Origin of the sequence: Streptomyces sp. AK08-02 (assembly GCF_033795085.1) — a bacterium.
Taxonomy (GTDB): Bacteria; Actinomycetota; Actinomycetes; order Streptomycetales; family Streptomycetaceae; genus Streptomyces; species Streptomyces echiniscabiei.
This window is the reverse complement of record NZ_JARAZV010000005.1, coordinates 56,591-287,276: the sequence shown is the minus strand read 5'-3', so window position 1 is coordinate 287,276 and position 230,686 is coordinate 56,591. Positions and strand designations below refer to the sequence as shown.

208 protein-coding genes, 6 tRNA genes, 1 pseudogene and 1 riboswitch (2 of these 216 cut by a window edge) are annotated in these 230,686 nt (G+C 69.3%); of the genes and pseudogenes, 114 read left to right on the top strand and 101 right to left on the bottom strand.

What is annotated here, in order from left to right; translation table 11 throughout:
* Positions 1-568: the start of a helix-turn-helix transcriptional regulator gene (locus tag PV734_RS12270; protein ID WP_319096500.1), read on the bottom strand. 638 nt of this gene lie to the left of the window's left edge; 568 of the gene's 1,206 nt are visible here — the first part of the coding sequence; the start codon lies at positions 566-568; the stop codon falls past the left edge of the window.
* 529 nt (positions 569-1,097) lie between these two features.
* Between PV734_RS12270 and PV734_RS12265 the strand changes: the two genes are divergently transcribed.
* The 9 genes from PV734_RS12265 to PV734_RS12225 all read left to right on the top strand — a co-directional run bounded on the left by PV734_RS12265 (position 1,098) and on the right by PV734_RS12225 (position 11,805).
* Complete coding sequence (locus PV734_RS12265) at positions 1,098-2,519, top strand: aspartate aminotransferase family protein (protein ID WP_319096501.1); 1,422 nt, start codon at positions 1,098-1,100, stop codon at positions 2,517-2,519.
* A complete protein-coding gene (locus PV734_RS12260; RefSeq protein WP_319096502.1) occupies positions 2,513-3,553 on the top strand; it encodes an NAD-dependent epimerase/dehydratase family protein in 1,041 nt (346 codons plus the stop codon). The genes PV734_RS12265 and PV734_RS12260 overlap by 7 nt, the downstream gene beginning before the upstream one ends.
* Positions 3,554-3,652: 99 nt before the next feature.
* Positions 3,653-4,615 carry a UbiA prenyltransferase family protein gene (locus PV734_RS12255; RefSeq protein WP_319289459.1) on the top strand — a complete coding sequence of 321 codons (963 nt, stop codon included), beginning with the start codon at positions 3,653-3,655 and terminating at the stop codon, positions 4,613-4,615.
* Positions 4,616-4,656: 41 nt separating this feature from the next.
* Positions 4,657-5,724, top strand: coding sequence for a glycosyltransferase family 2 protein (locus tag PV734_RS12250; protein ID WP_319096505.1), 1,068 nt, complete (start codon positions 4,657-4,659; stop codon positions 5,722-5,724).
* 14 nt (positions 5,725-5,738) lie between these two features.
* On the top strand, positions 5,739-6,944 hold the full coding sequence (locus PV734_RS12245; protein ID WP_319289458.1) for an endonuclease/exonuclease/phosphatase family protein: 1,206 nt from the start codon (positions 5,739-5,741) through the stop codon (positions 6,942-6,944).
* Positions 6,941-7,975: a lysylphosphatidylglycerol synthase domain-containing protein gene (locus PV734_RS12240; protein WP_319289457.1), complete on the top strand. Its 1,035-nt coding sequence runs from the start codon at positions 6,941-6,943 to the stop codon at positions 7,973-7,975. Before PV734_RS12245 ends, PV734_RS12240 begins: the two co-directional genes overlap by 4 nt.
* Before the next feature lie 52 nt (positions 7,976-8,027).
* Positions 8,028-9,035, top strand: coding sequence for an aldo/keto reductase (locus tag PV734_RS12235; protein ID WP_319289456.1), 1,008 nt, complete (start codon positions 8,028-8,030; stop codon positions 9,033-9,035).
* A gap of 317 nt (positions 9,036-9,352) precedes the next feature.
* Positions 9,353-10,810 carry a PLP-dependent aminotransferase family protein gene (locus PV734_RS12230; protein ID WP_319096509.1) on the top strand — a complete coding sequence of 486 codons (1,458 nt, stop codon included), beginning with the start codon at positions 9,353-9,355 and terminating at the stop codon, positions 10,808-10,810.
* A 122-nt stretch (positions 10,811-10,932) separates the two neighbouring features.
* Positions 10,933-11,805, top strand: coding sequence for a calcium-binding protein (locus PV734_RS12225; RefSeq protein ID WP_319289455.1), 873 nt, complete (start codon positions 10,933-10,935; stop codon positions 11,803-11,805).
* A gap of 78 nt (positions 11,806-11,883) precedes the next feature.
* On the opposite strand, the gene PV734_RS12220 is transcribed toward PV734_RS12225, so the two are convergent.
* Complete coding sequence (locus PV734_RS12220) at positions 11,884-14,847, bottom strand: SpoIIE family protein phosphatase (protein WP_319096511.1); 2,964 nt, start codon at positions 14,845-14,847, stop codon at positions 11,884-11,886.
* A gap of 249 nt (positions 14,848-15,096) precedes the next feature.
* On the opposite strand from PV734_RS12220, the gene rutA reads away from it, so the two are divergent.
* Complete coding sequence (gene rutA / locus PV734_RS12215) at positions 15,097-16,179, top strand: pyrimidine utilization protein A (protein ID WP_319096512.1); 1,083 nt, start codon at positions 15,097-15,099, stop codon at positions 16,177-16,179.
* A complete protein-coding gene (locus PV734_RS12210; protein ID WP_319096513.1) occupies positions 16,176-16,868 on the top strand; it encodes an isochorismatase family protein in 693 nt (230 codons plus the stop codon). Before rutA ends, PV734_RS12210 begins: the two co-directional genes overlap by 4 nt.
* Positions 16,869-16,941: 73 nt before the next feature.
* Here the strand turns inward: PV734_RS12210 and PV734_RS12205 are convergent, their stop codons facing one another.
* The 6 genes from PV734_RS12205 to PV734_RS12180 all read right to left on the bottom strand — a co-directional run bounded on the left by PV734_RS12205 (position 16,942) and on the right by PV734_RS12180 (position 24,098).
* Positions 16,942-17,394 carry a DUF5707 domain-containing protein gene (locus PV734_RS12205; RefSeq protein ID WP_319096514.1) on the bottom strand — a complete coding sequence of 151 codons (453 nt, stop codon included), beginning with the start codon at positions 17,392-17,394 and terminating at the stop codon, positions 16,942-16,944.
* Positions 17,395-17,619: 225 nt separating this feature from the next.
* Positions 17,620-18,723: a hypothetical protein gene (locus PV734_RS12200; RefSeq protein WP_319289454.1), complete on the bottom strand. Its 1,104-nt coding sequence runs from the start codon at positions 18,721-18,723 to the stop codon at positions 17,620-17,622.
* 102 nt (positions 18,724-18,825) lie between these two features.
* Positions 18,826-20,838, bottom strand: a complete 2,013-nt coding sequence (locus tag PV734_RS12195; RefSeq protein WP_319289453.1) for a beta-galactosidase — start codon at positions 20,836-20,838, stop codon at positions 18,826-18,828.
* A 46-nt stretch (positions 20,839-20,884) separates the two neighbouring features.
* Positions 20,885-21,796, bottom strand: a complete 912-nt coding sequence (locus PV734_RS12190) for a carbohydrate ABC transporter permease (RefSeq protein ID WP_319096518.1) — start codon at positions 21,794-21,796, stop codon at positions 20,885-20,887.
* Positions 21,793-22,791 (bottom strand): sugar ABC transporter permease, encoded by a 999-nt coding sequence (locus tag PV734_RS12185; RefSeq protein ID WP_319096519.1) that lies wholly within the window; start codon positions 22,789-22,791, stop codon positions 21,793-21,795. Before PV734_RS12185 ends, PV734_RS12190 begins: the two co-directional genes overlap by 4 nt.
* A complete protein-coding gene (locus PV734_RS12180; protein ID WP_319096520.1) occupies positions 22,788-24,098 on the bottom strand; it encodes an ABC transporter substrate-binding protein in 1,311 nt (436 codons plus the stop codon). Before PV734_RS12180 ends, PV734_RS12185 begins: the two co-directional genes overlap by 4 nt.
* Before the next feature lie 1,282 nt (positions 24,099-25,380).
* On the opposite strand from PV734_RS12180, the gene PV734_RS12175 reads away from it, so the two are divergent.
* Together PV734_RS12175 and PV734_RS12170 are read left to right on the top strand one after the other, a co-directional pair.
* Positions 25,381-27,639, top strand: a complete 2,259-nt coding sequence (locus PV734_RS12175; RefSeq protein ID WP_319289452.1) for an AAA family ATPase — start codon at positions 25,381-25,383, stop codon at positions 27,637-27,639.
* 4 nt (positions 27,640-27,643) lie between these two features.
* Positions 27,644-28,864 carry a 5-methylcytosine restriction system specificity protein McrC gene (locus tag PV734_RS12170; protein WP_319096523.1) on the top strand — a complete coding sequence of 407 codons (1,221 nt, stop codon included), beginning with the start codon at positions 27,644-27,646 and terminating at the stop codon, positions 28,862-28,864.
* A 45-nt stretch (positions 28,865-28,909) separates the two neighbouring features.
* Here the strand turns inward: PV734_RS12170 and PV734_RS12165 are convergent, their stop codons facing one another.
* The 4 genes from PV734_RS12165 to PV734_RS12150 all read right to left on the bottom strand — a co-directional run bounded on the left by PV734_RS12165 (position 28,910) and on the right by PV734_RS12150 (position 35,171).
* Positions 28,910-30,808: a copper resistance CopC/CopD family protein gene (locus PV734_RS12165; RefSeq protein ID WP_319096653.1), complete on the bottom strand. Its 1,899-nt coding sequence runs from the start codon at positions 30,806-30,808 to the stop codon at positions 28,910-28,912.
* 279 nt (positions 30,809-31,087) lie between these two features.
* The gene (locus PV734_RS12160; protein WP_319289451.1) at positions 31,088-31,948 is read right to left on the bottom strand and encodes a glucose 1-dehydrogenase; all 861 of its coding nucleotides are present in this window, start codon (positions 31,946-31,948) and stop codon (positions 31,088-31,090) included.
* Positions 31,945-32,475 (bottom strand): cupin domain-containing protein, encoded by a 531-nt coding sequence (locus PV734_RS12155; RefSeq protein WP_319096525.1) that lies wholly within the window; start codon positions 32,473-32,475, stop codon positions 31,945-31,947. Before PV734_RS12155 ends, PV734_RS12160 begins: the two co-directional genes overlap by 4 nt.
* Complete coding sequence (locus PV734_RS12150) at positions 32,472-35,171, bottom strand: GNAT family N-acetyltransferase (protein WP_319289450.1); 2,700 nt, start codon at positions 35,169-35,171, stop codon at positions 32,472-32,474. The genes PV734_RS12155 and PV734_RS12150 overlap by 4 nt, the downstream gene beginning before the upstream one ends.
* A 91-nt stretch (positions 35,172-35,262) precedes the next feature.
* On the opposite strand from PV734_RS12150, the gene PV734_RS12145 reads away from it, so the two are divergent.
* The 4 genes from PV734_RS12145 to PV734_RS12130 all read left to right on the top strand — a co-directional run bounded on the left by PV734_RS12145 (position 35,263) and on the right by PV734_RS12130 (position 37,298).
* Entirely contained in the window at positions 35,263-36,039 is a 777-nt protein-coding gene (locus PV734_RS12145) for a siderophore-interacting protein (protein ID WP_319289449.1), read from the top strand.
* Between the two features lie 34 nt (positions 36,040-36,073).
* Entirely contained in the window at positions 36,074-36,667 is a 594-nt protein-coding gene (locus PV734_RS12140; RefSeq protein WP_319289448.1) for an HhH-GPD-type base excision DNA repair protein, read from the top strand.
* 96 nt (positions 36,668-36,763) lie between these two features.
* A complete protein-coding gene (locus PV734_RS12135; protein WP_319289447.1) occupies positions 36,764-37,099 on the top strand; it encodes a hypothetical protein in 336 nt (111 codons plus the stop codon).
* Positions 37,100-37,175: 76 nt separating this feature from the next.
* Positions 37,176-37,298: a hypothetical protein gene (locus PV734_RS12130; RefSeq protein WP_319096532.1), complete on the top strand. Its 123-nt coding sequence runs from the start codon at positions 37,176-37,178 to the stop codon at positions 37,296-37,298.
* 29 nt (positions 37,299-37,327) lie between these two features.
* Here PV734_RS12130 and PV734_RS12125 read toward each other — a convergent pair whose 3' ends face one another.
* Positions 37,328-39,001, bottom strand: a complete 1,674-nt coding sequence (locus tag PV734_RS12125) for a helicase HerA-like domain-containing protein (RefSeq protein ID WP_319289577.1) — start codon at positions 38,999-39,001, stop codon at positions 37,328-37,330.
* Between the two features lie 146 nt (positions 39,002-39,147).
* Between PV734_RS12125 and PV734_RS12120 the strand changes: the two genes are divergently transcribed.
* Both PV734_RS12120 and PV734_RS12115 read left to right on the top strand, forming a co-directional pair.
* Positions 39,148-39,444: a type II toxin-antitoxin system VapB family antitoxin gene (locus PV734_RS12120; protein ID WP_006377352.1), complete on the top strand. Its 297-nt coding sequence runs from the start codon at positions 39,148-39,150 to the stop codon at positions 39,442-39,444.
* Between the two features lie 110 nt (positions 39,445-39,554).
* The gene (locus PV734_RS12115; RefSeq protein WP_319096533.1) at positions 39,555-40,211 is read left to right on the top strand and encodes a LytR C-terminal domain-containing protein; all 657 of its coding nucleotides are present in this window, start codon (positions 39,555-39,557) and stop codon (positions 40,209-40,211) included.
* Positions 40,212-40,275: 64 nt separating this feature from the next.
* Here PV734_RS12115 and upp read toward each other — a convergent pair whose 3' ends face one another.
* A complete protein-coding gene (upp, locus tag PV734_RS12110; protein WP_319096534.1) occupies positions 40,276-40,911 on the bottom strand; it encodes a uracil phosphoribosyltransferase in 636 nt (211 codons plus the stop codon).
* Between the two features lie 183 nt (positions 40,912-41,094).
* Here upp and PV734_RS12105 point away from each other — a divergent pair, with 183 nt between their 5' ends.
* The 10 genes from PV734_RS12105 to PV734_RS12060 all read left to right on the top strand — a co-directional run bounded on the left by PV734_RS12105 (position 41,095) and on the right by PV734_RS12060 (position 46,896).
* Positions 41,095-41,286, top strand: a complete 192-nt coding sequence (locus PV734_RS12105; RefSeq protein WP_319096535.1) for a hypothetical protein — start codon at positions 41,095-41,097, stop codon at positions 41,284-41,286.
* Between the two features lie 262 nt (positions 41,287-41,548).
* Positions 41,549-42,097 (top strand): hypothetical protein, encoded by a 549-nt coding sequence (locus PV734_RS12100; RefSeq protein ID WP_319096536.1) that lies wholly within the window; start codon positions 41,549-41,551, stop codon positions 42,095-42,097.
* Between the two features lie 62 nt (positions 42,098-42,159).
* Positions 42,160-42,594 (top strand): tRNA adenosine(34) deaminase TadA, encoded by a 435-nt coding sequence (tadA, locus tag PV734_RS12095; RefSeq protein ID WP_319096537.1) that lies wholly within the window; start codon positions 42,160-42,162, stop codon positions 42,592-42,594.
* A gap of 48 nt (positions 42,595-42,642) precedes the next feature.
* Positions 42,643-42,727: transfer RNA gene (locus PV734_RS12090), tRNA-Ser, on the top strand.
* A gap of 95 nt (positions 42,728-42,822) precedes the next feature.
* Positions 42,823-42,999 carry a hypothetical protein gene (locus tag PV734_RS12085; protein WP_319096538.1) on the top strand — a complete coding sequence of 59 codons (177 nt, stop codon included), beginning with the start codon at positions 42,823-42,825 and terminating at the stop codon, positions 42,997-42,999.
* Between the two features lie 16 nt (positions 43,000-43,015).
* Positions 43,016-43,309 (top strand): Dabb family protein, encoded by a 294-nt coding sequence (locus PV734_RS12080; RefSeq protein WP_319289446.1) that lies wholly within the window; start codon positions 43,016-43,018, stop codon positions 43,307-43,309.
* 228 nt (positions 43,310-43,537) lie between these two features.
* Complete coding sequence (locus PV734_RS12075) at positions 43,538-44,404, top strand: RNA polymerase sigma factor SigF (RefSeq protein WP_319096540.1); 867 nt, start codon at positions 43,538-43,540, stop codon at positions 44,402-44,404.
* A 303-nt stretch (positions 44,405-44,707) separates the two neighbouring features.
* Positions 44,708-45,625: an RNA polymerase sigma factor SigF gene (locus tag PV734_RS12070; protein WP_319096541.1), complete on the top strand. Its 918-nt coding sequence runs from the start codon at positions 44,708-44,710 to the stop codon at positions 45,623-45,625.
* Positions 45,626-45,743: 118 nt separating this feature from the next.
* Complete coding sequence (locus PV734_RS12065; RefSeq protein WP_319289445.1) at positions 45,744-45,905, top strand: hypothetical protein; 162 nt, start codon at positions 45,744-45,746, stop codon at positions 45,903-45,905.
* A gap of 664 nt (positions 45,906-46,569) precedes the next feature.
* On the top strand, positions 46,570-46,896 hold the full coding sequence (locus PV734_RS12060; protein WP_319096542.1) for a hypothetical protein: 327 nt from the start codon (positions 46,570-46,572) through the stop codon (positions 46,894-46,896).
* An 80-nt stretch (positions 46,897-46,976) separates the two neighbouring features.
* Here the strand turns inward: PV734_RS12060 and PV734_RS12055 are convergent, their stop codons facing one another.
* On the bottom strand, positions 46,977-47,183 hold the full coding sequence (locus PV734_RS12055; RefSeq protein WP_319096543.1) for a hypothetical protein: 207 nt from the start codon (positions 47,181-47,183) through the stop codon (positions 46,977-46,979).
* Positions 47,184-47,421: 238 nt separating this feature from the next.
* On the opposite strand from PV734_RS12055, the gene PV734_RS12050 reads away from it, so the two are divergent.
* The 4 genes from PV734_RS12050 to PV734_RS12035 are packed head-to-tail and all read left to right on the top strand — an operon-like array spanning position 47,422 to position 51,741.
* Entirely contained in the window at positions 47,422-47,859 is a 438-nt protein-coding gene (locus PV734_RS12050; protein WP_319096544.1) for a MarR family winged helix-turn-helix transcriptional regulator, read from the top strand.
* A 39-nt stretch (positions 47,860-47,898) separates the two neighbouring features.
* Positions 47,899-50,406: an MFS transporter gene (locus tag PV734_RS12045; protein ID WP_319289444.1), complete on the top strand. Its 2,508-nt coding sequence runs from the start codon at positions 47,899-47,901 to the stop codon at positions 50,404-50,406.
* A 6-nt stretch (positions 50,407-50,412) separates the two neighbouring features.
* A complete protein-coding gene (locus PV734_RS12040) occupies positions 50,413-51,261 on the top strand; it encodes a YceI family protein (RefSeq protein WP_319289443.1) in 849 nt (282 codons plus the stop codon).
* Between the two features lie 9 nt (positions 51,262-51,270).
* Complete coding sequence (locus PV734_RS12035) at positions 51,271-51,741, top strand: PPOX class F420-dependent oxidoreductase (RefSeq protein ID WP_319096547.1); 471 nt, start codon at positions 51,271-51,273, stop codon at positions 51,739-51,741.
* Between the two features lie 336 nt (positions 51,742-52,077).
* Here PV734_RS12035 and PV734_RS12030 read toward each other — a convergent pair whose 3' ends face one another.
* From PV734_RS12030 to PV734_RS11990, 9 genes are all read right to left on the bottom strand, one after another.
* Positions 52,078-52,887 (bottom strand): TetR/AcrR family transcriptional regulator, encoded by an 810-nt coding sequence (locus tag PV734_RS12030; RefSeq protein WP_319096548.1) that lies wholly within the window; start codon positions 52,885-52,887, stop codon positions 52,078-52,080.
* Between the two features lie 128 nt (positions 52,888-53,015).
* On the bottom strand, positions 53,016-54,512 hold the full coding sequence (locus PV734_RS12025; RefSeq protein WP_319289442.1) for an MFS transporter: 1,497 nt from the start codon (positions 54,510-54,512) through the stop codon (positions 53,016-53,018).
* 101 nt (positions 54,513-54,613) lie between these two features.
* Positions 54,614-56,896, bottom strand: a complete 2,283-nt coding sequence (locus PV734_RS12020; protein WP_319289441.1) for an ArnT family glycosyltransferase — start codon at positions 56,894-56,896, stop codon at positions 54,614-54,616.
* Positions 56,893-58,392 carry a bifunctional glycosyltransferase family 2/GtrA family protein gene (locus tag PV734_RS12015; protein ID WP_319289440.1) on the bottom strand — a complete coding sequence of 500 codons (1,500 nt, stop codon included), beginning with the start codon at positions 58,390-58,392 and terminating at the stop codon, positions 56,893-56,895. Before PV734_RS12015 ends, PV734_RS12020 begins: the two co-directional genes overlap by 4 nt.
* A 14-nt stretch (positions 58,393-58,406) precedes the next feature.
* Entirely contained in the window at positions 58,407-60,158 is a 1,752-nt protein-coding gene (locus PV734_RS12010) for a HAMP domain-containing sensor histidine kinase (protein WP_319289439.1), read from the bottom strand.
* Between the two features lie 62 nt (positions 60,159-60,220).
* Positions 60,221-60,958: a response regulator transcription factor gene (locus tag PV734_RS12005; RefSeq protein ID WP_044471956.1), complete on the bottom strand. Its 738-nt coding sequence runs from the start codon at positions 60,956-60,958 to the stop codon at positions 60,221-60,223.
* A gap of 384 nt (positions 60,959-61,342) precedes the next feature.
* Complete coding sequence (locus PV734_RS12000; protein ID WP_319096555.1) at positions 61,343-62,263, bottom strand: amidohydrolase family protein; 921 nt, start codon at positions 62,261-62,263, stop codon at positions 61,343-61,345.
* Positions 62,264-62,354: 91 nt separating this feature from the next.
* Positions 62,355-63,242 (bottom strand): DUF2797 domain-containing protein, encoded by an 888-nt coding sequence (locus tag PV734_RS11995; RefSeq protein ID WP_319096558.1) that lies wholly within the window; start codon positions 63,240-63,242, stop codon positions 62,355-62,357.
* A gap of 137 nt (positions 63,243-63,379) precedes the next feature.
* A complete protein-coding gene (locus PV734_RS11990) occupies positions 63,380-63,760 on the bottom strand; it encodes an HGxxPAAW family protein (RefSeq protein WP_319289438.1) in 381 nt (126 codons plus the stop codon).
* A gap of 85 nt (positions 63,761-63,845) precedes the next feature.
* On the opposite strand from PV734_RS11990, the gene PV734_RS11985 reads away from it, so the two are divergent.
* Positions 63,846-64,373 (top strand): helix-turn-helix domain-containing protein, encoded by a 528-nt coding sequence (locus tag PV734_RS11985; RefSeq protein ID WP_319096560.1) that lies wholly within the window; start codon positions 63,846-63,848, stop codon positions 64,371-64,373.
* Here the strand turns inward: PV734_RS11985 and PV734_RS11980 are convergent.
* On the bottom strand, positions 64,345-64,872 hold the full coding sequence (locus PV734_RS11980; RefSeq protein WP_319289437.1) for an NUDIX hydrolase: 528 nt from the start codon (positions 64,870-64,872) through the stop codon (positions 64,345-64,347). The genes PV734_RS11985 and PV734_RS11980 overlap by 29 nt on opposite strands.
* Positions 64,873-65,332: 460 nt before the next feature.
* Here PV734_RS11980 and PV734_RS11975 point away from each other — a divergent pair, with 460 nt between their 5' ends.
* Positions 65,333-66,316 carry a tetratricopeptide repeat protein gene (locus tag PV734_RS11975; protein ID WP_319289436.1) on the top strand — a complete coding sequence of 328 codons (984 nt, stop codon included), beginning with the start codon at positions 65,333-65,335 and terminating at the stop codon, positions 66,314-66,316.
* A gap of 330 nt (positions 66,317-66,646) precedes the next feature.
* On the opposite strand, the gene PV734_RS11970 is transcribed toward PV734_RS11975, so the two are convergent.
* Positions 66,647-66,841, bottom strand: a complete 195-nt coding sequence (locus PV734_RS11970; protein ID WP_319289435.1) for a hypothetical protein — start codon at positions 66,839-66,841, stop codon at positions 66,647-66,649.
* A 298-nt stretch (positions 66,842-67,139) separates the two neighbouring features.
* On the opposite strand from PV734_RS11970, the gene PV734_RS11965 reads away from it, so the two are divergent.
* Positions 67,140-67,541, top strand: a complete 402-nt coding sequence (locus PV734_RS11965) for a hypothetical protein (protein ID WP_319096565.1) — start codon at positions 67,140-67,142, stop codon at positions 67,539-67,541.
* Here the strand turns inward: PV734_RS11965 and PV734_RS45800 are convergent.
* Positions 67,510-67,614, bottom strand: a pseudogene (locus tag PV734_RS45800) (IS5/IS1182 family transposase); the annotation flags it as partial. The gene PV734_RS11965 and the pseudogene PV734_RS45800 overlap by 32 nt on opposite strands.
* Positions 67,615-67,792: 178 nt before the next feature.
* Between PV734_RS45800 and PV734_RS11960 the strand changes: the two are divergent.
* A complete protein-coding gene (locus PV734_RS11960; RefSeq protein ID WP_415924190.1) occupies positions 67,793-68,581 on the top strand; it encodes a protein kinase in 789 nt (262 codons plus the stop codon).
* A 137-nt stretch (positions 68,582-68,718) separates the two neighbouring features.
* Here PV734_RS11960 and PV734_RS11955 read toward each other — a convergent pair.
* Both PV734_RS11955 and PV734_RS11950 read right to left on the bottom strand, forming a co-directional pair.
* Positions 68,719-68,791: transfer RNA gene (locus PV734_RS11955), tRNA-Arg, on the bottom strand.
* 173 nt (positions 68,792-68,964) lie between these two features.
* Positions 68,965-69,055, bottom strand: a tRNA-Ser gene (locus PV734_RS11950).
* A 172-nt stretch (positions 69,056-69,227) separates the two neighbouring features.
* Here PV734_RS11950 and PV734_RS11945 point away from each other — a divergent pair.
* Positions 69,228-69,827: an SSI family serine proteinase inhibitor gene (locus PV734_RS11945; RefSeq protein WP_319096567.1), complete on the top strand. Its 600-nt coding sequence runs from the start codon at positions 69,228-69,230 to the stop codon at positions 69,825-69,827.
* A gap of 258 nt (positions 69,828-70,085) precedes the next feature.
* The gene (locus PV734_RS11940; RefSeq protein ID WP_319289433.1) at positions 70,086-74,654 is read left to right on the top strand and encodes a PAS domain-containing protein; all 4,569 of its coding nucleotides are present in this window, start codon (positions 70,086-70,088) and stop codon (positions 74,652-74,654) included.
* 126 nt (positions 74,655-74,780) lie between these two features.
* Here PV734_RS11940 and PV734_RS11935 read toward each other — a convergent pair whose 3' ends face one another.
* From PV734_RS11935 to PV734_RS11910, 6 genes are all read right to left on the bottom strand, one after another.
* Entirely contained in the window at positions 74,781-76,457 is a 1,677-nt protein-coding gene (locus tag PV734_RS11935) for a long-chain fatty acid--CoA ligase (protein WP_319096571.1), read from the bottom strand.
* Positions 76,458-76,614: 157 nt separating this feature from the next.
* A complete protein-coding gene (locus tag PV734_RS11930) occupies positions 76,615-77,187 on the bottom strand; it encodes a SigE family RNA polymerase sigma factor (RefSeq protein WP_319289432.1) in 573 nt (190 codons plus the stop codon).
* A gap of 236 nt (positions 77,188-77,423) precedes the next feature.
* Positions 77,424-78,590, bottom strand: a complete 1,167-nt coding sequence (locus PV734_RS11925) for a lipid-transfer protein (protein ID WP_319096574.1) — start codon at positions 78,588-78,590, stop codon at positions 77,424-77,426.
* Positions 78,587-78,991 (bottom strand): MaoC family dehydratase, encoded by a 405-nt coding sequence (locus PV734_RS11920; RefSeq protein WP_319096575.1) that lies wholly within the window; start codon positions 78,989-78,991, stop codon positions 78,587-78,589. The genes PV734_RS11925 and PV734_RS11920 overlap by 4 nt, the downstream gene beginning before the upstream one ends.
* On the bottom strand, positions 78,988-79,980 hold the full coding sequence (locus PV734_RS11915; RefSeq protein WP_319289431.1) for a bifunctional MaoC family dehydratase N-terminal/OB-fold nucleic acid binding domain-containing protein: 993 nt from the start codon (positions 79,978-79,980) through the stop codon (positions 78,988-78,990). Before PV734_RS11915 ends, PV734_RS11920 begins: the two co-directional genes overlap by 4 nt.
* Positions 79,981-80,153: 173 nt before the next feature.
* The gene (locus tag PV734_RS11910) at positions 80,154-80,459 is read right to left on the bottom strand and encodes a hypothetical protein (RefSeq protein ID WP_319096578.1); all 306 of its coding nucleotides are present in this window, start codon (positions 80,457-80,459) and stop codon (positions 80,154-80,156) included.
* Positions 80,460-80,863: 404 nt separating this feature from the next.
* On the opposite strand from PV734_RS11910, the gene PV734_RS11905 reads away from it, so the two are divergent.
* Together PV734_RS11905 and PV734_RS11900 are read left to right on the top strand one after the other, a co-directional pair.
* Positions 80,864-81,736 (top strand): bifunctional DNA primase/polymerase, encoded by an 873-nt coding sequence (locus tag PV734_RS11905; RefSeq protein WP_319096579.1) that lies wholly within the window; start codon positions 80,864-80,866, stop codon positions 81,734-81,736.
* Positions 81,737-81,838: 102 nt separating this feature from the next.
* The gene (locus PV734_RS11900) at positions 81,839-82,315 is read left to right on the top strand and encodes a DUF6083 domain-containing protein (protein WP_319096580.1); all 477 of its coding nucleotides are present in this window, start codon (positions 81,839-81,841) and stop codon (positions 82,313-82,315) included.
* A gap of 176 nt (positions 82,316-82,491) precedes the next feature.
* On the opposite strand, the gene PV734_RS11895 is transcribed toward PV734_RS11900, so the two are convergent.
* The 12 genes from PV734_RS11895 to PV734_RS11840 all read right to left on the bottom strand — a co-directional run bounded on the left by PV734_RS11895 (position 82,492) and on the right by PV734_RS11840 (position 89,025).
* The gene (locus PV734_RS11895; RefSeq protein WP_319289430.1) at positions 82,492-83,670 is read right to left on the bottom strand and encodes a tyrosine-type recombinase/integrase; all 1,179 of its coding nucleotides are present in this window, start codon (positions 83,668-83,670) and stop codon (positions 82,492-82,494) included.
* A complete protein-coding gene (locus PV734_RS11890; RefSeq protein ID WP_319289429.1) occupies positions 83,670-83,882 on the bottom strand; it encodes an excisionase family DNA-binding protein in 213 nt (70 codons plus the stop codon). Before PV734_RS11890 ends, PV734_RS11895 begins: the two co-directional genes overlap by 1 nt.
* Positions 83,883-83,884: 2 nt before the next feature.
* A complete protein-coding gene (gene repSA, locus PV734_RS11885) occupies positions 83,885-85,312 on the bottom strand; it encodes a replication initiator protein RepSA (RefSeq protein ID WP_319289428.1) in 1,428 nt (475 codons plus the stop codon).
* Between the two features lie 4 nt (positions 85,313-85,316).
* Complete coding sequence (locus PV734_RS11880) at positions 85,317-85,508, bottom strand: hypothetical protein (protein ID WP_319289427.1); 192 nt, start codon at positions 85,506-85,508, stop codon at positions 85,317-85,319.
* Positions 85,501-85,686: a hypothetical protein gene (locus PV734_RS11875; protein WP_319289426.1), complete on the bottom strand. Its 186-nt coding sequence runs from the start codon at positions 85,684-85,686 to the stop codon at positions 85,501-85,503. Before PV734_RS11875 ends, PV734_RS11880 begins: the two co-directional genes overlap by 8 nt.
* Positions 85,687-85,780: 94 nt before the next feature.
* Positions 85,781-86,077 (bottom strand): SpdD protein, encoded by a 297-nt coding sequence (locus tag PV734_RS11870; RefSeq protein ID WP_319289425.1) that lies wholly within the window; start codon positions 86,075-86,077, stop codon positions 85,781-85,783.
* Between the two features lie 22 nt (positions 86,078-86,099).
* Positions 86,100-86,255, bottom strand: a complete 156-nt coding sequence (locus tag PV734_RS11865) for a hypothetical protein (protein ID WP_319289424.1) — start codon at positions 86,253-86,255, stop codon at positions 86,100-86,102.
* Between the two features lie 13 nt (positions 86,256-86,268).
* Positions 86,269-86,457, bottom strand: a complete 189-nt coding sequence (locus PV734_RS11860) for a mobile element transfer protein (RefSeq protein WP_319289423.1) — start codon at positions 86,455-86,457, stop codon at positions 86,269-86,271.
* A gap of 19 nt (positions 86,458-86,476) precedes the next feature.
* Positions 86,477-87,145 carry a DUF2637 domain-containing protein gene (locus PV734_RS11855; RefSeq protein ID WP_319289422.1) on the bottom strand — a complete coding sequence of 223 codons (669 nt, stop codon included), beginning with the start codon at positions 87,143-87,145 and terminating at the stop codon, positions 86,477-86,479.
* Positions 87,146-87,186: 41 nt separating this feature from the next.
* Positions 87,187-87,360 carry a hypothetical protein gene (locus tag PV734_RS11850; RefSeq protein ID WP_319289421.1) on the bottom strand — a complete coding sequence of 58 codons (174 nt, stop codon included), beginning with the start codon at positions 87,358-87,360 and terminating at the stop codon, positions 87,187-87,189.
* A 10-nt stretch (positions 87,361-87,370) separates the two neighbouring features.
* The gene (locus PV734_RS11845; protein WP_319289420.1) at positions 87,371-88,693 is read right to left on the bottom strand and encodes an FtsK/SpoIIIE domain-containing protein; all 1,323 of its coding nucleotides are present in this window, start codon (positions 88,691-88,693) and stop codon (positions 87,371-87,373) included.
* Positions 88,694-88,695: 2 nt separating this feature from the next.
* Positions 88,696-89,025: a hypothetical protein gene (locus tag PV734_RS11840; protein WP_319289419.1), complete on the bottom strand. Its 330-nt coding sequence runs from the start codon at positions 89,023-89,025 to the stop codon at positions 88,696-88,698.
* 131 nt (positions 89,026-89,156) lie between these two features.
* Between PV734_RS11840 and PV734_RS11835 the strand changes: the two genes are divergently transcribed.
* Both PV734_RS11835 and PV734_RS11830 read left to right on the top strand, forming a co-directional pair.
* Positions 89,157-89,930 carry a GntR family transcriptional regulator gene (locus PV734_RS11835; RefSeq protein ID WP_319289418.1) on the top strand — a complete coding sequence of 258 codons (774 nt, stop codon included), beginning with the start codon at positions 89,157-89,159 and terminating at the stop codon, positions 89,928-89,930.
* Positions 89,931-89,943: 13 nt separating this feature from the next.
* On the top strand, positions 89,944-90,456 hold the full coding sequence (locus PV734_RS11830) for a GNAT family N-acetyltransferase (RefSeq protein WP_319289417.1): 513 nt from the start codon (positions 89,944-89,946) through the stop codon (positions 90,454-90,456).
* 526 nt (positions 90,457-90,982) lie between these two features.
* Here the strand turns inward: PV734_RS11830 and PV734_RS11825 are convergent.
* The 3 genes from PV734_RS11825 to PV734_RS11815 form a co-directional block, all read right to left on the bottom strand.
* Positions 90,983-91,291: a hypothetical protein gene (locus tag PV734_RS11825; RefSeq protein ID WP_319289416.1), complete on the bottom strand. Its 309-nt coding sequence runs from the start codon at positions 91,289-91,291 to the stop codon at positions 90,983-90,985.
* A gap of 293 nt (positions 91,292-91,584) precedes the next feature.
* Positions 91,585-91,671: transfer RNA gene (locus PV734_RS11820), tRNA-Ser, on the bottom strand.
* A gap of 64 nt (positions 91,672-91,735) precedes the next feature.
* Complete coding sequence (locus tag PV734_RS11815) at positions 91,736-93,205, bottom strand: S1C family serine protease (protein WP_319096581.1); 1,470 nt, start codon at positions 93,203-93,205, stop codon at positions 91,736-91,738.
* A 288-nt stretch (positions 93,206-93,493) separates the two neighbouring features.
* Here PV734_RS11815 and PV734_RS11810 point away from each other — a divergent pair, with 288 nt between their 5' ends.
* The 3 genes from PV734_RS11810 to PV734_RS11800 all read left to right on the top strand — a co-directional run bounded on the left by PV734_RS11810 (position 93,494) and on the right by PV734_RS11800 (position 96,266).
* Positions 93,494-94,303, top strand: coding sequence for a glycerophosphodiester phosphodiesterase (locus PV734_RS11810; RefSeq protein WP_319096582.1), 810 nt, complete (start codon positions 93,494-93,496; stop codon positions 94,301-94,303).
* Positions 94,304-94,498: 195 nt separating this feature from the next.
* Entirely contained in the window at positions 94,499-95,137 is a 639-nt protein-coding gene (locus PV734_RS11805) for an ATP-binding protein (protein ID WP_319289415.1), read from the top strand.
* A gap of 139 nt (positions 95,138-95,276) precedes the next feature.
* On the top strand, positions 95,277-96,266 hold the full coding sequence (locus tag PV734_RS11800; protein ID WP_319096584.1) for a DUF5926 family protein: 990 nt from the start codon (positions 95,277-95,279) through the stop codon (positions 96,264-96,266).
* 232 nt (positions 96,267-96,498) lie between these two features.
* On the opposite strand, the gene PV734_RS11795 is transcribed toward PV734_RS11800, so the two are convergent.
* Together PV734_RS11795 and PV734_RS11790 are read right to left on the bottom strand one after the other, a co-directional pair.
* Complete coding sequence (locus tag PV734_RS11795; protein ID WP_319096585.1) at positions 96,499-97,104, bottom strand: hypothetical protein; 606 nt, start codon at positions 97,102-97,104, stop codon at positions 96,499-96,501.
* Between the two features lie 56 nt (positions 97,105-97,160).
* Positions 97,161-97,835 carry a bifunctional DNA primase/polymerase gene (locus PV734_RS11790; RefSeq protein WP_319096586.1) on the bottom strand — a complete coding sequence of 225 codons (675 nt, stop codon included), beginning with the start codon at positions 97,833-97,835 and terminating at the stop codon, positions 97,161-97,163.
* 612 nt (positions 97,836-98,447) lie between these two features.
* Between PV734_RS11790 and PV734_RS11785 the strand changes: the two genes are divergently transcribed.
* From PV734_RS11785 to PV734_RS11770, 4 genes are all read left to right on the top strand, one after another.
* The gene (locus PV734_RS11785; RefSeq protein ID WP_319289414.1) at positions 98,448-99,863 is read left to right on the top strand and encodes a PP2C family protein-serine/threonine phosphatase; all 1,416 of its coding nucleotides are present in this window, start codon (positions 98,448-98,450) and stop codon (positions 99,861-99,863) included.
* An 87-nt stretch (positions 99,864-99,950) separates the two neighbouring features.
* Positions 99,951-101,417, top strand: a complete 1,467-nt coding sequence (locus PV734_RS11780; protein ID WP_319096589.1) for an aminopeptidase P family protein — start codon at positions 99,951-99,953, stop codon at positions 101,415-101,417.
* A gap of 63 nt (positions 101,418-101,480) precedes the next feature.
* On the top strand, positions 101,481-102,872 hold the full coding sequence (locus tag PV734_RS11775) for a PLP-dependent aminotransferase family protein (protein WP_319289413.1): 1,392 nt from the start codon (positions 101,481-101,483) through the stop codon (positions 102,870-102,872).
* 69 nt (positions 102,873-102,941) lie between these two features.
* On the top strand, positions 102,942-104,174 hold the full coding sequence (locus PV734_RS11770) for an MFS transporter (protein WP_319096591.1): 1,233 nt from the start codon (positions 102,942-102,944) through the stop codon (positions 104,172-104,174).
* On the opposite strand, the gene PV734_RS11765 is transcribed toward PV734_RS11770, so the two are convergent.
* The 3 genes from PV734_RS11765 to PV734_RS11755 all read right to left on the bottom strand — a co-directional run bounded on the left by PV734_RS11765 (position 104,149) and on the right by PV734_RS11755 (position 106,511).
* Positions 104,149-104,982, bottom strand: coding sequence for a triphosphoribosyl-dephospho-CoA synthase (locus PV734_RS11765; protein WP_319096593.1), 834 nt, complete (start codon positions 104,980-104,982; stop codon positions 104,149-104,151). The genes PV734_RS11770 and PV734_RS11765 overlap by 26 nt on opposite strands.
* A 9-nt stretch (positions 104,983-104,991) precedes the next feature.
* Positions 104,992-105,930: an intradiol ring-cleavage dioxygenase gene (locus tag PV734_RS11760; RefSeq protein ID WP_319096594.1), complete on the bottom strand. Its 939-nt coding sequence runs from the start codon at positions 105,928-105,930 to the stop codon at positions 104,992-104,994.
* A 95-nt stretch (positions 105,931-106,025) separates the two neighbouring features.
* Complete coding sequence (locus tag PV734_RS11755; protein ID WP_319096595.1) at positions 106,026-106,511, bottom strand: ATP-binding protein; 486 nt, start codon at positions 106,509-106,511, stop codon at positions 106,026-106,028.
* 251 nt (positions 106,512-106,762) lie between these two features.
* On the opposite strand from PV734_RS11755, the gene PV734_RS11750 reads away from it, so the two are divergent.
* The 9 genes from PV734_RS11750 to PV734_RS11710 all read left to right on the top strand — a co-directional run bounded on the left by PV734_RS11750 (position 106,763) and on the right by PV734_RS11710 (position 116,879).
* Positions 106,763-107,623 (top strand): hypothetical protein, encoded by an 861-nt coding sequence (locus PV734_RS11750; protein ID WP_319096597.1) that lies wholly within the window; start codon positions 106,763-106,765, stop codon positions 107,621-107,623.
* A gap of 186 nt (positions 107,624-107,809) precedes the next feature.
* On the top strand, positions 107,810-108,541 hold the full coding sequence (locus PV734_RS11745; protein WP_319289412.1) for a YcnI family protein: 732 nt from the start codon (positions 107,810-107,812) through the stop codon (positions 108,539-108,541).
* Between the two features lie 122 nt (positions 108,542-108,663).
* A complete protein-coding gene (locus PV734_RS11740) occupies positions 108,664-109,317 on the top strand; it encodes an SCO family protein (protein ID WP_319096603.1) in 654 nt (217 codons plus the stop codon).
* A 32-nt stretch (positions 109,318-109,349) separates the two neighbouring features.
* Complete coding sequence (locus PV734_RS11735; RefSeq protein ID WP_319289411.1) at positions 109,350-109,838, top strand: copper chaperone PCu(A)C; 489 nt, start codon at positions 109,350-109,352, stop codon at positions 109,836-109,838.
* Between the two features lie 19 nt (positions 109,839-109,857).
* Positions 109,858-111,858 (top strand): copper resistance CopC/CopD family protein, encoded by a 2,001-nt coding sequence (locus PV734_RS11730; protein WP_319289410.1) that lies wholly within the window; start codon positions 109,858-109,860, stop codon positions 111,856-111,858.
* Between the two features lie 8 nt (positions 111,859-111,866).
* Positions 111,867-113,189: an iron uptake transporter deferrochelatase/peroxidase subunit gene (gene efeB, locus PV734_RS11725; protein WP_319096607.1), complete on the top strand. Its 1,323-nt coding sequence runs from the start codon at positions 111,867-111,869 to the stop codon at positions 113,187-113,189.
* Between the two features lie 112 nt (positions 113,190-113,301).
* Positions 113,302-114,234, top strand: a complete 933-nt coding sequence (gene pheA, locus PV734_RS11720; protein ID WP_319096608.1) for a prephenate dehydratase — start codon at positions 113,302-113,304, stop codon at positions 114,232-114,234.
* Positions 114,235-114,780: 546 nt separating this feature from the next.
* Positions 114,781-116,070 carry a serine--tRNA ligase gene (gene serS / locus PV734_RS11715; RefSeq protein ID WP_319289409.1) on the top strand — a complete coding sequence of 430 codons (1,290 nt, stop codon included), beginning with the start codon at positions 114,781-114,783 and terminating at the stop codon, positions 116,068-116,070.
* Positions 116,067-116,879, top strand: coding sequence for an HAD family hydrolase (locus PV734_RS11710; protein ID WP_319096610.1), 813 nt, complete (start codon positions 116,067-116,069; stop codon positions 116,877-116,879). Before serS ends, PV734_RS11710 begins: the two co-directional genes overlap by 4 nt.
* 328 nt (positions 116,880-117,207) lie before the next feature.
* Here the strand turns inward: PV734_RS11710 and PV734_RS11705 are convergent, their stop codons facing one another.
* From PV734_RS11705 to PV734_RS11685, 5 genes are all read right to left on the bottom strand, one after another.
* Complete coding sequence (locus PV734_RS11705) at positions 117,208-117,417, bottom strand: hypothetical protein (protein ID WP_319096611.1); 210 nt, start codon at positions 117,415-117,417, stop codon at positions 117,208-117,210.
* A gap of 113 nt (positions 117,418-117,530) precedes the next feature.
* Positions 117,531-118,250, bottom strand: a complete 720-nt coding sequence (locus tag PV734_RS11700) for an ABC transporter permease (protein WP_319096613.1) — start codon at positions 118,248-118,250, stop codon at positions 117,531-117,533.
* Positions 118,251-118,260: 10 nt separating this feature from the next.
* Complete coding sequence (locus tag PV734_RS11695; protein WP_319096614.1) at positions 118,261-119,172, bottom strand: ABC transporter ATP-binding protein; 912 nt, start codon at positions 119,170-119,172, stop codon at positions 118,261-118,263.
* Complete coding sequence (locus PV734_RS11690) at positions 119,169-120,074, bottom strand: ABC transporter permease subunit (RefSeq protein ID WP_319096615.1); 906 nt, start codon at positions 120,072-120,074, stop codon at positions 119,169-119,171. Before PV734_RS11690 ends, PV734_RS11695 begins: the two co-directional genes overlap by 4 nt.
* On the bottom strand, positions 120,064-121,089 hold the full coding sequence (locus PV734_RS11685) for an ABC transporter ATP-binding protein (RefSeq protein ID WP_319289576.1): 1,026 nt from the start codon (positions 121,087-121,089) through the stop codon (positions 120,064-120,066). Before PV734_RS11685 ends, PV734_RS11690 begins: the two co-directional genes overlap by 11 nt.
* 240 nt (positions 121,090-121,329) lie before the next feature.
* Between PV734_RS11685 and PV734_RS11680 the strand changes: the two genes are divergently transcribed.
* From PV734_RS11680 to PV734_RS11655, 6 genes are all read left to right on the top strand, one after another.
* Positions 121,330-122,172, top strand: a complete 843-nt coding sequence (locus PV734_RS11680) for a M24 family metallopeptidase (protein WP_319096616.1) — start codon at positions 121,330-121,332, stop codon at positions 122,170-122,172.
* Complete coding sequence (locus tag PV734_RS11675; protein ID WP_319289408.1) at positions 122,169-123,923, top strand: SDR family oxidoreductase; 1,755 nt, start codon at positions 122,169-122,171, stop codon at positions 123,921-123,923. The genes PV734_RS11680 and PV734_RS11675 overlap by 4 nt, the downstream gene beginning before the upstream one ends.
* Positions 123,924-124,111: 188 nt before the next feature.
* Positions 124,112-124,660, top strand: a complete 549-nt coding sequence (locus tag PV734_RS11670) for an RNA 2'-phosphotransferase (RefSeq protein WP_319289575.1) — start codon at positions 124,112-124,114, stop codon at positions 124,658-124,660.
* A gap of 24 nt (positions 124,661-124,684) precedes the next feature.
* Positions 124,685-125,143 carry a hypothetical protein gene (locus PV734_RS11665; protein ID WP_319096619.1) on the top strand — a complete coding sequence of 153 codons (459 nt, stop codon included), beginning with the start codon at positions 124,685-124,687 and terminating at the stop codon, positions 125,141-125,143.
* A gap of 64 nt (positions 125,144-125,207) precedes the next feature.
* The gene (locus PV734_RS11660; protein ID WP_319289407.1) at positions 125,208-126,119 is read left to right on the top strand and encodes an LLM class flavin-dependent oxidoreductase; all 912 of its coding nucleotides are present in this window, start codon (positions 125,208-125,210) and stop codon (positions 126,117-126,119) included.
* A gap of 87 nt (positions 126,120-126,206) precedes the next feature.
* Complete coding sequence (locus tag PV734_RS11655) at positions 126,207-127,076, top strand: Cof-type HAD-IIB family hydrolase (RefSeq protein ID WP_319289406.1); 870 nt, start codon at positions 126,207-126,209, stop codon at positions 127,074-127,076.
* A gap of 25 nt (positions 127,077-127,101) precedes the next feature.
* On the opposite strand, the gene PV734_RS11650 is transcribed toward PV734_RS11655, so the two are convergent.
* From PV734_RS11650 to hisC, 6 genes are all read right to left on the bottom strand, one after another.
* Positions 127,102-128,169: a M23 family metallopeptidase gene (locus PV734_RS11650; RefSeq protein ID WP_319096622.1), complete on the bottom strand. Its 1,068-nt coding sequence runs from the start codon at positions 128,167-128,169 to the stop codon at positions 127,102-127,104.
* Positions 128,170-128,270: 101 nt separating this feature from the next.
* Complete coding sequence (locus PV734_RS11645; protein WP_319289405.1) at positions 128,271-129,785, bottom strand: GAF domain-containing protein; 1,515 nt, start codon at positions 129,783-129,785, stop codon at positions 128,271-128,273.
* 69 nt (positions 129,786-129,854) lie between these two features.
* Complete coding sequence (gene cydD / locus PV734_RS11640; RefSeq protein WP_319289404.1) at positions 129,855-133,394, bottom strand: thiol reductant ABC exporter subunit CydD; 3,540 nt, start codon at positions 133,392-133,394, stop codon at positions 129,855-129,857.
* Positions 133,395-133,471: 77 nt separating this feature from the next.
* The gene (gene cydB / locus PV734_RS11635; protein WP_319096626.1) at positions 133,472-134,476 is read right to left on the bottom strand and encodes a cytochrome d ubiquinol oxidase subunit II; all 1,005 of its coding nucleotides are present in this window, start codon (positions 134,474-134,476) and stop codon (positions 133,472-133,474) included.
* A 21-nt stretch (positions 134,477-134,497) separates the two neighbouring features.
* On the bottom strand, positions 134,498-136,006 hold the full coding sequence (locus tag PV734_RS11630; protein WP_319096627.1) for a cytochrome ubiquinol oxidase subunit I: 1,509 nt from the start codon (positions 136,004-136,006) through the stop codon (positions 134,498-134,500).
* Between the two features lie 307 nt (positions 136,007-136,313).
* Positions 136,314-137,393 carry a histidinol-phosphate transaminase gene (gene hisC / locus PV734_RS11625; RefSeq protein WP_319096628.1) on the bottom strand — a complete coding sequence of 360 codons (1,080 nt, stop codon included), beginning with the start codon at positions 137,391-137,393 and terminating at the stop codon, positions 136,314-136,316.
* A gap of 482 nt (positions 137,394-137,875) precedes the next feature.
* Here hisC and PV734_RS11620 point away from each other — a divergent pair, with 482 nt between their 5' ends.
* The 4 genes from PV734_RS11620 (at position 137,876) to PV734_RS11605 (ending at position 143,131) form a co-directional block, all read left to right on the top strand.
* Positions 137,876-138,988: a LacI family DNA-binding transcriptional regulator gene (locus PV734_RS11620; protein WP_319096629.1), complete on the top strand. Its 1,113-nt coding sequence runs from the start codon at positions 137,876-137,878 to the stop codon at positions 138,986-138,988.
* Positions 138,989-139,566: 578 nt separating this feature from the next.
* A complete protein-coding gene (locus PV734_RS11615) occupies positions 139,567-140,685 on the top strand; it encodes a metallophosphoesterase (protein WP_319289403.1) in 1,119 nt (372 codons plus the stop codon).
* A gap of 205 nt (positions 140,686-140,890) precedes the next feature.
* Positions 140,891-141,766, top strand: a complete 876-nt coding sequence (locus PV734_RS11610) for a hypothetical protein (protein WP_319289402.1) — start codon at positions 140,891-140,893, stop codon at positions 141,764-141,766.
* Positions 141,767-142,069: 303 nt separating this feature from the next.
* A complete protein-coding gene (locus PV734_RS11605; protein ID WP_319289401.1) occupies positions 142,070-143,131 on the top strand; it encodes a serine hydrolase domain-containing protein in 1,062 nt (353 codons plus the stop codon).
* 133 nt (positions 143,132-143,264) lie between these two features.
* Here PV734_RS11605 and PV734_RS11600 read toward each other — a convergent pair whose 3' ends face one another.
* Positions 143,265-144,671, bottom strand: a complete 1,407-nt coding sequence (locus tag PV734_RS11600; protein ID WP_319096632.1) for a VWA domain-containing protein — start codon at positions 144,669-144,671, stop codon at positions 143,265-143,267.
* Positions 144,672-144,767: 96 nt separating this feature from the next.
* Positions 144,768-146,588, bottom strand: a complete 1,821-nt coding sequence (gene thiC, locus PV734_RS11595; RefSeq protein ID WP_319096633.1) for a phosphomethylpyrimidine synthase ThiC — start codon at positions 146,586-146,588, stop codon at positions 144,768-144,770.
* Positions 146,581-146,767: riboswitch (TPP riboswitch) on the bottom strand. Its footprint overlaps the gene before it by 8 nt.
* A 416-nt stretch (positions 146,768-147,183) precedes the next feature.
* On the opposite strand from thiC, the gene PV734_RS11590 reads away from it, so the two are divergent.
* A complete protein-coding gene (locus PV734_RS11590; protein ID WP_319096661.1) occupies positions 147,184-148,779 on the top strand; it encodes a YibE/F family protein in 1,596 nt (531 codons plus the stop codon).
* Positions 148,780-148,917: 138 nt separating this feature from the next.
* Here PV734_RS11590 and PV734_RS11585 read toward each other — a convergent pair whose 3' ends face one another.
* From PV734_RS11585 to PV734_RS11570, 4 genes are all read right to left on the bottom strand, one after another.
* The gene (locus PV734_RS11585; RefSeq protein ID WP_319096634.1) at positions 148,918-149,355 is read right to left on the bottom strand and encodes an SsgA family sporulation/cell division regulator; all 438 of its coding nucleotides are present in this window, start codon (positions 149,353-149,355) and stop codon (positions 148,918-148,920) included.
* A gap of 100 nt (positions 149,356-149,455) precedes the next feature.
* A complete protein-coding gene (locus PV734_RS11580; protein WP_319096635.1) occupies positions 149,456-150,244 on the bottom strand; it encodes an IclR family transcriptional regulator in 789 nt (262 codons plus the stop codon).
* Positions 150,245-150,616: 372 nt separating this feature from the next.
* Complete coding sequence (locus PV734_RS11575; RefSeq protein ID WP_006373816.1) at positions 150,617-150,829, bottom strand: DUF5326 family protein; 213 nt, start codon at positions 150,827-150,829, stop codon at positions 150,617-150,619.
* A gap of 172 nt (positions 150,830-151,001) precedes the next feature.
* On the bottom strand, positions 151,002-151,319 hold the full coding sequence (locus PV734_RS11570) for a cupin domain-containing protein (RefSeq protein WP_164408297.1): 318 nt from the start codon (positions 151,317-151,319) through the stop codon (positions 151,002-151,004).
* Between the two features lie 48 nt (positions 151,320-151,367).
* Here PV734_RS11570 and PV734_RS11565 point away from each other — a divergent pair, with 48 nt between their 5' ends.
* The 5 genes from PV734_RS11565 to PV734_RS11545 all read left to right on the top strand — a co-directional run bounded on the left by PV734_RS11565 (position 151,368) and on the right by PV734_RS11545 (position 155,180).
* Positions 151,368-151,745: a phage holin family protein gene (locus PV734_RS11565; RefSeq protein ID WP_319096636.1), complete on the top strand. Its 378-nt coding sequence runs from the start codon at positions 151,368-151,370 to the stop codon at positions 151,743-151,745.
* A 9-nt stretch (positions 151,746-151,754) separates the two neighbouring features.
* Positions 151,755-152,246: a low molecular weight protein-tyrosine-phosphatase gene (locus tag PV734_RS11560; RefSeq protein ID WP_319096637.1), complete on the top strand. Its 492-nt coding sequence runs from the start codon at positions 151,755-151,757 to the stop codon at positions 152,244-152,246.
* On the top strand, positions 152,243-153,412 hold the full coding sequence (locus PV734_RS11555; RefSeq protein WP_319289400.1) for a cystathionine gamma-lyase: 1,170 nt from the start codon (positions 152,243-152,245) through the stop codon (positions 153,410-153,412). Before PV734_RS11560 ends, PV734_RS11555 begins: the two co-directional genes overlap by 4 nt.
* Before the next feature lie 225 nt (positions 153,413-153,637).
* Complete coding sequence (locus PV734_RS11550) at positions 153,638-154,543, top strand: LysR family transcriptional regulator (RefSeq protein WP_319096639.1); 906 nt, start codon at positions 153,638-153,640, stop codon at positions 154,541-154,543.
* Between the two features lie 154 nt (positions 154,544-154,697).
* The gene (locus PV734_RS11545; protein WP_319096640.1) at positions 154,698-155,180 is read left to right on the top strand and encodes an NUDIX hydrolase; all 483 of its coding nucleotides are present in this window, start codon (positions 154,698-154,700) and stop codon (positions 155,178-155,180) included.
* Positions 155,181-155,195: 15 nt separating this feature from the next.
* Here PV734_RS11545 and PV734_RS11540 read toward each other — a convergent pair whose 3' ends face one another.
* Positions 155,196-156,890, bottom strand: coding sequence for a globin domain-containing protein (locus tag PV734_RS11540; RefSeq protein WP_319289399.1), 1,695 nt, complete (start codon positions 156,888-156,890; stop codon positions 155,196-155,198).
* A gap of 637 nt (positions 156,891-157,527) precedes the next feature.
* On the opposite strand from PV734_RS11540, the gene PV734_RS11535 reads away from it, so the two are divergent.
* Complete coding sequence (locus PV734_RS11535) at positions 157,528-158,394, top strand: GNAT family N-acetyltransferase (RefSeq protein ID WP_319096641.1); 867 nt, start codon at positions 157,528-157,530, stop codon at positions 158,392-158,394.
* A gap of 23 nt (positions 158,395-158,417) precedes the next feature.
* On the opposite strand, the gene PV734_RS11530 is transcribed toward PV734_RS11535, so the two are convergent.
* Positions 158,418-159,626, bottom strand: a complete 1,209-nt coding sequence (locus tag PV734_RS11530; protein ID WP_319096642.1) for an MFS transporter — start codon at positions 159,624-159,626, stop codon at positions 158,418-158,420.
* Between the two features lie 143 nt (positions 159,627-159,769).
* On the opposite strand from PV734_RS11530, the gene PV734_RS11525 reads away from it, so the two are divergent.
* Together PV734_RS11525 and PV734_RS11520 are read left to right on the top strand one after the other, a co-directional pair.
* Positions 159,770-160,228: a MarR family winged helix-turn-helix transcriptional regulator gene (locus tag PV734_RS11525; RefSeq protein WP_319096643.1), complete on the top strand. Its 459-nt coding sequence runs from the start codon at positions 159,770-159,772 to the stop codon at positions 160,226-160,228.
* Positions 160,229-160,237: 9 nt separating this feature from the next.
* Positions 160,238-160,690, top strand: coding sequence for a GNAT family N-acetyltransferase (locus tag PV734_RS11520; RefSeq protein ID WP_319096644.1), 453 nt, complete (start codon positions 160,238-160,240; stop codon positions 160,688-160,690).
* 61 nt (positions 160,691-160,751) lie between these two features.
* Here PV734_RS11520 and PV734_RS11515 read toward each other — a convergent pair whose 3' ends face one another.
* Positions 160,752-162,137, bottom strand: coding sequence for a serine hydrolase domain-containing protein (locus PV734_RS11515; protein WP_319198807.1), 1,386 nt, complete (start codon positions 162,135-162,137; stop codon positions 160,752-160,754).
* Positions 162,138-162,202: 65 nt separating this feature from the next.
* Positions 162,203-163,678: a replicative DNA helicase gene (gene dnaB / locus PV734_RS11510; RefSeq protein WP_319097781.1), complete on the bottom strand. Its 1,476-nt coding sequence runs from the start codon at positions 163,676-163,678 to the stop codon at positions 162,203-162,205.
* Between the two features lie 458 nt (positions 163,679-164,136).
* Between dnaB and PV734_RS11505 the strand changes: the two genes are divergently transcribed.
* Positions 164,137-165,474, top strand: a complete 1,338-nt coding sequence (locus PV734_RS11505; RefSeq protein WP_319289398.1) for an MATE family efflux transporter — start codon at positions 164,137-164,139, stop codon at positions 165,472-165,474.
* A 192-nt stretch (positions 165,475-165,666) separates the two neighbouring features.
* Here the strand turns inward: PV734_RS11505 and rplI are convergent, their stop codons facing one another.
* The 4 genes from rplI to rpsF all read right to left on the bottom strand — a co-directional run bounded on the left by rplI (position 165,667) and on the right by rpsF (position 167,408).
* The gene (gene rplI / locus PV734_RS11500; protein ID WP_319097778.1) at positions 165,667-166,113 is read right to left on the bottom strand and encodes a 50S ribosomal protein L9; all 447 of its coding nucleotides are present in this window, start codon (positions 166,111-166,113) and stop codon (positions 165,667-165,669) included.
* Between the two features lie 18 nt (positions 166,114-166,131).
* Positions 166,132-166,368: a 30S ribosomal protein S18 gene (gene rpsR, locus PV734_RS11495; protein ID WP_006381652.1), complete on the bottom strand. Its 237-nt coding sequence runs from the start codon at positions 166,366-166,368 to the stop codon at positions 166,132-166,134.
* Positions 166,369-166,428: 60 nt separating this feature from the next.
* The gene (locus tag PV734_RS11490; protein WP_319097777.1) at positions 166,429-167,037 is read right to left on the bottom strand and encodes a single-stranded DNA-binding protein; all 609 of its coding nucleotides are present in this window, start codon (positions 167,035-167,037) and stop codon (positions 166,429-166,431) included.
* A gap of 80 nt (positions 167,038-167,117) precedes the next feature.
* Positions 167,118-167,408 (bottom strand): 30S ribosomal protein S6, encoded by a 291-nt coding sequence (gene rpsF, locus PV734_RS11485; protein WP_146481131.1) that lies wholly within the window; start codon positions 167,406-167,408, stop codon positions 167,118-167,120.
* Between the two features lie 262 nt (positions 167,409-167,670).
* Between rpsF and PV734_RS11480 the strand changes: the two genes are divergently transcribed.
* From PV734_RS11480 to PV734_RS11470, 3 genes are all read left to right on the top strand, one after another.
* Positions 167,671-167,985, top strand: a complete 315-nt coding sequence (locus tag PV734_RS11480) for a hypothetical protein (RefSeq protein WP_105970260.1) — start codon at positions 167,671-167,673, stop codon at positions 167,983-167,985.
* Between the two features lie 151 nt (positions 167,986-168,136).
* Positions 168,137-169,258 (top strand): peptidoglycan bridge formation glycyltransferase FemX, encoded by a 1,122-nt coding sequence (gene femX, locus PV734_RS11475; protein ID WP_319097776.1) that lies wholly within the window; start codon positions 168,137-168,139, stop codon positions 169,256-169,258.
* A 66-nt stretch (positions 169,259-169,324) separates the two neighbouring features.
* Entirely contained in the window at positions 169,325-170,356 is a 1,032-nt protein-coding gene (locus PV734_RS11470; protein ID WP_319097774.1) for an alanine racemase, read from the top strand.
* 81 nt (positions 170,357-170,437) lie between these two features.
* Here PV734_RS11470 and PV734_RS11465 read toward each other — a convergent pair whose 3' ends face one another.
* Both PV734_RS11465 and PV734_RS11460 read right to left on the bottom strand, forming a co-directional pair.
* On the bottom strand, positions 170,438-171,946 hold the full coding sequence (locus tag PV734_RS11465; protein ID WP_319289397.1) for a glycosyltransferase family 87 protein: 1,509 nt from the start codon (positions 171,944-171,946) through the stop codon (positions 170,438-170,440).
* Positions 171,947-172,096: 150 nt separating this feature from the next.
* Entirely contained in the window at positions 172,097-174,829 is a 2,733-nt protein-coding gene (locus PV734_RS11460; protein ID WP_319097770.1) for a transglycosylase domain-containing protein, read from the bottom strand.
* A gap of 384 nt (positions 174,830-175,213) precedes the next feature.
* On the opposite strand from PV734_RS11460, the gene PV734_RS11455 reads away from it, so the two are divergent.
* From PV734_RS11455 to PV734_RS11440, 4 genes are all read left to right on the top strand, one after another.
* On the top strand, positions 175,214-175,900 hold the full coding sequence (locus PV734_RS11455) for a PadR family transcriptional regulator (RefSeq protein ID WP_319289396.1): 687 nt from the start codon (positions 175,214-175,216) through the stop codon (positions 175,898-175,900).
* 42 nt (positions 175,901-175,942) lie between these two features.
* The gene (locus PV734_RS11450) at positions 175,943-177,025 is read left to right on the top strand and encodes an inositol-3-phosphate synthase (protein ID WP_319289395.1); all 1,083 of its coding nucleotides are present in this window, start codon (positions 175,943-175,945) and stop codon (positions 177,023-177,025) included.
* Between the two features lie 106 nt (positions 177,026-177,131).
* The gene (locus PV734_RS11445; protein ID WP_319097766.1) at positions 177,132-178,394 is read left to right on the top strand and encodes an MFS transporter; all 1,263 of its coding nucleotides are present in this window, start codon (positions 177,132-177,134) and stop codon (positions 178,392-178,394) included.
* Positions 178,395-178,510: 116 nt separating this feature from the next.
* Positions 178,511-178,963 (top strand): hypothetical protein, encoded by a 453-nt coding sequence (locus tag PV734_RS11440; RefSeq protein ID WP_319097765.1) that lies wholly within the window; start codon positions 178,511-178,513, stop codon positions 178,961-178,963.
* 103 nt (positions 178,964-179,066) lie between these two features.
* On the opposite strand, the gene PV734_RS11435 is transcribed toward PV734_RS11440, so the two are convergent.
* Complete coding sequence (locus PV734_RS11435) at positions 179,067-180,509, bottom strand: CCA tRNA nucleotidyltransferase (RefSeq protein ID WP_319289394.1); 1,443 nt, start codon at positions 180,507-180,509, stop codon at positions 179,067-179,069.
* A gap of 219 nt (positions 180,510-180,728) precedes the next feature.
* Here PV734_RS11435 and PV734_RS11430 point away from each other — a divergent pair, with 219 nt between their 5' ends.
* The 7 genes from PV734_RS11430 (at position 180,729) to trxA (ending at position 190,347) form a co-directional block, all read left to right on the top strand.
* Positions 180,729-183,101 (top strand): DUF6049 family protein, encoded by a 2,373-nt coding sequence (locus PV734_RS11430; protein WP_319289393.1) that lies wholly within the window; start codon positions 180,729-180,731, stop codon positions 183,099-183,101.
* A gap of 47 nt (positions 183,102-183,148) precedes the next feature.
* On the top strand, positions 183,149-185,416 hold the full coding sequence (gene murJ / locus PV734_RS11425) for a murein biosynthesis integral membrane protein MurJ (protein WP_319289392.1): 2,268 nt from the start codon (positions 183,149-183,151) through the stop codon (positions 185,414-185,416).
* A gap of 118 nt (positions 185,417-185,534) precedes the next feature.
* Positions 185,535-187,253 carry a protein kinase family protein gene (locus PV734_RS11420; RefSeq protein WP_319289391.1) on the top strand — a complete coding sequence of 573 codons (1,719 nt, stop codon included), beginning with the start codon at positions 185,535-185,537 and terminating at the stop codon, positions 187,251-187,253.
* A 25-nt stretch (positions 187,254-187,278) separates the two neighbouring features.
* A complete protein-coding gene (gene sigM / locus PV734_RS11415) occupies positions 187,279-187,989 on the top strand; it encodes an RNA polymerase sigma factor SigM (protein ID WP_319289390.1) in 711 nt (236 codons plus the stop codon).
* Positions 187,986-188,834: a hypothetical protein gene (locus PV734_RS11410; protein ID WP_319097754.1), complete on the top strand. Its 849-nt coding sequence runs from the start codon at positions 187,986-187,988 to the stop codon at positions 188,832-188,834. Before sigM ends, PV734_RS11410 begins: the two co-directional genes overlap by 4 nt.
* Before the next feature lie 168 nt (positions 188,835-189,002).
* Entirely contained in the window at positions 189,003-189,974 is a 972-nt protein-coding gene (gene trxB, locus PV734_RS11405; RefSeq protein WP_319097752.1) for a thioredoxin-disulfide reductase, read from the top strand.
* 43 nt (positions 189,975-190,017) lie between these two features.
* The gene (gene trxA / locus PV734_RS11400; RefSeq protein WP_006374396.1) at positions 190,018-190,347 is read left to right on the top strand and encodes a thioredoxin; all 330 of its coding nucleotides are present in this window, start codon (positions 190,018-190,020) and stop codon (positions 190,345-190,347) included.
* A gap of 84 nt (positions 190,348-190,431) precedes the next feature.
* Here the strand turns inward: trxA and PV734_RS11395 are convergent, their stop codons facing one another.
* The 9 genes from PV734_RS11395 to rpmH all read right to left on the bottom strand — a co-directional run bounded on the left by PV734_RS11395 (position 190,432) and on the right by rpmH (position 197,429).
* Complete coding sequence (locus tag PV734_RS11395; protein ID WP_319097750.1) at positions 190,432-191,049, bottom strand: GNAT family N-acetyltransferase; 618 nt, start codon at positions 191,047-191,049, stop codon at positions 190,432-190,434.
* Positions 191,050-191,380: 331 nt separating this feature from the next.
* Positions 191,381-192,481: a ParB/RepB/Spo0J family partition protein gene (locus tag PV734_RS11390; protein WP_319097748.1), complete on the bottom strand. Its 1,101-nt coding sequence runs from the start codon at positions 192,479-192,481 to the stop codon at positions 191,381-191,383.
* Complete coding sequence (locus tag PV734_RS11385) at positions 192,478-193,551, bottom strand: ParA family protein (protein WP_319097789.1); 1,074 nt, start codon at positions 193,549-193,551, stop codon at positions 192,478-192,480. The genes PV734_RS11390 and PV734_RS11385 overlap by 4 nt, the downstream gene beginning before the upstream one ends.
* Positions 193,552-193,832: 281 nt before the next feature.
* Complete coding sequence (rsmG, locus tag PV734_RS11380; RefSeq protein WP_319097746.1) at positions 193,833-194,549, bottom strand: 16S rRNA (guanine(527)-N(7))-methyltransferase RsmG; 717 nt, start codon at positions 194,547-194,549, stop codon at positions 193,833-193,835.
* A 181-nt stretch (positions 194,550-194,730) separates the two neighbouring features.
* Complete coding sequence (locus PV734_RS11375; RefSeq protein ID WP_006381195.1) at positions 194,731-195,246, bottom strand: protein jag; 516 nt, start codon at positions 195,244-195,246, stop codon at positions 194,731-194,733.
* A 15-nt stretch (positions 195,247-195,261) separates the two neighbouring features.
* Positions 195,262-196,545 (bottom strand): membrane protein insertase YidC, encoded by a 1,284-nt coding sequence (gene yidC, locus PV734_RS11370; protein WP_319289389.1) that lies wholly within the window; start codon positions 196,543-196,545, stop codon positions 195,262-195,264.
* A gap of 3 nt (positions 196,546-196,548) precedes the next feature.
* Positions 196,549-196,902: a membrane protein insertion efficiency factor YidD gene (gene yidD / locus PV734_RS11365; protein ID WP_105970238.1), complete on the bottom strand. Its 354-nt coding sequence runs from the start codon at positions 196,900-196,902 to the stop codon at positions 196,549-196,551.
* Positions 196,899-197,270 carry a ribonuclease P protein component gene (rnpA, locus tag PV734_RS11360; protein ID WP_235476823.1) on the bottom strand — a complete coding sequence of 124 codons (372 nt, stop codon included), beginning with the start codon at positions 197,268-197,270 and terminating at the stop codon, positions 196,899-196,901. The genes yidD and rnpA overlap by 4 nt, the downstream gene beginning before the upstream one ends.
* 21 nt (positions 197,271-197,291) lie before the next feature.
* The gene (gene rpmH, locus PV734_RS11355; RefSeq protein ID WP_006381191.1) at positions 197,292-197,429 is read right to left on the bottom strand and encodes a 50S ribosomal protein L34; all 138 of its coding nucleotides are present in this window, start codon (positions 197,427-197,429) and stop codon (positions 197,292-197,294) included.
* A 386-nt stretch (positions 197,430-197,815) separates the two neighbouring features.
* Between rpmH and dnaA the strand changes: the two genes are divergently transcribed.
* The 9 genes from dnaA (at position 197,816) to PV734_RS11310 (ending at position 210,769) form a co-directional block, all read left to right on the top strand.
* Positions 197,816-199,687: a chromosomal replication initiator protein DnaA gene (gene dnaA / locus PV734_RS11350; RefSeq protein WP_319097743.1), complete on the top strand. Its 1,872-nt coding sequence runs from the start codon at positions 197,816-197,818 to the stop codon at positions 199,685-199,687.
* A gap of 923 nt (positions 199,688-200,610) precedes the next feature.
* Positions 200,611-201,741 carry a DNA polymerase III subunit beta gene (dnaN, locus tag PV734_RS11345; protein WP_006381194.1) on the top strand — a complete coding sequence of 377 codons (1,131 nt, stop codon included), beginning with the start codon at positions 200,611-200,613 and terminating at the stop codon, positions 201,739-201,741.
* 165 nt (positions 201,742-201,906) lie between these two features.
* The gene (gnd, locus tag PV734_RS11340) at positions 201,907-202,782 is read left to right on the top strand and encodes a phosphogluconate dehydrogenase (NAD(+)-dependent, decarboxylating) (protein WP_319097741.1); all 876 of its coding nucleotides are present in this window, start codon (positions 201,907-201,909) and stop codon (positions 202,780-202,782) included.
* Positions 202,783-202,841: 59 nt separating this feature from the next.
* Positions 202,842-203,963: a DNA replication/repair protein RecF gene (gene recF, locus PV734_RS11335; protein WP_319097740.1), complete on the top strand. Its 1,122-nt coding sequence runs from the start codon at positions 202,842-202,844 to the stop codon at positions 203,961-203,963.
* Complete coding sequence (locus PV734_RS11330; protein WP_319097739.1) at positions 203,960-204,523, top strand: DUF721 domain-containing protein; 564 nt, start codon at positions 203,960-203,962, stop codon at positions 204,521-204,523. The genes recF and PV734_RS11330 overlap by 4 nt, the downstream gene beginning before the upstream one ends.
* Positions 204,524-204,919: 396 nt before the next feature.
* Positions 204,920-206,983, top strand: a complete 2,064-nt coding sequence (gene gyrB / locus PV734_RS11325) for a DNA topoisomerase (ATP-hydrolyzing) subunit B (protein ID WP_319097738.1) — start codon at positions 204,920-204,922, stop codon at positions 206,981-206,983.
* Positions 206,984-207,026: 43 nt separating this feature from the next.
* Positions 207,027-209,633: a DNA gyrase subunit A gene (gene gyrA, locus PV734_RS11320; RefSeq protein ID WP_319097737.1), complete on the top strand. Its 2,607-nt coding sequence runs from the start codon at positions 207,027-207,029 to the stop codon at positions 209,631-209,633.
* 18 nt (positions 209,634-209,651) lie between these two features.
* Complete coding sequence (locus PV734_RS11315) at positions 209,652-210,560, top strand: DUF3566 domain-containing protein (RefSeq protein ID WP_319097736.1); 909 nt, start codon at positions 209,652-209,654, stop codon at positions 210,558-210,560.
* 132 nt (positions 210,561-210,692) lie between these two features.
* Positions 210,693-210,769: transfer RNA gene (locus PV734_RS11310), tRNA-Ile, on the top strand.
* Between the two features lie 258 nt (positions 210,770-211,027).
* Here the strand turns inward: PV734_RS11310 and PV734_RS11305 are convergent.
* Entirely contained in the window at positions 211,028-211,369 is a 342-nt protein-coding gene (locus tag PV734_RS11305) for a DUF6344 domain-containing protein (RefSeq protein ID WP_319097735.1), read from the bottom strand.
* 349 nt (positions 211,370-211,718) lie between these two features.
* Between PV734_RS11305 and PV734_RS11300 the strand changes: the two genes are divergently transcribed.
* Together PV734_RS11300 and PV734_RS11295 are read left to right on the top strand one after the other, a co-directional pair.
* On the top strand, positions 211,719-211,847 hold the full coding sequence (locus tag PV734_RS11300) for a DLW-39 family protein (protein ID WP_003999697.1): 129 nt from the start codon (positions 211,719-211,721) through the stop codon (positions 211,845-211,847).
* A gap of 290 nt (positions 211,848-212,137) precedes the next feature.
* Positions 212,138-213,493, top strand: coding sequence for a hypothetical protein (locus tag PV734_RS11295; protein WP_319289388.1), 1,356 nt, complete (start codon positions 212,138-212,140; stop codon positions 213,491-213,493).
* 30 nt (positions 213,494-213,523) lie between these two features.
* Here the strand turns inward: PV734_RS11295 and PV734_RS11290 are convergent, their stop codons facing one another.
* Positions 213,524-215,446 (bottom strand): serine/threonine-protein kinase, encoded by a 1,923-nt coding sequence (locus PV734_RS11290; RefSeq protein WP_319289387.1) that lies wholly within the window; start codon positions 215,444-215,446, stop codon positions 213,524-213,526.
* Positions 215,447-215,739: 293 nt separating this feature from the next.
* Positions 215,740-216,288, bottom strand: a complete 549-nt coding sequence (locus PV734_RS11285) for a helix-turn-helix domain-containing protein (protein ID WP_006379503.1) — start codon at positions 216,286-216,288, stop codon at positions 215,740-215,742.
* Positions 216,289-216,468: 180 nt separating this feature from the next.
* Between PV734_RS11285 and PV734_RS11280 the strand changes: the two genes are divergently transcribed.
* Both PV734_RS11280 and PV734_RS11275 read left to right on the top strand, forming a co-directional pair.
* Positions 216,469-216,541, top strand: a tRNA-Ala gene (locus tag PV734_RS11280).
* A gap of 481 nt (positions 216,542-217,022) precedes the next feature.
* Positions 217,023-217,550: a GtrA family protein gene (locus PV734_RS11275; protein ID WP_319289574.1), complete on the top strand. Its 528-nt coding sequence runs from the start codon at positions 217,023-217,025 to the stop codon at positions 217,548-217,550.
* A gap of 125 nt (positions 217,551-217,675) precedes the next feature.
* On the opposite strand, the gene PV734_RS11270 is transcribed toward PV734_RS11275, so the two are convergent.
* Positions 217,676-218,377, bottom strand: a complete 702-nt coding sequence (locus PV734_RS11270; protein ID WP_319097732.1) for a DUF5324 family protein — start codon at positions 218,375-218,377, stop codon at positions 217,676-217,678.
* A gap of 388 nt (positions 218,378-218,765) precedes the next feature.
* Here PV734_RS11270 and PV734_RS11265 point away from each other — a divergent pair, with 388 nt between their 5' ends.
* On the top strand, positions 218,766-219,299 hold the full coding sequence (locus tag PV734_RS11265; protein WP_319097731.1) for a peptidylprolyl isomerase: 534 nt from the start codon (positions 218,766-218,768) through the stop codon (positions 219,297-219,299).
* 176 nt (positions 219,300-219,475) lie between these two features.
* Positions 219,476-220,369 carry a rhomboid family intramembrane serine protease gene (locus PV734_RS11260; protein ID WP_319289386.1) on the top strand — a complete coding sequence of 298 codons (894 nt, stop codon included), beginning with the start codon at positions 219,476-219,478 and terminating at the stop codon, positions 220,367-220,369.
* A gap of 353 nt (positions 220,370-220,722) precedes the next feature.
* On the opposite strand, the gene crgA is transcribed toward PV734_RS11260, so the two are convergent.
* Positions 220,723-220,977 carry a cell division protein CrgA gene (gene crgA, locus PV734_RS11255; protein WP_319097728.1) on the bottom strand — a complete coding sequence of 85 codons (255 nt, stop codon included), beginning with the start codon at positions 220,975-220,977 and terminating at the stop codon, positions 220,723-220,725.
* A gap of 142 nt (positions 220,978-221,119) precedes the next feature.
* Here crgA and PV734_RS11250 point away from each other — a divergent pair, with 142 nt between their 5' ends.
* From PV734_RS11250 to PV734_RS11225, 6 genes are read left to right on the top strand one after another with little or no spacing between them, the layout of a single operon-like run.
* Positions 221,120-221,899 carry a DUF881 domain-containing protein gene (locus PV734_RS11250; protein ID WP_319097727.1) on the top strand — a complete coding sequence of 260 codons (780 nt, stop codon included), beginning with the start codon at positions 221,120-221,122 and terminating at the stop codon, positions 221,897-221,899.
* 34 nt (positions 221,900-221,933) lie between these two features.
* Positions 221,934-222,650, top strand: coding sequence for a class E sortase (locus PV734_RS11245; RefSeq protein ID WP_319289385.1), 717 nt, complete (start codon positions 221,934-221,936; stop codon positions 222,648-222,650).
* A gap of 44 nt (positions 222,651-222,694) precedes the next feature.
* The gene (locus PV734_RS11240) at positions 222,695-222,877 is read left to right on the top strand and encodes a hypothetical protein (protein ID WP_164315836.1); all 183 of its coding nucleotides are present in this window, start codon (positions 222,695-222,697) and stop codon (positions 222,875-222,877) included.
* A complete protein-coding gene (locus PV734_RS11235; RefSeq protein WP_319097725.1) occupies positions 222,874-223,512 on the top strand; it encodes an aminodeoxychorismate/anthranilate synthase component II in 639 nt (212 codons plus the stop codon). The genes PV734_RS11240 and PV734_RS11235 overlap by 4 nt, the downstream gene beginning before the upstream one ends.
* Complete coding sequence (locus PV734_RS11230) at positions 223,509-224,945, top strand: class E sortase (RefSeq protein WP_319289384.1); 1,437 nt, start codon at positions 223,509-223,511, stop codon at positions 224,943-224,945. The genes PV734_RS11235 and PV734_RS11230 overlap by 4 nt, the downstream gene beginning before the upstream one ends.
* A 13-nt stretch (positions 224,946-224,958) precedes the next feature.
* Positions 224,959-225,714: a class E sortase gene (locus PV734_RS11225; RefSeq protein ID WP_319097723.1), complete on the top strand. Its 756-nt coding sequence runs from the start codon at positions 224,959-224,961 to the stop codon at positions 225,712-225,714.
* A 109-nt stretch (positions 225,715-225,823) separates the two neighbouring features.
* Here PV734_RS11225 and PV734_RS11220 read toward each other — a convergent pair whose 3' ends face one another.
* The 4 genes from PV734_RS11220 to PV734_RS11205 form a co-directional block, all read right to left on the bottom strand.
* Positions 225,824-226,879, bottom strand: coding sequence for a restriction endonuclease (locus PV734_RS11220; RefSeq protein WP_319097722.1), 1,056 nt, complete (start codon positions 226,877-226,879; stop codon positions 225,824-225,826).
* A gap of 156 nt (positions 226,880-227,035) precedes the next feature.
* Complete coding sequence (gene pknB / locus PV734_RS11215; protein WP_319097721.1) at positions 227,036-229,033, bottom strand: Stk1 family PASTA domain-containing Ser/Thr kinase; 1,998 nt, start codon at positions 229,031-229,033, stop codon at positions 227,036-227,038.
* A 171-nt stretch (positions 229,034-229,204) separates the two neighbouring features.
* Positions 229,205-230,677, bottom strand: coding sequence for a peptidoglycan D,D-transpeptidase FtsI family protein (locus tag PV734_RS11210; RefSeq protein ID WP_319097719.1), 1,473 nt, complete (start codon positions 230,675-230,677; stop codon positions 229,205-229,207).
* Positions 230,674-230,686, bottom strand: partial view of an FtsW/RodA/SpoVE family cell cycle protein gene (locus tag PV734_RS11205; protein WP_319097718.1) — the final stretch only. It continues 1,427 nt past the right edge of the window; only the last 13 of its 1,440 coding nucleotides appear in the window; its start codon lies off the right edge, out of view; its stop codon occupies positions 230,674-230,676. The genes PV734_RS11210 and PV734_RS11205 overlap by 4 nt, the downstream gene beginning before the upstream one ends.

The following is a 230,686-nucleotide window of genomic DNA, read 5'->3' as shown; positions in this document are numbered from 1 at the left end:
TGCCGGTGTCCTGGACGGACAGTTTGTGGTCGTGGGCCAGGCGGCTCGCCTCCTGCGCGGCCTCCAGCGCCCGGGGGATCTCACCCAGGGAGCGCAGACAGCGGGCGAACTGGGCGCGGGCCCTGCACTGCAGCTCCGGGATCATCAACTCCTCGGCGGTGCGCACCAGTTCCTCGCGCAGCCCGGCCTCCTCCGCGCGCGCCCCACGTCCCGCCGCCGCGCCGGCGAGGAGCCAGAGCACCTGCCAGCGGAGCGTCGGATCGACGGCGGGCGACTGTTCGAGGGCGGCGGCCAGCTTCTGCAGCGCCTCGTCGCCCCCGTCGGACGACGTGGCCAGCGCCAGGGCCTCGGCGACCGAGCCGACGCTCGGTTCGTCGAACTCGGCAGGGTCCACCTGGAACCGCTCGGCGAGGTAGGCGACGGCTCGCGCGGTGGGCTGACGCGCTCCCGACTCGAGCCGGGACAGATAGCCGGTCGACATGTTGTCGCCGGCGACGGCCGCCTGTGACAGGCCCCGCTCCTTGCGCATTTCCCTGAGGCGGCGTCCGAAGGCAGGTTGCTCCACCATGTGGTTTCCACCAGTTGTTCGTGAGGGTGGCAGGGTCGGGCCGCATCCGGCAGGACCCTGCCATCTCGATCAGATGCGTGATGTGTCCCCCGACGCCGTGACCACGGTAGTCGCGCGCAACAAGCTTGGCAAGTGTTTGCCAAAAGCGTCCGGGGAAAGGTGCGCGCCATTCCTGGCAAGCATATGCCAGAAGCGATTCAGCGCGCCCGCGGAGCGCCTGATCACCCGCAGTTCACGAGATCTTCACCGATCCCCTCACCGCCTCATTGAGCAGGTGAAACGGGTATTTCTGCACGTCACTCCGTGACTACGCACAGCTTTGGCAAGTACTTGCCAAGCTCTGGCAAGCGCTGTTACGTTCGTTTGGCAACAACAGCTCAGCCCCAGAGCACGTGCCCTGCCCCAGCGAACCCACGAGGTGGTGGTCCGCCATGCACGTCCTCATCGACTGGCCGTAGACCCGAGCCCCATCGGCACCGGCAACACAGGCAGCACCGGCACCAGCAGCGACGAGAGAGGAAAGCCACTCATGCCCGAACTCATCGGCATCGAGCAGTGCGAACAGCTCAGCGCCAAGCAGGTACAGGCCCTCTACCGGGAGTACGTGAGCCGCAGCCACGTCTCCCTCACGACCACCTTCGGCTTCGGCAAGCAGCTCATCGAGAAGGCCGAGGGGGTCTGGCTGCACACCCGTGACGGCGGGAAGATCCTCGACTTCACCGGGGCCGTCGGAGTCCTGAACCACGGCCACAACCACCCGCGCATCCTCGAAGCCCGCAGGCGCTTCGCCGAGCGGCAGCGAATGGAGGTGCACAAGGCGTTCCTGTCGCCCTACGTCGCCGCCCTCAGCCACAACGTGGGCCGGCTCCTCCCCGGCGACCTCGACATCTCGTACTTCCCCAACTCGGGCGCCGAGGCCAACGAGGGCGCCATCAAGCTGGCGTACAAGTACCACGAGGGCAAGCGGCAGACGATCCTGCGCTCCGACATCAGCTTCCACGGCAAGCTGATCGCCACCGGCAGCCTCACCGGTTCCCTGGAGAACAGCTTCCGCTTCCCGGGCATCCCCAACGTGACGTATCCGTACGGCGACATCGATGCCATCCGCGAGCTGGTGGACCGGCACCGCACCGCCGACGGCTCCTGCGACGTCTACGCGATCATGGTCGAGCCGTTCTCCGCGTCCACCATGAAGAGCTGGAGCGAGGCCGCGCTGCGCGAGCTGCGGGAGCTGTGCACCCAGGAGGACATCGTCCTGATCTTCGACGAGGTCTACACCGGGTGGGGCAAGTCGGGCAGCCTCTTCTACTTCATGCGGTACGACGGGCTGATACCGGACGTCCTCACGTACTCCAAGTCCTTCGGCGGCGGCAAGGCGTCCATCGCCGGATACACCACCCGGGAGCCGGTGTTCCGCAAGGCCTACGACCGGCTGAGCGAGGTGATCCTGCACTCCACGACCTACTACGGCTTCGGCGAGGAGACCGCCACCGCCATGGAGGCCGTCAACATCATCGTCGAGGAGGACTACCCGGGCCGCGCCCGCAAGATCGAGGAGATGCTCACCCACGGGCTGCGCGAGATCCAGCGCAAGCACCCGGAGACGGTCAGGGCCACCGAGGGCGTCGGCGCCATCCACGGCGTCTTCCTCGGCGGCGGCACGAAACTCCTCGACCTGGCAGGCAAGTTGGCGCCGTCCGGGCTGTCGGCCGACCCCAGGTTCCGCACGAAGCTGATCACCAGCGCGGTCATCGCCGAGCTGTACCGCGAGCACGGCATCCTCACCTACTTCAGCCCCAACGGCGACAACCCCCTGGTAGTGGCACCCTCGTTGGTCGTCGAGCCGGCCGAGGTCGACTACTTCCTGGAGAGCCTGGACGCGACCCTCGCCAAGGGCCTGCCGGGCCTGCTCACCAAGTTCGCCCGCGACCGGGTGCTGGCCCGATGGTGAGCCGCGTCGTCGTCACGGGCAGCAGCGGCATGCTGGGCCGCAACCTCGTCGCCCGCTTCGCCGCCGACGGCTGGTCCGTCACCGGCCTCGACATCGCACCCGGCGGGCAACAGCCGTCCGGCGTACGGGAGATCACCGGCGACATCCGCGACTCGGACGCGGTGGGCCGCGCCCTGGAGGGCGCCGACCTGCTGGTGCACTGCGCGGCGGCCCTGCCGAGCTACCCGGCGGAGGAGATCCGCTCGATCGTCGTCGGCGGCACCCGCACCCTCCTGACCGCCGCCCGCAGGCTCGACGTACCCCGCGTCGTCCACATCTCCTCGACCGCCGTCTACGGCCTCCCGGAGATCGTCCCCACCCCCGAGACCCACCCCTACGCCCCCGTCGACCACTACAGCCGGGCCAAGGCCGAGGCAGAGGCGCTCGCGCTGGGCTTCCGGGACGAGGGCATGGTGCTGCCGGTGCTACGGCCCAAGACCTTTGTCGGGCCGGGGCGGATGGGCCTGTTCTCGATGCTCTTCGAGTGGGCCGAGGAAGGCCGCAACTTCCCGGTGCTCGGCCGGGGCGACGTACGCATCCAGATGCTCGCCATCGACGACCTCGTGGACGCCGTCCTCCTCGCCGCCACCGCGCCCGCCTCCGCCGCGAACGACACGTTCAACGTGGCCGCCGCCGAGTTCGGCACCCTGCGCGAGGACTTCCAGGCCGTCCTCGACGAGGCAGGCCACGGCAAGCGCATCGTGTCCGTCCCGGCCGGGCCCGCGCTCGCCGCACTCCAGCTCCTCCAGAAGGCCCGCCTGTCCCCCGTCTACGGGCGGCTCCTGCAGAAGCTGCGCGCCGATTCGTACGTCAGCACCGACCGCATCCGGGACACGCTGGGCTTCGTCCCCCGCAGCTCCAACCGGGACGCCATCCTCGCCACGTACCGCTGGTGGCGGGAGCAGCCGCGCGGCGCACAGGCCCCCCGGGCCGGCCGGACCAGCCGCGATCCCTGGCGGCAGGGAGCACTCGGGCTGGCGAAGGTTCTTTTCTGACACCTCAGTACGCCCCCCACACCCCCGCGCCCGATACCCCCATACCCCCACACACAACTCCCTTTGCTCTCCCTCGACTTCTGGCACGAGGAGATCACCATGTCCGCCGTCACGACTTCCGGTACGCGCCCGACCGTCCAGGACGCGTCCGCTCCCCCCTCACCCCCACAGGCCGCCCCCCGCCGACGCGGTGGCCCGCTCGCCGCGCTGCTGGCACTCTCCCGCCCTTACCAGTGGGCGAAGAATCCCCTGGCCGTCGCGCTCGCCCTGATCACCATGCCGGTCTGGGACACCGCCACCGTGCTGGGCATCGCCTGGTCGACCGGGCTGTTCGTGCTCGCCTCCGTGGCCGTGTACGTCCTCAACGACGTGCTCGACCGGCACCGTGACGGCCTGCACCCCGTCAAGCGCCACCGGCCCCTCGCCTCCGGGCGGCTGCGGGTCTCCACCGCCCTCGCCTACCTGGCCGTGGTGTGCGCGCTGTTCGCCGGCGGGGTCGTCCTCGCCTCACCGGCCCGCTGCTGGCCCGTCCTCGTCTATCTCGGGCTGAACCTCGCCTACAGCCTGCGGCTGAAGCACATTCCGCTCATCGACGCCTTCTGCGTCGCCCTCGGGTTCGTGCTGCGCACCCTCCAGGGCTACACCGCCGTCGGCGTCCCCGCGTCCGGCTGGCTGCTGCTCACCGTGTTCGCGGTCTGCCTGCTGCTCGTCTTCGGCAAGCGCCGGCACGAACTCGCCCAGGGCAACGCCGCCCACCGGCCCGCCCTGCGCGGCTACACCGTCCCGTACCTGGACCACCTGACGGTGATGAGCGCGACCCTCGCCACCGTCGGCTATCTGCTCTGCGTCCGCTCGGAAATGGCCCTGCGGGACGGCACGGCGACGCTGGTCCTGCTCACCGTGCCCTGCGCGTTCTTCGCCGTCTTCCGCTATCTGCAGCTGCTGGTCGTCGGGCAGGGCGGGGCCGACCCGGTCCGCACGCTCTCCGGTGACCGGCTGCTGGTCGGCAGCGGACTGCTGTGGGGCGCTCTGACCGCCGTATGCCTCGCGGCTCTTCACTGACACGCCCCCCACAGCAACGACACGTGAAGGAACGATCCACCATGGACGCTCTCCCCGAGTCCCCCCGCTCCCCCCAGTCCCCCGAACTCCCGCTCGTTTCCGTTGTCATCCCCAACTACAACTACGGCCGCACGATCGGCCTGTGCCTCGACTCCGTACGCGAGCAGACGTACCCGCGCCTCGAAGTCATCGTCGTGGACGACTGCTCCACCGACGACTCCGCGCGCATCGCCCGCGAGGCCGGTGTCACCGTGCTCAGCACCGGTACCAACAGCGGGGTCGCGGCCACCCGCAACGTCGGGGTCCGGCACGCCAACGGTGAGGTGCTGCTCTTCCTCGACTCCGATGTGGCGCTCGCCTCCGACGCCGTGGAGAAGGCCGTGCGCAGGCTCCTGGCCGAGCCCAACGCCGGTGCTGTGTGCGGGATCTACGAACCCGTGCCGCTGATCCGCGACAGCATGGTCGAGGAGTGCCGCTCGCTCCAGGCGTACTACTGGCGGGAGACGGCGGAGGGCACGGTCACCTTCCTCTTCCCGTCCATCTGCGCCATGTGGCGCCGGGTGTACGACGACGTCGGGCCGTTCGACGCCCGCCTTCGGCAGACCGAGGAGGTCGACTACGGGCTGCGGCTCTCCGCGCGCTACGACCTCATCCTGACCTCCGCCGTCCGCGGCACCCACGACGACGACCACGAACTCCTGCCCCTGGCCCGCAAGATCTTCACCCGGGGCCGGCTGCGCGTGCCGCTGTACGCCCGCCGCCGCAGGTTCGCCAAGGGCTTCGAGACCGCGTCCCGCGCCTGGGGCAGCCTCGCCGCGCTCATGGCCCTGCCCGCGCTGCTGCTGCCGCTGCTCGTGGGCCCGGTCGGCTGGCTGCTGCCCGCCGGACTGCTGGCCCTCTCCCTCGGCTGCGACCTCGGCATGTACCGCTACGTACGGGCCGCGCGCGGCACCGGCTTCCTGCTGTTCTTCGTCGGCGTCCAGTTCGTCTTCAACCTGGCGGTCGCCTCCGGGGTGGTGACGGGGGTCCTGCACTGGCTGCTCTCCGGCCGCTTCCGGGCGCTCTACGACCGTGAGGGCGCCCCGGTCGCCGTCCTCCCCGCGCACTGAGGACGGGGAGAACCATGGCCACGGACAGCACCGACAGCCTCGAACGGACCCCGGCGTCCGCCTCCGACCCCGTACCCCCGGAATCCGATCCCGTACGCCCGGACTCCGACCCCGCCGCAACCCCGCCCCGCTGGTGCCTCTACACCCGGCTGCTGCTCGCGGCCGGCGCCGGCTGGCTGGTCCTGCTCCTCCTCCAGTACGCCCTCAGCGGCCGTTGGTGGGCCATGATGGCGCTCAACCTCGAACCGCCGGTCGCCTTTCTCGCCGTACCGCTGCTCCTGCTGGCCGGAGTCCCGGCCCCCCGGCTGGCCCGGCGCAGGATGCCCCGCCGGCCCGCCCTCGCCGTCACCGTCCTCGCCCTGGCCGGGCTGGTCCTCGGCTACCCGTGGTCGGGGCTGAACCCGGCCGCCCTGTGGGAGGGCGACAGCACGGCACCCCCCGGCGCACTGCGCGTCGTCTCCCTCAACACCCTGGCCTGGGGCAAGTCCACCACCCCGGACCGCTTCTACCAGGCGCTGAAGTCACGGAACGCCGACGTCTATCTCCTCCAGGAGTACGTCTGGAGCGACCAGGACGACGCCAACGAGCGGCAGATCGACGACATGGCCCGGATCCGGCGGGAGTTCCCGCAGTACCACGTGGCCGTCCAGGGCGAACTCGTCACGCTGTCGCGGTATCCGATCGTGTCCCGGCCGCCGATCGGACCGTACCGGGTCACCTCGTCCGGCGAGTCCCCCGACTGGTACGACGTCTACCGCACCGGAAAGGTGCTGCGGACCGACATCCGGGTGCGGGGGCAGGTCGTGTCGATGTACAACGTGCACATCCCGGTCCAGGTGGACATGCGCGAGAGCTTCCTGACGCCCGCCTTCTACCGGGTGATCCACGACCGTGAGGCGGCCCGCCGAGCCCAGTACAAGGGGCTCCTCGACGACATCGGCGCCAACCGCAACCCCCTGCTGGTCGCCGGGGACTTCAACACCACCGCCGCGATGGGCGACCTGCGCCCGCTGCGCTCGAAGCTCGACGACGCGGCCGACCACGGCGGCTCCGTCCTGCCGATCTCCTGGAACGAGCAGGGCAGGCTGCGGCTGTGGCGGCTCGACTGGACGTTCACCTCGGGTGGCCTGGACACCCACCGGTACGCGCTCACCGCGCTGCCCGAGGTCTCCGACCACCGGCTCCAGGAGACCGTCGTCTCCGTGCGGGAGTCCCGATGAGCATCCGTGCGGGAGTCCCGACGGGAAAGGGCCGGCGCTTCGTCAGGGCCGTGCTCGCGGCGACGTTCCTCGCCGCCGCCGCGGTGGGCATGGGCGGGGTGCTGTGGGGCCACGGCGACGACATCCTCGCCATGTTCTCGGGGCCCCTGGCAGCCGCGCTGCTCGGCGGTGCGCTGCTGCTGAAAGCCCTTGGCCAGCTTGCCGGTTGGGCCTCCTGGCGGGCCGGGCTGACCGGGCTCGGCTCGCCGCTGCCCGCCCGGCGGAGCGCGCGGATCTATTTCCTGGCGCTGCTGGGCAAGTACATCCCGGGCCCGGTGTGGGGCGTGCTGGCCTACGTCCGCCTCGGTGGTGCGGTCGGTGTCGGGGCCGGGCGGATGGTGACGGCGTACCTGCTCAACACGGTCGTCGTGCTGCTCACCGCCGCCGTCGTCGGGCTGCTGTGCGCACCGGGGCTCGGCGCCGGAGGCCTGTGGCTGCTGGCCGCCTCGCCGGTGGCCCTCGCGGTGCTGTGGCGGCCCCGGCTGCTCCTCGGCCTCGTGTCACGGGCCGCCCGGCTGCTGCGGCGCGAACAGCCCTCGGGGTCAGGGGAGTTGGCCGACCGGAGTGTGCGATCCGCGATCGGGTGGGAGACGCTGTGCTGGGCGGTCTCGGGCCTGCATCTGTGGCTGATCGCGGTGCTGCTCGGCGCCCCGGCCGGGCAGGCCCTCCCGGTCTGTGTCGGCGCGTTCGCGCTGGCCACGGTCGTCGGAGCGCTCACCCTGGTGGTCCCCGACGGCGCCGGCACCCGGGAGCTCGTCCTGCTCGCCGCCCTGTCCACGGTCCTGCCCTGGGCCCAGGCGGGCGCGGCGGCCCTGGCCAGCCGGGTGATCTGCACCGTGGCGGAACTGCTCGGCGCGGGCGGGGTGTTGCTGCTGGCCGGAAGGGGGAGACCCGGCAAGGTACCGGAGGTACCGGAGGTACCAGAAGTACAGGAGGTGCAGGTGCCGGTGAGAGCAGGGATTCAGCCGGTGCGGCACCTGAACCGGAACTAGAACCAGATCACCAGAACACCAGAACACCAGAACACGTGACTCGAGGAGTGACATGAACGACCAGCGACGAACCCTTGTCGCCGACGGACCCGAGGTATCGGCCCTCGGGCTGGGCACCTGGGCCCTCGGCGGCCCCTCCGCCGCGGGCGACCAGCCCCTGGGCTGGGGCGAACGGTTCGACCGCGCGGAGGCCGCGGACGTGTTCCGGGCCGCGTACGACAGCGGAATCACCCTCTACGACACGGCCGACGCCTACGGCACCGGCACCGCCGAGCGCCTGATCGGCGAGACCCTGTCGGGCAAGCCGGACAAGCGGGACCGGATCAACCTGGTCTCCAAGTGGGGCAACACCATCGACGAGGAGGCCCGCCAACTCACCGGCCAGAACGCCACCCCCGGGTACGTCCGCCAGGCCCTGGAGGCCTCCCTGGGCAGGCTGCGCACCGACTACCTCGACCTGTATCTGCTCCACCTGTCCGGCCTGCCCGTCGCCGAGGCCGAGGAGCTGCTCGGTACCCTCCAGGACCTCGTCAAGGAGGGCAGCATCCGGGCGTACGGCTGGTCCACGGACGAGCCGGAACTCGCCGCCGCCTGGGTCGGCCGACCCGGCTTCGGGGGACTGGAGTTCGAGATCAACGTGGTGCACGACGCGCCCGCCCTCGTCCAGCTCTGCGAGACCCACGGCATCCCCGGTCTGGCCCGGGGCCCCCTCGGCACCGGTCTGCTGACCGGCGCCCACCCGCTGGGCTCCCTGATCACGGACGAGCAGGACTTCCGGCGCCGTTCCCCGGACTGGCTCAACTACTTCAAGGACGGCGCGCCGGTACGGGAACTCGCCGAGGCGCTGGAGTCCGTACGGCACATCCTGACCTCGGAGGGCCGCACCCTCGCGCAGGGTTCGCTGGCCTGGCTGTGGGCGCGTTCGCCCGCGCTGCTGCCGGTCCCCGGGGCACGTACGGTCGCCCAGGTGCGGGAGAACGCGGGCGCGCTGGAGCACGGGCCGCTCACACCGGACCAGATGCGGGAGATCGACGGGCTGCTCGGGACGGCCTCCGGCTGAACCTCGGCCAGTCGATCTCCCGAGACCGCAGCCACCGCCACACGGGCAGTGGCTGCCGGGGCTCGTCCGGTACGACGGGCGCGTCCGGCAGCGCCGACAGGACACCGGCCTTGGTCTGCCACTCGGCGAACACCCCGAGAAACACCGGATGGGGCCGGGCCGGCACCGTCTGCCTCGAAATAGCCATGACCTGCTCCTCAAGTCGTCGACACGTACGCGGTTGTCGCTCTCGTGCTCGTTCTCGTTCGCTGGTTCGTTCTCGTTCTCGTACACAGTCGAAGTTAGCGAGAAATGGCCCGCTGCTACCGTCCAATGGCATGCGGGTATCACAGACCAATTCACGCCACGCGCGGACCAACCTGGCCGGGGACCTCCTGCTCCACCTGGGCGGACCGGACGACGGCCCGCTGCACGAGCGGGTGAAACGGGCGCTGCGTACGGCGATCAGGGCCGGGCGGATCGAGCTCGGTACGGCCCTGCCGCCAAGCCGCCGGCTCGCGGCCGACCTCGGCTGTTCGCGCTGGGCGGTGACGGAGGCGTACGGGCAGCTCGTCGCCGAGGGCTACCTGGAGGCGCGCACGGGCTCGGCGACCCGGGTGCGCTGGTCGAACACGGAGGACGCCGACGCGACCCGGCCCGCCGCCCGGCAGGCCCCGCTGCCCCACTTCGACCTCGCACCCGGCCTGCCCGACCTGCGCGCGTTCCCGCGCCGCCGGTGGGCCGACGCCGTGCGCGCCCAGGTGACGACGGCGGAGTTCACGGAGTTCGGCTATCCGCCGCCCGGCGGCCACCCCCGGCTGCGGCGACTGCTCGCCGAGTATCTGGGCCGGTCCCGCGGTGTCGTGGCCGGCCCGCAGGACGTCACGGTGTGCACGAGCGTCACCGACGGCGTACGGCGCGTCTGCCACACCCTGCGCGCCCAGGGCATCACCGCGGTCGGCTGCGAGGAGCCGGGCTGGACGCGGCTGCGGGAGGTGATCACGGCCACGGGCCTGCGCCCGGTACCCATCCCGACCGACGAGGGCGGCCTACGAGTCGAGTACCTGGAATCGGCCGGGCACGACCGGCCGGACCTCCGTGCCGTGCTGACAACACCGGCACACCAGTTCCCGCTGGGCAGCGTGCTCGTGCCCGAGCGGCGCGCGGCCCTGCTGCACTGGGCCCGCCGGGTGGACGGCGTCGTACTGGAGGACGACTACGACGCCGAGTTCCGCTACGACCGGCGTCCGGTCGCCGCCCTCCAGGGCATGGACCCGTCCCGGGTCGTCCTGTTCAAGTCGCTCAGCAAGATCGTGTCCCCGGCGATGGGCATCGGCTGGCTGGTGGCCCCGCCCCGCTGGACCGCCCTCCTCCACGAGACCGACCAGACCGCGACCCAGCCCCCGACCCTCGACCAGCTGGCCTTCGCGACTCTGCTGGAGTCGGGCGCGTACGACCGCCATCTCCGGGCCTGCCGCCGCCGCTACCGCGACCGCAGGGACGCCCTGGTCAGCTCCCTCGCCGAGCACCTGCCCGACGCCCCGGTCTCCGGCATCGCGGCCGGCCTCCACCTCATCCTCCGCCTGCCCACCGACGTGAACACCGACACCGTGGTCACGGCAGCGTCCCGCCGCTCCCTGCGCGTCGCCGACCTCGCCGCGTACCACGCGACGGACGTTCGCGCGGAGCATGGCCTGGTGCTGGGCTACGGGAATCTGGCGGACAGCGCGGTGGAGGAGGCGGTACGGCGTCTCCGCGAGGCGATCGAGGAGTGCCGGTCCGCCCCGGAGCGGTGATCCGCCGCGATTCCGACGCGGTTCACCGTGATTCGGGTTCCGGTACAACCTCCAACCCGGGCCCGCTGTCTAAGGGTTGGCCAGAACCCACGGCACCACTCCCTCGAAGGGCCTGCTTCCCCATGCGTACACAGAGAAGGTTCGCCACCGCGACCACCACCGCCCTCGCCCTCACCTTCGCCCTGGGGTCGGCCGCGCTCACGGCCTCCACCGCCCAGGCGGCGACGCCGAACGCCGGCACACTGCGCCACACGGACGGCGAGCTCTGGTACAAGGCGAACGCCGGGCAGGCGAACCGGCTGACGGTCTCCGTGAAGGTGGAGGTCCGTGACAACGAGTTCGACACCTATTACATCCTCACCTTCCGCGACAGCGCCCCCATCGCCATCGACAGCAGCGCGGCGAACATCGACGAGTGCGTGTACCCGTCGGCGAGCGACCACACGGTCGCCCGCTGCGCGGTCGGTATCCCGAACGGCTCCGACGACTCCGACGACTTCGACGTCGACCTGGGCGACGGCAACGACACCGTGACGATCCCCGTCGACAGCTCCCCGTACGTCACGGTCTACGGCGGCAAGGGCAACGACGTTCTGCGGGGCAGCGGTTCGAACGTGCTCTACGGCCAGGACGGCAACGACCGCATCAGCGGCGGCGGCGGGATCTGGGGCCTCGGATCGTTCGGCGGCGCCGGGAACGACGTCCTCACCGAGTGCTATTACGCGTGCCACGGCGGCGCCGGAAACGACTCGCTGACCGGCGGTGCCGACGTGAACGGGAACGAGAACGCGTTGTACGGCGACGACGGGAACGACATCCTGCACGGACTGGCGGGCCCCGACCTCCTCAACGGCGGCAAGGGCAACGACCGCCTGTACGGCGACGGGGGCAACGACACGCTCTACGGCAACAGCGGCAACGACGTCCTGCACGGGGGCGCCGGCCGGGACACCCTCTCGGGTGGCCCCGGAACGGACAAGGTCTACCAGAACTAGCCGCACCCACCAGGGGCGCGGGGAACTGCGCGACAAGCCCCCACCGCCCGCAGAAAACCAACTACCCGCGGAGAGGGCTCAGTTCAGATCCCCGAGCCCTCTCAACTCCGGAATGTCATCGAAGTCCCCCGCGCGCAGAAACATCAACTCCAGCCCGTCCGCGTGCGCTTCACCCCGCCCGCCCTCCGGAGGAAGAAGCGCCTGCTCCGTCCAGATGCACTTGCCGGTCGGTGTGTAACGCGTTCCCCACCGCTGGGACAGAGCGGTGATCAACTGCAGCCCCCGGCCTCCCTCGTCCGTCTCCGTCGCCCGACGGATACGCGGCATCGTCAGGCTGCCGTCGAAGACCTCGCAGATCAGCTCGGCGCCGTGCAGCAGCCGGAGTTGGACGGGCCCCTTGGCGTGCCGTACGACATTGCCGACCAGCTCGCTGGCCAGGAGTTCCGTGGTGGGCGTGAGGTCGTCCAGGCCCCAGGCGGAGAGCTGTTCGCGGACATGGCGACGGGCCTGGCCGGCCGCCCTCGGGTCCTCGGGCAGCGGCCAGGAGGCGACCCGGTCGCCGGTCAGGGCGTGCAGACGGGCGACGAGAAGTGCCGCGTCGTCGGCGTTCGGCTGCTCGGCGGGGAGCAGTCCCGCGGTGAGCGTGTCGCAGAGTCCTTCGAGGTCCCCCTCCGTGCCGGCCTCGTACGCCTCTCTTAACAGGCGGGCGAGTTGGCCCATGCCCTCGTCGATCTCCCGCTTGGACGACTCGACCAGACCGTCCGTGTACAGCACCAGCAGGCTGCCCTCGGGGACCTTCAACTCGACGGTCTCGAAGGGGGGTTCGGCCGCACCGAGGGGCGGGTCGGCGGTGAGGGCCGGGAAGTACACCGTGCCGTCGGGGTGGACGACCGCCGGCGGGGGATGGCCGGCGCGGGTGATGGAGCAGGTCTGGGTGATGGAGTCGTAGAGGGCGTACAGACAGGTGACGTACGACTCCTCGCCCATGTTGCCGACGATGTCGTTGAGGTGGCTCATGATCTCGTCGGGCGGCAGTTCGAGGTCGGCGAGGGTGTGGACGGCGGTGCGCAGCCGGCCCATGGTGGCCGCCTGGGGCAGACCGTGGCCCATGACGTCGCCGACGACGAGGGCGACCTGGCCGCCGGAGAGCGGGATGATGTCGTACCAGTCGCCGCCGACGTCCGTGCCCTGCGCGGCGGGAAGGTAGCGGGCGGCGGCCGTGCACGCGGGCAGGTTGGGCAACTCGCGTGGCAGCAGGCCGCGTTGGAGTTCGCGGGAGCGGCTGTGCTCGGCGTCGTAGAGGCGGGCCCGGGCCAGTGCCTGGGCGACGAGGGCGCTGATCGTGGTCAGGAGGGTACGGTCCTCGTCGGTGAGGCCGCGTGGGCTGTCGAAGCTGACCGAGCAGACGCCGAAGGTGTTGCCGGACGCGGTCAGCGGCAGGAACGCCCAGGCCTGTTTGCCGCTGTGCCCGGGCAGGCGCGCCAGCGCGGGATAGCGGGCGACGAACTCCTCCGGGGACGAGAAGAACGCGGGCTCCTCGCTGCTGATCACGTCCCAGCTGGGCCAACCGGGGCTCGTCGGGCTGTTGTTGATCCTGTCGAGGAAGTCGTCCGAGTAGCCGATGGATCCGACGTTGACGAGCCGGTCGTCCTCGATGGTCTGGACGATGAGGCCGGCGGCGCCGAACGGCGGCATCACTCGTCGGCCGACCGCGTCCACGACGTCCCGCGAGGTCGTCGCCTTGGCGAGGGCGGCGGTCAACTCCGCTATCCGGGCGGCTCGTTCGGACGCGCGCTGCTCGGCGGCCCGGCGTTCCTCCTCGTGGCGCCGCTTCTCGGTGACGTCCTGGAGGTAGAGGGTGCGGCCGTCGGGGCCCGGGACCAGTCGCAGGTGGTGGCGGCGGCCGGTGCCGGGCACGCATATGTCGAAGCCGACCGACTTGTCCTCGGCGGCGGCCTTCCGGCAGCGCCTCTCCAGGTCGGGCAGCTCCCGCACGGTCGGCAGGTCCCACAGGACCCGCCCGAACAGCTCCGCCTCGGAGAGGCCGAGGGTGCGTTCGGCCTCCAGGTTGGCGAAGGTGATCCGCCAGGTGTCGTCGACCGCGAGGAACCCGTCGCTCATGTGCCGCAGGGCGCGGCTGAGCGCGTCCCGGGCGGTCCGCGACTCGTTGCTGTCCCAGCCCATGCCGATCAGGCGCAGGGGCTCGCCGTGCTCGTCGTACGTCGCCCGGCCGCGCGCCTGGTGCCAGCCGTACGTGCCGTCGAAGGCCCGTACGCGGTACTCGGCCTCGAACACCGAGTGGCCGCTGATCGCCTGGTCGACGAGGGCGAGGGTCGGTCCGAGGTCGTCGGGGTGGACGCAGCGCATCCAGTTCTCGACGCGGGCGGTGTACTCCTCGGGGCGGGTGCCGTACAGCTCCATCGCGGCTTCGTCCCAGATCAGTTCACCGCTCTTGATGTGCCAGTCCCACGACCCGACCCGGACCTCCTTCAGCGCCTGGCGCAGCCGGTCGCCGCTCATCTCCGAGTGCACGGGACCGGCCGGCAGGGGCGCCTGGGCCATGCGTTCCTCGGTCCAGGCGACGACCGCCCGCAGGAACCGCCAGTGAGCGGGGGTCGGTTCACCGCGGTCACCGGTGATGACGGTGAGGGCGCCGATGCTGCGGTCCCGGCGGATGACCGGCACGGCGGCGAGGCCGCTGCCGGGGATGGGCGTACCAGACGGGCGGTCGGGGGTCGTGGGGTCGGCGCGCTCGTCCGCCACCCCGGGTATCCACACACCGCGGCCGTGGTGGAAGTCCTCGTACAGGGCGCGGGCGGGGGCCAGCGGGCCCTCCTGGTCGATGATCTCCCAGGGGCCGGTGAGGGCCGTGGGCAGACCGGTGGCCGACACCAGCCGCAGGGCCGACATGGGACCCCGGAGGTGAATCGTTCCCCCGAGCGCGCCCAGCTCCGCCACCGCGTGCTGAAGGGCAAGCCGGAAGACCTCGCTCTCAGCGACACCGGGGTCCACCGAGCCGAGCAGTTCCAGCCGTACGTTCATACTTGAAGTTTTACCGTTCAAATGGCATCTCAAGCGGGACTTTGCAGGAATCTCACGTTCACCTCCGGTCACCTTCACTGGCCGTCGAGGCAGCAACAAGCGTGTATCCAGGGCAGGTTGTGTGACATTCCATCGTCATCAGGGCCGTGTAGCTTGCCGTTGAAGGACAGTTGAGATTTGAACGTATCTGACTGGCAGGCACTTCACACCCGAGGATCCGACTCAGAGGATCTGTCTCCAAGGAGTGGCATGGACATCGGCGTCTTCATCCCCATAGGCAACAACGGCTGGCTGATCTCGAAGAGCGCGCCCCAGTACATGCCGAGCTTCGACCTCAACAAGGCGATCGTGCAGAAGGCGGAGGCCCACGACCTGGACTTCGCCCTCTCCATGATCAAGCTGAAGGGCTTCGGCGGCGAGACGGAGTTCTGGGACCACAACCTGGAGTCGTTCACGCTGATGGCGGGCCTCGCGGCGGTGACGGACCGCATCAAGCTCTACGCCTCCACCCCCATCCTGGCGCTGCCCCCGGCGGTCGTCGCGCGCATGGCGGTCACGGTCGACTCGATCGCCCCCGGCCGCTTCGGCATCAACATCGTGACGGGCTGGGCACCCGGCGAGTACTCCCAGATGGGCCTGTGGCCCGGCGACGACCACTTCGGCAACCGCTACGCCCGCGCCGTCGAGTACGTCACCGTGATGAAGGACCTGTGGCGCGACGGCGTCAGCAACTTCAAGGGCGAGTTCTACGAGATGGACGACTGCGTCCTCTCCCCGCGCCCGGCGGACGGGCACATCGACATCGTCGCGGCCGGCCAGAGCGGCACCGGCATGAAGTTCGCCGCGGAACACGCCGAGTACAACTTCATCCTGGGCAGCGGTGTCAACACCCCGACGGCCTTGGCAGGCAGCACGGCGACACTGGTGGAGGAGGCCGAGCGCACCGGCCGGGACGTGGGCGCCCTCTCCCTCTTCATGATCATCACGGCCGAGACCGACGAAGCGGCCCAGGCCAAGTGGCAGGACTACCACGACAACGCGGACCGCGCGGCGCTGGCGTACATGGCCGGCGAGACGGACGCGGACACGACGTCCACGGGTACGTCGACGGCCCGCACGATCGCGCTGCCCGAAGGTGCGGTCAACTTCAACATGGGGACACTGGTCGGCTCGTACGAGAGCGTGGCGAGGATGCTCGACGAGGTCGCCGAGGTGGACGGCACCAAGGGCATCATGCTGGTCTTCGACGACTTCCTGGAGGGCCTGGAGAACTTCGGGACGCGCATCCAGCCGCTGATGAAGTGCCGTGCCGGGAGGGGGAGTTCGACGTGACACCGGTTCCGGGAACCGGGGAGGCGGCAACCGCGGGTGCGGAACCCGAAGGTACGGGCGCCGCGGAGGAGGACTACCGGCGCGCGGGTCTGGCCGGAGGGCTGACTCCCGGCACCTCACCCGCCCTCCTCCTCGTGGACCCGGCACGCGCGTACGTCGATCCGGCCTGCCCCCTCTACGCGGGGGCGGGCGCGGAGGGCGCCGCCGAGGCGATGAGGGAGCTGCTGTCCGTCACCCGCGGCGCCGGAATCCCGGTGATCGTGACGCGCGTCGTGCTGCGCCCCGACGGCAGCGACGGAGGCGTCTTCTTCCGCAAGGTGCCGAGCCTGCGGGCGTTCGTGGAGGGCAGCCCGTACGGCGAGTTCATCGAGGGACTGGCACCGGATCCGGGCGACCTGATGGTGACGAAGCAGTATCCGAGCGCCTTCTTCGGCACACCCCTGTCCACGTACCTCACCTCCCACGGCATCGACACCCTCCTCATCGCCGGCCTCACGACCAGCGGCTGCGTACGGGCCACGGCGCTCGACGCCATGCAGCACGGGTTCGTTCCGGTGGTGGTCGAGGAGGCCGTGGGGGACCGGGACGCGGGGGTCCACGCGGCGAACCTGTTCGACATCCGGCACAAGATCGGCGAGGTCTGGGGGATGGGGCGGGTGGCGGAGTACCTGTCGCCGGGCGGGATCTGACGGAGGGGGAGGGGGCGGGCGGGAAGGCAGCCTGCTCCGGTGGGGCCCTGTCGGCAGGCACCGGAGGGTCGGATCACGCGACGGTGAAGTCCGCGGCCTTGTCGACCAGCTTCGTGTCGCCGTCCTTCGAGGTGGCCAGGACGGCGACGTGCCACACTCCACGCTCGGACGTCTCGGCGTCGGCACGGGTGACGGGGACCTTGTAGGTGCAGTGCACGGTGTCCCCACCGGACGGCTTGCACACGGCCGACTCCACGGAGGCCATGTCCTTGGCGGTCAGACCCTTCTTGGCGAACTCCGAGTTCGCCGGCCAGGCCAGGACCTTCACGTCCTTGACACCGGAGGACGCGGTGACATCGGTGGTGAAGGTCAACGAACCGGCACGGTCACCGACCGGGGCCGTGTAGGCGGCGGCACTGTGCGCCACCGAGGGAGGCTGCTCCCCGGCGTAGGCGAGGGCGAAGGCTCCGGCACCGCCGAGAACGACAACACCGGCAGCCACAGCGAGAACGGTACGACGCGCCATCAGGATTTCCCCTCAAAGGATCAGCTGGATCGGACCGGCGCTCTTGTCCGCGCCGTTGCACCGATCCTCGCCGCGCGGCAGGTGCCGGGGATGAGCGCACGTACTCAACTCCGGCCTGAGTAGCCGCTGTTCGACAGTGAGGACGAAGGTGCGCGGGCGGCTGTCGCAGCTGTGGTGCGGCGGGTGCCCTGCGGGAGGGAGGGGCCGTGGACCCGTTCCGGCCGCTCAGCCGAGCGCGCTCACGACCAGCACCGTCACCAGTACGGCGATCATGACCGACGCCGCCGCGATGCCCGCGACACGCAGGACCACCTCTTTCGCGGGTCGCCGCACGACCTTGAGGGCGTCGGACCCCTGCTCGGCGGGGAAGGCGAAGTACACCCACTCCAGGTCGCCGTCCACCGTGACGCGGGCGACCGGCAGATAGCGCAGGATCGCCTCGCGGGTGGCTTCCCCTTTGACGAGGGCGAGTTGGGGTTCGACCCGGGAGCGGAGGGTTTCCGGCAGATCGGCCGGGAGCTTGTCCGTGACACTCGTCAGTCGCTTCTCGCGCCAGCCCGCCCGCGAGGAGGACGTCGGCCACCGGAGGTGGGGCCGTGCCGGCTCCCGATCACGGTCCCGCTCCAGGGGGAAGCTGATCTCCACCTCGGTGAACCTGGTGACGAACGCGCTGCCGCCACACCGCTTGTGCTTGAGACGCTTCGCGCCGCCGCACGTGTCGCAGGCGCGGAAGCCCTTCTCCTTGCAGACGTCACAGGGCTTCGTCCGCCTGCCGAGGCACTTGGGACAGGCCACGTCGTGCTCGCCGCAGAGCCTGCACCATTCGGTCCGCACCGTTGTACGGGCCTTCGCGGGCGGCTTCCGGGTCCCCTTCTTGCCCGTGCCGCCGCACGACCAGCACGCGTCGACGCCACCGCGGCAGCCACCGCACTTCAGCGTCGGCGGGCAGTCGACCCTGCCGCTCGCGCCGCATCCCCCGCAGTCCACCATGCCGCCGTCGCAGTCACGGTCCGGGCACGGAACCTCGACTGTCGAACCCTCCAACACCAGTGTCACCGGGCGTGCTTCGGCGAAGCCGGAGGGCACTTCGACGGGATGAGTGGCGAGGTCGGTGTAGCTGGGCCGCCTGGAGATCTCCTTCAGCCTTTTTCGCGGCTCCTCCCGCTGCACCGGCCTGCCCCGCACCACGGTCCGGCGGACGATACGGAAGTCCAGCAAGGGCTGTTTGGTCAGTCGCGCGGTAGCGGGAACGAGGAGGCGTACCTCACGGCCCTGTTCGGAGAGGTAACGCTCGACGGCCCGGAGCACATCTTCGTCGGACGTGGTCAACCCTGCCCCCTGGTCAACGATCCAGGAGAGCAGGGTATGAGCCACCTGACACCTCATCAAGAGGGCCTTCGCGCAAGCCGGTTGGCGGCAGGGCGGATCGCCCTACGGCCTCGGCTCCCGTACGACCGCCACCCCACCCGGCGCGACCCGCACCGATCCGCCGGTCAGCGCCTCCCCGGTGAGGAGTTCGGTCGCTCCCTCCGGCACCGCGACCTCGGCCCCGCCGCCCGTGTGGTCGATGAGGAACAGGAAGTCCGCGTCGGCGCCCCGCCGCAGCACCGCCTCCACCCCCGCCGGAGTCTCCCGCACCCCCTCGACACCCGCCTCCGCGCACATACGGGCGAGCAGCGCGCCCAGCGTCGACGCGTCCGGCCGGGTCGCCAGATACCAACCGGCGCCCGTGCCGAGCGAGTTGCGCGTCACCGCCGGGACACCGGTCAACGGACCGTCCGTGTACGACAGCACCGCCTCCGCACCCGGCCCCTCCAGCCGCAGCCGCTCCGACCACAGCGACCCGGTACCGCCACCGCCGAGCCCGACTTCCTCGCCCGGCAGCAGGGGGAACAGCTCGTCCGCCCGCACCCCGAGGGTCTCCCGGAACGCACCGGGGTAACCACCCAGCCGTACATGGCAGTTGGCGTCCACGGCGCCGCTGTGGAAGCCGACGGCCAAGGTGCCGCCGCGCTCCGCGAAGCCGGTGAGGTTCGCCGCGCCCTCGTCGTCGACCAGGTAGAGGCTGGGGGCCAGCACCAGCCGGTATCCGTCCAGTGCCGCGTCCGGCCGTACGAAGTCCACCGCCACGCCCGCCCGCCACAGCGGCTCGTACCAGTCCCGTACGAGGTCCAGGAAGCGGAGTTCGCCGTTCGGCTGGGAGGGGAGTTCCAGTGCCCAACGGGCGTTCCAGTCCCAGACGATGGCCACCGAAGCCGCGCCCGTGCTGCCGCGTACCTCGGCCAACGCCCGTAGATCGGCGCCCAGTTCCACCACGTCTCGCCAGATCTGGCTGTCCGTGCCGGCGTGCGGAAGCATCGCCGAGTGCCACTGTTCCGCGCCCGCCTTCGCGGCCCGCCACTGGAAGTACGCGATACCGTCCGCGCCGTGGGCGACGTGCGCGAGGGCGTTGCGGCGCAACTCCCCCGCTGTCTTCGCCCTGTTGACCGGCTGCCAGTTGACGGCGCCCGTGGAGTGCTCCATCAGGAACCAGGGCCCGCCCGCGAGCGACCGCATGAGATCGCCGCTCAGTGCGATGTCGATCTCCGACTCGGGGTCGGTCGAGCGGAGGTAGTGGTCGTTCGCCACGACGTCAAGCTCCGGTGCCCAGCGCCAGTAGTCGAGGGCGTCGAAGTTGTACATCACCATGAAGTTGGTGGTGGCGGGAGTGGCGGGTGCCGCCGCTCTCAGCACGTCCCTCTCCGCCTTGTACAGGGACAGCAGCTCGTCGCTGCAGAAGCGGCGCCAGTCGAGTTGGTGGGTGGGGTTGGGGACGGCGCCGGTCGCGCGGGGCGGGATGATCTCGGCCCAGTCGTAGTACCACTGGCTCCAGAAGGTGGTGCCCCAGGCGTCGTTGAGTGCCGCCAGGTCATCTCCGTAGCGTGCTCGCAGCCAGCGGCGGAAGGACTCCGCGCTCTGGTCGCAGTAGCAGGCGGGGTTGTGGCAGCCGTACTCGTTGTGGACGTGCCACATGGCGACCGCGGGGTGGTGCGCGTACCGCTCGGCCAGCGCACGTGTGATCCGCAGGGCGGCCTCGCGGTAGGCGGGGCTGGAGGAGCAGAACGTCTGGCGGCTGCCGTACGACAGTCGCCGTCCGTCCTTGTCCACGGGGAGTGCGTCGGGGTGGGCGCGGAAGAACCAGGCGGGCGGGGCGGCTGTCGGGGTCGCGAGGTCGGCGGCGATGCCGTTCTCGTGGAGGAGGTCGAGGAGACGGTCCATGCGGGCGAAGTCATAGACGCCCTCCGCCGGTTCGAGCAGCGCCCAGGAGAAGATGCCGACGCTGACCATGGTCACCCCGGCCTCGCGCATGAGGCGCATGTCCTCGGCCCAGACCTCCTCGGGCCACTGCTCGGGGTTGTAGTCGCCCCCGTACGCGATACCGGGGACAGCGAGTTCGCGCTTCATCGGTCAACTTCCTGTTTTCTCGCGGAGACTCGCGGAGAGGCGAGCCTCAGCCCTTGTTGGCGCCCAGGGTGAGACCGCTGACGAACTGGCGCTGGAGTGCGAAGTACACGATCAGGGTGGGGATCGCGGTCAGCAGGGCGCCTGCGGCGACCAGGTTGGGGTCGGTGAAGTACTGGCCGGAGAGGTTGTTGAGGGCCGAGGTGATCGGCATGTTCTCGCCGGTGGAGATGAGCACGATGGCCCAGAAGAAGTCGTTGTAGATCCAGATGGACAGCAGGGTGCCCAGGGCGGCCATCGCCGGGCGGCACAGCGGCAGCACGATCTGCCAGTACATCCGCCACACCGACGCGCCGTCGACGAGGGCGGCCTCGGTCAGTTCGTGCGGGAGCATCCGCATGTAGTTGGCGAGGACGAACGCGCAGAAGCCCGACTGGAACGCGATGTGGATGAGGACGAGGCCGAGCGCGGAGTCGTACAGCTTGCCGGACGCGGTGATCCCGGGCAGGTCGATGAGCAGGTACATGCGGTAGAGCGGGGTGATGATGACCTGCTGCGGGAGCAGGTTGCCGGCCGTGAAGACCAGCAGCAGGAACAGGTTGATGCGGAAGTCGAAGCGGCTGACGTAGAAGGCGACCATCGACGACAGGAACAGCGTCAGCAGCACCGCCGGGACAGCGATGAGCAGCGTGTTCCCGAAGTAGTGCAGCATGTCCGACTGCGTGAACGCGTTGCTGAAGTTGGCGAAGCTCAGCTTGTCGGGCCAGGACACATAGCCCTTGTTGCTGGTCTCGGCGTACGGGCGCAGGGCCGCGTACATCGCCCACAGCAGGGGTGCGATCCACGCCAGCGACATGCTGATGAGGAACACGTGCAGGACCACGCGGGCGGGGCGGATGGGGGCGCGCACTTTCGCGGGCCCGTTCGCGGGTCGCCGCGCGGCCAGGGTGGGAGCGCTCATGCCCGCCGCTCCTTCCGGAAGGTGCTGATCAGATACGGGATGATCACGACGAGGGAGATGACCAGCAGGACCACGGCGATCGCCGAGCCGTATCCGATGCGGCTGGACTCGCCGATGATGTTGTTGGTGATCAGGATCGACAGCAGTTCGGTGCCCTGGGCGCCCTTGTTGAAGACGAAGACCAGGTCGAAGGCGCGCAGCGATTCGATGATCGTGACGACCAGGACGATGGTGTTGGTGGGGCGCAGGGTCGGGAAGATGACGTTCTTGAACGTCTGCCACTCGTTGGCGCCGTCCAGCGAGGACGCCTCGCGCAGGGACGGGTCGACGCCCTTGAGGCCGGCCAGGTAGAGGATCATCATGTAGCCGGTGTGGCGCCAGCAGGCGGCCACCAGGATGGCCCACAGGTTGAGGTCCGGGTCACCGATCCAGTCGATGTAGTGGCCGGGCTTGTTGGCGCCGATCAGGCTGTTGATCAGGCCCGTGTCCGGGTTGTAGACCAGCTGCCAGACGAACCCGGTCACCGCCAGCGACACCACGACCGGCAGGAAGAACGCCGTCTGGTAGACCCGCGTGAAGCGGATGTTCTTGTCCAGCTGCACGGCAAGGAACAGGCCCAGCGGGGTCGGGATCAGGATCAGGACGACGAACCAGATGACGTTGTGCTGGACGGCCGGCCAGAACTGCGGGTTGCTGTCGAAGAGTTCACGGAAGTTCTGCAGCCCGACCCACTTGATGGAGTCGAAGCCGATGCCGTCCCAGGTGGTGAAGGCCAGCGCGACCGAGGCGAAGGCCGTCACCCAGACAAGGGCGATGTGCAGGAAGGTCGGCAGGCCCGCCATGAAGCCGAGGGTGATCCTGTCCCGGCGGGTCAGCAGCCTGCGGTGACCGTAGGGCGGCTTGCGGCTCGCCGGGGACGAGGGGGTGCGGGTACCCCCCGGAGGCGGCACGTCGGCCGCCCCCGGGATCACGGGAATCGAGTCGGAGTCGCTCATGAGGAGGCGAAGATCGTCTTCTTCTGGCGCTCGATGGACGAGAGCAGGCTGTCGATGCCCTTGGGATCGCGGATGAACTTCTGCAGCGCGGGCTGCATCACCGTGGAGGTGAAGTCGGGCCGGCTGTCGCGGTCCATGAACTGGGTGAGGTTCTTGGCGCCGCTGATCATCGCGTACGCCTTCTTCTGCAGGGCGCTGTACGAGGCGGTGTCGGCGTTGCTGGAGGCGGCGACGACGTTCGGGTCGGCCTTGAGGTAGATCTGCTCGGCCTCCGGAGTGCCGAGGTACTCCAGCAGCTGGACCGAACCGGCCTTGTTCTTCGGCGACTTGGAGAGCATGAAGCCGTCGGTCGGCGCCTCGACCGTGTCCTGCCCGAAGGAGGGGTCGATCTCCGGGAACGCGAAGAAGTCGAGGTCCGCCGCGTCGGTCGCGTTCGTGAACTGCTGGCCCACGAAGGTGCCCAGCAGATACATGCCGGCCTTCTTCGAGACGAGGGTCTGGGCCGCGTCCTGCCAGGTACGACCGGTCGATCCCTCCTGGCTGTAGGGGAGAATTTCGGCCCAGTTGTCGAACGTGGCGCGAACCTTCGCGTCGGTCCAGGATGCCTTTCCGGCCATCAGCTCGACGTGGAAGTCGTAGCCGTTGGTACGGAAGTTGATCTGGTCGAAGGTGCCGAGGGCGGGCCAGGCGTCCTTGTCGCCGAAGGCGATCGGGACCAGACCGTCCTTCTTCATCTGCTTGCACAGCGCGATGAACTGCGCCCAGGTGGTGGGCACCTCGTAGCCGTGCTCCTTGAAGACGCTCTTGCGGTAGAACATCGCCCACGGGTACGTGTACAGCGGCACGAAGTAGTACTTGCCGTCCGCGCCCTTGCTGAGCTGCTTCATCGCGTCGGGGAAGTTGCCCCCGATCTTCTGCCACACGTCGTCGATCGGGCTGGCCAGGCCCTTGCCCGCGAAGAACTGCATGCGGTAGCCGGCGAACCAGGTGAACACGTCGTCCGGGGTGCCCTGGAGGTAGGAGTTGATCTGCTCCTGGAACGTGTTGTGGTCCTTGGTGTTCACGTCGACCTTGATGCCGGTCTTCTTCGTGAACGCCGCGTAGATCTCGGCGAAGGCCTTCTTCGGAACGGCGTCCGAAGAGTTCGAGCCGAGGGTGACGGTCTTCGCGTCGGAACCCGAGTCGCTGCCGCCGCAGGCGCTCAGCAGCGGAACGGCGGCGCCGAGCGCCGCCGCGCCGCCGACGCCGCGCAGCAGGGTGCGGCGGCTCGGACCCGGGACGGACAGACCGGAGGGTGTGTGGTGCATGACGACTCCTGAGGACAGACCCCCCGAAACGGGGAGCAAGGTCACGACTACGCTGGGTCCATGCTGATCTAAATCGACCAGAAATCAACTTGACCGAACATCGTGGCGGCAATAACAGCCCCTTGTTCGGCCCCTCGTCAAGAGGCGGAGTCCGACGTTCCTGAAACGTGATGGACACCAGCACGTGAAGCTTTGCTAACAGATAGATGGCAAACAGCCGACGCAAACCCCTGCCTCAGCCGTCCGGCCGAACGGCCCCGACCCCGCCCCGACGAACGCCAACCTTTCGACCAAGACGGACGGACCGGCCCGGAAACGACATAGGCGCCGATCATGCGAGCGATCACACCAGGACCCCACCCCGATCGAGCACGCCCACCTCCGAGGCGTTCCCGGCACGCACAGAGCCCCGGAACCGGTCACGGACCCCGCCCGCCCGGCCCCCGGTTCACCGGACGCCATCCACCGCCCGCCCACCATCGCCTTCACACCCGGCCGACGCCCACCCCGACCACACCCCCCGGCCGCACACGGACGCCCGCACGGCCCTCGCCTTTGCCATGGCGGCGTTCCCTGGCCACCCGAGCCCTTCCCCGCCCCGAACGGCCACGCGACACCCCACCAATCCCACCGATCCCGCCGATCACCTCAGCAGCACCCCGACCACGACCCCAACCCGCCCCCAGGGCGCCCGCGCGACCCACGGCCACGCCCGGGCAGCGCCCCTTCGCCGCCCGGCCCGTTCCCCGCCCCAGGCGGCAAGGCACCACCGCCGATCCCGCCGGTCGCCTCGGCGGCGTCACGGTGATCCGGTGGTCGTCGAACACCCGGGCGCCCCTCTGCCGCGCGCAGCCCGCCCCCGCCCCGCCTCGCCCCGCCGCTCCGGGCGAGGGCAGCGTGCCCCCCGCTCGACAGGCTTCTCCCCGGGGTGCGTCTCAGGCCCTCCTGGCCGATACTCCTGCGACCCCGTCCACGGATTCCCGCCCCCTGGTTCCGCGCCGGCTTCCCCATCTGTGTGTACGTCGCAATCAGCTCCCGTACGGCCGGTAATATCCATAAGTCGGTATCGGCTATTACAGTCCGACTCCTCCGGAAGGGGGTCCGGCCGACCTCTTCCCTCCCCGGCAGCCTCGTTCCGCTCCTCGACACGGCGAGTCGACACACAGCCGTACGGGCTACGGCGACCGCGCCCCTGGTTCATCCGGTCGTCCCGGCCGTGCGGTTCCGCGTCGGCGCCTACGATGAGCGACGCGAGGCCAGGACGAACTGGGGGACATCGGACGTGATCGAGCAGCGTGGGGCGCGAACGCGCATATCCGGCACGGCAGTTGACCGAGCTCCCGCCATCGGGGCGGTGCAGCGCGTCCTGCGGGACGGACTGAGCGGCGGCGCCTCCGCCTTCGTCCCGGGGCTGAAGATCTGGACGTACGACACCGCGGTCGACCTACGGCGCAGGTTCGTCGACCAGCCGGACCAGTCCGCCGACACCTTCCTGGTGAAACTGGAACGGCAGTTGGCCGGAGCACCCCACGCGACGATCGTCCTCGCCGCCGAACTCCTCTACGTGAACCTCGTACCGCTGAAGCCGGAGCAGATCGGCCTGCCCAGGAAGCGGGAGATCCTGAACGAGGTTCTCTCCTGGGCCCATCGGGACATCGCCATACCGCCCAGACTCGACGCCGCGCTCACCGGATTCATCAACGGCGGCCAGGCCTTCCTCAACTACCGCTGGGCGCAGTTCCAGTTCCTCGTGCTCCTGGTGGAGCAGCTGGCGGCGCGAACTCCCACGGAAAGGGAGCAGCTGCTGACCGGCCCGTGGCGTTTCCGGGACGAGTGCCGGGCGGTGCTCACCGCCATGGGACACAACAAGGCCCGCGCCCAGGTTCACGTACTCCAGGCGCTGCTGTTCCCGGAGACCTTTCTCCCCATCGCCAGCAGCCAGAGCAAGCGGCGCATCCTGACCGGCTACGGCGACCGTCTCCCGAACCCCACCGGCGACGACGACCGCGACCTCCTCGCCCTGCGCACCCTGCTGCAGGAGGAGTCGGACGACCAGGTGAACTTCTTCGCCGAACCCTGGCTCGGCCACTGGCGCAAAGGAGCGTCGCAGGTCGGTCAACAGGGCTGGCTGGTAAGGGGTTCCAACGTCGCCGGACAGAACTTCGTGCCGGACTGGCTGGCCCACGGCTACTGTTCGACGTCCTTCAGCGAGATGCCCGAGATTCCCGCGGGCGCCACCAGACCGGCGATCCAGCAAGCCGTCTCCCAGGCCATGCCGGACGCCACCGCACAGGTTCGCGGCCAGGCGGCAGGCCAACTTCACCTGTTCCTCAACCAGATGAAGCCGGGAGACGTCGTCGTCACCGTCACCCCCGACGAGGTGTATGTCGGCACGGTCGAGGGGCCCGCCCTGTACGACCCCTCCGACGGCCTCGACCGCGCCCGGCGCCGCCAGGTGAAGTGGGCACCCCGCCTCCTGCCCCGCGCCCTGCTCCCCGAGCAGGTACAGACCCAGCTCCAACGCCCGCCCACCGTCTACGACATCAGCACGGTCGCCGCCGAACTCGCCGAGGCCGCCGGCCTGACCGACTCCGTCGAGGAGGAACTGCTCAAGGTCGACGTGACCCGCCCGATCGAGCTGCCGCCGGTCGGCGACGACCTCGCCGGCGAACTCCTCATGCCTGTCGGCTGGTTGCGGGACACCGCACGCCAGCTGGAGCGGATGCGGCAGATCATCCTGTACGGCCCGCCCGGCACCGGAAAGACCTTCCTGGCCCGCCGCCTCGCCCAGCACGTGGCCGGCCCCGACCGCACACGGCTGGTGCAGTTCCACCCGTCGTACACCTACGAGGACTTCTTCGAGGGGTTCCGCCCGGTCAGGGGCGACGGCGGCACCGTGGCCTTCGAGGTGGTGCCGGGGCCGTTCAAACTGCTCGTGGACCGGGCCCGGCAGGACCCGGCCAACCCTTATGTGCTGGTCATCGACGAGATCAACCGGGCCAACCTCGCCAAGGTCTTCGGCGAGCTGTACTTCCTGCTGGAGTACCGGGAGGAACCGATCATCACCCAGTACTCGCCGGAGCAGGAGTTCGACCTGCCCAAGAACGTCTACATCATCGGCACGATGAACACCGCCGACCGTTCCGTCGCCCTCGTGGACGCGGCCATGCGCCGCCGTTTCGCCTTCCGCCGGCTCTCCCCGGACAGCCCGCCCGTCGCCGGTCTGCTGCGCCGCTGGCTGGATCGCCAAGGCCTGCCCGACCGCCCGGCCGCACTCCTCGACGCCCTCAACTCCCGCCTCGCCGACCCGGACAGGGCGATCGGACCGTCATACCTGATGAACCGGCACGCCGCCGATCCCGACGGCCTGGAGCTGATCTGGAGCACCCAGATCCTGCCCCTTCTGGAGGACCAGCTGTACGGGACGGGCGTCGACGTGGAAGAGGAGTACGGGCTCGACGCCCTCATCGCCTCCCTGCCCGCCTCCCCTCCCTCCTCCTTGCCCGCGCCGCTTCCCGCCCCGTTCCCCACCCCGGAGTGACCCGGTGGCCACGGCAGACCTCATCTCCCTGGACCCCATCTCCCTCACCGAGACCGGCCGGGGTGTCCCGGTCACCCTGCACCCCGCCCAGGTCGCCACCCTCGCGGCCCGGCCGGACCTCGTCCGGCTCACGCCGGTCGCGAGCGGACGCTGGCGTGTCTCGGGGCGCCAGCGCGTCGGCATGGTCCGCCTCGGACGCGGCGACGGCACGGTCGAACTCCATATCCGCCCCAAACTCCCCGTCTCCCAGCTGCTGTTCCTCATCACCCACGCCCCGGGCACCCCCTGGCAGGACCAGCCGGTCACCGCGTCCGCATCCGACGACGCCCTGCTTCCCGCCCTCGCCGACGCCTACGCCCGCGCCGCCCGTCGCGCCCTCGACCCCGGCGTCCTGCACGGCTACCGCGTCACCGACGACGAACTCCCCGTCGTACGCGGCCGGATCCGGGTCGCCGACCAGTTGCGCCGGACGGGGCTGCCGCTCCCTGTGGCCGTCCGCTACGACGACTTCACCGCCGACATCGCGGAGAACCGCGTCCTGCTGGCCGCGCTCCACCGCCTGGAGCGTCTCCCCGGCGTCGCGGAGGCGACCCGCCGCACCCTGCGTCACCTGGCAGGCCGCCTTCCCGAGGTCTCCCCCCTGCGCCCCGGCACTCCGCTCCCTGCCTGGACGCCGACCCGCCTCAACTCCCGTTACGCGCCCGCCCTGCGCCTGGCGGAGCTGGTCCTCACCGACCGCACCCTCACCCCGCACGGCCCCACCCCCGTGGTGACCGACGGCTTCGTCCTCGACCTGGCCCGGGTCTTCGAACGGTTCCTCACCGACACCCTGACCGCCGCCCTGCGTCCCCACCGGATACGGGTCCAGCGCCAGGACCGGCGCCACCACCTGGACCTGGGCTCCCGCGTCCGGATCATCCCCGACCTGGTCCTCTACCGCGCCGGGAGCCCGCTCACCGTCGTCGACGCCAAGTACCGTGACCTCGGCGCCGGACCGCCGCCCCACGAGCACATGTACCAACTGCTCAGCTACTGCACGGCGTTGGCACTCCCGCACGGCCACCTCGTCTACGCGGCCCAGCAGGGCGACGCCCCCGTCCCCCACCCGATCCGCAACGCCGGCATCACCCTCACCACCCACCCGGTGGACCTGGCCCGCCCACCCGCCGAGCTCCTCGCGTCGGTCGCCACTCTCGCCGACCGCCTTGCCCAGCAGGCTGGTTGAGGTTCAGGGTGAGGTGAGCGATCCGAGTCCGGAACCGAACCCGGCTCAGCCGCCGATCCGTACCTTCCGCGACACGCTCACCTGATCCACGTCGGAGGTCCGGATGGTGACCTTCATGGTCCAGGTGCCGGCGATCGGAAGGTTGAGGGTGTTGGTGCCCCAGTAGCCGCCCAGGTCGGTGACTTCGGCGTTGAGGGGGCCGATCTCCTTGCTGGGGAGCGAGAAGGAGATGCGGAGTTCGGGGACGACCGCGAAGCCGCCGTCGGGGCCGAACACGACGGCCTCCACGCTGTTCTCGCCGACCCGGCCCGGTTCGAGCGTGACCTGCACCTTGCCGTGTCCGCCCGGTGTGCCCACGTCGAAGGGGATCGTCGTCGTGGACGCGCTGATCACCCCGGGCGTCGGAGCGTCCTTGGCGGCCTCCGCCGCCTCGGCCGCGGCCCGGCCGGGGAGGGTGGTCGTCAGGACGGTCGTGATCACCAACACCGCGATCCCGATGGCCACTTCGGCCAGCACGGAACGGCGGAGCCGCCGACGGTAGGAGGCGGAAAGGGAGGGCGTGTCGGCCGGGGGCAGGTCGCCCGGTGCGTCGCTCTCACCGGGCCGCGCCGCCGGACCGCCGACGGTCTCCGGCACCCGTTCCATGACCTTCGCCTCGACCCTGACCTTGTCCCTGTCCTTGACCTCGGCCTTTGCCTCGACCTTCGCCGCGGCGACCGCCTCCGCCACCTCCGCCGCCTCCGGTGCCGACAGCTGGCCTGTCCACCGGCGCGAGAACCCGGCCGCCACCAGCAGCAACGCCACCGCGCACACCTTGGCGATCAGGATCCGTCCGTACTCCGTACCGGTGATCGCGTCCCAGGAGCCGAGGCCACGCCAGGACTGGTAGACGCCGGTGACGGTCAGGACGGCCACGGAGGCGAAGGCAAGCCGGGAGAAACGGCCGACGGTGGACGCCGGGAGCGGCTCCTCCGCCTGGAGGAGGGTGAGCAGGGCCGCGAGACCGCCGAGCCACGCGGCCATGGCGAGCAGATGCAGCACCGAGGACGTCATCGCCACCGGCACCTGGATACCGGCCGACGCGTGCTCGGCGGCGGCCCACGTCAGCGTGAGACCGAGCGCGAGCACACCCCCGCCGGCGAGGAGCACCGACCGCGCCCGGTCGCCACCCGACTCGCCGCCCGACTCTCCCTCGGCGTGCCGCCGACGGCGTACGACTACCGCCAGCAGTACGGCTGTTGCGGCCAGCAGGGCGAGCCGGGCCAGAAGTGCCAGGCCGGGCCTGCTGGTCACGGTCCGTTCCAGGGCCGACAGGTCGAAGGCACCGGCGGGTCCGGTGCCGGCCTCGTAGGGGCCACGCAGCAGAAGCAGGACGACGGTGGTCACCAGGAGGGTCCACCAGCCCGTCAGGACCAGTCTGCGCAGGGGGCCCGTGCCGGGCGGCCGGCAGACGAGAACGAAGACGACGGTGCCGACCAGCAGGGCCAGAGCCGCGTACGCGAGGTAGCGGAAGATGTCGTAGAGGGCGCTCGTGGCCGCGTTCTCGGTGGGGCCGGTGTCGACCACGGTCGGGGTCGCGGAGCGCTCCCCGATGGAGAAGGTGAAGGCGCCCGAGATGGGGTGGCTGTCCGCCGAGACGACCCGCCAGGCGACGGTGAACGTGCCCTTGCCGAGGCCCTTGGGGAGGCTGACGCGCGCTCCGTCGGAACGGCCCTCCACATGCTTGGCCTCACCGATGTTCACGCGCCGGCCGTCGGGGTCGAAGACGCGGAAGGAGTCGTCGAGCAGGCCGACGGACTCGGTGAAGTTCAGGGTGACCTGGCGGGGCGCGGAGTCGAGGACGCTCCCGTCCCGGGGATCGGTGCCACGGAGAGCGGCGTGCGCGGACGCGGTACCGGCCCCGCCGACGAGGAGGAGCAGCACGAGCATGGCGCCCATCAGCACCGCCCGCTGAACGCCCCGGACGTTCCGTGCGCCTGCCGGGCCGCCCGTCCACCCGACCGCCCGACCGCCCGTCCGCCCGACGGTCCGCCCGACGGTCCGTTCGACCGTTCGCCGGCCGGTCTCCGTGCGCTCGCCTCCGCCGGCTCGTCGGTCGTCGCGCCCTTGGTTCCGCAGTCGGCCCACGTAGCTTCTCCGTCTTCGGGACTTTTCGGCTCTCGTATACGTACGGACGATCCTGGTGCCCCGCTCACCCCACCGGAACCGGATTCGCCGTGGTCTTCACCACGTGGGGCGGGCGGACACCCCTCCGTCCACCACCAGGTCGTGCCCGCTGACCCAGGACGCCAGCCGGGAGGCGAGGAACACGCACGCGTCGCCGATGTCCTCGGGCCGGCCCAACCTCCGTACGGGCGCCGCCTGTTGCCATCGCCGTACCCCCTCGGGCCAGTCGTCGGCCAGCCCTTCCCGGTCGACGAGCCCGGGCGAGACGGTGTTGACGCGGATCCCGTACGGCCCGTATTCGAGAGCCGCCGACCGGGCGTGCGCCACGACCGCCGCCTTCGAGGCGCAGTAGTGGGCGTGACCGGGCGCCGGGTGCGCGGCCTCGATGGAGGCGATGTGCGTGACGCTCCCGCCCCTGTCCTCACCCTCGGCCGCCTGCTCCCGCATGATCTCCGCCGCGGCCTGCGTGCAGGCGAAGACGCTGAGGACGTTCGAGTCGACGACCGCCCGCCAGTCGGCGACCGTCATCCCGGCCAGTTCCTGCACGGGTTGCACGCCCGCGTTGTTGACCAGCGCGTCGAGCCGCCCGCCGCCCCACTCGGCGGCCTCCCGCACCACACGCCGGCACTCGTCCTCGACGGTGAGATCGCCCCGCAGTACGACGGCTCGCCCGCCCGACCGCTCGATCCGCGCGGCCACCGCACGGGCACCCTCGTCCGACGCCCGGCAGTGCAGGGCGACAGCGGCACCCTCCGCCGCGAACCGCGCGGCGATCCCGCGCCCGATCCCGCCACCGGCCCCCGTCACCAGCGCGACCTGCCCGGCGAGAAGACCCGCGGAACTGATGGCCGACCGCTCGGACGGCTGCGTGGACGACGGCACGGGTGACCTCGTCGATGACGAAGTGGATGAACTCATGGCCGACACAGTGCCCCGATGCGAGCCGCCTCGGCCGGATATCGCGCGGCCAGTTCGACGGCGTCCCCGTGCTCGTAGCCCTCGTAGGTGAACCCGGGCGCCATCGTGCACCCGAAGAACGTCCACGCGCCGCCCTCGACGACCCGCGCGCCCATCCAGGTGCCGGCGTCCACGGTGAACTGGGGCTCCTGCCCGTTCAGGAGGCCGGGCCCGAGCACGACCGTCCGGGAGGTGCCGTCCGGTGCGAGGAGCAGCAGTTCGAGGGGATCGCCGAGGTAGAAGTGCCAGACCTCGTCCGACGGCAGCCGGTGCAGCGCGGAGAAGTCACCGGGCTCGGCGGTCAGCAGGGCGACGATCGCCGAGCCCTCCGGCCGCCCGTCGGCCCGTTCGGTCCCCGCCCACGTACGCCGGAAGAGCCCGCCCTCACGCGGGATCGGCTCCAGACCGTAGTGGGCGATCAGATCGGCGGGCGTCGGATGTCCTGGGGTCTGGTGTCCTGAGGTCTGGTGTCCTGAGGTCTTGGTCACCCGGGAAAAGCTACCTCCCGGCGCAGAAAAGCCAGTTGGGCGCGCTTCTCCGGCAGGTACACGTCCGGCAGGTCGATCTCGGGCAGGACGACGACGGGCCCGGGCACGAACCCCTGCCGCAGGAAGCGGGCGACGGCCTTCTCGTTCGCCACATCGGGATCGACCACGACCCGCCGCCGCCCGAGCCTGACCAGCACGAACTCCGCCAGCACCCCCATCAGCGCACCGGACCACCCGGGGCTCCCGCCCTCCGCGCCGACGGGCGCGAGCAGCAGATGTACGCCGATGTCGCCGGGCTCGACGGGGTAGCACTCGCCCACCCGGTCGGCCTCGGGCTCGTACGTCTGGAGCAGCCCGACCGCCGTACCGTCCTTCACCAGCAGGTAGGCGTGATGGGTGTCGAGGGTGTCCAAGTGGCCGTAGATCTCGGCGACCTGTTCCTCCGTGAGCCCGTTCATGCCCCAGAACCCGGCCTCCTGCCCGCTCACCCAGCCGTGCACCACGCCGGCGTCGGCGACGGGGTCGAGCCGCAGCACGCGCACGGCACCGAACCCGTCGACCACCCGCTCGTGCAGGGCGGCCCGGGCCGCGTACGGCTCAGCGCTCGTGATGTCGGCCGGCTGTCGGTTCTCCTTCGTGAGCCGCGTCCAGTCGGTGACGACCGGGACGAGGTCTCCCCTTGTCCACAAGGGGAGTTGATCGCGGTTGTGGGCGGAGCCGGGAACGCCGGAGGCTCCGAGGGGCACCACCCAGAGGCTGTCCTCGCGCCGGGCCAGATCCCAGACGTACCGAGCGGCGGGCCCACGCGCGCTGAGGTCGGTCAGACCGGGAACGGAGGAGGTGCAGAGCACACAGTCGTGGTCGCCGGAGAGCCCGGGTTCGGCGTCGGCGGAGTGCGGGGTGGTGGGCAGTGCCCGCCAGGGGGCCGGCCGGTGACGCTCGCCCCAGGTCGCGGTCCCGGTCGTCGGCTCGGCGGCCACCTCGGTGACGGCTTCCCCGACGAGGGCGGCGCGGTCGATCCCGTACAACTCCTCTGTTCCCAGGAGCCCTTCGAGCGCGAAGGCGATCCGGGGGAGCAGCGCGAGCCAGGGGCGGAAGACCTCGGGGTACGCGGGTGGGACGGCCAGTGCCGCGAAGGCGGGGTGGGCCGCGAGGCGGCGTACGACGGCGGAGCGCAGGGCCGCGTACGACGCCGCGTCCGTGCTGTCGGCGTCCATCCGGCGGTCCCAGCGCAGAAGCCGGTCGCGAAGCCCGGCCTCCTCGGCCGTCAGACCGTCGAGGCCGGCGAGGAGGTCGAGGAGCGGGCGGGCGGAGGCGAGGTGGGTGTCCATGTGGACGGCCGTCAGCTCGGCCGCCGACCATTTCTCCCTCTCTTCAAGGAGGGCGCGGATCCGGGCCGCCCGGTGGGGCGGTGCGAACTCGACGCCGAGGGGGGCCGACGGGCCGCGCTGGTTGGCCATCACGGCGAGGCCGTCGTCGACGCTGCCGTACGGCGTCTCGTGTCGGCCGTGCCATTCGTGACCGGGTTCCCAGGCCCGCGCGAGCCGGGTCCGGTTGACCTCGGCGCGTACGGGGACGTGGCCCGCGACCCGGTGCAGCAGGCCGCCCTCGGTATCGGCGGCATGGACGACGTTGACGGGCTCGGCCCACAGGTCGAGGGCCCGGTCGATGTCGGCCACGCGACGGGCGCGAAGAAGGGGGAGAAGGGCGGAGAAGCCGAGGTCGCCGGTGACGCGGGGCGGGTGGCGCAGGCTGATGGTCTCCGTACGACCGTCATCGGGGCCGCCGATCACCACCGGCCCCCGCCCGGTCTCGATCACCTCGACCTCGACGGACTCCCCGCCCGCGACCTCGACCACTTCCCGGAGCACCTGAGCCGGCCGCCACCGCCCGTCGGGATCGAGGGCCTCAACTGCCCTACCCACCCGGCGGATTCGCTCCTCGTACAGGTCCTGGTAGTCGGCCATGGCGTTGGTGATGGCCCAGGCCGCCGTGCCGGTGTGGCCGAAGTGGGCGATGCCGGGAACACCCGGGACGGCGAACCCGACGACGTCGAACTCCGGGCAGGAGAGCCGGACTTGCTGGTAGACGCCGGGATCCTCGATGTAGCGGTGCGGGTCGCCGGCGATCAACGGGAGTCCGGTGACCGAGCGTTCGCTGCTCACCAGCCAGCCGTTGCTGCCGGAAGTGCCGGGTCCGTCGGTGGCGAACAGGGCGACGGCGTCGGCGCCGAGATGCGCGACGACCTGTTCACGCCAGAGCTTGGCCGGGAAGCCGGCGAACAGGATGTGCGTGGCCAGCCACACACCGAGCGGGGTCCAGGGCTCCCAGCGCCCGGGTGCCAGGCCGGTCGCGGCGAACTCGGGTGCCAGGCGCGCCCCTTCTCCCAGCCCGGCGTTGACACCGTCCGTGTACGCGCGCACCCAGGCGGCGGTTTCGGGGTCCCGTCTCTCCAGGGTGGCGTAGCAGTGTCTCGCGGTGTCGTCGAGGCGGGCGCGTCTGGCGAACACGTCCCAGCCGACCGCCTCGACGCCGAGGAACGCGGCCGAGGTGCCCTGAGCGCGGTGGCGCTCGACCTCCAGCTGCCAGGCCCGGTCGAGGGCGGTGACGCGGCCCTGGCCACGGGCGAGTTCGAGCGCGTCGCTCGCCCGCAGGTGCGGGATCCCCCAGGCGTCGCGGTAGATCTCGGTGGCCATATCCGTATCCTCACCAGGTCCGAAACTGTGCATTAGGTTAGCCTTACCTAAGTAAGTTGTGCCGGAATCGTACGCGAGGGGCGGAGAAGTCGTGACGCAGGGGCAGGGGCAGCAGAACCGGCAGGAACAGAGCCAAGGCCACGGCCACGGGCGTCGCGGCTGGGAGGGCGCGGTCCTCAAGCTCTTCCGAGGCAAGGACTTCGTCTTCACCGTGACGGGCGCCGAGGACGTCACCCCGCACTATCGGCGCCTCCGGCTCACCGACGGGGGCATGCTTTCGGCCACCGGCGTCCACCCCACGATGTGGGTCCGGCTCTGGTTCGACAACGCGGGCAAGCCGCACCAGCGGGCGTACACACTGGTCGATCCGGACCTCGGGGCGGGCACGTTCAGCCTCGAATTCGCGCTCCACGAGGGATGCGCCAGCGACTGGGCGCGGGCGGCGAAGCCCGGCGACACCATCGAGGCGACGGTCCAGGGCACCGGCTTCACCCGGCCGGAGCCGGACCCCTCGCACGTCTTCGCGATCGGCGACCCGGCGTCGCTGCCCGCGCTCAACTCCCTGCTGGAAGCGTTCGGTTCGACCCCGGCGACGATCTGGTTCGAGTCGGACCACGGAACCGGCGGCTACCCCTTCCGCACCACCCCCGGCCGGCACGACGTCCGCCCGGTGCCGCGCCGGGACGCGGGCGCCCAGCTGGTCGCCGAGGTCCGCTCGGCCTTCCCGGACCTCCTGACGCGCACCGCCGACCCGTACGTGTGGATCGCCTGCGACACGGCCACGACCCGGGCCCTGACGAGCTACTTCCGCAAGGAGGCGGGGCTGCCGAAGCAGCGGGTGCACGGGCTGGGGTACTGGCGGCCGTAGGGCACCCCCGCCGCGATCGAGGCATGATCGACCCATGGACGTCACTCTCCACCTCGCCCAGGACCCCGAGGCCGACGCGCTCCTCGGCCGCAGTGCGCTCGCCGCGCTGACCGGAATGCTGCTCGACCAGCAGGTGCCGATGGAGTGGGCGTTCAGGGGACCGGCGACCATCGCCCGGCGAATGGGCGCCGACGACCTCGACGCGCACGAGATCGCGGCGTACGACCCCGAGGCGTTCGCCGCGCTCCTCTCCGACAAGCCGGCCGTGCACCGGTACCCCGGCTCGATGGCCAAGCGGGTCCAGCAGCTCTGCCAGTACCTCGTCGAGCACTACGAGGGCGACGCCGAGGGCGTCTGGCGGGACGTGACGACCGGGCAGGAACTGCTCAAGCGCCTCGGCGACCTGCCGGGCTTCGGCAAACAGAAGGCCCAGATCTTCCTGGCCCTGCTCGGCAAGCAGCTCGGCGTGCAGCCCAAGGGCTGGCGTGAGGCCGCCGGTGCCTACGGCGAGCCGAAGTCCTTCCGCTCCGTCGCCGACATCACCGGCCCGGAGTCCCTGGTCAAGGTGCGCGCCCACAAGCAGGAGACGAAGGCCGCGGCGAAGGCGGCGAAGGCCGCCGGCAAGTAGGCGCCCGCGTCACCTGCCTCCCGCCGGTAGGCCGAGTGAGCGGATCTCGGGCCCGGGAGGATCAGCCCCGTCCGTGCGGCGGGGAGATCACCTCCCATGAGCCCCGCCGCGCGCACCCCGTACGCCTCGTACGCCGTGCGCCGGACCGCCTGGCTCCGGGTCGTCGTCCTGCTGCTCGCCCTGCTCGTGCCGGGGACGGCGGCGCACTGCGGAGCGGCCGAGTCGGTCGTGTCGAGCGGTACGGCCGCCGAGCACGACGTCCACGACAGCGCCCTGCGCCCGTCGGCCAGGTACGGCCACCGCGGCGTCGTAGCCCTACGCCCCGTGCCCGGCCCGCCGGCGGCACGGCACGCACCGGCGCGGACGGCCCACCCGCTCCCCGTACCGCCACGGCCCACTCCCGCCCCGCGCTCGGTGGTCCTGCGCTGCTGACAGCACCGGCCGCCCCGGTCCATCAGTCAGTACGCCCAGCCCACCCAGTACGCCACACGGGACAAGGAACACCGACATGGCGATCGATCCCTACGCGGTCCTGCGCGCCCTTCTGCGCGCCGAGGCCGCCCGCAACACACCGAAACCGCAGATGAAGGAAGCCGAGCGGCAGCGGCCCCCGGAGAAGCGGGGCCGCTGACCGGGCGGCGGGGGCGGGGCCCCGGTGGGCTACCGCCTCCGCCGTGCCGTACCGAAGAGCGAGCGGGTGATCTCCCGGCCGATCTGGGTGCCCAGGGAACGGGCCAGGGACTTGAACATGCCGCTGCCCACCACCTGTTGGACGACAGAGACGCCCTCCCCCGATCCCGTCGACTCCCTCGGTTCTTCGGACCGGCTGGACCGGCTGGACCTGGTGGGCTCGGTCGGCCTCATCTCGTCCGGGCCCTTGGCTCCACCGCCTCCAACACCTCCACCGGCCCCGCCGGGGGTCTGAGCGGCTGTCAGTTTCTCGTAGGCCGACTCTCTGTCCACAGCCTGTGCGTAACGGTCGTAGAGCCGTGAGGACCTGACCGCCTGGTCGAGAACGGCCGCGTCGACGGGGCCCATCAGGGACTCGGGCGCGCGCAGGCGGGTCGCGGCGACCGGGGTCGGGGCGCCTTTCTCGCTCAGGACGGTGACCACCGCCTCACCCGTCCCGAGGCCGGTGAGCAGCTCCTCCAGGTCGTATGCCGAGTTCGGGAAGGTCTGCACCGTGGCCCTGAGGGCCTTCTGGTCGTCCGGGGTGAAGGCGCGCAGCGCGTGCTGGACCCGGTTGCCGAGCTGGGCGAGGACGTCGGCGGGCACGTCTCGCGGGGTCTGCGTCACGAAGAACACGCCCACCCCCTTGGAGCGGATGAGCCGGACGGTCTGTGTGATCGCGTCCAGGAACGCCTTCGACGCGTCCTTGAAGAGCAGATGCGCCTCGTCGAAGAAGAAGACGAGCTTGGGCTTGTCGGCGTCGCCGACCTCGGGGAGGTCGTGGAAGAGGTCGGCCAGGAGCCACATCAGGAAGGTCGAGAAGAGCTGCGGCCGGTCCTGGACGGCGGGCAGTTCGAGCACCGAGACCACGCCCCGGCCGTCCGGGGCCGTGCGCAGCAGCTCCGCCGTGTCGAACTCCGGTTCGCCGAAGAAGTCCGCCATGCCCTGCGCCTCGAAGGCGGTGAGGGAACGCAGGATCACCCCGGCCGTGGCCGTCGACAGCCCGCCGATGTTCCTCAGCTCGGGCCTGCCCTCGTCGGAGGTGAGGAACGCGACGACGGCCCGCAGGTCCTTCAGGTCGACCAGTTCCAGCCCTTTCTGGTCGGCGTAGTGGAAGACCAGGCCGAGCGACTGCTCCTGGGTCTGGTTGAGCTGGAGCACCTTGGACAGCAGCACCGGGCCGAAACTGGTGATCGTGGCCCGCACCGGGATGCCGTGGCCGAGACCGCCGAGCGCGTAGAACTCGGCGGGGAAGCCGGTCGCCGTCCACTTCTGGTGCACCTCGGCGGCCCGGGCGGCGACGCGCTCGTTCGCCTGCCCGTCCCCCACCGTCTGCCCCGGCGCGGAGATGCCGGACACGTCACCCTTCACATCGGCCAGGAAAACGGGCACACCTTGGGCGCTGAGCTGTTCGGCGATCAGCTGGAGTGTCTTCGTCTTGCCGGTGCCGGTGGCCCCCGCGACCAGACCGTGCCGGTTGAGCATGGGGAGCGGGATACGGATCTGGGCGTCCGGGAGGCACGTTCCGTCCCACAGCAGGGCGCCCAGATCGAGGGCCGGGCCGGTGAAGGCGTACCCGGCGGCGATCTCCAGGGCCGGCTGGGGGAGCGCGGGGGCGCCCCCGGGCGCGCGTGGGGGTGAGTCGGGCGCGTTTGCCGGGGGCATGGGCTCCGTGGTGGCCGATGACACGCTCTCGCTGTCGCTCATGTCGGGTCCCTCTTCCGGTTTGCCCCGCTTTACAGCATCTTTTCCAGCGTCGCACTCCGTCTCCATGGCTGCGCCCGGAACGTCTGGACCGGTAGGCTTTCCGTGTGATCTTCAAGCGCATCGGAAACGGCCGGCCGTACCCCGACCACGGCCGGGAAAGCACCCGGCAGTGGGCGGACGTCGCGCCGCGCCCGGTCCGCCTCGATCAGCTCGTGACGACCAAGGGCCAGCTCGACCTGGAAACCCTGCTCGCCGAGGACTCCACGTTCTACGGCGACCTCTTCGCGCACGTCGTGAAGTGGCAGGGCGACCTGTATCTGGAGGACGGTCTGCACCGCGCGGTCCGGGCGGCCCTCCAGCAACGCCAGGTGCTGCACGCCCGCGTCCTCGAAATGGACTGACGGCCGTCCAGACCGTCCTCGCGACGCTTATTGGCCCTTTCGGGTAGTACTGCGGCCGGGTCAATGATCATTTAGTAGGCATCACCGCCCGGGCGCACTACGCTGCGCCCATGAGCATGCTGACTCCCCCCGGAATGGGCGGCCAGTACCGCATCACGGGGGACAAGTACCCGCGGATGCGCCGACCCCGGGGACGCCGCAAGTTCGTGTTCGGACTCGTGGCCTCCGTCGTCGCCCTCGGCCTGATCGGCTGGGGCACCTTGCAGCTCATCGACGTCTTCACCGGCGGCGGCAGCAAGGCCACGGCCGCGGGACCCAAGTCGGACTGCGGGACGAAGGCCGACCCCACCACGACTCCGGCCACGCCGAAGACCGTCAGAGCGCTGCCCGAGCCCGGCCGGATCACCGTCAACGTGCTGAACGCCACGCCCCGCAGCGGCCTCGCCAAGCAGGCGGCGGACGAACTGCGCAAGCGCGGCTTCCGCATCGGCGACGTCGGCAACGCGCCCAAGGCCTACGACAAGAAGATCGCCGGAATCGGCATGGTGCTCGGCGCGAAGTCGGCCACCGAGGCCGCCCTGCCCGTGCTCGGCACCCAGCTCGCCGGCGCCCAGGTGAAGACCGACGCACGCGCGTCGGCCACCGAGGTCGACCTGCTCATCGGCACCGCCTTCACGGCCCTGACCAGCAAGAAGGACGCCGACCAGGCCCTGGCCGCACTGGCCGGTCCGGCGCCGACGCCCTCCAGCAGCCCGAAGAGCTGCTGACCGCTGAGCCTCGTACAACTGCTCGTACTGCTGCTCGTACTACTGGCTGTGCGGGGCGCCGCCGCTACTCGGCCGCGCCGTACAGCCGGTCGCCCGCGTCGCCGAGGCCCGGGACGATGTAGCCGTGCTCGTTCAGGCGCTCGTCCACCGAGGCCGTCACGACCGTGACCGGGGTGCCCGCCAGCTCGCGTTCCATGATCTCGACGCCCTCCGGGGCGGCCAGCAGAACCACGGCTGTCACATCGTCGGCGCCGCGCTTGATCAGCTCGCGGATCGCCGCGACCAGGGTGCCACCGGTGGCGAGCATCGGGTCGAGGACGTACACCTGACGCCCGGAGAGGTCCTCCGGCATACGGGTGGCGTACGTCGACGCCTGGAGCGTCTCCTCGTCGCGCACCATGCCCATGAAGCCCACCTCGGCGGTCGGCAGCAGCCGGACCATGCCGTCCAGCATGCCCAGACCGGCCCGCAGGATCGGCACCACCAGCGGGCGCGGGTAGGACAGCTTGACGCCCGTGGTCGAGGCGACCGGCGTCGTGATGTCGACCTGTTCGGTACGCACGTCGCGCGTGGCCTCGTAGGCGAGCAGGGTGACCAGCTCGTCGGCGAGACGGCGGAAGGTCGCGGAGTCGGTGCGCTGGTCGCGCAGCGTGGTGAGCTTGTGGGCGACCAGAGGGTGGTCGACGACGTGGAGACGCATGGCCCTAACAGTAGCCGTGGTCCCGTACAGCGGCTCTGCTCCCCCGTGCGACGGTTCCGGTTCCCACTACAGCGGTTCCGGTTCCCCGTACAGCGGCGCCGCTCCCCGCTCACCCTTCCGGTGGCATCAAACCGCCCGGCGGAGGGAAGGTGGGAGAGACGCACCGACTGGGGGTGTCTGCCCATGCCTGACCGTGAACCCGACCGGGAACGGGACCAGAAGGCGTCGGAAACCGAGGCCGAACGGCGTCGGCGCCGGGCCGTCTTCCTGCGCGAACTGACCGAGGCGCGCGAGTTGCGCGACCGTGTCCAGCCACGCCGCGCCAAGACCGCCCGCCTCCGCCACGCCATGCGCATGCGCACGTTCCGCTGGTAGCAGGCGCGTTGGGGGGTGGCCGTGCGGGCGCCGTGGGGGAGGCCGGTTACGATCCGCTGGTGGCGGCGACGACAGTGCTGCTGAACGACTCGGTCCACCAGCGATCAAAAGAGCCGGACACAGGGTGCCGAAGACGTCCCCTGAACGCTCCGTTTCTGCCACGATGCCGAGTGGGCGGGCCTCGGCTCACAGCGTTCCCCGCCCACGAACTCCGCCGGGAGGGCCCCCGCCCGGCACGCCTAGGACCAGTGGGAGAGTCACGGTGTACTTCGCCGCACTGCTCGCGCGCACCGAAGACGGGTGGGAAGCGAGCGACAAAGAGCTCGACGACGTGGAAACCCTGTCGGACCTGGCCGAACTGGCCCGTGAAGCCTCCCCCGAGGACGACACGGTGCTGGTGCTCATCGAGCAGGAGGACGCCTGGTTCGGCGTCGTCCGCATCGACGGCGAGGACGACCCCCGTATCTACGTCTCGGACGCCGCCGCCGCTGCCCGTAGTTCGTACGGCGAGATTCTGCTCACGGCCGAGCTGCTCGGCCGCGATCCGGACACCGACGAGCCGGATCTCGACGCCCTCGACCTCGACGGCACCGAGGACGGTGAGTCGGACGCCGATCCGGACACCGACGAAGACGACGAGGAGGCCGGTACGTCCGCCGAAGCGGTACCGCACGGCCCCGTAGGGGACCCGGAGATCCTCGACGACCTCGGCGTCGGCGAGAAGGACCTCCGCGCCCTGGACGCCGACGACGCGCTGGGCGCGATCGCCGAGGCCCTGGGAGCGGCGGAGGTCCTGGAGACGGTGCGCTGAGCGAGGAGGGCCTGATCGGCAAGGGGTCACCCGACCCCGTACGGGATCCCTGGCGGGCCGCGATGCGGCTCGCCCTGGCCGAGGCCGAGCGGGCCGTCCTGGGCGGCGACGTCCCCGTGGGCGCCGTCGTCCTGGCCGCCGACGGCACGACGGTGCTCGCGACCGGGCACAACGAGCGCGAGGCGACGGGCGATCCGACCGCGCACGCGGAGATCCTCGCGGTCCGGCGGGCCGCGGCGGGACTCGGCGAGTGGCGGCTCTCCGGCTGCACGCTCGTCGTGACGCTGGAGCCCTGCACGATGTGCGCGGGCGCCCTCGTGCAGTCCCGTGTGGACCGCGTGGTCTACGGCGCCCGCGACGAGAAGGCGGGCGCGGCCGGCTCCCTCTGGGACGTCGTTCGCGACCGTCGCCTCAACCACCGCCCCGAGGTGATCGCCGGCGTCCTCGCGGACGACTGCGCCGGCCTCCTCACCACCTTCTTCCGCGACGGCCGCTGACGAAAACGGATTTCGGAGCACGCCACACCTTGCTGTAAGGTCTCCCTCGGTAGCGTGTCCGAGCGGCCGAAGGAGCTCGCCTCGAAAGCGAGTGTGGCGCAAGTCACCGAGGGTTCAAATCCCTCCGCTACCGCTGTAGAAAGGCCTCGCCGAACGGCGGGGCCTTTCGTGCGACATCGGTCGGGTGTCGTGCGGTCGGTTCTGGTCGGGTCTGAGGGGGAGGCCGCCGTGGCGGTGAATTCGAAGAAGCTCGCCGTCTACGCAGTCGTGGTCTTCGTGCTGTACGTGATCATCACGGACCCGTCGAAGGCGGCCGACTACGTCCAGATAGCGTTCGAAGGAATCTCGAACGCGGCCAGTGCCATAGGTGACTTCATGACCTGGGTCGCCGACGGCGCCAAGTAACAGCCGAGGAGTACATGTGATCCGCCATCTGGTCCTCTTCAAGCTCAACGAGGGCGTCGAACGCGACGAACCGCGGGTCGTGGCGGGTGCCGAGGCCTTCCGTGCCCTGTCCGGCCAGATCGACGAACTCCGCTTCTGGGAGTGCGCCTGGAACATCACCGACCGCCCCATCGCCTACGACTTCGCGATCAACTCGGCCGTCGACGACCTGGACGCGCTGAAGCGGTACCTCGAACACCCGTCCCACCAGGCGGCCGCCGGACAGTGGCGCGAGTTCGCCACATGGGTGATCGCCGACTACGAGGTCTGACCAACGAGGCCTGTCCATACGGCCGCACGGACCGCCCCACACCGGAACGATGTGGGGCTTTTCTGCGTCTTGCGCATCAACCATCCGTCAACACGGTGTTATGGGGTGCTTGCACACAGTGCACATGTCTTGTGATGCTATGACCGCTTTTGACGGATGAGTTGACCGTTGAGTTTGACCGATGAGTTCGACCGATTAGTTCGACCGATTAGTTCGACCGATGAAGAGGTGGCGTTGACCGTGTCGGCCAGTACTGCGCCACCCCAGGAAGCCCCCGCCCAAGAAGCCCCCGTCCAGGACATCGCACCTCAGGAGCCCGCTCCCCAGCGGAGCCGGGGCGCTGACACCCGGGCACTCACCCAGGTGCTCTTCGGCCAGCTCAAGATGCTGGATCCCGGTACGCCGGAGCACAACCGCGTACGGGGGGCGCTCATCGAGGCGAACATCCCGCTCGTGCGCTACGCGGCCGCCCGCTTCCGCTCCCGCAACGAGCCCATGGAGGACGTCGTCCAGGTCGGCACCATCGGGCTGATCAACGCCATCGACCGGTTCGACCCCGACCGGGGCGTGCAGTTCCCCACGTTCGCGATGCCGACCGTCATCGGCGAGATCAAGCGGTACTTCCGGGACAACGTCCGCACGGTCCACGTACCGCGCCGGCTGCACGAGTTGTGGGTGCAGGTCAACGGGGCGACCGAGGACCTGACAACGGCCTTCGGACGCACCCCGACGACCGCCGAGATCGCCGAGCGACTGCGCATCAGCGAGGAGGACGTGCTGTCCTGCATCGAGGCCGGCCGCTCGTACCACGCGACCTCCCTGGAGGCCGCCCAGGAGGGCGACGGCCTGCCCGGCCTGGTCGACCGCCTCGGCTACGAGGACCCCGCGCTGGACGGCGTGGAGCACCGCGACCTGGTCCGCCACCTCCTGGTCCAGCTCCCGGAACGCGAACAGCGCATCCTCCTGCTGCGTTACTACAGCAACCTCACCCAGTCGCAGATCAGCGCGGAACTGGGCGTCTCCCAGATGCACGTGTCCCGACTGCTGGCCCGTAGCTTCGCGCGACTGCGCTCGGCGAACCGCGTCGAGGCCTAGTCCGAGCCCTGGCAGAGCTGCCCGCCCCGGCGTATCCGGATACGGGATCGAGTTGTCACCTGGGAGAGCGAATCGCTCAAGGGAGCACTTCCCGGTATTTCTAGGCTGAAAAACCGTCACACCCCCTTTTTCCAGGGCGGATTCACGCTCCACATGTCGACATGTCACTACAGCGTGTTGCCGACATGTGACATTCTGCCGGAAGAGCGTTTGCCGTGGCTTCGGCTCCGGTATTCAGGTGAAGGCTGCGTTCCTCAGATCGGGAACGTCCGCCGCGACCGTCCGCGACCCAAAGGGGGTGGCATGTCCGCAGACCAGGGCAGCTCGAAGGTGCTCACGCTCACAAAGAGCGAGTCGGCGCCCGCCGAGCTTCACGACGTCCCGGCCCTCGTAGTGGAGGTCGAGGCAGAGGCGACCCCGGCCGTCCAGGCCCTCCCGGCTCCTCCGCCGACCACGGGCGCCATCGACACCCGGACCCTGTCCCGTTCCCTGTTCCTGCGGCTCGCCGCCCTCGACGAGAACAGCCCCGAGCGTGCGTACGTCCGGGACACCCTCATCGAGTTGAACCTCCCCCTCGTCCGGTACGCGGCGGCCCGCTTCCGCTCCCGGAACGAGCCGATGGAGGACATCGTCCAGGTCGGCACCATCGGCCTGATCAAGGCGATCGACCGCTTCGACTGCGAACGCGGTGTCGAGTTCCCGACGTTCGCGATGCCGACGGTCGTGGGCGAGATCAAGCGCTTCTTCCGCGACACCTCGTGGTCGGTGCGTGTACCGCGCCGGCTGCAGGAGCTGCGCCTGGCCCTCACCAAGGCCAGCGACGAACTCGCCCAGAAGCTGGACCGTTCCCCCACGGTGCCCGAACTCGCCGTGGTCCTGGGCGTGTCCGAGGAGGACGTGGTCGACGGCCTCGCGGTCGGCAACGCGTACACGGCCTCGTCCCTGGACTCCCCGGCCCTGGAGGACGACGGCGGCGAGGGCTCCCTGGCCGACCGCCTCGGCTACGAGGACACGGCGCTTGAGGGCGTGGAGTACCGCGAGTCCCTGAAGCCGCTGCTGGCCAAACTCCCGCCGCGCGAGCGCCGGATCATCATGCTGCGCTTCTTCGCCAACATGACCCAGTCGCAGATCGGCGAGGAGGTCGGCATCTCCCAGATGCACGTGTCACGCCTCCTGACCCGGACCCTGACCCAGCTCCGCGAGGGCCTGATCTCCGACTGAGATCGGGCTGTCGGTCCGGCTCGGTCCGGCTACGGATCCGACTGTGGATCCGGTCGGAGATCCGGCCAAAGTCCGACTGAGGGTTCACTTCTGACGGAGCATCAGTGACGATGTCGCGATGCTTCGACAGACCCGCGCGACGCATGACCGCCGGGGCGCCATCGCCCTGACCTCCTCGGCGGCCGTCGTGACCTGTGCCCTGGCAGGGGTGTTGGCGGCGTGCGGGAACGGCGGCGGACACGACGAGGGGTTGGAGCTGCTCGCCAAGGAGTGCATATAAGGCCGGATTAGCTCGATCGTGTGATCGTCTGTGTGCGGGCTTGCGGTGGTCTGGGCTGTTCGGGCTAACGTGATCGTGCGACCTGGGACACCGGGTACGGCGTCAGCGTGCGGGGCCCCTGCTCCACCGGAGTGATGGTTCAGGGCCTCCCCGTCGCCCCCTGGCCGTACCCACCTGGCCAGGCCGCGTAGGGAACTGGCCTCCCGGGCCCGGACCACGCACACGATGCGTGTCGCCACCCGGGGTCGAGTACGCCGGGGACCAGTGCGCCCAAGACCGTTCGGGGCGCGCGGCTGAACGGACTCACTCCCACTCAGCCCACAGGAACGGTACGTGCCGGTCGAGCGACCGGCGATCGGCGGTACGGCGATCGCTCCCACCGGGGAGGTGACGTTCGTACCGCTGGAGGGACGGCAGCCGGAGACTCCGGCTCCCAACCCGCCCGCTGGACAAGGCAGTCGACCGCGCACCCCCTGCGACAGGGCCCGGGGCAGCGCCCCTTCCGGCAGCGCCGGCCGCTCCTCCAGGAGACGCCGGCTCCGGCCGGACAAGCACGGGTTCAGCGGATCCGGGGCCGACACCGAGGCAGACGTCGACACCGACATCGACATCGAGTGTCACACCGGGGCCGGGGCCGACAGCTCCGACAGCTTCCACAACACCGGTGCCGTCAACGCCCACCGGTCCCGCGCGGCTGGTCACAGGTGCGCTGGTACGAGAGTCCACGGACAGACGCTGGTGCGAGAAGGCGACGCTTCCCTTCCACAACACCGGTGGCTCACCGGTGCGTTCGGGCACGGTGACCTTCGGCACGCACATCATCGACCTGCTCGGCATCGACTGGGCGACCATCGAGTCGACGGTGCCGCTCCCGACGCCGATCGGGCCGGGTACGGGGCGCGAAGAGAGCTGGACGGTGTGCGTGGAGGAGTGGCGCGTGCCGTGGGGGATGCGGGTGGACACCCGAGTCGTCGGGGTGCAGTGGGAGTAAGCAGGGGGCAGGCGGACAGGGCGACGAGCCGCCGCTCCGCCGTGCACCGGCGGACAGGCGGTCACGTCCTCGCGTAGGCCCTACTTGAGCGCCAGCCAGGCCACCGCCGCGATCACCAGCACGGCGACGACCACGCCGACGATCAGGCCGATACGGGGGCCCGCCGGCGCAGGTGCCTGGCGGCCGCCGCCCTGAGGGGTCTCGTCGACGAACGCTCGGAACATCTGGGTGCTGCCCGCGGGGTCGTAGTTGCCCTCGGGGCCCTGGGGGTTGGGGGTGTTGGCCATGGTGCGAGACCCTAGCGAACTCGACGGGGCGCGCCCAAGCTGCCCCCCTCTCTCACCCATCTCACCTGCGCGTTTACGTTCGCCAATGCTTGCCTTTGCCAAGTTTTTAGCCCTACCCCTCGCAATTTCATTTGCCTGTAGCAACCAATCTTTTCTATGGTTGCCCCAAGCAACGAATAACTGGACACCGGAGCAGGGCTCAGGGGACCGCACTCAGGGACCGCACTCAGGAGGTGTGATGGCCGAGCAGACGCAGTACGAGGAGCTGGTGCGTCAGTTCAGTGCCTTCGGGGCCGTCAAGCGGGAGATGGGGCGGATCATGCCGCCCGAGTGTCCCGGCGGTTCCGCCACCGTGCTGACGCTGCTCGGCCGGTACGGGGACATGCGGATGAGCCGGCTCGCCGAGCTGCTGGCCGTCGACATGTCCGTCACCAGCCGCCATGTCGCCCACGTCGCCGGACGCGGCTGGATCGAACGGCTCCCCGACCCCGCCGACAAGCGCTCCCGCATTCTGCGGCTGACCCCGTCGGGGCACGCGCAGATCGGCGAGCTGTCACGACGGACCACCGAACTGCTCGCCCACCGGCTCGCCGACTGGAGCGACGAGGAGGTCGGGCAGCTCGCCCGCCTCATGGGGCGGCTCCGGGAGAGCTTCGGTACCCAACACACGCCGTAGCAAATGACGTGCAAGACGCAGCACAGACAAGGAAGTTCAATGGCAACGACCACACCGGCCGGTGTGCGGGCGGCGCACGCCAAGCACGGAGGAGGGTCCCACGGGTCCGCCGACGGCGCGCCGATGACGCACCGGCAGATCATGGAAGCGCTCACCGGGCTGCTGCTCGGCATGTTCGTGGCGATCCTGTCCTCGACGATCGTCTCCAACGCCCTGCCCGACATCATCAAGGACCTCGGCGGCGGCCAGAGCGCCTACACCTGGGTCGTGACCGCGTCGCTGCTCGCGATGACCGCGTCCACCCCGCTGTGGGGCAAGCTCGCCGACCTCTTCTCCAAGAAGCTGCTGATCCAGTTCGCGCTCGTCATCTTCGTGCTGGGCTCGGCTGCCGCCGGACTCTCGCAGAACGCGGCCATGCTCATCGGCTTCCGTGCCGTGCAGGGCGTCGGCATGGGTGGACTGTCCGCCCTCGCCCAGATCATTCTCGCGGCGATGATCTCCCCGCGTGAGCGTGGCCGCTACAACGGCTACCTCGGCGCCACCTTCGCGACCGCGATGGTCGGGGGACCGCTGATCGGCGGGGTCATCACCGACACCAGCTGGCTCGGCTGGCGCTGGTGCTTCTACGTAGGCGTGCCCTTCGCCGTCGTCGCCCTCGTCGTGCTGCAGCGGACCCTGCACCTGCCCGTCGTGAAGCGCAAGGCCAAGGTCGACTGGACCGGCGCCTTCTTCATCACCGCGGCCGTCTGCCTGCTGCTGGTCTGGGTGACCTTCGCCGGCGACAAGTACGACTGGGTGTCCTGGCAGACGTACGCGATGATCGGCGGCACCGTCGCCCTGCTCGGGATCTTCGTCCTCGTCGAGTCGAAGGCCAGTGAGCCGATCATCCCGCTGCGGCTCTTCCGCAACCGCACGATCACCCTCGCCTCGCTCGCCTCGCTCTTCGTCGGCGTCGCGATGTTCGCGGGCACCATCTTCTTCAGCCAGTACTTCCAGCTGGCCCGGGACAAGTCGCCGACCATGTCAGGCGTCATGACGATCCCGATGATCGGCGGCCTGTTCGTCGCCTCCACCGTCTCCGGGCAGGTCATCACCCGTACGGGACGCTGGAAGGCGTGGCTGCTCTCCGGCGGTGTGCTGGTGAGCGCCGGTCTCGGTCTGCTGGGCACCCTGCGCTACGACACCCCGTACTGGCACGTCGCCATCTACATGGCGCTGCTCGGGCTCGGCGTCGGCATGATGATGCAGAACCTCGTGCTCTGCACCCAGAACCAGGTCTCCCCCTCCGACCTGGGTGTCGCCAGCTCGGTGGTCACCTTCTTCCGTTCCCTCGGCGGCGCGATCGGCGTCTCCGCGCTGGGCGCGGTCCTCAGCCACCGGATCACCGACCACCTGAAGGACGGCCTGGCCACCATCGACCCGAAGTACGCCTCGGCGCTCTCCGGTTCCACGAACAACACGATCCCCGACCTCGACGTGCTGCCCGCGCCGCTGCGCACGGTCATCGAGGGCGCGTACGGCCACGGCATCGGTGACGTCTTCCTCTACGCCGCCCCGGTCGCCCTGCTCGCGCTCGTCTTCTCCGTCTTCATCAAGGAGGTCCCGTTGCGGACCAAGGGCGCGCTGGCGCAGGCCGCGGAGGAGAAGCAGGCCGCTCTCGGCCCGGTCGCCCCGGCCGCAGAGGTCAGCGACACGGAGAAGGTGCCCGGCGCCGTCGCCACGGTGGCTGTCGCGGCCACCGGGACCGGCGAGACCTTCGAGCCCGTCGAGGAGCCTTCCGGTGGCGGGATTCCGGTACGGGGTCACGTGCGCGGTGCCGAGAGCGCGCCCGTTCCGCAGGCCGCCGTCACGCTGATCTCCCTCACCGGACGTCAGCTGGGCCGCGCGGTCGCGCAGGGCGACGGCGCCTACGCGCTGGACGCGCCGGGCACCGGTTCGTACGTCCTGATCGCCTCGGCGGACGGGTTCCAGCCGCAGGCCTCGACCGTCGTCGTGAACGGCGAGCCGGTCTCGTACGACATCCTGCTCAGCGGCACCAGTGGCCTCAGCGGGCTGGTGCGCGGCGCCGAGACCGGGGTGCCCGTCAAGGACGCCATGGTGATCGTCACCGATGTGCGCGGGGATGTACTGGCCACCGGGACCACCGGTGAGCAGGGCGAGTTCACGTTCGCCGAGCTGGTGCCGGGTGGAGTGACGGTCGCCGTGAACGCCGCCGGGTATCGGCCGCGGGCGCTGCCCGTCGAGGTCGGCGGCACCGGGGTCACCCGGGTCGAGGTGGAACTGGCGTCCGGGGCGCACGTCCAGGGTGTCGTACGGGCGCCGCACGGGCCGCTCGGGGACGCGCGGGTCACGCTCGTCGACGCGGCCGGCAACGTGGTCGGCTCGTCGACGACCGGTACGGACGGGGCGTACGCCTTCACCGATCTGGACAGCGGCGAGTACACGGTCATCGCGACCGGCTACCCGCCGGTGGCCACCGCCCTGACCGTCACGGGCCGCGGCGCCGACGACCACGACATCGAACTCGCCCACCCGGGCGGGGAGTAGCAGAACATGAACGGCACCACAGGGATCGCAGGGGTCACGGGGCTGAGTGCGCGGGTTCGTACGCGGGACGGGTGGGCCGTGTCGCACGCCGTCGTCACCGTGACCGACATGACCGGCGGGCAGGTGGTGCGCGCCGGGGCGGACGCGGACGGGGTCGTGCGCGACGCGACCCCGCTCGCGCCCGGCGCGTACACCGTGATCGTGACGGCCGTCGGCTACGCGCCCACCGCGTCCAGCGCCATCGTCACCGTGAGCGGACGCGCCGAGGTCGGGACCGTCACGCTCGCCCGGCTGGGCGGCGGCGCCGAACTGCCGCCGCCGGGGCCGTGGACCGTCGACCCGGCCCACTCGTCCGTCGGGGCACTCGCCCAGCATCTGGGCATCTCCAGCGTGCACGGACGGTTCACCGAGTTCACGGCGACGATCGAGATCGCGCCGGACGACATCGCCAAGTCCCGTGTGGAGGCGGTCATCTCGGCGGCCTCCATCGACACGGGCAACGGCACGCGGGACGACCATCTGCGGTCCGCCGACTTCCTGGACGTGGACACCCACCCCGAGATCACGTTCCACTCGACGGGTCTCACCCCGGCCGCCGGTTCCGACCGCTGGACCGTCCACGGCGAGCTGACCATGCGCGGTGTCGTACGGCCCGTCGACCTCGACCTCGCCTACCTCGGCACCGGCGCCGACCCCTGGGGCGGCACCCGGGCCGCGTTCCGGGCGACGACGGAGCTGCGGCGCGAGGACTTCGCCATGAACTACAACCAGGTGGTGCGGGCGGGGATCGCGGCGATCGGTACGACGCTCAGGGTGGAGCTGGACATCCAAGCCGTGCGGGGGCCCAGCCTCTAGGCTGCCCGTATGGCACCGAACATCGCTACGAACACCGCCGTGTCCCTGGCCGAGCTGCTCGACTTCGTACGGCCCCGCCACCGGGCGATCCTCCTCACCCGGCGCGCGGACGGGTCCCCCCAGGCCTCGCCGCTGACCTGTGGGGTCGACGACTCGGGGCGGGTCGTCGTGTCGACCTACCCCGAGCGCGCCAAGACGCGCAACGCCAAGCGGGACGAGCGCGTCAGCCTGCTCGTGCTGAGCGACGACTGGGACGGGCCGTGGGTCCAGATCGACGGCACGGCGGAGGTCATCGACTCCCCGGAGTCGGTCGAGCCGCTCGTGGAGTACTTCCGGAACATCTCGGGTGAGCACCCGGACTGGGACGAGTACCGCGCGGCCATGGTGAAGCAGGGCAAGTCGATCATCCGGGTCACCCCGGACAAGTGGGGGCCGGTCGCCACCGGCGGTTTCCCGGCGAGGCTTGCTCCGCAGGGGTAGGCGGGGAAACGGGGGTGGGCGGCGACGAGGCTCGGGTCGATGCGGTGAGCCTCGTCCTGGGGGCTCCGCCCCCGGACCCCCGGTCGCGCTGAACGCGCTCGTCCTCAATCGCCGGACGGGCTGGATGGTGCCGGGCGGCGTCCGGCGTCCTCGGGCCCCGGACGCGCTGAAAGGCCTGGCCGCGCCCGCAGACACTGATCACGCTGGAAGAGACCGGCCGCACCCTCAGCCACCCGACCCGCTGGAAAGGCCCAGTCGCCCCTCAGGCACCGACCCGCTGAAGAAGACCGGCCGCCCCCTCAGGCACCGACCCGCCGGAAAAACCCGGCCGCACCCTCAGCCACCCGACCCGCTGGAAAGGCCCGGCGCCGGAGTCTCGTCGTCCTGCCTCGTGACCATCGCCTCGATGCCCGCCACCAGCAGTTCCAGTGCGAAGTCGAAGTCCCGCTCGCGCATCTCCTGGACCGTTTCGCCGCCCCTCGCCGCCATCATGTCCGCCGACTCCTGGACCAGTTCGGCGACCTCGGGGGCCGCCCCGACCGCGCTCATGGCGTGCTGGAAGAAGGCGTCCTGGGTCATTCCGGCGTCCTTGCAGCGGGCGATGAAGTGGCCCTCGATCGTGCCGAACCCGTACACGAACTGGAAGACGGCGGCGATGGCGCCGGTGAGTCCTCGCGCGGGCAGGCCGGTCCGCCGGATCACCCGCTGGACGGCACGTGAGAAGGCCTGCGCGTGCGGGCCGATGTTGAGGTAGGTCCCGGCGAGCGGCGACACCCAGGGGTGGCGGACCAGCAGGGCCCGGTACTCGCCGGCCAGTACCCGGAGCTGGTCGCGCCAGTCCTCGCCTTCGGCCTCCGGGTCGGGCAGGCGCAGTTGGGCGCCGGCCGCGTCGAGGGCGAGTTCGAGCAGGTCGTCCTTGTTGTCGACGTACCAGTACACCGACATGGCTGTGACGTTCAGCTCGGCGGCCAGCCGCCGCATCGAGAACCTGGCCAGTCCCTCCGCGTCCAGCAGCCGAACGGTCGCCTCGGTGATCCGGTCCCGGTCCAGGCCAGAGGGCTGCCCGCCACGACCGGTACTGCTCCGGCGCGCCTTCCCGTCAAGCCAGACACTGGTCCGCGCAGGCCGTTCAACTGCTCTCACCATGGCGCGCCTCCCGATACATACGTCCGCTTGCAAGGATGCCAGGCCGCGGCCGGCCCAAGGGGCGCGGGGAACTGCGCGATCAGCCACAGACGGCCCGCAGCCGCACAACAAGCCGAACCCCCGAGTTCCTAGGCGGCAGTCACCCGCTCGGCCCTGCGCAACAACACCGCAGCGACCACCCCACCGAGCAACACAGCTCCCGCCCCCACCAGCTGACTGGTCTCCAGCCCGGAGGCGAACGCCTCCGTGATCCGTGCCCTCTCCGCCGCCGACCCCGCCTCCGCCAACGCCCCCGGCAGGGACACCGCGGCCACGGAGACCAGCGCGGCGAACCGCGAGTTCAGCACCGCGCCGAGCACCGCGACCCCGAGCCCCTGCCCGAACTCCGCCACCGTGCCGTTGATCCCCGCCCCGACTCCGGCCTTCTCCGGCGGAATCGAGCTCATGATCGCGTGCGCCATCGCCGGGCTCGCCACCGCTGCCCCGGTCCCGATGAGCAGCAGGCCGAGCAACGTACCCGCGTAACCGCCGGAGGCAACCGTCGCGATGGAGACCAGGCCGCACGCCATCAGCGTCATACCGAGCCCGATGGCGAGGGGCGTCCCCAGTCTGGCCGCCCATTTCGCCGAGACACCGGTGAAGTTGAGCGCGACGATCGCGAGCGCGAGCGGTGCCGTACGCAGCCCCGCCTCCAAGGGGCCGTAGCCGAGCACGAACTGCATGTGCTGGGTGAGGAGAAAGAGCGAGCCACCCATCCCGAAGGTGATCAGCACCGCGCCCGCGACCGCCCCCGTGAACCGCCGGTTCCTGAAGAAGTGCGTGTCGAGCATGGGGTACGGGATCCGGCTCTCCCAGTACGCGAAGGCGCCCAGCACCATGACCGCGACGGCCGCCGGCACCAGCACCCGGCCCGACGTCCAGCCGTGTTCCGGGCCGGAGATGATGGCGAACACGAGCGAGGACATGCCGATCGTGGAGAGCAGCGCGCCCAGGAGGTCCGGACGGTCGCCGGTCGGGTTCTTCGACTCGGGTACGAGCGCCACGACCGCCACCAGCCCCAGCGCCGCGACCGGGATGTTGATGAGGAAGATCGCGCCCCACCAGAAGTGGTTCAGCATGAAGCCGCCGATGAGCGGGCCGGTGGCGAAGCCGAGCGAGTTCACCGCGGCCCAGATGCCGATGGCCTTCGGCTGCTCCTCGGGCGTGAAGATCTGCATCGCCACGGCGAGGGTGGTCGTCATCAGCAGCGCGCCGCCGACGCCCATCCCGGCCCGCGCCGCGATCAACTGGCCGGTGCTGTCGGCCAGTCCGGCGAACAGTGAGCCCACGCCGAACAGGGCCAGGCCCGCGATCAGCATCTTCTTGCGGCCGTAGCGGTCGGCCGCGCTGCCGGCGGTGAGCAGCAGGCCCGACTGGACCAGCGAGTACGCGTTGATCATCCACTGGATGTCGGAGGTACCGGCGCCCAACTCCCGGGTGAGGGAGGGGATCGCGACGTTCAGGACGGTGTTGTCGAGCAGCACGGTGAGCTGCGCGAGACAGATGACACCGAGGATCAGCCAGCGTTGGGGGTGCCCCTGGGCGGGCGGGGACTCCAGGGGGTTCGCCTGGGGGGACGTAGACATGCTGTACACCGTAGAACAGTTCCCTATACGGCGTACAACAGATAAAGGGCGGTGGGCCCGGAGCGAGATCGCTCCGGGCCCACCGCCTTGGAAACCGACCGTCAATTGCCGCTCGTCGTCGGCTGGGTCAGGTCGTAGAAGGTGGCCGAACCCACCGTCACCTTCTTGAAGTTGCTCTCGATCCACGAGCTGATCTGGGACGACGTGCTCGTGGTGCTGCTGCCGCCCATACCGCCGCCGGAGCCGCTGGAGATGAAGTAGTGGATCTTGCCGTCCTCCACGTACTTCTTGAACTCGGCCAGCGTCGGGGACGGGTCGGTGCCGTTGAAGCCGCCGATCGCCATCACCGGGTCGCCGGTGGAGAGCTGGTAACTCGCCGCGTTCTGGGCGCCGATGGCCGCCGCGGCCCAGGTGTAGTCACTTGCGTTCTTCTCCAGCAGGGCCTTGGCCTCGCTGCTGACGCTGGCGCCGTTGAGCAGACCGCCCACGCCACCGCCGCCGCCCATGCCGCCACCCTCGCCGGTCGCACCGCCACCGGGCATGCCGCCCTGCTGGTTGCCCTGGCTCTGGGAGTTGCCGTTGCCCTGCTGCTGGTTGCCCTGGGTGTTGTTGCCGCCGCCGGGGAAACCGCCGGTCGGGGGCTGACCCATGCCGCCACCGCCCGGGGTGTTGCCGGTGCCGTTCTGCTGGCCCTGCTGACCCCGCTGGCCGCCCATACCGCCAGCGCCGCCACCAGGACCGCCGCCCATACCGCCGCGACCGCCCTGTACGGACGGACCCGCGGTGACGATCGAGCCGGTGTGACCCTCGTTGAGGGTGGTGAGGGAGTACGCGGTCGGGCCCGCCAGCGCTGTGACGAAGCTCAACCCAACGACCGCCAGGGCCAGTTGGCGCCCGAGCCGGTTGACGAAGATGAGCCCCAGCGCGGCCGTGAGCCCGCCCACCAGCACCAGCCACTTCAGCCAGGGCAGGTAGTCGGAGGAACGGTTGAGGAGGACGTACCCCCAGACCGCGGTGGCCGTCATGGCACCGGCGAGCGTCAGCGACGCCCACATCTTGTCCCGCTCCTGCCAGAGCTGGGCCGCGCCCATTCCGACCAGCGGCGCGATGTAGGGGGCGAGGGCGACGGTGTAGTAGTCGTGGAAGATGCCCTGCATGTAGCTGAAGATCACCATGGTGATCAGCAGCGAGCCGCCCCAGAGAAGCAGCCCGGCGCGGGCGGTGTCCGTGCGCCCGGCCCTGCGGCCGGCCCAGATCGCCGCGGCGAGCAGGATCAGCGCGGCCGGGATCAGCCAGGAGATCTGGCCGCCGCTCTCGGAGCTGAACATCCGGCTCCAGCCGGTCGTGCCCCACATTCCGGTGCCGCCACCGCCGCCACCGCCGCCGACACTGCCGGTCTCGTCGCCGTTGATACGGCCAAGTCCGTTGTAGCCGAAGGTCAGTTCAAGGAAGGAGTTGTTCTGCGAGCCACCGATGTAGGGGCGCGAGGACGCCGGCCACAGCTCGACGATCGCGACCCACCAGCCGCCCGCGACGATCATCGCGAGCCCGGCGGCCAGTACCTGTCCGATGCGCCTGCGGACGCTGGTCGGCGCGAAGATCACGTACACCAGGGCCAGCACCGGCAGGATCAGGAAGGCCTGGAGCGTCTTGACCAGGAAGGCGAAACCGATCGCCGTACCAGCCCAGACCAGCCACTTCGTCTCGGCCTTCTCCATGGCGCGCTGGGTGCAGTAGACCGCGGCGGCCATCAGGAGCGCGAGGAGCGCGTCCGGGTTGTTGAAGCGGAACATCAGCGCGGCGACGGGCGTCACCGCGAAGGCCGCCATCGTGAGCAGCCCGGCCGTGGCGTCGAACCGGCGCCGCACGGACGCGTACAGCACACCTGCCGTGGCGACGGCCATCAGGACCTGCGGGAACAGGATCGCGAAGGAGTTGAGGCCGAAGAGCCTGACCGACAGCGCCATCGGCCAGAGGGAGGCCGGGGGCTTGTCGACGGTGATGGCGTTGGAGGCGTCGAGGGAGCCGAAGAAGAAGGCCTTCCAGGACTGGCTGCCCGCCTGAACCGCCGCCGAGTAGAAGGAGTTGGCGTATCCCGAAGCGGTCAGGTTCCAGGTGTACAGCGCGCCGATCACCAGCAGCGTGGCGAGAAACGCGGGCCGTACCCACCGATGGTCCTCGGGGCGACCGCGCCACAGTCTGCGTACGAAGGGCTGGTTGGGCTCACCGGAGGAGGCCTCGGGCCGGTCCGTGTCGGTAACCACCGTCTGCTGTACGGCAGTTGAATCCGGTGAATTCGGTGAATCCGGCGGCGGATACGAGGGGCTCGCACCCCCCGGCCCCGAGGGGCCCGTATGGGTCGTCTGGTCGAAGTGAGTGGTCATCGCGGGTTCCTCGGATCCTGGCTGTCGTGCGGGCGCACCGGCTGGAGCCGCGTGGTCGGATCCCCCCAGGTGCGGTCCGCGACATCACCGGCGCGGAACTGGTCGGTGGAGTAAGGGGAGTTGGTGTGCGTCGCGCTCGCGTACGGGCCCGCGGCGCCGGTGTTGCGTGTGCTGCCCTCGGTGTACGCCTGGAAGACGGGCGAGTTCGGGGTGTGCGAGGCGACCACCGTGGACGCGGACGAGTAGGCCGGCTCGTCGTGCTGGTCCGGGAACACCCAGGCCCTGAAGAGCAGGAACCGCAGCACCGTCGCCGCGAGGTTGGCGGCGATGAGCACCGCCAGTTCCGTGGAGTGGCCGGGGTCGCTGGTCGCCGCGTTGAGGGCGGCGAGCGAGCCGCTGGTCAGGGCGAGACCGATACCGAAGACGACCAGACCCTGCGCCTGGTGCCGCACCGCCCCGCCCCGGCCGGTCACCCCGAAGGTCAGCCGCCGGTTGGCCGCGGTGTTCGCGACGGCGGAGACCAGCAGCGCGAGCGCGTTGGCGATCTGCGAGCCGGCGAAGCCCCGGAAGGCGCTGTAGAGCAGCAGGTAGAAGAGGGTCGACATCCCGCCGACCACACAGAACCCGACGAGCTGGCGGGCCAGCCCCTTGGGTACGTCCTTGATGTCGCGGTCGCGCGGATCGTCGCCGAAGGGCCGGGTGAGCCGGTCCAGCGGCAGCGAGCCGGTGGCCAGGGCCTTGCCCACGCGCAACACTCCCTTCAGGTCGTCGGTCGCCGTCTTGACGATGTGGACGGTCGAGTCCGGGTCGTCGACCCAGTCGACCGGCACCTCGTGGATGCGCAGGCCCGCGCGCTCGGCGAGCACCAGCATCTCGGTGTCGAAGAACCAGCCGGTGTCCTCGATGAGCGGCAGCAGGATCTGGGCGACATCACGCCGGATGGCCTTGAATCCGCACTGGGCGTCCGTGAAGCGGGCCTGGAGCGAGCCACGCAGGATCAGGTTGTACGTCCGGCTGATGAACTCCCGCTTGGCACCGCGCACGACGCGCGAGGAGCGGGCGAGCCGGGAACCGATCGCGAGGTCCGAGTGACCGGAGATCAGCGGTGCCACCAGCGGCAGCAGGGCGTTCAGATCGGTCGACAGGTCGACGTCCATGTAGGCGAGGATCGGCGCGTCCGACGCGGACCACACGGTCCGCAGGGCCCGGCCGCGCCCCTTCTGCTCCAGCCGGAAGGACCTGACCTCCGGCAGCTCCGCCGCCAGCCGCGCCGCCACCAGGGGAGTGGTGTCCGTGGAGGCGTTGTCCGCGACCGTGATGCGGAACGCGTACGGGAACGTGCGCTTGAGGTGCTCGTGCAGTCTGAGCACGCATGGCTGGAGGTCCTTCTCCTCGTTGTAGACGGGGATCACTACGTCCAGGACAGGCGTACCGGCTGCCGCGGCCGGGAGGTGCTCCCGCGCCGGCAGGGTGCCGGGAGAAGAGTCGGTTCGCATAGGACCGACTTTCGTCAGGCCCCCTGTTGCGCCCATGTGGTGGCACTGTGCTGTGCCTGTGAGTCCGATTGCCAGTTTGTTTCGGGTGCCATTTCGGGGGCGAGGGCCGGCAGGTGGACCGTGAAGACGGTCTGCCCGGGCACGCTGTCGACGGTCACCGCGCCGCCGTGCGCGGTCGCCACGGCCTGCACGATGGCGAGCCCGAGGCCTGTCGACCCGGTGTTGCGGGAGCGCGCGGAGTCGCCTCGCGCGAAGCGCTCGAACACATGCGGCAACAGGTCTGCCGGGATGCCCTGTCCGTCGTCCTGCACGTCCACACACAGCCACGGCCCGCGCCGCTGCACGCGCGCGGTGACGGTCGTCCCGGGCGGGGTGTGCGTACGGGCGTTGGCCAGCAGGTTCACCAGAACCTGCTGCAGCCGGGCCGCGTCCGCCGACACCAACGCGGGCTCGTCGGGCAGGTCGAGCCGCCAGTTGTGGTCCCGGCCGGCCGCGCGCGCGTCGCTGACGGTGTCCACGACGAGCGGTACGAGGTCGGTCTGGTCGAACTGCAACGGCCGGCCCGCGTCGAGGCGGGCGAGCAGGAGGAGATCCTCCACGAGCAGGGTCATACGGCCCGCCTCGGACTCGATCCGCCCAAGCGCGTGACGTGTGTCCGGCCCGGTCTCCTCACGTCCACGTCTCGTCAGCTCGGCGTAGCCGCGGATCGACGCCAGCGGCGTCCGCAGCTCATGACTGGCGTCCGCGACGAACTGGCGTACGCGCATCTCGCTCTGCTGGCGTGAGTGCAGGGCGCCGTGCACATGGTCGAGCATCCGGTTGAGGGCCGCGCCGACCTGGCCGACCTCGGTGTGCGGGTCGGTCTCGGATTCGGCGACGCGCTCGTTGAGGGTCACCTCGCCGGTGTGCAACGGGAGTTCGGAGACCCTGGTGGCGGTCGAGGCGACCTTGCGGAGCGGGCGCAGGGCCACACCGACGAGGACCGTCCCGGCGATACCGGCGGCGACGAGACCGGCGGCGGTGACGCTGACCTCCACGAGGATCAGGGTGTTGATGGTCGTGGTCACGGATTCGGTGGGCAGGGCGACGTAGTAGCTGCCCCGGTCACCGGTGACGTACTTGACGCGGTACTCCCCGAGCCCGGTGAGGGTGACGGTGTGCAGGCCGTCGCTGCGGGAGACGGACGCCAACTCGGCGCGCTGAGTCGCGCTCAGCTTGACGGCGAGCACCTCGCTGTCACTCGTACTGGTACTCGTCTGCATCTTGGAGACATACGCCTGGGTGACCCCGCCGTTCGCGTCGACGGCCGCGGCGATGGTGGACTCCTGCGTCCCGCCCTTCTCCATGAACTGCGTGAGCCGTTGCTCGACGGTCTGCGACCCGATGCCCGCACCGGAGACGGTGTTGTTCCCGGTGGAGGACGAAGAGGAAGAGGACGAAGAGGATGAAGAGGATGAAGAGTAGTTGCTGTTCGGCAGCCCGCCGGGCGGAGTGCCCTGCTTGCCGACACCCCCCGGGCCCTGCCCGGGCGGGGGACCGCCGACACGGTTCGCGGCCTCGCTGACCTGGCTGTTCAGCTGCGAGTCGAGGTGCTTTTCGAGCGCGATGGTCGTCACCGTGCCCATCACGGCGCACACCACCGCGATCAGCGAGACCGCCGAGACGACAAGCCGCGTACGGAGGGTCTTCGGCCTGCTCTTCCGCTGCGCCCTCTGCTCGGACCTGCCCAGCCTCCGCTGCCCGCCCGCTTTCCTGTTACTGCTCACCGTGCTGCCCTCCTACCGGGCTCAACCAAGTCTTCCGGAGCGGCACCACCAATGACATGGGGTCAGCCGGCGGGCTTGATCAGATATCCGGCGCCGCGCCGGGTGTGGATCATCGGCTCGCGCCCGGCGTCGATCTTCCGGCGCAGGTAGGAGATGTACAGCTCGACGACGTTCGCCTGGCCGCCGAAGTCGTACGACCACACACGGTCGAGTATCTGGGCCTTGCTGAGCACCCGCCGCGGGTTGCGCATCAGGAAGCGCAGCAGCTCGAACTCGGTCGCGGTGAGGTGGATACCGTCCCCGGCACGCGACACCTCGTGGCTGTCCTCGTCGAGGGTGAGATCACCGACGACCAGGACGGAGTCGGAACGCCGGTCGGCGGCACCGGAGCGCCGGATCAGACCGCGCAGCCGTGCCACGACCTCTTCGAGGCTGAACGGCTTGGTCACATAGTCGTCGCCACCGGCGGTGAGGCCCGCGATCCGGTCCTCGACGGCGTCCTTCGCCGTCAGGAACAGCACCGGCACCTCGGGCAGCTCGCGCCGCAGCCGGCCGAGAACGGTGAGGCCGTCCATGTCGGGCAGCATCATGTCGAGGACGACGGCGTCGGGCCGGAACTCGCGCGCGGTCTGCACCGCACCCGTTCCGTCACCCGCGCTGCGGATCTGCCAGCCTTCGTAACGGAGGGCCATGGACAGCAGCTCGGTGATCGACAGCTCGTCGTCCACCACAAGCACTCGGACGGGGCTCCCGTCCGGCCTCAGCAGTTCGGTGCGCCCCTGGGGCGAGGTCGTGGTCATAGCGGAAACCTTGTCGGTGTCCTCTGAGAGCAGGCTTTCTGGAACCTGTGATTTTCCTGAGAAACGCACAGGCGCCTCTCAGGGAAGCCCTGGGAACAGACACCCCGAAAGCCGGAGAGCCGGGGACCGGGACAACCCACCGGCGGGCACCAACCCCCGGGCCGAGCTGCACCTTCGCGCCCGACCGGACCATTCCGATCCCCCGGAGCGGCCACCGGAGAGCCCCGGAGACCACCGTCAGGCATCCTGTGCGCCCGCTGGGCGAACCGGGTCCGAAGTCACACACCACCATCCCGTACGTCCCATACGCCCGTTCCGTCACCGGCGACCGCCGTTTCTCACCCCGCCCTCACACCGATGTCAGCCCCTCCTCACCCTTGTCCGTCACAGCCCGAACAGCCGCGCCCCGTTGTCGTGACACACGGCCCGGAGCCAGTCGTCGCCGAGGCCGAGCCGCTCCAGGGCGTGCAGCTGGTGGACGTACGGATACGGAATGTTCGGGAAGTCCGAGCCGAACAGGATCCGGTCACCGAGATCCGCCAGCCGGGGGAGTTCGGGCCGGGGGAACGGGGCGAGCCGCTCCGCGAAGTCGGTGAACGCCATCGTCGTGTCCAGCCGCACCTCGTCGAACCGCTCGGCAAGGCCGAGGAAGTCCCCGTACTCGGGCATCCCCATGTGCGCGACGATCAGCCGCAGCCGCGGATGCCGGGCCAGCACGCGCCCGATCGGTTCGGGCCCGGTGTGCTTGCCGGGCGCCGGACCGGAGCCGCAGTGGATCACCACGGGCGTCCCGGCCTCGGCGAGCAGCCCCCAGGCGGGGTCGAGGAGTTCGTCGGCCGGGTCGTACGCCCCCACCTGCACATGCGCCTTGAAGACGCGCGCGCCGGACTCCACGGCCTCCCGGACATACGCCTCGACGCCCGGTTCGGGGAACAGCGTCGAGGTGTGCAGACAGTCGGGGGTACGGCTCGCGAAGTCAGCCGCCCACTGGTTGAGCCACTGGGCCATGCCGGCCTTGTGCGGGTAGAGCATGGCGGTGAAGGCCCGCACCCCGAACTCCCGGACCAGCGCGAGCCGTTCGTCCTCCTCCAGCCGGTAGGTGATCGGCCACTCGATGCCGCCGTTCATCGACCCGGCGGCGTCGAAGTAGGCCCAGACCTTGCGCAGCACCCGCTCGGGCATGAAGTGCGTGTGCACGTCGACAAGACCGGGCAACCCGAGCCGCACCCAGAACCGCCGAACCTCGGCGACCTCCCCACCGGCGGTAGCGTTTCCGTCCTCCGAGGCTGTGCTCGTGTCGTCCACCGCTTGCTTCCTCCCGCTCGAACGAACCCTCGCAGTACGGCCCCGACGACGCCCTATGACACCACCCGGCGTCACCACCTGCCGTCCGGGATCAGAACAACCCGTCCTGTACCCCCGCCGCCTCCTTCGCCACCTTGAACTCCCGCACAGGGACGGTGAGTCCACCGCTGCCTACCGGCACCAGCTCCCATCCGGTCATCAGCCTCGTATCCAGCACTACCACTCCCCGCCCGTCCTCGACCGCGAGATGCAGGTCAGGCCCGGCAGCCGCCACCAGCTCGCCCCCGACGACGCCTCCCGCCACCAACTCCCTCACCGCGCCCACGGCCGGCGCCGGCTCCGTCAGTCCGAATACCCCGACGTGGTCGACGACTTGGCAGGACGCCCGCTCCAGGGACTCGGGCCAGCCACCCAGCCCGCACGCCCGGGCGTGCAGTTCCTCGACCTCGACGGCCCGCTCCGCCGCCGATCCCGGCAGCGCGGCCCGCACCGCCCGCTTGTCGGCGTACGCAATCCGGTCCGGGACCTTGAGGGCGGCGCGCAGCAGCTCCTCCGTACGCCGGGCGGCCATCAGCGGGCCGACACCCAGCCAGCTGAAGGCGACGGCACCCTGCTCAAGCAGCCGCGCGGAGCCCCGCTCCAGCGCCGTGATGCCGACCTTGGTCATCCCGGGCCCGAACCACGCCAGATATACGTGATAGGGCCGTGGATCGTCCGCGATCGTGTCGGCGGCGACCGAGTGCGCCCGGTCCAGCCGCGCACACTCCTCGCAGCGCGCCCCCGTACTCCGCCCCGACACCTCCGCCCGTATCGGACAGGCGTTCCCCCGCGCTCCCACACATGTCCGTACGCCCCCTTCCGCGACCCCGAAGGCCACCCTCTTCCCCCAGGTCAGCGCGCTGTCGCGCCCCCCGCCCCACCGCAGCACGGGACCGCCTGCCGACCATCGCAGCCCCGAGCATCTCCACGCCTGTGCCATCCCTTGCGAGATTACGGGGTACCACTGACAACGCCCCTGGGAACAGGGAAACCGCAGGTCAGGAGCGCACGAGCCAGACACCGGCCCAGGCAGCGGACCGCTCGGCGGCCGACCCGGCGCTCCACCCGGTGGGCCACTCAGACCCGTTCCGGAACAACCTCCCCGGCCCCACCGGCAACGGCCGTACCACTCTCACCGCCCGCGACAACGGCACCGCCCGCACTCCGTGCCCGACCCGCAAACCGACACGAGACACACCCCGGATGCCCCGCCCGCGCCGAGCGGTCCCGCTCCCGCATCGGCCACTCACCGACCGGCCGCACACCAGGCGGTTTCCCCCACCCGGCGAGATGCAGCACCCAGGTGACCAGCACGGAGACCGCCACCACCACACCCCCGCCGCTCAACGCGAGGGCCGAGGTCGTACAGACCCCCCACCCGAGCACGCAGGTCCCGACCGTGGCGATCGCGGTACCGGTCCAGCCGGCGACAGTGTGGCCCTCGTCGTATGTGCTCACGTCCGTGCCTCCCCAGTAGAATGAGAATCCCTCACGTCGTAAGTAGTTTAGCTGCAAAACCTCTCACGAGCTAAGGCAATCCTCGATGCAAGGCACGCCCGACACCCCCGGCACAGCGGACAGCGGGCCCCGGCCGCCCGCGACCCCCGCCCAGATGCTCCAGGAGATGGACCACACCATCGCGACGCACCTGCTCAGCCAGCAGGAGATGGCACGTCGCCTCAACATGAACGTCACCGACATCACCTGCTTCGCCTTCGTCCTGGAAGCAGGCGAGGACCTGCTCACCGCCGGCGACCTGGCGGAGCGCGCCCACGTCACCACGGGCGCGGTCACCGGGATCCTCAACCGCCTCGAACGCGCGGGCTACATCACCCGCCGGCCCGACCCGAACGACCGCCGCCGGGTCCGCGTGGCCGCCGAACCGGCCGCGGTCGCTCGCGCTCATGCCCTCTACGGGCCCTACTACGCCCGCCTGGCCGCCCTCGTCGCCGACTACTCCCCCGACGAAGTAGCCGTACTGGCCGACTGGTTCACGCGCCAGGGCCGCCTGGCCCGGGAGTACATGGACGAGATCCGCGACCTCACCCCGCCTGCCACCCCGGCGGATTAGTCGCCGCATACCTGCGCAGAGCCTCAAGGCCATCGGGTACGAAGGTCAGCCGACGGGTCAGTTCCCCCAACTCGCCCTCGTCGACCCACCCGTGCCAACTGATCTCCGTCGGATCAGCGGTGATCTCCTCGGCGACGACGGCTTGGTGAACACCGAGCCAGTACGGGCTGATGGCCCCCCGACACAGGAACTTGAACACGAACCGCACGTCCGCCCTCACCCCCAACTCCTCGGTGAGCTCACGCGCGGCGGCCTCCTCCCAGCTCTCCCCGACATCGGCAGCGCCGCCGACCAGCCAGTCGTAGTGCCCCGGAAACCGGGGGTGCCCATCGGCCCGCCGATGCACCAGCACCCGCCCCGCCGCATCGCGGCACACGGTGGTGGCAACCCGATGCAGCCACCCGCGCCGAATGGCCTCGCCGCGCTCCACCACCCCGACGACCCGATCCCACTCGTCGACCCGCTCCACCAGCTCCACGCGCCCCACCGCATCGACCACGGGCCAACGGTGACACAGAGGAGGCCCGCCGGAAGAAGCCGGTCAAGAGGCCGACGCTACTTCGGCCGCCGCCAATCGGATGGACGACGCCCTTGGGTTGGGCGAGTCCGAGGAGAAATCTGACGGCGAGGAGACGCCGGACACGGATGGCTGATCGGGACGTCTGCCCGCGTTGGTGTCAGCGGTTGATGTCAAAGGCCCCCTGGGATTATCCCAGGGGGCCTTTGACCTGTGTGCACTCGGCAGGATTCGAACCTGCAACCTTCTGATCCGTAGGATCGGGCAGCTCGTTGGGAGGGTGGCCCACCTCCTCCCGGAGTGATCGCCGACGGTCGTGATCACCGGCCTCTGTGTGCGGTCGTTGCCGTCAGGGTTGCCGTCACTTCCGGATCACCGATGGCTGCACCGCCGTGCAAGTGGAAGGTTCCACAGAACCCTTGGCCACGGATATCCTCCGGCGATGTCGAATCAGTCAGTGACAGCGGGAGTCGCTCTCGCCGGTGTGATGGCGCACTGTGGCGGAAACCCGGTCGGTGCCGTGGAGTGTCTGGTGAAGGCGATAGCCTCCGCGCCGGCAGCCCCAGAGCCCTATGCGGCCCTCGCCGAGTTGTGGCAGGACCGGCGCTCGGAGCTGAAGGAGGGCCTCGAAGGGGACGGCTCCTTGAGCGCTGTGCTGGCGCAGGCGTACTTCCTGTTTCTCGACGGGGACATGGACAACGCGGTGATGGCCCTTGGCTCGGTCACGGGGGTGCGGCCCGCCGTGGCGTGGGGCATCGCTCCCTGGTTCGGCGATCCCCGGTTCCTCGAAGGGGTGAGTGCCGAGGCGTTGGCGGAGGCGTGTCTGCGGACGTTGGACTACGGCCACGACCTGAACACCGAAGAGATGCGGGAGCGGTTCGCTCCCTGGTTCCATGCCCTCGACGTGGTCTCCGAACGCAGCCCTGTACCGGAGTCGCTGGCTTCCATGGCCCGGCTGCCCCGTGCCTGCGGCTGCTACGAGCTGGCTTTCACCCTCTGCGACCGCGCCGATGCCGTCGATCGGGTCATGTGGACCGCGGTCGCACGAGCGAACACCTGGCGCGCGATGGGCGACCTGGACCAGACTGCGGCGGCCTTCGAACAGGCCCTGACCCTGGATGCCACCAACTGGTCCCTCTACCTGGACCTTGCCGACGTGCGTGCCTTGCAAGGCGACTTCGCCGCAGCAGTGGCCCTCGTCGAACAGGGCGTACAACACGAACCGCACGAAGCCTCCCTGCGCGCGGCAGGTGCCGCCTATCGCACGCGCCTGTCCGGCTCGTCCGACGAGCTGCGCGCCCTGATCGACCTCGCGCCCGGGCTCGCGAACACCTCCTACCGGGACCTACTGATCGACTACGCGTGCGCGGGGCCAGGACTGCCCCAGAGGCTCGTGGCCGAGGCCCGCTGCATCAGCGAGAACTGAACACGCGCTGCAGGACGCTCAAAGGCTGGTCTCAGTACGAAATTCGGCGAAGAGGCCCTGATCTCCCAGGGTCAAATCCGCAACCTCTGATCCGTAGCTCTCCGTGAATCGGTCCGTGTCGGCCATACCGGCTGCTTTACGCCCCGCACGAAGCCCTATCAGACCCAGATTGCAGATATATATCCATACCTGTGTCTAGATGCAGTTGATGCTTGTCGGACCTGTGTCAATTGATGCTTTCCAGTTCCTAGCCTCGATCGTTCATGAGGGTTGCGGCGATGCCAGCGAAGGAGAGGAAGTGTTCGGCCTTGCGCTCGTAGCGGGGAACCGTCATGGGAGCTTCCTGATCGCCCTCAGGCCGACCGAGTAAGCAAGGACCGCCACCGCGAAGCTGACGAACACCGCGACCGTGTGTGCGTGGCGTGGGGTCAACTGCGTCGTCATTTCAGGAGCCGGCGGGTTAGCGAAGAAGAAGCCGGTGGTGGCGGCCAGGATGGCTCCAGCCTTGTCCTTGGTCCACCGCACGTTCGGCTTGGAAGCACTTGGCACCAGATGGTTGTATCGGGCGCCGGTAGGCTGCGCAAGACCGACCCAACGCGCAGGAGCCCTACTCCTGGTCGCGAGAAACGTCAAGCAGGCCGCTGATGTCTGACATCACCGGCTGACACCAACAGCCACGAACAGCGGCGGTCAGCGCCGATCCCCGACGGCCGACTACCGGGGTCGTATCGGCGGGTGGCGCAGGTGATCAGACACCCATGATCGACCTGATAAGGATGGGGCCAGAGGTTCAAGTACGCGATCACCCGGGGGGATGCGGCGCATGACGGAGTACACGTGGCCGAACGGTGTGGGGGATCCGACGCCCGAGGACATACGACGGGCCTGGCCGGCAACCGTGACCGCGCTGCCAGTGGGCGCCGCCGTGACCGGCAAGGTCATCGGCCGACAGCCATTCGGCGTGTTCGTAAAGATCGACAGGGTGCCAGACGCGGTGGGCCTGGCGGAGATCTTCGGTTCACCTCCCGGAACCATCCCTCCCCCACTGGGGTTCGCTATCAGCGGGAGCGTGGTCGATCACGCTGAGCGCAACTTCCAAGTCAGGCTCAGACTCGATGACTGGGGAGACGAGCGCGAGCCCCTCCCGCTGGAGCCCAACGAGCGCCTTGTCGACCGCGAAGCCCCAAGAGGTCCTAACAAAGGCGTTGGACGTGGCGGTGGGTGATGAGGCAGGTGGCGAGGCCGAGGAAGGCTTCGTGGATGTCATCGCGGCGCTCCCATCGGATCCGCAGGCGGCGGTGAATCTCGCACAGTGCGACTCGGACTGCGGCCGACCGTACGGTCAGGCGTAGCAGACGACAACAGCGACGCGGCCGGCCCGAACCCGTGGTCGGCCGCGCCCGCCCGGAAGGACAAGGAGAAGCGACGTTGCCCGCCCCAACCCCTGAACTGCCGATCGTCGTGCTCGACGCACTCATGCCCACGACTCAGCGCATGGTCATCAACCGTCGGGGCTCCACGGTCTGGGAGGTGGAGAGTCACCGGGGCCACTACGCCGTGAAGATCGGCTATCCGATCGAGGCTACGGCCGACTGGCCTGCCCAGCCCTGGACCGCGCTCGCGCCCGCGCGCGAAGGTGCCGTTCTGCTTCGCCTCGGCGTCGAGGGCATCGCGTATGGCGAGTGGGAGCACGGCACGTGGAATTACCAGCCGTGGCACGAGGGACCGGACCTGTACCGGCTGTGGGAGCGCTGGCGTAGGAAAGGCTCGTCCATCACGCCGGATACCGGCGAGGCACTGGAATGCGCCCAGGCGCTGGCCGAACTCCACACCAAAGGCTGGGCACATGGCGATGTGCAACCCGCCCACTTCATCATCGGCCCGGAACGAACACACCTCATCGACCTCGCCCTTGCCCATGGCGGCCACGTACCCGAGGGCCACGACTTCCCCTTCCGCGGCTGCCTCGTCCACTACGAGGCACCGGAGATCGCACGCAGCGTCCTCGACACCGGAGAAGCCGAACCGACCCAGGAAGCCGACGTCTACGCACTCGGGGCCTCGCTGCTCATCTCCGCCACGGGCTGGCGGGCGGTCGAGTACCCGGACGACGCCCCGCGCCCCGTACAGAGGGAAGCAGTGGCGGGCGGCCGACGTCGGCCCGTGAAGGCACCCGGGGAGCTTGGGGACCTGATCGACGCGATGCTCAGCCACGCCCCCGAAGACCGACCCACCATCTACGAAGTGCGCGAGGAGCTGAGCTGAACCCCGAAACGGTGGCATGACCGGCAACCATGCTGACAAGCCTCGCGCGTCGAGGTCGGAAGGCTGTCGGATGCGTTGATGTAGTGCGTGTATGTCAAAGACCCCGCCGGTTCGCCCGGCGGGGCCTTTGACCTGTGTGCACTCGGCAGGATTCGAACCTGCAACCTTCTGATCCGTAGTCAGATGCTCTATCCGTTAAGCTACGAGTGCTTGTGTTTTCTGTTGTTTCTGCTCTTCCTTCCGGTGTTTTCGACCCGGTCGGCGTTGCGGGAACAACATTACATGACTGGCGGCGTGACGTGAAATCCGTTAGCCGCACCCTGCCTGACCTGCGAAAACGACCGAAGCCCCGGTCTGTGAGGACCAGGGCTTCGGATCAGGTGCGGAGGCGGAGGGATTTGAACCCTCGATGGGATGTAAGTCCCAAACCGCATTAGCAGTGCGGCGCCATAGACCGGACTAGGCGACGCCTCCAGCACAACCTCCCGCGCGAGCGCGAGTGGTGCGTGCAGATGATGACACAGACGAGCGCGGTGTCACCAATCGCCTCCCACGGTACTAGGCAGGTGGGGCGCAGGGCAAAGCCGTTGTGCGGTCGTCGGCCCGGGTCGCGCATCGTCCTTCGGGGTCAGGCGTTAGTCAGGTCATGTTCAAGGTCATCCCGCGCACTCCTCGCGCCCACGCCACGCACAGCCACGCCCCTCACACCCAGGTCCCCCATCTCTTTCTTCCTCCCGGCCGCACCCGTACCGGCGCTCTCCGCCGTCTCGTGTTCGCCGCCACCGCCGGCGTCTCCCTCGCCGCCGCCTCCTTCTCCGCCGCGCCCTCGGCCGCGTACGCCGACGCGGGCACCCAGACGCGCCCCCTCTCGCCCTTCGCGCCCCTCCTCTCCCCCCTGGGACTCGCTCCCCTGGGACGCGCCTCCGACCACCTCACCGTCACCGTTCACGGCACCGGTGGGCGTGGGGACGGGCGATTCGAGTTGGCCTGTCATCCCGGTGGCGGGAGTCATCCCGACGTCGAGGAGGCCTGCGGGTCGCTCGACCGGGGCACCCGATGGGGGAAGGATCCTTTCGCCCCCGTACCCCCCGACAGCGTCTGCACGATGATGTACGGGGGTCCGGCGACCGCTCATGTGACCGGAACGTGGGCCGGGCGTCCTGTCGATGCCACGTTCGACCGCAGCAACGGGTGCCAGATGGCCCGCTGGGACCGGCTCGTACCGCTGCTGCCCGATCTTCGGTGAGCCGCCCTGGCAGGACCCCGACCAGCGGAACAAGGCCTCCACGGGCCCTCACACCACCGTCACAGGAGCCCCGTAGCGCATAAGCGGTGTGGAAGGTGCCGTCACAGGGTCTCTGTCACTTCGTCGTGCGACCTCCCTCTCATCCGGCGTCGCGAGCGCAACCACTGCCCTTAGACTCCCTCGCGTGACACGTTGCGGGCCGGTAGGCAAGATGGCGTCCGCGGTAGGCAAGGTGCGGTAACAGGGAGGAAGCGTCTCGTGAGCAGCAGGCCATCCCGAGGCGCTGCTCGCCTCGCAGCCATACTCGACGCGCTGCCCGATGCGTTGGTGCTGGTCAACGCCAATGGGACCGTCGTCAACGCCAATACGATCGCCCTCGCGGCGTTCGAGACGCCGGGCACCGCCCTCGTCGGGCGCGGGCTGCTCGATCTGCTCCCGCAGTTCGACTCGCGGCTGATCCCCGGCACCATGCGGCGGCCCGATTCGATGGACCCGCACGGGCAGACCAAGCCGACCCGGATGATCGCCCGGCGGACGGACGGGACCGAGTTTCCCGTCGAGGTCACCAGTGCGAATCTCGAGAACGGCCAGCAGGCCTACGACAGCTACGGCTACACCAATGACGAGCTGCTCATGCTCGTCGTACGCGATCTGTCCGGCACCGTCGACACCGAGGCCGAACTCGCGCGTTCGCAACGTCAGACCGAGATGATCCTGCGCGCCGCGGCGGAAGGCGTCGTCGGGACGGACACCGAGGGACGGGTCGTTCTCGTCAATCCGGCCGCCGCTCAGATACTCGGTTACCGGGCCAGCGATCTCGGCGGGCGCGAGCTGCACACCCTCGTCCTGCACTCGCGTGCCGACGGTGAGCCCTTCCCTTACGGCGAGTCGCCGCTCGCCGACACCCTGCGGTCCGGGCGCAAGCACCGGGTGCGCGGGCAGGTGCTGTGGTCCAAGAGCGGGGACAAGGTCTCCGTCGATCTGACGACCGCGCCCGTCCGGGACGGCGACCAGCTCGTCGGCGCCGTGATGACCTTCACCGACCGTCGTCCGTACGACTCGCTCGCGGAGGAGAAGGACGCCGCCGACAAGCTCCACGAGGCGGAGCTGGAGCGGGTCGCCGAGGAGCACGCCTCCGAGCTCACCGCCCTGCGCCAGAAGCAGGTCGCCGAGATCGAGCAGTTGCGGGAGGAGCACGAGGAGGAACTCGCGGCCGGTGAGGACCGGTACGCGGCGCTCGCGGAGCGCGAGAAGGACCGGTACGAGGCGCTGGCCGGCCGGCAGGAGCAGCTGCTCGTCCTGCTGGGGCGTTCGCTGCGCGGGCCCCTCGACGAGCTGCGCCGCGAACTGGCCACCCTCGCCGCCGACGACGCCGGGCAGCTGTGGCCCGAGGCGAACCAGGTGCTGCACCATCTGTCGGCCGGTTACTCGCGCATCACCACATTGGTCGACAACGTCCTCGCCTACCAGCGGCTGGACACGGGCGTCGACTCCGTCACCCGTACGAAGGTGATGCTCGACGCGGTCGTCGCCGCAGGGGTCGACGGGGCCGTCGAGCTGATCGGGCCCGGGCGCGTCCAGTTCGCCGTGCACGCGCCGCCCATAGAGGCCGAGGTCGACCCGCAGCGTCTCGCCACCGCCCTCGCACACCTCGTCGCGGATGTCGCCGGTGTCGACGCGACCGGCAACTCGCCGGCGTCCGCAGGCGGTTATCTGGACAACACGGTGGTCGTGGCCGCCGCACAGCGCGGTGAGGTCGTACGGATCGAGGTGCGCGGGCCGTATCCCGGGGGAGACCCGGTGCACGAACCGATCGTGCGCGGGATCGTGCGCGCCCACGGCGGAGTGCTGCAGACGCACGAGGTGCCGGGCATGAGCGGCAGCGCGTACGTCCTTGAGGTGCCCATCGGGGGCGGGGCGGGCGCGGTCGTCGCCGAGGCCGTGGACCCGCGGGTGGGCGTCGGCGCCGAACTGGCCCTGCCCGAGCAGGAACCGGCCGCCGGTGACAGCAACGGCGACGGTGGTGGCGGTGTCAGCGGGCGGCGCCGGGCGCGCCGGTCCTCCGTGGACGCCTTCCTGGAGGCCGATCTCCCGGAGGGTGTCACCGAGGCCGACGCGGAGCCCGGTGACTCAGGTGACGAGGTGGTCGTGCCCACCGGGCGGCGCCGGAGGCGTGCGGCCGAGGAGGCCGCCGTCGCCGCCGCTGCCGCGTCCCAGCCCAACTCACAAGCGCAGGCTCAGGCGCACCCCCAGGCGCGCCCCCAGGCGCAGCCCTCGGGCGACGGGGACGGCGGTACGGGGCGTCGGCGTGGTCGGCCCAGCCCCGCCGACGCGGGCGACGCGAACGGGGGCGGTGTCTCCACCGGCGCCGTCGTCATGGCGGGCGAGCACGGCGCGGGCACCGCTGCCGTGGGCTCCGGCCTGGGCGGGACGGTGCCGCCCCAGGGCGTGCCCGGCGCTCCGGCGCGGCGCGGCGGGGGCGAGCAGCACGCGTTGCCGCCCGCCCTGCCCGCGGCACCCTCCGGGGCCACCGGTGCGGAGGGCGCTGCCGACGAGGGCGCGGACGGGCAGCCGACCGGGCGTCGGCGCCGGGCTCTGGCGGCGGCTGCCGAGCGCGGGAACGCGCAGGAGGCGGGCCCACGTCCGGTGTTCGCGCTGCCTCCGGCCGAGGCCGACCGGACGGACGAGGGCGCCCCCGCGGTACCCGGCGGACTGGCCGGGCCGGTAAGCGACCGGTTCGACGACGGTGGCCGTCATGACGGGCTCACACACGATGCCGACGACGACCACACCCCGCCGCAGCCTCATCCCACTTCCGCCCCGACCGGTCGCCGCCGTGCGCGCCAGGCCCCGGAGCAGCCGGGAGCCGTGCCTCCGGGCGGGATTCCCGGCCAGATGGCTCCCGTGCCGGCGACTCCGGTTCAGGCCCCCGGTGTTCCGCAGGGCGGCGTTCCGGCGCAGGGCCAAGGTCAGAGTCAGGTGATGCCCGGACAGGTCATGCCCGGCCAGGTCATGCCCGGGCAGGCGGTTCCGGCGGCGCAGGCCGCCCAAGTCGCCCAGGCCATGGCCGGACAGGCGGTTCCCGCCCAGGGACTTCCGGCGCAGTCGGCGCTCGGGCAGCCGGTCGCGCAGCCCGTCCCCGGTCAGCCGGTCCCCGGTCAGGCCGTTCCGGCGCAGGGCGTCCAGGGGCAGCAGGTTCCCCAACAGGTAGCTCAGCAAGTCCCCCAGGGCGTCGCCCAGGCCGTTCCTCAGGGTGCTCCCCAGCAGGTTCCGGCGCAGGGTACGGCGCCCCAGCCGGCCCTCGCCCAGGGTCTTGCCCCGGGCCAGGCGATCCCGGCCCAGGCCGCTCCCGTCGGCCAGCCCCAGCCCCAGCAGCAGCCCCAGCAGCAGCAGCCCCAGCCGTGGCCCCCGGCCGACGACGACACCCCGGACGCCGGGACCGCCGCCCAGGCGGCAGGCGCCCTCCTTCCTCCCGAGCGGGCCGTGCAGCCCCGGCCAGGACAGGCGCTGCCCGCCGAGGCCGCTTCGCCGGTCGACCCGAACTCGACGCAGGGTCGGGCGATCAGCGTGCGGACGCTCGGGCAGGGAGTGGCGTTCAGCCGGCAGGCGACGCAGGTCCAGACGCCGGGCCAGCCGCAGACCGCGACGCCCCCGCACGGCACCAACGGCTCGAACGGCTCCGGTCGTCGCCGCAAGCTCGGTACCCGCCCCGAGCCCGCCGGTCAGCCCGAGTCGGCTGCTCGTCCGCACCCGCAGTCGGGCCAGACCGCGCCCGCCACGCCCCCGGCGGTACAGGTCGCGCCCGCCGCACCGGCCCCGGCCCAGCCCTCGCCGGCCGGTCAGGCGCCTGTGCCGGGTCAGCCGTCCCTCGCCGGGCAGGTACCGCTCGCTCAGACGCCGTTGCCCGCGCAGCCCTCGCTCGCCGGGCAGACCCAGCTCGCGCCGGGCGCTCCGCGTCTCCCCGGGTTCACCGAGGGGGCCGGCCGCTCGTACGCCATAGGGGCACCGGACGAGAACGCCGCCGAAGGGCCCGAGCCGCTCGACGGTCCCGGCGGAGCCGTCGAGGTCTCCGACCAGCCGCAGCCCCGGCCCATGGACGACGAGCTGCCGCCGGAGCCGCTGGACAATCCGCGCAGGCTGCTGGTGTGGCCCGCGCCGGACGTCACGACGCAGCAGGCGCTCAGCGACCGCGGATACCGGCCCGTCATCGTGCACTCGCGCGAGGAGGTCAACGCGCAGATCGCGGCCTTCCCGGCGGCACTGTTCGTCGATCCGCTGACCGGGCCCATCACCCGAACCGCTCTCCAGTCGCTGCGCCAGGCCGCCGTGGCCGCTGAGGTGCCGGTCCTGGTCACGGCCGGTCTCGGACAGGCGACGCGTGAGGCGGCGTACGGTGCCGATCCCGCCGTACTCCTCAAGGCGCTCGCCCCGCGTGACAGTGAGCAGCATCCGCCGCGGGTGCTGCTCATCGAGGAGCACGCGGAGATCGCGCTCGCGCTGACGGCGACGCTGGAGCGGCGCGGGATGCAGGTCGCGCGGGCCGCCAGTGACGCCGACGCGGTCACTCTGGCCTCGCAGTTGCGGCCGAACCTGGTGGTCATGGACCTGCTGCAGGTGAAGCGCCGCAGGGCCGGAATCGTGGACTGGCTGCGGGCTAACGGGCAGTTGAACCGCACCCCGCTGGTCGTCTACACGGCCGCCGTCGACCAGGCCGACCTGCCGAGGCTCGCCTCGGGCGAGACGGTGCTGTTCCTCGCCGAACGGTCCACCAGCACCGAGGTGCAGGACCGGATCGTCGACCTGCTCGCCCGTATCGGCACCAATTAGCGGTTAACGGTACTGACCAAAGGCGCTGATCGTCATATTTCGTACGGGGGTTGGGCAGTGTTTCACGTGAAACACTGCCCAACCCCCGTACGCCGTCCGGCCCCGGTCGAGGCCGACGGGCGGGCGTCAGAGCTTGGTGACGTCCAGCTCACCCTCCGCGTACTGCTTGCGGAGGACCTTCTTGTCGAACTTGCCGACGCTCGTCTTCGGGACCGACCCGATGATCGTCCAGCGCTCCGGGAGCTGCCACTTGGCGATCTTGCCCTCGTCGGCGAGGAAGGCGCGCAGTGACGCGAAGTCGGCGGTGGAACCCTCCGACAGCACGACGGTGGCCAGCGGGCGCTCGCCCCACTTGTCGTCGGGGACGGCCACGACAGCCGCCTCCATGACGTCAGGGTGGGCCATGAGGGCGTTCTCCAGGTCGACGGACGAGATCCACTCGCCGCCGGACTTGATGACGTCCTTGGCGCGGTCGGTGAGCGTCAGGAAGCCGTCGGGGCTGATGGTGCCCACGTCGCCCGTCTTGAGCCAGCCGTCCTCGCTGAACTTGTCGGCGGGGCGCAGGGGTTCGCCGTCGGGGCCGTTGTAGTAGGAGCCCGCGATCCACGGGCCGCGTACCTCCAGCTCGCCGGCCGATTCGCCGTCCCAGGGGAGCCGTTCGCCACCGGGGCCGCTCAGCCGGGCCTCGACGCTCGTCGGGAAGCGGCCCTGCGTGAGGCGGTACGCGAACTCCTCGTCCGTACCCACCACACGGGCGGGCGGCCGGGCGATCGTGCCGAGCGGGGAGGTCTCCGTCATGCCCCAGGCGTGGCAGACGCGCATGCCCAGCTTGTCGAAGGCGGCCATGAGCGAGGGCGGGCAGGCGGCGCCGCCGATGGTGACCTGGGTGAGGGACGAGACATCCCGGGGGTTCGCGGTGAGCTCCAGAAGGAGGCCCTGCCAGATGGTGGGGACCGCGGCGGCGTGCGTCGGCCGGATCTTCTCGATCATCTCGGCGAGCGGGGCGGGCTGCAGGAACCGGTCCGGCATCAGCATGTTGACGCCGGTCATGAAGGTCGCGTGGGGCAGTCCCCAGGCGTTGACGTGGAACTGGGGGACCACGATGAGGGAGGTGTCCTGGTCGGTCAGACCCATGGACTGCGCCATGTTGACCTGCATGGAGTGCAGGTAGATGGAGCGGTGGCTGTACACCACGCCCTTGGGATCGCCGGTCGTCCCGGAGGTGTAGCACATGGCCGCGGCCGTACGTTCGTCCAGCTCGGGCCAGTCGTAGGCGGTCGGCTTCCCGGCGATGAGGTCCTCGTACTCGTGCACGCGCGCGTGGGACCCGGCGAGGGCGGAACGGTCACCGGGGCCCGAGACCACGACGTGCTCGACCGTCTTGAGGTGCGGGAGCAGCGGGGCGAGCAGCGGCAGCAGGGAGCCGTCCGCGATGACCACCTTGTCGGCGGCGTGGTTGACGATCCAGGCCAACTGCTCAGGGGGCAGTCGCAGGTTGAGGGTGTGCAGGATCGCGCCCATGGAGGGGATCGCGAAGTAGGCCTCGACATGCTCGGGGTGGTTCCACATGAGGGTGGCCACACGGTCGTCGCCGGTGACTCCGAGGTCGTCGCGCAGGGCGTGTGCGAGCTGTGCCGTGCGGGCCCCGATCTCGGCGAAGGAGCGGCGTCGCGGCTCGGCCTCGCCGGTCCAGGAGATGACCTGCGAGTCGCCGTGGATCGTCGACCCATGGGTCAGGATCCTTGAGATCAGCAGCGGTACGTCCTGCATGGTGCTCAGCACGGCGTCCTCCCGGGGCTTCATTGCCTACTCGGTGGTAAAGGTTGTGCTGATTCTGCGCACATACCGAGCGGTACGTCACTAGGAGAGAGTGATCGATCAGATCACGTCCTGCCTCGGGAACTACCGGCGATCACCAGAGGTTCCCACTCGGGAACCAACGGGCGGAACTGAAGCGGAACTAACGGGCGAGAACCAGCTCGGGGTCCTCGCGCAGCTTGCCCAGCGCCCGTGAGACGGCCGACTTGACCGTGCCGACGGAAACCCCGAGCACCTCGGCCGTCTGGACCTCGCTCAGATCCTCGTAGTACCGCAGGACCACCATCGCGCGCTGACGCGCCGGCAGTTTCATGATCGCGCGCCACATCGCGTCGTGGAGCACCTGGTGGTCGGCCGGATCGCCGACCGGCGTCCCCTCGGGCTCGGGCAGCTCGTCGCAGACGAACTCGTCGACCTTCCGCTTCCGCCACTGCGACGTCCGCGTGTTCAGCAGCGCCCGGCGGACATAGCCGTCCAGCGCGCGGTGGTCCTCGATGCGCTCCCACGCGACGTACGTCTTGGTGAGCGCGGTCTGCAGCAGGTCCTCCGCGTCGCTCGGGTTCGCCGTGAGCGACCGGGCGGTGCGCAGCAGCACCGGGCGGCGGGCCTTCACGTACGACGAGAACGACGGGTACGAGGTGTACGACGCGAACGACATGGTCTGCGTCGCCGGCGTAGCCGCGTTCGAAGCGCTGGTGCAGACGAGTGTGGTCATGGCTCTACGCTAGGTTCGCCCCCTACTCGGGCGGATCGGCCGCAGGTCCCGAAGCCGCGTCCGCCTCAGGTTGTAGGAGGGGGGCTGTCTCCACCTCCTGAAGGTGGAGGCCGGGTACGGGGCTATGAGGGTTCACCCCTGAGGGGTGGTACGACGGTATTACGGAGGCTGCTCCTCCAGTAGGAGTCCGGCAGGAGGCCCGGCCCCGGCCCCGGCGGCGGACCGGACGGTCGCGCTCATCCGGCGGTCGCCAGCACCAGCCCCGAGGTCGGAACCCCGGTACCCGCCGTGACCAGCGCTCTTTCCGCGCCCGGCACCTGGTTCACGGAGGTCCCGCGGAGCTGTCGTACCGCCTCCGCGATGCCGTTCATACCGTGCAGGTACGCCTCCCCGAGTTGACCCCCGTGCGTGTTCAGGGGCAGCCCCTCGGCCGCGACGAAATCCGCCGCCTCGCCCGGCGCGCAGAAGCCGAACTCCTCCAGCTGCATCAGCACGAACGGCGTGAAGTGGTCGTAGATGATGGCGACGTCGATGTCGGCCGGGCCCACCCCGGCGGTCCGCCACAGCTGGCGCGCCACCACGCCCATCTCGGGGAGCCCGGTGAGGTCGTCGCGGTAGAAGCTGGTCATCTGCTCCTGCGCGCGCCCCGCGCCCTGGGCCGCCGCCGCGACGACGACGGGCCGGCGCCGCAGTTCGCGCGCCCGTTCGACGGAGGTGACGACGACAGCCTGGCCGCCGTCCGTCTCCTGGCAGCAGTCCAGCAGCCGCAGCGGCTCGGCGATCCAGCGCGAGGCGGCGTGGTCGGCGAGGGTGATGGGCCGGCCGTGGAACCAGGCGGCCGGATTGGTCGCCGCGTACTTCCGGCCACGGACGGCGACCTGCCCGAACGCCTCCGGAGACAGTCCGTACGCGTGCAGGTAGCGCTGCGCCGCCATAGCCACCCAGGACGCGGGTGTGAGCAGCCCGAACGGCAGCGACCAGCCGAGCGCCACCCCCTCGGCCGACGGCTCCCGCCGCTGCACCCCCGACCCGAAGCGCCTGCCCGACCGTTCGTTGAAGGCCCGGTAGCAGACGACGACCTCCGCCACCCCGGCCGCGACGGCGAGCGCGGCCTGCTGCACGGTCGCACAGGCGGCGCCCCCGCCGTAGTGGACCCGGGAGAAGAAGGACAGCTCCCCGATCCCGGCGGCCTGCGCGACGGTGATCTCCGGGCTGGTGTCCATCGTGAACGTGACCATGCCGTCCACGTCGGCGGGCGTCAGCCCGGCGTCGTCGAGCGCGGCCCGCACCGCCTCCACGGCCAGTCGCAGCTCGCTGCGTCCCGAGTCCTTGGAGAACTCGGTGGCCCCGATACCGACGATGGCCGTACGGCCGCCGAGGTCGTCGCGCGCGTGCAGGGTCACTGGGTGCCTTCCGAGGCCGAGGGAGGTAGGGAGACGGTCACCGTGCCGGACACATGGCGGCCGATCCCGTTCGCTCCGAGGACGCGTACGACGGCTGTGTCCCCGTCGACGTCCTCGATCCGGCCGGTCAACACCATGGTGTCGCCCGGGTAGTTGGGGGCGCCGAGGCGGATGGCGACCTTGCGCAGGACGGCGGTGGGCCCGAAGCAGTCGGTGATGTACCGCCCCACCAGGCCGTTCGTGGTGAGGATGTTCATGAAGATGTCGGGGGACCCCTTGGCCCGCGCCGACTCGGCGTCGTGGTGCACGTCCTGGAAGTCGCGGGACGCGATCGCCCCGGCGACGATCAGCGTGCGCGTGACCGCGATCTCCAGCGGCGGCAACTCGTCCCCGGCCCTCATCCGCCCACCTCCGCCGGCAGGTCGCCCCGGAACACCGGAAGCTCCGGCTGCCCCTCCTCGTACCGTACGAACTCCAGCCGCACCGGCATCCCGATCCGCACCTTGTCGTACGGCACGCCCACCACGTTGCTGACGATCCGCACGCCCTCCGCGAGTTCGATCAGCCCGACCGCGTAGGGCGGGTCGAAGGCCGGGAACGGTGGATGGTGCAGGACCACGTACGAGAAGACGGTGCCCTCGCCGGACGCCTCGACGGTGTCCCACTCACCGTGGCCGCAGGCGTTGCACCCCGGTAGCCAGGGGAAACGGAGGGTACGGCAGCCGAGACAGCGCTGAATGAGGAGCCGGCGCCGGTCGACCCCGTCCCAGAATCCGGCGTTGTCACGGTTGATGACGGGCCGGGGGCGCGTGGCCGCCGGTTTCCGCCCCTCAGGTGACTCGGCCGACTCGGGGGCGCGCGAGGGGGCGTAGGCGCGGACCGGCGCGTACTTGAGGATCCGGAAGCGATGGGTGCCCACCGGCTCACCGTCCACTCGTACATCCGTCCGGGTCGTGACGAAGTACCCGGTGCCCAGCTTGGTGGTCTTGGGCCCGGAGACCGACTCGACGACCGAGTCGAAGGCGACCAGGTCCCCCGGCCGCAGGGGCCGCAGATACTCCTGCTCGCAGTCGGTGGCGACGACCGAGGTGCAGCCCGCGCCGTCCAGGAGGTCGAGCAGTTCCTCGTACGCGGCCGAGCGGCCCGGATTCCCGGAGAGGCCGCCCATGGTCCACACCTGGAGCATGGCGGGCGGCGCGACGGCGTCCGGCCCGGAGTACGCCGCACTGCTGTCGCCCAGCGCCTCGCACCAGTGGCGGATCATCGGCTCGTTGACGGGGTCCTTGCCGACACCGCCGACGACGGCGGGGCGCCCTTCGAACGCGGCGAGGAGCGGGGCGAGTTGATCGCCTGACGGAGGGCTGGGGGGACGTCCGGGTAGGTGACTCACGGTTTCTGACTGTCCGTCAGATACGGGAGGGTGTCAAGGGTCCGAAAACGCCTGCGCGGCGACACGATGTACCGAAGTACGTGCCGCCGCGCAGACGCTCTACCACCCCATGAAGCGCTCCCCACCAGGGAGTTCAGGACCGTCGGGGACCCACACCCCCACCGGCCCACGGCTCACCAGAGGTTGGTGAAGTTGACGACGGCGTTGGACTGGTGGACGGCCGTGAACGCCGAGCCGTTGACCTGCGCGGTGTTGTTCTGGTTCGAGGCGCCCGAGCCGACCGCCTGCTGCTGCGAGGTGGACGAGTTGCCGCTGTTGTTCCCGCCCACGCCACTGCCGACGATGCCGGCGACGGCCGCGTTCGATCCGTCGTTCGCGAAGGCCCCGTTGTCCGCCGCGGCCACACCGCTGAAGAGCGCGGCGGCGAGGGGCAGAGCCGAAACAGCGGCGAGAACGCGAGCGGTACGGATGCTTGCCATGTCTTTCCTCCAGAACATGTACGCCCCGGCTCCAGTGCCGGACCGTACGAAGTACGTGTGATGCGTGAACTGCTCCTGCTACCAGGGAAGTTGGCCATCCGCCCCGGTGTTGTCCCGCCGCTGTGCACTGCGTCGCGAGATCAGAATTGCCCACCGAATCCCCGGCGAACCACCCCGGAACCGCTTATTCCCTCTGAAGCGTGATGACAAGTCGATAAACCCCCTTCGGATCATGGAATTCGCAGGTCAGGACAACAGGACCGATTCGCGCCAAGTCACCACGCGAGACACCAAGCGGCACAAGGGCCGAAGCGATCCCGCACATTTCCGGCCATTCCTCCGACAGGGTCCGGACAGGGAGCCACACCCTTCCCTTTTTCGAACATCAGTACGAACATAGAAGTATGGCCACCACAGACCGGCAGGCCACAACGCTGGCCCTCGCACACGCCCTGTCAGCCGCCGAACGCGGCCTGGCCGTCATCCCCCTGTCCCGGACGAAGCTCCCGGCCCTCCGCTCCCCCCACCGCGACGACCCGGCCCCGATTTCCTGCCACGGCGAGTGCGGAAGCGCGGGCCACGGCGTGTACGACGCCACGACCGACCCGTCCCGCATCCGCGAACTCTTCGCCGCCGCCCCCTGGGCCACCGGCTACGGCATCGCCTGCGGCCTGCCCCCGCACCACCTCATCGGCATCGACCTGGACACCAAGTCGGGCACGGACTCCTCCGCGGCCCTGCGCGAACTGGCCCTGCGCCACCTGTTCACGATCCCCGAGACGGTGGTCGTCCTGACCCCGTCCGGTGGCCGCCACCTCTGGCTGACCGGCCCCCCGGACGCCACGGTCCCCAACTCGGCGAGCAGGCTCGCCCCCGGTATCGACATCAGAGGAGCCGGCGGCTACCTCGTCGGCCCCGGCTCCCGCACCGAACACGGCGTCTACGGCACCGCCCCCGGCACAGCCCACCTGACCCCGGCACCCTGCCCACCGTCCCTCCTGCGCCTCCTCCTCCCGCCGCCGCCCCGCACACCCCACTCCACGCCGGTGCCCGCGTCGGGCGAACACGGCCAGGGCCTGGTCCAGTTCGTCCTCGCGGCCCACGAGGGCCAGCGCAACACCCGCCTCTTCTGGGCGGCCTGCCGCGCCTACGAGAACGGCATCGGCCCCGCCCTGCTGGCCCCCTTGGTCGAAGCGGCCGTACAGACGGGACTGACGGAACGGGAGGCACGGGCGACGGTGGCTTCGGCGGAGCGGATGACGGGGCGTCGGGGATGAGGTGACGCATGCGCACGTATCGCCCTACTGAGGTACGACTTCGTCAAACAAGGCCAAAAGGCGCCCTGTCTGAACGGTGTACCGGGCACTCACACTCGCGACATGGGGGTTCCCGGGGTTCACCGCGATGTCGACCGACCCGAGTGCTTACTGTGCCCCGCGAACGGGCCCGACGTTCGTGAGCGCGGCCGGATCGTGCCGCTGTCGGTCGAACTCTGCGACGGATGCTGGAACAAGGTGGCCAACGACCTCGCCCTGCGCGAGGGAGCCACGGCAGCACCGGAACCGGACCCCGACCCGGACAACATGGACTGGATCGAGCCCCGCAGCTGCCGCCATTGCCACGCCCCGGTGCGCTGCTACCCGACCAACTACGACCGCTGGATCGAGCTGGCCCCGTTCGAGCTGCCGGCGAAGCGGGTTCCACCCCATCACCGTTGGCGCCTGATGCGCCCGAGGGCAGCGAACACCCCGATCCCGGTGGCGACGGTCGCCATCCGAATCGGCGCCATCGACCCGACACCCGGCGAACCGGTCGTCCCGGCCCACGAGTTCGTCTGCCTGCGCCAGGAGAGCTGACAGCGCCCTGGCCGCGCACCGAGCGGGCTGCAAAACGGAACGGCCCCCAACCTGAACACCAGGTCAGAGGCCGTTCACCTGCGGAAGCGGTGAGATTCGAACTCACGGTGACATCGCTGCCACGACGGTTTTCAAGACCTTTCGCCGATCAAGGGCGGTGAGGTCTCCGCCGCAGGTCAGACGGGTACGAGTGCCCCCGCCAAGCCGTCGTCATCGTCGTCGTGCCCGCTACGTGCCCCTCGGTCATGATCGTGCCCGTTGACCCAGGCATCCGAGGCTTCGGCCACCTGGTCATCGCGGCCGGCGACCGGGCGGGCGTAGTGCCGAGTGGTCACGCTCGCGTTCGAGTGTCCGAGGCGGTGAGCGGCCGTCATGACACCGTACTTGTCGGCTACCCAGGTCCCGTGCGAGGCCCGGAGATCGTGCGGGGTCACGTCGGTGAGGCCGGCCGCCGACACGGCGGGGTCGAAGTAGGCCTTGCGCCACTGGTTGTAGTGCAGGGGCTTGCCCGCAGACGTGGTGAACAACAGGGCGTCGTCACCTTCCGGCAAGGTCTCCAGATGCTTCCCGAGCCTCTTCGCCAGGGTCGGCGCCACCCGCAGTAGCCGTTTCTGGTGAGACTTGGGAGTGTCGAAGACCAGGGCGCCGTTCGCCTCGGCAAGGTTCTCGTCGACCAGCACCGTGCCGCCCGTCACGTCGACATCGTTGCGTCGAAGCGCGAATCCCTCACCAATCCGCAGGCCGGCGAAGGCCAGGAGCGCGATCAGCAGGTCATGGGGCTTTTCAGCATTCCGCACGAGGCGCGAGGCTTCGAGTGGCGTCAGGATGTGCGGCTCGGTCTGAGGCATCCGGGGGAGACGCACACCTCGGCAAGGTGTCTGCGCGATCAGGTCGTTGTCGACAGCCGACGCCATGACCTGTGACAGCACTCGGTACGCCTGCCGGATGCGCGACGAGCTGAGCCCCTTGGTTCGCATCTGCGCGACCCATTCAGTCACGGTGATCGGCCGCAGACTCGACAGCTCACGATCCCCGAGCGCCGGATTGATCTGCGAGTTGATCAGCGATCGATACGAGGCCTGTGTCTTGTGCTTGAGCTGCGGCGATACAGCAGCCAGCCAGCGAGCCGCCCATGCTCGAACCGTCGTCTGACCCTCGACGGGGTCGATCCAGCGGCCGTCTTCGATCTCGATGCGCTTCTTTGCAAGCCATCGGTCAGCGTCCGTGGTGGTGGCGAACGTCCGATCCGCAGGCCGAAGCACGCCGTCAGGCCCCGGATAGCGAGCTTGGAACCGTCCCGAGGGCAGCTTCCGAATCCGACCGAAGCCACGGCGAGACTTGCGCTTCCCTGCCATCAGACCACCGCCCTAAGCCGACGAACCACGGGGCGCACGGTGTTGGCCTCGATGTATTCGTCCACGACGCTTTCCCGGATGCGGACGTGCCGGCCGACCTTGACGAAGGCGATCCGACGTTCCTCGATCAGGCGACGCGGGAAGCGCTCACCACTCTCCTTCCAAGTCCCCAGCCGTACGGCGGCCTCAGCCACCGTCAACAGTTGATCCATGGTCACCACTCCCCCGTAGCGTCGTGATCAGAAAGGTCGTGCAGGGCTTCGCGTGCGGTTTCGCGGTTGAGTTGGATGTCCCGGCGGATGTTGGCGGCGAGCCAGGATTCGCCGGGGGTGTATCCGTGGCCGGCGTAGGTCCAGTGGGCGAGGGTGAGCGTGGTCGTCTCCGGGTGGTCGTCGGGGTCGGGCAGGCCGAGGGCGGCGCGTTGTTGGGCGGCGCGGTAGTCGGCTCTGACCTGTCGGAGGGCGCCGAGGGTGGTGGAGTAGCGGCGGGACTTGGTGGAGAAGTGGCCGCGGAAGCCGAGCATGTGGGCCCAGTCGCGGAGCTTGCGAGCCGGGTAGAGCGCGTGGAGGTCGAGGCAGGCTTCGATCAGTCGGCGGGGGTGGTCGGGCAGGCCGAGGATGACGAGGGCTTCTTTGTTGCCGATCCGGCGGTCGACGGTGCCGGTTGTCTCGGCTGCCTTGGTCGCGTACTTGGCGACGTAGGAGGCGACCGCGAGTTCCGTGATCTCTTCGCCGTGGCCGAATGCGCCGATCGGCTGAACGTCGAGTTGGGTGCCCCACCGCAGGGTGCGCGCAGGCTCAGTGCGTGCCGGTTGGTCGGGGTCCGGCTGACAGCGGGCCGGGGGTACGTCGACCGCCACACGGGCGGCGGCGGCATGGATGGCGTCGGTGAGTAGGTCGAGGGTGGCCCAGTGCGGGGGCGGGCTGTCGGGTCCCTCGGGGCCGTCGAAACGGATCACGGCGTGGAAGTGGACGGCACCCCGCTTCTGGTATTCGGCGACCTTGCCGAAGGCGAGGCGGGACTGTTCGTGGGCGTCTTTCTGGGTGAGGCCGGCCCTTTTGGCGATCTCGCGGCGGAGGTAGATCGTGAAGTAGCGCCAAAGGTCGGATGCGTGGTTGTTCCACAGCACCGCTTCCGCGTAGTCGTACGAGGCGGCATCGAGCGGAGTGCCGAGTTTGGGGTCATCCTCGACGTGCCGTGCACCGCAGCGGCAGGGGCGGGCGCCGGGGCGGTTGTGGACGGGGCCGAAGCTCGGAGCCGTCAGGGTGGCGAAGACCCGGGGGTGTTCGCGCACCGTCTCAGGCGTGCCCTTGGCGGGATCTCCGGTCAGTCCGGCCCTGATCAGGTGGTAGGTGTCGCCTGCGTAGGTCCAGGCGCAGGACGGGCAGCGGGAGGCACGACGGTTGCCGCACGCGATGCGGAGCATGCCGCCCGGCTCTTCGTCGGTGTTGTAGTAGTGCAGGACGGTCTTGGTCTCAGGGTCGATCGTCTTCGTCCCGCCGGTCAGGCGGATGGGGTCGGAGCATCCTCCGGTACGGCGGATCTGTTCGTTCCAGCGGTCGAAGCCCCACGACCCGGCCACCCTCAGCACATCGGCGAGGGTGGCCGGGTCGAGACCCGCCGCGGTGGCGGTGTCGGTCACGGGATCACCGACCCTGTCGGTGAGCGGGTCCGTGGTTGGCGGTGTAGCCCTCGACCAGGGCGCGTACCTGGGCGTCACCGGTTGCGGTGGCCGTAGCCCCGCAGTGGCAGACCGCTGATCCCGTAGCGGGTGCGGACGCAGAGGGCTTGCTCACATGCAGGCCGGGACGGTCCGGGGTCGGGGTCAGGTCAGACACGGGAGACCTCCCGCGTGCGGACCGGGCGGCGGGTGGTGCCGGTGCCGTTGCAGGCCGGGCAGGCGACCGTGACGGTCACGCGGGAGCCGTTGGCGTTACGGGTGCCGGTGGTGATGGCGGCGGTGGCGAAGCCGTCGCAGTCGCGGCAGATGGGCGTGTTCGGGACGTGCTGGGGCATGATGAGTGAGCCCTTTCGGGTCCGTTGGATCTGGAAGGTGGGTAGGCGCCCGGAGCGGCGGAAGTTTGGCGACCGAGGCCGCTCCGGGGGCCGTTCAGCGGTGGTTGTTGAAGTCGTTCAGCATCGAGCGCAGGACGACCGCGACCACGGCCATGGACAGGCCGGTGATGGCGACCGCGAGCAGCAGCGAGACCAGGACCGCGCCGACGACGAGGACCACGGCACCGCCACCGGCCGCGAGGGCGAGCGCGCTGCCCGGGGTGAGCTGAACAGTCGGCCGGTTCGAGACCGGGCCCGGGGCCTGAGGGGCGGGTACCGGGGCGCCGGCGGTCGGGACGTACAAAGCCGGGGCCGGGGCGGTGTCCTGCGGGGGGTATTTCGGGGTGAACACGATGGTGTCCTTTCGGGCCGGGTTACTTGACGAGGGAGTCGAGGGCGGGGCTGAGGATGCTGTCGGAGACGAGGTAGCCCCCGAGCAGGAGCAGCACGACCAGCCACATCGGCGGGCGGGTGAGCTTGATCCCGAGGTAGCCGACGACGATCACGGCGAGCCAGAGCGGAACGTCCATGACGGATCTCCTTCTAGGCCTTGCAACGGTGGGTGCGGGCGGCGAGTTCGGCGCCGGCGCGGTCGGTGTAGTCGCCGGAGAATCCGCAGCCGGGCGAGGTGCACGCGGCGGTGTGCTTGTCGCGGCCACGGCCGTCGTAGTAGGTGGCGACCTGGACGGGGCCGATACGGATCACGTCGCGGAAGCGGCGATAGGCAGTCACGGGCGAACTTCCTTTCAGATCAGGCGAGTTGAAGTTGCTTAGTGATCGCGTCCGACATCGGCGCGGACAGTTGGAGACGGGCCGACAGGGCAGCGGCGGGCATCGGGGAACCAGTGCTCGCCTGGTGGGCATCGGCGATCTTCCGGGCATGGTCGAGCAGCGCGGCCGGAACCATGGGCACGTCAGCCGGGAACCGCTTGGGTGCCGGGGCGAGTTCCGGTACCGGGTCCGGGGCGGGCTCACCGGTGCGGTGGACTTCGACTTCCGGCACGGCCGGCTGATCGACCGGGGCGAGGCCCGGCGGGACGTCGTGATCCGGTGCCGAGTCGGCGGGCGAGTGGACGAGGAGCGTGCCGCCGAGGAAGGCCAGGGCAGGCCAGCCGGCCACGAGAATGCGCAGCCAGGACGGCACCTGTTGCAGGTCGAGGAGCCCAGCGGTCGCGATGTTCGCACCCAGCGACGCGCACAGGGCGATCGTGAACCAGGTCCAGGCGGACCGGTCACGACGGGCGGTACGCAACCTGCGCCAGGCGGCGACGAGGAGCAGGTCTACCGAGACCGGGTAGGCCCAGGCTTTCCAGCCGGATTGTCCAGCAGCGTCAGCGAGGTCGTGCAGGTGGGCGAAGGACAGGGCGCCAGCGATGACAGCCTGTACGAGAACGGCGTCGGGGCGGATCGTACGGTTCATGATCTGCACCTCCCTTCAGGGGAGTTGGGCCAGGAGCGGACCTATTCGGTGGCTTCGCCGGAGCCGAGGCAGGTCAGGCAGATTCCGGCTTGCTGGCCGACAGCGCGGCGCTTGCGGCCGACGCGAACGGTGCGGGAGACCTCACCGGAGCCCTGGCAGGCCGGGCACTTCGTCGGTTCAGCCGGCGCGGGCGCGGTGGTCTTGGTCGCAGCCATCCCGGGCCTCCTACTTGACCAGCGACAGAGCGTCGGCGGACGGTGCGGGGACGTCGGGGCGGAAGGCGTCGAGGAACGGCAGGTCGGGCACCAGGTGCGCGAAGTCCCGGCAGATGGCGGCGACTTCCTCACGGGAGACCTGCGGAGTGCGGATCAGCGACCAGCCACCGTCCGCTTCCGTGGCCACGGCCGTACCGGCACGGTGGGCGGGGATGACGCAGGCGACCGGGACCGCAGTGGGAGCCACGTCTTTGAGGCCCATCTCGGCTGTTTCCTTGTCGTTGACCCGGTGCACGACACGGCCGGTGAGCTGGGCGCGCAGCATGGTGGCGCCCTTGCCCAGGTCGGAGCCGAACCGCTGCCCGCACACCTCCAGATAGATGCCGACCGAACGGGCCATCTGCGCCAGCCGGATCAGCGCTGTGACGATCCGCGTACGACGGTCCTCATCCTCTTTGCGGGAGATCAGGAAGAGTTCGGCGATCTCGTCGACCAGGACCACGATCGGCGCCGGCCGCAGATCCTCCGACAGTTCCCAGATGTCCGAGACGCCGTGCCGCTGGATCAGGTCGAAGCGGGATTCCATCTCGGCAACCAGCACATCGGCGAGCGAGGCGGCGATGTCGGGGTTGGTCGCCAGGGCCGACAGGCGCGGCGCGAACACGGACTGTTCCACCCCGCGCTTGCAGTCCATCCCCACCAAAGCGACCGGCAGTTGAGCCAGCCCCTTGATCAGGTTGCGCTGATACATGGACTTGCCGGAGTTGTTCGCGCCCAGGGTCAGGGCCATGGGCACCTTGCGGTAGTCCCGCTCGAACGCCGTGCCGTCGTCCCGCAGCGCGACCGGAACGCACATGTCGTGAGGCTGGAGCGCCTTGCGCCGCATGGTCACCCGGCGCAGCACGTCGTAGCCGGTCATCCGCAGTTCGACGAACCCCGGCTTGGTCACGACCACCCGCACCGCATGGACACCCCAGGCATGCCGGAGACGCTCGGTGGAGGCGATCACGTCGGCGGGCTCCAGGCCGGCCGGAAGGCGCAGCGTGACCCGCAGACCGGTCATGGTGGCGCGCATGCGGCGGATCTTCGGGGCTACCGGCTGCACCTCACGGCGGGCGACATTGCGCGCCATGAACGCCCGCAGGCCGGACGGCTGGACCGTCAGACCGCACACGTCCATGGTCGAGCGGTAGGAGAAGCTGAACCGGCCCCACGTGGCAGGCAGCCCCACCAGCGACCAGTACACGCGCGGTGCCCGGTACTTCGCGTAGCCGAGACCACCAGCGCCCGCTATCGCGCCCGTCACCTCCAGCCACATCGTCAGGTCGGACACGATCAGGCCCCCAGCGGGGTGACCGCGACCGCGCTGAACGCGATACCCGAGCGCTTCTCACCCTTGATCACGTTCTCCCAGTCCCGCGCCTTCAGGCCGATGACCTGAACCGGCATCCCCGGCGCGAGACCCTCCGGGTAGCCGTTCTCCGGAACCGAGACCTTCAGAAGGTTGCCCTCCCCCTCGTCCGAGACCAGCAGACCCACGGTCGACATGGCCTTGCCCTCAGCGTTCACGGACCGCTCACCGGTCGCGAAGTTCTTCACCTTCGGTTCGGGCGCAGTCGCCACGAACACCACAGCAGTCGAAGTGTCGATCTTGAAGGACGGCATTCGTCACTCCCTGGTCGTGGCACACCTAAGGTGCACCAACTGGCTTGAGCCACTTACTGGCTTAAGCCAGTTGAACACATGGGAGCGTCAGGGTCAACAAGGTGGCTTGAGCCAGTTGCTATGCTGCCGACATGACCTCCGCCCGCCCCTCGACTCCGCAGCCGCCCAGCCGTCGCATCGCCGAAGAACTCCGCCGTGAGATCGAGTCCGGGGAGCTTCGCCCCGGTGACAAGTTGCCGTCCGAGCGCGCGCTTGCGGAGAAGTACGGGGCGGCGCGAAACACGGCGCGTGAGGCCATCCGGATACTCGCTGAGCAGGGACTTGTCACTGCGAAGCACGGGAGCGGTGTCTTCGTGCGGGAGCCGCAGAGGCTCTTTCGGTTCGGCAGCGATCGCTATTCGCTCAAGAACCGCGAGACTGGGCTGACGCCCTTCCGTCTGGAGGCGAAGCGACAGGGCAAGTTGGCGAGGATCGAGGTCCCGTCCATCGCGCGCGAGAAGCCGCCAGCGGACGTCGCGGAACGCTTGAAGGTGCCCGCAGACGAAGAGAGCGTCGTTCACCGGGAGAACCACTACTTCGCGGATGATGACCCGGTGCAGATCGTCTCCACCTACCTCCGGTGGGACGAGGCACAGGGCACGCTGCTCATGCAGGCGAAGACCGGGAAGGACGGGATCTACGGTCGCCTAGAGGAACTTGGGCACGTCATGACTCGCGTCCGCGACGAGATCAGCGCGAGGATGCCCACGCCTGAAGAGGCGGCGATCCTGGAACTCTTGCCAGGCGTTCCGGTCCTGGAAGTGCTGCATACGAGCCTGGATCAGGAGGGCGTTCCCTTCGAGGTCTCCCGGTACGTCCACCGAGCCGACCAAACCGGCTTGCTCTACGAACTACCAGTCGAGTAGCGAGGAGACACACGTGGAGACCGTGATCGTCCGCCCCTTCCAGAAGGATGATCTGGCCAGCACCGCATCAGCGTTGATCGACGTGCACACCACCGATGGGTATCCGGTTGAGGGCGTAGATGACCCTGAGGCTTGGCTGCGCTCTGCCGATGTGATCGCCGCATGGGTGGGGGAAGGCGGCGGAGAGATCGTCGGTCATGTAGCGATCATGCGGCCGAGCGGGGAAGACGCCGTATCGGCATGGATGCATCAGAGCGACGACAGCGTGGATCAAATCGCCGTTCTGGCCAGGTTGTTCGTGGTGAAAGCAGCCAGGAAGCACGCCGTTGGTGAGCGCCTCATGCAGGCCGCAATGGACTACGGCAGTGAGCATGGGCTTCGTCTTGTTCTGGACGTGATGGCCAAGGATGCCGCCGCTATGCGCCTGTACGAACGACTTGGCTGGCGCGAGATCGGCCGAGCCCCGCATCACTACGGAAGCGGCCAGAAGATCGACGCCGTGCTCTACGTGGCCCCACGGGGCTGAAGCTGTTACAGGTTTCTCTACCTCATCAAGCCCCGGCTGCGCTCCGCTCCGCCGGGCGCGCTTCCCGGCTCTGGCTGCGCCCGCGCTCCTGCCTTCGGCCCGCTCGGCGCTGCCGCCGCCGACGCGCGCCCACAGTGGATAGGGCCGGAAGCCATGAGTTGAGCACCGTATGAGCGGCCACGGTCAGAACGAGCCTCCGGCGGGGGATCGGCCGGCACCGGGGCGGAGAGGGCGCCGTTCGAGGCTGCGGGTCCGTAGTGGCGTGCGTAGGGAGCTTCCATCCCGACCGCCATCGACCCAGGCAGAGCCGAGCAGACGCGGCCCAGGGCGTCAAGGTCGTTCGTACAGTGGCGCGCTCCACCTTGACGCCCTGAACCACGCCCGCTCCACGGTGTGTGGGTCGACGGCGGACGGGACGGAAGCTGGGGTGAGTGGTGGGTTTTGGGATGGCCTCTACCCGCGAGGCAGTCGATCAAGAGAACAGCCACCGTAAGGCGGCGATCATGGAACGGATCCAGGCATGGCGTCAAGCCAGCTTTCGAGCTCTTTGTAGTGCTTCCGTGGCGAAGCGATACATGGCTTCCGCGCGTTCCTTCTGCTTGGCCACAGTCTCAGCAGCTCGCGTATGGCTGTCGCTGTCATCAGCAGTGGCGCTGCTTGCCAAGTCGCACCAGATCTCGGCGGTCTGGATGGCCCTCACCAACCGATCGTCCGAGAGCATCGGAAGAAGTCGGAGCAAACTCGTTGCTGTCGCCACCGCTCCAGACTGAGCCCACCACGCCTCATCTCGGTACCGCTTTTTCGCCTCTTCGGCCACGTTGACCAGCAACAGCAACGACTGAACAACCTCAGGTGGAGGGGCAACACGGCGTCGACGCTCAGCTCGATACTGATGCCAAGCAGCCCATAGGCCCGCTGGACCACCGATGGCCCCAACGATGCCACCTGCAGCGGCTAGCCAGTCCGTAGTGTCTGACACGGCAGACTCTCCCCCCGTAGCTGACGTGCCCCACGCGTGCCCGATAGGCCGGTAAACCACGGGGACTCACGGAGATTCGCAGGCCATAGCACCTAGAGCGGCCTCCAACCAATCGAACCTGGTCAGAGGCCGCTCTACTGCGAACCAAGCGGAAGCGGTGAGATTCGAACTCACGGTGACATCGCTGCCACGACGGTTTTCAAGACCGTTCCCTTAGGCCGCTCGGGCACGCTTCCCCGCGCCGGGCCTGATCAGCGCGGCGCGGGACAAGAGTAACGGGTCCGCCCGCGCGCGTGTTGGTCAGCTGTCGCCCTCGCGGGAGCCCAGGGTCAGATCGACCGTCTTCGACTTGCCGTCGCGTTCGTAGGTGATCTGGACCTTGTCGCCGGGCTTGTGGGTCCAGATCTCGCCGATCAGGGTCGGCCCGCTGTCGATCACGTGGTCGTCGAGCTTGGTGATGACGTCGCCGGGCTTCAGGCCCGCCGCGGCCGCCGGGCCGCCCGCCTCGACGGGGTCGGCGGCTTCCGAGCCCTTCTGGCTGATCTGCGCGCCGCCCGTGCCCTCGGTCAGGGTGACCGAGGCGCCGATCTTCGCGTAGACCGGCTTGCCGGTCTTGATCAGCTGCTGGGCGACGTACTTCGCCTGGTTGATCGGGATGGCGAAGCCCAGGCCGATCGAGCCGGACTGACCGGTGCTCAGGCCGCCGCTGCTGGAGGACTGGATCGCCGAGTTGATGCCGATGACGTTGCCCGCCGCGTCGAGCAGCGGGCCACCGGAGTTGCCCGGGTTGATCGACGCGTCCGTCTGCAGGGCGCTCATGTACGACGCCTTGCTGCTGGCGCTGCCGTCGCTGGAGGCCACCGGGCGGTTCTTGGCGCTGATGATGCCCGTGGTCACCGTGTTGGACAGGCCGAAGGGGGCGCCGATCGCGATCGTCGAGTCGCCCACGGCCACCTTGTCGGAGTCGCCGAGGGTGAGCGGCTGCAGATCCGAGGGGGCGTTCTTGAGCTTGATGACCGCGACGTCGTAGCCCTGTGCGTGGCCGACGATCTCGGCGTTGTACTTCTTGCCGTCCGGGAAGGTGGCCGTCAGCTTGCCGCCGTCGACCGCGTCCGCGACGACGTGGTTGTTGGTGACGATGTGGCCCTGGGTGTCGAAGACGAAGCCCGTACCGGTGCCGCCCTCGCCGCTGGAGCTCTCCGCCTCGATGGTGACGGTGCTCGGCAGTGCCCTGGCGGCCACGCCCGCGACCGTGCCGGCGTCACGCTTCAGGTCGCCGCCGGTCTGCTGTGCGGCGGAGACCGTCGTCGACGTGGTGGAGTCGTCGTTGTCCTTGGCCAGCGTGTAGCCGAGGCCGCCACCCAGGCCGCCGGCGACCAGCGCGGCCACCAGCACCGCGGCGAACAGCCCGCCGCGCCCGGACTTCGGCTTCGGCTGCGGGTCGTACGCGGCACCCCAGGGCGCGCTCGTGTCGCCGCCGCCTCCGCCGTCCATGTACGACGGTGTGGGCGGCGGAGGCGGCGGCCAGGCCGCTGCCTCGTGGCCCGCAGCCGCGCCCTGGGGGGCGTCCGGCGCTCCCGCCGACGCGTACGCCGGCACCTGTCCCGCGTGCGCCGGTTCCGGCTCCGGGGCGCCCTGGGGCACCGGCGGGAGCTGAGTTGTCCGGTCCTCGGGCGCGGTGGCCTGCGGGGAGGCAGCAGGAGCTTCCACCGGCACGGGAGGTGCGGACGGGGCCGGGGGTACCGCAGTGCCCTCGTTCTCGGTGCTCACAGCTCTTTCTCCTCGATCCACGGCTGTCCTTCTCGGTCGCACTCGGTCACGCCCGATCACACGTGCGCGTACCCGTTCATACGGGTGGCGGTCGGTACGTGATTCAGCTGTGCGCGTCCTTTTGTATGCCGTCAGCTTTTCCCACGGGCCGTCAGGGCACCATAAGCGGTGCCTGTGGGTCCGGGACCACTCTTTATATCCGACAAGTCACACAAGCGTGAGCATCTGTTACGCGCATCGGGCGCCCGTGACGTCACAGCCGCCCTCCGACGGTGACACCATGACGCGGTGACCCACGCACGACAGCACCCGATCCAGGTCGTCGCCCACCGCGGAGCCTCGGAGGAGGCCCCCGAGCACACGCTGGCCGCCTACAAGAAGGCGATCGAGGCCGGCGCCGACGCCCTGGAGTGCGATGTACGGCTGACCGCGGACGGCCATCTCGTCTGCGTCCACGACCGTCGCGTCAACCGTACGTCCAATGGCCGCGGCGCGGTCTCCGCCCTGGAGCTCGCCGACCTCGCCGCCCTGGACTTCGGCTCCTGGAAGACCGGGGACGAGGCCCCCGACTGGGAACACCGGCCGGAGGACCGCGAGGACACCTCCGTACTCACCCTGGAGCGGCTTCTCGAACTCGTCGCGGACGCCGGGCGGCGGGTGGAGCTGGCCATCGAGACCAAGCACCCCACGCGGTGGGCGGGCCAGGTCGAGGAGCGGCTGCTGTTCCTGCTCAAACGGTTCGGCCTGGACGCCCCGGAGTCGCCGGCCGATTCACAGGTACGGGTCATGAGTTTCTCGGCGCGCTCGCTGCACCGCGTCAGGGCCGCCTCGCCGACTCTGCCGACCGTCTACCTGAACCAGTTCCTCTCGCCCCGGCTGCGCGACGGGCGGCTGCCCACCGGGGTGCGGATCGCCGGGCCCTCCATCCGGATCGTGCGCAGTCACCCCGCGTACATCGAGCGGCTGAAACGCGCCGGTCACCAGGTGCACGTCTGGACCGTGAACGAGCCCGCGGACGTCGAGCTCTGCGTCGGCCTCGGCATCGACGCCGTCATCACCAACCGCCCGGGCGCGGTCCTGCGGCAACTGGGCCGCTGACCAGCCACACTTCCGCGACTCCAGAGCCCTCGGCCGTGAGCCGTCTCTTACCCGACTCCGACTCCGGTTCGCGTCCGGACTCTTGACCTGGCGGTCCGGGTGAGGAAACCTCCACCTTCGGCCATACCGTCGAAATCCGGCCACTCGATTACTGGGAGTGCACCGGCGCGTTCGGTCCGTGTTCGATCATTGCGAGTGCGTCACCGAAGGCGGAAGGGGCGGTTTCCGGTACAGGCCAAAGGGGCATTCACACCGTGGCGTGGGGCAAAGGAGGTCTCGGGGGTGGCGTTGGTGGTGGCACAGGAGGTGCCCACGTCGTCGAGCATGGCCGTTCCCCATGGCCCTGCGGGCGTGGGGAAAGCAAGACACCGGATGCGCGATCAGTTGCGCACGGGCGGTGTGGCGGAATCGGTCATAGACGACGCGGTCCTGATCCTGTCCGAACTCTTGAGCAATGCGTGCAAACACGGTCGGCCACTGGGCGAGGCCCTGGCCGGTGACGGCGACGTCCGGGCCGCGTGGCGCGTGGACTCCGTCGGCAGACTCATCGTCGAGGTGACGGACGGCGGCGGCCCTACCCGCCCGGTTCCGTCGACCCCCTCGGTGACGGCGCACGGCGGTCGCGGGCTGAACATCATCACGGCGCTGGCCAACGACTGGGGTGTCCGGGACGACACCCGCGGCGAGGTCACGGTGTGGGCCGTCGTCAACGACGACGTCCACGACCCGAGCGTCGGCCATAGGCGTACCGACTTCGCCACCCGTGTCACAGGCCGCTCGCTGTCCGCGGTCCCCGACCTGGACTTCGCGGACGCGTTCGACGACATGGACTGAACGGCACACCGGCGGCGACAGGGCCGTACAGGTCCTGACGCCGGTGTGCGGTCCGTTGTCCACAGGGTCCCGTCGGGCGTCGTACGAACGGCTAGGCTCGCGCCAGTACGAGACGAGCCGTAACCGGGAGACACCCACGATGGCCAAGAAGCGACCCCAGACCAAGGCCTCGCGGCCTCAGTCGTCCGACCGAGCCCGCGCCGCAGGCGTTGACGGGGACATTCCGGTTGTCGGCGCCCGCGAGCCCTGCCCCTGCGACAGCGGCCGGCGCTACAAGGCCTGTCACGGCCGGGCCGCCGCGCACGCGGTGACCGAACTGGTGCACCGGCCCTTCGAGGGCCTGCCCGGAGAGGGCGACTGGGTGGCTCTGCGCGAGCTGGTCCCCGCCGCCACCGTGGAGCTGACCCTGAAGGGCGGCCTCCCCGAGGGCGTTCCCTCCGTCACACTCGCGACGGTCCTGCCGATGGCCTGGCCCGCCCTGCGCCGTGACGACGGCTCGGTCCTGCTCGGGTTGCAGAACGACACGGCGTCCGGCGACATCAGCCGCGACCTCGCCGACACCCTCCAGCGCGCGCTCGCCGCGGCGCCCGGTACGCCCGTCCAGGGCCGCCGCGCACCGGCCGAGAGTCCGCGGCTGCAGGACCTGCTCGATCCCGAAGGCGTGTTCGAGCCAGTTGTGCACACGGGCTTCGAGTTCTGGGTTCCGGACGCGGAGAACGCCACGGCGGACGTCACCGCCTCCCTGGAGCGTGCGAACGACGCGGCCATCCCGACCGTGAAGCTGACGGGCGTCGACGCCGCGTACTGGTGCGAGACCCCGGACAAGAACCACCTGCGCTGGGTGATGCCGCACGGCGAGGAGCAGCTGCTCGACGCCCTCGCGCGACTGCACGCGGCCGGGCAGTCCGGCCTGGGCGAGGGCACCCGTCTGGTGGGCTCCTTCCGGGCGCACGGCCTCACCGTCCCGGTCTGGGACCTGCCGACCGGCGTCACCGCGGAGGACGTCGAGAAGCCGGCCGCCGAGTTCGCCGACCGTCTCGCCACCGCGCTGGCCGCGGACGCGCCGCTCACCGCGGAGGAGCGCCGCGCGCGCGGCGGACTGACCAACCGACAGGTGACGCTCAGCTGACGCACAGTCGGACCCGTCGATTCCGCGGCCTCCGGCGAGGGGTGAATCCAGTCACAACTCCCCGCGAGAACAAGGGAATCGGTGTCCGAATAGCCGAGATCGAATTTGCGAACCGCCGATCTCTTGTTAGCGTTGCGGTAGCCCGGTTGCTGGTGCATCCCCCGTCGCCAGCAACCGGGTCTTTCTTTGCCCGGAGATTCGCGCAGCGTTCTGTACGGAACCGCGCCGCGCGTCAACTCCCCTCGGGCGCCCCGGAGTTGCTCCCCGAACGCAGCAACAGCGGCCCTTGTCCCGCTGCCGCCGCCCCTTCCGCCTCGTCCGTGGAATTCCCCGCCGCCGCGAACTCCGCGACCGCCGTGTACGCCCCCGGCTCACCCGCCGTGCGCTCCCGGGGCGTCTCGCACACCCCGGGCTCGTCCTCGGCACCCACCGCGCACCGCAGCTGCACGGTGTGGGAGTCGGGGCCCATGAGGCTCAGCACGGACACGAGTCCACGGCCGGTCGCATTGCGGTAGTAGGTGCGCGCCCAGGTCTCCTCCCCCTGCGACAGGACACAGGTCTGCGCCTCGATGCCGTCGGGGGAGGTGAGTTCGGGACCGCAGCGGGCGGCTGTGGCGAGCCCCAGACCGAGCAGCGGGGAACCGGTGGGATCGGCGGCAGGGTCGGCGGCCTCTCGGGCCTTGTCGTCCGCGGGGCCCTCCTGAGGACCTGCCTCGGGCGTCAGGGAGAGAAGGGCGTCGCGGTCCGCGTCGCCCACGGGCCCCGCGGACGCCACGGCCAGCGGCAGGGCGACCGTGAGCGCCACGACGCCCGAGAGCGCGAGCAGACGGAGGTTCATGGAGGTGAACATAACGACAGGGGACGGGCGCCCGGTTGCCCGCGCGCCCGACACCCCTACAACTCGGGCGCGCTCACACCCGTACGAGTGAGGGCCTCGACCACGGCGTCCACCACGGCCTCGACATCGGGCAGCCAGGGCGAGGCCGAGCCGGGCAGCGGTGCCCGCTCCCAGCGGACCTGACCGTGGCCGGTCTCGGACGGCGGCAGGGCGATGTAACCGCCCTCACTGTGGAAGCGGAGCGAGCCCGGCACGAAGTCCTTCGCGTACAGCAGTTCGCCCAGCTGTTCCATCGTGTACGGCTTCACGAGCAGCGACCAGCGGGTGGGACCCGCGACGACCGGCCCCAGGCGCATGCCCTTGCGGTCCAGGGCGTCGAGGGCGCGGGCCGCGGCCGGGGCCGGCAGGCTGACCGCGCACGGAGCCGCGCCGCCGGTGGCGAGGATGATGGGAGCCGTCGGCCGGTTCGTCCACCACCAGCGCACCATGCGCTCGTCGGTGGTCGCCGCCAGCAGACCGGGTTCGAACGGGTGAGCGCCGGGGACCGTGCACTCCGGATCGGGGCAGCCGCAACGAGCGCGCCCCTGTGGATCCGGTGCCACGCCCGGGAGTACGGGCCACTGCCATCCGGCCGCGAACGTCAGAGCCGCGCCGAGCACCTCAGGCTTCCCGCCGTCACGCCGGGACAGGAGCCTGCGTCGCCTTCCGAGCCTTCCGAGGATCTCGCGCATGAGCGCTCGTTCCTTTCCGTTGCACGCCTGGCAACACCGTGGGCCACATCACACCATGTGTCGATCACTTCACTGTGCGTACCTTCTGGCGCATCCCGACCTGCGGGAGGCAAGGGGCAGCCCCCTTGTTGTGCGCCGAGCGCCGAGCGTTGGCTTCGTCCGCGTCCATACTGCGTTCATCAAAAGCATGGGCATGGCGCGGGGTGGCGGAGTCTGGCGTTTTGCGTCCCGCGTATTTCTCTCCGCCTCCGCCAGGGGAGGATGGGACACGGCCGTCGGTGGTTAAGACGCCCGGGTCCGTCGCCAGGTTCCGGGTGGTTGGACAACCACCCCCGGCCTTCACCGAGTACGTACCCACCAAGACCGCTGTGACGCTCCGTCGAACCAGGCCAGTCGACCTCAATAACCCGCTACCCGAGTCAGTTTTAGGCCAACTTTGCTTTTCCGCAAGGGGACCACGGCGAACCCATGGACACCAGGAATCCCGGCAGGACAATGCTGGACATCCCCTCACGAGTGCGTGTACATGTGGAGACACTGCTAGCGGCGCAGAATCACATGGGGGTTTGCGATGCTATTGAGCAATAAGAGCCGGTCGAAAGGCCGGACGCCATGAACGCCCCTCACCTCCCGAAAGTGGCTGGAATCGACGCCACGGTTCCCTCGCCCGCACACACTGTCGCGCCCGCGCCCGTACTTCCGGACACCCCAGCGGACGCACCCGCGCTGACCTGCCCGAACGGCCCCGGCGTCCTGCTTCAGGACCGCCTCGCCGGTTGGGTGTCCGACCTCACAACCCTGCACGAGCTCACCGAACGGCTGGCCCGCACGGCGGCACTCGCCGACGCACTGCAGGAGCTGCTGCACGCCGGAGCCGCCCTCGTGGGCGCCCGGCGCGGTCTCGTCGTCCTGGAACCCGGCGACGGACTCGGCCCCGACACCACCATCGGCCTGGGGCTGGCCCGCGCGGACCTCGGGCACATCGAGACGATCCCGCGCGGCGCCATGCCGTACGGGCAGCTCCTCGACACGGCCGCCGGTCTGCCCGGCGGCGAGAGCGAAATCACACACCCGGACCTCCTCGCCGAGGACGGTCTCGACCCCCGTCACCGCGAGGTGGCCGCCCGTCTCGGCTACGCGGCGAGCTACGCGCTCCCCCTGTCCACGGAGTCGGCGGGCCGCCTCGGCGCGGCCGTCTGGCTGTACGACGAGCCCGCGGAGCCGGTCGAACGGCAACGGCATCTCGTCGGCCTGTACGCGCGGTTCGCGACCGAGCACCTGGCCCGGCTGGTCGAAGTGGAGCGCACGCGCGCGTGCGTGCGCACGATCGCCGAGGAGCTGCTGCCCGCCAGGCTGCCCCGGACGGCCGGCGTCCAGCTCGCCGCCCGGCACCGCACCGGTCCGCGCGGGGGCGGCGACTGGTACGACGCGCTGCCGCTCCCGGACGCCGCCCTCGGTCTGGCCGTGGGCGCGGTGACCGGCTCCGGACCGAGCGCCATCGCGGCGATGGGCCGGCTGCGGGCCTCCCTGCGCGCGTACGCCGTGATGGAGGGCGAGGACCCGGTGGCGGTCCTCTCCGACCTGGAGCTGCTGCTGAGGCTCACGGAGCCGGCCCGCTGCGCCACAGCTCTGTTCGCCTACTGCGAGCCCGCGCTGCGCAAGGTCACGCTGGCCGGCGCCGGGCACTGTCCGCCCCTGCTGATCGGCGAGCGGCGCACGGAGTTCGTGGAGACCACCGTGTCGGCACCGCTCGGGATGCTCGCCTGCTGGGAGGCGCCCAGCGTGGAGTTCCGTACCGAGCCCGGAGAGACGGTTCTGCTGTACACCGACGGGTTGCTGCACCGGACCGGCGAGCCCGTGGACCGGGCCTTCTCCCGGCTGCACGCGGCGGCGGCGAGCGTCCCCCGGCAGCTGCGGGACGACGCGGGCGCGATCGCGGACCATGTCCTGCGGAGCATGCTGCCGGACGGGCTGGACGCGTCGGACGGTCAGGAGGACGTCGTACTGCTGTCGGCGCGGTTCGAGTGAGCCGCCGGTCGTCCCGCGCACCTGAGGGCCCCGCCTCGTACGACCGTACGATGGGCGGGGTCCAGTGCCGTATCTAGGAGGATGACCGTGGCGGACGAGCTCAATCCGGCGATCCCGGAGACTGAGACCGAGCCCGAAGAGCCGATCAAGCAGCGGAAGAACGGCCTGTACCCGGGCGTGTCCGACGAGCTGGCCGAGAGCATGAAGTCCGGCTGGGCCGACACCGAGCTGACGGGCCTGGAGCCCATCGCTCAGGCCGGTCACACCGCCGCCCGCCGCGCCGCGCTCTCCGCGCGCTTCCCGGGCGAGCGCCTGGTGATCCCGGCGGGCAACCTGAAGACGCGTTCGAACGACACGGAGTATCCCTTCCGCGCCTCGGTCGAATACGCGTACCTGACCGGTAACCAGACCGAGGACGGCGTGCTCGTCCTGGAGCCCGTCACCGGTGGTCACAAGGCGACGATCTACCTCCTCCCGCGCTCCGACCGCGAGAACGGTGAGTTCTGGCTCTCCGGACAGGGTGAGCTGTGGGTCGGGCGCCGGCATTCACTCACCGAGGCCGAACAGGTGTACGGCATTCCGGCATCGGACGTGCGCGAGCTGGCCGGCAGGCTCAGGGAGTCCACCGGGCCGGTCCGGGTCGTACGTGGATTCGACGCCGGTATCGAGGCCGCCCTGACCGACAAGGTCACCGCCGAGCACGACGACGAACTGCGGGTCTTCCTCTCCGAGGCGCGGCTGGTCAAGGACGAGTTCGAGATCGGCGAGCTGCAGAAGGCCGTCGACTCGACGGTGCGCGGGTTCGAGGACGTCGTGAAGGTCCTCGACAAGGCCGAGGCGACCTCCGAGCGGTACATCGAGGGCACCTTCTTCCTCCGCGCGCGCGTGGAGGGCAACGACGTCGGCTACGGCTCCATCTGCGCGGCCGGCCCGCACGCCTGCACGCTCCACTGGGTGCGCAACGACGGGGCCGTGCGCTCCGGCGAACTGCTGCTGCTGGACGCGGGCGTCGAGACACACACGTACTACACGGCCGACGTCACCCGGACACTGCCGATCAACGGCACGTACACCGAGATCCAGAAGAAGATCTACGACGCGGTGTACGACGCCCAGGAGGCCGGTATCGCGGCCGTGCGGCCCGGCGGCAAGTACCGCGACTTCCACGACGCGGCGCAGCGGGTGCTGGCCGAGCGGATCGTGGAGTGGGGGCTTGTCGAGGGGCCCGTGGAGCGGGTGCTGGAGCTGGGGTTGCAGCGGAGGTGGACGCTGCACGGCACCGGGCACATGCTCGGCATGGACGTTCACGACTGTGCCGCGGCACGGGTGGAGTCCTATGTCGACGGGACGTTGGAGCCGGGGATGGTGCTGACCGTCGAGCCCGGGCTGTACTTCCAGGCTGATGATCTGACCGTGCCTGTGGAGTATCGGGGTATCGGGGTGCGGATCGAGGACGACATCCTGGTGACGGAGTCCGGGAACCGGAATCTGTCGGACGGGCTTCCTCGGCGATCCGATGAAGTTGAGGCTTGGATGGCCTCCCTGAAGAGCTGATCTTTCGTCTGCGGGTGGTTCGTGGCTGGTCGCGCAGTTCCCCGCGCCCCTGGGCATGTCGGTGTGGACCTGCATCTTGAGTTCGCCGTCGGTGAAGGGCGCCGTGGCGGGCTTGAGCGTGCTCTGCGTGATGCCGTTCGGGACGGGCGGCTCGCGCCCGGTGCCTTGCTGCCCGCCACTCGGCGGCTTGCCGACGAGTTGGGGGTCTCGCGGGGGACCGTGAAGGCGGCCTACGACCAGCTTGTCGCCGAGGGGTATCTCACCGCTCGGCAGGGGGCCGGCACGCAGGTCGCCGCGTTGCCCTCTGCCGGTGCCGAGCCCGCGGAGGTGGCGACACGCGCGCGTGCGCCCCGTTTCGACCTGCGGCCCGGGAGCCCGGACGTCGGGACGTTCCCGGCGGACGCCTGGCTGCGGGCGCTGCGCCGGGCCATCGCGACGGCGCCCTCCCCGGCGTACGACTACGGCGACCCGCGCGGCCGGATCGAGCTGCGTACGGCGCTGTCGGGCTATCTGGGACGGGCCCGCGGGGTGCTCGCGCCACCGGAGCGGATCGTGATCACCTCCGGGTACGTCCAGGGGCTCTCGCTCCTCACGCGCGTGCTTGACGGCGCCGCGATCGCCATGGAGGACCCGGGGCTGCCGTTCCACCGGGAGGTCGTACGGCGGGCCGGCGGGCGGGTCGTACCGGTGGGCGTCGACGAGCGGGGCGCCCGCGTCGAAGAGTTGTCCGGCCCCCACGAGGTCTCCGCGGTCGTCGTCACGCCCGCCCATCAGTACCCGACCGGCGTGACCCTGCACCCGGAGCGGCGGCGGGCGCTCACCGACTGGGCACGCGCGCGTGACGGGCTGATCGTCGAGGACGACTACGACGGGGAGTTCCGCTACGACAGACAGCCCGTCGGCGCTCTTCAGGGCATGGCCCCGGGACAGGTCGCCTACATCGGCACCGCTTCCAAGACGCTCGGGCCCGCCCTGCGCCTGGGCTGGATGGTGCTGCCCCCGCATCTCGTCGACGCGGTCGCCGACGTCAAGCTGCACAGCGACCACCACACCGAGACCATCGGCCAGCTGGCCCTCGCCGAACTGATCACCAGCCACGCGTACGACCGGCACGTGCGCGCGTGCCGCCTGCGGTACCGGCGCCGCCGGGACCGGCTCGTCAACCTGCTGGGCGCCCGCCGGGACGTGCGGGGGATCGCGGCGGGGCTGCACGCCCTGGTGGAGGTGGCCGACGAGGCGGAGGTCCGGGCCCGGGCCGAGGAGGCCGGGCTCGCGGTCGGGTACCTCGGGGAGCACTGGCACGTGCCGGGGACCGTGGCCTCGGCAGGGCGCGCGCAGGGGCTGGTCGTGGGGTACGGGACGCCTCGGGAAGGGGTCTACGAGGAGGCGTTGGCCGTGCTCGGGCGGGTTCTGGAGGGTTCGGGAGGGGTTCTGGGCGCGGGTAGCCGGGGATGAGATTGGGCCACAAAAAGTCGTGACTATTGGGCCTGCCGATCGGTCCACCGTGCTTCTAGCGTCGTCTGTATGACCAACTCCCTCGTCCCGCCCGCAGGCCCGCAGCGTGTGCTCGCCCTGGCCCAGCTGACCAACTCGGTCGGCGACGGGGCGTACTACGTCACCTCCGCCCTCTACTTCACCCACGTCGTCGGACTCGCCCCCGCGCGCGTGGGGCTCGGGCTGACGCTCGCCTGGGCGGTCGGTTCGCTGGTCGGGGTGCCCCTCGGGCGGCTCGCCGACCGGCGCGGGGCGCGCGGGACCGCGGTACTGCTGGCGCTCGCCACCGGGGCCGCGGTGGCGTCCTTCCTGGTCGTGCGTGGCTTCGTGCCGTTCGTGATCGCGGCCTGTGCCTACGCGTCCGCGCAGTCGGGGCTCGCGGCGGCCCGGCAGGCGCTGCTCGCCGGGCTGGTGACGGCCGGGGACCGCACGCGGCTGCTCGCGCACCTCCAGTCCACGCTCAACGCCGGTCTGGCGGTGGGCGCCGGGCTCGGCGGGCTCGCGCTGAGCGCCGGGACGCGGGCGGCGTATCTCGGGGTGTTCGCACTGGACGCGGTGAGCTTCCTGGTCTGTGCGGGACTGCTGCTGCGGCTGCCGTCGGTGGCGCCCGTCGCGGCGGTGAGGTCGCCGGGGCTCGGCGTGCTGCGCGACCGGCCCTACGTCGTCGTGACCCTGCTCAACACCGTGCTGCTGCTGCGCATGCCGCTGCTCAGCCTCGGGATCCCGCTGTGGATCACCGAGCGGACCGACGCTCCCGCCTGGGTCGTCTCCGCGCTGTTCGTGCTCAACACCGGCGCGGTGATGGTGTTCCAGGTGCGGATGGCGCGCGGGGTGACGGGGCTCGGGTCGGCCACGCGCGCGGTACGGCGCTCCGGTTGGGTGATGCTCGCGGCGTGCGCGGTGTTCGCCCTGTCCGCCGGGGTGGGGCCCTGGGTGGGCGTCGGTGTCCTGGTGGTCGGCGCGGTGCTTCAGGTCGTCGCCGAGATGGGTCAGTCGGCGGGATCCTGGCAGCTGTCGTTCGATCTGGCCCCGGCCGACCGGGTCGGCGAGTACCAGGGCTTCTTCGGCACCGGCGTCACCGTGGCCCGTACCGCGGGGCCCCTCGTCCTCACCACTCTGCTGGTGAGCTGGGGGACCCCGGGATGGCTGCTGCTGGGCGGGGTCACGCTGGTGGCGTCGTACGCCATGGGGCCAGCTGCCCGGAAGGCGGCCGCCGCCGGCCCGGCCGACGCGGCTGTCAGGCGGCCCGTGTCAGTGAGCTGACCGGCAGCGAGTCCAGGAACAGGGCCCCCGCGAAGAGCCCGGCGCTGCCGCGGGGGCTCCACGCGCGCGCGTGGAGGTCGTCGTCGAGGGCAGCCAGAGCCTCGGCGCCCGCTTCCGTCGACGTGCCGCCCGCTTCCAGGACTCCGCGGGCGCCCGCCTGGACATGGCGCAGGCCGTGCGGGCCCGCCGTGTACAGCAACTCGGTGTCCTGGAGCGTCGACATGACGGTCAGCAGAGCGTCGAGGCGGGCCTGCGCCTCCGTCGCGCCGGTCGAACGGGCGACGGTCAGCGCGTCCAACGCCCGCCGTATGTGCGGGAATCCGGCCCGCGCCTCGCCCCGGGCGCCGGCCGCGCCGTACTTCGCCGACACCGAGGAGCCCCTGGAGGGTCTGCGCGGGGCTCGTTTGTCGGGGTGGGAGGCGATCCGCTTGGCGGCCGCGGCGACGTCGAGCGCCTTGGCCCGGGGGTCCAGGGCGGCTGCCGCGACCAGCAGGCCGAGCGCCCACAGGGCGCCCCGGTGGCCGCCGCCCGCGAGCCCCACCGAGTGCTCGGTGGACCGGCCGATGGCGCCCAGTTCCGTACGGAGCCCGGGCGTCGGTTCGCCGGTGCGGCGGGCCGCGGCGGCCATCGCCGTGAGGCCGGGCGCGAGCGCCTTGGCCGACCAGCGCAGGGCGAGTTGGTCCCGGCGCGTGACGCGGGCGTCGAGATCGCGCGGGTCGGGCAGGCCCGGCTTGGGAGCCAGGGCCAGCTGTCCGGTCAGCGCGTCCACGGCGGCGAGCGCCAGCGTTTCGTCCTCACGGCTGCTCATGGCCGTACCTTACGAGGACGCCGACGCGGACGGGGAGGCGCTGTCGCTCGGTGCGTCCGTCGGCGGCTCACCGCTCGGGGGCGTACCGCCGCCTCCACCACCGCCCGCGCCGGTGTTCTCGGCGTCCGGGTCGATACCCAGGGTGATGAAGCCCTTGTAGCCCTTGGAGACGTCCTTCTTGTGGACCGGCTTCAGGGTGAGCAGACCGCTGGAGGCGCCTCCGCCGTCGTACACCATGTCGTTGTCGAGGGTGGTGTAGCTGCCGGAGTGCTTCGAATAGGGCTCCAGGGCGAAGATGCCCTCGGCCGCGTCGTCGGGGAAGAACAGCTGGCCGGTGTAGTTGACCGTGCCGCCCTCGTAGGTGCCGTCCTCCTTCTGGCCGCCGGTGTGGACCTTGAGGTGGATGTGGCAGGTACGTGGCGTGTACCAGCCGGGGAAGATCGTCTCGAACTTGACGACCCCGTTGGCGTTGGCGATCTGGTAACCGCGCAGGTAGGTGTTGTCGTTCGCGCTGGAACCGTCCTCGCTCTCGGCGGGCGCCGAGCCGCCGGGGTTGGCGGTGGTGTAGCCGGAGTAGTAGCCCCAGGCGTCGCAGTGCCAGATCTCCACGGCCGCGCCCGCGACCGGGGCGCAGGACTCGGTGGTGTCCTGGACAGTGATCCGCAGCGTCAGCGGGACGCCGGACTTGCCCTCGGTGATGTCCTTTCGCACCAGCGCGTTGTCGAGGTAGTACGGCCCCTCCGTCACGCTCGACATGAGCACGCAGGTGCCGCTGCTCTCGCTCGCGGTGGCGGAGGCCGTGGCGTCGTCGGTGGCCGTGGTCGTCGCCTCGTCCGCGAACGCCGACTGGTAGCCCGCGACCACGAGTCCGCCGGCGGCGACCGTGCCTCCGGTCACCGCGAGGGCGCGGCGCCGGGTGATCGAAGTGTCCTTGTGGTTTCCCGTCATGACCAGGAAATTAGGGACGCCGTCCGTCAGGAACGTGAGCGTGGGCTGTGAGCGGCCTGAGAGTGCCCGCCCTCGGGGGAAGGGGGAGCACCGGATCACACCGCCATCAGGGGCGCGCCCTTCTGCCACTTGAGGATCTTGTCGAAGCTGACCACCGCGCCGCCCCGGCCCGGCTTGTTGCCGATGGTGACGTGGTCGGCGAGTTCCTCGATCAGCGACAGACCCCGGCCGTTCTCCGCGTCGTACGGGACGGCTGCCACGGGTACCGGCCGACGCGGCGCCTCCTGGAGCGCCGGACCCGCCGAGGCCGTCGGAAAGCCGGGACCCGAGTCGGTGACCTCGATGCGGCACTTCTCCCCGTCGAGGTACGCGGTGACGTGATAGGCCCCGCGGGAGTCGTCGTACCCGGTGTCCCCGCCGTGCTCGACGGCGTTCGCGCAGGCCTCGCTGAGCGCGACGGAGAGGTCGTAGGAGATGTCGGGATCGACGCCCGCCGTCTCCATGGTGCCCAGCAGCAGACGTCTGGCGAGCGGGACGCTCGCCGCCTCACGTCGAAGATGGAGTGACCACCAGATGCTCATGCTCCAGCCTCCAGGCCGCGGCTCGACATACCTGTACGTATTGCCGCGAGTGGCGGTGTGTAAGCACGCAGTTGACGTGATGCCGCCCATACGGCGGATGCACCGGGGGCTGCAATCGGTGTATGTAGTGCATCAACTGACAGAAGCGGTCTTCCGGTTGTACTCGGTTTTACATGGCGGTATCAGGCCGTATTCCGCCTTGCGGACCTGCCGTACGGGTGCCGTGGGGCCAGTGCGATGATGAGCCCGCCATGACTGCCCGCCGCCGGCGCACAGCGCCCTCCGGAAGCACTCTCCGGATGCTGAGGGCCGCGGTGTTCGCCGCGGTCTGTGTCGTGCTGGCCGGGGCCGGTCACGCCTTCGCCTCCTGTGCCGCCGTTCCGCTGTGGACCCTGTTCGCCGGTTTTCTCGGGGTCCTCGCGTGCGCGGCACCCCTCGCCGGACGGACCCGCTCGCTGCCCGGCATCGTCGCCCTGCTGGCCGTCGGCCAGACCGTCCTGCACACCCTGTTCGGGCTGGGGCAGCACATGACGTCCACAGCGTCGGCCTCCCCGGCCGCCGCGACGGACCCCACCCTGGTCGCACGGGCCGCCCGGCTGCTGTGCGGCGTGCCGCTCGCGGCGATCAGCCCGGCCCAGGCCCAGCGGATCCTCGCCGACGCGCGGATCAGTACGGGCGGCGGCACGGGCGGCGGTACAGGGGCGGGTGCCGCCGGCGGGGCGGGCATGGACATGGGGTCCATGGGCCACACCACGGACGCCCTCGCGTCCGCCGGGTCCGTCTCCGCCCTGCTGCCGACGCTGCCGATGCTGCTCGGTCACCTCCTCGCGGCGGTCGCCACCGGCTGGCTGCTGCGCCGCGGAGACCTTGCCCTGCTGCGGCTGATGCGGCTGTCGGCGCACGGCGTGGCCGAAGGGGCGCTCATACGATCCCTGCGCGGGGCGCTCGCGCTGGCGCACGCACTTCGCACGGGCCTTCCGGCTACGCCCGGTACGGCGTCGCACGCACCGCGCGCGTGGACCCTCGTATCCCCGCGGCCGTCCGCCACCGCGCTCCAGCACACGGTGATCCGGCGTGGTCCGCCCGCCTCCTCGCTCGTGCTCGCCGCCTGACACGACGCGACCGCTCCCCGTCCGCTCCCAGGGTCTTCTGATCCGAGGGTCCGAGGGCCGGAGAGAGGGCCGCCGTCGTGCGGCACGCGCGCGTGTGCACCGTTTCGCACGCGCCTCCCTCTTCCTCTCCGACGCGCCGGACTCCCCGGCACGTCGGACCTCACCCGAAGTGGAGCGCCTTCCGTCATGAAGGTTTCCCGTATCGCCGCCGCCGGCGCCCTCGCCGGTGCCACCGTCCTCGTCCTCTCCGGCCCCGCCTTCGCGCACGTCAGCGTCTCGGCGGAGGGCGCCGCCGCCAAGGGCGGCTACGCGACCGTCAACTTCAAGGTGCCGAACGAGCGCGACAACGCCTCGACCACCAAGCTGGAGGTCAGCTTCCCGGCCGACCACCCGCTCGCCTCGGTGATGCCGCAGCCGATCGACGGCTGGTCCGTCAAGGTCACCAAGTCCAAGCTGGCCAAGCCTCTTGAGATGCACGGCGAGAAGATCTCCGAGGCCGTCTCCAAGGTCACCTGGACCGCCACCGGCAAGGGCGTCGAGCCCGGCTTCTTCCAGAAGTTCCCGCTCTCCCTCGGCCAGTTGCCGGAGGACACCGACAAGCTCGTCTTCAAGGCGCTCCAGACGTACTCCAACAAGGAGGTCGTCCGGTGGATCGAGGTCCAGGAGGACGGCGCGGAGGAGCCCGACAACCCCGCTCCGGTGCTGGCGCTGTCCGCCGCCACCGAGGACCACCACGGTGGCTCCTCGGCCGCCGAGGAGCCCGCCGAGCAGGCCGCCGCGAAGACCACGACCACGGTCGCCGAGCCCGCCGACAGCAGCGACACCACCGCGCGCGTGCTGGGCGTCGTGGGCATCGTCGTCGGGGTCGCGGGGGTGGCGTTCGGCGTGCTGGCCGGCCGTCGTCGCACCACCGTCTGACCCGCGCTCACCTCCGGTGCGCGCCGGGGGCGTGCGGTTGTCCCGTACGCCCCCGGCCGTCCGGCGCACCCCCTGGGTGCGCACCGCACCTCCCACGCACACCACCTCCAGGACATCGCCCTATGCGCAAGAAGCTGTTCGCCGCCTCCGCCCTGCTCGTCGCGGCCACCCTGACCCTCTCCGCCTGTGGCAGCGGTGACGACTCCAGCCAGTCCGTCGCCGATGTCTCCGTCGAGGCCGGCTCGGACAAGGCGGCCACGATCCTCGATCAGCCGTTCGAGAAGCCCGACCTCGTCCTCACCGACACCCACGGCAAGAAGTACGACCTCCGTGCGGAGACCAAGGGCCGGCCCACGCTCATCTACTTCGGCTACACCAACTGCCCCGACGTCTGCCCGCTGACGATGAGCAACATCGCCGTCGCCAAGAAGCAGCTGTCCAGGGCCGACCAGGACAAGCTCCGCATCGTGTTCGTCACCACCGACCCGAAGCGGGACACCCCGGCCGCGCTCGGCAAGTGGCTCAAGGGCATCGACCCCCAGGTCGTCGGTCTGACCGGGGACTTCGCCACCATCCAGGCGGGCGCCCGCACCCTCGGCATCTCCATCGAGCCGACGTCGAAGGACAAGAACGGCAAGACGATCTCGATGCACGGCACCCAGGTCATCGTGTTCTCCCCGAAGACCGACGGCGGTTACGTGCTGTACGGCGAGGACGCCACCGTCGACGACTACATCAAGGACCTCCCCAAGATCATCAAGGGGCAGAACCCGTGAGGCGCCCGAAATCCGTGAGGCCTGTGAGACCCGTGAGGTCTGTGAGGCTTCCCGCCCTGACGGCGGCCACGCTGCTGGCCGGAGCGCTCGCCCTTACCGGGTGCGGGAGTTCGGAGTCCGGGTCCGACGACGACAGCGCGGGCGCGGGCGCAGGCCTGTCCGTCGGCTCCGCCTACATGCCCCAGCCGGTCTCGGACTCCATGGCGGCCGGGTTCCTCGTCATCACCAACAAGGGCGCCACCGGTGACGTACTCACCCGCGTCACCAGCGACGTCGCGGGCGATGTCACCGTGCACAAGACCGTCGGGCAGACCATGGAGGAGGCCGAGCGCCTCGCCATCCCGGCCCACGGCGAACTCGCCCTGAGGAGCGGCGGCGACCATCTGATGTTCGAGCAGCTCAAGCGCAAGCCGCGCGAGGGTGAGAAGGTCGCCGTCCAGCTGCACTTTGCCAAAACCCCGCCGATCACCGTCGAGATGCCGGTGAAGTCCGCGACGTACAACCCGAAGACCGGACACTGAGACCGAGGGAGGGATCACCGTGACACAGACCATCGCCCCGCGCGTGCGGCCCCTGGTGCTGCTGTTCCTCGCGGTCGCCGCCGCGCTGCTCGCCGCTCTGGCCGGCGCCACGCCGGTCTCCGCACACGCCGCGCTCACCGGCAGTACCCCGCAGCAGGGTGTGGTGGTCGACAAGGCCCCGGCCCAGGTGACGCTGACCTTCTCCGAGAAGGTCGCGCTGTCCGACGGCGCGTTCCGCGTGCTCGACCCCAAGGGCAAGCGCGTCGACACCGGCAAGGCGACCGAGCTGAGCGGCACGACCTACGCCGTGCCGCTCCACTCCGGGCTGCCCGACGGCACGTTCACCGTCGCCTACCAGGTCGTCTCGGCGGACAGCCACCCCGTCGCCGGCGCCTTCACGTTCTCCATCGGCGCCCCCTCCGTCACCACCGTCTCGGTCTCCGACCAGTCGGCCGGGGGCGGAGTCGTCGGCGCCCTCTACGGCTTCGGCCGGTATGTCTCGTACGCGGGCTTCATCGTCATGGTCGGCGGCGCCGCCTTCGTGCTCGCCTGCTGGCAGCGCGGCTCCGGCGTACGGGCGCTGCAGCGGCTCGTCGTCTCCGGGTGGCTCGCGATGACGGCGGCCACGCTCGCGCTGCTGCTGATGCGCGGCTCGTACACCGGCTCCGGCAAGGTCGGTGGCATCTTCGACCTGGGCCTCCTCGGCAATGTCCTCCAGACCAAGACGGGGGCCGCCCTCGTCTCCCGGCTGCTGCTGCTCGCGGCGGGCGCGCTGTTCATCGCGGTCCTCTTCGGGGCGTACGCCAGGCCCGGGGACGACGAGACGGACGTGGCCGAGACCGAGGGCGAGTCCGACATCGAGCCCGACGACGGCTCCGCCAGACGGGACCTCACCTTCGGGCTCGCCATCGGCGGCGGGGTCGTGGCGATCGGGCTGGCCGCCACCTGGGCGCTGGCCGAACACGCCTCCACCGGCCTCCAGCCCAACATCGCGATGCCCGTCGACGTCATCCACCTGGTGGCCGTCGCCGTCTGGCTCGGCGGGCTCTCGGCACTCCTGGTCGCCCTGTTCCGGGCGCCAGCGGACACCCCGATCGAGGGTTCGGCCGTACGCCGTTTCTCCCGCGTCGCCTTCGGCAGCGTGCTGGCACTCGTCGCGACCGGCGTCTACCAGTCGTGGCGCCAGCTCGGCTCCTGGTCGGCGCTCACCGACACGTCGTACGGACAGCTGCTGCTCGTCAAGATCGGCCTGGTGATCGTCCTCGTCGGCATCGCCTACATCTCGCGCCGCTGGACAGCCCAGCTGCCGGAGACCGCCGCGATCACGGCAGCGGCAGACGCAGACACGGCGGACGAGGCCGGCGCCGACCCCGAGAAGGAACCGGTCGGTGCCTCGGCCGCCGGAGGCTCGGACGCCAAGCGGGCCGCCCAGCTCGCCCGGCAGCGGGCCGCCGTCGACACCGCGACGGCGAAACGGCTGCGCGACGCCGACCCGCCTCGCTCGGGGCTGCGCCGCTCGGTGCTGGCCGAGGCGGGTGTCGCCGTCGTCCTGCTCGCCGTCACGACCGTGCTGACATCCACCGAGCCGGGCCGTACGGAGGAGGACGTCAAGGCCGCCGCCGCGTCCTCTTCCTCGTCGTCCTCGTCCTCCTCTTCCTCCTCGGATTCCGAGGGGGCAGGCGCGCTGACCCTGGACATGCCCTTCGACACCGGTGGCCAGGACGGCAAGGGCGTCGTCCGGCTCGACATCAACCCCGCGCGCGTCGGCGGCAACGTCATGCACGTGTACGTGGAACGGCCCAACGGCAGAGCGTTCGACGTGCCCGAGGTGAAGGTCGCCTTCACCCTCACCGCCAAGAACCTCGGACCGCTGACCGTGAACCCGGACCACCTCACGACAGGCCACTGGACGGCGAACGAGGTCCAGATCCCCATGGCCGGCGACTGGAAGATCGCCGTGACCGTGCGGACCTCCGACATCGACCAAGTGACCGTCGACAAGAACGCGCAGATCGGCTGAACCGCACCATGGCTGACCAGTCCACCAAGGAAACCGACGGGGAGAACTCCGTGGGTGACGCCGACGGGAACTCCGCGAGGAACACCACGCGGAGCATCTCGCGTCGGCGGTTGCTCGGCACCGCCGGTGCCACCGGGCTCGCGCTCGGCGCGGCGGGCGGGGCCACCGGCTATGCCGTCGGCTCCTCCGACTCCGACTCCTCCGCCGAGGCTTCCGGCCAGTCCCCGGCGCTCACTTCCGTGGGCGCGGACATGGCAAAGTTTCACGTGAAACATCAGGCCGGCATCACCGAGGGCCTCCAGTCCTGCGGCCACCTGATCGCCTTCGACCTGACGGCAGGCGCGGGGCGCAAGGAGGCAGCCGCGCTGCTGCGACGCTGGTCCGACACCGCCCAGCGGCTCATGGCGGGCGAGGCTGCCGCGCACGACGACACGGATGTCGCCCGAGACGCGGGCCCGTCGTCCCTTACGGTCACCTTCGGCTTCGGGTACGGGTTCTTCGCCCGCACCGGGCTGGAGAAGCAGCGCCCGGTCGCGCTCGACCCGCTGCCCGAGTTCTCCTCCGACCACCTCGACAAGGCCCGCAGCAACGGCGATCTGTGGGTCCAGATCGGCGCCAACGACGCCCTGGTCGCCTTCCACGCCCTGCGCGCGATCCAGAAGGACGCGGGCAGCGCCGCCCGGGTCCGCTGGCAGATGAACGGCTTCAACCGGTCTCCGGGTGCCACCGCCCAGCCGATGACCGCCCGCAATCTGATGGGGCAGATGGACGGCACCCGAAACCCGAAGCCGTCCGAGGCCGACTTCGACAAGCGCATCTTCGTGCCCGCGACCGGCGAACCGTCCTGGATGGCGAACGGCTCCTACGCCGTCGTACGCCGTATCCGCATGCTTCTCGACGACTGGGAGCAGTTGTCGGTCAAGCAGCAGGAGGACGTCGTCGGGCGGCGGAAGGCGGACGGGGCGCCGCTGAGCGGCGGGACCGAGACGACCGCGATGGACCTGGAGAAGGTCGACGCCAACGGCGATCTGGTGGTCCCCATCAACGCGCACTCCCGGATCACCCGCCCTGACGAGAACGGCGGCGCGGCCATCCTGCGGCGCCCGTTCTCCTTCCACGACGGGATCGGCGCGGACGGTACGCCCGACGCGGGGCTCCTCTTCGTCTGCTGGCAGGCCGACCCGTTGCGTGGTTTCGTCCCCGTCCAGCGCAAGCTCGACCGGGGTGACGCGCTGTCGAAGTTCATCCGGCACGAGTCGAGCGGCCTGTTCGCGGTCCCGGGCGGGGCGGCCGAAGGGGAGTACGTGGGGCAGCGGCTGCTGGAGGGGTGACGCGGTGCTGCCCGGGGGCCTCCGGGTGGTGTCCGGGGTCGGCGTCACCCCCTGGGGCGACGGATCCGGGAAGCGTGCGCCGGGTTCGGCAAGGGCCATTAGGGTGAGACGCATGTCAGCCAGCTACGCGTATCTCGGCCCCGAGGGCACCTTCACCGAGGTTGCCCTGCGCACGCTTCCCGAGACGGCCACCCGGGAGCTGATTCCGATGGTGTCCGTGCCGGCCACGCTCGACGCGGTGCGCAGCGGTGAGGTCGAGGCCGCGTTCGTGCCGATCGAGAACTCCGTCGAGGGCGGTATCACCACCACGCTCGACGAGCTGGTCGCGGGCTCCCCGCTGATGATCTACCGCGAGGTGCTGCTGTCGATCACCTTCGCGCTGCTGGTCCGGCCGGGCACCAAGCTGTCGGAGATCAAGACCGTCACCGCCCATCCGGCCGCGCAGTCGCAGATCCGCAACTGGATGAAGGTCAACCTTCCGGATGTGGTCTGGGAGTCGTCCGCCTCGAACGCGGACGGTGCCCGGCTGGTGCAGGAGGGCCGCTACGACGCGGCCTTCGCGGGTGAGTTCGCCGCCGCCAGGTACGGCCTCACCGCGCTGGAGACCGGTATCCACGACGCGGAGAACGCGCAGACGCGGTTCGTCCTGGTGGGCAGGCCCGCCCGGCCCGCCGCACCGACCGGCGCGGACAAGACGTCCGTGGTCATCTGGCAGCGCGACGACCACCCCGGTGGACTGCGTGATCTGCTGGGCGAGTTCGCGGTACGGGGCGTCAACCTGATGCTGCTCCAGTCCCGGCCGACCGGGCAGGGCATCGGCAACTACTGCTTCGCCATTGACGCCGAGGGCCATATCTCCGACCGGAAGGTCGCCGAGGCGCTCATGGGGCTCCGGCGGATCTGTCTCAAAGTGCGGTACCTGGGTTCGTACCCTCGTGCGGACATCGGCGTGGAGGACGTCCGTGCTCCCCTGCCGGGGACGTCCGACGAGGAGTTCGTGACGGCGGCCGACTGGGTGGCGCGCTGCCAGGACGGCCGCTTCTAGCGGTCCCCGGCGCATCCGGCCGGTCCTACCAGCCGATTTGCGTTATCCACAGAAGTTATCCACAGGCTGGCTTCTCGACCTGGGGACAAGTCGACAACGGAGCGTCAGTCTGTCGACAAATCTCCCTACAGGTCGCCGCCTCGTCCACAGTCCGGCATGCCACCCTTCGTCCACTCGTTTCCCTGGCGTAACTCCCCGGGGTTACGCATATCCACCCGAAAGTGGGCGTGAGGGTGGTTTGCTTCGGGAATTGGTCATCTCGCGGACACCTTTCGAAACGATCACTTCCGTAATCCACAGATCTTTCGCACAGCCTGTGGATAACTTTGCGCGGGTGTGGATTACTGTGGACGACCCCGCCCTCAAGTCCCCATCTCCACAAGGGATTCGGGTCAACCGGACGCTACCGCCTGACCCTTTCAGGGAAGCGGGGCGCTTTTCTTTGACACCCCCCGAACAGATCGACATTTAGGGCAAATGGCTACACAGGGTGCGTATGGAAATACCGAGTCGTGAGTGCCAACCCCGCACCGGTAGCCTTGGAGGGTGATTGACCTTCGCCTGCTTCGTGAGGACCCCGACCGTGTGCGCGCTTCGCAGCGTGCCCGTGGAGAGGACGTCGCGCTCGTCGACGCTCTCCTGTCCGCCGACGAGCGGCGCAGGTCGTCCGGCGTCCGCTTCGACGAACTGCGCTCCGAGCAGAAGTCGCTCGGCACGCTGATCCGCAAGGCCTCCGGCGACGAGAAGGCCGAACTGCTGGCGAAGGCCGGGCAGCTCGCCGCCGACGTCAAGGCGGCCGACGCCGAGCAGCACGAGGCGGACGAGGAGGCCAAGAAGCTCCTGCTCCAGCTCGGCAACCTGGTCCACCCGGACGTCCCGGTCGGCGGCGAGGAGGACTTCGTCGTCCTGGAGACGCACGGCACGATCCGCGACTTCGGCGCCGAGGGCTTCGAGCCCAAGGACCACCTGGAGCTGGGCGAGGCGCTGGGCGCCATCGACGTCGAGCGGGGCGCCAAGGTGTCCGGCTCGCGCTTCTACTACCTCACCGGCGTCGGCGCGCTCCTCGAACTCGCCCTCGTCAACGCGGCGATCGCGCAGGCCACGGAGGCCGGCTTCGTCCCGATGCTGACTCCGGCGCTGGTCCGCCCGCGCGCGATGGAGGGCACCGGCTTCCTCGGCCAGGCCGCGGAGAACGTGTACCACCTGGAGAAGGACGACTACTACCTGGTCGGCACCTCCGAGGTCCCCCTCGCCGCGTACCACATGGACGAGATCCTCGACGCCGACAAGCTGCCGATGCGCTACGCCGGCTTCTCGCCGTGCTTCCGCCGTGAGGCCGGCACATACGGCAAGGACACCCGGGGCATCTTCCGCGTCCACCAGTTCGACAAGGTCGAGATGTTCTCGTACGTCGACCCGGCGGACGCGGAGAACGAGCACCAGCGTCTCCTGAACTGGGAGAAGCAGTGGCTGACCGCCCTCGAACTGCCCTTCCAGGTCATCGACGTGGCCTCCGGCGACCTGGGTTCGTCCGCCTCGCGCAAGTTCGACTGCGAGGCGTGGATCCCGACCCAGGGCAAGTACCGAGAGCTGACCTCGGCCTCCAACTGCGACGGCTTCCAGGCCCGCCGCCTGTCCGTGCGGATGCGTGACACCAGCGACGGCAAGAACAGGGTGCAGCCGCTCGCGACCCTGAACGGCACGCTGTGCGCCGTACCGCGCACGATCGTGGCGATCCTGGAGAACCACCAGCTGGCCGACGGTTCGGTGCGCGTACCCGAGGTGCTACGCCCGTATCTGGGCGGCCGGGAGCTGCTGGAGCCGGTCGCCAAGTGACCGACGCCGCTGGGTCGTTCCCCTATCGGCTCGTCGCGACCGATCTCGACGGAACGCTTCTGCGCTCCGACGACTCGGTCTCGGCGCGCACCCGTGAGGCACTCGCCGCGGCCACCGCGGCGGGTGCCGCCCACATCGTCGTCACCGGCCGGGGGGTGCGCTGGACGCGGCACATCCTCGACGAACTCGGCTACGAGGGCCTCGCGGTCTGCGGCCAGGGCGCACAGGTGTACGACGCCGGGGCGCATCGTCTGCTGACGTCGATCACCCTGGACCGGCAGCTGGCCTCGCTGGCGCTGGCGAAGATCGAGGCGGAGGTCGGGCCGCTGTTCCTGGCCGCGAGCCGGGCCGGCATCGACGGCGAGGTGATGGTCGGGCCGGGCTACACGAGCGTGGGCTCGCTGCCCTTCCTGCCGCTCACGGACCCGTCGCAGCTCTGGGCCGAGCCGCTGAGCAAGATCTACGTCCAGCACCCGACCCTGTCGTCCGACGAGCTCACCGAGGTCGCCACCCGGACCGCGGGCGGCTTCGTCACGGTCACCATGGCCGGCGAGGGGATAGTCGAACTCCTCCCGCTGGGCCTGTCCAAGGCGAAGGGGCTGTCCCTGGCGGCCCGCAGGCTGGGCCTGAAGCCCGCGGACACGATCGCCTTCGGCGACATGCCCAACGACATCCCCATGTTCACCTGGGCCGCCCGCGGGGTGGCGATGGCGAACGCCCACGCCGAACTGCGGGCGGTGGCCGACGAGGTGACGTCGTCGAACGACGAGGACGGCATCGCGGTCGTGCTGGAGCGGTTGCTGGCGTAGGCCCCGCCGTCAGGGCCGGGGGCCTGGGAGGGCGGCCCGCGCGAAGTGACTCGCGCGCTCGAAGTGGCCGCCCCGGGCAGCTCCCCCCGCTGAACGGGCCCGCCGAAGGTAGTGACTCCCACGGAACCGCAACGGGCTGCCCCGAAGGAAGCCGAGCAATCGCCGCACATCGGCGTCGACCCGGCTCCGCTCCCAGAACCCGACCCCAGGTCACCGGATCTGCCACATCGGACAGATCCGGCGTACTGGACACAACCACTGTGCCCGTACGCGGAGTCGGGCGCCACCGAATAAAACCGGTGACCGAATCCGGGGCCGGCCGGACGCTCTACTTACGGCGCCACCTGCGGCGACGCGACCTGCTGAAGAACCAGCCCGCCGGAGGTTCGTCCGACCGCCAGGGCTGCGGCTCGGGAGCCTCCTTCCGCCACCGCGCCGTCAGCATCCGGGCGCGGGCGGACGGTTCGGCGGCTTCGGCAGAGCGTATGAAGTCCTCGTCCAGGACCAGCTCGTCCCAGATGTCCCCGTCCCCTGCCATCCCCGTCCTCCTTGCCCTGTGACCCCGTTTGTCCAGTCTGCCCGGACACGCGTGAAGTCCCTGTCAGAAATCCCTGTCAGGAGACCGCGCGTACCCGGGCTTCCGGTTTCCGCCTACTCCTCGCCGGTCGGCGTCAGCGTGCGCAGCTTCTGTCCGGCGTACCAGGTGGCGAGGACGGTGACCACGATCAGCAGGACCGTCGCCGTGGTCAGGCCGACGTCCGAGGTGACCAGGTCGCCGCCCGTGACCTTGTGGCCGACGGCAAGTGCCCACTGCTGGACGCTCAGTGTGCGCGCCCCGGGCACCAGCGAGCCGAACAGGGCCTCCCAGACCAGGGCGTAGACGAGCCCGAAGACCACCGCGTGCCGGGACACCGTACCGAGCAGCAGGAAGAGCGCGGCGTAGGCGATGGAGGCGACCAGTGCGGCGACCGTGTAGGCGACGGCGACCTGCTGGCCGTTGCCGTTGAGGATGAGGCCCGCGACGAACGTCGGTACGGCCGAGAACGCCATGGTGACGCCGATCGCGACGATCAGCTTGGTGTAGATGATCTTGGATCGCTTGAGCGGCTTGGACAGCAGGTAGACGACGGAGCCGTCGTCGATCTCCGGGCCGATCGCGCCGGTGCCCGCGATGACGCCGATGAGCGGCACCATCGTGGCGAGGGCGAGTCCGCCCAGCACGTCCGCCGCCGTCTGGTCGTCGGCGCCGACGAGGCCGCGTACGGCGACGGCGATCACGATCAGCAGCAGGGGCAGCGCCCCGAGGATGAGGGCCCGGCGGCGGCCGAGCAGGGCCCGGTAGGTGAGCCGGGCGACTGTGGGGTCGTACATTTTCGGCCTCCTACGCGGCGACGAGATACGAGAACACGGATTCGAGGGACTCGTCGGACGGCGAGACCGTGAGCAGCCGGATGCCGTGATCGCGCGCGACGCGGGGCAGCAGGGCGGTGAAGCGGCCGAAGTCGACGGCCTGGATGCGCAACGCGCCCTCCGCGAGGTCCACCTCGATACCGGAGGTCGACGGGTCGGCGATCAGCGCGGCGGCCAGCGCCCGGTCGTCGCTGGAGCGTACGAGGTAGCGGTGCGGGCGGTCGGTCATCAGGCGGCGGATCCGGCGGAAGTCACCGCTGGCCGCGTGCCGTCCGGCGACGACGACCTCGATGTGGGCCGCCAACTGCTCGACCTCTTCGAGGATGTGCGAGGAGAACAGGACCGTGCGGCCCTCGGCGCCCATGCGGCGCAGCAGGTCCATGAGCTGCATGCGCTGGCGCGGGTCCATGCCGTTGAAGGGCTCGTCGAGCAGGAGGAGCGACGGATCGTGGACGAGCGCGCTCGCCATCTTCACGCGCTGGCGCATGCCCTTGGAGTACGTCGAGATCTTCCGGTCCTGCGCGTACTCCATCTCGACCGTGGCGAGCGCCCGCTGTGCCGCCTTGGCGCCGAGGCCGTGCAGCTCGGCGTTGGCGACGACGAATTCCTTGCCGGTGAGGAAGTCGTACATCGCCTCGCGCTCGGGGACGATGCCGATGTGCTTGTAGATCTGCTCGTTGCGCCACACGGGCTGTCCGTCGAGGGTGACGGTGCCGGTGGAGGGTGCCAGGAAGCCGCCCATCATGTTGATGAGGGTGGACTTCCCGGCGCCGTTGGGGCCGAGGAGACCGGTGACGCCCGGGCCGATCGTCATGGTGATGTCGTTGACCGCCACCACGTTGCCGAACCAGCGCGAGACGTGGTCGATGTTGAGCGTGGTCACAGTCCGACCTTTCGGTAGCGGCGCATCAGAAGGCCGTAGCAGCCTGCGACGAGACCCAGGACGGCGAGGAGGAAGAGCACGCCTTCGCCGGTGCTGGGTCCTACCCCTCCGGGGTAGGAGGACGTTCCGCCCAGGAAGGCCGTCTGCACGCCGTCGATCAGCGTGATGGGCGAGAAGAGGCCGATCCAGGGGACGGCGCCCGAGCTGCCCTGCGCGTCGGCGATGGCCTGGAGCGTGGAGACCGCCCCGTAGGAGATGGTCAGTACGGCGATGACAGCCGCGATGCCGAAGCCGCGGCGCGGGGTGACGGCCGAGATGACGAGGCCGATACCGGCGAACAGCAGCGAGAGCAGTGCCACGGAGACGAGCCCCTGCAGGAATCCCTTGGTCTGGTCGGTGAAGTCGAGCTTTGCCAGCAGGGCGCCCGCGTAGAGCACGATCAGCGGCACCGCGGTGATGAGGAACAGGGCCGAGGCCAGCGCCGCGAACTTGGCCCGTACGTAGTCGGCGGTCTCGATCGGCCGCGAGAAGTACAGGGGTACGGTCTTGAAGCGCAGGTCGCGGGAGACGGCCTGGGGTGCCTGCGAGGCCACGTACAGGCCGATGACCGCCTGCATGATGACCGCGTAGTTCGTGTACTCGACGGGCAGCTTGTGGGCCTTGGTCGCGACCGTGACCGCCACCATGATGGCCGCCGGCACGCACATCACCGCGAAGAGCACCATCGGCAGCACCTTGGACTTGACCGAGCGGCCCAGGCCGTAGGAGCCGCGCAGGGACTGCGAGTAGAGCGAGCGTCGGGCGTACGCCCGGCCCAGACGCGGGCCGTCGTACGAGCGGTAGCCGATGTTGTGGATGCGGGACTGGGCGCCCGCCTGTGCCGGGGTCTGCTCAACCGCCATGGCCGACCGCCTCCTTTCCCGCGGGGTTCTGTGCGGTGCTCTGTTGTGCGCTGCTCTGCTTGGCGTTCCGCTGTTCGTCGCTGTCGGTGAAGACCTCGGAGATGTGGTGCCTGCGCTGTTCCATGCGCACCAGGCCGAGGCCGAGGTCGGCGACCGTGTCCCGTACGAGGTCGTAGGTGTCCTCGCCCTGCGCGGTGAGCAGCAGGATGTGGCCGGCGCCGGGCAGGCCGCTGCCGTCGTGGGTCTCCACCCCGCGCGCGTGGAGCGCGTCGCGCACCGCGGTGGTGCCGTCCGGGTGGTCGTCGGTGTCGGTCACCTCGATGGCGAGGATGGCCGTGGACTGGGTGAAGTCCGTGGTGGAGCTGGACCGCAGGAGCTTGCCGCCGTCGACGACCACCACGTGGTCACAGGTGCGCTCCAGCTCTCCGAGCAGGTGCGAGGTGACCAGCACGGAGATGCCGAAGTCCGTGTGGATACGTCGGATCAGACCGAGCATCTCGTCGCGGCCGACCGGGTCGAGGCCGTTGGTCGGCTCGTCCAGGAAGACCAGCTGCGGGTCGTGGACCAGGGCCTGGGCGAGCTTGACACGCTGTTTCATGCCGGTCGAGTAGCCACCGATGGGACGGTAGCGCTCCTCGTAGAGCCCGACATGGCGCAGAGTGTCCGCGGTGCGCTCGCGGGCGGCGGCCGGCGGAAGCCCGGACATGCGCGCCATGTGCACGACGAACTCGGTGGCCGAGACGTCGGGCGGCAGGCAGTCGTGCTCCGGCATGTAGCCGACGCGCTCACGGATGGCGCCGCCCTCGGTGGCGACGTCGAGCCCGAGCACGGTGGCGCGGCCCTCCGTGGCGGGAGACAGACCCAGCAGGATCTTGATCAGAGTGGATTTGCCGGCGCCGTTGGCACCGACGAGTCCGGTCACACCGGGTCCGATGTCCATGGAGAGCCGGTCGAGCGCGGTCACCCGGGGGAACCGCTTGCTCAGGCTTTCGGTCGCGATCACAGTCACGTCCATGACGGTAGTGGCGCACACCACACCGGTCGTCAGCCCGAAGAGCTGTCTCGGCATCCACCTTCAGTCGTACGGGCCCGTAGGGGTCAACCTCAGGTCGAACAACCGGCGAGTCTGTGGACAACGGCGCCGTTGTCCACAGACAGGCGTTCGACTGTTGACGCGGGCTCTAACAAGTGTCAGATTCGCGAGGGTCAAGTTACGGGCACGTAGCGCGGTCGATGGGGACGGTGGGCGACGGCAATGGCGACGGCGGCGGTGGGCGGACGCACCGGGGAACTGGCCGGGTTCCGGCGGGTGCAACGGCTGGCGTACGAGTGTGCGGAGGCCGTCGCGGCGCGACTGGAGCCGGGGATCACCGAGCGCGAGGCGGCCCGGATGCAGCGGGAGTGGTTGCGCGAGCGGGGCGTGCGGGACTGGTTCCATCTGCCCTTCGCCTGGTTCGGGGACCGCACGGCGTTCGTGAACTTCCGCGTCCCCCTCCAGTTCTTCCCGACCGGCCGCCGACTGGAGCCGGGGATGCCGTTCATCCTGGACCTGGCCCCGGTCCACCGGGGTTTCGCGGCGGACGTCGGCTACTCCGGCTCGCTCGGCACCAACCCGGTGCAGGAGAGGTTGATGGCCGACCTGGAGGCGCATCGCGAGCTGATCCTGCGCGAGGTGCGGGAGCGGCGTCCGCTGCGCGAGATCTACGAGGACGTGGACCGCCTCATGGTCCGCCAGGGCTATGCCAACCGGCATCGCGCGTATCCCTTCGGGGTGATCGCGCACAAGGTCGACCGGGTGCGGGAACGGCCCTGGTCACCAAGGGTGTTCGGGTTCGGTACGCAGTCCCTGAAGGGTTTGGCGGGCGACGCGCTGCGCGGTCATCGCGAGGGCTGGTCGCCCCTGTGGTCGCCGTACCGCTTCTCCGACCATCCGCCGCGGCCGGGTCTGTGGGCGGTCGAGCCGCATCTCGGATTCCGGGGCACGGGGGCGAAGTTCGAGGAGATCCTGGTCGTCACGGACTCCGCGGATCCGCGGGAGAGCGCGTTCTGGCTGGACGACGAGTTGCCGCACGTGCGGCGTTGGGCGGAGGCGAAGTGACGATCGACGGGGCGCGTGAGCGCCGGGTGCGCACGGGCGGGATCGAGCTGTGCGTCGCCGAGTTGGGGGACCCGGCGGATCCCACGGTGATCCTTCTGCACGGCTATCCGGACTCCAAGGAGGTGTGGTCGGAGGTCGCCGAGCGTCTCGTCGGCCGCTTCCATGTCGTGCTGTACGACGTGCGGGGCCACGGCTGTTCGTCGGCTCCGCGTCCACTGCGCGGCGGCTTCACCCTGGAGAAGCTGACCGACGACTTCCTGGCCGTGGCGGACGCGGTCAGTCCGGACCGGCCGGTGCATCTGGTGGGGCACGACTGGGGCTCGGTGCAGTCCTGGGAGTTCGTCACCGTCGCACGGACCGAGGGCCGGATCGCGTCCTTCACGTCGATGTCCGGGCCTTCGCTGGACCACCTCGGCCACTGGACGAAGGGGCGGCTGAAGCGGCCGACCCCGCGCGCGGTCGCCCAACTCCTCGGTCAGGGGCGCAGGTCCTGGTACGTGTACGCGATGCACACGCCCGTGCTGCCCGAACTCGCCTGGCGCGGACCGCTCGGCAGACACTGGCCGAAGGCGCTGGCCCGCGTCGAAAGGATCCCGGCGGACGGTTACCCGACCGCCTCCCTGCCCGTCGACGCGTCCAACGGCCTCTGGCTGTACCGGGACAACGTGCGGTCCCGGCTGCGCAGGCCCCGCACGGACGCGTACGCGCATGTGCCTGTGCAGCTCATCACGCCGCTGGGGGACGCGTTCCTCTCCGAGCGGCTGAACGACGGACTGGAGCGGTGGGCGCCCGGGCTGGTGCGCCGCACGATCGACGCCAAGCACTGGATCCCGCGAACCCGGCCCGACCAGGTGGCCTCCTGGATCGGTGAGTTCGTGACCGCCAACGAGGCCGGGCAGCTCCCGGCGGCGCCAACGGGCAGGTACGCACAGCGTTTCGGCGGCCGACTGGTCCTGGTCACCGGGGCGGCCAGCGGCATCGGGCGGGCCACGGCCTTCGCGTTCGCCGAGGCGGGCGCCCGTGTGGTGGCCGTCGACCGGGACGCCGAAGGCGCTGCCAGGACAGCCGAGTTGGCCCGTCTTGTCGGCGCCCCGGAGGCCTGGCCGGAGGTGGTCGACGTCTCGGACGAGCAGGCGATGGAGAAGCTCGCCGAGAGGGTCGCCACGGAGTACGGCGTGGTGGACGTGCTGGTGAACAACGCGGGGATCGGCCTCTCGGGGTCCTTCTTCGACACGACCGCGGACGACTGGAAGAAGGTCCTGGACGTCAACTTGTGGGGTGTGATCCACGGTTGCCGGCTTTTCGGGAAGCAGATGTCCGAGCGCGGTCAGGGCGGCCACATCGTGAACATCGCGTCCGCCGCCGCGTACCAGCCTTCCAAGGCGCTGCCCGCGTACAGCACTTCGAAGGCCGCGGTACTGATGCTCAGCGAGTGCCTGCGCTCCGAGCTGGCGGGTCAGGGCATCGGTGTCTCGGCGATCTGCCCCGGGTTCGTCAACACGAACATCACAACGACCGCGCGCTTCACGGGAGTCGACGAGCAGGAGCAGGCCCGCCGACAGAAGCGGACGGCGCGGCTGTACGGATTGCGCAACTACCCACCGGAGAAAGTCGCTTCGGCCATTCTCCGCGCGGTGGTGCGCAACCAGGCGGTCGCACCGGTGACGCCGGAGGCCCGGGGCGCGCATCTCATGTCCCGCTTCGTACCGGGGGCGTTGAGGGCGCTGGCGCGAATGGATCCGCCCTTGTGACCAGAAATCTCAAATAGCATTAAATAGGCGCAAGTTGACCAAAGGGTGGAAAGAGGCAGGCGGTTGTCCACAGTTTCGCCAATTCCCCTGTGGATAACTGGACTTGGCTGTGGATCAAACCTCCGGACCAAAATCAAATGCGTGACACCCGTCCCGCCCGGCACCCTTACGGGATGACCGAGAAAGAGATGGACGAAAGACGCACCGTGAAGGTGTCGAAGTACCTGTCGAAGCATCTGCGGCACCAGCCGGAGCGGATCGGGCTCACGCTCGACGAGGCCGGCTGGGTCGAGATCGACACGCTGATCGCGGCTGCCACGGCCCACAACTTCCGGTTCACCCGGGAGGAACTGGACCATGTGGTCGCCGCCAACGACAAGAAGCGCTTCGCGATCGACGGCACCCGGATCCGCGCCAGCCAGGGTCACAGTGTCGAGGTCGACCTCGGGCTGCCCCCGGCGACCCCGCCGCCGTATCTCTACCACGGCACGGTGGACCGCTTCCTGGACGCGATCCGCGCCGAGGGCCTGCGGCCCATGAACCGGCATGCCGTGCACCTCTCGCCCGACCGTGAGACCGCGACCCGGGTCGGCGCCCGCCGGGGCCGGCCGATCGTGCTCTCCGTGGACTCGGCCGCCATGCACCGCGACGGGCACCTCTTCCATGTGAGCGCGAACGGAGTCTGGCTCACGGAGGCGGTACCGCCGCGTTATCTGCGCTTCTCCGGCCCGCGCTGACCCACGCACGACAGCGACCCCGGCATGATCGAGGGCATGGACCACCTGCCCACCACCGAGGCCGCCGTCACCGCACTGCGTGCCCTCGCCGCCGAGTACTCACGCGAGATCGAGGTCGGCCATGACATCGGCGCCGACCAGACCTCCCGGCGCACGGCCGCGGGCATCGGCGTCACCACGGACCCGGACGGCTCGCTCCCGCACGAGGCGTTCGCCGAGTTCGGCGGAGTCCCCCGGGTGACCGTCCGCCTCTTCCCCGACGACGACGCGCTGATCACCGTCGAGGGCGTCGAATGCCACGACATTGCGCGCGACGACGTCCCTGCCTTCCTCCGCTCCGTCTACGACGGCCTCGCGTTCGTCGCGGCCCGCCGCTTCCCGCACACCCGCCACCTGGTGGTGCCGCTGCCCGGCGACCGCACGTACAAGGAGTACATCCCTCTGCTCGGCCTCAGCCCATGGCTCAGCAGCCGCATTCGGTGAGCGTTCCCACGACCACAGGGCGACTGTTTCACGTGAAACATGAACGGCGCCTAGGCTCTGAACCATGAGCCTGCACCTGAGCACCGTCATCCTGCCGTACCGCCGTTGGCACGAGGGCGGGCGTTCGGCCTGGCAGCGCGCGGAACAGCTCGGCTTCCACACCGCGTACACGTACGACCACCTGTCCTGGCGCACCTTCCGGGACGGCCCGTGGTTCGGCGCCGTGCCCACACTCACGGCAGCCGCCGCTGTCACCGACCGGCTGCGCCTGGGCACCCTCGTCACCTCGCCCAACTTCCGGCACCCCGTGACGCTGGCCAAAGAGCTGATCTCCCTCGACGACGTGTCGAACGGCCGGATCACCCTGGGCATCGGGGCGGGCGGCACCGGCTTCGACGCCACTGCCCTGGGCCAGGATTCGTGGACCCCCCGGGAGCGCGCCGACCGGTTCGGCGAGTTCGTCACGCTCCTCGACAAGCTGCTGACCGAGGACGGCAAGGAAGGCGTCTCGTACCAGGGCGACTACTACTCCGCCCACGAGGTGCGCAACATCCCGGGCTGTGTACAGCGCCCCCGGCTGCCCTTCGGGGTGGCCGCCACCGGACCGCGTGGGCTGAAGCTCGCCGCACGCTACGGACAGGCCTGGGTGACGACGGGCGACCCCCGGTTGTACGAGAACGGCACTCCCGAGCAGTCGGTCCAGGCCCTGCGTGGACAGGCCGAGAAGCTGGCCGACGCCTGTGCCGCGATCGGCCGGGACATGCGCGGACTCGACAGGATCCTGCTCACCGGGTTCACTCCGGACCGGGGGCGTCCGCTGGAGTCGGTGGACGCGTTCGTCGACTTCGCGGGCCGCCACCGGGAGCTGGGCTTCACCGAGATCGTGATCCACTGGCCCATCCCGGACTCCTACTTCGCGGCGGACGAGCAGGTCTTCGAGCGCATCGTCACCGAGGCACCGGCCCAGTTGCGCTGACGCGGGACCGGTCAGGGCGGTGAGGGCGGTCACTCACCTGGGCGGAGCCCCGAACAGACGGGCGCGGGCATACGCGAGAATGGGCGGGTGACCTCAGCGACCAGAGAGCCCGAGACCCCCGCCGCCGCCCTCCCGATCCGGCTGATCGCCACCGACCTCGACGGCACACTGCTGCGCGACGACAAGTCGGTGTCCCCGCGCACGGTGGCCGCCCTGGCCGCCGCTGAGGCAGCGGGCGTCGAGGTCTTCTTCGTCACGGGCCGCCCGGCTCGCTGGATGGACGTCGTCAGCGAGCACGTCCACGGTCACGGCCTGGCGATCTGCGGCAACGGCGCAGCCGTGGTCGACCTGCATGGCGGCCCCGGCGCCCACCGTTTCGTGAAGGTGCGGGAGCTGGCCAGGGACAACGCGCTGGACGCCGTACGCCTGCTGCGTGACGCCGCGCCGGGGACCGTGTACGCCGTGGAGCAGACGTACGGCTTCCACCAGGAGCCGGAGTATCCGAAGCTGCACATGGAGGTGCCGGACAACCGGGCACCCGCCGAGAAGCTGCTGGCCCCGGGCGGCCCGAGCGACGGTGAGCCCGTGCTGAAGATCCTCGCCTTCCACCACACGATGGACCCCGACGTGTTCCTCACCACCGCCCGGCTCGCGATCGGCGACCGTGCCACCGTGACCCGCTCCAGCCCAAGCGCCCTGCTGGAGATCAGCGGTCCGGGTGTCTCCAAGGCGAGCACGCTGGCCCTGTCCTGCACCGAGCGGGGCATCTCGTCCGAGGAGGTCGTCGCCTTCGGGGACATGCCGAACGATGTGGAGATGCTCACCTGGGCGGGCCGGTCGTACGCGATGGGCAACGCGCATCCCGATGTCGTCGCGGCGGCCTCGGGTCGGACCGCGCCCAACAACGAGGACGGGGTGGCCGTCGTGATCGAGCGCCTGCTCGCGGAACGCCTCTGAGAGCGCCGCCGCACGAGGGCCGTCCCTACAGCGGCACCCCGCGCTCGGCCAGCCACGCCGCCGGGTCCACCCCTGACCCCAGTTCGGGTGTGACGCGTACCTCGAAGTGCAGGTGGGGGCCGGTCGAGTTGCCGGTCGTGCCGGTCTGGGCGATCCACTGGCCCGGAGTCACGCGTTGCCCCTGGTCGACGGTGACAGCGGCGAGGTGCGCGTACTGCGTGTAGTAGCCGCCGGCGTGCTCGATCACGATCTCGATGCCGAAGGCGCCTCCGCAGGACACCGACACCACCGTGCCGGCGCCGACCGCGCGCACCGGGGTGCCGATCGGTACCGCGAAGTCCTGCCCGGTGTGCCCGTTCGACCACCGGTCGCCGCCGCTGCCGAAACTCGCGGAGAGCTCGTACGTCTCCACGGGCGTGACGTACTCCGGCATGGTCCCGGGGTCCGGCTGGTCGAGCCGGACGGCGCCCCGGCACGAGCCCGCCGCCACCGAGGCCTCGGCCCGGCCCTGCAGCGTCCAGCGGGCTTCTTCGAGTTTCGCCTCGATCGAGCGCTTCAGCTCGGCCAGTTCGCCGTTCCTGCGCTCCAGCGTCTGCCACTGCGCCGCCGCCTTCGCCTCGTCGGCGGCGAGCCGGGCCTCCGCGCGCCGGCTCTTGTCGATCGCGTTGTTGACGGCGAGATCTGCCCGCCACACGGCCCGCTGACCACGCATCAGGTCGTCGGGACTGTCCGCGAGCAGCATCTGCGCGGTGAGGGGCAGGCCGCCTCCGCTGCGGTACTGGCCGCGTGCGATCCGGCCCAGGTCCTCGTGCAGGACGGCGATGTCGCTCCGTTCCCGGCTGAGGAGTTCCTCGTACCGCCGGGCTCTGGCGCCTTCCACCTCGGCCTCGCGTCGTCCGGCCTCGTACTGCCGCGTCACCACGGCCGCATCCGCGTACAGCCGGGTCACCTCGGTACTCAGACCCGAGTCCGTACCGGCGTCCGGTCCGGGGTCCGTGCCGTCGCCCGAAGCCGCCGTGGGCCGGGCGACCAGAACCGCGAGCGCGCACAGCAGCGCCGGAACGAGCAGCGGGTGGCGGCGACGTGATCCCATGTCAGCGATCGTGTACCGCAAACCGGGCGGGGTGCCTGTTCAAGTCGTACGCCTGGGGGACCCGTTGCCACGAACGGCTCACTGGAAGGGCCGTGACGGGCTCAGTACGGCGCCTGCCACATCACCGTCGTACCGCTGCCGGCCGGGCCGCTGCCGGGTCCGTGACCGCTGTCGCCGCCCAGCGACTCGGCGCGCCGTTTCAGGTTCCTGAGGCCGCTGCGCCGGCCGCCCTCGGGGATGCCGACACCGTCGTCGGCGACGGTCAGCCGGACGCCCCGCCGGCCGTCCGGCAGGGTCGCGTTCGCGTCGACCACGACATCGATGCGGGACGCCCCGGCATGGCGGAAGGCGTTGGACAGTCCCTCGCGAAGGGCGGCGACGAGGTTTTTGCCGGTCGGCTCGCCGACATCGGTGTCGACCGGGCCGACCACCCGGAGCGAGGGCCGGAAGCCGAGCGCCACGGCGGCCATGTGGATCTCCCGCTCCACCCGTGTGGACAGCTCGGACGGGATTTCCCCCGGGTCGTCCTGGAGGGCGAAGATCGCGGTACGGATCTCCTGGATGGTGACATCGAGTTCGTCGACGGCCCTGCCGACGCCGTCCCGTACCTCGGGCGCGACCGGCCCACGCTGGGCGCTCTCCAGCATCATCCCGGTGGCGAACAGCCGTTGGATGACGAGGTCGTGCAGGTCACGGGCGATCCGGTCGCGGTCCTCGTACACCGCGAGGCGTTCCCGGTCGCGCTGGGCCTCGGCCATCATCAGCGCGAGCGCGGCCTGTGCGGCGAACTGGACGGCGAGCGCGCGTTCCGTCTCCGTGAACGCGCGCTCTCCCCGCGCGCGGGGCATGGCGAGGCTGCCGACGACGCGGCCGTCGCTCTGCAGGGGCAGCAGCAGAGTGGGCCCGTAGTCACTGGTGAGGCCGTTGCCGATGGCCAGCCGGGGGTCGTTGGCCGCGTCGGCGACGAACACCGGCTCGCCTTCGAGGAGTTCGGCGACGATCTCGCGCTCCGGCGGGATGATCACGCCGAGCGCGTCGGAGGGGCTTTCCGCGTCGACGGCGACGATCTCCAGGCCGCCCTCCTCCGCGGGCAGCAGCACGATCCCGGCCGCGGCTCCGGAGAGCCGGCGTGCCTGTTCGGCGACGATCCGCAGCGAGGCGCCGATGTCGCCGCCCGAGAGCAGCGCGGTGGTCACGGCCACGGATCCGTCGATCCAGCGCTCGCGCTGCCGGGCGGCCTCGTACAGACGGGCGTTGCCGATGGCGATGCCCGCCTCGGTGGCCAGCACCCGGACCAGGGTCAGGTCGTGCTCGGTGTAGGGCCCTCCGCCGCGCTTGGCACCCAGGGAGAGGTTCCCGAAGACTTCGCCGTGCACCTGGATCGGCTCGACGTGCCGGACGTTCTCCTCGTCGACTCCGTGGTGAACGAGGTCGGTGAGGCCCGTGCCGTCCTCGGCGAGGACCCTGATGGCCACATGCCCCGCGTCCACCAGGGCAGTGGCCGACGCACAGATCCGCTCCAGCGTGGCATGCGGCCCGAGCCCGCTCCCGACGGCCCGCATGGCTTCCAGCAACTGCGGTACGCACGGTTCGGGGCGAAGCGGTGGGTCGGACATCCCCCGAGCCTAATTAGTGCTCTTTGTCCACGAAAGTCGAGCCGAAGGGACCCCGTGCCGAGCAGGGGCTCAGAGCACCATCTCCGTTGTCGATGCCAGTCGCTCGGACTCCGCCTCCCGCTCCGCCATCCCCCGCAGCGGCCCCTCGACGGCGACCAGCTCCGCGAACGTCCCGCGCTGCACGACCTGCCCGCCGTCCAGCACGATCACCTCGTCCACGGCGTCGAGACCGGCCAGCCGGTGGGTGATGAGCAGCGTCGTACGGCCCTCGGTCGCGGCCAGCAGATCGGCGGTGAGCGCGTCGGCGGTCGGCAGGTCCAGGTGTTCGGCGGGCTCGTCGAGCACGAGCACCGGGAAGTCGGCGAGCAGCGCCCGGGCGAGCGCCAACCGCTGTCGCTGTCCGCCGGACAGCCGCGCCCCGTGCTCGCCGACCAGTGTGTCGAGACCGTCGGGCAGCGATTCGGCCCAGTCCAGCAGCCGCGCCCGCGTGAGGACGCCCCGCAGGTCGGCCTCGGTCGCGTCCTTCTTCGCCAGCAGCAGGTTCTCGCGCACGGAGCTGTCGAAGAGGTGCGCGTCCTGGGCGCACAGTCCGACCAGCCGCCGTACGTCGTCGCCGTCCAGCGCGTACGCGTCCACCCCGCCCAGCGTGTAGGAGCCGGCGTCCGCGTCCAGGAACCGCAGGAGCACCTGGGCGAGCGTCGTCTTGCCGGACCCGGAGGGACCGACGACGGCGACCCTGCGCCCTTCGTCGAGGGTGAGGTCGAGGCGGCCGAGGGCGTCCCGTTCCTGTCCGGCATGCCGGGCCGCCAGCGCCCTGACGACGACAGGGAACGGCGACCGCGGCGCGGGAAGCGGCACCTCGGGTTCCCGTACGGGCTCCGGCGCGTCCAGGACCTCGTACACGCGCTCGGCACTCCTGCGCACCCGCTGCCGGTACCGCACGGCGAGCGGCAGTCCGAGGACCGCCTCGAAGGCGGCCAGGGGAGTGAGGACGACAACGGCCGTCACCACTCCGTCGAGCCGCCCGTCGGCGACCGCCCGGGCTCCGACGAGGGCGGTGGCCGCGACCGTCAGCCCGGACAGCAGCGCGGTGAGCCCGTCGCCGAGGGCGGTGGCAGTGGCCGCGCGTGAGGCGATCCTGGTGAGCACCGAGTCGGCCCGCCGGACCTGCTCGGTACGTCCGTTCAGGGCGCCCGCGACCGTCGACTCGGCGGTGCCGGTGAGCAGGTCGGCCACATGCGTGGCGAGTGACCCGCGGGCCGGGGCGAGCCGGCGTTCCGCACGCCGGGCCACGGCACTGGTCACGAGGGGGACGCCGACGCCGGCGGCGAGGAGCCCGGCGGCGAGGACGGCCCCGGCCTCCGGCAGGAGCCACGCCGTGAACCCGACAGAGGCGGCCGAGACGACCACGGCGGCCCCGACGGGCAGCAGCCAGCGCAGCCAGTAGTCCTGGAGGGCGTCGACATCGGCCACGAGCCGCGACAGCAGGTCGCCGCGCCGAACCGTCCGCAGTCCGGCGGGCGCCAGCCTCTCCAGGCGCCGGTAGACGGCCACCCGGGTGTCGGCCAGCATCCGCAGCACGGCGTCGTGCGACACCAGCCGCTCGGCGTACCGGAAGACGGCGCGTCCGATCCCGAAGGCCCGCGTGCCCGTCACGGCGACCATCAGATACAGCACGGGCGGCTGCTGCGAGGCCCGCGAGATGAGCCACCCGGAGGTCGCCATGAGCCCGACGGCACTGCCGAGCGCGAGGCTCCCGAGCAGCAGCGCGAGTCCGAGCCGCCCGCGCCGGGCCCCGGACATGGCCCGCACCCGCGCGAGCACACCGAGTCGCCCGGTGGGAGCGCCTGGCACGAGTACGTCCTCGTCGAGCACGGGGAGCAGGGCACTCCGTGGACCGTCCACGAGGAGTCCGTCGCCTCCGAGGGGACCTCCGGCCTGCTCGTGACCAGGCAGCGGTGCCGGGCGCACGGCATCCGCCAGCCGCACCACCCGGTCCGCCACCCCCAGCAGCGCCGGTCGGTGCACGACCAGCAGCACCGTCCGTCCCACGGCAAGGCGCCGCACGGCGGCCACGACCTCGGCCTCGGTCTCCCCGTCCAGCGCGGCCGTCGGTTCGTCGAGCAGGAGCACAGGCCGGTCCGCGAGGAACGCCCGGGCCAGCGCGAGCCGTTGCCGCTGCCCGGCGGAGAGTCCGGCCCCCTCCTCACCGAGCACCGAGTGGACGCCCTCGGGCAACGCGTCCACGAACTCCAGGGCTCCGGCGTCGGCCAGCGCTCCGCGTACGGCGGTGTCGTCGGCGTCGGACCGGGCCAGCCTTACGTTCTCCGCGATCGACCCGGCGAACAGATGAGGCCGCTGGGGCACCCAGGCCACCCGCGAACGCCACTGGTCCAGGTCGACATCCGCGAGGTCGACGCCCCCGACCGACACACGTCCTTCCGTCGGCCGGACGAACCCCAGGAGTGCGTGTAGCAGCGTCGACTTGCCGACGCCGCTCGACCCGACGAGCGCGACCGTCTCGCCGGCCCCGACAGCGAACGAGACGTCCGCCACCGCGTCCACCGAGCGCCCGGGATACCTGACCGTGACGCCCTCGAAGGACACCTCGCCCTCCGGCGCCGCCCCGGTCCCGGACTCCGGCACCGGCGTCTCCAGCACGGCGAAGATCTCCTCGGCCGCGGCCAGCCCCTCCGCCGCCGCGTGGAACTGGGCGCCCACCTGCCGCAGCGGCAGATACGCCTCCGGCGCGAGGATGAGAATGACGAGCCCGATGTACAGGTCCATCTCGCCGTGCACGAGCCGCATACCGATGGTCACCGCGACCAGTGCCACGGACAGTGTCGCCAGGAGTTCCAGTGCGAAGGACGAGATGAAGGCGATCCGCAGGGTCCCCATCGTGGCCTGCCGGTACTCGCCGGTGATCCGCCGGATCGACTCGGCCTGCGCCTTGGCCCGGCCGAACACCTTCAGGGTCGGCAGCCCGGCCACGACATCGAGGAAGTGGCCCGACAGACGGGACAGCAGCCGCCACTGGCGGTCCATCCGGGACTGCGTGGCCCAGCCGATCAACATCATGAAGACCGGAATGAGCGGCAGGGTACCGACGATGATCGCGGCGGACACCCAGTCCTCGGTGACGATCCGTGCCAGCACGGCAACGGGCACCACCACCGCGAGCCCCAACTGCGGCAGATAGCGCGAGAAGTAGTCGTCGAGCGCGTCCACTCCCCGCGTGGCGAGGGCGACCAACGACCCGGTCCGCTGCCCGCTCAGCCACCCGGGTCCGAGCGCGACAGCCCGCTCCAGCAACCGCATCCGGAGTTCCGACTTCACCGCGGCGCTCGTCCGGTGGGCGGCCAGCTCGGTGAGCCAGGAGACCACCGCCCGGCCGGCGGCGACTGCCACCAACAGCAGAAGAGGCGTACGGAGCTCAGTGACCGACAGACCGTGCTGGAAGGCGCCGACCACCACCTCGGCGATGAGCATGGCCTGCGCGATGACCAGCCCCGCGCCGACGGCGCCGAGACCGACGACCGCCAGCAGGAAGCGGCGTGTGGCACCGGCGTACCGGAGGAGCCTCGGATCGATTGGTTTCACGTGAAACATGCCCTTCGGTCCAGAGAGGCGGTTTCGCGATGTTTCACGTGAAACATCGCGAAACCGCTCCCGCGGACAGAGACGACTCAGTGCGCGGCGTCGGCGAGGTGCTGCGTGCCGATCCGCTTGCGGAACACCCAGTACGTCCAGCCCTGGTAGAGCAGGACCATGGGGGTGGCGATCCCCGCACACCACGTCATGATCTTCAGCGTGTACGGGCTCGACGATGCGTTGGTGACCGTGAGGTTCCAGTCCGCGTTGAGCGAGGACGGCATGACGTTCGGGAAGAGCGTCAGGAACAGCATCGCGACGGCGGCCACGATGGTGACCCCGGAGAACGCGAACGCCCAACCCTCACGCCCCTTCCAAGCCGCCCCGAGTGCGGCGACGAGCGCGAGCACAGCCACGGTCGCCGCAGCCAGGGAGCCCCCGTCACCCTTGTCGGCCTGGGTCCAGGCCAGGAACGCGAGCGCGACGACAGCGGTCACGAGTCCGACGCGGACGGCCAGTTTCCGCGCCCGTTCCCGGATGTCCCCGACGGTCTTGAGACCGACGAACACCGTGCCGTGGAAGGTGAACAGCGACAGGGTGACCAGGCCGCCGAGAAGCGCGTACGGGTTGAGCAGGTCGGCGAGACTGCCGACGTACTCGAAGTCCGCGTCGATCTTCACCCCGCGCACGATGTTGGCGAAGGCCACGCCCCAGAGGAACGCCGGGAGGAGCGAGGTCCAGAAGATCGCGGTCTCCCAGTTGCGCTGCCAGTTCTCCTCGGGCCGCTTGACGCGGTACTCGAAGGCGACGCCCCGCACGATCAGGCAGACCAGGATGAGCAACAGCGGCAGATAGAAGCCGGAGAAGAGGGTGGCGTACCACTCGGGGAAGGCGGCGAAGGTCGCGCCACCCGCCGAGAGCAGCCACACCTCGTTGCCGTCCCAGACGGGTCCGATGGTGTTGATGAGGACCCGCTTCTCGGCCCGGTCACGGGCGAGCAGCTTGGTCAGGACGCCGACCCCGAAGTCGAAACCCTCCAGGAAGAAGTAGCCGGTCCACAGGACGGCGATGAGGACGAACCAGACGTCGTGAAGTTCCATGGCGATTCCAGCTCCCTGGGCCTAGTAGGAGAAGGCCATCGGCTTGTCGGCGTCCCGGGGGTCGCCACCGATCTTCGTGGGCGGGTTGAGGTCGGCCTCGGTCAGTTCGGGCGGGCCGGCCTTGACGTATTTCACGAGGAGCTTGACCTCGATGACGGCGAGAATCGCGTAGAGCGAGGTGAAGACGATCATCGAGGTGAGGATCTCCCACTGCGAGACGCCGGGGGAGACCGCGTCCCGGGTCTGGAAGATGCCGTACACGACCCACGGCTGGCGGCCCATCTCGGTGAAGATCCAGCCCCAGGAACTGGCGATCAGCGGGAAGCCCAGGGTGAGGATCGCGATGCGCCAGTACCACTTGGTGAGCGTGGGGCCGAGTGCCCTGCCGGGCAGCAGCGACAAGTGGGGCACCTCGCCGTCGCCGACGCGCAGATGCTGCGGCAGCATGAACTTCTTGCGGGTCAGCCAGAGTCCGAGCAGCCCGATCGCGAAGGACGTCATACCGAAGCCGATCATCCAGCGGAAGCCCCAGTAGGCGACCGGGATGTTGGGCCGGTAGTCGCCGGGCCCGAACTTCTCCTGCTCGGCCTTGTTGACGTCGTTGATGCCCGGGACGTACGAGGAGAAGTCGTCGTTGGCGAGGAAGGACAGCAGGCCGGGGATCTCGATGGCGACCTTGTTGTGGCCGGCCTCGACATCGCCGTAGGCGAAGACGGAGAAGGGGGCGGGCGCCTCGCCGTCCCAGAGGGCTTCGGCGGCGGCCATCTTCATCGGCTGCTGCTTGAACATGACCTTGCCGAGGAAGTCACCACTGACCGCGGTGAGCAGACCGCCGATGACGACGGTGACCAGACCGAGCCGCAGCGAGGTCTTCATCACCTCGATGTGCTTCCCGCGCGTCAGATGGAAGGCGGCGATGCCGACCATGAAGGCGCCACCCGTGAGGAAGGCGGCGGAAAGGGTGTGGAAGACCTGGGTCAGCGCGGTGTTCTGGGTGAGGACCAGCCAGAAGTCGGTGAGTTCGGCGCGCCCCTTCTGCTCGTTGATCCGGTAGCCGACGGGGTGCTGCATCCAGGAGTTGGCCGCAAGGATGAAGTACGCCGACAGGATCGTGCCGATCGAGACCATCCAGATACAGGCCAGGTGGATCCTCTTCGGCAGCTTGTCCCAGCCGAAGATCCACAGCCCGATGAAGGTGGACTCGAAGAAGAAGGCGATCAGCGCTTCGAAGGCGAGCGGGGCGCCGAAGACATCGCCGACGAAGCGCGAGTAGTCGGACCAGTTCATGCCGAACTGGAACTCCTGCACGATGCCGGTGACGACACCCATGGCGATGTTGATCAGGAAGAGCTTGCCCCAGAACTTGGTGGCCCTGAGGTACTTCTCCTTCTCCGTGCGGACCCAGGCGGTCTGCAGGCCGGCGGTGAGCGCGGCGAGGGAGATCGTCAGCGGGACGAACAGGAAGTGGTAGACGGTGGTGATGCCGAACTGCCATCGGGCCAGAGTCTCCGGCGCCAGAGCGATGTTCACATCTCCTCCTTACGGGCTTACGAGCCGTGATCATTGCGGCGGTCCGCCCTCGTCGCCAAACCGCACGAGAAGGACAAACGGAACGCGCTTGTGAACGCGTTCACATTCACAAGCAATTATGGCGCATGCCCGTTCGAGGCGGGAGACGCGGGGTCCCCCATGAGCCTCCAACCGCCCCGGAGGGCGCGATTCAGGGCCTCCGGGACAGCAAAACGGCACGTCACCCGCCGTGAGTGACGTGCCGCACATGTCAGCGGACAGGGCTCCGAAGCAGCCCTCGGAATCCCTGGCCCTGAAGCCGGGCGCCCTAGAACTCCTTGTGGAACATCTCCGCCGCCTTCAGGAAGACGTCGTTCGCCTCGGCCTCGCCGATCGTCACGCGGACCCCTTCGCCCGGGAACGGCCGCACGACCACACCGGCCCGCTCGCACACCGCCGCGAAGTCCACGGTGCGCTCCCCCAGCCGCAGCCACACGAAGTTGGCCTGCGTCTCGGGCACCGTCCAGCCCTGGCCGCGCAGACCGTCGACCACCCGTGTGCGCTCGGCCACCAGTGACCCGACACGCCCGAACAGCGCGTCCTCGGCCCGCAGCGAGGCCACCGCCGCGTCCTGGGCGAGCTGGCTCACCCCGAACGGCACCGCCGTCTTGCGCAGCGCCGCCGCCACCGGCTCGTGGGCGATCGCGAACCCGATCCGGAGCCCGGCGAGACCGTACGCCTTGGAAAAGGTCCGCAGCACACACACGTTCGGCCGGTCACGGTAGAGCTGGACCCCGTCCGGCACCTCGATGTCGCGCACGAACTCCTTGTACGCCTCGTCGAGCACCACCAGCACGTCACTGGGCACCCGGTCCAGGAACCGCTCCAGTTCAGCCCGTCGTACAACCGTGCCGGTCGGGTTGTTGGGGTTGCACACGAAGATCAACCGGGTCCGGTCGGTGATCGCCTCCGCCATCGCGTCGAGGTCGTGCACGTCCCCGGGCGTCAACGGGACCTTGACCGACGTGGCGCCGCTGATCTGCGTGATGATCGGATAGGCCTCGAAGGACCGCCAGGCGTAGATCACCTCGTCCCCGGGCCCGCTGGTGGACTGGATCAGCTGCTGCGCGACACCGACCGAGCCGGTGCCGGTGGCCACGTGGGAGACCGGAACGGCGAAACGTTCGGCCAGCTCGCTCATGAGCTCCGTACAGGCCATGTCCGGGTAGCGGTTGAAGGACCCGGCCGCGGCCGTCACGCTCTCCAGCACACCGGGCAGCGGCGGGTACGGGTTCTCGTTCGAGGACAGCTTGTAGGCCACCGGACCGTCGGTCGCGGCCGGCCTGCCCGGCTTGTAGGTGGGGATACCCTCCAGCTCGGCGCGCAGCTTGGGGCTCGTCTCGCTCACCGCAGTCCTCCTCGTGACCACCACCGGCTCAGCACGGCCACCCGCTGCCGGTTACCGGGTACCAATGCTTCTCACCTTATGAGGATTCGGCGTCCCTGCGTACGGGTCGGCCATGATCCGGAAGCTTCCGACGCACCGCGTGCCCCCTCCTCAGCTGCTCCGCCTGTCCCACCCGCCCCATGGGCATCGGGTGTATCAACGTACAAAGTTGTACGAATCAGGGGGCGCATCACACTTCTCTGCACGCGCCGGTGGCTCACGCCGTGGCGCGCATCCCTCGAAGAGGTGAGTTGAGACCTCTTCGAAACATCGGTCACTTGGCAGGCCTATGCGCGCCGACAAGTCCGATAGGGCAGTAATATTGCCCAACTGACTTTCTTTCTAAGGTAGTTACTCACTTTGGACCATGCAGAAACGTGCCTGTCAACGGCTGCATATGCGTCCGCACTACCCCACCGCATGAGCCCTACTATCGGCTCGCCATGACAGCAGCAGGGAAGCACCAGGTGAGCCGCGCGGAGACAACCCGACGAGGCAGTCGGCCGGGCCGGGCAGGCATCAGAGACGTGGCCGCAGCCGCCGGCGTCTCGATCACGACCGTCTCAGACGCCCTCAACGGAAAGGGCCGGCTCCCGGACGCCACCCGCCGCCATGTCCGTGAGGTCGCGGACCGGCTGGGCTACCGCCCGTCGGCCGCGGCCCGGACCCTCCGTACCGGCAAGTCCGGTCTGATCGGTCTGACCGTGACGACGTACGGGGATGAACCTTTCACCTTCACCGAGTTCGCGTACTTCGCGGAGATGGCGAGGGCCGCCACATCGGCCGCGCTGGCCCGGGGCTACGCCCTGGTCATCCTCCCCGCGACCTCACGCCATGACGTGTGGTCGAACGTGGCCCTGGACGGCACGGTCGTCATCGACCCGTCCGACCAGGACCCGGTGGTCACCGAACTCGTCCGGCAGGGACTGCCCGTCGTCTCCGACGGCCGCCCGGCCGGCTCGCTCCCGGTCACCGCGTGGGTCGACAACGACCACGAGGCGGCGGTCCTGGGCATCCTCGACCACCTGGCCGCCGCCGGCGCCCGCCGCATCGGGCTGCTGACCGGGACCTCCACCGACACCTACACCCACCTCTCGACCACGGCGTACCTGCGCTGGTGCGAGCGGGTCGGCCAGGACCCGGTCTACGAGGCCTACCCGGCCCACGACCCGTGTGCGGGCGCCCTGGCCGCCGACCGGCTGCTGGCCCGCCCGGACCGCCCGGACGCCGTCTACGGCCTCTTCGACCCGAACGGCACCGACCTGCTGGCCGCGGCCCGCCGCTACTGCCTGCGCGTCCCGGACGACCTCCTGCTGGTCTGCTGCAGCGAGTCCACGGTGTACGCCACCACAGAGCCGCCGATCACCACGCTCTCCCTGAAGCCGCGCCGCATCGGCACGGCGGTGGTCCAGCTCCTGATCGACGCCATCGAGAACGTCGATTCGGACCTGCCGGTCGAGCAGGTGATACCGACCGAACTGATCGTGCGGACGTCCTCGCAGCGCCGTCCGCCGCGCACGACGGTCAGTCCGCCGCGGTCACCGGAGGAAGGGTGACCAAGGGGCGGTGGTGAGGGGCGGGGCAGCGGGCCTGTGCGGGGCGGGCGACCGGGGAGCGGGGCCGTACGAGGGGTCGGCCCCGTCGAGCCTGTCGTCGATTTCCCGCCGTCCGCCCCGAGCGCGGGCCTGGCGGCGTCAGGTGCGTGCCCTCGGCGGGGCGGGCGCGGGTCCTCGTACTGGTTTGTACGTGGGCCTGCGCCCGGTGCGGCGGTGGGGGCCCTCCCGTCCGAGCGAAGCCTTCGAACGAAGCCGAGAACGAGGGAGCGTGCCCGTTCGGGAACGCGGGACACCGGCGCGGGGACAGTTCACCGACTCCGGTGTCATGATCGTACGAAGCGTTCGGTGTCCAAGGTTCGAAGCAAGGTGCGAAGCAGGGAGTCAGGGGCGGACCCGTACGGGAAAGCCCTTCCGAATCGGGGCGAAAGCCGCGGTGAACTGGGCTCTTTCGCTGATTCACCACCCCTGGGTCATCACATGGCGCGATCCGCATTCCTATGATGGGCCCACGACACCGCGGGCCGCTGCGACCAGGCAGTCCGATGCGGTGCAGATGCGGCGCGATGGTGGAGGGGTCGATGACTCAGGGGGCCGGTCAGGGACCCGAGGTGACGCGGACGGCGACGTTGCGCGACTTCCGGGTGCCCGCGTACGTCCATGAGGCCGGTCCGCACGCCGACGGCACGGTCCCCGGGGACGTCACCGTCGGTGCGGCCGACACCGACGTCCAGGAGCCCGGAGAGAGCGCGCAGACCCTTTCCGACCTGGAGGAACACCCCGACGGCTACACACCGACCCAACGCGACCTGCCCGTGATCAACCGCGGTGACACGCTTCAGGTGACCGTCGATCCCGCGGCCCTGGCCGCCGAAGGGCCGGGACCTCTGTTCGTCGTCGGGGACGTCCACGGATACATCGACGAGCTGATCGGCGCCCTCCAGGAACAGGGTCTGATCGACAGCGCGGGCAACTGGTCCGCGGGCACCGCCCGGCTCTGGTTCCTCGGCGACTTCACCGACCGCGGTCCGGACGGCATCGGCGTCATCGACCTGGTCATGCGCCTGTCCGCCGAGGCGGCCGCGGCCGGCGGCTACTGCAAGGCCCTCATGGGCAACCACGAGCTGCTGCTGCTGGGCGCCAAGCGGTTCGGTGACACCCCCGTCAACTCCGGCGCGGGCACGGCCACCTTCCAGGCGGCCTGGTTGCTGAACGGCGGCCAGAAGACCGACATGGACCGGCTTCAGGACCACCACCTCCAGTGGATGGCCCGCCTCGACGCGATCGAGGAGGTCGACGGGCACTTGCTCGTGCACTCCGACACCACCGCCTACCTCGACTACGGCGACTCGATCGAGGCCGTCAACGACACCGTCCGCGAGACGATCACTCGCAACGACGCGGACGAGGTGTGGGATCTGTTCCGCAAGTTCACCAAGCGCTTCTCCTTCCGCGACGAGGGCGGTGTGGAGGCCGTACGCTCCCTCCTCGACACGTACGGCGGAGCCCGCATCGTGCACGGCCACAGCCCCATCCCCTATCTGGTGGGCGATGTGGGCACCGAGGACGACGGTGAGGACAACTCCGGTCCGAACATCGAACATCCGCACGTCTACGCCGAGGGACTCGCCATCGCGATGGACGGCGGCGTGACCATGGCCGGAAAACTGCTGGTCCAGGAGCTTCCGCTGGATCTCTGACGGTTATTCGGGCGTTCTCGGGGCAGTCGTCCCGCGACTACGAACCGCAGTGGACGGGGGACAGTCACACGGTAATTTCTTCAAACCCCCTGTCATGGCGCGCCGTCACCGCTCTACCATCGGCTTATCCGTAGCAGGCTCCCCTCCGTTTCTGCCCGACGGCTCGTCAGCATGCCGAGCCCCAAGCCCTACGGAGCATCGGGGGATGCACATGAACAGCGTTCCGCAGCACCTGCTGAACGAGGACCGCCAGGAATACGAGCGGATCCTCGATGAGGCGCTGCGCTCCGCCCCGGACCGCCAGGAACTGGCCGCCGTCGGTCAGCGTCTGAACCCCGAACAACTGCGCACGATGGCGCTCAACGCCACGGCGCTCATCACGGTCGCCGCGGCGACCGAGTACCAGCACTACGTGAAGGTCCGCGACGAACTGCGCCACCCGGCGCCGTCCACCCCGTCCTCCGTCCACGAATCCGGCTCGAACGGGCCGGGTACGGGCGCGGTGGGGTTCGTCGCCGGCATGGGTGAGGCGGTCGCCGAGCCCGCCGGAGCGGGCGCTGTCGCCGTCGTAGCGGTCCTGGCTCCCGTCCTCGCCGGCACGGCGGCGGCGATCTTCCTGCTGGTGGGTTACATCCTCAAGATGCTCGATCCCGAGCCGGCGTTCGCCCAGACCATGCTCACCACCGGATGGGTGTTCGGCGCGGTGACCGCGGCAGCGATACTCGTCGCCGCGGTCGGCCTCCTCCTCACCGCCCTGCGCAACAGCCCGGAGGCGGAGGAGGACGGGGCATACGGCGAACTGACCGGGGAGGTCGCACTGGCCAGGGACGCCTGGCGCGAGGCCCTGCTGGAGCGAGGCATCCTGCCTTTCCTCCGCGACGCCCTCGCCGACCCCGGTACGGCGGCCATGAACCGCAAACCGGCCCCGCAACCCACCATCAGCCGCATGCCCCAGCTCGGCTACAACCGACCCGGCTTCAGCAGCCCCGAGGGCGACTCGGCGACGGGCCACCGCCCCAGCTTCTCCAGCCCGGACTTCTCCAGCCCGGACTTCGGGGGCCCGGAGCACCCGCCGGAGTGACCGGCCGGTCCGGACGCGGGACGCGCGACTCAGGTACTCAGGTGGAGCGGGCGGCTGTCGGAGCCGCCTGACCACCTGGGCCTCCGTCCGCCGGGTGATGAGAGCCAACGGTCTCGGGGTCCGGTCCGGGTATTCGTGGGGGACATCCCGGATGGCAACCACCGGTCGACGTCGGCAGCATTACAGACCATGACTTCTCTCTCCCGACGTTCCCTCATGGGTGGTTGTGCAGCCGGTGCCACGCTGGCTGTCATCGGAAGCGCCGGTGCACGCGCGTCGGCCGGGACCACGACTTCCGGCCGAGTGGCCGACGGGGTCCGCCTTGCGACTTCGGACACCAGTGCCCTACAAGCTGCGATCAGCGATCTGTCCCACCCGCCGGCCACCTCCGCGCAACTGCAGGTCGGAGGCCAGGGAACACACTGGTACGGCACAGCAGGAGTGTCAGACCTCCTGAGCGGCCGTGCCCCGTACAGGGACGAACGGTTCCGAGCAGGCAGCGTCACCAAGGCGTTCGTGGCGACTGTCGTACTGCAGCTGTGGGCGCGGCACCGGGTGGATCTCGATGCTCCGATCGGCAGGTACCTTCCGGATCTTCTTCCCTCCTCGTCCGCACGCATCACCGTGACGCAGTTGCTGAACCACACGAGCGGGCTGCCCGACCATCTAGGACTGCCGGACGTGAGTACCCCGGCAGCCGTCCTGCAGCACCGGGGCGACCGATGGACCCCCCAGGAACTGGTGCGGACCGTGACCCACAGCCCGCCCAAGTTCCCTCCGGGCACCAAGCAGGAGTACCGCGGCATCAACTACGTGCTGCTCGCCCTGCTCATCGAGGAGCTCACCGGCCGGCACTACGGCGAGGCGATCAGGTCCCGCATCCTGCGTCCTCTGGGCCTGACACGGACACTGTTGCCCGGTGACGACCCACACCTGCACAGCCCGCATGTTCACGGCTACCTGCGTATGACCGACGAGTCGCTCCAGGACGTCACGACGTACGAGCAGTCGAGCTCCTGGGGCGAGGGAGAACTGGTCTCGTCCGTCGACGACCTCTTCCGCTTCCAGGAAGCCCTGTTCTCCGGCGTGTTACTGCCGCCTGAGGCCATGAGCCACCTCTTCGCTCTACCACCGGAGTCCGTTCACATGATGGATGGCAGTCCGGCCCGCTACAGCATGGGACTGCAGACGGCCACGGTGAACGGCGTGACGTTCTGGGGCAAGACCGGTGACACGTACGGGTACCGCACCCGTATGTTCGCCACCCGTGATCTACGGCTCCGCTTCGTGTTGTCGTACACCCCGACGCCTCTGGCGGCGAGCGAGGACATGATCAACCGGGTCGTCACCCTGCTCACCACCTGAGCGTCCTTAGCTGTTGACGGACTCCTTCGACTTCTGGAGCGTGCCTTCGGCAACCTCCTCGGCCGTCGCACCGGCAGCCGCTGTACCACCGAACCGCTCGTGACGCTTCGGCTGATCCTCGTCGGGAACAACCTCAGCCCTGAGACGGACCGGCAGAACCGGACCGAATGATGCCGGCCTGGCGAGCGGCAGCGATCCAGGTCGGGAACTCGGACAGGAGCCGGTCGTACAGTTCCTGGTCGGGGACTGTGCTGATGTCGTCCACAGCAAAGAATCCGACGTTGTCGACGCGACGGCCGGACAGGGTGTCGAAGCGTTCCAGCACTCCGTAGTTGGACCGTCCCAGCCCCACGAACTGCCAGAAGATCGGTTCCTCGACAGCCTCCCGCAGCTCTCGCTCGATCACGGCGTTGCGGTAGACGCCCCCATCGGAGAAGAACAGCACCAGGGTGCCGACAGCAGCAGGGTTTTCCCTGACATAGCCACGAACTTGGGCGATCGCCTTCTGCTCTTCGTTCTGGATGCCGACCGTCCGCATGTCGACCTGACCGGGTTCCAGTCCTTTGCCGGGCTTCTTACCGCGTCGGAAGAGGCTGATCTGTCCCACCCGAACGTGCAGTCGCAGCCATTCGGGTAGGTCGGCGAGTCGCAGATCCGGGAGACGCGCTGCATTCGAGGCGAACGTCCATGCCTGCATGTCACCGTCATCGTCCAGCTGTGCGGCGACCGCTGCCATGCGCTCCACCACATCGGCGACGACGCCCTTGGAGTAGAGGAAGGACATGGATCCGGAGGCGTCCAGGACCAGGATCACGCGCGCGGTGACCCCGGCTGCGCCAAGCTTTCTGAGACTGACCGCGACCTGTTCCTTGCGCAGAGACAGACGCTTGCGCATATCGACGGGCAACTGTTCTTCGCCGTCACCTAGGCGCGGGCCGACAGGTTGCCGGGCCGGGACGGGCGATGCGGAAACCGGAGTCGTCGGGAACGCGGACGCATCCGGGGACGCGTCATCAACGGTGATACCGAAGTCGGTGGCCAGCCCAGCGAGCCCTGAGGCATAGCCCTGACCAACCGCGCGGAACTTCCACTGCCCCGCCCTCAGATACAGCTCGCCACCGATGAACGCGGTTTCCGTCCCGGCCTCCATGGGAAACCGTGCGATCTCGGTCCCGCTCCCCGCATCAAGAAGCCTCAAGGTCAGCCCAGGCACCTGCCCGAACGTTCCACCATCGGCAGAAGCGCACAGCGCGACTCTCTCGACAACGGGGTCAAGCAGGTGCAGGTGCACCTCGACCGTGTCGGTCAGGACACCACCGGCACGCTTCTTCCCCAGGTGGGTGACAGCGCTCGACGCATGCTGCGGCTGGTTGTAGAAGACGAAGTCACCGTCGTCGCGAACTCGTCCGGTACCAGTGAGCAGCAAGGCCGAGGCGTCAACATCGGGTACGCCAGACTCCTGGCGCCAACCGAACTCGACGCGTACAGCGGCAGAATCGACGGGAAGGTTCGCGCCCTTGCTCAGTACTCTCGCTGTCATGTGGGCAGTCTGCCCGCCGAGCCGGCGGGAGGGCAGCCCCGCCGCGGTCCCGAAGGGTGCGATGCCCCGAAGCGCCGGGGCATCGCACCTCGCTTCTCAGTCCGCGAGCGGCAGGTACACCCGGTTGCCGCTGGCAGCGAACTCCTTCGACTTCTGGAGCATCCCCTCAGCGACCTCCTCGGCCGTCGCGCCCGCGGCCGCCGTACCGCCGAACCGCTCTGTGATGCTTTGGCTGATCTTCATCGAGCAGAATTTCGGCCCGCACATGGAGCAGAAGTGGGCCGTCTTGGCCGGCTCGGCCGGCAGGGTCTCGTCGTGGAACTCACGTGCCGTGTCCGGGTCGAGGGCCAGGTTGAACTGGTCCTCCCACCGGAACTCGAAACGGGCGTCGGAGAGTGCGTCGTCCCATTCCTGCGCGCCTGGGTGCCCCTTGGCGAGGTCGGCCGCGTGGGCGGCGATCTTGTAAGTGATGACGCCGGTTTTCACGTCGTCACGGTTCGGCAGACCCAAGTGCTCCTTGGGTGTGACGTAGCAGAGCATGGCCGTGCCCCACCAGGCGATCATCGCGGCACCGATGCCGGAAGTGATGTGGTCGTACGCCGGCGCGACGTCCGTCGTCAGCGGACCGAGCGTATAGAACGGAGCTTCATCACAGATCTCCTGCTGTAGGTCGATGTTCTCCTTGATCTTGTGCATCGGAACATGTCCCGGGCCTTCGATCATCGTCTGCACATGGAAACGCTTCGCGATCGTGTTGAGTTCCCCGAGCGTCCGCAACTCCGCGAACTGTGCCTGGTCGTTGGCGTCCGAGATCGACCCGGGGCGCAGGCCGTCGCCGAGCGAGTACGTGACGTCGTACGCGGCGAGGATCTCGCACAGTTCTTCGAAGTTCTCGTACAGGAACGACTCCTTGTGGTGCGCCAGGCACCAGGCCGCCATGATCGATCCACCGCGCGAGACGATGCCGGTCTTGCGGTTCGCGGTGAGCGGTACGTACGCCAGGCGGACGCCCGCGTGCACCGTCATGTAGTCCACGCCCTGCTCGGCCTGTTCGACGACCGTGTCCTTGTAGATCTCCCAGGTCAGTTCCTCGGCCCTGCCGTCCACCTTCTCCAACGCCTGATACAGCGGCACCGTGCCGATGGGAACGGGGGAGTTGCGCAGCACCCATTCGCGGGTGGTGTGGATATTGCGGCCGGTGGACAGGTCCATGACCGTGTCGGCGCCCCAGCGGGTCGCCCAGGTCATCTTCTCGACCTCTTCCTCGATGGAGGAAGTGACCGCCGAGTTGCCGATGTTGGCGTTGACCTTCACCAGGAACCGCTTGCCGATGATCATCGGCTCGATCTCCGGGTGGTTGACGTTCGCGGGCAGTACCGCACGTCCGGCGGCGATCTCCTCGCGGACCACCTCGGGATCGAGGTTCTCCCGGAGCGCCACGAACTCCATCTCGGGCGTGACCTCGCCGCGGCGGGCGTACGCGAGTTGCGTCACCGCCTGGCCGTTCCGGCTCCGGCGTGGCTGCCGGGGCCTTCCCGGGAACACTGCGTCGAGGTTCCGGAGGCCGCCGCGCGGCGAGGTGTGCTTGATCCCGTCGTCCTCGGGGCGGACGGGGCGGCCCGCGTACTCCTCGGTGTCGCCGCGGGCGATGATCCAGTTGTCGCGCAGCGGTGCCAGCCCCCTGCGGACATCCGTGTCGACCTGCGGATCGGTGTACGGGCCCGACGTGTCGTACAGAGTGACCGACTTCCCGTTGGTGAGGTGCACCTGACGGACCGGCACCCGCAGGTCGGGGCGCGAGCCACCGACATACCCCTTGTGCCAGCCGACGGACTTCCCGGCCTCCTGGGACTGTTCGCCCTGAATGGGCTGATCGTCCTGGTCGGAGGCAGGCGTGCGTGTGTCCTTGATGGTCATGAGACCTACTCCCTACGCCGGCATTACCCGGTAACAGGTTCAGCGGTCGACGCAGCGGATTCCGTCTGCCGATGTTTCATGTGAAACATCACTCGTTCCACATGTTCCACGTGAAACATCGCTAAAACGGAGGTCAGCGCCCTCTCAGCCCGGTGCTCCGAGCTCCCGCGTGTGCAAAGGTGCCTCCACGCTAGCGTCAATTTGGGCGAGGTGAACAGAGGGCCCCTGCCGTTCTTGCGATGATCGGGCGGTGACCACGACGCAAGGACCCCCGTACCCGCCCTCCGAGCCGGCGCGCGGAAGCGGTGCCGGCCACGGCTCCGGGCCCGGCAGCGGCAACGGCGGCCCCGGCCAGGAGCGCGGGCCGCTGTCCGGCAACGGCCCCGGCGGCCTCGGTGGCGTGTCGGGACCCGCAGCAGGAACAGGCGGAGCGGCCGGAGGGGATCAGAGTCCCGGGTACGGTCCCGGTCGCAGGATCGATCGCGGCTACAGGCCCGGAGCGGGGCCGGCCCGAGGCAGCCGTCCTGGACCGGGTGCCCCGGACCACGGGTTCGGCGCCGAGGGGCCCGGCACCGGCCAGTTCGGCCCGCTTCCCGTGTCCGGTGGCAGACGAGGTCCCGGCCCCGGAGCAGGTGACGGGCGCGAGCACGGTCACGGAGCCGGCCCGGGACAGGACACCGGCCACGGGCATCAAGGGCACGGGAACGGACCCGGCGACGGGCACGGTGGCGGGCCTGGCCGAGGTTCTGGCGGTGGGCACGGCCCCGGACCCGGTGGCGGGGGACATGGGGACGGGCCGGGTGACGTCCACGGTCCCGATGACAACGGCGGTCACTCGCACGGCCACAGTCACAGCCATGGGCCGGCCGCCCCTGTCTCCGTCCACCTGCGGAAGATCATCGGGGCGATTCTGATCCCCTTCGCCGCGGCGGTCGTGGTCGGGCTCGTGGTGCTGTGGCCCGGGGGCGCCCCGGCGCACGAGCGCACGGGCGTCGGTTTCGACCGGCAGACCCAGGAAGCCACCGTCACCAAGGTCGTCTCAGTGGACTGCAAGTCCGTCAACGCCTCGGGGGAGACCCCGACCGGTGACACGTCCACCGCCGAGGGCTCCTCGGCACAGCAACAGGCGACCGGCGACTGCAAGAAGGCGACGATCCGGGTCGACACCGGTGACGACAAAGGCCGTACGTTCACGGAGATCGTGCAGCCGGACCAGTCACGGCAGTTGCACCAGGACGAGAAGGTCGTGGTCGCGTACGAGCCCTCGGCGCCGAAGGACCTGCAGTACTCGGTCGCCGATGTGAACCGCAGGTTCCCCATGGCACTGCTGGCCGGCATCTTCGCGCTCGCCGTCGTGATCGTCGGACGCCTGCGCGGTGTGATGGCTCTGGTAGCCCTGGCCGTCAGCTTCATGGTCCTGACCTTCTTCATCCTTCCGGCGGTCCTCCAGGGCTCGAATCCGCTGCTCGTGGCGGTGATCGGCGCCAGCGCCATCATGCTGATCGCGCTCTACATGTGTCACGGCCTCTCGGCCCGTACGTCTGTGGCGGTGCTCGGCACCCTCATCTCGCTGGTGCTGATCGGCGTCCTCGGCTCCCTGTTCATCGGCTGGGCCGCGCTGACCGGCAACACTGACGACAACACGGGCCTGATCCATGGCCTGTATCCGTCCATCGACATGAGCGGCCTGCTGCTCGCGGGCGTCATCATCGGTTCGCTCGGTGTCCTCGACGATGTGACGGTGACGCAGACATCGGCGGTCTGGGAACTCCACGAGGCAAACCCGACGATGGGATGGCGCGGGCTGTACCGCGCCGGCATCCGTATCGGCCGCGACCACATCGCGTCCGTCGTCAACACCCTCGTCCTCGCCTACGCGGGCGCCGCGCTGCCGCTGCTGCTGCTCTTCTCGATCGCGCAGAGCAGCGTCGGGGCCGTCGCCAACAGCGAACTCGTCGCGGAGGAGATCGTGCGGACCCTGGTGGGCTCGATCGGCCTGGTGGCGTCCGTGCCGGTGACCACGCTCCTGGCCGCCCTGATGGTCTCGGCCGACCGCCCGGGCATGGCACCGCTGACCGCGGGAGCGCCGGCTGGGGCCGGACCTGGTACGGGGGCCACCGCAGTCGGAGCGGGGGCGGCGCCCCAGGCGGTCGCGGCCCGCGCGGGGAAGGGCCGTCGCCGCAAGCACTGACGGACGCCGAGCCCCCTTTGGGGGCTGCGTCCGCGCCGAACGCCGAAGGACGGCTGCGCCCGAAGAGACGCCACCGGCAAGCTTCTCCTCGCGTCAGGAGAAGCGTTACGGCACCGCCGGGGCCCGTCGTGAACCCGCTCAGCCCGCGCTCTGCTCCTCCGCCAGAATGCGGTCCAGCGCCTCGTCGAGGTGGGTGTCGAAGTCGGCGAGGGAACGCTCCTGCCCCAGTGGCACGAGCTTGTCCGTGCGGTCGAGGAAGGCCACCAGCGGCGCCGCCCCGGAGCGGAACAGCGCCTGGTCGCCGCCGACCTGAAGCCGGATCAGCACCTCCCCGAGGACGTCGGTGTCGGCGGGCGCGATCCGCACATCTCCGTCCCCGCACGGCCGCCCCACGCCGTCGATCAGCAGTTCGCGCCCGAAGGCCCAGGTCACAGGGGCGTCGCCAGGCAAATGGAACGTCAGCCGGACGGCATAGGGATCACAGGTCTCGTAGCGCAGCTCCACCGGAATGCGGAAGGAGAGCTCCTCCGAGACAAGAAAGCTCATCATGACTTCTGCCTGCACCGACTCGCGCATCGCCTAACCCCGTCAGTTGCCGTGGACTGGCCTGTAATCATCGCTCTGATACTGCTCGAATCTTGCTGAAAGTACACGATGAATCACAAGGAGTGAGTTTTCAGATACTGATAGAGATCGCGAAGGACCCGACGAGTCTTCCGACCTCTGTCTGCAACTGCTGCGCCGCTTCTAGCAGTCGACCCGCCTGATGGGAAGGAAGAGAAATGGCCAAAGTGGCGGCGGTCGCCCCGATGGTGATCGGAATCGCCGCACAGACAGTCCCCAGTGCGTACTCCTGCCGCTCCACGACGAGTTCCATCCGCCGCATCCGGTCGAGGCGGCGCAGCAGCGTGTGGCTGTCGGGCACCGTGTAGGGGGTGACCGCCTGTACGGGGTGGCGGTCGAGATGGTCCCGGCGGTCCTGCTCGTCCAACTGCGAGAGCAGGCACTGTCCGACGGCGTGCGCGTGCCCGGTCTCACGGAAGTCGGCCCACTCCTCGACCGCCGGGTTGGCGGAGGTGTCGGAGACGCACATGACCTCGATGTCGCCGTCGCGGTACACGGCGTAGTACACCGGTACGCCGATGGTGTCGCGCCAGTGCGCGAGGGCGTCCACGACTGCGCTGCGACGTTTCTGCCTCGCACCGCTGCTGCCGAGCCGCTCGGCCGACTCTCCGAGGAAGAACAGCCCTTTGTCTCGCCGCAGATAGCCCTCGAACACGAGGGTCCGCAGCAGGTGGTATGCGGTCGGAAGGGCGAGGCCGGTCTCGCGGGCCAGTTGCTTGGCCGGAGCGCCGTGTTCGTGCGCGGCGACGGACTCCAGCAGTCGCATCGCCCGCTGCACGGAACCGATGAGGGTCGCTGTGGAGTGCGGTTCGGCAGGCGGCACGAGCGCGGGGCCGGACATCGGGCCGAGCGCTGGTCCTGGGGTCGACAGGGGTCTCTCGGACGGCCGGACGCGCGCTCCCGGGGAAGGTGGGGTCCGCTGCTCGGGCCGGCGTTGTACGGGTGGAGCCTGTGGTTCCGCGGGTGCGGTGTCGACCATGACGAGGGTCACTCTCGAAGGCGGTGGGCTGCCCGTACGGAAAGGCACGGGAGGAGGGGATACGCCGTCCGCGGGGATCGTTCCCGCGTCGAATTCCGGACTCTAACCGCCTGTCACCGCGCGCAGACCGCCCGTACGGGAAACTTCCCCCGCCCGAGGGACCCGGCGATTTCTGTTACCGGCGCCCGCGCCGCCCCGCGCACTGCCTCCCGTGTCCCCTCCGCCCCACGGCTCTCACCAGTCGCTGCGTGACGACGAGCTCGACATGAACTTCCGTACGACGTAGATGAGTCCGCCGACCAGGGCGACGAAGACCAGCGCCTTGAAGAGCAGGCCGATGACGAAGCCGACGACGGTCGCTATCAGCCCGCCGAACACGACGAGGGCGATGACCGGCACCGCGACCCACTTCACCCACCACGGCATTCCCGCGAAGATCTCTCGCATCGCCCTTTTCCTTACTTCTCAGCCCGTCGCATCCGCCGGGGCCTGGGGCCTTCGCTCGTGCCGGGACATTCGATGTTCCGCCCTCGATGCTAGGGCCGGCAGGGGGCCCGGCGGGGGCCCCGCAGCCCTTGTCCTCCCCTGATCCGTCCCCTAGGGAACCCTGAGGCGGCAGTCAGCTCTCGGGCGGAGAGAAGACCACCATGACCCGCAGATCCTCGCTGATGTGGTGGAACTTGTGAGCCACCCCGGCCGGCACGTAGACGACGCTGCCGCGCGCCACCTGGGTGGTCTCCATGCCGACCGTGATCGCGGCGCGCCCGCTCACCACGAAGTAGACCTCGTCCTGGCGATGGGGCTGCTGTGGATCCTGCTCGCCCGCGTCCAGCGCGTACAGGCCGACCGACATGTTCCGTTCGCGCAGAAACTGCAGGTAGGCACCGTCGTTGGCGGCACGTTCCGCCTCCAGTTCATCCAACCGGAATGCCTTCATCGCCCTCGCCCACGCTCGTAACCGATCTCTTCTGCCACGATCAGACACATGAAGAATTTCGTAGTCAAGACGATCGCCAACGCGGGCGCCCTCGGCGTGGCCGTATGGGTACTGGACAAGATCACCCTGACCGGTGACAGCACGGGCAAGAAGGTCGGCACGCTGATCGTCGTCGCTCTCCTGTTCGGCCTGGTGAACTTCCTGGTCAAGCCGCTCGTGAAGGTGCTCACCTTCCCGCTGTTCATCCTCACGCTCGGCCTGATCACCCTGGTGGTCAATGCCCTGATGCTGCTGCTCACCTCGTGGCTGGCCGACAAGTTCGACCTGAGCTTCCACGTCGAGGGCTTCTGGACCGCTGTCCTGGGCGGCCTGATCATCTCGATCGTCTCCTGGGCGCTGCACATCGTCCTTCCCGACGAGGACTGAGGGCGCCCGATGCCCTACCGCGTCTGTTTCGTCTGCACCGGCAACATCTGCCGCTCCCCGATGGCGGAGTCCGTCTTCCGCGCGCGCGTGGAGGAGGCCGGGCTGGCCGGCCTGGTCGAGGTCGACAGCGCGGGCACGGGCGGCTGGCACCAGGGAGACGGCGCCGACGGGCGCACGGTCTCCGTGCTGGAGGCTGCCGGTTACGACGGGGATCACGCGGCCCGCCAGTTCCGGGCCGCGTGGTTCGCCCGTCTCGATCTCGTCATCGCCCTCGACACCGGCCATCTGAAGGCCCTGCGCCGCATGGCGCCCACTCCGCGGGACGCGGAGAAGGTACGGCTGCTGCGTTCGTACGATCCCGCCGCGGGCCCTGATCTCGATGTCCCGGACCCGTACTACGGGGGTATGGACGGCTTCGAGGAGTGCCTTGAGATGGTGGAGGCGGCGAGCGTGGGTCTGCTCGTCGCGATACAGGCGGAAGTGGAGGGACAGGCGGGATGAGTGATTCGGCTACGAACGAGGGTTCGGGCATGCACGCGGACCCGGAGCTCGGTGACGGGACGCGCGCGGTGCGGGCGGGCCTGCCCGACCCGGTCAAGTACGCCCCGGCCCTTCCCGGCCCGGTGTTCGCGGCCCACTACCACCTACCGGGTGTCCCTACCGGCCCGTACACCTACGGCCGCGACGAGAACCCGACCTGGACGCTGCTGGAGCGCGCCATCGGTGACTTGGAGGCGCCCGGGCAGGACGGCGTCGAGACGCTGGTCTTCGCCTCCGGCATGGCCGCCGTCTCGTCGGTGCTCTTCTCCCAGCTGCGAACCGGGGACACTGTCGTCCTGCCCGGCGACGGCTACCAGGCGCTGCCGCTGGTCCACGCCCAACTGGAGGCGTACGGCATAGAGGTACGCACAGCTCCGACCGGCGGCGACGCCCAACTCGACGTTCTCGACGGCGCGCGGCTGCTGTGGCTGGAGACCCCGTCGAACCCTGGACTCGACGTCTGCGACGTACGACGGCTCGCCGAGGCGGCACACGCGCGTGGCTGTCTCGTGGCTGTCGACAACACCCTGGCGACACCGCTCGGCCAGCGCCCGCTCGAGCTTGGCGCCGACTTCTCCGTGGCCAGCGGCACCAAGCAGCTCACCGGGCACGGTGACGTGCTGCTCGGTTACGTCACGGGGGCGGATGCCTCCGCGATGGCCGCTGTACGACGGTGGCGCAAGATCGTTGGGGCGATTCCCGGGCCGATGGAGGCCTGGCTCGCGCACCGCTCGATCGCCACGCTCCCCCTGCGGGTCAACCGGCAGGACGCCACCGCTCTGGCTCTCGCGGAATCCCTGAGGGGGCGACCCGAGGTGACCGGGCTGCGTTATCCGGGGCTGCCGGAGGATCCCGCGTACACGATCGCTTCGCGACAGATGCGGCGCTATGGGTGTGTGGTTTCCTTCGTGCTGCCCACGCGTGCGCGTGCCGATCGTTTTCTCGACGCACTGCGGCTTGTCGACGACGCCACGAGTTTCGGCGGGGTCCGGTCCACGGCCGAACGGCGCGGCCGGTGGGGCGGGGACGCCGTGCCGGAGGGCTTCATCCGTTTCTCGGTCGGTGCCGAGGACCCGGAAGACCTGGTGGCGGATGTGCTGCGCGCGCTGGCGGAGTCGACGGGCTGACCGGCGGCGGAGCGACCGAAAGGTACTCCACTGCGTCCGACGGTGGTCCGAGCCTCCCCCCTCGCGGCTCGGACCACCGCGGTTCTGTGCGCGAAGAACCGCGCACACAAGGCTAGTTGACTCTGTGTCAGTGTCCAATCACTCTGACGACAGGGTCCTATCGACTTATTTATAGTTGGGCACGGCCGGGGGCAGGAAAGAGGTGGAGAGGGGAGGGAGTGCATCGTGGACCTGGCCTTGCTGCGCACCTTCGTGACAGTGCATCGAGCCGGCTCCTTCACTCGTGCCGCCGCTCTGCTCGGCCTCTCGCAACCTGCCGTCACCTCGCAGATCCGCACCTTGGAGCGGCAACTGGGCCGTCCCTTGTTCCTCCGCCAGGCACGTGGCGTGACCCCCACAACCATCGGCGACGAGCTCGCGCACAAGGCCGCGCCGCATCTCGACGCGCTCGTGGAGATCACCGAGACCGGGCTGGACGAGGACTCCTCCGTCCGCACACTGCATCTCGCCGGGCCGCCGGAGTTCACCGCGGAACGCGCGCTCCCCGCTCTCACGGAGCTGACCGGAGACGACGGCCAGGGCTTCGCTCTGCGAGTCTCCTTCGGCAATGCCGAGGAAACCCTGGAAGGGCTGTCCGCGGGGCACCATGATCTGGCCATCGCCACGGCCCGTCCGCGCGGCTCCCTGCTCGCAGCGACCGCGCTCTGCGACGAGGAGCACGTCCTGGTCTCCGCTCCGCAGTGGGCTGCCGAGGTCGGACCCGGGAAGCTGCGTCGCAAAGGAGCATCCGCCCTCCAGGACGTTCCCCTGGTGGAGGTCCACGAGTCACTGCCATTCGTCGCCCGCTACTGGGCCTCCGTCTTCGGCTCCCACCCCACTGCGTCCGGCACCGTCATCGTCCCCGATCTGCGCGCGGTCCTTGCCTGCACCGCGGCGGGCGCGGGGCTCGCGGTACTGCCCCGGTACCTGTGCGCGCCCGCCCTGGAACGCGGCGAGGTGGTCACTCTGTTCGATCCGGCGGTGCCTCCGCTGCGGACGTACTTCCTGGTTGTCCGGACCGGCACGCTGGCGATGCCGCACATCACGCGGGCGCACGACTGGCTCCAGCACGCGGCGACGGACTGGGGCTGAGACTCCGCACTCCTCGGGATTCCCCTGCGGGCCTCGATGATGTTTCACGTGAAACACGCATTTCGCTCTGCGGTGCAGCATCTTTCCCCCACCAGGAGCGGTTGGTGGGAAGCCGAAATGTTTCACGTGGAACCAGCTGGGCCACATTTCTCCCATGACCGTCCGACCCGTGGTCAAGCGCACCGCACGCGCCATCCTGCTCGATGGCGACGACCTGATCCTGATCAAGCGGACCAAGCCAGGTGTCGATCCCTACTGGCTCACTCCGGGCGGCGGGGTCGAAGCGGACGACACCACCGTCATCGAAGCCCTCCACCGTGAAGTCCACGAAGAGCTGGGGGCCAAGATCACTGACGTGGTGCCCTGCTTCGTGGACACCGTCGAGCACATCGGTGCGGACGGCGGCGCCACGGGTGTGAAGGTGCAGCACTTCTTCGTGTGCCGACTGGAAGACATGAACCCCTCACTGCGGCACGGCCCCGAAATCGACGAGCCCTGCGGCGAGTACGAGATCGTCCGTATCCCCTTCACCCGGGTCGGTATCGCCTCCGTCCATCTCGTGCCACTCTCGCTGCGCCACTATCTGGACGGCAACATCGAGGGCGTACGGGCGATGCACGCACCTGACCTGGGGTGACGGTACGGGGACTCGTCAGTTCCCGGTGACCACGAGTTCCTCCACCGCGTCATGATGGATCCGCTCCACGGGGATGCCGGCGCGCCGCAGCGCGACCACACCATTGCGGATCATCCCGGGCGGGCCCGACAGATAGGCGTCGTGCTCGTACCAGGGTCCGTACTCCCGTACGGCGTCAGGCAGCTGCAGATGCGTCTGCTGGTCGATGACCGCCCGTACCGCGAGCCAGGAGTGAATCTGCTGAAGCCGCAGCATGGAGTCGATGTCGTACAGGTCGAGATCGGTACGGGCGCCGTAGAACACCTCGACCCGCCGCCGGTCACCGTGCTCGGCGACATCCTCGACGAGTGCCTTGATGGGTGCGATGCCGGTGCCGCCGCCCAGACAGAGCAGGCCGCTGTTGGTGGTGTGGTCGACGGTCATCGTTCCTGCTGCCGGGCCGAGCCGGACGATGTCGCCGGGTCGGGCACGGTGCACCAGCGCGTTGGAGACCCAGCCCGCGGGCACCGCCTTCACGTGAAAGGACAGCAGTCCGTCGGAACGGGGCGCCGAGGCAAAGGAGTAGTGCCGCCAGATGCGCGGCCACCACGGCGTCTCCAGGCTCGTGTACTGGCCGGCGAGGAACGGATACGGCTGGTCGGGCCTGATGGTGATGACGGCGATCTCCGGCGTCCTGAGGTCGTGGGAGACCACCTCCCCGTACCACCAGGCCGGAGCGCGCAGTTCGTCGACAGCCGCCGCGTCGATCATCACCTGCGACATCGTCGTGTAGGCCCGCACCCACGCCGCCTCGGTCTCCTGGTCCCAGATCGCGGCCGCGTACCGGCTCAGGGAGCCGATGAGGCACTCCCCGACAGCCGGGTAGTGCTCGGGCCGGGTGCCGTACTTGCGGTGGCCACGGCCGAGGTTCTTCAGATACGCGACGAGGATCTCGGTGTTGTCGATGTGCTTGGCGGCGGTGAGCAGGGCCTTGAGGAGCCGGTCCCGCTGGGTGTCCATCGCGGCCGGGAAAAGTGATCGCAGTTCGGGATGACGGACGAAGAGGAGCGCGTAGAAGTACGAGGTGGCCTTGTCGGCGACAGGGCCGACCACGTCCATGGTCCGCCGGATGAGCACCGCGTCCGGGGACGCCTGCTCGCGAGGCTCGGCGGACACCGCGGGCCCTTGCACCGGCGCGTACGGATCGGAGGACGGCGCGGGGGGTGTACGGGAGGACTCGGAGGGGGTGTATCCGAGGGCCGGCACCGGGCGGAGGGGCGCTGCGGGATGAGCGGAATCGGGTGCGTCGGCGGACGTGCCGGAAACCTTCGGCTCGGGTGCGAAGGGCGGGAGTACCGGAGCCCCTCCGCCCGACGGGGCGGGCGTGAAGGGTGCGGGAAGAGGTGACGCGGGTGCGAGGGGCAGGGGAGGCAAAGGCGCGGGAGCCGGAGGTGTCGTCGGGCGCTGAGGGGTCGGCGGCCCAGGTATTCGCTCCTGTTCCGGCGGGAACTCGGCCTCAGCCGGACGGGCGTTGTGGTCCGACGACATGCTCCTGCCGGCGCCTGCAGAGGGCCTGCCCACGGGACGCAGTGCGGCCAGCCGACTGCCTTCCAGTGCATCCTGTTCGCCGCCCGGGGGCGCCTCCGGCTGCGTGTGCGGCTTGAACCAGCCGCCCCCGGCGCTGCCGCCGGAAGTGCCGTTGTCGGCCGACGTGGTGGTCGGAGCGTCCATGTTCTGCCTCGCCTCGAACATCTTTCGGTCGGTCTGCGCACTTCCTCGGTCGGAATGTGCTCGCGTTCCCCCGCTGACGGCTTGCTTTCCCCGTTCGCCCCCTGTCCAATGCGGTCGCATTCAACCCGGACTCGCCACTCCACGCGGACATGCAGGGCCAGGGCCTGGCATCGGCCGCGGTGCTCTTCGCGCAGCGTCCCACCGTGGACGACCACCGTCACCGTCTAACCGGAAATGCGAGTCTTCGATCTCTCCGTCCCGTTAGGCCGCATTGCCCCGCTCTTACCGCGTGTACGGGATTCGTCACCCCGGTGCGGACAAGAACCGGAGTCGACCATACCGGCCGTCGCCGAGCGCACAAGTCCCAATCTTCTCGGCCACGAAGGAGCGCGGGGTGGACCATCAAGTCCCTCAACTACCGTGCGCCGCACACCAATTCATAGACATCACACGAATCCTGCCCCGAAGAACGCCGCATCGCCGTAGGCCAGGCCTGTCACCCGATGACCGATGCTCAGCGTTTCACGTGAAACATCTGTCCATGCGCTGTGCGGACCGGCACGACATGGCCAAAAGAGCGTGCGGGCGACCGCAAACCGGTGGACGCCGGGGGCGCCGGTCGGACAGCCTGACCTGCGTGTCGACTCCTTCTCCCGCCGATCTGCCCGTCCGTCGTCTGACGCGCCGAGACCTCACCGCGTGCGCCGACCTCTCCGAGGACCGGGGCTGGCCCCGCGAGGAGCACAAGTGGAGTCTCCTGCTCACGGCAGGGAAGGGCTACGGCATCGACGACCCCGGCGGCGGACTGGTCGCCGCATGTGTCGTCACCGAGTACGGACTTTACGGAGAGCCCGAGTTGGGGGCCATCGGCATGGTGCTGGTCGCCGAGCGGTATGCCCGCCAGGGCATCGGACGGCGGCTGATGCGGTACGTCGTCGCCGCGATGGGCACCACGCCACTGACACTGCACGCGACCCCGAACGGTCGCCCGCTCTACGAAGAACTCGGCTTCAAGGTCATCGGCGGAGCGGAGATGGTCCGCGGACGCTTTACACCAAACGGTCCGGGGCCGGAGACCGGCACACGCCCGGCGACGGCCGAGGACCTCGCCGGGATCATCCGGCTCGACGAAGAGGTGTTCGGCACCGACCGCACACACATGATCACTCGGCTGCCCGCCTTCTCCGACCAGTTGCGCGTCGCGGAGAAGGATGGCCGAATCATCGGCTACGCGGCGGCCTGGCCCAACATGGACACCCATGTGGTCGGTCCCCTGATCGCCCGCGACACGGAGACGGCGAAGGCACTCCTCGCCTCACTCGCCGCCCTTACCGACCGTCCGCTGCGTACGGATATCGACCTGCGGCACGAGGAACTACTGGCATGGGTGAAGGAGCGCGGGCTGGCACCGGTGGGTCTCAACGCGGTGATGACGTACGGGATCCCCGAACTTCCCGGTGACTGGACCCGGCGGTTCGCCCCTCTGACGGTGGCCGCCGGCTGAGTGGCCGCTCTGTCCCGCCCCGGTCACCGGCGCAGTGCCGCCTGCTGCCTGGCAGGTGTTCCGCCGGTGGCGAGCGGACCCGGTGCACTCGCGCGGCGCTCCAGCGCAGCCGACAGAAGGGCGAGGATCAGGGCGCCCGTGGCGAGAGCGGCGCCGACCCAGTTCGGGGCGGTGTAGCCGCGCCCCGCCGCGATCACCATGCCACCGAGCCAGGCGGCGAGTGCGTTGCCGAGGTTGAAGGCACCGATGTTCACGGCCGAGGCCAGCGTCGGAGCACCGTGCGCCTGGTCGAGGACCCGCTTCTGCAACGGCGGGACGGTGGCGAAGCCCAGGGCACCGATCAGGGTGATCGTGACGGCCGCGAGGACCTTGTGGTGGGCGGTGACCGTGAAGAGGGCCAGTACGACGGCCAGGGCGCCCAGGGAGACGTACAGCAGGGGCATCAGGGCGCGGTCCGCGTACCTGCCGCCGACCAGATTGCCCCCGACCATGCCGAGGCCGAACAGGACCAGCAGCCAGCTGACGGAGCCGTCCGCGAAGCCCGCGACGTGAGTCATCGCCGGGGCGATGTAGGTGATGGCGGCGAAGACACCGCCGAAGCCGAGAACGGTCATCCCCATGGCGAGCACTACCTGGACGTTCTTGAAGGCAGCCAACTCGTGGCGCAGGTGCACACCGTGCGCCTTGGGCAGGTCGGGGACGAGCTTGGCGACGCCGACCAGGCCGAGTACGCCGAGTCCGGCGACGACGGCAAAGGTGACTCGCCAGCCGGCGGCCTGTCCGACGAAGGTACCCAGCGGGACTCCGACGACATTGGCGACGGTGAGCCCGGTGAACATCATGGCGATGGCGCCGGCCCGCTTGTCCGGAGCGACCAGATCGGCCGCGACGACCGAGCCGATGCCGAAGAAGGCACCATGGGCGAGCGAGGCGACCACGCGGCCGATCAGCATGACGGCGAATGCGGGGGCTCCGGCGGAGAGCAGGTTGCCGAGGATGAACAGCCCCATCAGGAGCATGAGCATCCGTTTGCGGGAGACCCTGGTGCCGAGGGCGGTCATGATCGGGGCTCCGACCACGACCCCGAGGGCATAACCGGTCACGAGAAATCCGGCGGTCGGGATGGAAACCCCGAAGTCGCCGGCCACGTCGGGCAACAGGCCCATGATCACGAATTCCGTGGTGCCGATGCCGAAGGCCCCGATCGCGAGAGCCAGGAGCGCGAGAGGCATGAGGGAGCACACCTTCCTTGGAGACTGCACAAGCGCCTTAATGACTCACACAATAGTTGCATACGCGGGTTATATGCTCCAGCCGACTATTGCAGGCATGTCCTATCCTGAGGTCAGCAGCTCCAGGGACAGAGGAGACAGCAATGCCTGCGACGGACCCCGCACTCACCGCCCTCTCCCAGGGCTGGTGCGCCCTTTCCCTGCTACACGCGAGGATCGAGACGCACATCGAGCGTGCCCTGCAGAGCAAGCACGGGCTGAGCGTGCGCGAGTACTCGCTACTGGATGTCCTCAGCCGACAGCACGACGGCGTGGGCGGCCATCTCCAGATGAAGGCGGTCGCCGACGCGGTGGTCCTCAGCCAGAGCGCCACGACGCGGCTGGTCACGAGGCTCGAGGACCGCGGACTGCTTGCGCGGTACCTGTGTCCGACCGACCGCCGAGGGATCTACACCGACGTCAGCGAGGCAGGGCTCACGCTTCTCGCCGAGGCACGCCCCACCAATGACAGCGCCCTTCGCGATGCCCTCGACGAGGCGGCCGTTGACCCGCAACTGGCTCCACTGGTCCGGGTCGTGGAGTCGATGCACCTGCCCGCCTAGGCTGCGGACATGGGAGATCTTGAAATACGGCCCGCGACGACGGAGGACGTTCCCGCGATCGTCGGCATGCTGGCCGACGACCCGCTTGGCGCACAGCGCGAGTCACCAGACGACCTGACCCCGTACCTGCTCGCACTGGACCGGCTGACCGCCGACCCGAACCAGCACCTGATCGTCGCGGCCCGCGCGGCTCGCGTGGTCGGCACTCTCCAGCTCACGATCGTTCCCGGGCTGTCCCGCAGAGGCGCGGCCAGGGCGATCATCGAGGGTGTGCGTGTCCACGCCACCGAACGCGGCAGCGGCCTGGGCACGCACCTCATCGAGTGGGCGGTCGAGAAGGCACGCCAGGAGAACTGTCAGTTGGTCCAACTGACCTCGGACGTCACGCGCACCGACGCCCACCGTTTCTACGAACGGCTCGGCTTCACGCCTTCACACGTGGGCTTCAAGCTCCAGCTCTGAGAACATCACCGAGGAAGCGTCATGTTTCACGTGAAACATGACGCTTCCTCGCAGTCGGCGCCTACTTGATCCCGCGCCACCCTTCCGGATCCACGCCACCCGGCACAGAAGCCCCCTCCTCGTACGGCTGACGCACGAAGACGAACGATCCGAGGTCCAGGTGGTCCACATCCCCGCTGGGCCGTCGTACGGCCCGCAGAAGCTCCCCGGCGAAATATCCGTCGAGGCCCGTCCAGGTGCCGTCGCCGTTCGCCCTGAACCGTGAGCGGCGGCCGATGGCAGCCAAGGGCGCCAGCGAGACGCCTCCATCGAGCGAGAGCCGCAGGGCATAGGGGGCGGTCCCCCAGTACCACTGGCCCGTCAGCTCCAGCACCGCCCTGTCGACCTCGGGCAACGGGCGCCACGGCTCGGGAATGCGCGGCTCGGCCTCCGCGACGATTTTCACAAGGTCCCCGGCGACCACGGACACCGGCGGGCCGGAGGTGCAGTTGGCCAGGACGACAGCCGCGAGGTCGTCCTCCACGTCGACGGTGAGGCTCGCCAGAAAGCCCGGCAGCGAGCCTCCGTGCCCCACCAGAAGTCGGCCCTCCCGGTACTGGATCTGCATACCGAGGCCGTACGCCGATCCCGCGGCCACATCCTCCGGCTCGGCGGGAGCAGCCGGCGTACGCATCTCCGCGACGGACGCGGCACTCAGTACCTGGTCATCCCCCTTGGCCAGGAAGACGGCGAAGCGCGCCAAGTCCCCTGCCGTGGACCAGAGCTGACCGGCCGGCGCCATCCGTCCAAGGTCCTCCGTCGGTTCCGGCAGCATCACATCGGCCCAGGGATGCACCGCCCAGCCACCCGCGTGCGGTGCCTGCGGCTGCCCGCTGGTCCGCTCCAGCCCCAGGGGGTCGAGCACCTCACGCCGCAGCACGTCCTCCCACGGAGCACCGCGCAACTCCTCGATGAGCGCACCCAGAAGGCTGTAGCCCGGGTTCGAGTAGTGGTGACGTCGACCGACGGGATGCAGCAACGGCCGCTCGCCCAGGACATCGGCCAACTCGGGGCGCAGTGATCCAGGTGTCCGCTCCCACCAGGGCGCGGGTGACTCGGCCGCCAACCCGCCGGTGTGCGCGAGCAGTTCAGCGATGGTGGCCTCCCCCGCACCGGTACCCGGCAGGTGCTTCTCCAGCGGATCGACGAGATCGAGAAGCCCTTCGTCCCGCAGCCGCATCACCAGTACGGCGGTGAAGGTCTTGGTGATCGAACCGATCCGGTACTGCACGTTCGCATCGGGAGCGTGGCCGTCCACCGAACTGCGCGCACCTGTCCACACTGTCTCCCCGCCCCGCACCACCGCCGCGACCAGCGACGGCGCCCGTCCATCACTCTGGGCGACTGCGATCCGATGGAGCAACGCCCGTCGCGTGCCGGGAAGGAGTTCGTCCTGAGGTGTTGTCATGGGCCAAGTTCAGCGGTGGAGCCGTCTCGCGTCGAGCGCATTTCCCCCTCGCCGCGGGCATCGGCTCACGTCTGGGCCATGTCCACGAACCGGGAGTAGTGCCCCTGGAAGGCGACTGTGATCGTCGCCGTCGGGCCGTTTCGGTGCTTGCCGACGATGATGTCCGCCTCGCCCGCGCGCGGCGACTCCTTCTCGTACGCGTCCTCGCGGTGCAGCAGGATCACCATGTCCGCGTCCTGCTCGATCGAGCCCGACTCACGCAGGTCGGAGACCATGGGCTTCTTGTCCGTACGCTGCTCAGGACCACGGTTCAGCTGCGACAGCGCGATCACAGGCAGTTCCAGCTCCTTGGCCAGGAGCTTCAGGTTTCGCGACATGTCCGAGACCTCCTGCTGGCGGCTCTCGGACCGCTTGCCGCCGGACTGCATCAGCTGGAGGTAGTCGATGACCACGAGTTTCAGGTCCGCGCGCTGTTTGAGACGCCGGCACTTGGCACGGATCTCCATCATCGACAGGTTCGGGGAGTCGTCGATGTACAGGGGCGCGGCCGAGACGTCCGGCATACGGCGGGCGAGCCTGGTCCAGTCCTCGTCGGTCATCGTGCCGGAGCGCATGTGGTGAAGGGCCACGCGTGCCTCGGCGGACAGCAGACGCATGGCGATCTCGTTGCGGCCCATTTCGAGGGAGAAGATCACGCTGGGCATGTTGTGCTTGATCGAGCAGGCACGGGCGAAGTCCAGAGCCAGCGTCGACTTACCCATGGCGGGGCGAGCCGCGATGATGATCATCTGACCGGGGTGCAGACCGTTGGTGAGCTGGTCGAGGTCGGTGAACCCGGTCGGCACGCCGGTCATCTCCCCCGACCGTGAGCCGATGGCCTCGATCTCGTCGAGCGCGCCTTCCATGATGTCGCCGAGCGGCAGATAGTCCTCGGTGGTGCGCTGCTCGGTGACCGCGTAGATCTCGGCCTGGGCGCTGTTGACGATCTCGTCGACGTCCCCGTCCGCCGCGTATCCCATCTGGGTGATGCGGGTTCCGGCCTCGACCAGACGCCGCAGGACCGCGCGCTCGTGCACGATCTCCGCGTAGTACTCGGCGTTCGCCGCCGTCGGCACCGTCTGTACCAGCGCGTGCAGATAGGGAGCGCCGCCGACTTTGGTGATCTCGCCCCGTCTGGTGAGCTCGGCCGCGATCGTGATCGGATCGGCGGGCTCGCCCTTCGCGTATAGATCGAGGATGGCCCCGTAGATGATCTCGTGCGCGGGCCGGTAGAAGTCGTGGCCCTTGAGCACCTCGACGACGTCGGCGATCGCGTCCTTCGACAGAAGCATGCCGCCGAGTACCGACTGTTCGGCGTCGAGGTCCTGCGGCGGTACCCGCTCGAAAGACGTGCCTTCGCTTTCCCAGGCGCCGTTCTCGCGACCGCGGTCGTGCTGTTCGTCACGCCCCCGGCCCCCTTCACGGCGTTGACGGGAGGGGGGCAGACGATCACTGGGACCGCTGTCGGCCCACGGATCGTCCAAGGGCTCGGAAATACTCACCGAGCCACCTCCTCCCATCCGCAGAGCGGACCTCGCCGTGCCCTCTGTTCTACGGCACGACACTGACAAATAAGAGGCCCAACTCCGGTTCCGGCGCGTCGGTTTTGTGACGTTTCCGAGGCTGGGAGACGGGGTGGGCTCCGGACCACCGTAGGCCTGTCGGCACCGTCAGCCAATCTGGTTATCCACAGGCCATGTGGACGACGGCCCGGATGCTGTGGAGAACTCCGCAAAACCTGTGCACGACCCGGTGGACAGCCCTGTGAACAAGCTTTCGCGGTCTTTGAAACACCGCCGCTGACCAGCATGTTTTCCATCCACCGGCTGTGCAGGAGAAAAACTTTCGCCATTGGGCCAAGATCTCCACGAGCGGCACACCGCAACACACGCCTCGAGCGATGAGGTAACAGTCTCTACCGCATTGCATCTCTTACCTGTGGAAGACTAGATTGGTGGTCATGACACAGGCTCCCGCCGCACCGAGGGCGACCCGTCGCCGGCACGACCGAGAGATCGTCGCACTGGCCGTCCCTGCCTTCGGCGCACTCATCGCCGAGCCCCTCTTCGTCATCGCCGACAGCGCGATCATCGGCCACCTCGGCACCGCTCAACTGGCCGGGCTCGGCATCGCCTCGGCCCTTCTCACCACAGCAGTCAGCGTCTTCGTCTTCCTCGCCTACGCCACTACGGCTTCCGTCGCCCGCCGCGTCGGCTCCGGCGATCTCCAGGCCGCCATCCGCCAGGGTGTGGACGGCATCTGGCTCGCCCTACTGCTCGGCGCCGCGGTCATCGCCGTCGTCCTGCCCACGTCGCCCGCGCTCGTTGATCTCTTCGGCGCCTCGAAGACCGCTGCCCCGTACGCGGACACCTATCTGCGGATCTCGGCGCTGGGCATCCCTGCCATGCTCGTCGTCCTCGCCTCCACCGGCATTCTGCGTGGCCTCCAGGACACGAAAACCCCTCTGTACGTCGCCATCGCGGGCTTCGTCGCCAACGCCGCCCTGAACGCGGGACTCGTCTACGGCGCGGACCTCGGCATCGCGGGTTCCGCCTGGGGCACTGTCATCGCCCAGTGGGGCATGGCGGCGGCGTACCTCACGGTCGTCGTGCGCGGCGCGCGCCGACACGGGGCCTCGCTACGCCCCGACGCTTCAGGGATCCGGGCCTCCGCCCAAGCGGGTGCGCCACTTCTCGTGCGCACCCTGTCCCTGCGGGCGATCCTGATGATCGCCACGGCAGTCGCCGCACGGCTCGGGGACGCAGACGTAGCCGCGCACCAGATCATCCTTTCGCTGTGGAGTCTGCTCGCCTTCGCGCTCGACGCGATCGCCATCGCCGGACAGGCCATCATCGGGCGCTGCCTGGGCGCGAACGACACCCAAGGCGCGCGCGCTGCCTGCCGCCGCATGGTCGAGTGGGGCATCGCGACCGGAGTCGTGCTCGGCCTCCTGGTGATCGTCAGCCGTCCACTGTTCCTGCCCCTGTTCACCAGCGACTCCGTGGTCAAGGACACCGCGTTGCCGGCCCTGCTCGTGGTCGCACTGTCGCAACCGATCTGCGGAATCGTCTACGTCCTCGACGGCGTACTGATGGGCGCGGGAGACGGCCCCTACCTGGCCGGGGCGATGCTGATCACGCTGGCCGCCTTCGTACCCGTAGCCCTGCTCGTGCCGACTCTCGGCGGCGGCCTCACCGCCCTTTGGGGAGCGATGACACTGATGATGACCGTCCGCATGGTGACTCTGTGGCTGCGAGCCCGTTCAGGCCGCTGGATGGTCACAGGCGCCACCCGCTGAGCGAAACGAGCGCCGAGGGAACCGAAAACCAGCCCTCCGTAGGCGCCCCCTGTTTCACGTGAAACATCGACCACATTCCTGCCGTTTCACGTGAAACATCTGCAAGCCCTGTTGTTGCCCACCAACCCGCTCACGAAGGAGGGCCGCACCCCGGAGGATGCGGCCCTACAACTACTTCAACGAGCGCAGTGCTTAGGCTGCGACGACCTCGATGTTGACCTTGGCGGCAACCTCGGGGTGCAGACGCACGGACGTCTCGTGAGCGCCGAGGGTCTTGATCGGCGAACCCAGCTCGATGCGGCGCTTGTCGACCTCGGGGCCACCGGAAGCCTTGATCGCCGTGGCGATGTCGGCCGGGGTGACGGAACCGAAGAGACGACCGGCGTCGCCGGAGCGAACGGCCAGACGAACCTTGACGCCTTCGAGGCGGGCCTTGATGTCGTTGGCCTGCTCGATGGTCTGGATCTCGTGGATCTTGCGAGCGCGACGAATCTGCTCGACGTCCTTCTCGCCGCCCTTGGTCCAGCGGATCGCGAAGTTCCGCGGGATCAGGAAGTTGCGAGCGTAGCCGTCCTTGACGTCTACGACGTCGCCCGCGGCACCGAGGCCGGAGACCTCGTGGGTGAGGATGATCTTCATTAGTCGGTCACCCTTCCCTTATCGCGCGGTGGACGTGTAGGGCAGCAGCGCCATCTCACGGCTGTTCTTGACAGCCGTGGCGACGTCACGCTGGTGCTGCGTGCAGTTGCCGGTCACGCGGCGGGCACGGATCTTGCCGCGGTCGGAAATGAACTTCCGCAGCATGTTCGTGTCCTTGTAGTCCACGTACTGGACCTTGTCCTTGCAGAAAGCGCAGACCTTTTTCTTAGGCTTGCGCACAGGCGGCTTCGCCATGGTGTTTCTCTCCTGTGTGATCAAGAAGTGTGGGTACGGCCCACCCCTCGGCCCGAAGACCTAGAAGGGGGGCTCGTCCGAGTAGCCGCCACCGCCGCCACCGCTGTTGCCGCCGGAGTTTCCACCCCAGCCGCCACCGCCGCCGCCCTGGTTGCCACCGGCAGGAGCGCCGGTCGCCCAGGGGTCGTCGGCCGGAGCGCCGCCGCCCTGCGGAGCGCCGCCGGAGTTTCCACCCCAGCCACCGCCCTGCTGACCGCCGCCACCAGCGCTACCGCCACCGCTGTAACCGCCCTGGCCACCTCGGCCTGCGGCCTTGGTGACCTTGGCGGTGGCACTGCGCAGGCTGGCGCCGACCTCATCGACGTCCAGCTCGTAGACCGTGCGCTTCTCGCCCTGGGTGGTCTCGTAGGACCGCTGCTTCAGCCGGCCCTGCACGATGACGCGCATGCCTCGCTGAAGCGACTCGGCCACGTTCTCCGCAGCCTGACGCCAGACCGAGCAGGTCAGGAACAGGCTCTCGCCGTCCTTCCACTCGTTCGTCTGACGGTCGAAGGTGCGGGGGGTGGACGCGACACGGAACTTCGCGACCGCCGCACCCGAGGGGGTGAAGCGCAGCTCGGGGTCGTCGACAAGATTGCCGACGACCGTGATGACGGTCTCGCCTGCCATAGGGGAACCTCTCGGCGGGTTTGCTGCTGGCTGCTTTTGGTGCTGCTACTCGAAATCCCGAGATCGACCGAGCGGGAGGCTCAGTGGGTCTCGGGGCGGAGGACCTTGGTCCGGAGGACCGACTCGTTCAGGTTCATCTGGCGGTCGAGCTCCTTGACGACCGCAGGCTCTGCCTGCAGGTCGATGACCGAGTAGATGCCCTCGGGCTTCTTCTTGATCTCGTACGAGAGACGACGACGGCCCCAGGTGTCGACCTTCTCGACCTTTCCGTTGCCCTCACGGACGACGGAAAGGAAGTTCTCGATCAGAGGGGCGACAGCGCGCTCCTCCAGCTCGGGGTCGAGGATGACCATCACTTCGTAGTGACGCATGTGGAACCCACCTCCTTTGGACTCAGCGGCCACGGTCGTTCCGTGGCAGGAGGGTTGTTATGCGTACGCAACGGTATCTGCGACCACTGACAGTCGGAGGTCCTCGAAGGAATTCTCACGACGCCCTGGGCAGACACCGGTGCAGACGCTACAGACTACCCGTACTGCGCTTCCGGTTGAAATCAGGCCCGGGTGACCCGCAATCTGTACACATCGGGTGTGTATGGCGCTACAGTGCGCCGCCTTCCGCAGGAGGTGCCACATGGCACAGGCATTGCGACCCAACACCGCCGGATCCCTCTTCGCCACCGACGGCAAACCCCATCCGCTCCAGGACAGCCTGCTGGCTGTGACCCTCGTGCTCGGGGTGACGGCCTTCGTCACGGCGATGTTCCACAGCCTGCATCTGCTCAGCTCCTGGACCGGCCTGGTGGGGATCCTCACCGGCGCGTACGGACAGTTCGTCTCGGAGACGACCCGCGAACGCTTCGGACTGATCCTGGGGCTCGGTGCCGCAGCGGTCGGCTTCTTCCTCGGCATGGCACACGGCGGTCTCTTCGGCGGCGTGATCGGCTGACGCGGACCGCCCTCTGGTGCCCCGGCCGAGGCAGGGCCGGGGCACCAGTGCCGTACGGCCAGACGAGGCGCTCGCAGGGCGCAGTAGGCTTCGGCGCGAGAGCCGGAGCCCCTGTACCCATGGGGACACACCAGCCCGAGGAGCGCCCGGAATGAGCCTGACCCTGAGGACGATCAGCCGCGAGCAGCATCTGGCGTACATCCAGAGCCTGCCGTCGGCGAGCCACATGCAGGTTCCTGCCTGGGCAGACGTCAAGGCGGAGTGGCGCTCCGAGAACCTCGGGTGGTTCGACGACCGGACGGGCGAGATCGTCGGCGCGGGCCTCGTGCTGTACCGCCAGCTGCCCAAGATCAAGCGGTACCTCGCGTATCTGCCCGAGGGCCCGGTCATCAACTGGTTCGCGCCGAATCTCGACGACTGGATCCAGCCGATGCTGGCGCACCTGAAGCAGCAGGGCGCCTTCTCGGTGAAGATGGGCCCGCCGGTGATCATCCGGCGCTGGGAGGCCACGTCCATCAAGGCGGGTATCCAGAGCCCTGACGTGAAGCGGCTGCGGGACATCGAGGCCGACTTCATCGAACCGCGCGCCTTCGAGGTCGCCGACAAGCTGCGTCGCATGGGCTGGCAGCAGGGGGAGGACGGCGGGGCCGGTTTCGGCGACGTACAGCCTCGCTACGTCTACCAGGTGCCGCTCGCGAACCGCTCGCTGGAAGAGGTCCACGCGAACTTCAACCAGCTGTGGCGCCGCAACATCAAGAAGGCCGAGAAGGCCGGCGTCGAAGTCGTCCAGGGCGGCTACAACGACCTGGAGGAGTGGCAGCGGCTGTACGAGATCACAGCGGTGCGCGACCACTTCAGGCCCCGCCCGCTGTCGTACTTCCAGCGCATGTGGACGGCCCTCAACACCGAGGACCCCAACCGCATGCGGCTCTACTTCGCCCGCCACAACGGAGTGAACCTGTCGGCCGCGACGATGCTGATCGTCGGCGGGCACGTCTGGTACTCCTACGGCGCGTCGGACAACATCGGCCGTGAGGTCCGGCCCTCGAACGCCATGCAGTGGCGGATGCTGCGCGACGCCTACGCACTGGGCGCCACCGCCTACGACCTGCGCGGCATCTCCGACTCACTGGACGAGACGGACCACCTCTTCGGTCTGATCCAGTTCAAGGTCGGTACCGGCGGACAGGCCGCCGAGTACCTCGGTGAGTGGGACTTCCCGCTCAACAAGCTGCTCCACAAGGCGCTCGACATCTACATGTCGCGCCGCTGACGCACCGGCATTCCCCGTCACACCTCTGAGGCACCACAGCCACGAGAAAGGTTCCAGGTCCCGGCCATGGCGCTCACGCTCTACGTCGACACCGCGCGCTGGCGTGCGCACCACAAGCACGTGTCCGAGCAGTTCCCGGGGCTCGTCCCGGTCTGCAAGGGAAACGGCTACGGCTTCGGGCACGAGCGGCTCGCGGAGGAGGCCACTCGGCTGGGCTCGGACATCCTGGCCGTCGGAACGACGTACGAGGCCGCGCGGACCAAGGACTGGTTCAGCGGCGACCTCCTGGTGCTGACGCCCTTCAGACGGGGCGAGGAGCCCGTGCCACTGCCCGACCGCGTCATCCGCTCGGTGTCGTCGGTGGACGGGGTGCACGGTCTCGTCGGCGCCCGTGTCGTCATCGAGGTCATGTCCTCCATGAAGCGTCACGGTGTGACCGAGCAGGAACTGCCCCAGCTGCACGCCGCCATTGAGGACGTACGCCTCGAAGGCTTCGCGATCCACCTGCCGCTGGACCGCACCGACGGCTCGGACGCCGTGGAGGAGGTCATCGGCTGGATGGACCGGCTGCGCGCCGCCCGGCTGCCCCTCCACACCATGTTCGTCAGCCACCTCAAGGCCGACGACCTCGCGCGGCTCCAGCAGCAGTTCCCGCAGACACGTTTCCGCGCCCGCATCGGCACGCGGCTGTGGCTGGGGGATCACGAGGCCACGGAGTACCGCGGCGCGGTTCTGGACGTCACGCACGTGGCCAAGGGCGACCGGTTCGGCTACCGGCAGCAGAAGGCCGCCTCGGACGGCTATCTGGTGGTCGTGGCGGGCGGTACGTCGCACGGGGTGGGCCTGGAGGCTCCCAAGGCCCTGCACGGCGTCATGCCGCGCGCCAAGGGCGTCGCCCGCGCCGGCCTCGCCACGGTCAACCGGAATCTCGCCCCGTTCGTCTGGGGCGGCAAGCAGCGCTGGTTCGCCGAGCCGCCGCACATGCAGGTCTCGATTCTCTTCGTACCGTCGGACGCACCGGAGCCGAAGGTGGGCGAGGAGCTCGTGGCCCATCTGCGGCACACCACCACGCAGTTCGACCGGATCGTCGACCGCTGACCACGCTCTGAGGATTCGACGAAGGGCCGTACACGGAGTCCGTGTACGGCCCTTCGCACGACCCTCTCCAGCGATGTTCGCTCAGAGCGAACGGTCGTCCTCGTCCCGGTCCCGTCGGCTGCCCCACTCCACCTGCGGTCCGTCGAAGTGCGCGGCGTGCTGCGGTGGATGAGCCGCAGAGCCCAGTACGAAGACGTCCTCAGCGCCGTCGAGCACGCCTCCTGAAGGATCGTCGTCACCGGCCCGGCGCACCACGTCCCGCTCCGGCATGAGGATGTCCCGGACGACCACGGCACACAGGTACAGCGTGCCCACCAGGTGGACGCCGATGACGAACTGGTAGCCCTCGACGGGCAGGCCCTTGTGGGCGTCGCCGCTGGTCGTGTAAGCGAGGTACATCCAGATACCCAGGAAGTACGCGACCTCGCACGCCTGCCAGATCAGGAAGTCCCGCCATTTCGGGCGGGCCAGCACGGCGAGGGGGACCAGCCACAGGACGTACTGGGGTGAGTAGACCTTGTTGGTGAGGATGAAGGCCGCGACGATCAGGAAGGCCAGCTGCGCGAAGCGCGGACGGCGCGGCGCGGTCAGCGTGAGCGCCGCGATTCCCACGGCCGAGGCAAGCATCAGGAGCGTCGCGAACGTGTTGACGGTGTCGGTGGTGAGCGGGTTGTCCGAGCGCTGGGAGAGGATCAGCCAGAAGGATCCGAAGTCGACGCCTCGCTCCTGGCTGAACGTGTAGAACTTCGACCAGCCGTCGAAGGCGAAGTACATCACCGGAAGGTTCACGGCGGCCCAGGCCAGGACGGCGCCCCCCAGAGCCGTCCCGAACTGCCGCCACTTGCCGGCGCGCCAGCACAACACGAACAGGGGTCCCAGCAGCAGTACGGGATAGAGCTTGGCGGCCGTGGCGAGGCCCAGGAGAACCCCGAAGGCAAGGGACCTGCCCCGGGACCACATCAGCATCGCCGCAGCCGTCAGAGCGACCGCCAGCAGGTCCCAGTTGATGGTGGCGGTGAGCGCGGCGGCAGGCGCCAGGGCGACCAGCAGACCGTCCCAGGGACGCCGCGCGTGCGTACGTGACACGCATACGACGATGATCGCCGCGCACACCATCAGCATTCCGGCGTTGACGAACCAGTACCACTGCTCCTGGTGCTGGATGGATCCGCTGCTGGGCGTGAGCCAGGCGGCCACCTCCATGAACACTCCGGTCAGCACCGGGTATTCGAGGTACTGCATGTCGCCGTCGAACTTGTCGAAGTACGGCACCAGTCCGTCGGCGAATCCGCGGCCCTGGTAGAGGTGCGGAATGTCGGAGTAGCAGGCGTGCGTGTACTGCGTGCTGGCCCCGAAGAACCAGCCGCCGTTGTAGCAGGGCGCCTTCTGGACCAGGCCGAGGGCGAACATGCCGATCGCCACGAGCGCGACCACCCGTACCGGAGTCCACCAGGACGTCCCCAGCAGGGCACGCCGTCCGATGGGGCCGCCGATCAGCTCACTGCCGGCCACGGCGATCTCGTCGTCCCTGGTCGGCCGTACCGGATCCGGCTCGCGCACGCTCGCTTGCGTCGTCTCTGCACTGGACATGGGCCACATCCTGCCGTACGCGCCTAGGAATACGCCGAGGGCCGCCGCACCTGGTCGGTACGACGGCCCCATGTTTCACGTGAAACAGCGTGAATCGGATCGGTGTTTCACGTGAAACACCCGCGTCGGGCGCTGCTCGGGCCCGACCGGTCAGCCGAAGATGCCTCCGTTGTTGCCACCGTTGCCGTTCGCGTTTCCGTTGCTCTCTCCGTCGCTCTCCGTCGGTGACGGACTGGATGTCACTCCGCCGTCGGTAGAGCCTTGATCCGTGCCTCCGTCGCTGGTCCCGCCGGTGTCCTCACACGTGGGATCGAAGGGGTTGCAGGATTCGCTCGCCGAGGGCGAGGGCGAGGGCTCGACCTCTTCGTCGGAGGGTGTCGGGCTCGGCGTCGGGGTCACTTCCTCCGACTCGGTGACAGAGGGAGTCGGACTCGGCAGCGGGTCCTCGTCGACGACCTCGCCGTAGGGCTCGGGAGTCGGGAAGTCCACCACCGGCGCACCCTTGAGCGCCTGTTCCATGTAGTCGTGCCAGATCTCGGCCGGGAACGAGGCGCCGTGGATCTTCTCCTGGCCACCCGTGCCGTACATCTCCAGGAACTGACGGTTCTTCTGGGTCTCGTCGTCGTTCATCCGGAACATGCTGATCGCGGTGGACAGCTGCGGGGTGTACCCGATGAACCAGGCCGACTTGTTGCCGTCGGTGGTACCGGTCTTACCGGCCACCTGCCGGCCGGGCAGCTGTGCCGCCGTGCCCGTTCCGTCGTCGACCACTGTCTTGAGGACGTCAGTGACGTTGTCGGCGACCTGCTCGGTGAACATCTGCTTGGGCCTGGCGATCTTCTCGTGATCGAAGACGACGCCGTCCTTGCTGTTGACCTTCTCGACCGAGTACGGGTTGTTCTGCTTGCCGCTGGCCGCGAAGGTCGCGTACGCACCGGCCATGCGGATCGCGCTCGGGTCGGACGTACCGATCGAGAACGACGGGAACTCGGCACTGGCCAGACTGCTGTCGAGGATGCCCGCATCGGTCGCGGACTCCCGGACCTTGTCCAGGCCGACATCCATACCGAGCTGGACGTAGGCGGAGTTGGACGAGACCCTCATGGCCTCACGCAGGTCGATCCGGAAGCTGGGCGCGTTGTACGACTCGTCGCCGTCGTTGCGCTGCAGCCACTCCTTGTCGTCCTTGTCCTTCCAGATCGTGTTGTCGTAGTTCTCGATCTTCAGCTTGTTCTTGCCGCTGTAGATGCTGTCCGGGGAGACCTGGGTCCGCTCGTCCTGGGCCTGCTCCGCCCCCAGCTCCGGGTCCCGCACACCCCACTTCATCGCGGCGGCGAGTACGAACGCCTTGAACGTCGAACCCACCTGGGCGCCCGTCGTGTCGGCGTTGTTGGTGAAGTGCTTGGTCGCGTCCTCACCGCCGTAGACGGCCTTGATCGCGCCTGTCGACGGTTCCACCGAAGCGCCACCGAACTGGACGTATTTGTCAGTCTTCGGCCGCTCGTCAGGCTTGATGTTCGCCTTCTGGACGTTCTTGACCGCCTTCTCCAACGCCTGGACCTTCTTCTTGTCGAAGGTCGTGTAGATCGAGTAGCCGCCCTGCTGCAGTTGGTCGGCGGTGATCCCGGTCTTGTCGGTGTTGTTGATCAGGTAGCCCTTGGCGAGGTCGACGAGGTAACCGACCTGGCCGCCCAGCGCGGTGTTGGAACGCGGGTTCTGGATCTTCGGGAAGGTCTTGATCTCGGCACGCTCGGCCGCGGTCATGCGACCGTCTTTGACCTCCTCGTCGAGGATCCACCTCCACCGCCCCACGGCCCGCTTGGTGTTCTTTTCCTGGGTGGCGTTCACGGGGTCCACAGCCACGTTTCCGGCCGGGTCGTAGTACGTGGCGCCCTTCAGCACGGCGGCCAGGAAGGCACACTCGCTGGGGCTCAGGTCCTTGGCGTCCTTGTTGAAGTACGCGCGGGCGGCCGCCTGCATGCCGTAGGAGTCACGACCGTAGTAGGCGGTGTTCAGGTAACCGGCCATGATCTCCTTCTTGTCGACGTTGGTGCCGACCTTGATGGAGATGAACAGTTCCTTGAACTTCCGCGTGAGCGTCTGCGACTGGTCGTTCAGACGGGCGTTCTTCACGTACTGCTGGGTGATCGTCGAACCACCCTGGGTCTGACCGCCCTTGGCCATGTTGAACAGGGCGCGGGCGATACCCATCGGGTCGACACCGCTGTCGGTCTCGAACGTCTTGTTCTCGGCCGACATCACGGCGTACCGCATCGACGCGGGGATCTGTTCGTAGCCGATGATCTGGCGGTTCGTCTCACCACCGGTCGCCACCATCTGGCTGCCGTCGGCCCAGTAGTAGACGTTGTTCTGAGCGATGGCGGTATTCGCGACCTTCGGCACGCCCACCAGGGCGTAGCCGATGCCGGCCACCGCAACCAGGCTGCCGACGAAGCCGATGAAGAGTCCGGTCACCTGCCGCCACGAGGGCATCCAGCGCGCCGCGCCGTACTTGCCCGCGCGCGGATAGTCGATGAAGCGCTTCTTGGGCGGTGGCCCGGCCGCCCGGCCTCTGCCGCGCCCGGGCCCGTTCGGGCCGTTGGGACCGCCGCGGCGTCCGCCGCCCTCGGGTCCTCTACGACGTCCACCAGAACTTCTCTGGGCGGCGCGCCGGGAATCGGCGCGGCCTGACGACTGGCGCTCATCACCCTCCGCTCCATAGGGACCCAACCCGTAGGAATCCGATCCGTAGGAGTCGGAAGGAGACTCGGTTGCGCCTCGCGGTGCCGCACGGCGGCCGGAGGACGAGCCGGACTGGCCGCGTCGGGCCGCGGCACGTCCGCCTCCCTGCGGCTGCGGCGGTTTGCGACGGTGCTCGCTCATCGAACGATTACTCCTTGGGCAGGCGCACCCGTGCGCGCCTGGAAGCGGCAGCTGGTTTCCGGTCCCCCCAAAGTACGGATGCGGCCGTGTTCGCATTCATCCGTACCGCACCGAGCACCACGACGTCCCCAAACGTCACTCGGTTCCCGGTGGATTGCATGGCGCACAGACTACGCACCGTCAAAACCTCCCCAGCCCCGAAGTTCACCCCAAATCAGGCAACTTGGTTCTGACGAATCGGTGATGTGACCCCGTTCACGACTTCCCCCCTTGTCCCATCCGCAGGCCCGTTCTATCGTCTAGATGTATCGAGTCGATACATCAGCTCGGCATAAACAGTGCTCAGAACCGTCACGGTCGGACCGTGGGAGAAGGGAGGCGACGATGAGCCGACGCTCCGGGATCCTCGAGTTCGCCGTCCTCGGCCTGCTCCGCGAGTCCCCCATGCACGGCTATGAGCTGCGGAAACGACTCAATACATCACTGGGTGTGTTCCGCGCCTTCAGCTACGGCACGCTGTACCCCTGCCTCAAGACGCTGGTCGTGAGCGGCTGGTTGATCGAGGAGTCGGGGGGCGCGTCCGAGGACGCGCTCGCCGCCCCGCTCACAGGACGCCGCGCCAAGATCGTCTATCGGTTGACGGCGGAAGGTAAGGAGCACTTCGAGGAGCTGCTCTCGCAGACCGGCCCGGACGCGTACGAGGACGAACACTTCGCCGCTCGTTTCGCCTTCTTCGGGCAGACGTCCCGCGATGTACGCATGCGCGTGCTCGAAGGGCGTCGCAGCCGGCTGGAGGAGCGTCTGGAGAAGATGAGTTCCTCCCTGGCGCGTACACGGGAGCGCCTCGACGACTACACCCTTGAGCTCCAGCGCCACGGAATGGAGTCCGTGGAGCGCGAAGTGCGCTGGCTGAACGAGCTCATCGAGAGCGAGCGGGCCGGGCGGGACCTCAAAGGTGCCGACACCGGAAAAACCGACTCGCAGGACACCACATCTGGAGCGCCGGGCGGCCTGCCCCGGTCCCGGGAGGACGACTCCCGGACCGGTCCGTCCGACGACACCGCCACGTGAGGGCCGCTCAGGTCCTCACTCGTACACACAGGGAGCAACCGAATGGGTTCCATTCGCGTAGCCGTCGTCGGCGTGGGCAACTGCGCCGCGTCGCTGGTACAGGGAGTCGAGTACTACAAGGACGCCGATCCGGCGTCGAAGGCCCCCGGCCTGATGCACGTCCAGTTCGGTGACTACCACGTCAAGGACATCGAGTTCGTCGCCGCGTTCGACGTGGACGCCAAGAAGGTCGGCCTCGACCTGGCGGACGCCATCGGCGCCTCCGAGAACAACACCATCAAGATCTGCGACGTGCCGCACACCGGTGTGAAGGTCCGGCGTGGCCACACCCTCGACGGTCTCGGCAAGTACTACCGCGAGACCATCGAGGAGTCCGAGGCCGAGCCGGTCGACGTCGTCAAGATCCTCAAGAAGAAGCAGGTCGACGTACTCGTCTGCTACCTGCCCGTCGGTTCCGAGGCCGCGGCCAAGTTCTACGCCCAGTGCGCCATCGACGCCAAGGTCGCCTTCGTCAACGCCCTCCCGGTCTTCATCGCCGGCACCAAGGAGTGGGCGGACAAGTTCACCGAGGCCGGCGTCCCGATCGTCGGCGACGACATCAAGTCCCAGGTCGGCGCCACCATCACGCACCGTGTCATGGCGAAGCTGTTCGAGGACCGGGGCGTGGTCCTGGACCGCACGATGCAGCTGAACGTCGGCGGCAACATGGACTTCAAGAACATGCTCGAGCGTGAGCGCCTGGAGTCCAAGAAGGTCTCCAAGACACAGGCCGTCACCTCCCAGATCCGCGACCGCGAACTGGGCGCCGACAACGTCCACATCGGCCCGTCCGACTACGTGGCCTGGCTCGACGACCGCAAGTGGGCGTATGTCCGCCTGGAGGGCCGTGCGTTCGGCGACGTCCCGCTGAACCTGGAGTACAAGCTGGAGGTCTGGGACTCCCCGAACTCCGCCGGTGTCATCATCGACGCCGTGCGTGCCGCGAAGATCGCCAAGGACCGTGGTATCGGCGGCCCGATCCTCTCCGCGTCGAGCTACTTCATGAAGTCCCCGCCGGTCCAGTACTTCGACGACGAGGCACGGGAGAACGTCGAGAAGTTCATCAAGGGAGAAGTCGAGCGCTGAGAGGAGTCCAGCGCCGACGAAGCCCCAACAGGCTTGTCGCTCCTGCCCGTCGAGGGTCCCCGGGTCATCCGCCCGGGGACCCTCCTCGTATGTGAGGCTGTGCCCCATGGCTGTCGTGCGTGACCTGCGGGTACTCCTGCACCTGAGGAACTTCCGGCGCCTGCTGGCCGTACGGCTGCTCTCCCAGGGCGCCGACGGCGTCTACCAGGTCGCACTCGCCGCGTACGTCGTCTTCTCGCCGGAGAAGCAGACTTCGGCGACCGCGATCGCCTCCGCCATGGCGGTACTGCTCCTGCCGTACTCCCTGGTCGGCCCTTTCGCGGGCGTCCTGCTGGATCGCTGGCGACGCCGCCAGGTCTTCCTGTACGGCAACCTGCTGCGCGCTCTGCTGGCATGCGTGACGGCCGTCCTGATGCTGAGCCACGTACCGGACTGGCTCTTCTACGTCTCCGCCCTCTGCGTCACCGGCGTCAACCGCTTCGTCCTGGCCGGCCTCTCGGCGTCCCTGCCTCGCGTGGTCGACGACGACCGCCTGGTGATCGCCAACTCGCTCTCCCCGACAGCCGGCACGCTCGCTGCCACCGCGGGCGGCGGACTCGCCTTCGTCGTACGGCTGGCGGGCTCCGACTCCGACGCCGCGGTGGTCCTCCTGGGCGCGGCTCTGTACCTCTGCGCGTCGCTCGCCTCCTTGCGTCTCGACCCGGAACTGCTCGGCCCCGAATCCGGGTTGGTGCAGCCCCGGCTGGGAGCCGCGCTCACCGGCACGGCGCGCGGCCTGGCGGCAGGCGTACGGCATCTGGTGGAGCCCGGGCGCCGGGAGGCAGCCTGGTCGCTGGGCGCGATGACGCTGATGCGGTTCTGCTACGGCGCACTGACGGTCATGGTGCTCATGCTCTGCCGGTACGCCTTCTCGGACGGCTCCGACGACGGACTGGCCCTGCTGGGCCTCGCGGTGGGCATCTCCGGGGCGGGATTCTTCGTCGCGGCCGTCATGACCCCGGCGGGGGTGGGGCGTCTCGGACCCGGCGGCTGGATCGTGGTGTGCGCCGGGATGGCGGCGGTCCTGGTGCCCGGCCTCGGTCTGGCGTTCACCGAGGTGCCCATGCTGATCGCGGCGTTCGTCCTGGGCCTCGTCACCCAGGGCTCGAAGATCGCCACGGACACGATCGTCCAGTCCTCGGTCGACGACGGCTTCCGCGGCCGGATCTTCTCCGTCTACGACGTCCTGTTCAACGTCGCCTTCGTCGGCGCGGCCGGAGTGGCGGCCTTGATGCTGCCCTCAGACGGTCGCTCGGTGCCGCTCTTGGTCACGATCGCCGTTATCTACGGGGCAATTGCTATGACTATGGCCCGCTTTGAACGCCGGTAAGTGTCACATGAAGGCCACAGAGACTCTCTGAGGTACAGAGTTGTCAGTGGGTCCCGGTAATTTACGTGCGTCTTACTTCACGCCAAGCGCACCCATACCCAAGGGGGACCCCCGAAGTGACCACCACTCCGCCACAGGACCAGAACCCGAACACCCCTGCTCCCGGCGAGCCGACGGCTCCCCAGCAGCCGTACCCGCCGCACCAGGGTGCCCCGTTCCAGGGAGTTCCGGTCCCGCCGCCCGCGCCGGCCAACCGCTTCAGCAAGAAGCTGCTGCGCATAGGCGTGTTCATCGTCGTCGCGATAGCCATCGCCGGCGGCAAGTGGTACTTCGGCCAGAGCGACGCGGAGACGACGTCCGTGGGCGCCTGTATGCACAACGACGGTTCGCAGAACGACGCGGACCTCAACGAGGTCGACTGCTCCTCCACCGACGCCCAGTTCAAGGTTGTCCAGAAGTTCGACAACACCAGCGACCCCGACAAGTGCGAGGCCGTCACGGAGTCGACGATCGCCTATTACCAGCAGGGCGGCAGCCACGACGTCGTGCTCTGCCTCAAGGAGATCTGAGCAGAACCAGCGAACCCGTAGCGGGCGGTGTTTCACGTGAAACACCGCCCGCTACGGGTTCCGGCGCGATGTTTCACGTGAAACATCGCGCCGTTTCACAACCTCAGCTCTGCTCTGCCCACCATCCCTTGAGCGCGGCCACCGCCGCTTCCCGCTCCATCGGACCGTTCTCCAGCCGCAGTTCCAGCAGGAACTTGTACGCCTGCCCGATCGCCGGACCCGGCCTGACGCCCAGAATCTCCATGATCTCGTTGCCGTCGAGGTCGGGACGGATCGAGTCCAGCTCCTCCTGCTCCTGAAGCTGGGAGATGCGCTCCTCAAGACCGTCGTACGCACGCGAAAGTGCCGTGGCCCGGCGCTTGTTGCGCGTGGTGCAGTCCGAGCGGGTCAGCTTGTGCAGACGGTCCAGAAGCGGCCCCGAGTCCCGCACATAGCGACGGACCGCAGAGTCCGTCCACTCGCCGGTGCCGTACCCGTGAAAGCGCAGATGGAGTTCGACCAGACGGGCGACGTCCTTCACCAGGTCGTTGGAGTACTTGAGCGCCGTCATCCGCTTCTTGGTCATCTTTGCCCCGACCACCTCGTGGTGGTGGAACGAGACCCGCCCGTCCTCCTCGAAGCGCCGGGTACGCGGCTTGCCGATGTCGTGCAGCAGCGCGGCCAGCCGGAGAACGAGGTCGGGCCCGTCCTCCTCAAGTTCGATTGCCTGCTCCAGGACGATCAGCGTGTGCTCGTAGACGTCCTTGTGCCGGTGATGCTCGTCGCGCTCCAGCCGCAGGGCCGGCAGCTCCGGCAGTACGTGATCGGCCAGGCCGGTGTCCACCAGCAGCGTCAGGCCCTTGCGTGGGTGGGCGGACAGGATCAGCTTGTTGAGTTCGTCCCGGACCCTCTCGGCCGAGACGATCTCGATACGTCCTGCCATGTCGGTCATGGCCGTGACGACCTCGGGAGCCACCTCGAAGTCGAGCTGCGCTGCGAACCGTGCGGCCCGCATCATCCGCAGCGGGTCGTCCGAGAAGGAGTCCTCGGGCGTGCCCGGCGTACGCAGCACCCGCCTCGCCAGGTCCTCGCGACCACCGTGCGGGTCGATGAACACCTTCTCGGGAAGAGCCACGGCCATCGCGTTCACCGTGAAGTCACGCCGGACGAGGTCTTCCTCGATGGAGTCGCCGTACGACACCTCGGGCTTGCGCGAGGTCCGGTCGTAGGCCTCCGACCGATATGTCGTCACCTCGATCTGGAAGCCGTCCTTCTGCGCCCCCACCGTGCCGAAAGCGATCCCGACCTCCCACACGGCGTCCGCCCAGGGCCGAACGATCTTCAGTACGTCGTCGGGCCGGGCGTCGGTCGTGAAGTCCAGGTCGTTGCCGAGCCGGCCCAGCAGCGCGTCCCGGACGGAACCGCCGACCAGGGCGAGTGAGAACCCGGCCTCCTGGAAACGGCGGGCGAGGTCGTCCGCGACCGGGGCCACCCGCAGCAGCTCAGTCACCGCATGGTGCTGCACCTGACTCAGGGCGCTGGACTTGTCTTCGTTGGCGTTCGACACAACAGAAAAGGGTACGTGGCCCGAGCGACAGCCCGCTCCTCCATAAAACGTCCACGCGGAACACCGGGGACTCGTCCATCAATACACGCACATAGGGGACAGCCGGACCATGTTCCACGATCTTGTGGAGCAGTCCGCGGCACTTCCCCTCAGCGCGCATCGTTACCATGCGTGGACGCACATTCCGACGACCACTGACGACGAGGGACGGGCGAACGCGTGGCCGAGGCGGCAGACTTCCCGGGGCTGACTCCCTCTCTCGCGCGCCGGTGGTTCCGGCGAGCCGGAGTGCTGCTCACGGGGGCGCCCCTGCTGGCTGGTCTCCTCCAACTACCCGCCGTGCAGCCCGCGTATGCCGCGGGGTCCGACCCGGTGGTCGTCTCCCTCGACTCGCTCACCCCCAGCGCCCCCACGGACGGGGACACGCTGACCGTGTCCGGCACGGTGACCAACAAGGGCAAGAAGGCGGTCACGGACGCTCATGTGGACCTGCGCGTGGGGCAGCTGCTGACCACCCGCTCGGGGATCGACGACGTCGCCGCGCGCACCGACTACGTATCGGGCGCAGACGGGACAGAGGTCGGCGGCAAGTACGTGGAGAAGTTCTCGAAGCTCCCGCCGGGCGTCGCTCAGCCGTTCACCATCTCCGTACCGGTCGACAAGCTGGATCTCGGCCAGGACGGCGTCTACCAGCTCGGCGTCTCGCTGTCCGGTGAGACGGCCACTGCGCCCTACGAGCAGGTGCTGGGAATCCAGCGGACCTTCCTGCCGTGGCAGCCCGAGGAGGCGGACACCAGAACCCGGACGACCTATCTGTGGCCGTTGATCTCCACGGTCCACATGACGGCGGAGACCGGCCCGGGCGAACAGCAGACGCCCGTCTTCCTCAACGACGACCTCGCCGCGGAGATCTCCCCGGGAGGACGCCTGGAGCAGATGCTGTCCCTGGGCAAAGGGCTCGACGTCACCTGGGTGATCGACCCCGACCTGCTGGCCTCCGTCGACGCGATGATCGGCAGCTACGGCATCCAGGGCGCCGGCGGCACCAGTACACCCGGAACCGGTCAGGCGGTCGCCAAGCAATGGCTCGCCGAACTCCAGGACGCCGTCGAGGGCAAGGAGGTCGTCGCTCTCCCCTTCGGCGACCCCGACCTCGCCTCCATCGCGCACAACGGCAAGAACGTCACCGGCACTCTGAGCCACCTCAAGAGCGCCACGGACGTCGCCACCGACACCGTGGAGACGATCCTCCACGTCACGCCGAGCACCGACTTCGCATGGCCGGTGAACGGTGCCGTCGACCCGTCGATCGTCAAGATCGCCACCTCGGCGGGAGCCGACAAGGTGATCGCGCGCAGCGACAGCCTGAAGGAGACCGGCGACCTGCCGTACACGCCTTCCGCGGCCCGCCCCATCGGCGGCGGCACCACAGCGGTGGTCGCGGACACGCGGCTGTCCACTGCGTTCCAGAGCGACCTGACGCGTGCCGGCAGCTCCACGCTCGCGGTGCAGAAGTTCCTCGCCACGAGCCTGACAACCACCCTTCAGACCGACAAGCAGCGCACCATCGTCGTCGCCCCGCAGCGCATGCCGTCCGCGAGCCAGGCCCAGACGATGGAGAAGGCGATCACCGCGCTCCAGGACTCGAACTGGTCCGAGTCCCAGGAACTCACCGCGACCGCCGACACCAAGCCGGACCCTGGCGCCACCACCAAGGTGCCCTCGGCGTCCTCGTACCCCGCCACACTGCGCAGGCAGCAGCTACCGCAGTCGGCCTTCTCACAGATCGCGACCACGCAGGACAAGCTCGACAACTTCAAGATCATTCTCACTGACAAGACACGCGTGGAGACCCCCTTCGGACGCGCGATCAACCGTGAGATGGCTACGTCGTGGCGCGGCCGGTCCGGCGAGGCGATCAGTTTCCGCAGAGGCGTGGAGTCGCACCTCAACGATCTGACCAACCAGGTCAAGCTGATCGAGAAGTCCGAGACGAAGCTCTCCGGCGGCAGCGCCACGATCCCGGTGACCGTCCAGAACAACCTCGTCCAGCCCGTGGACAACCTCGTGCTGCGGGTCACCTCGACGAACCCGACCCGGCTCAAGATCGGCGACAACGACTACCAGGAGCAGTCCGTCGCCGTCACCGGCGGGCACAGCCAGTCGGTGAAGTTCACCACCTCGTCCAACGCCAACGGCCCGATCACCGTGATCGCCCAGCTCTACACGAAGGACGGCCAGAAATACGGGCCGGCTGTCGCCTTCGACGTACGGGTCACCGAGTTCACGGCCATGGCGATGCTCGTCATCGGCGGCGGCTTCCTGCTGCTCGTACTCGCCGGACTGCGCATGTACACGCAGCGCAAGCGCGCCGCGGCCCGGCGAGCCCAGGAGCCCGGCGACGGGCACGAGGACGAGGCCACCGGTGAGAACGCCGACGCCGAGAACCACAACGGCGACGAGAGCCGTCCTAAGGGGGAGTCGGACGCAACAGTGCAAGCGGACGCCCCGGAGCAGCCGAGTGACCCGACGCCGAACACCGCATCGGAAAGCGCCGACCCGTCCGGAACGGGTGAGAGAGTGGACCGTTGAGCTATGTCGTGGCCGGTGGGCCCGGTGAACGATGAGGTGGAGTAAGCATGAACGCGCCGTACGACGGTGACCGCGGTCAGGGCGCGGGCGACTCGGGCCACCCCGAGGGCCCGCCGCCCGAGCACGGCCAGGTGCCGGCGCAGCCCCCCGCGGACGCGTATCTCCAGGACGCCTACGCACAGGACCCGTACCGGGCACAGGATCTCTCCGCCCAGGACCCAGTGGCCGAGGCGCTCTACGACCGCGCCGCGCACCCCCCGCCGCCCCCCGGGACCCATCAGCCGCAGCCCCCGCTCTACGGACAACCCGCCCAGTCGCCGTACGCCCCCGACCCGAACGTGTGGGCCCAGACCCCGGCCCCCGAGCCGGACGGAGCCACTCAGTACCTGCCGTACGGCGACGATCCCCGCACCACCCAGTACGTGGGCGTCGACGCCCTGGTCTCCCAGGCCGGCGAGCAACGGCACGAGCCGGACGCCTTCGCCCATCTGTTCCGGGACCAGCAGCAGGGCAGCGGACAGGGGCCCATGGAGCCTCCGGTGGTACCCGGGCCGTCTCCCTCGCCCGCGCCGGGCCAGAGCCCGGTCCCGCGGGCCCAGGTTCCGACGTCGGACGCCACGATGCAGCTCACCCCTCAAGCGGCGACCGCCCCGGCCGCGTCACCGACGACCCCCAAGAAGGGCGGTCGGGCCACGGGCCTGCTGAAGTCGAGCGCCGTCATGGCGGCGGGCACGATGGTCTCCCGCCTCACCGGCTTCGTCCGCTCCGCACTGATCGTGTCGGCCCTCGGCCTCGGCATGCTGGGCGACTCCTTCCAGGTCGCCTACCAGCTGCCCACCATGATCTACATCCTGACCGTCGGTGGCGGCCTCAACTCCGTCTTCGTCCCGCAGCTCGTGCGCGCCATGAAGGAGGACGAGGACGGCGGCGAGGCCTTCGCCAACCGTCTGCTGACCCTCGTCATGCTGGCCCTGGGCGCACTCACCGCGCTCGCGGTCCTCGCGGCTCCCCTACTGGTCCGCGCGCTGTCGGTGGAGATCGCCGACAATCCGGCGGCCAACGAGGTGGCCGTCACCTTCACCCGCTACTTCCTGCCCACCATCTTCTTCATGGGCATCCACGTCGTGATGGGGCAGATCCTCAACGCGCGCGGCAAGTTCGGCGCGATGATGTGGACGCCGGTCCTGAACAACATCGTCATCATCGTCACCCTCGGCATGTTCATCTGGGTCTACGGCAGCGCGGCGGACTCCGGCATGGAGGTCACCAGCATCCCGCCGGAGGGGCAGCGGCTCCTAGGCATCGGTGTGCTGCTCGGCCTCGTCGTCCAGGCCCTCGCGATGTTCCCGTATCTGCGCGAGGCCGGCTTCAGGATGCGGCTGCGCTTCGACTGGAGGGGCCACGGTCTCGGCAAGGCCGCGATGCTCGCCAAGTGGACGATCCTGTTCGTTCTCGCCAACCAGGCGGGCGCTCTCGTCGTCACCCAACTGGCCACCGCCGCCACCGGCGAGAACCCCAAGATCAAGGGCACCGGCTTCGCGGCCTACGCCAACGCGCAGCTCGTCTGGGGCCTGCCGCAGGCCATCATCACGGTCTCCCTGATGGCCGCCCTGCTGCCGCGGCTGGCCCGCTCGGCCCACGAGGGGGACAACGGCGCGGTCCGGGACGACATCTCCCAAGGACTGCGCACCACCGCCGTCGCGATCGTGCCCATCGCCTTCGGCTTCGTGGCTCTCGGCATCCCTATGTGCACCCTGATCTTCGGCTCCTCGGGCACCACCGGGGCAACCAACATGGGCTTCATGCTGATGGCCTTCGCCCTCGGCCTGATCCCCTACTCCGTGCAGTACGTCGTCCTGCGTGCCTTCTACGCGTATGAAGACACCCGCACTCCCTTCTACAACACGGTGATCGTGGCCGCCGTCAACGCGACGGCCTCCGCCCTCTGCTTTTTCCTGCTCCCGACCCGGTGGGCCGTGGCAGGCATGGCCGCCTCGTACGGTCTCGCATACGCGATCGGTGTCGGCGTCGCCTGGAACCGGCTGCGCAAGCGGCTGGGCGGCGACCTCGACGGCACCCGTGTCCTGCGGACGTACGCCCGGCTGAGCATCGCCTCGGTACCGGCCGCGCTCCTCAGCGGCGCGGCCTGCTACGGCATCGGCCACACTCTGGGCCAGGGCGTCGGCGGCTCCTTCGCCTCCCTCCTCGGGGGCGGTGCCGTCCTGCTCGTCGTCTTCTACGTCGCCGCCCGCCGTATGCGCATTGAGGAACTGAACTCGTTGGTGGGTATGGTGCGCGGGCGACTGGGACGATGAGTCGAGGGAAAGCGCACAACCATCGTCCGCCACCGCGTGTCGTGCAGAGCGACGGAGTGTGGGCACAATTGGGTTTGGCGTCGGAGAGCTCGCACATGATGGGGAGGCAGGAGCGACGGTGGCTGAACGGAGCACGGCTGCCGTCGACGTGGCAGCCAACAGCGGCGACGAGCCGCTGACCGCGCAGGCGGACGAGTCCACGGCCGACGGCGTGGCCCAGAACCGGGAGCGGGACACGGAGAACGACGAGGCACAGGGGAGCGGCGGGACCGAGAGTCCCGGAAAGGCCTCACCGCCCGAACTGCACAGCGGCCACAAACTCGCCAAGCGCTACCGCCTGGAGGAGTGCGTCACCCGTCTGGACGGATTCAGCAGTTGGCGCGCGGTCGACGAGAAACTGCGTCGCGCCGTCGGCGTGCACATCCTGCCCGCGGACCACTCACGGGCACGTTCCGTGCTGGCCGCGGCCCGCTCCTCGGCGCTCCTCGGCGACCCCCGCTTCGTGCAGGTCCTCGACGCCGTCGAGGAGAACGACCTCGTGTACGTCGTCCACGAGTGGCTGCCCGACGCCACTGAGCTGACCGCACTTCTGGCCGCCGGCCCACTGGAGGCGCACGACGCCTACCAGATGGTCAGCCAGATCGCCTCCGCCATGGCGGCCGCCCACCGGGAGGGCCTCGCGCATCTGCGCCTGACCCCGGGCACCATCCTGCGGAGCTCGTCCGGCCAGTGGCGTGTACGCGGCCTCGCGGTCAACGCCGCGCTGCGCGGCATCACGTCCGAGACCCCGCAGCGCGCCGACACGGAGGCGATCGGCGCCCTGCTGTACGCCTCGCTCACCCAGCGCTGGCCGTACGAGAACGACGCATACGGCCTGTCCGGGCTACCCAAGGGCGTCGGTCTGATCGCGCCCGACCAGGTACGGGCCGGTGTGCACCGCGGTCTGTCGGAGCTCGCGATGCGCGCGCTCGCAAACGACGGGGCCACCGCCTCACGCCACGAGTCCCCGTGCACGACGCCCGAGGAACTGGTCAAGGCGATCGGTGAGATGCCCCGCATCCGCCCGCCGGAGCCGGTCTTCACGGCCCCGCCCGACTACCAGCGCACCACCTACCAACAGGGCTCATACGGCCGCCAGGCGCCGCGCCCGGGCCTCACACAGCCCCTGCCCACCCCGCCGCCCCCACTGCAGAGCCGCACAGGCAAGGCCCTGAAGTGGGCAGTGTCGGCGCTGCTGATCGCTGCGCTGGGCCTGGGCAGTTGGCAGCTGGCGGATGCGCTCATCGACCGCAGCGGCTCCGACGACACCAAGCAGACCCAGACACCGGACGACAACGACAAGAACACCGACAAGGCGAAGCCGGTCACCACACTGAAGATCCAGGGCGCGGAGGAGTACGTCGCCAAGGGCAAAGCCCAGCACCCCGAAGACGTGGACAAGACGTACGACAACGACAGCTCGACGTACTGGCGCACCGCGAGCTACACCGACGGTCCGGACATGAACCCGGCGTACAAGCCCGGCGTGGGCATCGTCTACGACTTCGGCTCGGCCAAAGAGGTCTCGGCCGCTTCAATAGGGCTCCTCTTCGGCGGGGACCACACCACGGTCACGCTGTACGCGACGGATTCATCGAGTTCGTCGGTCCCTCTGACCTCGATGACGAAGCTCGGTACGGTGACGACCGAGGACACCACCGCCAAGGTCACGGTCGCCAAGCCCGTGAAGAGCCAGTACGTGCTGGTCTGGTTCACCGCCCTGCCGTATGCATCCGGTGACTCGTTCAGCATCGCGGGCTTCAAGCAGGCCATAACAGACCTCAAGTTCACCGGCTGACGATCCACCGAAGGGAAGGGGGCCCATGGCGGAAGGCACCGCGTTCGACGGAGTGAGCGATCAGGACCTCCTCGCCCGCCATGTCGACGGTGACCCCGACGCCTTCGGTGAGATCGTGCGTCGGCATCGTGACCGGCTCTGGGCGGTGGCTCTGCGGACGCTGGGGGACCGCGAGGAGGCCGCTGACGCCGTCCAGGACGCCCTCGTCTCCGCCTACCGGGCCGCCCACACCTTCAGGGGCCAGTCGGCCGTCACGACCTGGCTGCACCGCATCACGGTGAACGCCTGTCTGGACCGCGCGCGTAAGGCAGTCTCCCGCAAGACCTCCCCGGTCGACGACACCGAACGGCTGGAGCAACTGCTTGAGCCGCACGAGTCGGCGTCGGCTCCGGCCGAGCGCAACGACCTGCACCGCCAGCTCATCGAAGCGCTCGGCACCCTCCCGCCCGACCAGCGCGCGGCCCTCGTCCTGGTGGACATGCAGGGCTACCCGGTCGCGGAGGCCGCCCGTGTCCTGGACGTGCCCACCGGGACGGTGAAGAGCCGTTGCGCCCGAGGCAGAGCCAGACTCCTGCCGCTCCTCACCCACCTCCGCCCGGAAAACACCGGTGGCGGAAAGGAATCAGGTGACGGACGGAACCGGGCGCAGGGGACATCCGTCCCACCCGCAGCGGGACCGAAGGACGCAGGGCCAAGCGATTCGAATGCTGTGAAGGGCGGAGGTGGGCGAGCGTGACATCCACGACGGACACGGCCGGACACCCGGACGTCACGGAGATCACCGACCTCACCGAAGGCCTGCTCGCACCGTCCCGGACCTCGTACGTACGACAGCACCTGGACGAGTGCGTTCTCTGCGCCGACGTGTACGCCTCCCTGGAGGAGATCCGGGGCCTCCTCGGCTCAATGCCGAGCCCTGCGCGCATGCCGGACGACATCGTCGGCCGCATCGACGCCGCCCTCGCCGCAGAGGCCGAGGAGGCGCATGTTTCACGTGAAACATCGACTCCCCCCGACCGTCCAGCGGACCGTCCGACCGGGTACGCTCACGCGGCCACCGGGCCCGGCCGCAAGACCGGCACACGGCGCGTACGGCGCCGGACCCTTGTCCTGGGCACCGCCTTCACCGCCGCCGCCCTGGGGCTCGGCTCCCTGCTGATGTCGTCTCTGGGCGATGACAACAAACAGCCCGAGGCCGCGAGCACGTTCTCCGGGCAAAAAGTGGAGAGCCAGGTCGCCGAACTACTCAAAGGCCAGGGCGGCAAGAAGAGCACCCGCAACGGGGGTCCGTCGGTCGGCATGCAGGATCACCCCAGCGACCTGACGACCAACGAACACCCGGAAACCCTCATCAAGCCGACATCGGTGCCCGCGTGCGTCCTGAAAGGCATCGGGCGCACCGACACATCCGTCCTCGGCGTCAAGCAAGGCACCTATGACGGCACCGACGCGTACCTCGTGCTGCTGCCCGCAGCGGGCGACGACACCCGCGTCACCGCTTACGTCGTCGACTCGGCCTGTGTGAAGCAGCCGTCGGTCCCGGCAGAGGTTCTGCTGACGCGGTCCTACGCGCGTTCCTGAGCGCGGACGCTTCGCCTCCCCTGCCCTGGCATCCCTTGCCGAGTGACGCCCCTGTGTGCCCGGACACAGCGGGAATGCGGGCCCCGTAGGATCCGTTGGGTGGGGTGAGAGTTCTGAGAGAGGCTCCCACCGGTCAGACGAAGCCGTCCAGAAACGAGGAAACACGCCGTGAGCGACGTCCGTAACGTGATCATCATCGGCTCAGGGCCCGCCGGCTACACGGCGGCGCTCTATACCGCACGCGCGTCGCTGAAGCCTCTGGTCTTCGAGGGCGCCGTCACCGCCGGTGGCGCGCTCATGAACACCACCGAGGTGGAGAACTTCCCCGGCTTCCAGGACGGCATCATGGGCCCCGAGCTCATGGACAACATGCGCGCCCAGTCCGAGCGCTTCGGCGCGGAACTCGTTGCGGACGACATCGTCGCCGTCGACCTCACGGGTGACATCAAGACTGTCACGGACACCGCGGGCACCGTACACAAGGCGAAGGCCGTCATCGTCGCCACGGGCTCGCAGCACCGCAAGCTCGGCCTGCCGAACGAGGACGCCCTGTCCGGCCGTGGAGTCTCCTGGTGCGCGACATGCGACGGCTTCTTCTTCAAGGACCAGGACATCGCCGTGATCGGCGGTGGCGACACCGCGATGGAAGAGGCGACCTTCCTCTCCCGCTTCGCGAAATCGGTGACGATCGTCCACCGCCGTGACACGCTGCGCGCCTCCAAGACGATGCAGGATCGCGCCTTCGCCGACCCGAAGATCAAGTTCGCCTGGGACAGCGAGGTCGCCGAGATCCAGGGCGACCCGAAGCTCGCCGGGCTGAAGCTGCGCAACGTCAAGACCGGCGAACTGTCCGACCTGGCCGTGACAGGCCTGTTCATCGCTGTCGGCCACGACCCACGAACCGAGCTCTTCAAGGGTCAGCTGGACCTCGACGAAGAGGGCTACCTGAAGGTCGAAGCTCCCTCGACGCGGACCAACCTGAGCGGTGTCTTCGGCGCCGGAGACGTGGTCGACCACACCTACCGCCAGGCGATCACCGCGTCCGGGACCGGCTGCGCCTCCGCTCTGGACGCCGAGCGCTTCCTCGCCGGCTTGGCGGACAACGAGCAGCAGGCCGAGCCTGAGAAGACCTCTGTCTGACCCCCTCCCGCCCCACCGCAGCACCGAGTAAAAGGAGCCCCCTGTGGCCGGCACCCTGAAGAACGTGACCGACGATTCCTTCGACGAGGACGTCCTCAAGAATGACAAGCCCGTCCTGGTGGACTTCTGGGCCGCCTGGTGCGGACCGTGCCGCCAGATCGCGCCGTCGCTTGAGGCTATCGCCGCCGAGTACGGCGACAAGATCGAGGTCGTCAAGCTCAACATCGACGAGAACCCGGGTATCGCCGCCAAGTACGGCGTGATGTCCATCCCGACCCTGAACGTCTACCAGGGTGGCGAGGTCGCCAAGACCATCGTCGGCGCCAAGCCGAAGGCCGCGATCGTGCGTGACCTTGAGGACTTCATCGGCTAGCACTTCAGCGTGACAGCCGATGTTTCACGTGAAACACGAGTGGGCCGACCCTAAAGGGTCGGCCCACTCGCTTTGCATCACGTCTCAGAGCGGCCGAAGTGCCGGCTCCTTGTGTACTGCTCCCAGCAGCCGATCGATTGCCATCTCCACGTCTTCCTTCCAGGAGAGCGTCGTCCGCAGCTCCAACCGAAGCCGAGGGTGCACGGGATGGGGCCGCACCGTCTTGAAGCCCACAGCGAGAAGATGGTCTGCGGGCAGGACGCAGGCCGTCTCCTTCCAGCGGGCGTCCCCGAAAGCCTCGATCGCCTTGAAGCCCCTCCGCAGAAGATCCTTGGCCACCGTCTGCACCATCACGCGCCCCAGTCCCTGCCCCTGGTAACCCGGCATGATGAACGCGGTCATCAACTGCACCGCGTCAGGCGAGACCGGGCTCGTGGGAAACGCCGTGGCCCGGGGAACGTAGGCCGGAGGCGCGTAGAGCGCAAAGCCCACCGGATTGTCGTCGACGTACACGACACGGCCGCAGGAACCCCAGTCCAGGAGAACAGCTGAGATCCACGCTTCCTTCTCCAGCGCGGGTGTCCCCGCCTTTACCGCGGCTTCCCCGCTGACGGGGTCCAGCTCCCAGAAGACGCACGTGCGGCAGCGCTTGGGAAGGTCCGGAAGGTTGTCCAGCGTGAGCGGTACGAGCCGACGCCCCATGAAGGCTGTTCCTCGCTTCCTTCGCCCGCAGCGTCGCGAGCGGCTGTCAGAGCGTTTCGTTCCCTGACCAGACTGCCGACGAACCCGCCGACGGCGCCCAGTCCCAGACCCGCGCTCATCAGTCCGGTGCGGCTCACGATTCGCATGACCCCCGCCTCCCCAACTCAGAGGTGCTGCCAGGTGGATGCGCCATACCCAAACGCATCGTATCGACGAAGCGATTGCATCGATAGCGCATGAAAGCAAAGAGCGGGCTGTGTCCGCCTGTACACCGGACACAGCCCGCTCCGGCCGCCGATCGAGCGGTAACCGCCCTGGCCGGCCAAGCTCCTCAGTCCTCCGACTCCTCGGAGTCGTCGTCCAGAAGGCTCTTCTGAAGGACCGGACCCTCACCCGGGGCCAGGGAGCTGAGAATGCGCTCAAGGTCCTCCATCGAGGCGAACTCGACGGTGATCTTGCCCTTCTTCTGTCCCAGGTCGACCTTCACCCGCGTCTCGAAGCGGTCCGAGAGGCGACCGGCAAGATCGGTCAGGGCCGGAGACACCAGGGCGCCCGCCCGCGGCCCCTTGCCCCTCGCGGCCGTCTGCGGCCGTGAACCCATCAGGGTCACGATCTCCTCGACGGCCCGTACCGACAGCCCCTCGGCCACGATCCGGTGAGCCAGCCTGTCCTGCTCCTCCGAATCGTCCACGGAGAGAAGCGCCCGGGCGTGCCCGGCGGACAGGACTCCGGCGGCCACCCGACGCTGGACCGCCGGCGAGAGCTTCAGTAGACGCAGGGTGTTGGAGACCTGCGGGCGGGAGCGGCCGATCCGGTCCGCCAGCTGATCGTGCGTGCAGTGGAAGTCCTTGAGCAGCTGATCGTAGGCCGCCGCCTCTTCCAGCGGGTTCAGCTGAGCCCGGTGGAGGTTTTCCAGCAGCGCGTCCAGGAGGAGCTTCTCGTCATCCGTGGCCCGCACGATCGCCGGGATCGCCTCCAGGCCCGCTTCCCTGCACGCCCTCCAGCGCCGCTCGCCCATGATGAGCTCGTAGCTGGTGGGACCCACCTGCCGTACGACGACAGGCTGAAGGAGACCGACCTCCTTGATGGAGGTGACCAGTTCCGCCAATGCGTCCTCGTCGAACACATCACGCGGCTGTCGCGGGTTCGGCGTGATCGAGTCGATGGGCAACTCGGCGAAGTGCGCACCGATCGGAGGCGCCGGGGACTCTCCGAAGCCGTTCGAGGAAGCATCCTCTGTTTCACGTGAAACATTCGGGAGCGCGGCCACCTTCGCCGCAGCCACTCCACGCTCGGCGGTGAGGACCGGAACCGCCGCCGGTGAGGTGGAGGCAGTGCCCCCCATCGCCGGTGGCGTCGGCCTGTCTCCGGTCGGTGCCGATGGGATCAGTGCGCCGAGACCACGGCCCAACCCCCTCCGTCGCTCGCTCACTGGATACCCTCCACGATGCTCTGTTCGCTCTGTGCGCCGATGTGGACGTGCTGCGCGTCATAGCTGACGCCGACACCCTTCAGCGCGATTTCCCGGGCCGCCTCAAGATAGGACAGGGCCCCACTCGATCCTGGATCGTAGGTGAGCACCGTCTGTCCATAACTCGGCGCCTCGGAGATACGGACCGAGCGCGGAATGCTCGTCCGCAGCACCTCGTCGCCGAAGTGGTTGCGCACCTCGTCCGCGACCTGGGACGCGAGACGCGTCCGGCCGTCGTACATGGTGAGCAGAATCGTCGTTACCTGAAGGTCGCGGTTGAGGTGGGCCCGCACCAGATCGACATTGCGCAACAGCTGACCCAAGCCTTCCAGCGCGTAGTACTCGCACTGGATCGGGATGAGCACCTCGGCACCGGCGACCAGCGCGTTGACCGTCAGCAGACCGAGCGAGGGCGGGCAGTCGATGAGGATGTAGTCCAGAGGCTGCTCATACGCCTGGATCGCTCGCTCAAGCCGGCTCTCTCTCGCCACCAGGGACACCAGCTCGATCTCAGCACCGGCGAGATCGATGGTGGCGGGTGCACAGAAGAGGCCCTCGACGTCGGGGACCGGTTGAACGACTTCCGAGAGTGGCCTGCTGTCGATCAACACGTCATAGATGGAAGGAACATCGGCGTGATGGTCGATCCCCAGCGCCGTGGAAGCGTTGCCCTGAGGGTCGAGGTCCACGACCAGAACGCGGGCCCCGTGCAGGGCCAACGAGGCGGCGAGATTGACGGTTGTCGTCGTCTTCCCCACTCCGCCCTTCTGGTTGGCGACCACCATGACACGGGTCTGCTCCGGCCGTGGCAGGCCTTCGCCGGCCCGCCCCAGAGCCTCCACCGCCAATTGGGCAGCACGACCGATGGGAGTGTCGTCCATCGGGGGCGGTGTTTCACGTGAAACATCCTGCCCGATCGACTCGGTTCGGGGACCGGGGACCGGATCGGTCATCGGTCCCGCGATGTTGGCGTTGGACCGCAAGGATTCACTCTCCTCGACATCAGGCTCGCAATGAACAGAGCCTGCCATGCCTTCGGGGTCGCGAACCAGTGAGGCCTGGTGTTCTGTGGAGAAATCCACCTCTGTGGACAACTCCGTTACCTCTCTGGGTGAACCAAGAGGCTTTCGGTCGCGGGGGGCGGCCGCGGCCCGGCCGCGGCTGATGATGCCGTGCAGCAGTGAGCGACGTTTCACGTGAAACAAGATGCCCAGCCGGAAGGGCCCAGGCCGCGCGACACTCCGAGATGCGTAGGTTAGGCAGCTTGTGTGGAGTACGTCTCGTCGTCAGGACGGATCAACGAACGGGAAGATCAGCGCCGCCGACGCGCCCGCCCCGTCCGGGCAGCCTTGGCCCGCTTCGCCGCGAACCGCACTCCACCGGGACTCTCGCCGACCTCGACACGCACGACGGTCGACAGCGGGTCCACCACACCCTCACCCACATGCAGGATGGACGTCCCAACCGCCCCGAGCTTGCTCAGCGCGGTGGCCGAGGCCTTCAGCTCCTCCTCGGCGGTGTCCCCCTTGAGCGCGAGCATCTCCCCGTACGGACGCAGCAAGGGAATGCCCCAGGTGGCCAGCCGGTCCAGTGGAGCCACCGCACGTGCCGTCACCACATGGACCGGCTGGAGCGTTCCCATGACCTCTTCGGCACGGCCACGGATGACCGTCACATGGTCCAGGCCCAGCAGCTCGACGACTTCACTGAGAAAGTTCGTCCGCCGCAGCAGGGGCTCCAGCAGCGTGATCTTCAGGTCTTCCCTGACCAGCGCCAGCGGAATGCCGGGCAGGCCGGCGCCCGAACCCACATCGCACACCGTCACGTTCTCCGGCACGACCTCGGAGAGCACCGCACAGTTCAACAGGTGCCGCTCCCACAGGCGGGGCACCTCACGCGGGCCGATCAGACCGCGCTGCACACCGGCCTCCGCGAGCAGTTCCGCGTATCGGACCGCGTCCGCGAAGCGATCGCCGAACACCTCGCGCGCCTGCTCGGGCGCCGGGGGGAGCTCCGCTGCCTCCGTCACGGGGGACCGTCCTTCCGTACCGCATGAGCGCACTGAGCGCTGTTCACCAGGACTACAGGGACTGGAGCTGTCGAGGACCACACGGGGACGAACAGAGGACCAACAGCTGCCGGGGACTACAGGCTGACAAAGATCGGCCCCGTCTGCGCAACAGACGGGGCCGGAGGGTCGTACGTACCGGTCAGGCGGGAAGGACGACGACGAAGCGCTGCGGCTCCTCGCCCTCGGACTCGCTGCGCAGACCGGCGGCCTTCACCGCGTCGTGCACGACCTTGCGCTCGAACGGGGTCATCGGCTTCATCTTGACGGGCTCACCGGAGCTCTTGACCTCGGCCGCGGCCTTGGCGCCCAGCTCCGAGAGCTCCTCACGCTTCTTGGCGCGGTAGCCCGCGATGTCGAGCATCAGCCGACTGCGGTCCCCGGTCTCCCGGTGCACGGCCAGGCGCGTGAGTTCCTGGAGGGCCTCCAGCACCTCGCCGTCCCGGCCGACCAGCTTCTGCAGGTCGCGGCCCCCCGCGTCGCTGATGATGGAGACAGCGGCGCGGTCGGCCTCGACGTCCATGTCGATGTCGCCGTCGAGGTCGGCGATGTCCAGCAGACCCTCAAGGTAGTCCGCCGCGATCTCACCCTCCTGCTCCAGGCGGGACAGGGTGTCGACACCCTCGGCTGCGGCGGAGGTGGTGGTGCCTTCCGTCACGGGATGGACTCCTTCTTACTTCTTGGACGGGGACTTGGGGCGCTGCGGACCCTTGCGCTGTCCTGACTGGGCCTTGCTGCGGGTACCGGAACCCGGCTTGGAGGCTGCCTGCTTGGCGGCCCCTCCGGCCGGCTTGGCGTCCTGCGGCTCGTCGGACTTGATCAGCGACGTCGGGGAGGTGTCCGGCTCGGCACCGCCTGCCGCCCTGGGGCCCGACTGACGCTGGGACTTGCTCTGGCGCTTGGGCTGCTGGCGCTTGGCGGTGGCGCTGGTGGACGTACCGTCCTCGGTCTCGGCGACATCGGCGTTCACGCCCGCCGTCACCGTGCCGTCGGGCTGGGCCGCCAGGCCCGCCTTGTTCAGCGTGGTGATGAACTTGCGCTCGAACTCGTTGCGATCGCGGCCCTTGGCGACGATGGCCTTCACGATGGCGCGCTCACCGCGGCTGCGGGTCTTGCCGTGGTGCGTGACGTGCTTGTACAGGCGCTCCAGGTAGGCGGCCTGCGCCTTGCTCCCCGGGGTCGGGTTGTTGCGGATCACGTACATCTGCTGACCCATGGTCCACACGTTGGTGGTCAGCCAGTAGACGAGGACACCGACCGGGAAGTTGATGCCGAAGAAGGCGAACATGACCGGGAAGACGTACATCAGCATCTTCTGCTGCTGCATGAACGGCGTCTTCACCGTGGTGTCGACGTTCTTCGTCATCAGCTGGCGTTGCGTGTAGAACTGCGACGCCGACATCAGGATGATCATGATCGCGGTGACGACGCGTACGTCGGTGACCGTGGCGCCCAGATCCTGGACGGTGCTGGAGCCGTCCCTGAACTTCGCGGCGAGCGGGGCACCGAAGATGTGGGCCTTACGGGCGCTGGCCAGCAGCGAATCGTTGATGACACCGATGGTGTCGCCCGTCGCGATGCCGTTGAGCACGTGGTACAGGGCGAAGAAGAACGGGGACTGCGCCAGGATGGGAAGGCATGAGGAGAGCGGGTTGGTGCCCGTCTCCTTGTACAGCTTCATCATCTCTTCGGACTGACGCTGCTTGTCGTTCTTGTAGCGTTCCTGGATCTTCTTCATCTCGGGCTGCAGTGTCTGCATGGCCCGAGTCGACTTGATCTGCTTCACGAAGAGCGGGATCAGGCAGATACGGATCAAGATCACCAGGGACACGATGGACAAGCCCCAGGCCCAGCCGGTGTCGGGGCCGAAGATCGCGCCGTACACCTTGTGGAACTGGACGATGACCCAGGAAACGGGTGTCGTGATGAAGCTGAAAATGCTGGCAATCGTGTCCACTAATCATGCTCCTTGGACATGGGACGGGGTCTCGGCGGCCGGACTCGAGGGGTTCTGGCCCTCGATGGCCGCGCCGGCGGCGGAGGTCCCGCCCTTGCGTGCGTGCCAGGCGTTGCGCAGCATTTCGTGCCACCGCGGACGCTTGCGCGGCGGGACATGGTCCACGCCGCCGAGCGACCACGGGTTGCACCGCAGGATGCGCCAGGCGGTGAGCGCCGTCCCCTTGACCGCACCGTGCCGGTCGATGGCCGTATGGCCGTAGTGGGAACACGACGGGTAGTACTTGCACACCGGTCCGAGCAGCGGACTGATCGTCCACTGGTACAGCTTGATCAGAGCCAGCAGCGGGTACTTCATCGCGCGCCCCCTCCCAGCAGCCGCTGCAGAGCGGCGTCCAGGTCTCGGGCCAACTGTGCATGGTCGGCATCGCCCGCACCGGGCAACGCTCGTACGACTACCAGGCTACCGGGGGGCAGCTCGGCGACTCGGTCGCGCATCAGGTGGCGAAGCCTGCGCTTCACCTTGTTGCGGACGACCGCGCCGCCGACTGCCTTGCTGACGACGAAACCCGCACGCGTCGGGGGAGCGCTCTCCCCAGGCGCGTGCGGGTCCGTGGTACCGCTACGAAGATGGACGACGAGGAGCGGGCGGCCTGCCCGGCGACCCCGTCGTACCGCGGTCGCGAAGTCCTCGCGCCGCCTCAGCCGATGCTCGGTAGGCAGCACGACGTCATGACCTGATCAGGATCAGGCGGACAGGCTCGCGCGACCCTTGCCACGGCGGTTCGCGAGAATCGCGCGACCGGCACGGGTACGCATCCGCAGGCGGAAGCCGTGGGTCTTCGCGCGGCGACGGTTGTTCGGCTGGAAGGTGCGCTTGCTCACTCGGGGGCTCCAGAAAGAATCGGTAGGTACCGGGGTGCCGTCTTGGCTGTCACCGTGCGCCCACGAGTAGCTCGCTTACGCCCGATTGCACCGCTCCCGATCACTGAAGGATGCCCTGGTAGGAGCACTCCACGTGATCTATGCCCATCGGAGGCAGGCGGCAGCAGCCATCGACAACTCGACCTGGTCACGGTACGCGGGGCTACGCCATCCGGTCAAACCAGCACCCGGGGCGAGACACTATCCACAGCCTGGGGACAACAACTTGAACCGTACCCGTCGCCCTGACTACCGTGGCCGGACTCCCTACCGCCCGTTCCACCCGATGTACATCCCGATACGTCCCAGAACCACACGTTCGTGGGACCCGTGAGAGAGCGTGCCCTGTGGCTGACGTACCTGCCGATCTTGCCGCAGTGTGGCCACGAGTGCTGGAACATCTCCTCGGTGAGGGCCGTGGACAGGGCGTCGAGGTGAAGGACGAGCGCTGGATCAGGCGCTGTGAGCCGCTGGCCCTGGTCGCGGACACCGCGCTCCTCGCCGTACCGAACGAATTCGCCAAAGGCGTGCTCGAAGGCCGCCTCGCACCGATCGTCAGCGAGACACTCAGCCGCGAGTGCGGCCGGCCGATCCGCATCGCGATCACCGTGGACGACTCCGTCGGCGAGCCCTCCCCGCCCGCGCCCATCCCACCGCAGTCGCGCTATGAGGACTCCGAGCTCCCCCCGGCCCGCGACCCCTACCAGGGATACGGCCGCCACCGCGCCGACGACCACTCCCAGACACGTGACGGCCAGCAGCCCTCCCACGCGGACCAGCTCCCGACCGCCCGCCCCGCCTACCCCTCCGAGTACCAACGCCCCGAGCCCGGCGCCTGGCCCCGGCCGACGCAGGACGACTACGGCTGGCAGCAGCCCCGGCTCGGCTTCCCGGAGCGCGACCCGTACGCGTCACCGTCCTCCGACTACCGCCCGCAGCCACCGCGCGACCGCTCGCCGTACGAGCAACAGCGCTCCGAGTACGAACAGCAGCGTTCCGACTACGGACAGCAGCGCTCGGACTACGAGCAGCGCGACGGCCGCCGTGACCTGTCGGATTCCCAGTCGGGCGGCGGTCACCCGCACCGGGGCGGACCCGGAGGGCCCGGGGGCGCCGTGCGTCCCGGCGGTGGCGCCCCCGGCTCACCGGCCTCGCGACAGGCCCCGGCACCGGGTCCCGGCGAGCCCACCGCACGCCTGAACCCCAAATATCTGTTCGACACCTTCGTCATCGGGGCGTCGAACCGTTTCGCCCACGCGGCCGCCGTCGCCGTGGCCGAGGCACCCGCGAAGGCGTACAACCCCCTTTTCATCTATGGGGAGTCCGGACTCGGCAAGACACACCTGCTGCACGCGATCGGGCACTACGCGCGGAGCCTCTACCCCGGCACGCGCGTGCGATATGTGAGCTCGGAGGAGTTCACCAACGAGTTCATCAACTCCATCCGAGACGGCAAGGGCGACAGCTTCCGCAAGCGCTACCGCGAGATGGACATCCTGCTCGTCGACGACATCCAGTTCCTCGCGGACAAGGAGTCGACGCAGGAGGAGTTCTTCCACACCTTCAACACGCTCCACAACGCGAACAAGCAGATCGTGCTGTCCAGCGACCGGCCGCCCAAGCAGCTCGTCACGCTGGAGGACCGGCTGCGGAACCGTTTCGAGTGGGGACTGATCACCGACGTCCAGCCGCCCGAGCTGGAGACGCGTATCGCCATCCTCCGTAAGAAGGCGGTCCAGGAGCAGCTCAACGCCCCACCCGAGGTCCTGGAGTTCATCGCCTCCCGTATCTCGCGGAACATCCGTGAGCTGGAGGGTGCGCTGATCCGGGTGACGGCGTTCGCCTCGCTCAACCGGCAGCCGGTGGACCTCGGCCTCACGGAGATCGTCCTCAAGGACCTGATCCCGGGCGGCGAGGACTCGACCCCCGAGATCACCGCGCCGGCCATCATGGCGGCGACCGCCGACTACTTCGGCCTCACGGTCGAGGACCTCTGCGGCAGCTCACGCGGCCGTCAGCTGGTCACGGCCCGCCAGATCGCCATGTATCTGTGCCGGGAGCTCACCGACCTGTCCCTGCCGAAGATCGGGGCACAGTTCGGCGGCCGCGACCACACGACCGTGATGCACGCCGACCGCAAGATCCGCGCGCTGATGGCGGAGCGGCGCTCCATCTACAACCAGGTCACCGAACTGACCAACCGCATCAAGAACGGCTGACAGCAGCACGGTCACGGCACCGAGGGCGCCCCGGGACATGGTCCCGCGGGCGCCTTTCGCCGTTCTCCGACGGCCTCCTGAACGGCTGCCGGCGCTGCCCCGCCGGTTTCGGCGCCCGTCGACCGTTGCCGCGCCGCAACCCACTGTTCGAATGCGGGCCGGGTTACGGCCACCCTCCACAGATTCAGTGACTTTTTCGCGTCCACACCCTGGGGACCGCGAAGTTGTCCAGACTGTGTCCACAGGCGAGGCTGGTGATAGACCATCAGAGCAGGTCAGGTGGCTGTGGATTGGTGGACAAAAGATCTCCACAGGCTGTGGACAAGAAAATGATCCACAGGCTGTGCACGGAGTTGTCCACCGGTGGCCCACAGGCTGCGGCCGGTTGTCCCCAGCGATCACCGGCTTCTCCACACCTCTGTCCACTGTTCGGCAACACGACGCGCCTCCTCACCACGTCGAGTGAAAGGCGTCACACCAGGGCGCCAGGTTGGGCTGTGGGAAAGGTGGGTAAAGCTGGGGACGGTCCTGGGGAGAAGTAGCCCCCGCCTGTGCATGGGGTGTGCAGAACTTTCTGTTCTCCACAGAAGAGGTGAGTTGTCCACCGCCTCCACCCACAGGGTCAGTGGATAAAATTTGCGGCCTGAGCTGCGAAAACGGGGTTATCCACGGTATCCACAGCCCCTACTACTACTGACAACTAGAGAGAGCTGGATATCCGTTTCGAAGCGGGGCCTGTGCACAACTCGCTCTCGGGAGCCCGGCTGCCCCTCGTCACGACTTGACCCGAGAGGCACCTACTGTCAGTGCTGTGCGTCAGACTGTTCCCCGGTGTCCTTCCCAGCACGGGGACCGACGACACCGAGACAGACGACGAAGCCAGGCAGGCCGAGAAGCGCCGGCAACAGCAGGAGGCGGCAACAGTGAAGATCCGGGTGGAACGCGACGTACTCGCGGAGGCAGTTGCCTGGGCGGCGCGCAGCCTCCCGGCCCGTCCGCCGGCCCCTGTCCTCGCCGGACTCCTGCTGAAGGCCGAGGAAGGCCAGCTGAGCCTGTCGAGCTTCGACTACGAGGTCTCCGCCCGGGTGTCGGTGGAGGCCGAGGTCGAGGAGGTGGGCACCGTCCTGGTGTCGGGCCGGCTCCTCGCCGACATCTGCCGCGCGCTTCCCAACCGCCCGGTGGAGATCTCCATGGACGGTGTCCGGGCGACGGTGGTGTGCGGCTCGTCCCGCTTCACGCTCCACACACTGCCTGTGGAGGAGTACCCGGCGCTGCCGCAGATGCCCACCGCGACCGGCACGGTGCCCGGTGAGGTCTTCGCCTCCGCCGCCGCGCAGGTGGCCATCGCGGCCGGCCGTGACGACACGCTGCCCGTCCTCACCGGTGTGCGCATCGAGATCGAGGGCGACAGGGTGACGCTGGCCTCCACCGACCGCTACCGCTTCGCGGTCCGCGAGTTCCTGTGGAAGCCGGAGGACCCGGAGGCGTCCGCGGTGGCCCTGGTGCCCGCCAAGACGCTCCTGGACACCGCCAAGGCGCTCACGAGCGGTGACAGCGTGATCCTGGCGCTGTCCGGCTCGGGCGCGGGTGAGGGCCTCATCGGTTTCGAGGGCGCCGGCCGTCGCACGACGACGCGTCTGCTGGAGGGCGACCTCCCGAAGTACCGCTCGTTGTTCCCGACGGAGTTCAACTCCATCGCCGTGATCGAGACCGCCCCCTTCGTGGAGGCCGTCAAGCGTGTGGCCCTGGTGGCCGAGCGGAACACCCCGGTGCGGCTCAGCTTCGAGCAGGGTGTGCTCATCCTGGAGGCCGGTTCCAGCGACGACGCACAGGCTGTGGAGCGGGTCGACGCCCACCTGGAGGGCGACGACGTGTCGATCGCCTTCAACCCGACGTTCCTGCTGGACGGCCTGAGCGCGATCGACTCCCCCGTGGCCCAGCTGTCCTTCACGACGTCCACGAAGCCCGCGCTGCTCAGCGGCAAGCCGGCCCTGGACGCCGAGGCGGACGAGGCGTACAAGTACCTGATCATGCCGGTGCGCCTGAGCGGCTGAGTCTTTTCGAACGGCTGATCGTCTCCGACGGAAACACCGCAGGTGGGGGGCGTACGTGTGAGCGCGTATGCCCACAGATGTGCATGAGCGTCCGGGTTTAGGCTCGGACGTGGGCACGAGCGACAGGAGTGCCCTCATGCCACGTCGCAACCTAAGGAACAACTGATGGAGCTCGGTCTCGTCGGCCTCGGCAAGATGGGCGGCAACATGCGCGAGCGGATCCGCCGCGCAGGTCTCACCGTCATCGGATACGACCGCAACCCGGACGTCGCCGATGTCCACAGCCTCAAGGAGCTTGTGGACGGGCTCAGCGCCCCGCGTGTGGTGTGGGTGATGGTCCCTGCCGGCGCCCCGACCCAGTCCACCGTGGACGAGCTCGCCGAGCTCCTGGAGCCCGGCGACGTCGTCGTGGACGGCGGCAACTCCCGCTGGACGGACGACGAGAAGCACGCCGAGGAGCTGGCGGCCAAGGGCATCGGTTTCGTCGACTGCGGTGTCTCCGGCGGCGTCTGGGGCCTGGAGAACGGCTACGCCCTGATGTACGGCGGCGACGCCGGGCACATCGCGAAGGTGCAGCCGGTCTTCGACGCCCTCAAGCCCAAGGGCGACTTCGGCGCGGTCCACGCGGGCAAGGTCGGCGCCGGGCACTTCTCGAAGATGGTCCACAACGGCATCGAGTACGCCATGATGCAGGCCTACGCCGAGGGCTGGGAGCTGCTGGAGAAGGTCGACTCCGTCACCGACGTGCGCGAGGTCTTCCGGTCCTGGCAGGAGGGCACTGTCATCCGTTCCTGGCTCCTCGACCTGGCGGTCAACGCCCTCGACGAGGACGAGCACCTGGACAGGCTGCGCGGTTTCGCGGCGGACTCCGGGGAGGGCCGCTGGACGGTGGAGGCCGCTATCGACCACGCCGTTCCGCTGCCCGCGATCACCGCGTCACTGTTCGCTCGGTTCGCGTCGCGGCAGGACGACGCCCCGCAGATGAAGATGATCGCGGCGCTGCGCAACCAGTTCGGCGGCCACGCGGTCGAGTCGAAGTAGTCGAGTAGTCCACAGGGCCGCTCAGTGGTCCACAAGCACGGGAGAGGTCGGCGACGACCATGCACGTCACGCATCTGTCGCTGGCCGACTTCCGCTCGTACGCCCGGGTCGAGGTCCCGCTCGAACCGGGCGTCACCGCGTTCGTGGGCCCCAATGGGCAGGGCAAGACCAACCTCGTCGAGGCGGTCGGCTATCTCGCCACGCTGGGCAGCCACCGGGTCTCCTCGGACGCGCCCCTGGTGCGGATGGGCGCCGACCGGGCGATCATCCGGGCGCAGGTCAAGCACGGCGAGCGGCAGCAGCTGGTCGAGCTGGAGCTGAACCCGGGGCGGGCGAACCGCGCCCGCATCAACAGGTCGTCGCAGGTCAGGCCCCGTGACGTACTGGGGATCGTACGGACGGTGCTGTTCGCGCCGGAGGATCTCGCCCTGGTGAAGGGCGACCCGGGTGAGCGGCGGCGGTTCCTCGACGAGCTGGTCACCGCGCGCTCGCCGCGCATGGCGGGTGTGCGCTCCGACTACGACCGGGTCCTCAAGCAGCGCAACACGCTCCTGAAGTCGGCGGCGCTGGCCCGGCGGCACGGCGGTCGCACGATGGACCTCTCGACGCTCGACGTGTGGGACCAGCATCTCGCGCGAGTGGGGGCCGAGTTGCTGGCCCAGCGGCTCGACCTGGTCGCCGCGATCCAGCCGCTGGCCGACAAGGCGTACGAGCAGCTGGCGCCCGGTGGTGGTCCGCTGGCCCTGGAGTACAAGCCGTCGGCGCCGGGTGAGGCACACGCGCGCGAGGAGCTGTACGAGCAGCTGATGGGCGCCCTGGCCGAGGTGCGCAAGCAGGAGATCGAGCGGGGCGTCACGCTCGTGGGCCCGCACCGGGACGACCTGCATCTCAAGCTCGGTGAACTGCCCGCGAAGGGGTACGCGTCCCACGGTGAGTCGTGGTCGTACGCGCTGGCGTTGCGGTTGGCCTCGTACGACCTGCTGCGGGCCGAGGGCAACGAGCCGGTGCTCGTCCTCGACGACGTGTTCGCGGAGCTGGACACCCGACGCCGGGAGCGGCTGGCGGAGCTGGTGGCGCCCGGGGAGCAGGTGCTGGTGACGGCGGCGGTCGACGACGACGTGCCGCACGTACTGGCGGGGACGCGGTACTCGGTGGCGGACGGGGCGGTGGAGCGCGTATGACGGCCGACCGGTCCGTGTCGTCCGGGGAGAGCCCGGAGGAATCCCCCAGGCCCGCCCCTGAGCCTTCCGGGGTGGATCTCGCGCGGGTGGCGCTCAGGGCGGCGAAAGAGGCGGCACGCGCGCGTGGGGACGCTGTCCAGCAGAAGAAGCAGGCGAGGCGCGGAGGCGGTCTGCGTTCCGGCTCGGGCCGTGACGGCCGCGACCCCATGGCGCTCGGTGCGGCGATCAACCGGCTGGTGACGGAGCGCGGGTGGGAGGCGCCGGCCGCGGTGGGCGGGGTGATGGGCCGCTGGCCGCAGATCGTCGGTGAGGACCTGGCCAAGCACTGTGAGCCGGAGTCGTACGACGAGGACGAGCGGGTGCTGACCGTGCGCTGTGACTCGACGGCGTGGGCGACGAACGTGCGGCTGCTCGCGCCGCAGCTGGTCGCACGGCTGAACCAGGACCTGGGGCACGGCCGGGTGCGGCTGATCAAGGTGCTCGGCCCGGGTGGTCCGGCACGCCGGTACGGCCCGTTGCGGGCGCCCGGGAGCACCGGTCCGGGGGACACCTACGGGTGATCCCCGCCCCCTCTCTGTGGGTGAGGTGTGTCACATGGAAGGTGGGGCCGAGGCGGGCGAAGGTCGATGCACGCGTAGGTGAATCCCTACGTGACTTGCCGGTAGCCAAGGGTTGACACCCGGAAGCGCTGAGTGCCTCTCCAAGCCTCTTGGAGCCCCGCTCCGCATATGGGGACTCGGGAGAGACCGGTTGAGGGCGGCACATGCGGACTCAGGTACCGGCAAACCCCCATCACTGTCGGCGCTACCGGTAGACTGGAAGCTAATCCCGCCCCATTGGAGGGGATCACCGGGAAATGGTGTGCACCGCTGACTAAGGCTTACCAACGCATCACGCCGCAGCCGCTCCGGCCACAGGCCGGGAGTCGGCTTGTGCTGTGCCAGAAAGGGCGCTTCGTGGCCGATTCCGGCAACCCCAACGAGAACATCCCGTCCACCGACGACGCCGGCGCCACGGCCGGGGCGAAATCCTCGAACGGCGAGGTCACCGCCTCGTACGACGCCAGCGCCATCACCGTCCTCGAGGGTCTGGACGCGGTCCGCAAGCGACCCGGCATGTACATCGGTTCGACCGGTGAGCGAGGCCTGCACCACCTGGTGCAGGAGGTCGTGGACAACTCCGTCGACGAGGCGCTGGCCGGTCACGCGGACACCATCGACGTGACGATCCTCGCCGACGGCGGTGTACGCGTCATCGACAACGGCCGCGGCATCCCGGTGGGCATCGTCCCGTCCGAGGGCAAACCGGCCGTCGAGGTCGTGCTGACCGTGCTGCACGCGGGCGGCAAGTTCGGCGGCGGCGGCTACGCGGTCTCCGGCGGTCTGCACGGCGTCGGCGTCTCCGTCGTGAACGCCCTGTCCAGCAGGGTCGCGGTGGAGGTCAGGACCGACGGCTACCGCTGGACGCAGGACTACAAGCTGGGCGTCCCGACGGCTCCGCTGGCCCAGCACGAGGCGACGACGGAGCACGGCACGTCGGTCACCTTCTGGGCCGACGGCGACATCTTCGAGACCACCGAGTACTCCTTCGAGACGCTGTCGCGGCGCTTCCAGGAGATGGCGTTCCTCAACAAGGGTCTGACGATCAACCTCACCGACGAGCGTGAGGTGGCCAAGGCCACGATCGGGGCGGACGAGGCCGGCGCCGACGAGAAGGACGAGGTCAGGACCGTCTCGTACCACTACGAGGGCGGCATCGTCGACTACGTGACGTACCTCAACTCCCGCAAGGGCGATGTGGTGCACCCGACCGTCATCGACCTGGAGGCGGAGGACAAGGACAAGAGCCTGTCCCTCGAGGTCGCGATGCAGTGGAACAGTGGTTACACCGAAGGTGTGTACTCCTTCGCCAACATCATCCACACGCATGAGGGCGGTACGCACGAAGAGGGCTTCAGGGCCGCGCTGACGTCGCTGATCAACAAGTACGCGCGCGACAAGAAGCTGCTCCGCGAGAAGGACGACAACCTCACGGGTGACGACATCCGCGAGGGTCTGACCGCGATCATCTCGGTGAAGCTGGCCGAGCCCCAGTTCGAGGGGCAGACCAAGACCAAGCTCGGCAACACCGAGGCGAAGACCTTCGTGCAGAAGGCGGTCTACGAGCACCTCAACGACTGGCTGGACCGCAATCCGGTCGAGGCCTCGGACATCATCCGCAAGGGCATCCAGGCCGCCACCGCGCGCGTGGCCGCCCGCAAGGCCCGCGACCTCACCCGTCGCAAGGGCCTGCTGGAGACCGCGTCCCTGCCGGGCAAGCTGTCCGACTGCCAGTCGAACGACCCGACCAAGTGCGAGATCTTCATCGTCGAGGGTGATTCCGCCGGCGGTTCGGCCAAGTCCGGCCGGAACCCGCAGTACCAGGCGATCCTCCCGATCCGGGGCAAGATCCTCAACGTCGAGAAGGCGCGGATCGACAAGATCCTGCAGAACCAGGAGATCCAGGCGCTGATCTCCGCCTTCGGTACCGGAGTCCACGAGGACTTCGACATCGCGAGGCTGCGCTATCACAAGATCATCCTGATGGCGGACGCCGACGTCGACGGCCAGCACATCAACACGTTGCTGCTGACCTTCCTGTTCCGCTTCATGCGCCCGCTGGTCGAGGCCGGACACGTGTTCCTGTCCCGTCCCCCGCTGTACAAGATCAAGTGGGGCCGGGACGACTTCGAGTACGCGTACTCGGACCGTGAGCGCGACGCGCTGATCGAGCTGGGCCGCCAGAGCGGCAAGCGGGTCCGTGAGGACTCGATCCAGCGCTTCAAGGGTCTCGGCGAGATGAACGCCGAGGAACTGCGCGTCACGACGATGGACCAGGAGCACCGGGTCCTCGGCCAGGTCACGCTCGACGACGCCGCGCAGGCCGACGACCTGTTCTCGGTCCTCATGGGCGAGGACGTCGAGGCGCGCCGCGCGTTCATCCAGCGCAACGCCAAGGACGTCCGCTTCCTCGACATCTGAGTCGGTCTCACGCTGACCGCGTCAGAAAGGATCTTCACCAGCAATGACCGACGAGACACCCCTTTCCCCCACGGGTCCGAACACTCCTGAAGAGGGTGCGATCACCCTGCGCGTCGAGCCCGTCGGGCTCGAGACCGAGATGCAGCGCTCGTATCTCGACTACGCGATGTCCGTCATCGTGTCGCGTGCGCTGCCCGACGTACGGGACGGTCTCAAGCCCGTCCACCGGCGCGTCCTGTACGCCATGTACGACGGCGGCTACCGGCCCGAGAAGGGCTTCTACAAGTGCGCCCGTGTCGTCGGCGACGTCATGGGCACCTACCACCCGCACGGCGACTCCTCGATCTACGACGCGCTGGTCCGCCTCGCGCAGCCGTGGTCGATGCGGATGCCGCTGGTGGACTCCAACGGCAACTTCGGTTCCCCGGGCAACGACCCGGCCGCCGCCATGCGGTACACCGAGTGCAAGCTGAAGCCGCTGTCCATGGAGATGGTCCGCGACATCGACGAGGACACCGTCGACTTCACGGACAACTACGACGGCCGCAACCAGGAGCCGACGGTTCTGCCGGCCCGCTTCCCGAACCTGCTGATCAACGGCTCGGCGGGCATCGCGGTCGGTATGGCGACCAACATCCCGCCGCACAACCTCCGTGAGGTCGCGGCCGGCGCCCAGTGGTACCTGGAGAACCCCGAGGCCTCCCACGAGGAACTGCTCGACGCCCTGATCGAGCGGATCAAGGGCCCCGACTTCCCCAGCGGCGCGCTGGTGGTGGGCCGCAAGGGCATCGAGGAGGCCTACCGCACCGGTCGTGGCTCGATCACGATGCGCGCGGTCGTCGACGTGGAGGAGATCCAGAACCGCCAGTGCCTGGTGGTCACCGAACTCCCCTACCAGGTCAACCCGGACAACCTCGCGCAGAAGATCGCCGACCTCGTGAAGGACGGCAAGGTCGGCGGCATCGCGGACGTCCGCGACGAGACCTCGTCCCGTACGGGCCAGCGCCTGGTCATCGTCCTGAAGCGGGACGCGGTCGCCAAGGTCGTCCTGAACAACCTCTACAAGCACACCGACCTGCAGACGAACTTCGGCGCGAACATGCTGGCGCTCGTCGACGGCGTGCCGCGCACCCTCTCCCTGGACGCGTTCATCCGGCACTGGGTGACGCACCAGATCGAGGTCATCGTCCGCCGTACGAAGTTCCGGCTGCGCAAGGCCGAGGAGCGGGCGCACATCCTGCGTGGCCTCCTGAAGGCCCTGGACGCCATCGACGAGGTCATCGCGCTGATCCGGCGCAGTGACACCGTCGAGATCGCGCGCGAGGGCCTGATGGGCCTCCTGGAGATCGACGAGATCCAGGCCAACGCCATTCTGGAGATGCAGCTTCGCCGGCTGGCGGCTCTGGAGCGCCAGAAGATCGTCGCCGAGCACGACGAGCTCCAGGCCAAGATCCGTGAGTACAACGCGATCCTCGCCTCGCCGGTGCGCCAGCGCGGCATCATCAGCGAGGAACTCGCCGCGATCGTCGAGAAGTTCGGCGACGACCGACGCTCCAAGCTGGTGCCGTTCGACGGTGACATGTCCATCGAGGACCTGATCGCCGAAGAGGACATCGTCGTCACCATCTCGCGCGGTGGCTACGTCAAGCGCACCAAGACCGAGGACTACCGCTCGCAGAAGCGCGGCGGCAAGGGCGTACGCGGCACGAAGCTCAAGGAAGACGACATCGTCGACCACTTCTTCGTGTCGACCACACACCATTGGCTGCTGTTCTTCACCAACAAGGGCCGTGTCTACCGCGCGAAGGCGTACGAGCTGCCCGACGCCGGGCGGGACGCGCGCGGCCAGCACGTCGCCAACCTGCTGGCCTTCCAGCCGGACGAGGCGATCGCGGAGATCCTCGCGATCCGCGACTACGAGGCGGCGCCCTATCTCGTACTGGCCACCAAGGGTGGTCTGGTGAAGAAGACGCCTCTGAAGGATTACGATTCGCCGCGTTCCGGCGGTGTGATCGCGATCAACCTCCGTGAGACGGAGGACGGTTCCGACGACGAACTGATCGGAGCCGAACTCGTTTCGGCGGAAGACGATCTGCTGTTGATCAGCAGGAAGGCGCAGTCGATCAGGTTCACGGCGACGGACGACGCACTGCGTCCGATGGGCCGCGCCACATCGGGTGTCAAGGGCATGAGCTTCCGTGAGGGAGACCAGCTGCTCTCGATGAATGTTGTTCGACCCGGTACGTTCGTGTTCACTGCTACCGACGGCGGGTACGCGAAGCGGACCAACGTCGACGAGTACCGCGTCCAGGGGCGCGGCGGCCTCGGCATCAAGGCCGCCAAGATCGTCGAGGACCGCGGTTCCCTCGTCGGTGCGCTGGTGGTCGAGGAGACCGATGAGATCCTCGCCATCACGCTCTCGGGCGGTGTGATCCGTACGCGGGTCAATGAGGTCAGGGAGACGGGCCGTGACACCATGGGCGTCCAACTGATCAACCTGGGCAAGCGCGATGCCGTGGTCGGCATCGCACGAAACGCCGAAGCGGGACGCGAGGCCGAGGAGGTCGACGGCGAGGACGCCGTCGACGAGTCGGCCGAGGGTGTCGTGACCATCGGCACGGACGAGGGCGATCAGTCCTCGTCGGAGTAGCGCGAGGAGTGAGTCATCGTGAGCGGAGCCACGGGCGCCGGTTCGTCCGGCAGTTCGTCCGGTCCCTCGACCGGTACGGACAAAGACGGCGGCGGTCGTGGCTCCGCCGCGCGTGCGACCGATGGGCAGCAGGGTGCGAGGGACGCGCACAGCGCGACGGATCCGCACACGACCAACCTGCAGGCCATCAAGCCGCGCACGAGCGGAAAGCGCTCGCCCGACACGCATGGATCGCAGGGATCCCAGGGGGGAACCGTGACGGACGCCAGAGGTCCGCAGACCCAGCAGTACGGGGCCGGTGCCGGCCCCGCCGCCCCGGGTGCCCTGCCGGTGGCGGAGGCCGCCGCGCAGCGCCCCGCGGCGCCGCCGCAGTCGCCGTTGCCCGGTGAGCGGCAGCCGCAGCAGGCGGCAGGGCCCTACCACCCGCCGCAGGCCTACCCGTCGGCCGCCGCCGCGGCCCCCGCGGCCCCGGTGCAGCCCCCGGCCCAGGCTCAGGCCCGCAACGCCCAGGCAGGGGCCGTACGGCGCCCGCGTACGGGGGCGACCACGCTGCCCCGTACACGCAAGGCACGTCTGCGTGTGTCCAAGGCCGACCCCTGGTCGGTGATGAAGGTCAGCTTCCTGCTGTCGATCGCGCTGGGCATCTGCACGATCGTGGCGGCGGTGGTCCTGTGGATGGTCATGGACGCCATGGGAGTCTTCTCGACGGTCGGCGGCACGATCTCCGAGGCCACGGGGTCGAACGAGTCGAACGGCTTCGACCTCCAGTCCTTCCTGTCGCTCCCGCACGTCCTGATGTTCACGTCCGTCATCGCCGTCATCGACGTCGTCCTCGCGACGGCTCTGGCGACCCTCGGCGCGTTCATCTACAACCTCTCCGCGGGCTTCGTCGGCGGCATCGAGCTGACGCTCGCCGAGGACGAGTGAGCTGGTGAAGCGCAGGTGAGGTGCGGGTGAGGCGCGGTCCCAAACGTCGCCCGACTATCGATTTTGGGACTGACCGCGTCGTGCGCTAATCTTCAGAGGTCAGCGCGCGGGACATACACCGCAGAGCGCGGCGGGGCTATAGCTCAGTTGGTTAGAGCGCATCCCTGATAAGGATGAGGCCACAGGTTCAAATCCTGTTAGCCCCACCAGCACAAAGGCCCCCAGGCAAGCTTGCCTGGGGGCCTTTGGCGTTCAACGGCCGGCGTCAGCCGCTGTGTTGCGTGGACCGAGGATGCCGAAGAGACCCCCGACCAGGGATGGCCGGGGGGCTTTCGTTCTTTCTGGTGTGTCTCCGTGTGGCTTCGTACGCAAGTTCGCCGCTACAGGGGGAGGGGAGTCGGTCGTGGGGCGTCACGCGAGAGGGGGTGCGCGGGGGGAATCACGCGAGGGCGGTCACGCGCGCGGGGTCAGGATGGTGGCTGTGCCGCCGGTTCGGCGTCCGTGCCGGTGTCCGGGCCGGCTTCCGTCTCGGCGTCCGTGTCCGCGGGTGAGCGGTGGCGGCAGCTCGGGGAGGAACCATGGGCCTCGGCCCGGATGCGCTGCTTCATCGTGGGTGGCAGGGACCGGGCATAGGACCAGGCCCCGATGGCTGTGGGGGGTACCGCCGCGGGTGCGGCGCAGTTGCGTGCCGGGTGGCTCTCGGCTACCGCCGCGGTGGCGGTCGTCGTGATCAGTCCCAGCGTCGTGCACAGCGCCAGGAAGGCGGTGACGACGACGGTCCACAACTTCATGACCTTGTTCTGGGCCATGGCCCCTCACTTTCGGGTTGGGCGATTTGCGTACTTTCCTAATCATGTGTACGGACGTCGTGAAGTGGTGGACCCGCGACCGTGGCGCGTCGATCTTCCGATGAACACCACCCGGATGGACGCAACAGCACTGAAAAGTGCGTAATTAGGGAGGAAAGTCTGCGGAGCGGGGCAAAAAGTCACGGTACGTGGAGATGTGATCACCCTCCGATCGGAGCGGTGCCGTCCGCTTCTACTGCTGTGCGCCGGACGGGAGTTGGGGGTCGGTGCAGGTCACCGATCGGTCTCGGTCGGAGGGTATAGTCGGGCGCCAGAGGTCCCCTACGTCAAGGAAAGACGAGGTCGCACGGTGAAGAAGCTTCTCCTGGTCGCACTGGCCGCCATCGGCGGGCTCCTCGTGTACCGCCAGATCCAGGCGGATCGCGCCGAGCAGGATCTGTGGACGGAGGCGACCGACTCCGTGCCCACGGGTTCGTGAGTATCGACAGCAGTCTGTGAACAGACCCCGGCCGCCGACGCGGTCGGGGTTTTATGTTGTCCGGTTGACGCCGGGACCCATGGGTAGTTCGCCGTCGCGAATGAAACGCTTGCTGAGGCAAATCTGGATACCGCGTGGCGAGTTGTTTCGAGCGCTCGTACGGATTGCGCGCGTGCCGGGACGGCCGACGGGGCAGGATGGGCGGCGGTCCGGGCAGAGACGGTGCCCGGGTCCGGCAGAGGCGGCGGACGGTTCGGGCAGCGGTCGGGCATGACGAGGGGTGGCGCGTGATGGGGCGGCGCACAGCGCGGGGCGCGGTCGTGGCGGCGGCGCTGTGCGCGCTGGTGGGCACGGGTCCGGGGGGCGGCTCCGAGGCGGTCGCCGCGCAGGACGCGTACACGTACGACTTCGCCGAGGGCGCCCAGAGCGTCGAGGGGGCCGCGAGCACCACGGACGCCGTGGGGCTGGAACCCGGCGGAACCTACCGCAGCACCCTCCCGGTCAACGGAAGGCTCTACTTCCGCCTCGCACTCGACGCCACGTCGAACGCCTACGTCTCCGCCACCGCCGTCCCCCGTCACGGCACGACCGTGTCCTCCTCCGACGGCGTCCAGGTGGCCGTGCAGGACACCGACGCCCGTTCCTGCTCCTACGACAGCACACGCTTCGGGGCCTCCCGCAGCCCGCATCCTGTCGCCGCCTGGGCGTCCCGCGTGACCGACGGCGAGACGACGGCCTGTCAGACGGCCGGTACGTACTACATGGTCGTGGAACGCATCGACTCGGCGGGCTCGTCCTCGGCCGACTGGGACCTTGAGCTGACCTACACCTCCGAGCCGGGCCTCGTGAGCAAAGCCGCGACGACCGCCCCCGAGTCCCCCGGCGACTGGAACTCCGACTCGCCCGACCCGCTCACCGGCGACGCGGTCCACCGCGAGGGCGGCGCCGGCTTCGCCACGGCCGCCCCACTGGGAGAGGGAGTCTGGCAGGACGACATCACGCCCGGTCAGACCCGCTTCTACCGGGTGCCGGTGGACTGGGGACAGCAACTCCACGCCGTTGCCGAACTGGGCAGCTCCAGCAGCGGTTCCAGCAGCGGCGGCCGGTACGTCAGCAGCGCGCTCGTCATGTCGCTCTACAACCCCGCGCGCGGGTACGTCGACGACGAGAGCCTCCTCTACGGCGGCCGCCAGAGCTCGGCAGCCCTCGATCCGCTGCCACCCGTCGCCTACGCCAACCGCTACGGCCTGGGCGACCGGATGAGCGGGATGCGGTTCGCCGGCTCGTACTACCTCGTCGTCCATCTCGCCGAGGGGGTGACGGAACGATTCGGCGCGGGCCCGTACGGGCTGACACTGCGGGTCCAGGTGACGGGTACGACGCAGGACCCTCCCGGTTATCTGGGCCAGTCCGTGCCCCGGGACACCTTCGCGGTCACGGAACAGGACCGGGAGGCAGCCGCCGGATTGACGTCCGACGCTCCGGCGGGGGGCTCCGGCAACGAAAGGGCGGACGGGATCCCCGCGAGGGGCGCCGACGCCGCTATGCGGGTGGTCGCGGTGAGCGGCATCGGGGCCGGGAGCGTGCTGGTGCTCGGTCTCGGGCTGTGGACGATGATCGCCCGGCGGCGCGCCCACCACGCCTAGGACCACCTGACCGGCCGGACAAGCCCTGGTTCAGATACGGAACAGGGCCCAGAAACCCACGGCGTAACAGACCAGAGCGAGGAACAGCACCGGTACCGCCACCTTCGCGGGCGGACCGGGGCGTCGCTGACGGCGCCGGCCGCGGCGCTGCGGAACCGCCTGCGCGGCGAGCGGAACCTGCGCGGAGCCGGCGGCATACGTGTCCTGCCGCAGAGTCGGAGTGGGCGTCACCGTCGCGGTGGGCGTCTGCGTGGCGGTCCGCGGGGCGTGCGGCCGGGGGAAAGGTTCCTGCGCGGGCTCGAAACGCGAGCCGCCGAAGGACGGGACCTCGAAGGGCGGCGGTACGTGGACCGCGGCCGGCGCCGGGAGCGGGACAGCCGTGGGGGGAGTGGAGGGCTGCACCGGCCGGTGAGGGGAGTACTGGTGCTGTGCCGTCGCGGAGGAGGCGGCGACCTGAGGCGGCGGGAGGTGAAAACTCCCCGTGTCCGACATGGCGGACGGCTGGGGCGGGATCACTGCCGGAGGATGCACGGGACGCGGTGGCGCGGCGTCCGACAGGGGCGGCGCACCGTTCTGCTGGACCGAGGGAGCCGGGTATGTCGGCGGAGCGGGTGGAGGCCGCTGTCCCCGTGGCAGGTTCGGTACGGAGTCGGCTTCGGGCCGGACCGGGGTGGCGCCGGGGTGTCGCCAGGGCTGCTCGGTGCCGGAGTCGGCCCCTGAGGGGACGGGGTTCTTGACCGGCTTGGCGGGTATGGCGCCCGTCCCCGGCCCGGAGGGCGGGGCGACTGCTCCCGACGCCGGCACCGGATCCGGCATCGGACCGGGCAGCGAACCCGGTCCCGGCCCGAGCCCTGTGCGTGTGCCGCCGGTCGCGGCACCGGTGGGCGTGCCGTCCGAGTGCGGTTCGAGGTACGGGTCGTATCGGCGGGCTGCTCCCGAGCCGGTGTGCATGCCGTCCGAGTCCGGCTCACCGTGTCCGGTGCCCGTGGTCGCTCTGCTTCCCGTGCCGCCGCCCGCCCCTGTTCCCGTTGTTCCCGTACGCGCGCCGCTCGTGGTCACACCGGGGGACAGCTTGAGGGGGCCGGCCGGGGCGAAGTCCTTTGGGAGAGGCCCGAGTTGGTCGAAGATCTCGATCAGCTCGTCGTCGGGGCCGGGCTCGGGCAGCAGCTCGGCGGCCTGCCCAAGAGCCTTGCGCGCGCCTGTGGCGGTGCGGAACCGCGCCTGTGGGTCCGGCTGCAGCAACGTCGCCACGACCTGCCAGAGCGGCTCGGGTATGCCCTGTGGGGCGCTGGGCGTGCCGTGCGCCGCGAAGTACTCGATGAGGGCCTTGGAGTCCGGCTTGGCACCCTCCAGGAGATACAGCGCGACCAGGCCCACGGCGAACAGGTCGGACGGGAAGTCCGGGTCCGCACCCAGCATTTGCTCGGGGGCGAAGTAACCGGGCGTGCCCACCACGTAGTCGGTCTCCGTCAACCGTGGCTCGCCCAGCCGCATCGCGATGCCGAAATCGGACAGCCGCAGCCGCGGGCGGCCCGTACCGGTCGCTTCGAGCAGCACGTTGGCGGGCTTGATGTCGCGGTGCACGACACCCTCCGCGTGCACGGCGGCCAGACCGGAAAGAAGCTGGTCGAGAAGGGTGCAGACGAACGCGGGCGGCAAGGGGCCGTAGTCCGCGATGAGATGGACGAGCGAACCTCCGGCGACCAGATCCATGGTGAACAGGACCTTGTCGTCGTCCGCGGCCCAGCTGGCCGGGGCGAGGACATGCGGATGGTCGATCCGCAACGCCTGCTCGCGGACGAAACGCAGCAGCGAGTGGGCGTCGCTCTGCTGCAGGACCTTGGCGGCCACATACCGGCGACGACGGTGGTCCCATGCGCGCCAGACGGCGCCTACTCCCCCGCGCCCGATCGGGTCGGCCAGTTCGTACCGGCCGGCGAAGACCTCACCCATGGCTCTGCGTCGATCCCCCTTCGGATCATCGCTCGGTTGGTTCCGGACCTGCGGATGGTACGGCTCCTCCTACCCCGCTCCCGAGCCAACTGTCACACCGCTCACCCAGAACCTGTCTCTGCACCCGTTTCCCTGCCCGCTTCCGTCCCCCGGTTCCGGTCATGACCCGAGTTGTGCCACGGGCCGGTCCTGCCGGCGTACGAGCCTCTTCACCCGCGCGCCTGTCTGCCCCGTCAGACCCCCCTGAGCCGTAGCCCGGCCGCCGAACCCCCGGTCGGCGGCCGGGCGGCGGCTCAGCTCTGGTGGGACTGGTAGTGCGTCACGGCGTCAGAGGTGCGGCCCGCGCCGTACACCCGGAGGAACTCTGCCAGCTCCGGGTGGCTCGGGGCGAGAGTGTCCGCCGCGTCGATGATGTCGCCCGCGGCGGACACCGAGCGAAGCAGCGACTGGATCTCGCGGACCACCCGCTTGACCGTGGGCGCCCCCGAACTCGTCGTCGACTGCGCGGTGTTGCTGAGCACCGAACCCCCCTGCGACTTCTTGATCTCGTCCATCCGCTCAGTCGCCTCGGCCGCGCTGACGCTGCCGTCCGCGACCTGACCGGCCAGATCCTGCAGCAACTGCACGCGCTGCACCACTGCCGGATTGCCGATCTTGGCCCGCTGACCGCTCATCAGCTGTGACAGCATCGGCGCGGACAACCCAAGTACCCCCGCGAGACGAGCCTGGTTGAGTCCAAGATCGTCGATGAGCTTACGGAAGAGCGCCCCCAGCGGCTCCCCGTACCAGTTCCGCTGAAGCTCCCGCGCTCTTGCGGTCGCTTCCTGCTGTGCGGCATCCATTGCGTCTCCCCATCGCTTCCCCAAATACCGCGGTTCGCTGTAGCGAACCACGTCGAGCATCTTACGGAGAGTGGTCGTCCACGGGGACCCCAATCCTTTTGCGAGATACCGGGGATGACCCGGTACTCTGGTCTGCGGCGCCCACCAGTACCTGGTGTTCTGGGCGGACGCCTCCCTTTGGGGGCCTTAGCTCAGTTGGTAGAGCGCTGTCTTTGCATGGCAGATGTCAGGGGTTCGACTCCCCTAGGCTCCACTCCCCAAATGCCCTCTGAACTGCGGAAACGCAGGTCAGAGGGCATTTTTGCGATGGGCGGTCCCCCGGCGTCCGGTGCTTACCGCGAGTGGCGTCCCAGGTCGTGATCCAGCGCGACGAGGGCCCGGCGGCCACCGGAGACCCTGCCGAGCAGGGCGGTGCCGGTGGGGAGCACGGGCAGGCGAGGCTGGGCGGGACGCCGGATCAGGCTCCCCCGCGACGTCGCGGGGCCGGCCCACCGGGCCGCACGACCTCCTGTGCGGGACCCCGATTCCAGTCCGGGTAGCGCCTGCCGGACCTCGAAGGTAGGGCTGGCTACACCCCCGGTTCGGGAGTACACATCATCGTTTCCCCGAGCGCGCGAAGGCATCGTTGAACCCGGTCGATCCCCGTGATCCACAGAAGTTCACAGTCCGCCGCCCGGAAGGAAACCGCCGTGAAGTCGCTGCCCCCGTCGAAGCCGAGGACGACCGGAGCGGCGCTGCGCACGAAAGCGGCCGGGGTTACGAAGACCGCCGACGCCGTCACCCCCGGACCACTCGCCTCCTTCGCCAGGTTCGTCCTGTGCGGCGGCGGAGTCGGAGTCCTCTCCAGCGGCGCCGTGGCACTGCTCGCCGCGACGCTGCCCTGGGCCCTGGCGAACGCGCTCATCACGGTCGCCTCGACCATCCTGTGCACCGAACTCCACGCCCGCTTCACCTTCGGAGCCGGCCGTCGCGCCGGATGGCGCCAGCACTGGCAGTCGGCGGGCTCGGCCACCGCCGCCTACGTCGTCACCTGTGCCGCGATGTTCGTCCTGCACCTGGTTCAGTCGTCGCCCGCCATGCTGACCGAGCAGATCGTCTACCTCAGCGCATCCGGCCTCGCCGGTACGGGCCGCTTCCTGATCCTGCGTCTGTTCGTCTTCACGGTCGGCCAGAAGGAGTCCATCCGCCGCGACACTCGCCGCACCCTGGCCCTGCCGGGCCTCGGCGTACTGAGGGCGAGCCCGCGACTGGCCGTCTCCTGACATGTTTCACGTGAAACACCGTCCCGGAGGACACCGCCGCGTCACGTTTCACGTGAAACATCGCTGTGGGGCGGGAGGCACCTATGCCTCCCGCCCCACAGCGACCTCACCGACGACACGAACCGTCAGTGACGGTTCTCGTCGTCTTCCGCCTCCGACTCGGCCTCCTTCGCCTGGACCTCGGGGTCCAGGACCGACTGACCAGTCCCGTCCACCGACGTCAGACGGCCCGCCTCGGGCACCTCGGTCGCGGCGGGCGGCTCCACCAACCAGTCGGGGTTGGCCTGCTTGTCCCACCACTTCCACGCGGCAAAGGCGCCGCCCGCCAGAATGCCCAGCGCGGCCAGCCCCTTGGCGAGCTTGCCCGCCCGGGCCCGCCGCTGGTGCTTGCGGGCAAGCTTCCTGATCTCCTGCGGAGTGACCTGGCCGCGCAACGCGGCCAGTGCCGCGGCACCACGTGCGGCGGCTTCCTCCCTTACGGGTCCGGCAGCCGCAACCGCGCGCTCAACGCGCGGCGCGGTGTAGTCGGCGGCCTGCCGGGCGGCCTTGGCGGTACGGACAGCGGCTTCATGGGCGGCATGGTCGACCTTCGGCGGCACATGCGTACGGGCCTGCTCCAGCCGCGGCGCCAGATGCGCGCCGTACTGGACACGGGCCTGTTCCGCAGCCTGGGACACCTTGGGCGCAAGCCGTACGCGTGCCTCGTGTGCGTACTGGGTGGCCCTGTCCTTGGCCGTGTCGGCGTAGGGCGCCACCACGTCCGCAGCGTGCAGGACGCTGTCCTTCGCCGAGCCGGTAGCGGCGCGCACGCTTTCAATGCGGGTCACGGGATCCTCCTCCTCGGTGGCGTACGGTATGCGACTCTCCACCCTTTTACGGATCATGCCTGGCAATACACGGTGAGGCATGCGAGGGCGGGCATCCGGGTCATGGACGGCCGGTCACACGGGGCTGATGGCACGGAACCGATCGCAAGTGACAGTGGATGACGATCACTGGCAATAGCGATGAATACAGGGCAACGGGAGCTTGCCGTCGACAATGCCACGGATCCCTGCCCCGCGCCCCGGTCCCGTGCCTACTCGACCGGTTTTCTCCCGAGCGGCGGAACCCAGGCGGCCGTGCCGGATTCCCCCCTGAGGAAGGTGTCGGGCGACGCGCGGCGTGGACCGTGCGAGGATCGGGGCGTCACAAGAGGACAACGGAAGGCAGATCGTGGCTGAGCAGCTCTACGCCACCCTGAAGACCAACCAAGGCGACATCGAGTTCCGGCTCCTGCCGAACCACGCGCCCAAAACGGTCCGGAACTTCGTCGAACTCGCCACCGGCGAGCGCGAGTGGACCAACCCGGAGACGGGCGAGAAGTCCACGGACAAGCTCTACGACGGCACGGTCTTCCACCGGGTGATCAGCGGCTTCATGATCCAGGGCGGTGACCCCCTCGGCAACGGCACCGGCGGTCCCGGCTACCAGTTCGAGGACGAGTTCCACCCGGACCTCCGTTTCGACAAGCCCTACCTGCTGGCCATGGCCAATGCCGGCCCGGGCACCAACGGCTCGCAGTTCTTCATCACCGTCTCCCCGACGGCCTGGCTGACCCGCAAGCACACCATCTTCGGCGAGGTCACCGACGCGGCCAGCCAGAAGATCGTGGACGCCATCGCGACCACGGCGACCAACCCGCGCACCGACCGCCCGGTCAACGACATCGTCATCGAGTCGGTCGTCGTCGAGACCCGCCAGGGCTGAGACCCGAGAGCCACTCCCACCGGCTCTTTCACGGGGATCTTCGTGATCCTCCGCAGAAACACCCAGGGAACCAAACGCCCCGCCCATCCGTAAGGATGTGCGGGGCGGTGCATTGCATACGACGACGCATCGACCGCTCGGACGGATCGATGGAACGACGGATTTTGGGGGAGCTCATGGATCAGGCGCCAGGCAGCCCGCAGGGCCCGCAGGACGCCCAGAGCCTGCCCCCCTGCTACCGCCACCCGGACCGCGAGACAGGCATCCGCTGCACCCGCTGCGAACGCCCGATCTGCCCCGAGTGCATGGTCAGCGCCTCCGTCGGCTTCCAGTGCCCGGAATGCGTGCGCAACGGCTCCGGAACCGGTCACGCGCCCGGCGCCTCCCGGCCGCGCACCCTGGCCGGCGGCACCATCGCGGCAGATCCCCGCCTCCTGACCAAGATTCTCATCGGGATCAACCTCGCGGTCTTCCTCGTCGGCCAGATCAGCCCGTCGTTCCTGGACGACCTGGTCCTCGTCGGCAAGTGGCCCCCGGCACCGTACACGGCCACGGAGGGCGTCGCCGAGGGACAGTGGTATCTGCTGTTCACCTCGATGTTCGCGCACCAGGCCATCTGGCACTTCGCCTTCAACATGCTGAGCCTGTGGTGGCTCGGCGGCCCGCTGGAAGCCGTCCTCGGCCGGGTCCGCTACCTGGCGCTCTACCTCATCTCGGGTCTCGCGGGCAGTGCCTTCACCTACCTGTTGGCCTCCCCGAGCAGCGGCTCGCTCGGTGCCTCCGGCGCCATCTTCGGCCTCTTCGGCGCGACCGCTGTCCTGATGCGCCGCCTCAACCAGGACATGCGACCGATCATCGCCCTGCTGGTGATCAACCTGCTCTTCACCTTCGGGCCGCTCAACATCGCCTGGCAGGCCCACGTCGGCGGCCTCGTCGGCGGAGTCGTCATCGGCTACGCCATGGTCCACGCCCCGCGCGAGCGCCGGTCCCTGATCCAGTACGGCACCTGCGCGTTGGTCCTCGTCGCAGTGGTAGCCATGACACTGATCCGCACGGCCCAGCTCATCTAGCGTGCCCCGACAGGAAACCCTGACCGGTCGCGCCTGTCACTGAGTGCCTGTTGTCCACAGTGCGTGGCCTTACCTGTGCATAGTGTGCGGGAACAGTTGCGCCCCCTGTCACCGACCGGAGTTTCCGCAGGTCAGGCAGGGGGCGAACAAGCTTGCGATTGCCGGTGTGTCAGTCGTACCGGCGTCAACACTCGATGAGTTATCCACAGATCGTCGTCTTTTCCCCAGGCGGGGTGTGGAAAATCAATCTCGGCTGTGGATAACTCAGTGGAAAGCCCTGGGTAGAGCCCCGTTCACCCGAAGGTGACCGGTCGGCCGACCGGGCCGCCGGGGACCGACCACCGAGGGCACCGCTACTTCCACTGCGTGGAGACACCGAATCCGGCGGCGATGAAGCCGAAGCCCACCACGATGTTCCAGTTGTCCAGCGAGTCGATCGGCAGCTTGCCGTCGGTCACATAGAACAGAACGATCCAGGCCAGGCCGATGAGGAACATCGCGAGCATGACCGGTGCGACCCAGCCGCGACTGTTCAGTTTGATGGCCGTCGCCTGCTTGGCGGGCGGCGGCGTGTAGTCGGCCTTCTTGCGGATACGTGACTTCGGCACGAGGGTCTCTCCTGTCGATGCGCTGCGTGGCCGCGCAGGTAACTGGGTCGGGCTCCGGGGCAGCGTACAAGGGGACACGTGGTGCTCCCCCGGGCGTCCGTTAGCGTAGTGCTTCCGCGGCGCCGAAGGAGATAAGGGTACGTTGAGCAATTCTGCCGACTTCCCCGGGACGGATCCCAGTCCTGCCCGTAACCGCCGTTTCCGCCCGGTCCGGGTGCTCACCGCGGGGGTTTTCGCGCTCGCGGGGCTGATTTTCTTCACGAGCTTCGACACGGCCAAGGGCACGAACATCCGCACGGACGCCTCCCTGCTGAGGCTCTCGGACCTCATTCAGGAGCGCAGCCACAAGAACGGCCGGCTCGACGAGTCCAACGCGGCCCTGCGTGACGACGTCGAGGCCCTCGCCGAGCGCGACGACGGCAGCACCTCGGCCGAGGACGCCAGACTGGCGGCGCTGGAGAAGGCCGCGGGCACCCAGAAGGTCAAGGGCCAGGCGCTCACGGTCACTCTCAACGACGCCCCGCCGAACGCCACGGCGAAGCTCCCCGGCTATCCCGAGCCCCAGCCCGACTATCTGGTCATCCACCAGCAGGACCTGCAGGCCGTGGTCAACGCCCTGTGGCAGGGCGGGGCCAAGGGGATCAAGGTCATGGACCAGCGCCTGATCTCCACCAGCGCGGTCCGCTGCGTGGGCAACACCCTGATCCTCCAGGGACGCGTCTACTCACCCCCGTACAAGATCACGGCGGTAGGTGATCCGGACAGGCTCAGAGGCGCGCTCACGGCGTCCAAGGCGATCCAGAACTACATGGTGTACGTCAACGTCTACGGGCTCGGCTGGCAGGTCGACGAGGACGGAACGGTGACTCTGCCCGGGTACTCGGGCACAGTGGACCTGCACTACGCGAAGCCTGTGGAGTAGCCGGAACAGCTGGTAGCTCACCGCTGGGGGGCCTGTGTCGGGGCGTGTCATCGTCAGGACGGTCAGTGAGCTGTGCGTCACGGTGGGCACGCTGATCGTGCTCTTCGTCGTGTACGTGCTGTTCTGGACGGGCGTGAAGGCCGACGACGTCATGGACGACCAGATCCACCAGTTGCAGGAGCAGTGGTCGAAGGGCGCGGTGGCACAGACTCCGCCGGTCGCGGCGCCCAGCCCCACGAGCAGCACGATCTCGACCGGCCCGAAGCCCCCCGCGCCATACGCCTCGGCCAAGCCTTTCGCGATCATGTACATCCCGCGGCTTGGTTTCACGTGGAACAAGCCCGTGCTCGAAGGCACGGGAACGAGCACCCTGAAGAAGGGCCTCGGCCACTACGCCACCACCGCGCGGCTCGGCCAGGAGGGCAACTTCTCGGTCGCCGGCCATCGGCGGACGTACGGCGATCCGTTCAAGGACTTCCCGAGGCTGCGGCGCGGGGACGCGGTGGTGCTGACGGACGGGACGACCTGGTTCACGTATCGGATCGACAAAGGCCCCTACAAAACCGTGCCCACGGATATTGAGGTGATCGATCCTGTGCCACGTAAGAGCGGGTACACGCGTTCGGGTCGTTATCTCACGCTGACCACGTGCGATCCGGAGTGGGGACACAGTCATCGGCTGATCGTCTGGGCGCACCTGGATTCCACACAGCCTGTGGAGGCCGGGAAACCCGCGGCGCTGCGCCGTTAATCTGGTGGAGTACGGCGTGAGTCCGGTGCCGCGAGTCGGGTGCCGTGGGCGACGGAAGGGACGGCATGTACGGCTGGATCTGGCGGCATCTGCCAGGGAACGCGTGGGTGAGGGCGTTGCTCTCCCTCGTGCTGGCGCTGGCGGTTGTCTACGTGCTCTTCCAGTACGTCTTCCCGTGGGCCGAACCGCTCCTCCCCTTCAACGATGTGACGGTGAACGACCAGTGAGCGCACGGATTCTCGTCGTCGACAACTACGACAGCTTCGTTTTCAACCTGGTCCAGTACCTGTACCAGCTGGGCGCCGAGTGCGAGGTGCTGCGCAACGACGAGGTGTCGACGGCGCACGCGCAGGACGGCTTCGACGGAGTTCTGCTGTCGCCCGGCCCGGGTACGCCCGAGGAGGCCGGCGTCTGCATCGAGATGGTCCGTCACTGCGCGGCCACCGGGGTGCCGGTGTTCGGGGTCTGCCTGGGCATGCAGTCGATGCAGGTGGCGTACGGCGGTGTGGTGGACCGTGCGCCCGAGCTGCTGCACGGCAAGACGTCCCTCGTGGAACACGAGGGCAGGGGAGTCTTCGCCGGTCTGCCGAGCCCCTTCACGGCGACCCGCTACCACTCCCTGGCGGCGGAACCGGAGACGGTCCCGGCCGAGCTCGAGGTGACCGCCCGTACGCACGACGGCATCATCATGGGCCTCAGGCACCGCGAGCTTCCGGTCGAGGGTGTGCAGTTCCACCCCGAGTCGGTGCTGACGGAGCACGGTCACCTGATGCTGGCCAACTGGCTGGCGGAGTGCGGTGACCGGGGTGCTGTGGCGAGGTCTGTGGGGCTCGCCCCGGTGGTGGGCAGGGCCACGGCGTGACCGCCCTGCGCCCCGAGCGCGAGTCCGGCTCCGCCTACGGAGACACCGGCGACCAGGCAACCTCGTACGGGCAGCAGCAGCCGTACGAGGCGCCTGGCGCGTTCGAGGCGGCGGTGGACGGGATGGCGGACCCGCTGAGCGACCCGTTGCCGGGGCAGCGGAACGATCCGCCGCCGGGTCGGGCGGGCGGTCGGCGGAGGCGGCGCAGTCATGCGCGCCCCTACGACGCCTCGGCGGAGCGCGGGGCGTCGGAGCACCGGGACCCGGGACCCGAGTCGGAGTACGAGTCGCGGGGGTACGCGCAGGACTGGCAGGTGGGTGTCTACGAGGAGCAGGTGCCCTACGCGCCTCCCCCGGCCCCTCCGGTGACGCCTCCCGCGGCCGCCCCTTCCGTGACGCCTCCCGTGGCCCCTCCCTCGCCGCCTACGGTCGTTCTCCCGCCCATCGACGAGGAGACGGTGGCGCTGCGGCTGGCGGACCTGCCGTCAGATCTGCGGCCCGAGGCGCCGCGAATAGCCGGCGGGAACGCGATGTCGGCGGCCTCGGCCGCCGCGAGGGCCACAGGGGCCCCTGAGGGCCCTTCTGCGGCCGGTGGGCGCGCGGCACGCCGGAAGGCCGCCAAGGCCCGCCACGGGCGCCCTGAGGGCCCGCAGGAGGTGTCCGAGGCGTCGGAGGCGTCGGACGGCGTGACCGCCGACGCGTCGGCGGGCGGAGCGCCTCTCTCGCGGATCGCGGCGCGGCAGGCGGCGCGGGCGCAGAAGCCGGGCATGGCGGTGATGGCGAGCCGGGCGATCGGTGAGGTGTTCATCACCACCGGTGTGCTGATGCTGCTGTTCGTGACCTACCAGCTGTGGTGGACGAACGTCCGGGCGCACGCGCAGGCCGGGAGCGAGACGACGAGCCTGCAGGAGGACTGGGCGAGCGGGAAGGGCGCGCCGGGGGCGTTCGAGCCCGGGCAGGGCTTCGCCATCCTCGACATCCCCAAGCTGGACGTGGTGGTGCCGATCGCGGAGGGCACCAGCAAGAGCAAGGTGCTGGACCGGGGCATGGTCGGCCACTACGCGGAGGGTGGCCTCACCACGGCGATGCCGTCCGCGGCGACCGGCAACTTCGGGCTCGCGGGCCACCGCAACACGCACGGCGAGCCGTTCCGGTACATCAACCGGCTGAAGAAGGGCGACGCGATCGTCGTGGAGACGCAGGACAAGTACTACGTCTACAAGATGGAGTCGATCCTGCCGGTCACGTCGCCGAGCAACACGAGCGTGCTGAATCCGATTCCCAATGGCTCGGGTTTCACCAAGCCGGGCCGCTACATCACCCTCACGACGTGTACGCCGGAGTTCACGAGCAAGTACCGGATGATCGTGTGGGGCAAGATGGTCGAGGAACGGCCGCGCAGCAAGGGCAAGCCGGATGCGCTCGTGCAGTAAGGGCAGATGAAGAGTGGCAGCGACGACGGACCAGGACGAGCAGACCGCCGGCGCCCCGGCTTCCCCGTCGCAGGCCCGCCCGCGGCGCAGGGGCGGCAAACTGGCCTCCGCGGTGAGTCTTTTCGGCGAACTGCTCATCACGGCGGGCCTGGTACTGGGCCTGTTCGTCGCGTACAGCCTCTGGTGGACGAACGTCGTCGCGGACCGTGAGGCGAACAAGCAGGGTGACCAGGTTCGCGACCATTGGGCAGACGGCGACACCGCTACGGGCCCGGGCGCGCTGGACACCAAGGACGGCATCGGCTTCCTGCACGTCCCGGCGATGAGGAACGGCGAGGTCCTGGTCAGGAAGGGCACGTCGTCGAAGGTCCTGAACGACGGAGTCGCCGGCTACTACGTGGACCCGATCAAGTCGGCGCTCCCCCAGGCGAAGCAGGGCAACTTCACGCTGGCGGCCCACCGGGACGGCCACGGTGCCAAGTTCCACAACATCGACAAGCTGAAGAAGGGCGACCCGATCGTCTTCGAGACGAAGAACGACTGGTACGTCTACAAGGTCTACGCCACCCTCCCGGAGACCTCGAAGTACAACGTCGAGGTCCTGGCGCAGGTCCCGAAGGAGTCGGGCAGGAAGAAGCCCGGCCGCTTCATCACCCTGACCACCTGTACGCCGGTGTTCACGTCGGAGTACAGGTACATCGTGTGGGGGGAGCTGGTGCGGGTGGAGAAGGTTGACGGGGACCGGACACCACCGAAGGAACTGGGGTGACGGAACGCCTTCCTGACGGGTCGACAGGCCGGCGGGCGCTAGCATGACGGAGGCCCGAAGCCGCAACTTTCTCTTGCGGCTTCGGGCCTCTCGCGTCACTCCCTCGTGCCTATTCCAGGACCTTCAGGGGCTCACCGGCGCTCCACTCCTCCACCACCCCGCGGTGCACGGTGGTGATCCCGGCCTCTGTGGCGATGCTCAGCGCCTCCGGAGTGAACGGACACGTCGCCACGTAGAGCGCCACTTCCGCGCGGTACAGCACCTTGGCCGAGCCGACGAACTTCTGCATGTCAGGGCTGGTGATGTTGAGGTAGGGCGCGAACCGCTTGCACTGCACAACGAGGCGGCGTCCGTCAGCGGTGAGCGCGATGATGTCGACGCCGCGGTCTCCGTGACCGCCCTGCACGACGACGTTGGTACAGCCGTCGCGACGGAGCAGTTTGGCGACGTGGTGCTCGAAGGTGCGGCCGTTCATGGCGTCCATGGCTGCCATGACTCCGACGGCCGGCCGGTCGTCCCGGGTTCCTTCGAGCCGTTGCAGCCGGGCGTGGTGCTGGTGGAGCCGCCGTTCGATGCGCTGGACGCCTGTCCGCAGGGCGACGAGTTCCTTGCGGTGTTCGCCCGACGTCGCGATCAGGGCGTTGAACATGGGGACGACGGTCCTGCCGAGGATGTGGGTGATGCGCTGGTCGATGCGGTCGTCCAGGGAGACGGCGTCGTGGTCCGTGGGGGCGGGACTCGCCATGGGCTGAGTGCGGGCCAGGTACTCCATGTCGAGCAGATAGGTGCGGATCTGACGTGCGATGTCGCTGTCGCGGAGCAGCATGGCCGCGTTGAGGACGGCTCGTCGGGACCACACGGCCAGGCTGGAACGAGGCTGTGGACAACTCCCCGAATAGAGAGACAACGTGTCTCCCTTGAATTGCGTGAGCTCTTCGCCGCGCAGGATCCGCAGGCCATTCGCTGTCAGCTCTTCCCGGTGTCGTTGAGCCATCCGGTTGACCGCGCGTTCCGCCACCTCGAAGTACGCCGCCACCATCGCCGTCGTCACATGCATCCCGTCCGGAAGCAGTGACAGCGCCTTCACCTTGTCGAGGACGTCCGTGCGTTCGAGCGCGCTGTCGCGGAGCGCCTTGGACTCCAGCAACGCTGTTTCGTTGATCATGTCTTGCTGCCTCTCAACTCATCGGATTTTCGTCATCCCTCCAGATCCCTCCAACGAGTTCCGGCGTACGAAGTTGTGGTCGAATGTCGCACATGGGTATGAGTGAACCCCGGCACCTGGCAAAGGTGTCGGGGCTCACTCAGGTGACAAGCGGGGTCAGCCGAAGACGCCGCCGTTGTTGTCGCCGTTTCCGCCGTTGTTGCCGTTTCCGAAGTTGACGGTCTGGAGCGTGATCTGGGTGTTGCCCGGATCGTCGACCTCGGTGTCCCGCTGCGGGTCCTGGCCGGTGACGAAGGCGGTGTCGCTCTGGTCGCTGCCGTTGGTGAACTGGATCTGGGTGAAGCCGGACGCCTGGAGGGTCTGCTTGGCCTGTCCCACGGTCTGTCCGACGACGTTCGGGACCTTGGTCTTCTGCTCCTCGGCCTTCTTGCCGATCTGGATGGTCACCTTGGAGCCCGGGTCGGCCTGTGTGTTGGCCGCCGGTGAGGTCGAGATGACCTTGCCGTCCTGGTTGTCGTCCTGGGTCTCGACCTCCGTGCACTCGCCGACGAGGTCGTTGTCCGCCATCTGCTGCTTGGCGGTGTCACAGTCCTGGCCGGTGACGTCCGGGACCGTCGACTTCTTCACTTCCTTGGCGATGGTGAGGGTGATCTTCGAGCCCTTCTCCACCTCGGCGCCGAACTTCAGGGACTGTTCCAGGACAGACCCCGGGTCCTCGGGAGACTCCTTCTCGACCGTTTTCACGTCGAACTGGTACTCGTCGCCCTCGAGCTTCTTCGTGGCGTCGTCCACGCTGGAGCCGACCACGCTCGGCACGATCACCTTCGGTGCCCCGGTGGACACCACCAGCGCGATCGTGTCGTTCTTCTTGACGTCGGCGCCGGCCGCCGGGTTCTGGGAGCAGATGTTGCCCTTGGGCTCGTTCTCGCAGGGTTTGTCGGTGAACGTCAGTTGCAGCTCGACGTTCACCGCGGCCTTCTGCGCGTCGGCCTTGGTCTGGCTGACGAAGTTCGGGTTCTTGATGGCGCTGTCGTTCACCGCCTGCCCGTCGAACACGTACTTGCCGATCAGGATCGCGCCGACCAGCACCAGTACTCCCGCGACGGCCAGGAGGATCGTCGAGGTGTTCGACTTCTTCTGCTGGCGTCGGCGGGGGCCGCGGTCGTCGTAGCCGAAGCCGCCGTCGTCCGGGTTCATCGGGGGGAGCATGGTGGTGGCGCCGGCGTCGGAGCGCAGGGCGGTGGTGGCCTGGTCGTCGGGGTAGCCGTACGCGCCGTAGCCGACCGCGCCCATGGCCGCCGCGGCCGCGACGGGCTGGCCGTCGAGGCAGGCCTCGATGTCGGCGCGCATCTCGTCGGCGGACTGGTACCGGTAGTCAGGGTCCTTGACCAGGGCCTTGAGGACGATGGCGTCCATCTCGGGCGTGATCTCGGGGTCGAACACCGACGGGGGCTGCGGTTCCTCCCGTACGTGCTGGTAGGCCACCGCGACCGGGGAGTCCCCGATGAACGGCGGGCGGACCGTGAGGAGTTCGTAGAGCAGGCAGCCGGAGGAGTACAGGTCGGACCTCGCGTCCACCTGCTCGCCCTTGGCCTGTTCCGGCGACAGGTACTGGGCTGTTCCTATGACCGCGGACGTCTGCGTCATCGTCATGCCGGAGTCGCCCATCGCCCGGGCGATGCCGAAGTCCATGACCTTGACCTGGCCGTTGCGCGTGAGCATCACGTTGGCCGGCTTGATGTCCCGGTGGACGATGCCGCTTCTGTGGGAGTACTCCAACGCCTGGAGGATCCCGATGGTCATCTCCAGCGTCCGCTCGGGCAGCAGCTTGCGGCCCGAGTGGAGGAGTTCGCGGAGGGTGGAGCCGTCCACGTACTCCATGACGATGTACGGGATGGACGTCCCGTCGATGTAGTCCTCGCCGGTGTCGTACACGGCGACGATCGCGGGATGGTTGAGCGAGGCGGCCGACTGGGCCTCCCGGCGGAACCGGGCCTGGAAGGAAGGGTCGCGCGCGAGGTCGGCGCGCAACGTCTTCACTGCCACGGTGCGGCCCAGGCGGGTGTCATGGGCGAGGTATACCTCTGCCATGCCACCACGGCCGAGCACGTGACCCAGCTCGTACCGGCCGCCGAGGCGACGCGGCTCTTCCATAGCTTCCTACCAGCCCTCTCCGTCGGTCCCGACCGCACCTGCTGTGTGGTCCGGCGGTGTGCCGTCCGGGCATACGGTACCCGGGTTCATTTGTGTGACCTGGCCAAGCCCGTCAGCCGATACCGGACCGGTATCGCAACGTGCACCGATGTGAAGGGGACGTGACGGGGCTCACTGCTTGCTGTTGATGACCGCCTCCATCACGCTCTTGGCGATGGGCGCGGCCAGACCGCCGCCCGAGATGGCGTCGCGGACGGCGCCCTCGTCCTGGACCACGACCGCCACGGCGACCGGTGAGCTGCCGTCGGCGAGCTTGGCGTAGGAGATGAACCAGGCGTACGGCTTCTCGCTGTTGTCGACGCCGTGCTGGGCGGTACCGGTCTTGCCGCCGACGGTGACGCCGCTGATCTGGGCGTTCTTGCCGGTGCCGTCCTTGACGACCGTCTCCATCATGGACTGGAGGGTCTGGGCGTTCTTGGAGGACAGTGGCCGGCTCATCTCGGAGGGCTCGGTCTGTTCGAGCACGTCGAGGTTGGGGGCCTGGAGCTTGTCGACCATGTAGGGCTTCATCAGCTTGCCGTCGTTGGCGACGGCGGCGGCCACCATGGCCATCTGCAGCGGGGTCGTCGCCGTCTCGAACTGGCCGATGGAGCTGAGCGCGGTCTGCGGCTGGTCCATCTTCTCGGGGAAGTTGGAGGCGGCGGAGCGGACCGGGATGAACTGCTCGGCGTTGAAGCCGAACTTCTTGGCCTCTTCCAGCATCTTGTCCTTGCCGAGGTCGGCGCCGATCTTGCCGAAGACGGTGTTGCAGGAGTACTGGAGCGCGACGCGCATCGTCGCGTTCTTGCAGGGGATGGTGCCCTCGTTCTTCAACGGGGTCGTGGTGGTCGGCAGGTTGTAGGGGAGCGGCGAGTCCGTCTTCTCGTCGGCGTCCGTGTACAGGCCGTTCTCGAGGGCCGCCGCCGCCGTCACGACCTTGAAGGTGGAGCCGGGCGGGTAGATGTCGCGCAGGGCCCGGTTGAGCATGGGCTCGTTGGGGTCGGCCTTCTTCTGGAGCTTGACCCAGGCCTTCGAGTCGGCACTCGAGTTCCCGGCGAACGTCGAGGGGTCGTACGAGGGGAAGGAGGCCAGGGCCAGGATCGCGCCGGTGGACGGGTCGATCGCGGCCACCGCGCCCTTGCCGCGGCCCTTGAGGCCGTCGTACGCGGCCTTCTGGGCGGCGGCGTTGAGGGTGGTGATGACGTTGCCGCCCTGCTTCTTCTTGCCCGTGATCATGTCGAGGGTGTTGCGGAAGAAGAGCCGGTCGTCGTTGCCGGTGAGGATGCCGTCGTCGATGGACTCCAGCTGTGTCGCGCCGAACGCCTGCGAGGCGTAGCCCGTGACGGGGGCCCACATGGGCCCGTCCTTGTAGCTGCGTTTGTACTCGTAGTCGCTGCTGTCGGACGCGGTGGAGCCGGTGATCGCCTTGCCGTCGACGATGATGTTGCCGCGTGGCGTGGCGTACCGCTCGATGGCGACACGGCGGTTGAGCGTGTCGTCCTTGAGGTCGTCCGCCCGGACGTACTGGATCCAGTTGTCGCGGACGAGCAGGGCGAGCACGAGGAGCCCGCAGAAGATGGCGATCCGGCGCAGGGGCTTGTTCACGGTCGGACC

Excerpts from the sequence above, each read along its gene's own strand:
- PV734_RS12265 (WP_319096501.1), top strand. The coding sequence starts at position 1,098 with ATGCCCGAACTCATCGGCATCGAGCAGTGCGAACAGCTCAGCGCCAAG.
- PV734_RS12260 (WP_319096502.1), top strand. The coding sequence starts at position 2,513 with ATGGTGAGCCGCGTCGTCGTCACGGGCAGCAGCGGCATGCTGGGCCGC.
- PV734_RS12255 (WP_319289459.1), top strand. The coding sequence starts at position 3,653 with ATGTCCGCCGTCACGACTTCCGGTACGCGCCCGACCGTCCAGGACGCG.
- PV734_RS12250 (WP_319096505.1), top strand. The coding sequence starts at position 4,657 with ATGGACGCTCTCCCCGAGTCCCCCCGCTCCCCCCAGTCCCCCGAACTC.
- PV734_RS12245 (WP_319289458.1), top strand. The coding sequence starts at position 5,739 with ATGGCCACGGACAGCACCGACAGCCTCGAACGGACCCCGGCGTCCGCC.
- PV734_RS12240 (WP_319289457.1), top strand. The coding sequence starts at position 6,941 with ATGAGCATCCGTGCGGGAGTCCCGACGGGAAAGGGCCGGCGCTTCGTC.
- PV734_RS12235 (WP_319289456.1), top strand. The coding sequence starts at position 8,028 with ATGAACGACCAGCGACGAACCCTTGTCGCCGACGGACCCGAGGTATCG.
- PV734_RS12230 (WP_319096509.1), top strand. The coding sequence starts at position 9,353 with ATGCGGGTATCACAGACCAATTCACGCCACGCGCGGACCAACCTGGCC.
- PV734_RS12225 (WP_319289455.1), top strand. The coding sequence starts at position 10,933 with ATGCGTACACAGAGAAGGTTCGCCACCGCGACCACCACCGCCCTCGCC.
- PV734_RS12220 (WP_319096511.1), bottom strand. The coding sequence starts at position 14,847 with ATGAACGTACGGCTGGAACTGCTCGGCTCGGTGGACCCCGGTGTCGCT.
- rutA (WP_319096512.1), top strand. The coding sequence starts at position 15,097 with ATGGACATCGGCGTCTTCATCCCCATAGGCAACAACGGCTGGCTGATC.
- PV734_RS12205 (WP_319096514.1), bottom strand. The coding sequence starts at position 17,394 with ATGGCGCGTCGTACCGTTCTCGCTGTGGCTGCCGGTGTTGTCGTTCTC.
- PV734_RS12195 (WP_319289453.1), bottom strand. The coding sequence starts at position 20,838 with ATGAAGCGCGAACTCGCTGTCCCCGGTATCGCGTACGGGGGCGACTAC.
- PV734_RS12190 (WP_319096518.1), bottom strand. The coding sequence starts at position 21,796 with ATGAGCGCTCCCACCCTGGCCGCGCGGCGACCCGCGAACGGGCCCGCG.
- PV734_RS12185 (WP_319096519.1), bottom strand. The coding sequence starts at position 22,791 with ATGAGCGACTCCGACTCGATTCCCGTGATCCCGGGGGCGGCCGACGTG.
- PV734_RS12180 (WP_319096520.1), bottom strand. The coding sequence starts at position 24,098 with ATGCACCACACACCCTCCGGTCTGTCCGTCCCGGGTCCGAGCCGCCGC.
- PV734_RS12160 (WP_319289451.1), bottom strand. The coding sequence starts at position 31,948 with ATGAGTTCATCCACTTCGTCATCGACGAGGTCACCCGTGCCGTCGTCC.
- PV734_RS12150 (WP_319289450.1), bottom strand. The coding sequence starts at position 35,171 with ATGGCCACCGAGATCTACCGCGACGCCTGGGGGATCCCGCACCTGCGG.
- PV734_RS12140 (WP_319289448.1), top strand. The coding sequence starts at position 36,074 with ATGGACGTCACTCTCCACCTCGCCCAGGACCCCGAGGCCGACGCGCTC.
- PV734_RS12135 (WP_319289447.1), top strand. The coding sequence starts at position 36,764 with ATGAGCCCCGCCGCGCGCACCCCGTACGCCTCGTACGCCGTGCGCCGG.
- PV734_RS12130 (WP_319096532.1), top strand. The coding sequence starts at position 37,176 with ATGGCGATCGATCCCTACGCGGTCCTGCGCGCCCTTCTGCGCGCCGAG.
- PV734_RS12125 (WP_319289577.1), bottom strand. The coding sequence starts at position 39,001 with ATGCCCCCGGCAAACGCGCCCGACTCACCCCCACGCGCGCCCGGGGGC.
- PV734_RS12115 (WP_319096533.1), top strand. The coding sequence starts at position 39,555 with ATGAGCATGCTGACTCCCCCCGGAATGGGCGGCCAGTACCGCATCACG.
- upp (WP_319096534.1), bottom strand. The coding sequence starts at position 40,911 with ATGCGTCTCCACGTCGTCGACCACCCTCTGGTCGCCCACAAGCTCACC.
- PV734_RS12105 (WP_319096535.1), top strand. The coding sequence starts at position 41,095 with ATGCCTGACCGTGAACCCGACCGGGAACGGGACCAGAAGGCGTCGGAA.
- tadA (WP_319096537.1), top strand. The coding sequence starts at position 42,160 with ATGCGGCTCGCCCTGGCCGAGGCCGAGCGGGCCGTCCTGGGCGGCGAC.
- PV734_RS12070 (WP_319096541.1), top strand. The coding sequence starts at position 44,708 with ATGTCCGCAGACCAGGGCAGCTCGAAGGTGCTCACGCTCACAAAGAGC.
- PV734_RS12065 (WP_319289445.1), top strand. The coding sequence starts at position 45,744 with ATGCTTCGACAGACCCGCGCGACGCATGACCGCCGGGGCGCCATCGCC.
- PV734_RS12055 (WP_319096543.1), bottom strand. The coding sequence starts at position 47,183 with ATGGCCAACACCCCCAACCCCCAGGGCCCCGAGGGCAACTACGACCCC.
- PV734_RS12050 (WP_319096544.1), top strand. The coding sequence starts at position 47,422 with ATGGCCGAGCAGACGCAGTACGAGGAGCTGGTGCGTCAGTTCAGTGCC.
- PV734_RS12045 (WP_319289444.1), top strand. The coding sequence starts at position 47,899 with ATGGCAACGACCACACCGGCCGGTGTGCGGGCGGCGCACGCCAAGCAC.
- PV734_RS12040 (WP_319289443.1), top strand. The coding sequence starts at position 50,413 with ATGAACGGCACCACAGGGATCGCAGGGGTCACGGGGCTGAGTGCGCGG.
- PV734_RS12035 (WP_319096547.1), top strand. The coding sequence starts at position 51,271 with ATGGCACCGAACATCGCTACGAACACCGCCGTGTCCCTGGCCGAGCTG.
- PV734_RS12030 (WP_319096548.1), bottom strand. The coding sequence starts at position 52,887 with ATGGTGAGAGCAGTTGAACGGCCTGCGCGGACCAGTGTCTGGCTTGAC.
- PV734_RS12025 (WP_319289442.1), bottom strand. The coding sequence starts at position 54,512 with ATGTCTACGTCCCCCCAGGCGAACCCCCTGGAGTCCCCGCCCGCCCAG.
- PV734_RS12020 (WP_319289441.1), bottom strand. The coding sequence starts at position 56,896 with ATGACCACTCACTTCGACCAGACGACCCATACGGGCCCCTCGGGGCCG.
- PV734_RS12015 (WP_319289440.1), bottom strand. The coding sequence starts at position 58,392 with ATGCGAACCGACTCTTCTCCCGGCACCCTGCCGGCGCGGGAGCACCTC.
- PV734_RS12005 (WP_044471956.1), bottom strand. The coding sequence starts at position 60,958 with ATGACCACGACCTCGCCCCAGGGGCGCACCGAACTGCTGAGGCCGGAC.
- PV734_RS11995 (WP_319096558.1), bottom strand. The coding sequence starts at position 63,242 with ATGGCACAGGCGTGGAGATGCTCGGGGCTGCGATGGTCGGCAGGCGGT.
- PV734_RS11985 (WP_319096560.1), top strand. The coding sequence starts at position 63,846 with ATGCAAGGCACGCCCGACACCCCCGGCACAGCGGACAGCGGGCCCCGG.
- PV734_RS11975 (WP_319289436.1), top strand. The coding sequence starts at position 65,333 with ATGTCGAATCAGTCAGTGACAGCGGGAGTCGCTCTCGCCGGTGTGATG.
- PV734_RS11965 (WP_319096565.1), top strand. The coding sequence starts at position 67,140 with ATGACGGAGTACACGTGGCCGAACGGTGTGGGGGATCCGACGCCCGAG.
- PV734_RS11960 (WP_415924190.1), top strand. The coding sequence starts at position 67,793 with ATGCCCACGACTCAGCGCATGGTCATCAACCGTCGGGGCTCCACGGTC.
- PV734_RS11945 (WP_319096567.1), top strand. The coding sequence starts at position 69,228 with ATGTTCAAGGTCATCCCGCGCACTCCTCGCGCCCACGCCACGCACAGC.
- PV734_RS11935 (WP_319096571.1), bottom strand. The coding sequence starts at position 76,457 with ATGAAGCCCCGGGAGGACGCCGTGCTGAGCACCATGCAGGACGTACCG.
- PV734_RS11930 (WP_319289432.1), bottom strand. The coding sequence starts at position 77,187 with ATGACCACACTCGTCTGCACCAGCGCTTCGAACGCGGCTACGCCGGCG.
- PV734_RS11920 (WP_319096575.1), bottom strand. The coding sequence starts at position 78,991 with ATGAGGGCCGGGGACGAGTTGCCGCCGCTGGAGATCGCGGTCACGCGC.
- PV734_RS11910 (WP_319096578.1), bottom strand. The coding sequence starts at position 80,459 with ATGGCAAGCATCCGTACCGCTCGCGTTCTCGCCGCTGTTTCGGCTCTG.
- PV734_RS11905 (WP_319096579.1), top strand. The coding sequence starts at position 80,864 with ATGGCCACCACAGACCGGCAGGCCACAACGCTGGCCCTCGCACACGCC.
- PV734_RS11900 (WP_319096580.1), top strand. The coding sequence starts at position 81,839 with ATGGGGGTTCCCGGGGTTCACCGCGATGTCGACCGACCCGAGTGCTTA.
- PV734_RS11895 (WP_319289430.1), bottom strand. The coding sequence starts at position 83,670 with ATGGCAGGGAAGCGCAAGTCTCGCCGTGGCTTCGGTCGGATTCGGAAG.
- PV734_RS11890 (WP_319289429.1), bottom strand. The coding sequence starts at position 83,882 with ATGGATCAACTGTTGACGGTGGCTGAGGCCGCCGTACGGCTGGGGACT.
- PV734_RS11875 (WP_319289426.1), bottom strand. The coding sequence starts at position 85,686 with ATGCCCCAGCACGTCCCGAACACGCCCATCTGCCGCGACTGCGACGGC.
- PV734_RS11865 (WP_319289424.1), bottom strand. The coding sequence starts at position 86,255 with ATGGACGTTCCGCTCTGGCTCGCCGTGATCGTCGTCGGCTACCTCGGG.
- PV734_RS11855 (WP_319289422.1), bottom strand. The coding sequence starts at position 87,145 with ATGAACCGTACGATCCGCCCCGACGCCGTTCTCGTACAGGCTGTCATC.
- PV734_RS11850 (WP_319289421.1), bottom strand. The coding sequence starts at position 87,360 with ATGGCTGCGACCAAGACCACCGCGCCCGCGCCGGCTGAACCGACGAAG.
- PV734_RS11840 (WP_319289419.1), bottom strand. The coding sequence starts at position 89,025 with ATGCCGTCCTTCAAGATCGACACTTCGACTGCTGTGGTGTTCGTGGCG.
- PV734_RS11835 (WP_319289418.1), top strand. The coding sequence starts at position 89,157 with ATGACCTCCGCCCGCCCCTCGACTCCGCAGCCGCCCAGCCGTCGCATC.
- PV734_RS11800 (WP_319096584.1), top strand. The coding sequence starts at position 95,277 with ATGGCCAAGAAGCGACCCCAGACCAAGGCCTCGCGGCCTCAGTCGTCC.
- PV734_RS11795 (WP_319096585.1), bottom strand. The coding sequence starts at position 97,104 with ATGAACCTCCGTCTGCTCGCGCTCTCGGGCGTCGTGGCGCTCACGGTC.
- PV734_RS11790 (WP_319096586.1), bottom strand. The coding sequence starts at position 97,835 with ATGCGCGAGATCCTCGGAAGGCTCGGAAGGCGACGCAGGCTCCTGTCC.
- PV734_RS11785 (WP_319289414.1), top strand. The coding sequence starts at position 98,448 with ATGAACGCCCCTCACCTCCCGAAAGTGGCTGGAATCGACGCCACGGTT.
- PV734_RS11770 (WP_319096591.1), top strand. The coding sequence starts at position 102,942 with ATGACCAACTCCCTCGTCCCGCCCGCAGGCCCGCAGCGTGTGCTCGCC.
- PV734_RS11765 (WP_319096593.1), bottom strand. The coding sequence starts at position 104,982 with ATGAGCAGCCGTGAGGACGAAACGCTGGCGCTCGCCGCCGTGGACGCG.
- PV734_RS11760 (WP_319096594.1), bottom strand. The coding sequence starts at position 105,930 with ATGACGGGAAACCACAAGGACACTTCGATCACCCGGCGCCGCGCCCTC.
- PV734_RS11755 (WP_319096595.1), bottom strand. The coding sequence starts at position 106,511 with ATGAGCATCTGGTGGTCACTCCATCTTCGACGTGAGGCGGCGAGCGTC.
- PV734_RS11750 (WP_319096597.1), top strand. The coding sequence starts at position 106,763 with ATGACTGCCCGCCGCCGGCGCACAGCGCCCTCCGGAAGCACTCTCCGG.
- PV734_RS11745 (WP_319289412.1), top strand. The coding sequence starts at position 107,810 with ATGAAGGTTTCCCGTATCGCCGCCGCCGGCGCCCTCGCCGGTGCCACC.
- PV734_RS11740 (WP_319096603.1), top strand. The coding sequence starts at position 108,664 with ATGCGCAAGAAGCTGTTCGCCGCCTCCGCCCTGCTCGTCGCGGCCACC.
- efeB (WP_319096607.1), top strand. The coding sequence starts at position 111,867 with ATGGCTGACCAGTCCACCAAGGAAACCGACGGGGAGAACTCCGTGGGT.
- pheA (WP_319096608.1), top strand. The coding sequence starts at position 113,302 with ATGTCAGCCAGCTACGCGTATCTCGGCCCCGAGGGCACCTTCACCGAG.
- PV734_RS11705 (WP_319096611.1), bottom strand. The coding sequence starts at position 117,417 with ATGGCAGGGGACGGGGACATCTGGGACGAGCTGGTCCTGGACGAGGAC.
- PV734_RS11700 (WP_319096613.1), bottom strand. The coding sequence starts at position 118,250 with ATGTACGACCCCACAGTCGCCCGGCTCACCTACCGGGCCCTGCTCGGC.
- PV734_RS11690 (WP_319096615.1), bottom strand. The coding sequence starts at position 120,074 with ATGGCGGTTGAGCAGACCCCGGCACAGGCGGGCGCCCAGTCCCGCATC.
- PV734_RS11685 (WP_319289576.1), bottom strand. The coding sequence starts at position 121,089 with ATGGACGTGACTGTGATCGCGACCGAAAGCCTGAGCAAGCGGTTCCCC.
- PV734_RS11680 (WP_319096616.1), top strand. The coding sequence starts at position 121,330 with ATGGCGACGGCGGCGGTGGGCGGACGCACCGGGGAACTGGCCGGGTTC.
- PV734_RS11670 (WP_319289575.1), top strand. The coding sequence starts at position 124,112 with ATGGACGAAAGACGCACCGTGAAGGTGTCGAAGTACCTGTCGAAGCAT.
- PV734_RS11665 (WP_319096619.1), top strand. The coding sequence starts at position 124,685 with ATGATCGAGGGCATGGACCACCTGCCCACCACCGAGGCCGCCGTCACC.
- PV734_RS11660 (WP_319289407.1), top strand. The coding sequence starts at position 125,208 with ATGAGCCTGCACCTGAGCACCGTCATCCTGCCGTACCGCCGTTGGCAC.
- PV734_RS11650 (WP_319096622.1), bottom strand. The coding sequence starts at position 128,169 with ATGGGATCACGTCGCCGCCACCCGCTGCTCGTTCCGGCGCTGCTGTGC.
- PV734_RS11645 (WP_319289405.1), bottom strand. The coding sequence starts at position 129,785 with ATGTCCGACCCACCGCTTCGCCCCGAACCGTGCGTACCGCAGTTGCTG.
- cydD (WP_319289404.1), bottom strand. The coding sequence starts at position 133,394 with ATGTTTCACGTGAAACCAATCGATCCGAGGCTCCTCCGGTACGCCGGT.
- cydB (WP_319096626.1), bottom strand. The coding sequence starts at position 134,476 with ATGGAACTTCACGACGTCTGGTTCGTCCTCATCGCCGTCCTGTGGACC.
- PV734_RS11620 (WP_319096629.1), top strand. The coding sequence starts at position 137,876 with ATGACAGCAGCAGGGAAGCACCAGGTGAGCCGCGCGGAGACAACCCGA.
- PV734_RS11615 (WP_319289403.1), top strand. The coding sequence starts at position 139,567 with ATGACTCAGGGGGCCGGTCAGGGACCCGAGGTGACGCGGACGGCGACG.
- PV734_RS11610 (WP_319289402.1), top strand. The coding sequence starts at position 140,891 with ATGCACATGAACAGCGTTCCGCAGCACCTGCTGAACGAGGACCGCCAG.
- PV734_RS11600 (WP_319096632.1), bottom strand. The coding sequence starts at position 144,671 with ATGACAGCGAGAGTACTGAGCAAGGGCGCGAACCTTCCCGTCGATTCT.
- thiC (WP_319096633.1), bottom strand. The coding sequence starts at position 146,588 with ATGACCATCAAGGACACACGCACGCCTGCCTCCGACCAGGACGATCAG.
- PV734_RS11585 (WP_319096634.1), bottom strand. The coding sequence starts at position 149,355 with ATGCGCGAGTCGGTGCAGGCAGAAGTCATGATGAGCTTTCTTGTCTCG.
- PV734_RS11580 (WP_319096635.1), bottom strand. The coding sequence starts at position 150,244 with ATGTCCGGCCCCGCGCTCGTGCCGCCTGCCGAACCGCACTCCACAGCG.
- PV734_RS11575 (WP_006373816.1), bottom strand. The coding sequence starts at position 150,829 with ATGCGAGAGATCTTCGCGGGAATGCCGTGGTGGGTGAAGTGGGTCGCG.
- PV734_RS11570 (WP_164408297.1), bottom strand. The coding sequence starts at position 151,319 with ATGAAGGCATTCCGGTTGGATGAACTGGAGGCGGAACGTGCCGCCAAC.
- PV734_RS11565 (WP_319096636.1), top strand. The coding sequence starts at position 151,368 with ATGAAGAATTTCGTAGTCAAGACGATCGCCAACGCGGGCGCCCTCGGC.
- PV734_RS11560 (WP_319096637.1), top strand. The coding sequence starts at position 151,755 with ATGCCCTACCGCGTCTGTTTCGTCTGCACCGGCAACATCTGCCGCTCC.
- PV734_RS11555 (WP_319289400.1), top strand. The coding sequence starts at position 152,243 with ATGAGTGATTCGGCTACGAACGAGGGTTCGGGCATGCACGCGGACCCG.
- PV734_RS11545 (WP_319096640.1), top strand. The coding sequence starts at position 154,698 with ATGACCGTCCGACCCGTGGTCAAGCGCACCGCACGCGCCATCCTGCTC.
- PV734_RS11540 (WP_319289399.1), bottom strand. The coding sequence starts at position 156,890 with ATGGACGCTCCGACCACCACGTCGGCCGACAACGGCACTTCCGGCGGC.
- PV734_RS11530 (WP_319096642.1), bottom strand. The coding sequence starts at position 159,626 with ATGCCTCTCGCGCTCCTGGCTCTCGCGATCGGGGCCTTCGGCATCGGC.
- PV734_RS11525 (WP_319096643.1), top strand. The coding sequence starts at position 159,770 with ATGCCTGCGACGGACCCCGCACTCACCGCCCTCTCCCAGGGCTGGTGC.
- PV734_RS11520 (WP_319096644.1), top strand. The coding sequence starts at position 160,238 with ATGGGAGATCTTGAAATACGGCCCGCGACGACGGAGGACGTTCCCGCG.
- PV734_RS11515 (WP_319198807.1), bottom strand. The coding sequence starts at position 162,137 with ATGACAACACCTCAGGACGAACTCCTTCCCGGCACGCGACGGGCGTTG.
- PV734_RS11505 (WP_319289398.1), top strand. The coding sequence starts at position 164,137 with ATGACACAGGCTCCCGCCGCACCGAGGGCGACCCGTCGCCGGCACGAC.
- rplI (WP_319097778.1), bottom strand. The coding sequence starts at position 166,113 with ATGAAGATCATCCTCACCCACGAGGTCTCCGGCCTCGGTGCCGCGGGC.
- rpsR (WP_006381652.1), bottom strand. The coding sequence starts at position 166,368 with ATGGCGAAGCCGCCTGTGCGCAAGCCTAAGAAAAAGGTCTGCGCTTTC.
- PV734_RS11490 (WP_319097777.1), bottom strand. The coding sequence starts at position 167,037 with ATGGCAGGCGAGACCGTCATCACGGTCGTCGGCAATCTTGTCGACGAC.
- rpsF (WP_146481131.1), bottom strand. The coding sequence starts at position 167,408 with ATGCGTCACTACGAAGTGATGGTCATCCTCGACCCCGAGCTGGAGGAG.
- PV734_RS11480 (WP_105970260.1), top strand. The coding sequence starts at position 167,671 with ATGGCACAGGCATTGCGACCCAACACCGCCGGATCCCTCTTCGCCACC.
- femX (WP_319097776.1), top strand. The coding sequence starts at position 168,137 with ATGAGCCTGACCCTGAGGACGATCAGCCGCGAGCAGCATCTGGCGTAC.
- PV734_RS11470 (WP_319097774.1), top strand. The coding sequence starts at position 169,325 with ATGGCGCTCACGCTCTACGTCGACACCGCGCGCTGGCGTGCGCACCAC.
- PV734_RS11465 (WP_319289397.1), bottom strand. The coding sequence starts at position 171,946 with ATGTCCAGTGCAGAGACGACGCAAGCGAGCGTGCGCGAGCCGGATCCG.
- PV734_RS11460 (WP_319097770.1), bottom strand. The coding sequence starts at position 174,829 with ATGAGCGAGCACCGTCGCAAACCGCCGCAGCCGCAGGGAGGCGGACGT.
- PV734_RS11455 (WP_319289396.1), top strand. The coding sequence starts at position 175,214 with ATGAGCCGACGCTCCGGGATCCTCGAGTTCGCCGTCCTCGGCCTGCTC.
- PV734_RS11450 (WP_319289395.1), top strand. The coding sequence starts at position 175,943 with ATGGGTTCCATTCGCGTAGCCGTCGTCGGCGTGGGCAACTGCGCCGCG.
- PV734_RS11445 (WP_319097766.1), top strand. The coding sequence starts at position 177,132 with ATGGCTGTCGTGCGTGACCTGCGGGTACTCCTGCACCTGAGGAACTTC.
- murJ (WP_319289392.1), top strand. The coding sequence starts at position 183,149 with ATGAACGCGCCGTACGACGGTGACCGCGGTCAGGGCGCGGGCGACTCG.
- sigM (WP_319289390.1), top strand. The coding sequence starts at position 187,279 with ATGGCGGAAGGCACCGCGTTCGACGGAGTGAGCGATCAGGACCTCCTC.
- PV734_RS11395 (WP_319097750.1), bottom strand. The coding sequence starts at position 191,049 with ATGGGGCGTCGGCTCGTACCGCTCACGCTGGACAACCTTCCGGACCTT.
- PV734_RS11385 (WP_319097789.1), bottom strand. The coding sequence starts at position 193,551 with ATGGCAGGCTCTGTTCATTGCGAGCCTGATGTCGAGGAGAGTGAATCC.
- yidD (WP_105970238.1), bottom strand. The coding sequence starts at position 196,902 with ATGAAGTACCCGCTGCTGGCTCTGATCAAGCTGTACCAGTGGACGATC.
- gnd (WP_319097741.1), top strand. The coding sequence starts at position 201,907 with ATGGAGCTCGGTCTCGTCGGCCTCGGCAAGATGGGCGGCAACATGCGC.
- recF (WP_319097740.1), top strand. The coding sequence starts at position 202,842 with ATGCACGTCACGCATCTGTCGCTGGCCGACTTCCGCTCGTACGCCCGG.
- PV734_RS11330 (WP_319097739.1), top strand. The coding sequence starts at position 203,960 with ATGACGGCCGACCGGTCCGTGTCGTCCGGGGAGAGCCCGGAGGAATCC.
- gyrA (WP_319097737.1), top strand. The coding sequence starts at position 207,027 with ATGACCGACGAGACACCCCTTTCCCCCACGGGTCCGAACACTCCTGAA.
- PV734_RS11305 (WP_319097735.1), bottom strand. The coding sequence starts at position 211,369 with ATGGCCCAGAACAAGGTCATGAAGTTGTGGACCGTCGTCGTCACCGCC.
- PV734_RS11295 (WP_319289388.1), top strand. The coding sequence starts at position 212,138 with ATGGGGCGGCGCACAGCGCGGGGCGCGGTCGTGGCGGCGGCGCTGTGC.
- PV734_RS11290 (WP_319289387.1), bottom strand. The coding sequence starts at position 215,446 with ATGGGTGAGGTCTTCGCCGGCCGGTACGAACTGGCCGACCCGATCGGG.
- PV734_RS11285 (WP_006379503.1), bottom strand. The coding sequence starts at position 216,288 with ATGGATGCCGCACAGCAGGAAGCGACCGCAAGAGCGCGGGAGCTTCAG.
- PV734_RS11260 (WP_319289386.1), top strand. The coding sequence starts at position 219,476 with ATGGATCAGGCGCCAGGCAGCCCGCAGGGCCCGCAGGACGCCCAGAGC.
- PV734_RS11220 (WP_319097722.1), bottom strand. The coding sequence starts at position 226,879 with ATGATCAACGAAACAGCGTTGCTGGAGTCCAAGGCGCTCCGCGACAGC.
- pknB (WP_319097721.1), bottom strand. The coding sequence starts at position 229,033 with ATGGAAGAGCCGCGTCGCCTCGGCGGCCGGTACGAGCTGGGTCACGTG.